This window comes from Pedobacter sp. AC190 (genome assembly GCF_979258025.1).
Genome location: NZ_OZ409824.1, coordinates 2768233 through 2998918, shown reverse-complemented (window position 1 = coordinate 2998918; position 230686 = coordinate 2768233). Strand labels below are relative to the sequence as shown.

Genomic DNA, 230686 nt, shown 5'->3' with positions numbered 1-230686 from the left:
TCATCTTTCCATATAAATGATGAGTTTTTTCATACCCAAAGTTTAAAAACCATTTCGCTGGCAGCCAAAGTATTTCATTAATCAACAGAAACGGTCAATCCTTCTTGTTGAAGAATTTTGCGATAAACCTCCATTTCAGTAAATGAACCTTCTAAAACAGGGCATTTTCCGTCATTATGTACTTTCCAGGCAATTTTTTCTGCCTGAGATTCGTTATAATCTAAATACTTCATCATGCAGTAAATTACATGATCGAATGTATTTACATCATCATTCCACAAAATAAGGCGATGTACGGTTTTAATAGAAGTTAGAATTTCTTCGAGCGTAAAGGTCTCTTCTTTGGTTTCTGTAGACATGCCGCAAAAATAACTATTTTTATGTAAGATGTAATAGGTTAAATGGAAGATGGTTGCGATTATTAGTTACACTTATATACATTTTCAATCCAACCTTGCACATCTTCCCTCCGTTTTAATACATTTGTTAACCAAATATTAATTTAATATGCACCAATCTAAAATTGCAGGAATCGGATATTACGTTCCAAAAAATGTATATACAAACAATGATTTAAGTCGTTTTATGGAAACCAGCGACGAATGGATTCAGGAGCGTACAGGAATTAAAGAACGTCGTTTTGCAGATAGAAATGAGGAAACTACAACCACTATGGGTATTGAGGCTGCTAAAATTGCAATCGAACGGGCTGGCATCACAGCAAAGGATGTAGATTTTATTGTATTTGCAACACTTAGCCCCGATTATTATTTCCCAGGTTGCGGTGTTTTATTACAGCGTGAAATGGGTATGGGAGAAATTGGCGCCCTAGATATTCGTAATCAATGCTCAGGATTTGTGTATGCACTTTCGGTAGCCGATCAGTTTGTAAAAACTGGTATGTATAAAAATGTTCTGGTTGTTGGAAGCGAGAAACATTCTTTCGCCATGGATTTCGAAACAAGAAGCAGAAATGTATCTGTAATTTTTGGGGATGGTGCAGGAGCCGTAGTTTTACAACCAACAGATGAACCTGGCAAAGGGATTTTAAGTACTCATTTACATAGTGATGGAGCTGATGCCGAAATTTTGGCAATGTACTACCCTGGTTCTCATGCAAATAAATGGATGAAAGATAAACCCGCCTTCCCCGATCAGGAATTAGGAGGTTTGTTTATGACGCCAGAGATTTTAGAAAGCAATGCAATGTTGCCTTACATGGATGGCCCATCAGTTTTTAAAAAAGCAGTTGTTAAATTTCCAGAGGTAATAAAAGAAGCGTTAGCTGCCAATAATTTAACCGAAAAAGATATTGATATGTTGGTGCCGCATCAAGCTAATTTAAGAATAAGTCAATATGTACAACAATTGCTCGGCTTAAAAGATGACCAGGTTTTTAACAATATTCAGAAATACGGAAATACCACCGCAGCATCAGTTCCAATTGCTTTATGCGAAGCTTGGGAAGCTGGGAAAATAAAAGATGGTGACTTAGTTTGTTTGGCGGCTTTTGGATCAGGTTTTACCTGGGCAAGTGCGCTAATTAGATGGTAATTTCGGTTTTAGTAACTAAATTTTGACATTTCGTGTAAAATAACTGGAATTCAGTTATTTAATACTTAATTTTATTTTGTTTCTAAAGAGATTTTATGGCGATAGAGGTTTACTCTGGAAATTTCGGGACAAAAGAACTAAATCATTTACTAAAACGCACTTTATTTGGCGCAAAAAGAAGTGATATAAATTCGCTTGTTGGTCAATCTGTATCTCAGGTTGTCGATTTATTATTGAAAGATTTACCCCTTCCAAATCCACCAGTTAATAATTACAATGACGCCAATTATACAGATGCAAATGTTTTAGCTGGGCAAACCTGGGTAAATGCAATTTATACCGATGGAACAGCAAACAGTCGCCGTGTTGCCTCGTTTAAAGCTTGGTGGGTAACCCAAATGCTTAATCAGCCGATCTCATTAAGAGAAAAGATGACCCTCTTTTGGCATAATCATTTTTCTACTGAAGCTGATACAGTTGATGATGCCCGATACATTTACAAACACAATAATTTACTCAGAAGCCTGGCCTTTGGCAATTTCAAAACACTAACCAAACAGGTAACTATCGACCCCGCAATGGTGCGTTATTTAAATGGTTATGCAAGTACAAAGGCTGCCCCAGACGAAAACTACGCAAGAGAATTACAAGAGCTTTTTACTTTAGGAAAAGGCCCAAATTCGAAATATACCGAAGCCGATGTTAAGGCTGCTGCACGTGTACTAACGGGTTACACGCTGGATGGTACAAATATTACATCCGTATTTAATACTTCGAGGCACGATACTACCGACAAACAGTTTTCATCATTTTATGGTAACAAGTTAATTAAAGGCAGAACGGGCCTAGATGGCGCAAATGAAGTTGATGATTTGCTAGATATGATTTTTACTCAGGCGGAAGTGAGCAAATACATTTGCCGCAGGCTATATCGCTTTTTTGTTTATTATGATATTACTGCTGATGTAGAATCAAATATAATTACACCCTTAGCCGAAATTTTCAGGACAGCCAATTATGAAATTAAACCTGTTCTTAAAGCTCTGTTAACCAGTAATCATTTTTTCTTACCCCAAACCAGATCTTGCAATATTAAAGCACCTGTAGATTTTGTAGTCGGTTTAGCCCGCGAATTTGAAATTGTTTTTCCTGATGCTACTGATTATGTAAATGTTTACTACATGAGCGATTATTTGCGCAGCACAGCGTCTAATCTCCAACAAAATCTTGGCGATCCGCCGAATGTTTCTGGCTGGCCAGCCTATTACCAAACCCCACAGTTTTACGAACTTTGGGTAAATTCGGATACCTTACCAAAACGGAATGTTTTTACCGATAGATTTATAAGCACAGGTTATACCCGAAACAGTAAAAAAATAGTTATAGATCCAATAGCTTATACCTCAAAATTCAGTAAGCCCGAAGATCCAAATATTGTTGTTGATGAATCACTTGCACATCTTTATACCATTGATGTAAGCGCCGATGTAAAGAAGTTTTTAAAAAGCATTTTACTTAGTAATCAGGTTAACGACGCTTATTGGACGACAGCTTGGCAAGATTATAAAGCAGCACCAACTACAGCTAAAACAGCTATTGTACAAACTCGTTTACAAGAGTTTTATAAATATATTATGAACCTTGAAGAATATCAGTTATCATGAAAAGACGGGAATTCTTAACCAAGGCAATGCCTGCAGGAGTAGTTCTTCCCTCCTTAATTGGAGGCTTTTCATTGAAAGCGTTTGGCGCTTCAAGCTTGTTATCGGCGATTACGGCTGCAAATCAAGAAACCGATCATGTTTTGGTTATTATTCAGCTAAATGGTGGTAACGACGGGTTGAATATGATTCTTCCTTTGGATCAATATGATAATTTAACATTGGCCCGCCCGAATATTATTCTTCCAAAAAATAAAATTATAAAACTCACAGGTTACAATACTGGAATTCATCCATCAATGTCGGGTTTGGCGGGATTATATGATGATGGAAAAGTTCAGGTTATCCAATCAGTAGGTTATCCGCAACCGAATTTCAGTCATTTCAGAGCAACCGATATTTGGCTTTCCGCATCAGATTCTGATCAAACTATAGAAAGTGGTTGGGCTGGAAGATATTTGAGTAATGAGTACACCAATTTTCCAATTGGCTATCCAAATACAGTAATGCCCGATCCGTTGGCTATCCAAATTGGCTCGTTTATTTCACCTGCATTCCAAGGGCCATCTGTAAATATGGGCATGGCAATATCCGATCCTGTCAATTTTTACAACTTGATAAATGGCATTCAATCGCCTGCACCGAACACCAATGCAGGAAAGGAATTAACCTACATCAGACAAGTTTCTCAACAAACCCAACAATATGCCTCGGTAATAAAAACAGCTGCAGGGAAAGTGACCAAACAAGGGGTTTATCCTACAAATAATTCCTTAGCCGACCAGCTCAAGGTTGTGGCCAGATTAGTTGCAGGTGGATTAAAAACCCGCCTTTACATGGTTAATATTGGTTCTTTTGATACACATGCTGCTCAGGTAAACACAGGCTCCACTGAAACAGGTACCCATGCGATACTGCTTCAAAAGGTGAGTGATGCCATTAAAGCATTTATGGATGACTTGAAAGGTTTAGGTGCTTCTAAGCGAGTTGCTGGCATGACCTTTTCTGAGTTTGGAAGGCGGATAAAATCCAATGCCAGTAACGGAACCGATCATGGTGCTGCTGCGCCTTTAATCGTTTTTGGTGATGCCATTCAGGGCGGTGTATTAGGCAAAAACCCAACAATTTCTGCCACAACTTCGGTAAATGATAATATCCCTATGCAATACGATTTTAGGTCGGTTTATGCTACATTGTTAGAGAAATGGTTTTGCGTTGATAAGGCAACTCTTTCAGCTGTAATGTTAAAAGATTTTCAATCTCTACCACTTATTCAGGCGAGTACAAATTGTATGTCTACCAGTTTGGCGCAAGCCAATCATTTAAGTGGCGAAAGTTTAATTTCCAATTACCCAAATCCATTTACCACATCTACTACTATAAAATACTCATCAAGAGGTGGTCACGTTTTAATTCAGGTGTTTAATACGATGGGCAAATTAATGTCGACAGTAGTAGACAACGTTAAAGAAGAGGGCACATATAATATCAATTTCGAAAATCAACATTATTCACCTGGAGTATATTATGCCCGTTTTCAAAATGGCGAATTGCAACAAGTTCGAAATATGCTCATCGTAGCCTAATTTAAAAATCGATACCTTTGTGCTTAATCTCCTCATTTCTTTGTGGAGATAATTTGATACTCAATCTGATAAAAAATGAAATTTAAGCTGGGTGATTTTGTGCGTTTCGTTGATGAAAAACGTGAAGGCTATGTTACTAAAATTATTGATGCACAAACTTTGGGTGTTACTGATGAAGACGGCTTTGAAATTCCCGTTGCAGTAAGCAATCTAACATCCGTGCACGGACATGGGGTTGTTGCAGAAGAAACTGATACACCAAAGCCTATTCAGGTTAATATACCAAGTTTAAGTAAAATAGAAAATGGAATTTATGTTGCCGTTGCTACTGATGATAAGGCGGGTAATGTTGTTCATTTCCATTTGCAAAATCAATCTGCTAATGTTTTATTGGTAAGCTTAACAACCGAAAGAAAAGAAAAATATGCAGGTTCTTTTTATGGTATTCTAGAAGCTTATCAAGCTAAATTAGTTTATTCTGCATCGCTTGCCGATTTAGATATCTGGCCAGAATTTACCTTTCAAGTTTTATTATTCAGCAAAGCTGATGTTAAACCCGCTGAACCTTTAGTAATTAAGAAGAAGTTTAGAGCAAAGGATTTTTCTTCAGAACAAAAGGAACTGCCACAACTAAAAAATAAGGGTTGGTTAATTCGTTTAGATGAATTGTCAATGGTTGCTATTGATGCTCAGAAATTAAAAGAAAGCTTTTTTAAATCGCCTGCCGAAAAGAAAACTGTTGATGCCCCATCAAAGGAAATTGATTTACATATTGAAAAACTAAGAGATGATCATCATTTTTTAGAAGCAGATGAAATATTGCAGATTCAGTTATCTCATTTTCAAAACACTTTAGATGCAGCAATTGTTCACCATTTCGATAAAATGATTTTTATTCATGGCTCTGGCAATGGAACTTTGAGAGATAAAATTCACAAACTAATAAGCAAAAACCCTCATATCAAAACGTATATGGATGCAAGAAAAGAGAAGTTTGGTTATGGAGCAACAGAAGTGGTTTTTAAATAGAAAGATTGTTTATCAGTTTACTCTTTTACTTGGCAAAAAATGCGCATTAAAAGTTTTTAGCCAATATTAATTCGTCTGTTAATCTACTTACAAGGCATATATTTCGTGTTGTTAAAAAAAAGTTAAAATTTCTTTAGGAAAAAGTAAACTTTTTAGGCACTGATATATAAAAGCCAAATAATAATGATTGATAGAAGTCAATTCGATGCAGAAGACTTTCTTGTAGATAGCACTTTCCAGCAATTTTGCGCTGGAACTGATAAGCTGTGTGTTGAATATTGGGAGAAGTATATTTCGGCTCACCCAGAGCAGGCAAAGGTTATTGCCGAATCAAAAAGATTATACTTTATTTTAAGCGGGAACAAACGTCCTTTAAATAATCAGCTTGAATTATTGAAGCAGAATTTCGACACCGAAAAGAAAAATTTTAAACTTAATAGAAATTACAACTGGTTAAAAATAGCCGCGGCTATATTTTTAGTTGCGAGTATTGGTTTCCTGTACGAAAACTATAAAACTAAAAAAGATATACTGGTTGCATCCGTGGCTCAAACTTTTTCGACAAAAAGCGGAGAAAGAAAAAAAATCACGCTTTCTGATGGTTCGACAGTTTTACTTAACGCAAAAAGTTCTATTTCAATAAGTGCAACGTTTAACGAAACAAATCGAGAAGTTATTTTAAATGGTGAGGCTTATTTCGATGTTGTTCATAATAAGGATAAACCTTTTAAGGTTCATACAAACGAATTCAACATTAATGTATTGGGCACGGCTTTTAATGTTAGGGCTTATTCTGATGAAATTTCATCGGAAGCTACATTAATTAGAGGTTTAATTACCATGGAAGCCGTTAATGGAAATGGTGGTACAATTACATTAAAGCCAAGCCAGAAGGTAACTTTTTATAAAAACGTTATTGTTGAAGAAAAAAAGAAAGTTTTAAAACCTGCTAAAATCAGTCCTGAGATTACCATAAACCACTATACTTTAATAAAAGATAGCACAATTGTAGAAACGGCCTGGACTCAAAACCGAATTGAAATTTATGATCAGGATTTCGACGAAATCCAAGGCGTTTTAGAAAAATGGTTTAATGTTAAAATCAAATTTGCTGATCCTGAAATAGAAAAATATCGTTTTACGGCAACATTTAGCCAAGAAAGTATTGAACAGGTTTTATCAGCCTTACAGAAAGTAGAAAATTTTAAATATGAAATAAAAGGAAATCAAGTAATCATCTCGAAGTAAGAGAAAAAAAGGACGGTGTTGGCGCACCGCCCCTTAAAAGTTCTTCTTTGATTAATCAATGGCAGTTTATGCGCAAACAGATTGCTGCCAACTAATTATGCAACCAAAAAAAACAAAAATATGATTTATTATTACTTATTGCAAGGGCATCCAAAATACAGGAGGCTTTTAAAATTCATTATGCTAATGAAACTAACCTGCATCATGGTTTTCATTACCTGCCTTAATGTTTCTGCATCGGTTTTTTCTCAGGAAAAAATTTCTTTAGATGTAAAGAAAACAAAACTAGCCAGGGTTTTACAGATTATAGAACAGCAAAGCAGCTATCATTTTGTTTACAGCTCTTCTTACGTTCCTGTTAATAAGGATGTAAGTATTACTGTAACCAATATTCCTGTTACTGATGTGCTATCAACCATCTTAAACAGAACCAATTTAAAATATTCAGTTTCTGATGGTGGTTTAATTGTTATTAGCAGAAACAAGGAAGTTCCAGTTTCAGGAACTGTAAAGGATGCACAAGGCGGATCTTTACCTGGAGCAACAGTAAGGGTAAAGGGAACGGCTATTGGTACCTCATCAGATGTGAATGGCAAGTTTACCTTAAATGCGCCAGAAAATGCGGTATTAGTTGTTTCTTACGCTGGATTTCAAACCAAAGAAATTTCTATAGGTACGCAAACATCGATTGATGTTGTATTGGCTGAAGATACCAAGCAACTTACCGATGTTGTGGTTACAGCCTTAGGTATAAAAAAGGAAAGAAGAGCTTTGGGTTATTCGGTAACACAAGTTGGAGGCGAAACCTTAACTCAAGCCCGTGAAAATAATATTACCAATTCATTAGTAGGTAAAGTTGCAGGTTTAGATATTGCTGGAACTTCTGGTGGTGCAGGAGCTGCAACAAACGTAACCATACGTGGCGTATCTAGTTTAGGCTCATCAAGTCAGCCCTTATATGTTGTAAATGGTATCCCGATGGAAAGTGCACCAGTTGGTTTTGGTAGTACAATCGGAATTGGCAATAATGGTGGACAATACGATAATGCACCAGATTTAGGAGATGCGATTAGTAATTTAAATCCTGATGACATCGAAAGCATTTCGGTATTGAAAGGCGCTGCCGCTTCTGCGCTTTATGGTAACCGGGCAAAAGCAGGTGTAATTTTAATAACCACTAAAAGTGGAAAAGGAAATAGTATAGAATTTAGCAGTAATTATGTTGCTGAACAGGTAATGGACAGAACAAACTGGCAATATGTTTATGGCCAGGGCGTAAATGGCATTAAACCGACTACACAATTAGCCGCAGCATCAACAGGTAGTTCGAGTTGGGGAGCTAAATTAGATGGCAGCAATGTTATTCAGTTTGATGGGGTAAGCAGACCATATAGTGCCCAAGAAAACAATATCGAAGATTTCTACAGAACTGGAGGAAGCTGGACTAATACACTAGCTTTGAATAAATCATTTACTGGCGGTGTAATTCGGTTATCTGCTAGCGATTTAACTAATAAATCTGTTGTCCCAAATTCGGGTTTAGATAGACAAAATTTTACCTTATCTGGTACTTTCGATCCGATTAAAAATTTGGTGATTGATGCTCGCATGAACTATATTTTAGAGCAGGCTAACAACAGACCAATGCTTTCAGATGGTGCTGGTAATGCTAACTATAATGCAGCGTTTCTGCCAACAAGTGTAAATATTGCAACTTTACAACCAGGTAAAAATCCTGATGGAAGCGAACTTTCTTACAATACTGGTAATCCTTATGCAACAAACCCTTGGTTTGCAGCTAACGACTTTATTCATAACACCAAAAGAGAGCGTTTATTAAGCTCGTTCAGTGCTAAATACACTTTCGATAATGGATTGTTTTTACAAGGTAGAGCTGGTAGAGATTCGTACAACGATAGCTATATTGCTGTAACACCTTCTGGAACAGCTTATGATGCAGATGGAGGATATACTGAACAAAACAGTAAATTCTCTGATATTAATATTGATGGTTTAGTTGGTAAATCTTTTAAAGTAGCTGATTTCTCTATTACACCTAATATTGGAGCAAGTTATCGCCGAACAAAAAGCGAGGCGGTTACAAACGGAGGTGCTTCTTTCCAATTATTTGGTATCTATACTTTAGCGAATACTGGTGGTAAATCGGTTTCTGCCTATAAACAAGATCAAGAAACTCAATCCGTTTACGGAACTTTAGAGCTTGCTTATAAAGATGTTCTATACTTAACTGGAAGTGCCCGTTCGGATTGGTTTTCTACATTGGCTACACCTGGAAAAGACAATAAACTTAATGTAATCTATCCTTCAGTAAGTGGTTCATTTGTTTTTTCTGAATTGTGGAAACCATCATTCTTAAGCTTTGGTAAATTAAGAGCTGGTTACGCAATGGTTGGACAAGCGACTATACCTTTTCAAACTCAGCTTTATTACAATTTACGTAGCGAATCTATTAATAATAACCCATTGGGTAACATCGTAAACTCTTCTATACCAAATTCATCATTAAGAGCATCAAAAGCAACAGAGTTGGAAATTGGTACTGAAATGAAATTTTTTAAAGATAGATTGAGTTTAGATTTTACTTGGTATAATAAAAAATCTACTGATGAGATTCTTCCTGTTCCCACCTCAACAACTACAGGATACAGTGGAGCTGTGTTAAATATCGGTAAACTTAGAAATAAAGGAGTAGAAGCTTTGGTTTCTGGCGTTGTTCTAAAAACAGATGATTTCAACTGGACATCTAGTATAAACGGGTCTTACAACGACAACAAAGTTATTACGCTTGCACCAGGAACTGCATCTCAACTTTTGGCAACATCAAGAAGTAATGTAGGTTTCTTGCAGAATTTAGAAGGTATGGCTATCGGACAAGTTATGGCTTATGATTTCTTATATGATGCAAGTGGTAACATTGTGAAGGATACCAATGGCGCACCACAAAGAGGGGAATTAAAAGCTTATGGTTCTGCATACAATAAATGGGCCGCTGGCTGGAATAACGAATTCAGTTATAAGGGCGTAAATCTTTCTTTCTTAATTGATGGTAAATGGGGCGGAAAAATCTTCTCTGCGACAGATTATTATGGCTACATTTTTGGCTTGCACCAGGCAACGCTCGAAAATCGTGATGCTTTAGGTGTTAATGCTGCTAACTATTACAGCACTTACGCTAATAATGTATCAAAACAGTTCGTTCAGGATGCGAGTTTTATCAAATTCAGACAGGTGATACTTGGTTATAATTTCCCAGCTAAAATGTTTAACAATAAGATTAAGGGCTTAAACGTAAGTTTTGTGGGGCGTAATTTATTTATCCTGATGAAGAAAACAGATAATATAGATCCAGAATCGAGTTATAATGCAACTATTCCAGGTATGGAATTAGGTGGTGTGCCACCAGTACGTACATACGGTTTAAATTTAAGTGTTAAGTTATAATCTTTTAAACGAATTGAAAATGAAAACGATCATAAAATTATACGTACCACTTTTATTATCTGGCTTAGTCATGATATCTGGGTGTACAAAAGACTTCCAAAAAATAAATACCGATCCTGTATCTGTGAGTCAGGAACAATATAATCCAAATTACTTATTATCTACAGCACAGTTAACATATACTGGCAGTACAGATTTTGCATACGAAACCTGGAGGGGAAATCTAATTTATGCATCTACAATGATGCAAGGTTTATCATCTGTAATTGGTTATTGGGCTGGTGATAAATACATGTTGAATGAGGGTTATACCGCCGCTTATTGGGAAAAGGCATATCCAGATCAGGTAAAATATGCGGTTGATTTAGTTGAGCTTACCAGAGGTAAAGCACAATACAACAATGTTCATCAAATGGGTAGAATCTGGAAAGCATTAATTTTCGAGAGACTAACTGATTTATATGGCGACATACCTTATTCTGATGCAGGAAAAGGCTATTATTCGGCAATTCTTTATCCTAAATACGATGCTCAACAAGCAATTTATACCGATTTATTAAAAGAAGTAGATGAAGCTTCTACCGCTTTAAATGCATCGGGCGATGTAGTTAGTGGCGATTTGGTTTTTGCTGGCGATGTTGCTAAATGGAAACGTTTTGGAAATAGTTTGATGTTGCGTATGGCAATGCGTTTAACCAAGGCAGATGCTACGCTTGCTCAAACCTACATTACAAAAGCAGTTGGAAAAACAATGACCAGCGATGGCGATAATGCAATTTTTAAGCACGACGCTAATGGTGGTCGTGTTACACAAAACAGGAATGCACAGGTTCTATTGGGCGACGGTGGACAAGAAAATTATTATACCAGATGGAGCAGTACTTTTATTAATTACTTAAAAACGAATAACGATCCGCGCTTAAGTAAAATTGCAGTAACCAAATTATATTTAACTGATGCAACGAAAGTTCAAAATCCTGCATTTGTTACTACAGCAGCTGTACAAAAAGGTATGCCAAATGGAAAAGACTTAAGTGGCATTGCTGGTAGAGATGTACGTCAGGATGCTTCCTACACTGATTTTACCGATTATTCTTCACCACACCCAGGCATGCTAAAAAGAGATGGAAATACTTTCATCTTAACTTATGCAGAAAGCGAATTACTTTGGGCCGAAGCTGCACAGCGTTATGCTATTGGCGGTTCAGCGGCAACGCATTACAATGCTGGTGTAACTTCTGCAATGACTTATTTATCTCAATATGATGCTAATATGGCGGTAAATGCAAGCGATGCGGCAACGTATTTAGCTGCACATCCCTATGTAGCCGCAAATGGATTAGAAATGATTGCTACACAGTACTGGGCACATACCATCACCATGTTAGATTTTTACGAAACATGGTCTAACTGGCGAAGAACTGGCTTACCTGCTTTAGTTCCAATTGTATATCCAAATACAAATACAGGCGGTTCAATTCCACGTCGTTTTCCTTATCCGTTAGGCGAAGGTGTATCAAATGCTGCAAACTATAAAACAGCTTCAGCTGCGGTTCCAGGCGGAGATAAACTTGTTGGAAAAGTTTGGTGGGATAAATAATACTTCAAAACACACATATTTTAAAACGGCATTGCATAAAGCAATGCCGTTTTTTTATGGTAACATTTTCAATGTTTTTTTGAATAGCAAAAGCTTTAGTTTGATATTTATAATCCAAATCCAAACTAAATGAAAATTAAACTCCTACTCACTGCAGGCTTATTCGCAGGCCTTTTTGCCCACGCACAGCAAACACCCAGAAGAACCCCTGCTAAAGAAACTACCACAACATCTCAGGTAACCATTAAAGAAGAGCCAAAACCAACAGGTAATGAGCGGGCTTTAAAGGTAGAAAGTGCTGTAATTACGAATCACTCCGTTAATATTGATGGTAAATCGGTTCCATATAAAGCCACAACTGGAACCCTGCCTGTGTGGGATGAAGATGGTAAACCGATTGCTGGTTTATTTTATACTTATTACGAAAGAACCGACGTTCAAAATCGCGATAAAAGACCATTAGTAATTTCTTTTAACGGTGGCCCTGGTTCGGCATCTGTTTGGATGCACATTGCTTACACTGGTCCTGTTGTTTTAAATATCGATGATGAAGGTTATCCTGTTCAGCCTTATGGCTACAAAGAAAACCCATATTCTATTTTAGATGTTGCCGATATTGTTTACATCGACCCAGTTAACACAGGTTATTCAAGAGCTATAAATAAAGACATCCCGACTAATAAATTCTTTGGTGTACGTGCCGATATCAAATATTTAGCCGAGTGGATTAACACTTTCGTTACCCGCAACAATCGTTGGGCATCACCTAAGTTTTTAATTGGCGAAAGTTATGGTACAACCCGTGTTTCTGGTTTGGCATTAGAACTACAAAATAGCCAATGGATGTATTTAAACGGTGTTGTTTTGGTTTCTCCAACAGAATTAGGCATTGAGCGAGGCGGCCCAGTTGATGCAGCTTTACGCCTACCCTATTTCGCGGCTACAGCTTGGTACCACAAAGCCTTACCAGCAGATTTACAATCGAAAGATTTAACAGCAATGTTGCCTGAAGTAGAAAGTTTCACCATAAACGAAGTTATTCCCGCAATTTCTCAGGGGGGAATGTTAAGTGCCGATAAAAAGAAAGCTATTGCGGCAAAAATGGCCCGCTACTCAGGCATCTCCGAAAAAGTGTTTTTAGATTATAACCTCGATGTGCCAACTAATTTTTTCTGGAAAGAATTATTAAGAGATAAAGGTTTTACGGTTGGCCGCTTAGATTCTCGCTATAAAGGTATCGACAAAATGACCGCTGGAGATGGCCCTGATTACAATGCAGAACTTACTTCTTGGTTACACTCTTTTACGCCTGCAATTAATATGTATATCAGAAACGAGCTGAATTATAAAACAGATTTAAAATATAACATGTTTGGTTCGGTTTACCCTTGGGATAACTCTGGGAATAAAACAGGCGACAATTTAAGACAAGCTATGGCGCAAAACCCTTATCTACATTTATTGGTACAATCGGGTTATTACGATGGCGCTTGCGATTATTTTAATGCAAAATACAGCATGTGGCAATTAGATGCTGCTGGCAAATTGCAAGATAGAATGAGTTGGGAGGGTTATCGCAGCGGACACATGATGTATCTGCGTAAAGAAGATTTAAAAAATTCTAATAACCACATCCGCGATTTCATTAAAAAGGCATTGCCAAAAGCTGGCGAAGCGGCGAAGTTTTAAGGATTTATCGATTTTAAGATGATGGTGAGAAGGATTTCCATTTCCTTAAATATACGAGAATCCTTTATTGAAACTTATAATTTGTAGCGCAAAAACAGTACAACTATTACCGTTCGTCCTGCTTTGCGCTATATTTTTTGCTTTAGTCTTAGCTCGAAAACCCTTTCAAAGCAAAAAATGCCGCTTCAATCAGGGCTATTTAACTCAGGTATTTGCAAATCCCCTCAATTTGTACAAACCTGTGTAATCAAAAACACAACTGCCGAAACCAAAAAGTACAGAAATTTACTTTAAAAATTAAGCTTCCATCAACTTGCTTACATGTTGCGTAAGTGCTACAAAATCTGCAACGGTTAATTGTTCTGCCCTTTTTTCGAAGTAAATATGATTATCCATTTTATCTTTTGGCATTACAGCCGAAACTGCATTTCGCAAAGTTTTTCTGCGTTGATTAAAACCAGCTTTAACTACACGCCAAAATAGTTTTTCATCGCAATCCAATGTTTCCACCTCGTTTCGGGTTAAACGAATTATAGCCGAATGAACTTTTGGTGGTGGATTAAATGTTCCAGGCTTTACTGTAAACAAGTATTCGATTTTGTAATAAGCTTGAAGAAAAACGCTTAAAATACCATAGTCTTTCGTTCCCGCTGGCGAAGCGCAACGTTGCGCAACTTCTTTCTGAAACATACCAACCATTTCGACAACCTTATGGCGATTATCTAAAATTTTAAATAAAATTTGTGAAGATATGTTGTAAGGAAAGTTACCAATAATGGCAAAATGGCCAGGAAAAGTATCGTCAAAATTCATTTTAAGAAAATCGCCATTTATTAAACGATCGCCCAACTGAGGATATCTCTCATTCAGAAAGTGATAAGACTCCGTATCTATATCAATAAGGTAAGTTTGTAAATCCTCGCGTTGCAGCAAAAAATCAGAAAGAATACCCATTCCAGGGCCAACTTCCAAAACCTGATTATACTGATCGGTACGCACCAAACTTTCTACAATGCGCTTAGCAATGCCTTTATCGGTTAAAAAATGCTGTCCTAAATGTTTCTTTGCTTTTACTAAACTCATATCACCCCAAACCCCTAAAGAGGCTTTAAAATTTAAAATTACTAGCAAAGATAGGCTTATTATTCCTTTGCGAATAACTTCGTGTTCTTTACGGTTTCATTTTTTTTAAAGTCTTTAATCGAAAATCAGTAATTTGCGCTAAAATTTTCCAGTAATTATGAGCAATAAACTTAAAATTGGCATCAGTATAGGCGACGTGAACGGCATAGGTTTAGAGGTAATCATCAAAACATTATCCAACCCTGCAATTTTAAATTATTGCACACCAATTGTTTACGGCCACACAAAGGTTTCTTCCTTCCACAGAAAGGCAAATAATCTTGGCGATTTCAGTTTTAATGTAATTAATCACGCTAATCAAGCGCAGCTTAAAAAAGCAAATATGATTAATTGCTGGGAAGAAGATGTTAAAATAGAGCTGGGGCAGGTAACCGAAACAGGCGGAAAATATGCGCTTTTATCATTAGAAAGAGCTACAGCCGATTTGGTAAATGGCGATATCGATGCTCTGGTTACGGCTCCGATCAATAAACACAACATACAATCAGAAACCTTTGCTTTTCCAGGTCACACCGAATATTTGCAAGAAAAAAGTGGCAGTAAAGATGTATTAATGTTCTTAATCAGCGAAAATTTAAGGGTTGGTGTAGTTACTGGCCATATTCCAGTTAAGGATGTTCCGACAAATATTACCAAAGAAAAAATTCTCAGCAAGCTAAGACTGATTAATGATAGTTTAAAAAAAGATTTTTGGATTGAAAAACCGAAAATTGCCGTTTTAGGTTTAAATCCACACGCAAGCGATAATGGTTTATTAGGAGCGGAAGAAGCTGAAATTATTACTCCAGCAATTCAAGAAGCTTACGATAAAGGCATGATGGTTTTTGGCCCATACCCTGCAGATGGCTTTTTCGGAAACGGAAGCTACAAAAAATTCGATGCGGTATTGGCTATGTACCACGATCAGGGTTTAATCCCTTTCAAAACATTGGCTTTTCACAATGGCGTTAATTATACGGCTGGCTTAAATTTCGTGCGCACCTCTCCCGATCATGGCACAGGGTACGATATCGCAGGTAAAGATCTAGCCGATTCAACCTCATTTACCGAAGCTTTATTTTCGGCAATTCATATTGTTAAAAATCGTAGAGAGCAAGAGGAAATGTTAAGCGGTCAGTTGCGTACGGGTGGCAAAGTTGTAGAAACACAGTTCGATATTAAAGACGATGCTTCTTAGGCAGAAAGATTAAAGCCTAAGGCCAAACTTAACTGTTCAAAGATTTCTTAGGTGTAAAATAATTTGTAAAGCAAGTACAGTATTCCATTGGCTGCATCAGTCCTGCTATGCGTTACAATCTTTTTTAACTTCTGTCATTCTGAGGTACGAAGAATCTGTTTCATCGCTTGCAAATGCTTCGTACCTCAGCATAACAGCACACTCAAGGTTACTGCAATCAAAAAAGTATTTCCACTTCTATCAGGTTTATTTTTATTAAAATTGTACATCAAATAAAAAATGAGCGGCACCAGCAATACTAAATTTGTACTTCCAATCATCGTTATTTCGCAATTTCTTTGCACTTCCTTGTGGTTTGCAGGTAATGCAGTTCTGCCCGATATAATTAAAAATTTTCCCGCCGAATTAAATCTTTTAGCCAATTTAACCAGTATGGTTCAATTCGGTTTTATAGCTGGAACTTTAGTGTTTGCTATATTCGCCATATCCGATATTTTCGCCCCATCAAAGGTTTTCTTCGTTTGTGGTATCGCCGCTTCCATATTTAATTTAGGGATTTGCCTGGAGTTTTCTGATGTTAATTTATTGCTTTTATTCCGCTTTTTAACTGGCTTCATGCTTGCAGGAATTTATCCTGTCGGAATGAAAATTGCATCCGACTATTTTAAAGATGGCTTAGGCAAATCTTTAGGCTTTTTAGTCGGCGCTTTGGTTTTAGGCACCGCATTCCCACATTTATTAAAAACTTTTACTGCAGATTTTCCATGGAAATATGTAATCTACGCAACTTCAACACTATCATTAATTGGAGCAAGTTGTGTTTTCTTTTTAGTACCCAACGGGCCATTCAGAATGGCAGGACAAAAATTCGATTTTAGTGCCTGTTTAAGCGGATTTAAGAACATTAATTTCCGTTCAGCAGCATTTGGCTATTTCGGGCACATGTGGGAATTATACACGTTTTGGGCTTTCTTACCAGGAATACTTCTGCTTTACAAAAATACGCATCATCTGGATAAACTAAACGTTTCCTTATTTGCGTTTTTAATTATTGCATCGGGCGGCTTATCTTGTATGCTTGGAGGATTACTTTCTCAAAAGTTTGGAGCAAAAAAAATTGCAACTATGGCACTTTCTTTATCAGGTTTATGCTGCTTACTTTCTCCAATATTTCTTTTTGCCGATTCGGTTTATATCTTTTTCATGTTTTTATTTATCTGGGGTTTAGCCGCAACCGCCGACTCACCACTTTTTTCCTCATTAGTGGCCAAAAATGCGCCAGATCATTTAAGAGGAACCTCACTTACTTTAGTTAATTGTATTGGTTTTGCAATTACAATCGTGAGTATTCAGTTACTAAATATTTTATCAAAGGAGATGAATTCGCATTATCTTTATATGGTTTTGGCAATCGGTCCGATTTTAGGGCTTTGGGCTTTATTAAAGAGAGCCTAAGAATTCGATTAATTGACCATAGGGTTTTCTTTTCTCATTGTCGAATCAATAAAATTCCTGAACTTTAAATAAACCAAAGGAAAACGAGTAAAACATTAGTTTAGCATTTGCTTCTTAGATTAATTTATAGTGATACACACTTTATTCATATGCAAAATACACTATCACCAGTCATAAAACCCGAAGATTTAACCTGGTTAAATCAGGATGAAGAAATAGTAATTATCGATGCCAGTGCTGGCTCAAAAACCAGGTATGATGAACAACATTTAACTGGAGCCTTATTTGTTGATGTGAATGAGGATTTGGCTGCCATCGGTGATTTCGCTGTTGGCGGTCGTCATCCACTACCATCCTTTGAGCAATTTGCCACCGTTTTACAGAAACTCGGAATCACAAAAGATACACTTGTTATTGTTTACGACGATAAAAACGGTGGAAATGCTGCCGCTAGATTATGGTGGATGTTGCGGTCTATCGGGCACGAAAAAGTTCAGGTAATAGATGGAGGATTTCAAGCTGCTGTAAAAGCAGGTTTTCCTACAACAGGAAAAGCTGAAAATCCTAAATCGGTTGGCGTTTATCATATAAAATCGTGGAATCTGCCTTTATCAAATATTGATGAAGTAGAAAAAGTTGCAAAAACCAATGAATATTTAGTTATTGATGTGCGAGATGCAAATCGTTACGCTGGTTTAACAGAACCCATTGATTTAATTGCAGGTCATATTCCTGGTGCAACGAATCTTCCATTTACTGAAAATCTGGATGCCGATGGTCGTTTTTTGGCCCCAGAAATACTTAGAGAGAAATACACCGAAGCTTTGGCTTATGTTAAGCCAGAAAATGTAATTGTACATTGTGGCTCGGGGATTACTGCTTGCCATACGCTTTTAGCTTTAGATTATGCAGGTTTACCAATCCCGAAGCTTTATGTTGGCTCTTGGAGTGAATGGAGCAGAAACAATAAAGAAATGATTTTGGCGTAATTATATGAATATAAGCAAATTAGCCCTCTTGTTTCTGCTTACGATGTTCAGCAAGACACTACACTCACAATCACAAGTATTACACCCAAAAACTGGTTCAGCTATTTATATAAAGAGTTCTAGAATTACAGATGAAAATGCTTTCAATCGAACTTCTGAAGTATTTGTAAATCGTTTCCTTGACACTCTAAAGAAACAGTTCATAGCAGATAAATACAATATTAACGGAGATGTTGATACAAGTAAGGTGGCAAATACTATTGAACAACTTAAAGATATTTTGCCTCAAGAATTGTTCAGATCCGACATTAGCGAAAAAAATATTGATGATTTTGAAAATGACAAAGTAAGAAGTTATAGAATAGATCAACAGGATAAAAAAGAGCTTTTTCGTTACAATATTTCAGATGGGCGAGTTTACAATAGTTTTAATTCAGAAGAAATTATAGATTATTTCACCGCTGAGAAAGTCTTTTTTTTAAAAGAATTACCAGCGGAGAGAAAAAATATTAAAGGGTATGATTGTTATAAAGTGATTTATAGATTTCATGAGCAATATTCTGATTCAGAAATTCCGACTCCTGATGTGAAAAATGAGAGAGTACTATGGGTAACAGATAAAATAATTTCACCGTTTCATTCCATTGTAAGGTCTAAACAGATCTTATCAAAATATTATCCCTTGGAAATAATCGACAAAATAATTGATGTAAATGGTTTCGAAACAAGTTACGTTATCGAGAGTATAAGTTTTAAATAAGAAATCTACATATATCGTTAGACGAAAGCGGATGACAATCTGAGTAATCGAGTGAGCATCGAGGTTGTTAAAACTTCCTATATTTCAATTTAAAACCGATTAAACTGATTCTCAAAAATTTATAATATAAGCTGTTCGATTAAAAAACGATGCTGATAACATCAACAATTTTTAAAAAACATTTTTTATCTAATTATTTTATACCTACATTTGCAGGCTAAAATTTTACAGTACTTTGAACCCGCTAAAAGAATTTTCAGTACCGTTTACCGGATTAAAATTGGGATCTCATCAGTTTGATTATGAGCTTGATGATGCCTTTTTTAATGCTTTCGAGTACTCTTTAATTAAAAGCGGAAACTTAAAAGTTAACCTGGAACTTGAGAAACAAGAAACCATGTTGCTTTTAAAATTTAAAGTTATTGGCACAGTAAATTTAGATTGCGATAAATGTTTATCGGAGTTTCCGTTGCCAATAAATTTGTACGAAAGACAAATTGTAAAATTTGCAGGAGATGACTTAGAAAGTGATGACGAAGAAATTATCTCGCTAAGCCGTAAAGAAACTGCGATTGATATATCGAAACCGTTATACGAAATGATTAACGTAGCGGTGCCTTATATTAAAAACTGTGAGCAAGCTAACAAAGAATGTGATCAGGAAATGATTAATCGTTTAGAGAATTTATCTATCGATAATCAGCACGAAGAAAATGAACAAAATAGCGACCCACGTTGGGAAGCACTTAATAAGTTAAAAAAATAATTAGATTATACACCAATGGCACATCCAAAACGGAAAATCTCGAAACAGAGAAAAAATAAAAGAAGAACACACTACAAAGCAGTGACTCCTTCTTTAGCAACATGCTCAGCAACAGGTGCTATCCACGTACCTCACCGTGCATACAACGTTGATGGTAACCTATACTATAATGGTAAATTGGTTATCGAAAATACTCAAATCGGGTAATTTTCTTAAAAAATTGTTTGTGTTTTCAGCGGCTTTAGTCATACCTTAGTCAACTGAAAATTTTAGGATTTTACCTAATCTAACACAAACAGATTTTTTCTATGAAAATAGGCCTCGACATAATGGGCGGAGACTATGCTCCCAAAGCAATTGTTTTGGGAGCAATAGCAGCTCATCAATCGCTAAACGCTGGAGAACATTTAGTTCTAATTGGCGATACCGAACAGATTAAACCAATTCTTGCAGAAGAAGGTTTTAATCCAGATCATTTTGAATACGTTCATACTGATGAAGTAATTGGTATGGGCGAACATCCCACAAAAGCAATTGTTCAGAAACCTAATTCGAGCATAGCAGTTGGTTTTAACCTTTTAAAAGAAGGTAAGATCGATTCGTTTGCAAGCGCAGGTAATTCAGGAGCAATGTTAGTTGGCGCTGTTTTTAGCGTTAAAACTATCCCGGGCATTATCCGCCCATGTTTATGTTCAATTCTTCCGAAACTTAAAGGCGGCACAGGCTTACTTTTAGATGTTGGCGCTAATGCCGATTGCAAACCAGATATTCTATTACAATTTGGCGTTTTAGGTAGTTTATATGCAGAAAATTTATTGCAGATAAACGATCCAAGAGTTGCTTTAATGAATATTGGCGAAGAAGATGAAAAGGGAAATATGCTAAGCATGGCTACTTTTCCGTTAATGAAGGATACCAAATTATTCAACTTTGTAGGTAACGTAGAAGGACGTGATTTATTTAACGATAAATCGGATGTTATTGTTTGTGATGGTTTTACTGGAAACGTAATGCTTAAATTAGCAGAATCTTTTTATGTTATTACCATTAAAAAAGGATTGAAAGATGAGTTTTTCGATCGTTTTAATTATGAACAATACGGCGGCAGTCCAGTTTTAGGTGTTAACGCTCCTGTTGTTATCGGACACGGAATTTCTAGTCCTTTAGCAGTTAAAAATATGGTTCTTCAATCTAGAGAAATGATTACTACGGGATTGATTGAAAAAATTAGAATTGCATTTAAATAATTTATTAAAATGAGTAAAATTCACGCTGCTATTACGGCAGTAAATGGTTACGTCCCCGACTATGTGTTAACAAACACAGAGTTAGAAACTATGGTTGATACTTCGGATGAATGGATTACTAGCAGAACGGGAATTAAAGAACGTAGAATTTTAAAAGGTGAAGGTTTGGGTACTTCGGATATGGCAGTACATGCGGTAAACGGCTTACTTAAAAAGAGAGGCATCGATGCAAAAGAAATTGATTTAATTATTTTTTGCACAACTACCCCTGATTTTACTTTCCCTGCAACGGCAAACGTTTTAGCCGATAAAATCGGAGCAACAAATGCATGGGGTTACGACTTACAAGCAGCGTGTTCAGGTTTTATTTTCGGTCTTTCAACAGGTGCTTCGTTTATCGAATCGGGCAGACATAAAAAAGTATTGGTAGTTGGTGGCGATAAAATGTCTTCAATTATTAATTACGAAGATCGTACAACTTGTATAATTTTTGGTGATGGCTGTGGTTGCGCTTTATTAGAACCAAACGAAGAAGGTTTAGGCATTCAGGATTCAATTTTAAGAACCGATGGTTCTGGCAGAGATTTCTTAGGCATGAAAGCTGGAGGTTCTGTTCAACCGGCAACACACGAAAGCATCGATGCAAAATTACACTATGCACACCAAGAAGGACCAACTGTATTCAAATTTGCCGTTACAAATATGGCAGATGTTGCTGCAGAAATTATGGAACGTAACAGTTTAACATCTGATGATATTGCCTGGTTGGTACCTCACCAAGCTAATAAGCGTATTATCGATGCAACAGCAAATCGTATGGGTGTAACTACCGATAAGGTTATGATTAACATTGAACGTTACGGAAATACAACCAACGGAACCATTCCATTATGTTTATGGGAATGGGAAAGCCAGCTTAAAAAAGGCGATAACATTGTGTTAGCAGCGTTTGGCGGTGGTTTTACCTGGGGATCTATTTACCTTAAATGGGCGTACAATAGTTAGTTTTTAGTTGATTGATGAGGTTCTCAATAATTGAAAATCTTTCAAACAACAAAGAAGCCAAACACCCAAATAACAAAAAATAAAACAAAAAAAGTATAACTTAGTTAATTCAATAAACACTATTTTTTACATAACTAGCCTAAAAAATGGATATCAAACAAATACAGGAACTGATTAAATTTGTTTCTCGTTCTGGTGTAAATGAAGTTGCGATCGAGCAAGAAGATTTTAAAATCACCATTAAAACAAACCAAGCACCAACAGTTGTTCACGCTACATTGCCTCAGGCACCACTTGTACAAGCGGCTGCTCCAGTTGCAACAGCACCTACAGCGCCAATTGCTGCTACACCTGTTGTTCCTGCTGCAGAAGATACTTCGAACTACATTACAATTAAGTCGCCAATGATTGGTACTTTCTACCGTTCATCGAGCCCTGACAAACCTATGTTTGTTAACGTTGGTGATGAAATTGGTACTGGTAAGGTAATTTGTATTATCGAAGCTATGAAACTTTTCAACGAAATCGAAAGTGAAGTTTCAGGTCGTATCGTTAAAATATTAGTTGATAATGCATCTCCAGTAGAGTATGATCAACCATTGTTTTTAGTAGAACCTATTTAGTAAACCGTCTTTTATTACGCCATGGTTTGTGGTTTCACAAATCAAATAACATATAAATGGTTCGTGGAAACACGAACCATGGTATTTAAAATTGTTTCCAATTGGAACAAAAGACGAAAACGAAAAAATTATGTTTAAAAAAATACTAATTGCCAACAGGGGTGAAATCGCTTTGCGTATTATTCGTACCTGTAAGGAAATGGGCATCAAAACGGTTGCTGTTTACTCTACTGCTGATAGAGAGAGTTTACACGTACGTTTTGCTGATGAGGCTGTTTGTATTGGTCCTCCTCCGAGTAAAGATTCTTATTTAAATATTCCAAATATTATTTCGGCTGCAGAATTAACTAATGCCGATGCAATTCATCCAGGTTACGGTTTCTTATCAGAAAATGCTAAATTTTCTAACATTTGCCGTGAGTATAACATCAAATTTATTGGTGCTACACCTGAGCAAATTAATGGAATGGGTGACAAAGCTTCTGCTAAAGAAACCATGAAAATTGCTGGTGTACCTACTATTCCAGGATCAGAAGGCTTATTATCAAGCGTTAAAGAAGGGGTCGCAATTGCGAACGAAATGGGTTATCCAGTAATACTTAAAGCAACTGCTGGTGGCGGAGGCCGAGGTATGCGTGTGGTATGGAAAGATGAAGATTTTGAAAACGCATGGGATAGCGCTCGTCAGGAATCTGGTGCTGCTTTTGGTAACGATGGATTATATTTAGAAAAATACATTGAAGATCCACGTCACATTGAAATCCAGATTATTGGCGATCAGTTTGGCAAAGCATGCCACTTATCAGAACGCGATTGTTCAATTCAACGTCGTCACCAAAAACTGGTAGAAGAATCTCCTTCGCCATTTATGACCGAAGAACTTCGTGTAAGAATGGGTGAAGCTGCTATTAAGGGCGCTATGGCTGTAAACTATGAAGGTGCTGGTACAATCGAATTTTTGGTTGATAAACACCGTAACTTCTACTTTATGGAGATGAATACCCGTATTCAGGTAGAACACCCAGTTACGGAAGAAGTAATTAATTTCGATTTAATTAAAGAACAAATTAAAGTTGCTGCAGGAATTCCAATTTCAGGAAAAAATTATTTCCCTGATATGCACGCAATCGAATGTCGTATTAATGCCGAAGATCCAGCAAATAATTTCCGTCCATCACCAGGCAAAATTACTAATTTCCACTCTCCAGGTGGGCATGGTGTAAGAGTAGATACTCATGTTTACGCAGGCTACTCTATTCCATCAAACTACGATTCGATGATTGCGAAGTTAATTTGCGTGGCACAAACTCGAGAAGAAGCAATTTGCACAATGGAGCGTGCGTTAGGCGAATTTGTAATTGAAGGTGTTAAAACAACAATTCCTTTCCACTTACAACTGATGAAAGACCCTAACTTTAGAGCAGGTAATTTCACTACAAAATTCATGGAAACATTCGAATTTTCAGAATAACATAAACTATTTCTATATTTAACACGTAAATACCATTCTATTCAAATAGAATGGTATTTTTGTTTTCAACATGAGCGACACTAAAGAAAAATCATCACTACTAAAAGCTATCGGTAACAAAGGGACAAACCTTGAGGCAGAAATGTCTTTTTTCGACCATCTCGATGTTCTTCGTAAGCACTTAATCAGAGCTGCCATTGCTATTGCTGTATTTACAGGTATTGCATTTTATTTTAACGAAGAAATATTAGATAAAATAATTTTCGGACCTAAAAAACCTGATTTCTGGACTTACAGAATGATGTGTAAATTAGCTGAAAACTTCCCATCTCTTGGAAAGGATATGTGTATTACCAAAATTAATGGCGAAATCATTAATACCGAAATGGCTGGTCAGTTTAACTTACAGTTAAATGTTTGCGTAATGTGTGGTATCGTTTTAGGTTTCCCTTATCTACTTTGGGAAATATGGCGCTTTGTAAAACCTGCCTTGCACGAAAAAGAACGCAAATCGGCAAGTGGGTTTGTCTTTTTTGCCTCACTCCTTTTTATAATTGGTATTCTTTTTGGTTATTTCATTATCTGTGCCCTATCAATTAATTTCTTAACTGGTTATACGGTTAGTTCGGAAATTAAAAATACATTTACAATAGATTCTTATGTTTCATCTATTTCAACCCTAACTTTAGGTACAGGAATTATTTTTGAGCTTCCGATAATCATATTTATTCTTTCAAAACTAGGTTTAATGACACCAAAGTTTATGAGAGCGAGCAGAAGATACGCAGTTGTAATTATCTTGATTATTGCAGCAATTGTAACCCCAACACCAGATATTTTAACAATGCTAACTGTGGCGGCGCCATTATTCTTGCTTTATGAGTTAAGTATTTTTGTTTCGGCTTATATCGAAAAAAAGAAGAAAAAGGCAGAGACAGCTTTCTATGCTAAATAACAAAAACATTACGAAGAGATTTCGTTATTCTCTATAAATTTGAAACATGCCAAATACAAAAATTAAAATTGCAATTGGTTCAGACCATGCAGGTTTTGATTACAAAGAAATTTTAAAAGATTTTCTATCAGATTACGATGTAAAAGATTTTGGACCGCATTCTTTGGATTCTGTAGATTATCCCGATTTTGCCCATCCTGTTGCTTCTGCTGTAGAAAATGGCGATTTTAGATATGGCATTTTGCTCTGTGGCTCTGCCAACGGCGTAGCTATTACAGCAAACAAGCATCAACACATTAGAGCTGGCCTATGTTGGACGAATGAAGTTGCTTCATTAGTGAGAAAACATAACGATGCTAATGTATTGTGTATTCCAGCAAGGTTTTTATCTGAAGAAGAAGCAAAAGAGATAGCGACGACATTTTTAAATACAGAGTTTGAAGGTGGTCGTCATCAAAACAGAGTAGATAAAATATCTTGCTAAGATCAAAAAACAACTAACTTTTACTACATAATGAATAAAAAATTTTTAACTCTTGGCGTTGCGTCGCTTCTTACCGCAAGTAGCTTCGCTCAAGTTAAACCTCTAGTTCCAAATAAGGATGCGATTAGGTTTAGTAAAGCCATAAATCCTGAAAATGGCTTTAAACATCTTTCTGTTTTAGCTTCTGATGAATATGAGGGTCGTGAAACGGGCAAGAAAGGTGCATGGATGGCTGCAGATTACATTCGCAACTATTTCAAATCTATTGGCTTAAAAGGGCCTGTTAATGGCGAATACTTCCAAAAAATTGATCTCGTTAACCTGATGCTTAAAGAAAGTCATGTAACTTTAAACGGACAGGTAAAAGATTATCAAAAAGATTATTTGGTACTACCGAATACAATTAGCGATAAAGGTTTTACATTTTCTAGCGATGAGGTTGTTTTTGTTGGTTACGGATTAAAAAAAGATAATTACGATGATTTTGCTGGCGTAGATATTAAAGGCAAAGTGATTATGATGTTCAGTAATGGCGATCCTACTCTCAAACAAGGAGAAAGAATGGATCGTAATGCTATGATGAAAATCCGTAAAGATCGAGCTGATTATCTGGCTCAGAACAATGTTAAGGCAATCATTACGATAGATCCAAATGTTGACAGACTTTCTGAAGCTTACAAAAAATACTTAAATGATGGCCAAGTTATGGTTAAAACCAAAAGCATGGCAGAAGCGCAAAAACAAAATGATGTGCCTCGCATTTCAATTTCATCAGCGTTAGCAAATGAAATTTTAAAAAGTACAAATACCACAGTTGCTGATTTGCAAAAGAAAATTATCGATAGCAAAACTCCAGCTTCACAAGTGTTAAATATTCCTTTTTCTGCGAGTGCGACAAAAACTGAAACTCCAGTAAGATGTGAAAATGTTTTAGGTTTCCTAGAAGGTTCTGATCCTAAATTAAAAAATGAAGTGCTAGTTTTAACTGGTCATTACGATCACATTGGATTAGTTAATGATCCGAATGCAAAAGATAAGGTAAATAATGGTGCTGATGATGATGGTTCTGGTACAACGGGCGTTTTGTTAATGGCTAAAGCATTTACCGATGCTAAAAAAGCAGGTAAAGGTCCAAAACGCAGCATTTTATTCATGACAGTAGTTGGTGAAGAAAAAGGCTTATGGGGTTCTGATTGGTATTCAGAGCATCCAGTATTTCCTGTTGAGAACACTATCGCAAATTTAAATACTGATATGATTGGTCGTATTGGCGAAGAATACTTAGGTAAGCCAGATTCTGCAAACTACATTTACTCAATCGGCTCAAATATGTTAAGCAGCGATTTAGGCAAATTAAGTGAACAAGTGAATGCAACTTACACTAAAATGAAATTGGATTACAAATACGATGACCCTAAAGATACTGAGCGTATTTATTACCGTTCAGATCATTATAATTTTGCTAAACTAGGTATTCCTATCATTTTTTATTATGACGGAATGTTGCAGCAAGACTACCACAAACCTGGTGATGAGGTAAGCAAAATTAATTTCCCTTTATTGGCAAAAAGAGCTCAATTAACTTACTATACCGCATGGGAATTAGCTAATCAAGCTAAACGACCAGTTGTTGATATGGACGGAGCTGGACATCCAAAGAAATAATAAAGTCAAAATACTAAGCCCCGACATTTCAATCGGGGCTTTTTTATGCACAATACTTTTCGTGCCTGCTTAAATTCATATCTTTGATTTATGATCAAAACTGCCGAGGAATTTTTAGAGAAGTCTGATGAGAAAGCTTTCGATTTGCCGCATCGTAAAACCATAAACTATAATATTGGCAAATACAATACGGCTGTTGAACGTGGTTTATCAAAATTCGAAAATCTCGAAGCATCAAAAAAGAAAGCCCACGTTATTAAATGGCGTGTAATGGAAAATCTCGATAAGTTTTTACCTGAATTCGAATCGAATTTTCAGCGAAGAGGTGGTAAGGTTATTTGGGCAAATGATGCGGCAGAAGCTCAACAGGAAATTCTAAACATCATCAAAAGGAACAACGGAAAAACAGTTATTAAATCAAAATCGATGACGACCGAAGAAATTCATTTGAATGATTTTCTGGAAAGTAATCAAATCGAATCTTTAGAAAGTGATTTAGGCGAATACATTGTTCAGCTACTTGGGCAAGCGCCATATCATATCGTTACGCCTGCAATGCATTTAAGTGCAACTGATATTGCTAAATTATTTCATGATAAATTCGGAACACCGATTGATGCTACGCCACCTCAATTGGTTCAAAAAGCGAGGGAATTACTTCGTGACAAATATTTGAATGCTGATATCGGCATCAGTGGCGGAAACTTTTTAATCGCTGATACTGGAAGTATTGCCATCACAGAAAACGAAGGTAATGCCCGATTGAGTACCACATTTCCGAAAATCCATATTGCAATTGTGGGTATCGAAAAAATTATTCCATCGATGGCTGATCTGGATTTGTTTTGGCCATTATTGGCTTCTCATGGAACAGGGCAAAATTTAACGGTTTACAATACAATTTTGAGTGGACCTCGTCAACCTAATGAAACAGATGGACCAGAAGAAATGTATGTGATCCTTCTTGATAACGGGCGAACAAATTTATTAGCTCAAAAAGATCAACGACAAGGTTTATATTGCATTCGTTGTGGCGCTTGTTTAAATGCTTGTCCAGTTTATAAAAATATTGGTGGCCATACTTACAATACGACTTACAGTGGCCCAATCGGTTCGGTTATTACACCGCATTTAAAAGGCATGGAAGAGTTTAAACACTTAAGTTATGCCTCAAGTTTGTGCGGAAAATGTTCTGAAGTTTGTCCTGTTAAAATCGATATTCATAAAATGTTATTGCTCAATCGCCGAGATGCAGCAGCGACACATGAAAATGGTAAGGTAGAGGAAATGGGTTGGAGCATGTTTAACCGAATGATGCAAAAACGAAAGTGGATGGATTTTTTCGGTGGAAAATTCAAAAACTTCATACTTAAAACATTTTTCAAAAAAAGCTGGGGAAAATATAGAGAAATGCCAAAAGTTGCCGATAAATCATTCTCAAAACAATTTGAAGAGATGAAGAAGCAGAAGGAATCTTAAAACAAATAAAAACCAAATATGCAATTTAACCGCGGCAACAAAGACGACTCATTCCTCCTAAATTTATATAAAAGATTGCTTTACCCTCGAATGATTGAGGATAAAATGCTTAAACTTTTACGACAGGGCAGAATTGGCAAATGGTTTTCGGGTATTGGACAAGAAGCCATTGCCGTTGGTTCTACATTAGCTATGCAAAGCGATGAATATATATTACCCATGCATCGCAATTTGGGCGTTTTCACAACCAGAGATATTCCGCTAAAAAAATTAATGGCACAATGGCAGGGTAAAGCAACAGGTTTTACCAAAGGCCGCGACCGCTCATTTCATTTTGGTACGCAAGATTATAGAATTATTGGGATGATTTCTCATCTCGGTCCACAGATGGCATTAGCAGACGGTATTGCATTGGCAGATCTTTTGGCTGGGAAACAAAAAGCAACACTGGTTTACACGGGCGAAGGTGCTACCAGCGAGGGCGATTTCCATGAGGCAGTTAATGTTGCGGCAGTTTGGAATTTACCTGTGATTTTTCTTATTGAAAATAATGGTTATGGGTTATCAACACCAAAATCAGAGCAGTTTAGATGCAAAAATTTAGTAGATAAAGCTATAGGTTATGGTATAGAAGGTAGGCAAATTGATGGTAATAATATTCTGGAAGTTTACGATACGATCAATCAACTGGCAAGTGAAATTCGCAGAGACCCACGCCCAATTTTACTGGAATGCCTGACGTTTAGAATGCGTGGGCATGAAGAAGCATCGGGCACAAAATATGTTCCTCAAGAATTATTTGATGAATGGGAAAAGAAAGATCCATTGCGCAATTATGAAACTTATCTAATTGAAGAGGGGATTTTAACAGCTGATTCAATCATAGATATTAGAGCGGGAATCAAAAAAAACATTGAACTGGAAGTTGAGGAAGCATTTGATGAACCCGAACCAGAGGTAAGTTCAGCACTAGAGGAAAGCGATATGTACTTCCCTTATGAACAAACAGTAATTGATCCAAATCAATCTCAAACAGAAAAGAGATATTTAGACGCGATAACAGATGCGTTAGATTTAGCAATGCAGAAATATCCAAATCTGGTTTTAATGGGACAGGATATTGCTGATTATGGTGGCGCATTTAAAATTACTGATGGTTTTACTGCCAAGTATGGCAAAGGCCGGGTTCGTAACACACCAATTTGCGAATCGGCAATTGTTGGCGCAGGTTTGGGCTTATCAATAAATGGATATAAAGCCGTTGTAGAAATGCAATTTGCCGATTTTGTTACCGTTGGTTTTAATCAGATTGTAAATAATTTAGCTAAAACTCACTACCGTTGGGGCGAAAAAGCCGATGTTGTGGTTCGTATGCCTACAGGTGTGGGAAGTGGCGCAGGTCCTTTCCATTCGCAAAGTAATGAGGCTTGGTTTACGAAAACACCAGGTTTGAAAGTTGTTTATCCAGCTTTTCCTGAGGATGCAAAAGGCTTGCTGCTTGCCGCAATTGAAGACCCAAATCCTGTTTTATATTTTGAGCATAAATATTTATACAGAAGTTTAACTTCGCCAATTCCTGATGGTTATTACACCACTAAAATTGGCAAGGCTGTTACACTGAAAACAGGTGGTAAATTTGCTATTATCACTTATGGTTTAGGCGTTCATTGGGCATTGGATTACCTGAAAAACAATCCTGAAAGTGATGCAACACTAATTGATTTAAGAACTTTACAACCTTGGGATAAGGAAACTGTTCGCGATGCAGTAAAATCTACTGGGAGAGTTTTAATCTTACATGAAGACACACTGACCAACGGCTTTGGTGCAGAAATTTCTGCGTGGATTGGCGAACATTGTTTCCAATATTTGGACGCACCCGTATTGCGTTGCGCCAGTTTGGATACTGCAATTCCAATGAATAAAGCACTAGAAGATGAGTTTTTGGCCAAGGCAAGATTGACAGAAACGATAGAAAAATTATTAAAATATTAAATTATTTTGCCACGGAAACACAGAAATCACAGAAGTTATAATTTCGATTCCGTGTCAATCCGTGTTTCCGTGGCTAATTCATACATAGCAATGAGCAATTTTAAAATCCAGGGAAACATAGTAGATACCACAAAGCGAAATATTTTCTTTGGCGAAGTTGAGATAGAGGATGGGAAAATTAAATCCATTAATAAAATTTCAGAAATAAAAGATAAAACTCATTTTATCCTCCCAGGATTTATTGACAGTCATGTTCACATAGAAAGTAGCATGCTTATTCCGAGCGAATTTGCGAGGTTGGCGGTTGTGCATGGAACGGTTGCTACCATTAGCGATCCGCATGAAATTGCTAATGTTTGTGGCATGGAAGGCGTTGAATTTATGATTGAAAATGGCAATACCGTTCCATTTAAATTCAATTTTGGTGCGCCAAGTTGTGTTCCTGCTACTATTTTTGAAACTGCTGGTGCCGAACTAAATCACAATGATGTTAGATCACTTTTAGAACGCCCAGAAATAAAATACCTGAGTGAAATGATGAATTTCCCTGGTGTGCTTTATAAAGATGAAGAAGTTTTAAAAAAGATTGCTGCTGCGCATGAATTGGGCAAACCCGTTGATGGGCATGCACCAGGCTTACGTGGCGATGCGGTACAACAATACATCGATGCAGGGATTTCCACCGACCACGAGTGTTTTACTGCCGAAGAAGCTTTAGATAAACTTCAACGCGGCATGAAAATTCTGATTCGTGAAGGAAGTGCCGCCAAAAATTTTGAAGCATTAGTTGATTTGCTAAATGATTGGCCAGAAATGATGATGTTTTGCAGTGACGATAAACATCCAGATAGCTTGGTTGAAAATCACATAAACGTACTTTGTGCAAGAGCTGTTGCCAAAGGCATCGATATTTTTAACGTTTTACAAGCGGCTTGCATCAATCCTATTCTTCATTATAAATTAGATGTTGGCGCATTACAAATTGGCGATTATGCCGATTTTATTGTCGCTGAAGATTTGGTAAACTTCAAAATAAAGCAAACCTACATAGATGGCGTTTTACTTTCTGAAAATGGCAACACTGTTGGCGATTGGGTAAAACATAACAAGGATAAAGAATCTGTAAATCATTTCGATTGCAGTTTGAAAAAAGTAGAAGACTTTATTTACCCATATCAAAAACAAGATGAAATACCAGTAATTGAAGCTTTGGACGGACAGTTAATTACCAATAAGCTCACTGCTAAGCCAAAAGTTTCAAACGGAAACATCATTAGTGATTTAGAAAACGATGTGCTGAAAATGGTTGTTGTTAATCGGTACCACGAAGCGCCGATTGCCATTTCATTCGTTAAAAATTTCGGAATGAAACATGGAGCAATTGCATCTAGTGTTGCTCATGATAGTCATAACATTATTGCAGTAGGTGTGGATGATCTAAGCATTTGCGAAGCCGTTAATTTAGTCATCAAAGAAACTGGAGGTGTAGTGGCTGTTGGCAATGGAAAGGAAGAAGTGTTGGCTTTGCCTGTTGCTGGTTTAATGAGTAATCATAACGGCTATGAAGTTGCACAACGTTATACTTCAATTGATCAGTTTGCGAAAGATTTAGGTTCAACTTTGGTCGCTCCTTTTATGACACTTTCTTTTATGGCTTTGCTGGTTATTCCGCATTTAAAATTGAGCGATAAAGGTTTATTTGATGGCGACAAATTTGAGTTTGTATAATCAATTTTTCGTCAGTGCGGGGCACGAAGTAATATTAAGCTTTGGGGCGCTATATTGTGGCCGTTATAGGATCGCTTCGTGCCTCGCAATGACGACCGTAAATATCAATTATTTAACGTACTCCAGCACAAATACCTCTGCCAGAGGATTAAAAAGATATATTCTTTTATCATCCAAACAAACACAACGATAACGCTTTCTAATGCGTTCGCCTTTAGTAAAACGGCGACCATCTTTAATTTTGAAAATCGTATTAAGCGGTAGTTGCTCTAAATGTAAGGTTTCAAGTTGATTGGAATCATATTTTTTTAACGCTCTTGATAAACTCAAATCTGAGCAGCTTGATGCTGCTGGATTAGACATGTAATTGTCAATGGCTTTATGAATATCATCAGGAAAAATATTCATTTCAAAAAATGGAACCATCATCCGTTGGAAGTTTTTCTTCCATTCTCCGCCGTGTGGTTTTACTTTATTTTTGAAATCGTTCCAGGTTAAAAGGTGTGCAAATTCATGTACGGTTGTAACAAGAAAAGCATAGTGATTTAAATTGAAATTTACCGAAATTCGGTGGCCTTTATCGCGGTAGGGATGGCGATAATCGCCCAGTTTGGTAGAACGGGTTTTAGCGATTTTGAATTCGCACTGAAAATAATCTATCCACTTTGCAATTAGCGGCGCTGCCTCAGCAGGCATGTATTGCGCTAAAAGGTTAACTTTCTCCACAATGCTAAGATAATTGTTTTTATTAATTTAACCACAGAGGGCACTAAGTTTTCACAGATTACACCGAGATTTGTTAATAGCCATTTAGTACTTGCTTGATTCCATCTTTTAATTTCAAGACATTAAAATTCATCAATAGATCAAACCTGAATGAACATTTATTGCAAGTCCAATAATTGTTCTTTATAACAAATCTTCTCTCATAAACTTTGTGTGCTCTGTGTTAAAACTGATCCCTATTCCTCCGATGGAAACAGCGATGCCAACACCAGCTTAATCTCTCCAAAAGAATAATCCTTACCTAAAAAATCGCGAATTGTAGCCATCGATTTTGTTTTCTGGCTTTCCACCGCATCACTTATATTTCTGATTTTATTTGGTTTAACCAGTTTAGCCACATCAATTTGTTGCGTTGAAACATAATAAGCCAAATGCCCCTCAATGGTGCCGATAGAAAAACCACGTTCTTTTGCAATTTCTTCCAAAGTTTTTCCTTGCTCGTAAAGTTCAAAACTTACCAGTTTAGTATCTACTTTTGGCTCTTTTTTCTTCTTTTCAGCCGCAGATTTCACTTTCAAAACCTGTCCTTTTAATTGAATTGCTTTTTGCAATTGTTTATCACGCTCGGCAGCATTTAACAAGGCATCTGTATCGGCTTTACTAAACTCCTTACCATCAATCATAGCTTGCAATAGTGCCTTACTTTTGTGCATTTTCTTCAATTGCTCGTAAACCAAAATTTCCAATTCAAGTAGTTCGGTTAAATAAGTTTTAATTCCTTTTTCATCCTTTACCGCTTCAATATGCGCCAAAAGCTTTTCAGAAACCTCTTTAACTAAGGGATTAAAATATTTTAAAGCCGCTGCCACTCGTTTCGAAACATTAAATAAAGTATGTTCGGTTTGTGTGGAAAATAAGTTTTTAAGCTGATTGATAAAACTGTCAGCCGTTGCCGAAAGTTTCTGAAAATCGCGGTAAAGTTCCATTGTCCAATCATCGTAATGTTGTTTGGTCGATTTTTCCCCTTTATCAAAAGTTTGAACGTGTTCTTTAATGTAATAACGAACCAAGTTTAAGTCGAAAGCTGCTAGTAAATAAGTTCTGATAAAATCATAACTCTCCGCGCTAATCTGCTGATTAAGTACATCAGATGGTTGTTTGGTACTCGAAAAATAATGAATATTCGGGTCTTGCTGCAAACCAGTTTCACGCAAGTGCGAAGTCAAAACCAGCCCCTTTAAAGAGCGTAAACGCGAAAGCGCAACATACGCCTGTCCTGGAGCGAAAGCATCGCCAATATCAATAATTGCTTTATCAAACGTTAAGCCCTGACTTTTATGAACCGTAATTGCCCAGGCTAATTTTATAGGATACTGAACAAATGAACCAGCAACATTTTCCGAAATTTCGTTTGTTGCCTCATTTAATTTATACTTTACGTTTTCCCATGTGTAAGGTGAAATTTGGATAACCACCTTATCATCTGGTAATTCAATTTCTACAATATCCTTTTCAATATGATGAACAACGCCAATTTTACCATTATAATAGCGTTTTTCAGCAGTCATATCATTTTTAATAAACATAATTTGTGCACCCACTTTCAGTTCTAAACTTTTATCGTTTGGAAACGAATGCTCACTAAATTCTCCAGTAACCTTGGCATCAAAGAAGTAAGATTTAGTTTTAAGCTGTGTTAATCGTTCACGATTTATAGTATCAGCTTTATTATTATGCGTTGTTAAAGTGATGTAATTTTCATCGGCGGCAGGTTTGAAATCTTGCTTAAAATGTTGGCGAAGCAAAGTCGTATCATCTGCGGTAATTTGATTATTTCTGAGATTATTTAATAAATCGATAAAAACAGAATCATCTTGACGGTAAATTTTATCCAACTCAATATAAATCGGTGGATTATTTTGTAACGCTAAAGCATCGAAGAAATAAATGCTCTTGTAAAAACCTGCCATAACCCGCCATTCATCGTTTTTTACAACAGGAGGTAACTGGTGCAAATCGCCAATAAAAAGCATCTGCACTCCGCCAAAAGGCACATTTCTATTTCTTCGGATGTAACGCAAGGAGAAATCAATCGCATCAAGCATATCGGCTCGGAGCATACTCACTTCATCAATAACCAGCAATTCAAGCTCTTGAATCATGCGCCTTTTATTGCCTTGCATATTCAGATGCTTTACGATTGTGCGTGGCGTATTGAAATTAAAAGTGATGTTTTGGTTGATGATATTCGCTGCTGCATCAGGAAAAAACGCACCAAAAGGTAATTGAAAAAGCGAATGAATAGTTACACCCGAAGCATTAATTGCAGCAATACCTGTAGGTGCACAAATCATTGCTTTTTTGTGCGTAAGCTGAATCAATTTGCGCAAAAAAGTAGTTTTACCCGTTCCAGCTTTTCCTGTTAAAAAAACATGTTTCGAGGTATAGTTAACAAATTTTGCCGCTATTTCTGCGGCCATAGAAGTTTCTTCTAATTCTGGCATTGGCAATAAGATTTCGGTTTGCTCTATTTTCGGAGGGATAATTAAAGCTAACAATTTTAGCACAAAAATAGGTATGATTTATAGAATTTCGGCAAACAAATACGGTTTTAACCTGTATATTTTCTTTTGAAAATGAATGCTCAGTTTTTTATCGGGAAAAACCGTCCTGCTGTTCGCTTTACTCCGTTACACTCCGTGCTCGCTGCCATCAAGTTTATTAACAAAGTTTGTTGAGCTTTGGATTGTAAACCATAAATATCATCCTAAACGTAGTCGAAAGACAGATTATTATTTGTTTTCGACCATAGAATTGGTCATCGACTACGCTCAGAGTGACAACATTTGAGCTTAAATTATGATATTATAATAGTTGCAATTAATTGCGGTTTGGGTTTAACCCACAGAAATCGATTATTGCAGAAATTCGCCATCATTCTTACTACTCCCCTCCCAATTTAGGAGGGGCAAGGGGTGGTTAAACTATACCCAAAACCGTTAAAGAAGTTTCATAAACGCCACAGTAATGGAATACTTTTTTGGTGCTAACGAAAAAGATTGCTACTTCGTTCGTCCTCCCAATGATGGAATGGTGAGAACAACAGAAATTTAAAAAAGATTGGAATGTATGGCGGGGCCAACCCGAACCGAAGAACTACAGCTACTGCTTTTCAAAAACTAATTAGCCATTTGGTTTTCAATTAAACAGTTAAGTGATAAAAACAGTTCGTCAAAATTCTTATCTTTGCAGCCTGATGAAACAAAATTATTCAAATCTAATCGCAGTTAAATTCCTTTAACCAGGTTTCATCGCCATTTTTTACCCAAAATTTTATTATGCTTAACCCTGAAATAGAAAAACGTAAAACCTTTGCCATTATTAGTCACCCCGATGCGGGTAAAACCACTTTGACAGAAAAATTTCTGCTTTTTGGTGGTGCAATTAATACGGCTGGTGCGGTAAAACGTAACAAAGCGAACCAAAGCAATACTTCCGATTTTATGGAAATTGAGAAACAACGTGGTATCTCGGTTGCAACCTCGGTTATGGGTTTTGAGTATAGCGGCAAGCGAATTAACATTTTGGATACCCCTGGTCACAAGGATTTTGCGGAAGATACCTACCGTACTTTATCGGCAGTGGATAGCGTGATTTTGGTGGTAGACTGCGTAAAAGGTGTGGAAGAGCAAACCGAAAAATTAATGTCCGTTTGCCGTATGCGTAACACGCCTGTAATTATTTTTGTAAATAAGATGGATCGTGAAGGTAAAGAAGCGTACGATTTATTGGATGAAATTGAGGAAAAACTTAACATCAGTTTGTGCCCGCTTTCTTGGCCAATTGGACAGGGACATACCTTTAAAGGTGTTTACAGCATTTATAACAAACACTTAAATTTATTTAATTCTGATAAAACCAAAGTAACCGATTCGGTTGTGGCGGCAAATGATTTGAACGATCCAACGTTATTAAATTACCTTAAAGAAAACGAAATTAACACATTGAAAGATGATGTTGAATTGGTTGACGGTATTTACGGCAAAATCGATAAAGATTTATATACTGAGGGTTTGGTTGCGCCAGTTTTCTTTGGTAGTGCCATTAACAACTTCGGAATAAAGGAGCTTTTAGATACATTTATTGATATCGCACCAAGTCCGCGCCACCGTGAAGCAGAAGAGCGTGATGTGCTGGTTGAAGAGAAAAATTTCAGTGGTTTTGTGTTTAAAATCCATGCCAATTTAGATCCAAAACACCGCGATCGGATTGCTTTCTTACGTATTTGTTCAGGCAAATTTGAGCGTAATAAATTCTATTATCACACCCGTCAGGATAAGAAATTAAAATTCTCAAACCCGATGGATTTCATGGCCAATGAGAAAAGTATTGTAGAAGAAGCCTGGCCAGGCGATGTGGTTGGTTTATATGACAGCGGTAACTTTAAAATCGGCGATACTTTGACAGAAGGTGAAAAATTGCAGTTTAAAGGAATCCCAAGTTTTTCTCCATCTATTTTTAAAGAAGTAGAAAACATGGACCCAATGCGAACCAAGCAATTGGAAAAAGGTATTGAACAATTAACTGATGAAGGTGTGGCACAATTATTTGTTATGCAGCCTGGAAACAGAAAAGTAATTGGTGCTGTTGGTGAGCTTCAGTTTGAGGTTATTAACTTCCGTTTGGAGCACGAATATGGCGCAAAATGTCGTTTCCGTACATTAAGTTACACCCGTTCGAGTTGGGTAACATCATCTGATAGAAAAAAATTAGATGAATTTGTTAAACGTAAACAACAGCATATTGGTTTCGATAAGGAAGCGAATCCAGTTTACTTATCGGATAGTGATTATATGATTAATTTAACCAAACAGGATTACCCTGATATCGATTTTCATAAAACAAGCGAGTTTAAGAGTTAATTATTCTATAGATTTTAATAAACTGAAAACCTTACAGGATTTAAAGCTTGTAAGGTTTTTTTACGCATCTATTTTGATAGTCTTGGTAGAATCAAAGATGTGTAACGAAATAAATTTGTTGTTTGCATACAATTATTAACTTTAAATTTTGAGCCTAATAACGATATCAATGAGTACAATACTAACTGAAAAACAAAAAATGCTTGCAGGCAAAGCCTACCAAGCTGGAGAAGCAGAGTTATCAAAAGAAAGATTAAAAGCACGAGAAATAGTTTTCGAGTTTAATAATCTTGCTCCAAAATTTATAAAACAACGCAAAGAGTTAATAAAAAAACTCTTTGGTAAAACTGAAAAGATGTTTTACCTGGAGCCACCTTTTCGTTGCGATTATGGCTATAACATCGAAATTGGCGATAACTTTTATGCAAATTTTAACCTCGTAATTTTAGATTGTGCTAAGGTGGGTATTGGCAACAATGTTTTTATTGCACCAAATGTGGCAATTTATACTGCTGGACATCCAATACACGCATATCTTCGCGATCAGGAATACGAATGGGCGCAAGAAATTAGTATTGGAAACAGCGTTTGGATTGGTGGAAATGTAGTAATAAATCCAGGTGTAAAAATTGGCTCGAATGTAGTAATTGGTTCTGGAAGTATAGTTACGAGAGACATTCCAGATAATGTTTTTGCTGCAGGAAACCCTTGTAGAGTAATTCGTCAGTTAACTGATGAGGATAAAGACTTTTACTACAAAGACATTAAATTAGAGCAATAATATCTTGCTAAAAACATCTTGAGCTTGTCGAAAGACTTATATTCTTGCTTTCGACAAGCTTAAATGATTTTACATTTAGAAACGGCTTCTAATCCGTTTAACTACTATGGTCAACCACTACTTTCCACTCTCCTTTTAGTTTCTTAAATAACAACGTGAAATAACCTTGAGGTTCATCCTTTTCACGTTTTAAATGCCAGCTTCCCAATACAAAAGCAACATCTTTACCTAAGAAATCAACTTTTTTAATTCCAAAAGTTAAAAAACCCATTCCTGAACTGCCTGAATAGTTTTTCTTATAATTATCTAAAGTTTTTTGCCAGCCATAAGTCGTACCACTTTTTCCAACAAATAATAAGCTGTCTGATTTTAAGTAACCATCCATAAAGGCAACTAAATCACCTTTGTTCCATGCTTTCCTTTGCGTTTCTAAAACATCCAAAATGGCTTGTTTATCTTTAGGCGTTTGTGCCTGAGCAAAGAAGGTAGACAATAAGAATAATAGAATCAGCTTTATTTTCATATCAATAGATTTAGAAAATAAAAATGCGTTTTATTTTATTTAAAAGCTACATAAATTTGTTTCTTTACAGGCTTAAATCATCAAAATGCAAAAAACAGTAACTTCAATCGGCGAAATTTTGTGGGATGTTTTTCCAGAGGGAAAGAAAGCTGGCGGTTCATCTATGAATGTAGCCTTACATCTTCATAAACAAGGTATAAACAGCAAATTTATTAGTGCTGTTGGTCACGATGAATTGGGTAAAGAGTTAATTAGTTTTTTATATGATCAGAATTTCAGCTCCAATTTAATACAGGTTGCCGACTTACCAACAAGCACTGTAGAAGTTAAACTGGATGAAACGCACCAGGCCACTTACTCAATTATAGAACCCGTTGCCTGGGATGCAATTGAACTTTCTGATGAGGCCATTGAGACCGTGAAAAAATCGGATGCTTTTGTGTATTGTAGTTTAACGTGTAGAAACGAAAAGAGTAGAAATACAGTTTTAAGTTTACTTAATAACGCAAAGCTGAAAGTTTTCGACATCAACCTGCGTGAGCCCTTTTATACGATTAATACCTTAAAGGACTTATTAAATGAAGCAGACGTTTTAAAAGTAAACGAGCATGAAATTATTTACCTGAAAGATGAACTGGCATTAACAGGAAATACCGACGAGCAATTATTAAAACAACTAAGCCACTTATTTAACATAAAAATTATTTGCCTTACTATGGGCGAAAACGGGGCTTGTGTATTGCATGATGACAAATTATATCATCATAAAGGCTACCCTGTAAAAGTTGCAGATACGGTTGGAGCGGGCGATTCTTTTTTAGCAACCTTTATTTCTAGCTATTTAATTGGCTACCCAATGGATACGATTTTAGATCGAGCTTGTAAAGTTGGTTCTTTTGTTGCTTCGCAGTTTGGGGCAAACCCAAATTATGGAGATGAGATTTTCGATTAACTGATATTTTTAACCCTAGCCCACTAAATTTAATTAATTGAGTTTTGCGTTAGGGATTGTAAGGGTTCAGTACCAATTTTTTATTGGTACCGCACCGAAGCGAAGCCCTGAAAAGCCCGACCCTTGCGTAGCTTGGGGAACGCCCAAATCATTTTAATTTTTTATATGTAGTTTTCAGTTTTGCCTTATTTTTTGGCTTTAAACTTCGCCCAAATATGACACCCTGCTTAAATTAATGCAAATCGAAACTTTTATCTTCGATAAATCGTTAATACAAGCACATGAGAGGTTTTCGTTTTTCTGATTACAAGCCTGGCGATACGCCAAAAGGTGGGTTCGATGAGTTGCTGAAATTATTTAGCGAATTGCTAAATTATACAGCTGGTGATGCAGCAGAGGCATTAAGTTGGTTAAACGAGCTCGACAAGCAATACAAGTTAACCAACAATGATTACGGTATTGGTAATTTTATCGATGAATTGAAAGATAAGGGTTACCTCACAGAAGACAATCAATCTGGAGAATTTAAAATTACAGCCAAAACCGAGCAAACGATTCGTAAATCGGCCTTGGAAGAAATTTTTGGGAAACTAAAAAAATCGGGTCGTGGCAATCACAATAGCAACCAAAGCGGCATTGGTGAGGAGAAAAATGCGGACAGGCGGGAATATAATTTTGGTGATAGTTTAGACCAGATTGATATGACTGCCTCGATTCAAAATGCGCAAATTAACCATGGTATTGGCGATTTCACATTAACCGATCGGGATTTAGAAGTAGAGGAAAAGGATTTTAAAACCTTAACTTCTACCGTACTAATGATTGACATTTCGCACTCGATGATTTTGTATGGTGAAGATCGAATTACACCTGCAAAAAAGGTGGCAATGGCCTTAGCCGAATTGATTAAAACAAAATACCCGAAAGATACTTTAGATATTGTTGTTTTTGGAAATGATGCCTGGCCGATTTCGGTTAAAGATTTACCTTATTTGCAAGTTGGCCCCTACCATACTAATACTTTTGCAGGGTTAGAATTGGCTACGGATTTACTTCGCAGGCGTAAAACGCACAATAAGCAAATTTTTATGATTACAGATGGGAAACCAACCTGTTTGAAAGAGAATGGAAAATATTATAAAAATAGTATGGGCTTGGATAGAAAGGTGATTAATAAAACCTTAAATATGGCTGCTCAGTGCAAACGCTTGAAAATTCCAATTACCACTTTCATGATTGCTAAAGACCCTTATTTACAGCAATTTGTTCGTCAGTTTACCGAAATAAATGGCGGAAGAGCATTTTACAGTTCTTTGACGGGTTTAGGCGAATACATTTTTGAAGATTACATTAAAAACAGAAGAAAAACAGTTAAATAAGGTTGAAGTTAAAGGGCTGAAGGTGTAACCCAAACCATTAACGATGACCCGCAACAGTTTACATAAAAATATTAACAAGGAGAGATTTGAGATTAAGTTATAGCACCTTGCCGAGCCTTAAACCCTAAACCTTATGCCTTAAACCCTTTTTAAAAAGATGCAAAACACAACTTTAGGCCAGTTAAAGGCAACAAATTATAAATCAAGAAGCGTTAAGGAAGAACTTAGAGAAAATCTGATTAAGGTTCTGAGAGATAAAAAAACCGAGTTCGAAGGCATTATTGGTTACGATGAAACGGTAATTCCAGAATTGCAAACAGCGATCCTTTCACGCCATAATATTTTACTTTTAGGGTTACGCGGTCAGGCGAAAACGCGTATTGCTCGTTTAATGGTTAACTTGCTAGACGAATATGTACCTTATGTTGCTGGGAGTGAAATTTTTGATGATCCATTGAATCCTATTTCCTGGTACGCAAAAAATGAAATCGCCACCAAAGGTGATGAAACCGAAATTGCCTGGTTGCACCGCAGCGAACGTTATACAGAGAAATTGGCTACGCCTGATGTGACCGTTGCTGATTTAATCGGTGATGTTGACCCGATTAAAGCGGCTACTTTGAAACTTACTTATAACGATGAACGTGTAATTCACTTTGGACTAATTCCTCGTGCACACCGCAGCATTTTTGTTATTAACGAATTGCCCGATTTGCAAGCTCGTATCCAAGTAGCATTGTTTAATATGCTGCAAGAAAAAGATATTCAAATTCGTGGTTTTAAATTGCGTTTACCATTAGATATTCAGTTTGTGTTTACAGCAAATCCTGAAGATTATACCAACCGTGGCAGTATTGTAACGCCATTGAAAGATAGAATTGAAAGTCAGATTTTAACGCACTATCCAAAAAGCATCGAAGTTTCAAGAAAAATTACTTTTCAGGAAGCTAAACTAACCAAAGAGCAAAAAGAAAATATTGAAGCTGATGGTTTAGTTAAGGATTTAATTGAGCAAATCGCTTTCGAGGCTCGCAAGAGCGAATATATCGATCAGAAATCGGGTGTTTCGGCAAGGTTAACTATTTCTGCTTTTGAAAATTTAATCAGCACTGCAGAACGCAGAATATTAATTTCTGGCGAGAAAAATACATTTGTTCGCCTATCTGATTTAGCAGGAATTGTTCCAGCAATTACAGGAAAAATCGAACTGGTTTACGAAGGCGAATTGGAAGGACCTGCCCATGTAGCAACCACACTTATCGGCAAAGCGGTAAAAACCTTGTTTGCCCGTTATTTCCCAGATCCAGAGAAAGCGAAGAAAACCAAAACAGCTAATCCATATACAGAAATTACAGAGTGGTTTACAGAGGGCAATAATGTTGATGTAACGGATTCGCTAACAAATGCACAATACAAAAAAGCATTAATGTTGGTACCAAGTTTATATGATACTGTTAAAAAATTCCATCCAAAATTAAGCGAAAACCAAACGTTACTTTTAATGGAATTTGTGCTGCATGGCTTAGCAGAATATTCGCAATTGAGCAAAAATTATTTAAACGGTGGCTTCGGTTTCTCTGATATGTTTGGCAGTTTATTTAATGCCGAATTTGACGAGGAAGAAGATGAGGACGATTTCAGATAGTAATTAAATTATACATTTTAATTAGCTTTGATATTTCTTTCCGAAAGGCAGGAAATATTAAAGCTTTTTTATTTTAAACCAAACTTCTAAATGGGAAGATTACCTTTCATTATTGCCGCCTGCATACTTATTACTGCTTTTGATATTTATTGCTTCAATGCCTTGATGGCAGTATTCAAAAACTGGAAACCTAGAACAAAAAAAATCTTCGGAATATTATATTGGACGTATAGCATTCTTTTGATTGTTGGTGTTTTTGCGGGTATTTACCTTAATCTTTTTTTAACGCTCAGGGCAATTATTTTGGTTGCTTTCTTTTTAACGGTAGCTTGTAAAATGGCGATGTTGCCTTTCTTAGTTATTGATGACATAAGAAGGTTGTTTATTAAAATTTTTAGAAAAAAAGAACCTCTAAAAGCACAACAAATAACAGAAACAGAGCCCATTTCCCGCTCCGAATTTTTAGTTAAGGCAGGCTTGGTTGCTGCAGCCGTGCCGTTAACTTCTTTAAGCTGGGGCATTATATCAGGTGCTTATGATTATCAGGTTAGACGAGTAAATTTAATACTCCCAAATTTACCTAAAGCTTTTGATGGTATTACTATGGGTCAAATTTCTGACATTCATTCTGGAAGTTTTTATAACAAAACAGCTGTTAAGGGAGGTGTAGAAATGCTTTTAGGCGAAAAACCCGATTTCATTTTCTTTACTGGGGATTTAGTAAATAACCTTACCAATGAGGTGAAAGATTATCAGGATATTTTTGCTAAAGTAAAAGCGCCGCTTGGCGTATATTCTTCTTTAGGGAACCACGATTATGGCGATTATTATTTCGGCAAAGAATCATCACCTGCTAAGGTTAAAAACCTAAAAGACATGGTCGATGTGCATAAGATAATGGGTTATGATTTGTTAATGAACGAAAACCGCAGATTGAAAGTAGATGGCGAAGAAATTGGTATTTTAGGTATCGAAAATTGGGGAATGGGTCGTTTTCCAAAATACGGTAAAATGGAGCTTGCAGTAAAAGATACGGATGATTTACCTGTTAAGCTTTTACTTAGTCACGATCCATCACACTGGCGTGGCGAGGTTTTACAGAAATATCCACAAATAGATGCAATGTTTAGTGGTCATACTCACGGCATGCAATTTGGAGTTCGTTTAAAAGAATATCAATGGAGTCCTGTTCAATATATTTATAAAGAATGGGCAGGATTATATCAAGAGCAAAAACAACAGCTTTACGTTAACGTTGGCTATGGCTTTTTAGGTTATCCAGGTAGGGTTGGTATTTTACCAGAAATAACAATATTTACGCTGAAAAGGGCTTAATTTAAGAAGTATCATATTGAGCTTGTCGAAATGCTTTTATTTTTAAAAGCTCTTCGACAAGCTTAGCATGAAAGAGGCAGTATAGAATTAATCTTATCCTGCATTAAAGCGATATCCAACGCCTCTAACGGTTTGTAATAATTGTGGATTATCAGGATTTAATTCAATCTTTTTGCGCAAACGAACAATGTGCATATCTAGAGTTCTGGTATTTACATCAGAGTTATAACCCCAAACCACAAGCATTAATTCATCACGATTAATTACTTTTCCTGGATTACGTAAAAAATAAAGAAGAATACGGTTTTCCAAGATGGTTAACTCAATTTTCTTTCCATCTCTAAATAGAGTATGGATATTAGGATGATGCTCCATGTTACCAAAACGATGAATTTCGGCGGTATCTTTATTTACGATGAACTTCACTTTGCTTTCTAACATAGCTACCAAAACATCCATATTAAATGGTTTAGTAATATAATCTGAAGCACCAAAGTTGTAAGCATCAATTTTATCAACATCTTGCGCCTTTGCAGTCATCATAATTATTAAATTCTCGAAACCTTGTTTACGAACGCTTTCGCAAACTTCAGCACCCTGTTTTCCTGGCATCATCCAATCTAACAAAACAATATCAGGTTGGTCGGCAATAATCATTCTTTCGCCAGCGTCACCATCGTTTGCTTCCAAAACATTATACCCTTCAGTTTTTAAACGATGTGCTACTAAAAAGCGAAGGTTTTCATCGTCTTCTACAATTAAAATTTTTACTTCTTTAGACATTTGTGTTTTATTTTATGTTGAAGAACGGCTGAAATGTTGCAGTGCTTTAAACACTTTAACATAGATTTTTCCAACTTCAATTCAATTTTTAATTATTATATGGCAGCACAATTTTAAACTCTGTACCCGAGCCAACTTTACTTTTTACGGTAATTTCGCCCTGCATAAAGTTAACCAGTTCTTTGCAGAATGCCAAACCTAAACCAACGCTTCCCATTTGGTTATATTCGTTCTGTATTCTAAAAAACTTTTTAAATATATTATTTAATTCTGATGACGGAATCCCTATTCCTTTATCGGTAAAACGAAATACCAGTACACCTTTAATTAACTTAGCGCTAATGTTTAATCTCTTACTACCTGGGTTTGAATATTTGTAAGCATTTTCGGCCAAGTTATCGAACAAACTTCCAAGTAAAACAGGATCGGTTATAAAGGTTTTAAAGCCAACAACCTCATAAGTAATATCAAAATCGGGATGCTTAAGCGTGTGCGATTCGATTGTACTTTCAATAAAATCTTCTATGCTAACCGAATCCTGATTGAGAATGATCGCCTTATTTTCGATTTGTGTAAAGGCTAACAATTTATTCATTAATCCATTGAGCTTGTCGGCTTCCTCATCCAGAATTTTACCATACAATTGCTGCTCTCTCTGGGTTAAAGCTGTCGCACTTTTTATGTTATTTCCAGCAATTTTAATTACACTAACTGGTGTTTTAAATTCGTGGGTTAAATTATTTACAAAATCGTACTGTAGCTTAAACATTTTACTGTTGATGTTTAAATTACGATAGATTAAAAATGCAACCAAAAGCAAAACGCCGTAAACCAACAGAAGCACCAAAGCTATAGGCATGAAATAAATAAATATTTCCTTTTTGATATAGGATTTTGAAGAAGTAAAGTACAGTTTGAAATCAGAAAAAGCACCTGGTAAAGCAATTTCAGTTGTTATGTTTTCATCCGAAGTATCTATCGGATCGTAAGTCATAGGTTCTACCTTAATACTTTGGTACAACAACGGACGAGTATTAATAATTTTGATTTTACCTGGATCTAATTGAAAAACCATCATATCCTGTTGATATATGGGAGCAGGATTTAGCTTACGCATCATCATTTGCTTATAAGCTTTCAGATCTTCACGCCTGGGAATGTTTAGATAACTTATTTTATTATCGTTAGAGTTTACAACCGAGAAATTAGTAAAAAGTTCTTCTTGGGTGGGTACAGTTGCAGTATCTAACTGACCAACAAATGTTGCCAGTTTGTAAGCCATTGCATTAAAATCATCACTTACATCAAAAGAATTAGTATTATCTTCAGAATATAATTTTATCGAATCGGGATTAATGCCCTTACCAAACTGATAGATATATTTGGGGCCAATACCTAAATGGTTGGCATTAATTCCATCTCTTACAGGTGTATTTTTAACCTCGGTATCATAAAAAGTAACTTTCGATATAAAAGGGTATTTAAGCACTACAGTATCAACAAACTTAGAAGCCGTAGAGGAATCTAAAAAGCCATTGTAATAAGATACTTCAGGCATTTTATTTTGAAAAAACTCATTGTAAGGCTTAATACTCTGCTCTAAAACATTAACTTTTTCCGAAACGAATTCGTTTTCGATAGATTTTTTGCTGTAGTTAAAAGCTAAAAATAAAGACAGAATAAAAAGGATCGAAATTAAAACGATGAAGGTTACGCTTAACGAGAAATTTTTACGATAGCCGCTCTTTTTTTCTAAAATCATAACCTATTTCTTACCTAGGTTTTCTTTTAAAAACTCTTCTAATGCCTTATACAAAGCCGTTCTACCTTGTTGACGAAGCACAGGATTGGGTCCTTCTTCTTTCTCGATATAAGTTACAGATACATCACGTTTTTTTAGTTCCTTGATAAATTGAACTCCAATGGTTACATCAACACGTGGATCTTTAGGATTTTGAGCAAAAAATACTGGTGTTTTAAATCGATCTGCATGAAAAACAGGCGAAGCGAAACGAGTATAATCCGTATCGGTTTCAGGGTTGCCAAAAATTTCGTAGTACATCTGCAAATTCGATTTTAAAAACGGTGGAATAGTTTTAAAATAGCTGAATAAATTAATGATACCAGAATTTGAACCACCGCAACTATAAATATCGTTATTTTTATACAAACAATTAAGTGCTATAAATCCACCAAAACCATTTCCATAAATAGCTACCTTTTTTGGGTTGGCAATTTTCTTTTTAATTAACCATTTAACACCATCATTAACATCTTCCTGAATTTTATCACTCCACTGCTTAAATCCAGCTTTGTAAAATGCTTTACCATAACCTATAGAACCTCGATAATTAATTTGCAAAACTGCATAACCTCGGTTAGCCAGAAATTGAACGTCGGCATTATAACCCCAGGTATTTCTTGCACCAGGACCATTATGTGGCAAAACAACAACCGGCAAATTTGTTGGTTTTTTATCTTTAGGTAAGGTTAAATAACCATTTATGGTTAAGCCATCGCTACTTTTATAACTTATCGGCTGCATTGCACTCATATCTGCTTCGTTTATAGAAGGATTTATATCGGCAAGTTTTTTAAACTTATTCTGATCGGCAACGTATAGATAGTAAGAACCTGGATTTTTATCGGTATAAGTTCTAATAACAAAAGCATTATCGCCTTTATCTTTATCCATAATACGCCATTCGGTACCAGGTAAAAGTTCATCAATTTTTGCGTACCTAACTCTTGTGCTGTCATCAAGGTAGTATTTCTCCTTTTTCCACGATTCGCAGGTAACAAAAATCATTTTCTTTTTACTCTTCGAATATTTAGCATCAACCACATTTAAGGTATCATTTCCAAACAATACTTGTTTTTCTTTCCCAGTTTTTAAATCGAGCGCAACAAGTGCATTTTTATCGCGGTTTACATTTGATATGGCAAAAAGTACATCTGCTTCATTTTCGGCAAAAGCAACAGGTTGTAAAGTGGTTTCGAAACTATTCGTAATAACGGGTTTAAAAGGAAGGCTTTCATTTTCACGATACAACAATGTTTCATTTACACCATCGCTTGCAACTGCAATTTTAAGAATACCCTTATTATCGGTTACCCAATCGGTAATATTACCAGGGTTTTTTGCTGCAATATCCATTTTACCGCTACGAACATTTAAACGGTAAACATCAAAAACTGTAGAATCTCTTTTATTCGATGCAACAATAATGTATCTATCATCAATTAACTGATCTTCGATTACCCTTAATCTTGTTTTTTCGTTAGAGCTTAACTGCTTTTGGTTCTTTCCATCTTTTCCAACAACAAACAAATCCGACTTTCGTTCTTTCGACTCATCTTCTGTGTAATAAATAATTTCGTTGTTGCTAGTCCAGAAATAAAAGCTAATACTTTTTTCTGTTAAGTGTGTAATCTGAGTGCTATTTCCTGTTGCAATATCCTCTACAAATAAATCGAGTTTTTTATCTTGTAGCTTTAAATAAGACAAACATTTTCCATCTGGCGAAACGTGGTAGTAGGCCTTATCCTGTGTTCTAAAAAAATTATCTACGGGTATAATCTTACCATCATCCGAACCTTTACAAGCCCAAATAAAAGCTACTAAAACCAATAAAATTAATCTCTTCAACATAAAAAATTCCTTTTCGGACCACAAAAATAGAATAACCAAACAGCTTAAATACCAATTACATTAAGAATGTTACCAACACCACCTAAAAGCCGTGGTGCATCCAATTTAGTATTTAAAATACCGAGAAAAATAAAATACAGGTAACATTTAAAATACGTTTTATATACACGTGGTTTTTAAAGAAAGATGTATTAAAATGTTACATTTAAACCTTATATTTTAGCAATATGAATCGGTTAATATTCATTCTGTTTATATTTTTTTTCGGCTCGGTAAGTGCCCAAAGCCTTCGCCAGAACAGGCAAATTGTACCTGATGAAAGTGCCTTGGCTATTCAATATTACCAGGAAGGCGATTACGAAAAAGCGGCTGTAGTTTTCGAAAAACTATTTTCGAATCCCAATAACGAAGGATATTTTGATATCTATTTTAATACTTTATTAAAGTTGAAAAAGTACGATGTTGCTGAAAAGATAGTTAAAAAACAAATTAAACAATCGCCGCAGCCCGAAATGTATTCTATTGCACTAGGCAAACTTTATCAAGAAAAAGGTGATTCGCCTGCAGCCAATAAAATTTTTGTGGATGTTATTGGCAAGCTTCCTAAAGATGAATTTAAAATAAGAATGTTGGCCAATAATTTTTATCGCTACGAAAATTATGAATACGCAATTCAAACTTTCAAACAAGGCAGAAAATTAATGAACAACGATAAAGCTTTCGCATTTGAGCTTTTGAATATTTATCGCTTTAAAAAAGATAAACCTATGTTGATGCAGGAGTATTTAGATATTCTGCCAAGTACCCCACAATTGTTACCACAAGCAGAAGCTGTTTTATCGATGCTTTTTGAAGATAAAAGTGATTATCAAAATTTTCAAGCTGGAATATTAAAAAAGATTCAGAAAGAACCAGATGTAGAAATTTATATCCAACTACTAACCTGGAATTACATTCAGCAACAAGAATATGATATGGCTTTACGTCAATTAATTGCATATGATAAGAGAACAAAAGCCGATGGAAGTACACTATTTAATGCCACTTATACTTTTGTAGATAACGGGGCTTACGAAACTGCTATAAAATCTTACGAATACCTTTTAACCAAAGGCAAAGAGAATCAATATTATTTACCATCGAAAATTGAACTGCTGAACACAAAATATAATATTCAAACCAAAGGAAAATACAATAAAGCAGATTTAGATTTGTTAGCAAAAGATTATCAGATTTTGCTAGATGAAAACGGTAAAAACAAAAACACGCTTTTCGCGATAAAAAGATGGGCTACGCTTCAGGCTTATTATTTAAACCAACCTTCTAAAGCTGAAACTGTACTCGAAGAAGCTACGAAACTTCCTGGCCTTAGCGGTACCGAAGTTGGACAATTGAAGCTGGATTTAGGAGATATTTATATTTTAACAGCTCAGCCCTGGGAAGCTTTTTTGGTATATGAACAGGTTAGTAAACAGTTTGAAGGACAGCCAATAGGTAACGAAGCTCGCTATAGAAGCGCTAAACTTTCGTTTTATCAGGGAAATTTTGAATACAGCAATGGCCAATGTTTGGTGTTAAAGGCAGCTACTTCTCAGCTAATAGCAAACGACGCTTTAAATTTAGGTTTATTGATTACAGATAACACGCAAACACCAACTGATAGCAGTGCTTTAAAAATGTATGCTGATGCAGAAATGTTACTATTTAGGAATTTATCCGAAAAATCCATTAAAAAATTAGATAGCATTTCGATTGCTTATCCAAATAATTCGTTAGCCGATGCAATTTTAATGACTAAAGCAAAAATCTTTATCAAAGCAGATGATTATCAAAAAGCTGCCGATATTTTAAGGAAAATTACGGAAGATTTTAAAGAAGGAATCTGGACGGATGATGCATTATTTACTCTTGCAGATTTGTACGAGAAAAAACTAAACGATATTGCCCAGGCGAAAATATACTTTCAAAAACTAATTACCGATTACCCAGGCAGTATGTTTAGTGCCGAAGCAAGAAAAAGATTTAGGAATTTACGCGGTGATGGCGTTTAAGAATTCGCTTCTTTTTCACCTTCTTCCTTTTTAATTCTATAAACAATCTCACTTACAAACCCTATTTCAATTATAAAGGCGTATAAAAGCGAGTTAATTACCAAACCTAAAAAGTATAACACATTATTCGAGCTAAAAAAGCCCCACAATAACGTATGTGTTGGAAATTGAAAAACTGAATACAAATCGGATAAAGAACTTAAAAAGAAATTAGGTGCAAAAACATTCTTATCTTCTGATACAAAAGCGAAGAAGCAAATCGTAGTCAAAATTCCGATTGCTACAAAGGCTTTAAAGAACCTATATTTACTAAAATGCCAGATGTAGTATTTCATTGAGGGATGAAAATTTAAATTGTGGTAAACCACTAAGTTCGAAAATTTTATGGTTAACTGAAATATAAAACGAATTTTAACAAGCTTTTATTTTTTCCAGTTCCACACTACAGTACCCCAAACCAAAACATTTTCATCATTAGTTTGATAGATTTAGCTTAAAACAATTCATTTTTTCTTGCGATCATTTTATTAAACAACAAACATGTTTAATAAAATGACATCTATATTTTTAAACCCGATAAGCTTATTTATTATCTTTGTGGCATGTTATTATACAACGTTACGCTAATTTTAGAAGATTCTGTAGTTGAAGAATGGTTGCAATGGATGCAGGAAACTCATATCCCACAAGTTATGGCAACGGGTATGTTTTTATCGCATCGCCTATTAAAAGTATTAGATTCGCCAAATGAGGGCGTTACTTATTGTACTCAATATATTGCAGAAAACCTAGAAAACTACGAAACTTACCAAACTGTACATGCACCTGCTTTGCAAGAAGATTTAAACGAGCGTTTTAAAAATCGTTTTGTTGCATACAGAACTTTGATGGAGTTTGTATCTCCAATTTCTTAGAGTCTATTAAGCGCCTTTAATTTTTTAAATCAGTTTAGGGTTTTAGTTTGTCGTTATTTTTGTGTCTATCAGCGTCTCGGATGGTTTTCTTTTGCAAATTTTTCTCTAAAGCTTCTGTCAAATTAATACCAGTTTGATTCGCCAGGCAAATTAAAACAAACATTACATCGGCCATCTCATCGGCAAGATTTACATCTTCATCACTTTTTTTGAAAGATTGCTCCCCGTATTTTCTAGCCATAATACGGGCAACTTCACCAACTTCTTCCATCAAAATGGCAGTATTGGTTAACTCATTAAAATAACGGATCCCAGTTGTATTAATCCAATTATCTACTGTTTGCTGTGCTTCGTTAATGGTCATTTATTCTTTCTTCTATTTCTGAATTCAATCTTTTATTTATGTCTACCTTGGCGTCTTCAAATAAAAAAACTGTGGCACCCTTCTCTCTTGCCCATCGATTTTTTATTTCACCTATTTTAGTTGTCTTATTAAAAAACGGACGAGGTTTTTCACCCTCTCGCTCACTTACGCTGCCATCAACTATTAAAATTAAATCATTAATAGGCTTATCCATTCTAAACCAATAAAGATAATCGGCATTGTAAGATACGGCATTAATATTTTGATATTTTGAATAATAATTAATTGCACCTGCCTGTCCGTAATTATCGGCTCGCACAACAACTGCCGATTTATCCTTTACTTTCCCGTATGCAGAATCTACTATCTGCGCAAGCTCTTTCCAACCCTGCATATCTGCATAATCTTGTGGCAAATCATGATTTTTTCCATCTTCCCAGCGTAAAGCACCAACCCTTTCAAATCGCTTATGATTTGCCATTATTTTTTCGGGCGCATAAACAGGCATTACCAGTGGGGTGATATAAGCAAATGAGCCAGTTATAAATAATATCAGTAAAGATGGAAGAATCCATTTTCGCTCCATAAGTTTACTGATATAAACACTTCCGAAGGCAAGTAAAACAGGATACAAACCCAAAGCGTAATAAGCCTTAGCCTTAAAGTAGCTAAAAATAATTAACGTAAAAATATAGGCTAAAAACACCCATAAGTATTTCTTGAACGGTTTATAAAATAAAAATCCAACGAAGGCGGCTAAGAGCACAAAAATATCACTAACAAAAAACAGGATTTGTTCCTTAAAAAAATCAGCTCGCTTTATGTTTACCAATTGCGTTTCGCTTAGTTCTTTCATGTGACTAATAACAGGGAAATTATGAGCGATTTGCCAGAGTATGTTCGGCAAAATTAGTAACAGCGCCAACCCTATTGCAAAATATAAATGCTTGGTAACAAAAACTTTTCTGTTAGGCGTAATTAAAACTGCAGGCAAAATCCCCAATATCAGAAAAAGGACATTGTATTTATTCAAAAATCCTAAAGCACCCCAAATGGCGAAATAATAAAGATAATGGGGTTTGTTATCATCTTCGAAATAAATAATCAAATAATAAAATATGGCTGTCCATGCTAAAACATCGAAAGAATTCGGCTGATAAAGAATATTAAGTCTTAAGTAAGATGAGCATATAAAAGCTATCGCGAGCAAACATTTAGCGTAAAAACTTCCTTTTAACTTATCTACAACTAACCAAGCAAAAACCATTGTTAGTGCCCCGAAAAGTGCTGGAAAAAATTTAACCCAAAATATCCCATTACCCAAAAATTTAATAATTAGAGAAAATAAAGATGTTAGTGGAGGAACTGACGTAAAACCAGCAGCCAAATGATTAGCTTGATCTAAATGCAAAAACTCGTCTCGATGGAGTTCGTAAGCACCATTAACCAAAACATAGCTCAAAACGAATTTCAATAGAATGAAAAATAATAGAAAAAGTAGTTCTTGATAATCAGATTTCGAGCGCTTCATTTTACTCCTTATTTTTAGTATCGATTAAAATGGTAACTGGTCCATCATTTAATAAACTTACTTTCATATCTGCACCAAAAACTCCAGTTTCAACCTTTTTTCCAAGTAAATCACTTAATTTTTCAATCATTTTTTCATAAAGCGGAATGGCAACATCTGGTCTGGCGGCTTTGGTAAAACCTGGGCGATTGCCCTTTTTTGTTGCCGCAAAAAGCGTAAACTGACTTATCAAAAGAATATTGCCACCTACATCAGCAAGTGCTTTATTCATTAAATCATTTTCATCAGCGAAAACACGCATACCAACAATCTTTTGAGCAAGCCAATCTAAATCCTCAGTTGTATCAGCATCTTCAATTCCTAAAAGAACTAAAAATCCTATTTCAATTTGGCCCGTTATATTTCCATCAACAACGCAACTTGCCTGTGTAACTCTTTGTAAAACTGCACGCATTTTAACTATTTTTGGGATTCAGATTAATATGCGCAAGATAAGTATTTTAGTAGTTATAGCACTTTTGTTTACCGCCTGTAAACAAAAGTTTACCGTACACTCTACCTTTTATTTTTGGCGAACCCAGTATAAAAATCAAAAAGCCGAAACCGAATACCTCAATCATTTTAAATCAAAATCTTTATATGTACGCATTATGGATATTGATTTAAATTCCGATACACAAGAGCCAGCCCCAGTTTCGCCAATAACGTTTAAAGATTCTCTTCCGAGTAAAATTGATATTGTACCTGTAGTTTATATTGTAAATAACGTTTTTAATAATCTGGATGAAAACCAAACAAAGTTACTTGCCAACCGAACGGCAAAATTTGTTGATGCAAAAGTTAAACAGGGTGGAAAACAAAATTACAAAGAAATACAAATTGATTGCGATTGGACACAAACAACAAGAGATAAATATTTCAACTTTCTAAAACTATTAGAGCAGGCACCAATATTCAAAGGGAAAGAGATTTCGGTTACTTTAAGGCTACATCAAGTCAAAAACCTGATTTCAAGTGGTATTCCGCCTGTAAAAAAAGTAATGTTAATGTGTTACAACATGGGCAATCTTCGAAAATATGGCGAGCAAAATTCTATTTTAGATATGAATGAAATGGAAGTATATTTAAAAGATAAGCTTAAAAGTTATCCATTAAAAATCGATGTTGCATTACCGCTTTTCAGCTGGGCTGTTATTTTCCGAAAACAGCAATACTCAGGTATTTCAAAACATATAAATAAAGAAGAATTAAATAACACAAAGCTTTTCAGCCGAAGAAAAAACACCATTCTTTATGATTTATTGATAGATTACCCTGCAGCTGGATTAAAGAAAAATGATGTGGTTAGATGGGAAGAAATTTCTACCGAAGATTTACTTGCAACATCCAGTTTTTTATCCCGATATTTAAAACCAGAAGAACGAAATCTCGTCTTCTATCATCTCGATACCGACCTTTTAAAAACATTTAAGCATGAAAACCTTCAAAAAGTTATCGATAATTTTTAGTTTCTTTTTTTTAGCCTTTTTTGGTGAAATCGCAATTAATGTTGCCTGTGGTGGCGAAATTGATCCTTACGATTATTACGTTTCTTATTTTCATAATAATACACAAGGTGATGAATATAGTGCATTTGCCTTTACCGAAATGGCTTATTTATATAGTGATTACGAAATGGAAAGTGAATCGGATATAAATAGCAACGAGTGGGCTAAATACCTAAATGTAAAAGCTGCTGATGTTTATCATGTTATGTACGCCAGCGATAGCGCAACGAGTGTTCTTCTTTCTAAATACAATAGCAAAACGAGCTTACCAGACAGTTTAAGCAAAAATTCATTTTTAGCAGGTTTAGCTAAAAATAAAGAAGCCTTGAATTATTTTCTGTATGCAAAAAGTTGCGAGCCTTTGGCTAATGCAAGTTGGAATCAGTGGAATCCCGAACCTCGAGATTTAGGCGCCATGGTAGAAAAGGCGGATGAAGGTTTAAATTTAATCGCCAGTGAAAAAGACGATTTTTTAAAGCTGCGTTATGCTTATCAAACGGCAAGAATGTTTCATTATGCAGCTCAATATCAAGATTGTAAAAGCGTTTACGAGAAATTTATAAAAACCAACAAAAGTAAAAGTGCTGCAAAAGGCTGGGCAGAAGCGCTGTATGCAGGTTCGGTTCGTAAATCTGGCAATCCCGAAGAAGCAGCGTACTTATTTTCTAAAGTTTTCGCTAGTAATCCCGAGCGTCGTGTGCAGGCTTATAAAAACTATTATTACACCAGTTCGCCATTAACTAGTGTGTTAAAATATGCTAAAAGCGATGAAGATAAAACTAACATTTGGGCTATAAATGGCTTTGGCAATGCCGATGCTGATGTAGAAAGTTTAGAAAAGGTTTACGAATATAATCCGAAGAGTTTATTAAATGGTTCGCTTTTAGTGCGTGAGGTAAATAAACTAGAAAAAAATTTAATTGAAAATAGTGATATCGCTAAAATCGGTTATAACTACTATTTTTCGGGTTACGGAAACGGTGGCAAATATAAAGACAGCATTCGTAATGTTAATTTGAAGCACCTAAATCAAATTAAAAATTTTTCGGTAAAAATGGCAACCGAAAAGGAATACCCTCAACCAGCTTTAGGCACTTTAACCGCTGCTTATTTATCGTGGATGGAAAACCAAGACGCTCATGCTTTAAATTACTTAAGTACGCTAAATGCAGATAAATTACCAGAAAGATTACGTGATCAGTATAGGATTATCGACCTTTTAATTAAATCTAAGGGAATTAAAAAAGGAAATCCATTTAATGAAAATGATTTATTACCAGCCTTAAAATGGTTAGATGAGAAAAGATTTAAAGAAAATAGGGAGCAAGAAAAAAATCAAAATTATTCATACGATCGGACTGGTAATGGTGGCAGTCGTTTTACCCTAACCACACGAAATTTTTATCAACAAATTTTAGCACCTGCTTATTTAAAAATGGGTGATACAGCGAAGGCTGCATTGGCGATGGTTAAAGGTGACTTAATATATAAAACGGTAAGTGGTAACTCCCTTTTTAAAAATATGAGCTATCAAACCACTTCGTTTTGGCAAAAATACTTGAGTCCTAAAAGTATGCAGAACTTAACCAATCTAAAAAATGCACCAGCTTCAAACAGCGTTATCAGTATGCTTTCAAAAGCTTTAAATCAACTTAAAAATGATGATTTCTACGAACTTTACGGAACTACCTATTTACGCACTCATAATTATGCAAAAGCGATAGAAATGTTCAATAAAGTATCGCCAAATTATAATTACTTCGCTCCCGAAAACTGGTATGCCAGTGAAAGTGAAACTAAACTTTACGCCAATCCATTTATTGAAACTGTAAATGATTATCCAAAACAATATGTAGCTGCAAAAGCATCAATTACCAAAAAAGCATTTGCAGCAGAGATGCTTCGTTTGCAAAAATTAACTGTAAGTGATAAGAAAAATGCTGCTTTGTATTACTACAAAATGGCGAATGCGGTATATCAAACAGGTTATTTTGGCAACAGTTGGTTTTTAATCAGCTACGATTGGTCGTCGGATGATAATTATAATCCAGCCAAATACGTTTACGATGCCGATTACAAGAAAGCGCAAACTGCAAAAAACTGGTATTTAAAAGCAAGAGCTTTAAGTACTAATGCCGATTTTAAAGCAAAATGCACTTTTATGTTAGCGAAATGCGCTCAAAAACAAATCATAATGAATTACAATAATGTTTCGTTCAGTTATTTCGATACAAAAGATGTAAAGTATAACGACTTTTTAAAGGCGAACTACAATAACCCTTATTTTAAAGAGCTGAAGTTAAAATATGCTAAAACTCAATTTTATGCGGTTGCCGCAAGTGAGTGCAGCTATATGAAAGATTTTATTTCGCCTCGTATTAACAAAGGTGAATAGATTTTAAATCAAAATTGGGCAGGAATTTTGCCCAATTTTGATTCGAGTGTTTTGAAGATTATCCTTTAGCTTTCGCGTTAATGCCTTGTATCGTTACCGTGATAAATGCTTAAATAACTTTCATATCTCGAGATCGCAATTTCATCGTTATTTACGGCTTCAATTACTACACAACCAGGCTCATTAACGTGCTTGCAGTTATTAAAGCGGCAATTATGCGAAGTTTTAAAAATCTCTCGGAAGAAATGCCCCAATTCTTCTTTTTCGATATCGATAACACCAAGCTCTCTAATTCCAGGCGTATCTACAATAAAACCACCCTGTGGCAACTCGAACATTTCGGCAAAAGTTGTGGTATGTTGTCCTTTATCACTCCAGTCAGAAACCTCGCCTGTACGCAAATCCCTATCGGGTAAAAGTGCATTAATTAAACTCGATTTACCTACACCCGAGTGACCAGAAATCAAAGTTATTTTATCAGTAATTAGCTCTTGAATAACTGGAATATTAATACCCTTTGTTGCCGAAACCTGATAACATGGATAGCCAATATTTTCGTAAATATTTTTAAACTCTTGTAGAATTTCCAAGCCCTCTTTACTAAACAAATCAAGTTTATTAAATACCAAAACAGCAGGAACATCGTATGCCTCGGCAGTAACTAAAAACCTATCGATAAAGCCTAAGGAAGTTCTTGGCGATGCAAGCGTAACCACTAAAATAGCCATATCTAAGTTAGCTGCAAGAATTTGAGCCTGCTTACTTAAATTAATCGACTTACGAATAATATAGTTTTTTCTCGGTAGCAATTCATTAATTAATCCTTGATTACTATCTCTTTCGAGGTCGAACTTAACCCGATCGCCAACCGCAATAGGATTGGTTGTTTTAATTCCTTTAATTCTGAATTTACCTACAATACGGCAATTGTAGCGTTCGCCATCATCGGCTAAAACACTATACCAACTTCCAGTAGATTTAATAACTAAGCCATGCATATTTGCAGTAAAGGTAATAATAAGCGATGGTAAAATGGAGGATGTAAAATGTAAAGTCGTTTTTTGATTAGAAAATAGATCCTCGGCAAAAGCCTTATTCGGAAAGCTAAAATAAAACATTTCCCTTTTTAGTAGCTTTACAAAATATTAATTATACGTCTTATCAGTCTTATGTCGAAATCGAAAAATAATGTTGCCCTTTTAGTTCATGCCTGTGACCGTTATGAATTTCTTTATAAAGGTTTCGATTTTTTCTTTTCCAGAAACTGGGATTTCAAGATTCCATGTCATTATTACTTCGCTACCGAGATTAAAAATGCGAAGGTTAACGGTTTCACAAATATTAAATCGGGAAAAGGCGAATGGGCTGATCGACTTGCGACTTTACTGAGGAGTATTGATGAAGAATACGTTCTCTATTTTCAAGAAGATATGTGGTTGAGTAAACCTGTTGATAAAAGTTTTTTTAACCAATTATTCGACTTTGCAGATCAAAATGCTTGCAACCAGATAAAACTTCATAGTTCTGATGTTTACACAACTAAACAAACTGAAAATTTTATCGATGGATTTAATATTACAGAAATAGACAACAAGGCATCACATTTTTTAATGTCGCACCAGGTTACACTTTGGAAAAAAGATTTTTTACTAGCTCAGCTTTATAAAAAAGAACATCCCTGGCGAAATGAGCGAAAAGGTACTAAACGATTAAAAACACTAAATCCTTTAATCCAGCATGTAGATTACTTCTCAGAAAACGGTTCGTTAGAAATTAATCAAAATAAAAAGCCAATTAAACGAAGTGAATATTTTGCAGTTTCATTTAACAGCACATTGAATCATAATGCACTTCGCTTTATAGAAATACTAAAATCTGGCACTAAAGCCGAAAAAGATTACGCTAAAGATTTACAAAACCATTTCGAAAACGGATTAACACATGATGGAAAGCCAAAACCAAAAAAGGTAGATTTATTTAAGAAATTTAAAACCTGGTTTCTGCAAAGAAAGGGTTAATTACTGGTTCTATAATTCAGGTTACTTTTGAACTTTCCAGCCTTCGTCTTTACTTAATTTAAGTTTGTAAGTTTTGGTAATGAAGTTGCTGTTTTCGCTTCCATCTTTATCAAACGGAGCAAAATCGGTATTTACCTTTTTAAGCGAAACGGTAACCTTAGCAGTGCTTGAATTTACCTGAGAAAAATCAACGGGCTTTTCATCGCTAAGCACATACTCAACAACTTTTACAGTTGCTTTATCGTTATCTTGCTTTAAAACTAAAGGACTAGCCTGTTCGGTTAAAGTAATTTGATAAACAAAGCTACTATCGCTAGATAAGAATTTTTTGTTTGACTCTTTTAATGTTAATGCGACAAGCCCTTTTGCAGCTAAAGCTTTATACTTCACTAAATCAACTTTATCATTTTTGCTGCTGAATTTTATTTCACCGAACCTAAAATGGGTTGTTTTATACTCAGGATTGGCTTTCAGATAATCTGTAATTACCGAACCGGCTTCATCTTGATTAATGGTGGTTTTTGTTTTACATCCAGCAAAGCTGATTACAATAACAGACAAAATATAGATAGTAAGTTTTTTCATAGTAAATGCTTTATGCGTTTTAAAGATATTTATTTTTAGGCTAACCGCAAAGAACGTAAAGTGTTTCACAAATAAAGTTTAGAAATTTGGCTAAACGCGAGGAACACAATTTCTTCAACAACCTCCTTAATTAAATTATGTTTAAAATACCTAAGATACTCTTCGGTGTATTGGGTGGTAAATTAAGATTTTTTCAAAAACTTTAAGTTTGGTATCACCATCGCTGATAAAATTACGGCGACACCAACCCAACGTAAAAACGAAACCTGTTCTTGCAAAACAAAACCAGCCATCATTACTGCCACGGGCAATTCTGCTGCGCTTAAAATAGAGCTTAATGCTGTGCCGATTTTAGGTACACCTTCAGCGTAAAATAAAGGCGGAATTACTGTCCCGAAAATGGCAATTATTAATCCCCACTTTAATAAACTACCACTTAAAGCACCGTTAAATAAAAATACTGGCGGAAAAATAATGAAGATTAAAATACATGCTCCTGTAATCATCAAGGCACTTTTTTTAAGCGGTGGATATTCATTACCGATTTTTCCGCTAAGCATTAAAAATCCTGCATAAGAAATTGCAGCCAGTAAGCCGAAACCAATTCCTGTCAGATTTAAGCTGCCAATGTTTGTTTCAATCATTCCACTTGCCAAAACAGTTCCACCCAAAACTAGTAAAATGGCTAAAAATTGTAATGTAGATGGTTTCTTTTTGAAAATGATAAATTCAAGTAAAATGCTCATCCAAATAAATTGCATCAGCAAAATTATAGCAACCGAATTTGGAACCAGTTTTACGCATTGATAATAAAAAACACTGACAAGTCCTGTACAGGTTCCTGCTAAAACCATTTTCCACCAAGGTGTTATAATTGTAATTTGTTTAGCTTTATATTGCGAAGTTCTGCTTTGAAGGAAGAACAAAATCCATAAAATTACAGCACCAAAAAATGCCTGTGCCCCTGTTACATCGCCTAAAGTGTAACCTTCGTGATAAGCAAGTTTTACAAAAGTAGATAAGATGCCGAAACTACAAGCACCAAAAAAAACAAGGAGAATTCCTTTTAACATTAAAATTATTAATTATAGAGTATCAAGACATAATCATTAGAACTGTAAGGTAAAAAGTTCAATGAGAAAGAGCTTTTGTCTTTTAGCTTTGAACTTATATAAGTTGTTGTAAATATTTTTGAACGGTTGTTTCTAAGCCTAAATAAAGTGCATCGCTAATTAGCGCATGACCAATAGAAACCTCTAATAAGCCAGGAATACTCTGAGCAAAGTAATGCAGATTGTGTAAATCTAAATCATGGCCTGCATTAATTCCTAAACCTAATTTATTGGCATGGTGCGCCGCAGCAATATAATTTACAATCGCCTTTTCGCGATCGGCAAAGTAATTTTGTGCGTAAGCTTCGGTATATAATTCTATTCTATCGGTTCCAGTTTCTACTGCACCTTCAACCATCTCAACAACTGGATCTACAAAAATTGATACACGAATGCTTTCCTTTTGGAAAACGGCAACCATTTCTTTTAAATAATCTTTGTATTTAACAGTATCCCATCCATGGTTCGAAGTAATCTGACCTTCAGCATCTGGCACTAAAGTAACTTGAGCAGGTTTATTTGCTAAAACTAAATCTACAAATTTATCTTCACGGCAATTTCCTTCGATATTAAGTTCTGTTGCAATAACAGCCTTTAAATCGTAAACATCCTGATAACGAATATGGCGTTCATCGGGACGAGGATGCACTGTAATTCCTTGCGCACCGAAACGCTCGCAATCCAATGCAACTTTAACCAAATCAGGATTATTACCTCCACGACTGTTACGAAGTGTTGCAATTTTATTGATGTTAACCGATAACTTTGTCATGCATCAAAGATAATGCTTTGGCTTTGTTAATCGGAAATCTTCAAGAAATTTGACTTTTTTTTGCTCATATTTGTTCAAATCAAGATGAATTTAAAGGATACAACATTATATAAATTCCTAATCGTTTTACTTGTTTTGGCAAGTATCCCCGCATTATTTAGTGGCGTAATGGAACCTGATGGAGCGTTATACGCTTCTATGTCGAAAAACATAATTTTATTTAAAGATTGGTTTAATCTTTATGGCCGTGGAGCAGATTGGCTAGACAAGCCACATTTAACTTTCTGGCTGGCTGCAACATCTTTTAAAATATTCGGAATATCTGCTTTTGCTTATAAATTGCCCTCGTTTCTTTTTGGGTTGCTTGGCACCTGGTATTTATATAAACTAGCCAAAGATATTTACGATGCAAAAACAGGCTTAATATCTGCTGTAATTTTTTTAAGCGCACTCCATATTATCACATCTACGTTTGATGTACGTGCAGAAATTTATATCACCACTTTTACATTAGCTTCAATTTACCATTACTATAAAGCGCACAAAGGCTCGTTTTGGCATGTGGTTGCGGGTTCGTTTTTTGCCGCCTGCGCCATTATGATTAAAGGCATTTTCGTTCTTATACCTGTATTTGCAGGCTTTATTATTTACTGGTTATTTACTAAACAGTATAAACAATTATGGCAACCTAAATGGTGGATAGCAATTCTAGCAATTTTCGTTTTTATTACCCCAGAGCTTTATTCGCTTTACACCCAATTCGATTTACACCCTGAAAAGATTGTATTAGAGAGAACGGGGGTTTCGGGATTAAAATTTTTCTTCTGGGATAGCCAATTTGGTCGTTTCTTTAACAGCGGCCCAATAAAAGGGAAAGGCGATATTTCTTTCTTTTTGCACACCACACTTTGGGCTTTTTTACCATGGTCGATATTATTTTATACGGCAGTTGTAAATTTATTTAAAAGGAAAAACAGGGTTAATTTAGCGCCCGAAAGCATTATGATTTGGGCAAGTGCAGCAGTCACTTTCTTAATTTTCTCCCTTTCGAAATTTCAGTTACCCCATTATATTTTAATTATTTTCCCTCAATTTTCGATTATCACGGCTTTGTATTTAAAGAAATTAGAAGAAAGAGGATTAAAGATTTTCTTTACTGTGCAAAGCATTCTTTTTGTATTGATTATTGCACTACTATCCGCTTTAAGTTTTTTCTATGATTTTGAAAACCCTTATTTAATTGTTGGAATTTTAGTGATCGTTTTAGCAGCTGCATTTTTATTGTTTAAAGGCGTTAAATTAGAAACCATTATTGCCAGAAGCGCATTTGCATCTGTTGGTTTGATGCTTTTCTTATTTATTTTCTTTTACCCTGCCTTAATGAAATATCAATCGGGAAGTGAGGCTGGAGAATGGCTAAAGAAAAATTATCCGACAGCAAAACCTGCGGTTTTAAATTATATTGATGCATTTTCTTTTGATTTTTATGCGCCTGGTGAAGTGAAATATCTTCATAATTATGGCGATTTGGATAAAATTAAAAGCACGCAAGATTTGGTAATCTATGTACCAGAAACTGAATTATTAAAATTAAAAACCGAATACAATGCCGAAGTTTTAAAATCGTTTGAATATTTTCACATTACAAAATTGACTGGAAAATTTTTAAATGCTCAAACTCGTAATCAAGTTTTAGAGCACTTTTATTTGGTTAAACTAAATTAGTATGGATTTAATTTTTCGCATTATAAAATTTGGATTGACTGGCCTTTTAGGCATGGCAATAGATTTTGGTGCGACATGGCTTTGTAAAGAGAAATTAAAAATTGATAAATACATTTCCAATGCAATTGGTTTTACATTAGCTGTAACTAATAATTACTTAATAAATCGCGTTTGGACTTTCCAAAGTACCAACGCTCATTGGGGAACTGAGTTTAGTAAATTTTTAATAGTAAGTTTAATTGGCTTAGGCTTAAATACATTTATAATTTACCTTTTTCATCAACGTAAAAACGGAACAAATTTTTATGTAGCTAAATGTTTTGCAATTTTAATTGTATTTGTATGGAATTTTTTGGCGAATATGTTATTTACGTTTAAGTAACGTTTTTGCCAATAAAGTAGAATACAACAAGCCAAACCAAGCCCTTAATTAGGAAGAATAGGAAACCAATTAATCCTACACGTTTAAACCATAATTTTACTTTTTCTTTATTCATTACCTTAATGGTAAAGATAAAGGATTTAAGATAAATTAGAAAGATTTTAAATAAGGAATATGGAATTATCTAAAACGCTGCTCAGCGCAATTTCTTTGATATGCTTATGCTCAGGTAATCTTTTTGCACAGAATTTCGATGCTATTAAACGTTATAAAGTAAACTACTCATTAGCGGCCAAAGGAGATGAAAAGCTATTAGCCATTCGAAGTTTTATAAATAATAATCAGAAATATTTATTATTGGTTAATACACAAACTTTAAATACTAAGGTTGATTTGGCGGATAACTATTCACTAAACAATTTAGAGTATGGTAACGTGTTAGCGATTTTTAAAAACACAGTATATATAAAATCTTTAGAAGAAGCTGCTGAAAAAGATATTCAACTACAAAATGCAGGGATAGATCATTCTATTCCTAACGAAAAAGGAATTGCTTTAACAATTGATCTCTGTCCCTCTCATAAGGATTTAGATCGGATTATTTTTCAATCGGTTTTTGATGAATTTAAAAAGATAGAGCAGCCAGCTCCACTCGCTGTTTCAGTTTCTGGTAAGTGGATTTTAAAACACCAAAATGATTTAAGCTGGTTGAAAAATTTGGTGGAGAAGAAAGAATTGAACATTACTTGGGTAAATCACTCTTATAATCATGAAGTAAATAATCTGCCGTTAGCAGAGAACTTTCTTTTAGCATCGGGAACGAATTTAGATATTGAAGTTTTAGAAAACGAGAAGCTGATGCTTAAGAATGGTTTAGTTCCTTCGGTTTTTTTTCGTTTCCCTGGTTTGGTATCGGATAAAACAATAGTTCAGAAAATAGAACAGTATGGATTAATTCCTATTGGAAGTGATGCATGGTTAGCTAAAGGTCAGCAACCAAATGCTGGCAGCATTGTACTTATTCATGGCAATGGTAACGAAGAAATTGGTGTAAAAGATTTTATTCAATTATTAAAAAATAAGCAGGCTGATGTTCAAAACAAACAATGGCTTTTGTTTGATTTAAGACAGGGTTTAGAAAAGGAGTTTTAGCTTATCTATTATAAGAATATATAAAACTCATGCTGTGTTTATCCTTCAAAATAAAAAATTTATTTCTTAACAGGTAGCAAAGTAATTGCACTTGCTTTAAAGCGGTTATTTACAATTTCGCCAGTCACTTCTGCTTTGCTTACTGCATTACAAAAACCATGTTCGCCATGTGCATCGCCGAAATCATCGATATTTTTACCATCAACAAAATAAGGTTTACCATCGATTTTGATGGCCAGTTCGCAGTCTTTGCCTTTCATTTTAAATTGGCACTCTCCACAAGCAATATCTACCACCTGTTTCGTTATTACTTTATTTGTTGATGCTTTTTTTTGTGCAGTTTGAGCATTTGCAGCAAAAGCAAATACACTAATAAACATTGCAAAGAATAAGTTTTTCATGAATTTTATTTTTTTATAAATGTAGGTTTTTAGCCAGCAAAATAATTACTGTATTTTGTAAAATAAACTTAGAAATGAAAGCCTTAGCATTCAATGCTGATAATTTAATCATCTTCTAAATCAGCAAATGCTGGGCGATTATTTACAGCGTTTTTAAAAAAAATTTAAACTCGGTGTGGAATTTGCTTTGGATTTACATCATTACAACACACACAAAGAAAAACAGAATTATGAAAAAGTTAATAGCAATTGCATTCGTTGCATTTTTAGGTTTATCAACCGCCATGGCACAACAAGTAGATTTACGCAAGAAAATTAATGTTAGCGGTTCGGCAGAAACCGAAGTTACGCCCGATATTATTTACATTGGAATTTCGCTTAAAGAGTATTTAAATGGAAAGAAAAAAACAGAAATTACCGAGTTAGAAAAACAATTGTATGCAGCTGTTCAAAAAGAAGGAATTGCAAAAGAAAACTTAACAGTAAGTAACCTAAGCAGTTGGAATTATGCTACAGAGAAAAAGAAAAACCCTGATTTTTTAGCAAGCAAACAATACCGTTTGAAAGTTAGTGATCTTAACAAGTTTAATACAATTTTAGAGGCAATCGATGCTAAAGGAATTGCCAGTACAAACATTGAAAGTTATGATTATTCGAAAATTGAAAGCTTAAAAAAAGACTTAAAAATTAAAGCGCTTTTAGCTGCAAAAGAAAAAGCTGTTTATATGGTAGAAGCGCTAGGCGAAAAATTAGGTGGTGTAATTGATATACAAGATGGTGGAGACAATGTAATACAACCTGTTTACAGAAACTATATGATGAAATCGGCAATGGCCGAATCTGCTGATACAGCTCCTGAAATTGATTTTAAAAAAATAAAGTTAAACTTCACTGTTAATGCGGTTTTCGAGATTAAGTAATATTTAACATTTTAATTAACGCTTTTTACAACCTACCAGAACATTTTGGTAGGTTTTTTGTTAAGTTACCATCGAACACTAAAAATTTAAATATTATGAAAAAATTCATTTACACTTTAGCCCTTATTTTCACTTTAGGCATTAGTTTTAATTCTGCTCAAGCAGCAAACAAACCAGCTAAAAACCCAACAGAATTAACAGCAGAAGAAACTGTAAAATTAGAGAAAATAAAAACGCGTGTTGAGGAAATTAGAGAGATGGATAAATCTAACTTAACTAAGGCTGAGCGTAAAGCTTTGCGTAGCGAGTTAAAAGAATTAAAAAACCAAGCTCGTGCAGTTTCTGGAGGCGTTTACCTTTCAGTAGGTGCTATCATCATCATCATTTTATTATTGATTTTGATTTTATAATCAAGAATACATCACATCTATCTATATATAAACGAAAAAGCTTTGCATTGCTGCAAAGCTTTTTTTTTGGGGTTATAATTTTTTCTATGAGGACACACATTAAGGCTAAATTTCCGTCATTGCGAGGTACGAAGCAATCCTAAAGCAAAAAAAAGCTACTTTTTTAAGATTGCTTCGTACCTCGCAATGACGAGATCGATAAATGTTCTTAATCAATAATATCGAAACCCGTATATTTCACTAAAGCTTCAGGAATTTTAATTCCGTTTTCTGTTTGATAGTTTTCTAAAATAGAAGCAACTATTCGAGGTAATGCTAAAGCACTTCCATTTAATGAATGCGCCAATTGGGCCTTTCCTTCTTTTCCTTTAAAACGAAGCTTTAAACGGTTTGCCTGATAGGTTTCGAAGTTTGAAACCGAAGACACTTCCAACCAACGTTCTTGTGCTCCGCTCCAAACTTCCATATCGTATGTCATTGCCGAAGTGAAACCCATATCGCCACCACACAAGCGTAAAACACGATAGTGCAAACCTAATTCTTTCAATAGAGATTGAACATATTTGCTCATCTCTTCCAATGTTTCGTAAGATTTATCTGGATGCGTAATTTGTACAACTTCAACTTTATCGAATTGGTGCAGGCGATTTAAACCGCGAACATGAGCGCCATAAGAACCTGCCTCCCTACGGAAACAAGGCGTATAAGCTGTATTCTTAATTGGCAAATCTTCTTCTTTAACGATAACATCGCGGTATAAATTCGTAACTGGAACTTCAGCCGTTGGAATCAAGTATAAATCATCAACAGTTGAATGATACATTTGCCCTTCTTTATCTGGTAACTGACCAGTACCAAAACCCGATGCAGCATTTACTAAATGTGGAACTTGCATTTCTTTATAACCTGCCTCAATAGCATGATCTAAAAAGAAATTAATTAGAGCACGTTGCAACCTCGCTCCTTTTCCCTTGTATACAGGAAAACCTGCTCCAGTTATTTTAACACCGAGTTCGAAATCGATAATATCATATTTAGCAGCCAATTCCCAATGTGGTAAAGCTTTTACAGGCAATTCTGCAGGTGTACCATGTAGGTAAACCACTTCATTTTCTTCAGCAGTAGAGCCTTTTTGTACTAAATCGTATGGTAAATTTGGTAACTGAACAACTAAATTAAACTGAGCAGTTTCGAGCTCATTTAATTTCTCGGTAAGATTTTTAATACTCTCCTTATGAGATGCTGTTTGTAACTTAATTGCTTCAGCTTCTTCCTTTTTCCCTGTACGCATTAAGTCGCCAATTTGTTTAGCGGCTGCATTTGCTTCAGCAGAAAGATTATCCAACGAAGTTTGAGTGGAGCGGCGTTCTTCATCAATTTTAATGATCTCATCAACCAACTCAGGTTGTTTAAAGTTACGAATACTTAATCGTTCTAAAACTTTCTCTCTATTTTCGCGGATATAGTTAACTTGCAGCATTATTTAATTTTTTCACAAAGATAATAATTAAGTCGTCATTGCGAACGTAGTGCGGCAATCTCTCTCCAAAAAGATTGCTTCGCCGTTCCTCCTCGCAATAATGAGTATATAAAAAATATGGATGGAAAACTGTTTCTGGTACCAACCCCGATTGGTAATTTAGAGGATATGACCTTTAGGGCGATCCGTATTTTGAAGGAATGTGATTTAATTCTGGCGGAAGATACCCGAACAAGCGCTCCGATGCTTAAACATTTTGGCATCGATAAAAAGGTATTTTCGCATCATCAGCATAACGAACATAAGGCAACTTCAGAGATTATTAAATTTTTAAATGAAGGTCAAAAAATTGCCTTAATTTCCGATGCAGGAACACCTGCCATTTCTGATCCTGGTTTTTTCCTTGTCCGCGAAGCGATAAAAAATGATATTGCAGTAGAATGTTTACCTGGTGCAACAGCTTTTGTACCTGCTTTGGTAAATTCTGGCTTACCTGCCGATGCTTTTTGTTTTGAAGGATTTTTACCTGTAAAAAAAGGCAGACAGACCAAATTTAAGAAACTTGCAGAAGAAGAACGTACAATTATACTTTACGAAAGTCCGCATCGTTTATTAAAAACTTTAGAAGAGTTTGCACAATATTTAGGCGCAGATAGGCAAGCATCAGTAAGTAGAGAACTAACCAAAATGTTTGAGGAAACCGTTCGTGGCACTTTGGTAGAAATAAAATCACATTTCGAAAACAATACTTTAAAAGGAGAATTTGTAATTTGCATTGCAGGTAAGATTGCAACAAAGAACAAAAATAAATATAATGATGTTGATGAAGATTAGCATTTTAAATTAACAATATTCAATTTTAAAAATATTATGATTAGCATAGATAGATTTTTAAGTGACGAACAAGACCCAAAAGCGGTTGAAAAAGTTATTGGAAAATTAAACGACCTTTTAACCACTGGCGAAGAAATTTTGTACTTAGCAGTGCAGAAAAAACCTGCAGTAAACTTGTTACCAGACAGCATTGCCATTTCTAATAAAAGGATTTTTTATTGCGAGCCAGGTAACTTAGGCTTAACCATGAATTTCAAAGATATTTCTTGGAAAAGCATTAAGGAAGTTTCTTTTAAAGAAGAGTTTTTCGGTTCGAAATTTATATGTGTTCCGCAGCATGGCGAAAATATTGTAACAGAATTTATTCCAAAAGTGCAAGCTAGAAAACTACATCAAGCTGCTAACGAACAGTTAGAAGCTTATAAAGAATTATTGCACCAGCAGAAACTAGAAGAAAACCGTGCAATGGCGTCTCCATCTGTTCCTACACCGCAGCCGTTTGTTAATGTTGCCCCAATAGAAATTATTGAACCAGAACCCATTCAAATTGCCGAAGTTGTAGAAGAACCAGAAGATGAAACAACTTTGAAATTACGTAAGTTAAAAACTCTATACGATAAACATTTAATCACTCAAGAAGAGTACGAAGCTAAAAAAGCAAACATTTTAGATAGTTTGTAAAACTAGCTGTCTTTGCTGTCACTTTGAACTTGTTGAAACGCATTATAATCCTTCTACAAGTTCAATATGACATTTTGCCTAATCAGGCTAAATTATGAATAAAACACAAACCTACCTCCTTGCCTTACTCAGCGCATTTTTACTTTGGCTAGCCTGGCCACCAATGCCCTTTACAACACCTTTGCTATTAATTGCGCTGGTTCCATTATTTATTGCGTTAGAAAATATCTCAACAGAAAAGATAAAAAAACAAGGTAAAAGGATTTTCTTAACCGCAGGCTTAACCTTTTTGATCTGGAATACAGCATCAATTTATTGGGTTTATAATGCAATAAGTGCATACAATGGAACCGTAGTTGCTATACCTGTTTCGTTAATCCCTTACGGTTTGGGGGCATTATTAATGACTTTTTCATTTTGGTTGTATTACCGATTATCAAAATATACAAGTAAGAATATTGCTTATTTGGGCTTGGTTTCCTTTTATATTGGTTTAGAATATTTGCAACAAACCTGGGATTTGGCCTTTCCCTGGATGACTTTAGGCAACGGACTTGCAGGAATGCACCAATTGGCACAATGGTACGATTACACAGGTGTTTATGGCGGTTCACTTTGGATTTTAGTAAGCAATATTTTAGCCTTCGAAGCTTATAAAAAACTTAAAACACAAACTGGCTATTTGCGGTTTAGAACCTTCGGCTTTTGGGCTTTAATTGTTATTATTCCAATTGGAATATCAGTAATAAAATATCTCAACTTCGAAGAAAAAGGCACGCCAAGTAATGTTGTTGTTGTTCAACCCAACATAGATCCTTACCAGAAATTAGAAAATATTCCTGCTGCTGAACAAATTCAAATTTTAACACATTTATCCGATTCTATCGGGCAAATCAATACAGAATATTTTATCTGGCCAGAAACAGCAATTCCAAATTATTCGGATGAAGATCGAATTCGAAGTAATCCTGATTTTTTAACGTTACAAAATTTTTTAAGCAGATATAAAAATGGAACGTTAATTACTGGTATTGAAAGCATTAAAATTTATCCTGATAAGAGAACCATTTCTGCAAAATATGCACCGGATAGAGGTTTTTATTACGACAATTTTAATTCTGCAATGCAGGTAGAAAACTCAGCAAATGTTCAGTTCTACCATAAATCGAAACTAGTGCCAGGTGCAGAAAAAATGCCTTTTCCTAAAGTATTTTCTTTTATGGATGGTGTGTTTTCTCAACTTGGCGGAAGTGTAAGTGGTTGGGGCTGGCAAGAAAAACCAAGCGTATTATATGCACAAAGTGGAATTGGTGCCGCACCTGTTGTATGTTACGAAAGTTTGTGGGGCGATTGGATTGGGCAGCAAGTTAAAGATGGAGCACAGTTTATTGCAATTATTACAAATGATGGCTGGTGGGGAAATACATCAGGCAAAGATCAGCATGAAATGTATGCAAAATTAAGGGCGATAGAAACCCATCGAGATGTTGCTCGTTCTGCAAATACTGGAATTTCTTGTTTTATTAATCAACGTGGCGATGTTACACAGAAAACCAAATGGTGGACAAGAACCGCGATTAAGGCTGATATCAGCCTTAATGACGAAATAACGTTTTACGTAAAAAGTGGCGATGTTATTGCAAAATTATTAAGCGCTTTAGCCGTTATATTAGCACTTATTATTCCATATAAAAAATGGATAAAAAAACCTAAACATGCTACAGTTTAAAAATCTTCGCTGGTCTGTATTAGTATTATTGCTAACCATAAACTTTGGTTGCGATCAAATCACTAAAAATATTGTTCGCGAAAGAATAAGTGAATACGAACATATCAGCATAATAAAAGATAGATTTACGCTTACAAAAGTAGAAAACAGTGGCGCCTTTTTAAGCCTGGGCGACCAAATGCCTTATATTTTTAGGTTAATTATTTTAACAGGTCTTCCCTTACTTTTTTTGGGTTATGGTTTATACTTTCTATTTAGCAAACCAAATTTGCCTATAACTTTCCAAATTGCGGTATGTTGCCTGGTTGGTGGTGGAATTGGCAATTTGTACGATAGAATTGTACACGGTTCGGTAACCGATTTTATGCACATGGATTTTCATATTTTTCAAACAGGTGTTTTCAATTTTGCCGATGTTTCTATTATGATTGGTGTTATTATTTTGCTTATCCAATCGATAAAAGGGAAAATTAACAAACCAGAGCCTTTGCAAACTGAAGTTGAATAGTGCCAACAAATTCTTAATATTTTAATTGCATTTTATAAACAAACATATAATTATCTTTATGTGTTAAGAATCTAAAATCAACCAAAAATAAAATCCAATGAAAAGAAATGCAACAGCCGTATGGCAAGGATCTGGTAAAGAAGGTAAAGGTAATTTAACTACCCAAAGTACAACATTAAACAACACCCAATACTCATTTGGTTCTCGCTTCGAAGAAGGTGTAGGCACAAATCCTGAAGAGTTAGTTGCAGCAGCACACGCTGGCTGTTTCACAATGGCATTATCATTTAAAATTGATGAGGCTGGATTTACCGCTGAGAACTTAGAAACTAAATGTGTAATTAATTTAGACCCTGCACAAGGTAAAATAACTGAATCTCATTTAACATTAACGGCTACTGTTCCAGGTTTATCAAAAGAAAAATTTGATGAGCTAGTTGCAGATGCTGAAAAAAATTGCCCGATTTCTAAATTATTAGATACCACAATTTCTGTGGATGCTACTTTAGTATAATTTTTTTATATAATAATCGAATTGAGCTTGCTGGATAATAAAAATTTCAACAAGTTCAATTCGATAATTTAATTTGCACAACTAAATCAAGTCGAACGCTCTAGCGTATTGCGAAATCTCGAAAGACGATTTCGTTCTTAATTTATCTCTAACATTTCTTCGATGAGTATCTACCGTAGTTGGAGAAATATGTAATTCTTCTGCTATCTCGATAGAACTTTTACCTAAAGCAATTTCTTTTAATATGGTTTTTTCGCGTTTACTTAATTTCGAAAAATTGGTGTAATTTTTCCGCAGAAAATCATTTTCTTTCAAAAGCCGATCTGCTTTTGCAGCCATGTGGTGCATTGCATCTATCGGTATAGAAATTGTAATCGACAAAAGAGGTTTATCGTTCTCATCGCGTAAAAATATTTTTGTACTTGATAAGTGCCACTGCCAATTATCTTTTCCAGGAAACTTTAATTGCTGGTAATAACTTAACGTATCTTCCAGATTATTACCGTGCATAAAAGCACCGATTTTTGGAACATAATCTTTGGCATCCTCTGCATTAAAAAATCTGCTGTAATATTCTGTACTTGTCAATGAGCAAACTTCTTCTAAAGAAAGTCCGATCTGTTTTAAACCCCGCTCACTCATGTATGCAACAGTCCAATTTACTGTTTCATGTATAATTACAACCCCTGGCATTTGATCGAATGCCTTTACATTTAGATCTATTAAATTACGCATTACGGGCGTAAGCTGGGGTTTGTAGTTTTTAGGCATGAGGCGCATTTAGAAAATGATCCATGCAAAATACTCAAAATTAAGTAGATAGCAAATAGCCCTTAAGTTTTTAATCTAGCTTAAATATTTTCCAACAATTGGCATTCTTCTACCCATGCCGAATGCTTTTGGCGAAACACGTAATATTGGTGGTGTTTGGTAACGTTTAAATTCAGCTACATTTACCATTTTTAAAATTCTTCTAACTAACGCTTCCTCGAAACCTTTAGCAATTAATGCTGCAGAACCTTGTTTTAATTCGATGTGCTGATATAAAATTCGATCCAAGATATCGTATTCTGGTAACGAGTCAGAATCTTTTTGGTCGGGCCTTAATTCTGCTGAAGGTGGTTTAACAATTGTATTGATTGGAATTAATTCTCTCTCCTTGTTAATGTATTTCGCCAACTGAAAAACCTGTGTTTTATAAACATCGCCAATTACACCAATTGCACCACACATATCGCCATACAAAGTTCCATAACCAACAGCACATTCACTTTTGTTAGAAGTGTTAAGCAAAATGTAGCCAAACTTATTACTCATTGCCATAACAACAGTACCACGAATTCTGGCCTGTATATTTTCTTCCGTTAAATTAAATGGCATACCTTTAAATGCTGGAGCCAACATACTATCGAATGCTACAGCAGCATCTTTAATAGGCACAATTTCGTGTAAGCAGCCAATGTTATTCACTAAGTCAAGTGCATCTTGTACAGAGTGATCAGAAGAGAACTTAGAAGGCATCAATACAGCCATAACATTCTCAGCGCCTAACGCTCGGCAAGCCAAAGCACAAACAACTGCTGAGTCTATTCCTCCCGATAATCCTAAAACAGCTTTACTAAATCCTGATTTTTGAAAATAATCTCGAATTCCTAATATTAATGCATCGTGAATTTGTTCTATATCGGTTAACCGTTCTGCTTGAGGATATTTATTGCGAACATTCTCTACTTCTGTCAAATCGAAAACCTGTAAATCTTCTTCGAAATACTTCATTTCAGCTTTCATTTCTCCATCTGCATCGAAAACTAAAGAACCGCCATCAAAAATAATTTCAGTTTGGGCACCTACTTGGTTTACATAAAAAACTGGTAAATGATATTTTTTCGCGTTATCTGAAAGCACTTTTATGCGTTCATCATCATGCGTATAAGAAAATGGTGAAGCCGCAATGTTAATCATCACATCAGGCTGTTCTTTAATCAACTCATCCATCGGATTTGAAACATACAATGGATTATCATTAATATTCCAAAGGTCTTCGCAAATGGTTAAAGCAATTTTCTTTCCCTTAAAATCGATACACTTAAACGAAGTTGAAGGTTCGAAATAACGGTATTCATCAAAAACATCATACGTAGGTAGTAAAGCTTTTTTGGTAATGGCTTTAACTTTCCCATCTTCAATAAAATAGGCTGCATTAAACAAATCTTTACCTTGCAAAACATCGTTTCTAATTGGTAAACCAATAATACAGGCAATATCCGTACAATATTTAGCAATATCTTGAGCAGCATTTTCGCAAAGCGAGATAAAATCGTCAAATTCAAGAAAATCCCTCGGTGGATAACCACAAACGGCAAGTTCTGCAAAAACAACCAAATCTGCTCCTTTATCTTTTGCAGATTGAATGTTGCTGATTATTTTTTCTGTATTTGCTTCGAAATTACCGATGTGATAATTGAGCTGCGCTAATGCTATTTTCATTGATGAGTACCTGTTAAAATTATAAATGTTGCGGCTTAAAAGAAAAATCCAAAGTTAAGAGCTAAGTAATGATTCTTAACATTTCTGCTGTTATCCTTTACAATATTAGTGAAACCGTTGTTAAAAGTTAAACCTGCCATAATACTGGTATTTCCAGACACATCGAATTCTCCACCACCGCCAATAATAAGACCAGCACGGTAAAACCTCGAATAATCAGAAATATTTTGATTATCGCCAACCTGAGCTCCATTTCTTACCGCATTTTGCTTGGCACTTATATTAAAGCCATTTGATAAACCAAATTGACCATAAAACCTTCTTCCATCAGTTTTCAAAGTTTTCAATTTTATAGTTAATGGCAGTTCGATGTATTGCATTCTATATTTCAAATCGTAGCCCACAGGATTTGTATTGCTGCTAGACATGTGATAAGGATTTACATTTATCTCCGTGCTTTTACCATTAATGGTTGTTATAGTTAAAGCGGTAGAAAAACTATAGTTAGGCGCAAAATTAAAGTCGCCGATTAATCCATATGAAAAACCTAAACCTATGCCTTCGGTTTTACCTTGTTCTGGTTTTATCCACCCAACAGTAGGCGTTGCAGTTAAACCTAACCTAAAACCAAAACCTGGTCCGTTAAAATTTTGGGCCCAAACGCTGGCGCTTAAAAAAGATAAAATAAAAATCGTTGTTATTCTTTTCATACCTTATGTATTTTATATTTGTTGTATAATGAAGTATAACGTAAAACGCAGGCAAATTTATCTAATTTTTCTTTTTGCACTTGCATTTATTTCCTGCAAGCAAAATAAGCGAGCAGATATTAGTAATATAAAACTTGATATAAAAATCGAAAGATTTGATAAAGAGCTTTCTACGGGCAAAAACAAAAACTTGCAACAACTTTCATCTCAACTATCGAACAAATACGGTTTTTTCTATGATGACTATATTCACAAAATGGTAGGTTCGCCCGATTTTACTGGCGATTATGTAATTTCAGGATTATTTAAAGACCCGGCTTATATCGATTTAACGAAAGAAGTTGACAGCGTTTTTCCCAACCTTAATACACAAGAAACTGGCTTAACTGAAACTTTTAAATACATTAAATATTACTATCCAAAAGCCAAAGTACCAAAGTTTATTTCTTTCGTATCAGGTTTTTCTTATCAGGTACCTCTTGGAGATAATTATATAGGAATAGGCTTAGATATGTTTCTGGGCAAAAACAGTAAATTTTATAAAGGCATTATAGAAAGTGTACCTATGTACATGTCGCGAAGATTTTCGCCCGAAAACATGGTAACCAGAGTTGCTGAAACTTTTGCACATGAAGAACTTTTTCCAGAGCCAGATGCTAATCGAACACTTTTATCTAAAATGATATTTCAAGGGAAAATACTTTATTTTCTAGATCAGGTTTTGCCCGAAAATATTGCCGATACAGCTAAAATTGGCTACTCATCAAATCAATTAGATTGGACACAAAATTTTGAATCGGATATTTGGGCTTATTTTTTGGAGAATAATTTACTTTACGAAACCGATTATCACAAAATTCAGGTTTATTTATCTGATGGACCTTTTACGCCAGGTTTAGGCGAAAATCGAGATTCTGCACCTAAATTAGGCGTTTGGACAGGCTGGCAAATTGTAAGAAAGTATATGGCTGAAAACCCAAAAATAACCTTACAACAACTAATGGCAGAAAATGATGCCCAAAAAATTTTAAATAAATCGAAATATAAACCTAAGAGAAAATAATTTAACGTTTTAAGTGGACGGTTCTGAAATTGATGTAACAATTTATGGATTAAAGAGTTTAATCATACAAAGAAGATCCTAAATCTATATAAATGAAAGTTGGTATTGTATTATCTGGCGGAGGAATAAGAGGAATTGCGCATTTGGGTGTTTTAAAGGCATTCAGCAATTTGGGTATTACTTTTAACCAGATTAGTGGTACTAGTGCAGGTGCAATTGCTGGCGCTTTTTTCGCAGCAGGTATCGACCCAGAAGAAGGTTTAAATATATTCCTTAAAACTAAATTATGGCGTTTTGTTCGGCCTGCCGTTGGCTCTTTAGGCTTAATTAACATCGAAAATACATCCTTAATTTTAAAAGAATATTTTCCAGAAGATTCTATAGAGAAATTAAAAATTCCATTAACAATAGCAGCGGTAAATTTCAGTGAAGGTCGTTTGGTTTACTTCACCAAAGGTCCGTTAATCCGTTCTATACATGCTTCGAGCTGTATTCCAGGTATATTTAAACCTATAATGATTGATGGGCAAATGTATGTTGACGGTGGAATTTTAAATAATTTCCCTGTTGAACCTTTAATGGAAGATTGCGATTTTATAATCGGCTCATCTTGTAATCATTTAAAACCAGTTGATAAAATTACAGGAATAACCAATTTAATGGGAAGAGCTGGCGTAATGTCGATCAATCACGATATGGAACGTAAGGCCAAGTTCTGTAACGTAATGATTGAGCCAAAAGGCTTAGGCGCTATTAGCACCTTTGATATGAAACGTGCAGAAGATATTTACTGGTTGGCACACGAAGAAGCTTTAAAAGTAATTAAAAATACGCCAGAGATCAGAGCATTAATACCACCCAATACCTTGAAAGGGACTTTGCCTTTTAAGCAGTAATTCAATATTCAAATTTAGCTTTGTTAGCTTTGTTTTAAAGCGTAGTTTATGGCTTTGGGTTAAGTTTCACCAATCGCTCGCCTTCTAAAACAGGAATCGCTTTACAAACATTTAATTGAAGGCAGAAAACAACATCTTCCTCAATATTTAGTTGCGCCAAACGATGGCTGTGCGATGACTTATGCAGATATTTCCTTAAATCATCCTTCGCAAGCATATATAAATCTTCAGCAGCAACGCTAGAATCATCAAAGTGTTCGAAGTTTTTGCGTAGTTTGTTTACCACAGCACCAGCAAATAAAGTATCCTCTAAATTAAACTGATCTTTCCAGCCCGCACATAAAAGCAAAACATTTTTATCCTGGCTTGCTAGGTAATCGCTAAGCGAATCTAAATTTAAGAAAGAACCAATAACCACCTGATACGCTCTTTTATTGGCAAGATGTAAAGCTTTTGTTCCGTTAGTAGTTGTTAAAACAATTGTTTTACCAGCAACCTTTTCTTTAGTGTACGAGAAAGGAGAATTACCAAAATCATAGCCTTCTACAACTTCTCCATTCCGTTCTGCAGCCAGCAAATAACCTTTTTCTTGGTAGGCTAAACATTCTTCCACTAATGAAACTGGGATGATGGCTTCAGCACCGTTTTCGATACCGAAAGTAATAGATGAGGTTGCCCTTAATATGTCAATAACAACAACAATGCTCTGCTCGATATCATATAAATCAATCAGTGCAGGCGTTAAACAAACTTCAATTTTTTTCGACATGTTCTGCGTATCGGGTATAAAGATCAGGTATCAAGATGATTTGTTTTGATACCTGATAGTAAATACTTAAATCTATTTATAAAAAGGGAACTTAACTACTTTGGCTTTAATTGGCGTATTACGGATATTAATAAAAACCTCTGTACCTTCTTTCGAGAAATCTTTAGCCACATATCCCATACCAATTGCTTTTTGTAATGATGGCGCTTGTGTACCCGAAGTTACCTTACCAATAATATTTCCGTCAGCGTCAGCAATTTCATAATCATGACGAGGAATACCTCTATCAATCATTTCAAAACCAACCAATTTCCGCTGAATACCTGCTTCTTTTTGTGCCTGTAAAGCTTCAGAATTTGTAAATGGTTTAGAGAATTTAGTAATCCAACCTAAACCAGCCTCAATTGGCGATGTCGTATCATCAATATCATTTCCATATAAACAGAAACCCATTTCTAAACGTAAAGTATCGCGGGCAGCTAAACCAATTGGTTTAATGTTATAAGATTTTCCAGCTTCAAAAACTAAATCCCAAATCTTCTCAGCATACTCGTTTTCAAAATAAATTTCGAAACCACCTGCACCAGTATAGCCAGTAGCAGAAATAATAACATTTTCTACGCCAGCAAAAGTACCTTTAACAAAACTGTAATACTCCATCGATGCTAAATCTACATCAGTTAAACTTTGCAAAGCATCAGCAGCTTTTGGTCCTTGAATAGCTAATAAAGAAGTTTTATCAGAAATATTATGCATTTCTACAGCTTTATCGTTAAAGCTCTGAATCCAATTCCAATCCTTTTCAATGTTCGATGCGTTTACAACCAACATATAAGTTTTATCATCAATACGATAAACCAAAAGATCATCAACAATACCACCATCTTTATTTGGCAGGCAAGAATATTGCACTTTACCATCGTAAAGTTTCGATGCATCGTTACTGGTAACGCGTTGAATTAAATCTAAAGCATTTTCGCCTTTCAAAATAAATTCGCCCATGTGGCTCACATCAAAAACACCAACACCATTACGTACAGTTGCATGTTCTGCATTAATACCTTCGTAGGTTACAGGCATATTATAGCCTGCAAAAGGAACCATTTTAGCGCCTAAAGCGATATGTTTTTCTGTTAAAGCTGTATTTTTCATGCTTAATATATAGTTGGCGGCAAAACTACTAAGAAAAAGGCAATGTTTTGGGCAAAATGTTAAAGCATTTAGAAAAAGAAAGCTCGTATTTCATCGGCTTTGCAGTCCCGCCATTTATTACAATCTTTTGTAATTGGTACCGTAAACTTGTCGGGCTGCAGCAACAAAAAGTATTTCCATTATTGTCGGGTTTATAAAACAAAACCTTGTTCCAAGAAACTAAATTTTACGTTATAATGCAGGAAAAATTTATATTCGTCTCATTCCTAAATTTCTTGGCTATAAATTAGAAATCTACCCACCAATCTTAAAAATGAAAACTCTCGAAAAAATACAAAATCTACTTCCAATTGGATATCTCTATTTAGTACTAATGGGCATATTAAAAGAAAGTTTATTGTATTACCAGCTTGGTATAAATATTTTAAAGTATTCTACCATAATGGATATTTTAATTAGCCCCATCGCCGATTTAACTGCAAATCCTGTTCTGTTAGGTCCTGCTGTAATTCTGTTTTTTATACTGCCATTTTTAATAATTCGCTTTCTATCTGCAAAAAGCAATAAAAAATGGGTTCAAAAAATTTCAGGTTTAAAAAATGGTGCTGAAGCATTAACTGTAGAACATGTTAAAAATCATTTTTCAAGATTGCTTTTCTTATTTATCACCGTCAGTTTGCTATCGTTTTTTCTTGGTATTGGAATTGGTAAAGGTCATTCCATTTCAGAAAAGATAAAAAACAACAGATTGTAATTTCATGATAAAATAAATTTCAATACTGGAGAATCGGAAAATGTTTACATCATTGGTTCGAATAGTGTTTACTATTTTTACTTAACAAAAGGCACTAAAACTATAAAAATTGCACCAGTCGGCACCATTAAAAATATTGAGTTAATAGATAATAAAATGTTTAGATGAGCAATAAACGATACGCTGAGATGAGCAATGAAGAATTGCTAAAAAGTCAAAAATCAATAAAAACAGTTACTGCTATACTTGCTGGAATGCTACTATTTCTTTTTGCAGTAAACATTTTTTTAGCCTTTAAGAAAGGCTTTAGTGCATTAAATGCTGTGCCTATTGCTTTGCTTCCAATTGTAATTATTAACGTAAATACATTGAAAGAAATTAAGAAAGAGTTAAATTCAAGAAATATTTCCGAATAGGAAAAACGTTAACAAATAATCAAGCAAAAGTATGAAACAAGAATGGCTTGAAAGATGGGATGCCAGGTATAGCAGTGAAGAATTTGCTTATGGCGAACAGCCTAATAACTATTTAAAAGAGCAACTAGAAAAACTTAAACCAGGTAAAATCCTTTTTGCTGCAGAAGGTGAGGGAAGAAACGCGGTCTTTGCTGCTAGACAAGGCTGGACAGTTTCGGCTTTTGATATCAGTGCCGAAGGTAAAAACAAGGCCATTCAACTGGCTAACAAAAATAATGTACCAATTGACTATCAGGTTGGAGAACTTCAAAATCTAAACTTCCAAACCAATCAGTTTGATGTTATTGCCTTAATTTATGCGCACTTTCCTGCAAATATCAAATCTTCTATTCATCAAATGCTCGACAAATATTTGAGCAAAGATGGTATTATAATTTTCGAAGCTTTTAGCAAAAATCATCTCGATTACTTAGCTAAAAATGAAAAAGTTGGCGGGCCAAAAGATATAGAATCGCTCTTCTCTATAGATGAAATAAAATTAGACTTTCCTAATTATGAAGTTATAGAACTGGAAGAAAAGGAAATCGAATTAAGCGAAGGAAAGTTTCATAATGGAACAGGCTCAGTAATTAGATTTGTAGGACGCAAAAAATAATCCTTAATAAATGATAACAAAGATTACATCAACAACGCCCGATTCTGAAATTGTAACTTCGAGAGTTGTTAATGCTCCAATTAAAATGGCTTTTGAAGCTTGGGCCAATCCAAATCATTTAAAAAATTGGTGGGGACCTAATGGTTTTACCAATACTTTTAACGAGTTCGATTTTAGAGTCGGCGGCACATGGAGTTTTATTATGCATGGGCCCGACAAAGGCAATTACAACAATGAATGCGAATTTATTAAAATAGAAGTGCCTAATTTAATAGCTTGGAAACGTCATTCTCAACCGCTTTTTCAGGTATTAGCTACCTTCGAAGAGGTTGCCAATGGCAAAACCAATGTTGTGTTTAAAATGCTTTTCGAAACTGCAGAAGAATGTGCCAAAATAAAAAAGTTTGTTGTAGATAAAAACGAAGAAAATTTCGACAGACTTGAAGTTGAACTAAGTAAAATGATTTAATAAAATGAACCCAAAAGTTGATTTTTATTTTAACAAAGCTGGAAAATGGCAGCAGGAAGTTGAAAAATTAAGGAATATAGTTCTCGATTGTGGACTTACTGAAGAGCTAAAATGGGGATGTCCTTGCTATACTTTCCAAGGGAACAATGTTGTTTTAATCCACGATTTTAAGGACTACTGTGCCCTCCTTTTTAATAAAGGAGCGTTACTAAAAAACACAAACAATATTTTAATTCAACAAACGGAAAATGTACAAGCTGCCCGTCAAATTCGTTTCACAAATATTCGCGAAATAATCGATTTAGAACCTATACTTAAATCTCATATTTACGAAGCGATCGAGATCGAAAAAGCAGGTTTAAAAGTTATTTTAAAGGATACTAAAGAATTTAAAACCGCTGAAGAATTTCGACAAAAATTAGAAACAATACCAGAATTAAAAACAGCATTTGAGGCTTTAACACCAGGAAGGCAAAGAGCTTATAAGTTATATTTTGCTGCTCCGAAACAATCTAAAACCCGCGAATCGAGAGTTCTGAAATCTATACCGCAAATTCTCAATGGTAAAGGGCTTAATGATTAATTTCAATATAAGTAGATTATGAGTAATAAGAAGGTTTTACAACCAGAACAAATTGAAACGCTCATCAAAACGTTAAAAACACGATTTGAGAAGAATACAAATCGCCATAAGAACATGGAATGGGCTAAAGTAGAATCAAAGCTACAAACAAATTCAGAAAAATTATGGTCGCTGAAGGAAATGGAAGCTACGGGAGGCGAACCTGATGTTATTGATTATGATACAAAAACGGAGGAATACATTTTTTGTGACTGTTCTCCAGAAAGCCCTAAAGGAAGAAGAAGTTTTTGCTACGACCGTGAAGCGCTTGATGCCAGAAAAGAAAACAAACCAGAAAATAATGTTATTGATGCAGCTGCAGTAATGGGTATCGAGCTTTTAAATGAAGAGCAGTATCGTAACTTACAAAAACTTGGAAAATTTGACGAGAAAACATCGAGTTGGGTTGCTACCCCAACAGCTATAAGAAAACTTGGCGGTGCTCTTTTTTGCGATTATAGATATGATACCGTATTCGTTTATCATAATGGAGCGCAATCTTATTACGCAGCAAGAGCCTTCCGTGGCTTACTAAGAGTTTAAAAAATATGCTATAAATTTTGCAGCAAATACATCCGAATTCAAGAAATTTACGCCAAACTAAAAGAAAAATAAATCGGAGTTTATTGCTAGATTAATTGAAGCCTATTTGTATAGAAAATAAATTAATCTGCTTTTACACTGATTAGATCTTCATAAATATTTAGCATTTGAGATGATATTAAGTGCACACCATGTTCGTTCTCTACAGTTTTACGAGCGTTCTCGCCTATTTCGAGCCAACGTTTTGGATTAATTACGCACTGTAATATAGAACGATAAAATTCATCAGCAGAATCTGCAATTAAAATATCGTGTCCATGTCTGCAATTTATACCTTCGGCAGCTGTAGTGGTTGCAATAATGCATTTCTTCATAGCCATACCTTCAATAATTTTTACCCGCATTCCTGTACCAGAAATCAAAGGAACAATCATTATTGCTTTCGAATTCATAAATTCTACAGCATCAAAAACTTCACCTTCTACAATCAAATTATCCGAATCGTACTCGAAGAAATGCTTCTGCATGTTTTTTCCTGCAATGTAGAAACGGAGATCTTTGTTTAGTTTTTCGATATCAGGCCAGATATCATCTAAAAACCACTCTAAACCTTCTTGATTGGGCCGCCAATCCATAGCCCCTAAATGAAAAAGTGTTGGAAAACTAGTTTTCGTTTTATCAACTTTATACCTTTCTAAATCAATAGCAACGGGAAAAACTGTCATTGGCACTTCACAGCCAAACATTAAAATACTTTGTCGATCAGGCTCACTAATTGCAAAAATTTGGTGAAAACGATTAATCTGTTCGGTTTCATAAGCTTTCAGTCGTTGTGCCAAAAATGCCAAATATTTCCTTCTGATTAAAAAACTTTCCGAATGCGAAAGTCGTTCCCACATTGTAAACTCAATATTATGTGCTCTGTAAATCAATTTGGCGTTGCTATTGGCCTTAACAACATCAAGGTAAGGAACTACAAAAAGTCCTTCGAACTGAATAATGTCAAATGTATTTTCACGTAACACGTTTTCGAGCTGTCTTGCCGCATCTTCATTGTAATACCTGGAAACATTGTAAGATTCGTTTGTGAAAATATTAAAAAATGCCGCCCATACATTTACTTCTGTATCTAAATCGTGTGTATGAGTTTTTATTTTTTCAAAAATTGGATCAGAGATATCTTCCAAATCCAATCTGGAATTTGCAGGGTTGAGGCTAAACAAAGTAATATCGGCACCAAGTTGTAGTAAACCTTTCATGGTGTTGTAAACCACAATAGGATAACCACTATTTGGCGGAAAGGGAATCCGCTTAGTAATTAACAGAATTTTCACGATGTTGTGAAAATACGAAATTTAGATGTTTTTTGAAAACAAATCGAGTTGAGGCGCACTAACATTAAAAGTTTTTCGGTGAAACGGCGATAAACCGATTTCTATTACCGCTCTACGATGTGCAATTGTTGGATAACCTTTATTTTTCTGCCAGTTATACTCAGGAAAATCTATATGTAGATTAGTCATATATTCATCGCGATGCGTTTTTGCCAGAATGGAAGCTGCTGCAATATTTAAATATTTTCCATCGCCTTTAATAATACAACTATGTGGAATTTGAGGATAGGCTTTAAAGCGATTACCATCGATAACTAAATATTTTGGTTGAGTTTTTAATTGTTCTATAGCACGATGCATCGCCAGAAAAGAAGCATTTAAAATATTTATCTTATCAATTTCTTCATGATCGCAAGAGGCAACAGCCCATGCCAAAGCTTCTTTTTCAATTATAGGTCGAAGTAAATCGCGTTGAGTATGTGTTAACTGTTTAGAATCATTTAAACCTTCTAAAACAAAGCCTTTTGGAAGAATTACAGCAGCAGCAAAAACTGGCCCTGCAAGGCAGCCCCTACCAGCTTCATCGCAACCAGCTTCTAAAAATTCATATTGATAACAGTTTAACAGCATTGTGCAAATTTAAAGAATAACGGTTATATTTCTTCAGGCTATTACAGATTAAGTAAATTTGATTAAAACAAGTATGAGGAAATACAACGAAATTTTAGCAAACCGAATTGCGGAAAAATTAATGGATTTGCCAGATGTGGAGGAAAAAATAATGTTTGGTGGTATTGTTTTTATGGTTAATGGCAAAATGTGCATTGGTGTATCGAAAGAAGATATGATGCTACGGATAAATCCCAAGGCTTTGGAAAATTTAGACAACAAAAACGGCTGGAAGCAAATGACTATGGGAAGCAAACTAATGAAAGGCTATATTTTAGTTTCAGAAGATGTACTTAACCGAAATGACGAACTGGATTTCTGGATCAACTTGGCATTGGAGTTTAATCCAATAGCAAAGGCATCAAAACCTAAACGCTAATATTTTGTCCCTTTACATCAAAAGCATCGCGTAAGCCAATGGCTAAAACATTAAATGCATAAACCGTAAACATTATTGCCAAACCTGGTAAAACGGCTAGATAAGCGGCATCCATGATAATGTAACCAAAATGTTCCTTAATCATGCTTCCCCAACTTGGCATAGGCGGCTGAGCGCCAAAGCCCAGGAAACTCAACCCTGTTTCCAGTAAAATTGCGGATGCAAAATTTGCAGATGCTACAACTAGAATAGGCCCTGCAATATTTGGTAAAATGTGCTTTACAATTGTTCTAGATGTACTAAAACCCAAAGCTCTTGCGGCCTCTACAAATTCAACTTCTTTTAAAGCCATTACCTGTCCACGAACAAGTCTTGCTACATCAACCCAGGTTGATAAACCAACGGCTATAAAGATTTGCCAGAAACCTTTTCCTAATGCGAAGGAAATTGCAATAACCAATAATAGCGAAGGCAGCGACCAAACTACATTCATAAACCAACTTATTGCGGCATCTACTTTGCCACCAAAATATCCTGCAATTGCACCCAAGCTTACCCCAATAAATAAGGAAATAAGCACAGCCATTAATCCTACCGAAAGTGAAACCCGAATGCCTAATACTAATCTACTTAATAAATCTCGACCATAAATATCAGTACCCAAAAGGAAAGTTTTTGAATAAATATTATTTAACTCTAATAGTTTCTTTTCGTTGCCGAGTTTGGAGGGTAATGTGCAATTATTACATAAATCTTTAAGTTTATAACTAGATTCTTCTGCCCGTTCATCATCTCCAATATATTCGCGAATAAAAACTTGATTATTTGAAATTCTGTAAGAAGTTATAGGAATACTTTTAAAATTTGGTTCCTGGCCATAAAGCATGCGTTCGAAAAAGTTAACTTTTTTAACTTTTGGATTTTTGCTAATGATTAAAAACTGAAAACTCCGACCTGGTTTTTTATTGGTAAGCTGCAAATGCATGGTATTTGCATTTGGCGAATTATCGGGCATAATCAGATAGCCTAAAACTCCAATCAACATCAAAAGTAAAATAAAAATCAAGCCGCTTAGCGCAAGCTTGTTTCTACGAAATTTTAACCAGACTTTTCTTGATGGGCTATTATCCATTATCTAACCATTCTGCCTTTCCAATTGTATTTTCCGCTATTTCCTGCAATGCCGATATAGATAATGTACAGAATATGTAAAACATTTAAAAGAGGAATTAAAACCATCAGGCTTCTGCGTTTTGCAAAACCTGTTACATTCCATAAAAATAAGCTTTCTAAAATCATTTTAGCTAAAATCTGATAAAATGTAATCATGAAAAAACCTGGAATAAAAAATCCTGCTATAAAATTAGCCAAAATGCTAACATTAAAGCTCCAAACGAATACACCTAAAACAATTATTGATTTATTTTTATAACGCGTACTTTTCGAAGCCCAACGTTTACGCTGCTGAATAAAAGAAGCCAAAGTTGCTTTTGCATGCGTGTAAACAATGGCATCCTGGTTTTTTAAAAACCCAATTTTATCGGGATACTTTGCTGCGATTTTATGTAGCAGCAGTTCATCATCACCAGATGCTAAATCATCAATCCCCTGAAAACCCCCAACCTCATAAAAAGTCTTTTTCTCGTAAGCCAAATTTGCTCCATTACAGGTCGATGGTTTTCTATTGCCTATCGTTGATGCCCCCAAACCTATCAAGTATAAAAACTCTAAAGACTGCAATCGTTCAAATAAATTGTGCTCCTGAAAATAAGCCACGGGCGATGAAATCATTTTATACCCTTTTATCTGATAAAAATCTACAATACTCGAAAGCCATTTTTCACCCATTCTACAGTCAGCGTCTGTAGTAATAATTAAATCGCCAGAACAGCTTCCAATTGCAGTTTGAATCGCCTTTTTTTTATAAGAATTCAGGGCCTTATCTTCATTAAGCTTAATCAGTTTTACATTTTGATTAACATAACTCAAAACTATTTCGGCAGTCCGATCCGTAGAATGATCATCAATAATAATAATCTCTGTTAAATTTTTTGGGTATTGTTGCGCAAGTAAATCGTCGATGGTTTTACTAATATTCAATTCTTCATCTCGTGCGGCAACAATAATCGAAACCTTGGTTTTGGATTCAGAATTATGTGCTTTAAAAAAGATAAGCTTATGCCAGCCTGTAATAAACGTGACCACTAAAAAACCGTAAATTAACGTTAGAGCAGTTGATATTAGACTAATTAGATTTAGAATTTCCAAAAAAATTGAGTTTAAAAACGAAATAAGTGCCTAAGATAGCAGGAATAATAATATTTATTAGCCATATACTTGCCGTACATGCAATAACGGCAACATCTTGCTTGGTTATATAGCTAAAAAAGTACGAGGCTGTTACACTTCTAATACCAACATCAAACAAATCGAGCGACGGCAAAGTAGATTGAACAAAAAATAAAATGCAGATCATCATTACAATATCTGCATAATGCAAACCTGGAACCAGCCAAATAAAAAGTATAAAATATTGGGAGCTAAAAACCAGGTAGCGGGCTAAACAAAACATCAAAATTCTGAACAGTTCTCCCTTTCGGTAACGGCCCAAAATACTGTAAAATTTCTTGTATTTACGAGTAAATTTAAATGATAATAAAATGCCATTAAGCCATTGTATATTAAAATAAAATACGATAAAGAAAAGACAAAAAGCTACAGCTAAAATCTGAATGGCGAAGAATAAACGATAATCTAAATCGATAAAACGATAAATAAATAAGCTTAAGGCAATTGCACCAAAAATATTAGTTAAAACCAACTGACCAATATTTCCGACCGCCATTGCAACTACGCCTACAATTCTTCTTTTGGGTGATAAGAAGAAAACTCTTCCTCCGTATTCACCTAATCGGTTGGGCGTAAAAATGGCTAATGTTAGTCCGCAGAAAACAGATTCAATAGCCCTGTAAAAGCTGATACTTTCTATTTTCAACATTAACCTCTTCCACTTTGCAGCTTCTAAAAACCAGTTTACAAACATTAATAAGAAAACCAATCCGATAATGCTTATAATTTCTACTTTTGGAATATTGCTTAAAAGCAATTCGAAATTTTGCAGATTTTTATTGGCTACAACCTTGTGATAGATGAACCAAAAAGCAAATACAATAATTGCAGCTTTAATTATAATCGTTAATATTTTTTTGCTCCTTGCTGTCAACTTTATCTTTTTAGTTTGCAAATATGCTTAATATTGCTGTAATGTTGAACGAAAAAAAGGAACGCATAATTTTGGGAATTGACCCAGGTACAGCGGTGATGGGTTATGGGATTATTTTAGAGAAAGGGAATAAAACCGAATTGCTGAGTATGGGTGTGGTTAAAATGACTCACCTTGATGATCCTTTCTTAAAACTTCAACGAATTTTCGAAAAAACAGTTGTACTTATCGATCAATATAAACCAGACGTTTTAGCTATTGAAGCTCCATTTTATGGAAAAAATATTCAGGTTTTATTAAAACTAGGGCGGGCACAGGGAACGGCAATTGCAGCGGCTCTTTCGAGAAACATATCTGTAACCGAATATTCTCCAAGAAAGATAAAGCAATCGATTACAGGTAACGGAAATGCCACTAAAGAACAGGTAGCTGCTATGCTGCAACGTTTGCTAAATTTTAAAGAAACACCCGAGTTTTTAGATGCTACTGATGGTTTGGCCGTTGCAGTTTGCCATTCGTTTCAAAAAATCACTACTGGAGGCAAATCTAAAACTTATTCTGGTTGGGAATCTTTTGTAACTGATAATAAGACTAAAGTTAAGGGCTTAGCTGTTAAAGCTAAGAAATAGAATTAGTTTCGGTCGGCGTTTCACCGACCGAAATACTATATAATCAATGTATAAAATTAAAGAACGAATTAACTTAGACTTTTTTTATTTCTATAGTATTTGAAAGCAAGGTATCCTGCAATTACAAGTAAAAATAACATCCACAGATTAGAAAGCGCTAAAATTAACTCCATAAATATTGTCCAACCGTTTACAATATTAAGCCATAAACGATTAGCAAAAGCAGGGCGGTAATCAGATAAATTGTCATTTGCAACAACCATTGTTTTTACGGTATTATCCTGATAAAAATTAAGTGTAATGGTACTGTATTTCACACGAGCATCGATACTCATGTTGTCAATTTTCCGATCAACATAATCATCCTTTAAGGCCAAAGAGGTTTCTATATTATCGGTTTTTTTTGATGGAATTTGAGCAATCTGATTAGAAGCAACTACCCTATTCTGAGCTTTCATTTTATTTGCCAGATAAATAATACTCTGATCGTCCATTTTCATGGATGAACTATTTACAAATACCGCAATTTTAGCAATAGTATTCGTAAACTCATCAAGTTTTTCTGATGGAACTTTAGCTACCAGATAACCTTCCGTACGATAAGAAGTAATTTCTTTTAATGAATCGGTAGATAATCTTACCTTATCTGTTTCTTGAATTGCACTTTCGATAGAAAATTCGGCAATTGCTCCGCCTTGGGCTTTGATGGTTTGACTTAATTGTTCTTTGGTTTTCTGAACATCTTTTACGCGAAACCGCATATCGGCGGTTTTAATAATCTTCGAAGCGGCAGTATCAATAGCTTCTTTATTTAATTCATTTACACTGATGGCATCAGCGCTTTCTGATTTTCTATTAGCATTTTGGCAACCAAATAATCCTACGATTATGGCTATAGCAATAATATTCCTTTTCATGATTTAGTGGTTCTAAAAAATTAATCATTTTAAATATTTGCTTCAAATGGCCATTAGAAGTTCAACGTATTTTTTATTGTAACGTTGTATTTTCCCTTTATACAAAAAAGTGATTTAGGTAACCCTTAGTAGCTCGAGGCTTTAAGTTTTGGCGAGTTATTAGGAGGATTTAAAGCCTAAAATTTTAGCTTTGAGATTGCATTTAGCACTCGAATAGTTAGGTTTTCGTATGTAAATTAAACCTGACAGTAGTGTGCATGAAGCCAATTCTTTCAATTGGGCGAGTAAAGCGAATGGCAGGGCTAATGGAACCCAAAAGCACAGAAACTTGCTTTTCTAAATAATATTAAAACAAAAAAGCCTGTCGTGATTTTTAACATGACAGGCTTTAATATTTAGAGAGAAATACTATGCGTCTAAAATTTTGAACACACCTTTAATACTAATAATTGCACCGATGAATAAAATAATCCATGAAACTAAAGATAACATAGATGAATCGAAGGCGAAACGTAAATAAGTACCAACCATGCAAACCAGTACACCAAAAATTATTAATTTGTAGATTCCAGCCTGGTTAGCTGTTTTCATGCTTTCTGTATTGTGCTTTATTTCGTTGTTCTCCATAATGTTTATTTTTATGATGCTGCAAAAGTAATACTTATTGCTGAATAATTACATAAACTTAGTAACTTTTTAATCGTTCTAAGCGCTGTTTTGCTTTGTCTTTATCATTTAGGTTTTCGCCTTGATATAAAGGCTTTTCCCAGTCGCCATACATTGGGTTGGGCAGTACAATATATTTCACGCCAAAGAGTGTTTGATTCGTACTAACCTGCTCTGTTGTATTCTTATTTTCACGGTAAAACACATTGGAGAAATCGCTTAAATTATCGCCACATAACATCAAAATATTGTGGGTTTCGGCTATTTTTTGTCTTCTAGGTTCTTTATTAGAAGTTCCTTTTGAAACGAGCAAATGTGCATCATCTGCATATGGAAAACCAAATTTTTGCAAGTTCTTAAGCGTTGGTGTATAATCTTTTTCATCACGGTTGCTGAGGTAGAAAGTTTCGATATTTTTAGAAGCCGCAAATTTTAAAAAATCTAAAGCACCTGGTACGGTATCTGCCTGTGATAAATTTGTCCACGCTGTCCAATCGGCAGGGTTATAGCTTAAACCTTTTTTAATTTCATGACCTTGGAAGGGAGAATTATCTAAAACAGTTTCATCTATATCTACAATAACACAATTTGGTTTTTTACTGGTATCGGCCCATAAAGCTTCTTTAAGTGATAAGCGGGCAAAATTATAAGCTTGAAAACATAGTGCTTTATATTCGCCCGAAGTTTGTTGCCAAAGCACTGCATTAGTGTAATCTCTTGCTGGCGATTGCGCCTTAACAAAAAATGGAGCGAGTGTTAAGATGATTAAAATGTATTTTTTCATGATGGAATATTAATGAACAAAGATATTAACTCCTAATTATGCACAATACATTTATTCTAAATTAATTAAGGTAACCATCAATCAATTACGGTTAAACCACAAATAATTTACGCCATTTGTTATCCCATTAATTTTTTAGTTACAAGATTTCATTATTTTTAAGCACACACAAATAAAATCAATTATATGAAAACTAAAAAATTAATAGGGCTCGCAATAGCCTTATTGTGTCTTGCTGCCTGCAAGAAGGAAAACCCAATAATCGAGCCTCCAGTCATTGAAAAAACTGATCCATTGGAACTGTTAAAAGATTCTGTTTCGTACATTATTGATGGAAAGCAAATGGTACAAAAAAAATCACAAACAAGGAGTAACTCGTTAAGAAATGCCGTGGCTAATGTGAATCTCGATTCGTTAGTAAAGCAGAAAGAGTATACCTCGGGGGATAAAGATTCAGTGATGTTTGGAGTCGGGTTCCTTTTCGAAGATGGGAACAGAAACGGAATTGAGATCTCTTTCCTAAAAAAATACAACAAAAATCAAGCTCAGCCAGAAACCAACCAAACCAATTTTTTTGTACCCAAAAACAAATTAGATTTATTTTCTGTAGGCGAACGTAAATTCGCTATGGACTTTAGTAGAAATAATTCTCAAAACGGTGTTCTTTTTGAATTATCTGGAGATAATTATGGCTTGCAAACAAATGGATATTCGAGTCTTGCTTATCATGCGCCGTTAAAGCCTGAATTGCAAAGTCAATCTAAATTTGAAATCACAAACTTGCAAAAACTAAAATCAGGAAAGTACTTGTTAGAAGCAAAATTCAATGCATCAGTTTACCGGGCCGATGGCACGAATATTAAAAAAATTGAGAATGGATATTTACGGTTAATAATCAATCCAGAGAACCTTTATTTTTAACTAAAAAGCCCATTTCAATTAAGAATGGGCTTTTTAGTTAAATCCTTAGGCAAGCTTAGGATGACAAATCGGGTTTATCCGTTCAATGCTGCTGCACCACTTACAATCTCTGTTAACTCTGTTGTAATTGCTGCCTGACGAGCCTGGTTATACGAAAGTTTTAAAGCTTTCAATAATTCACCAGCATTTTCGGTTGCCTTATCCATCGATGTCATACGTGCGCCATGCTCAGATGCGTGAGAATCTAACACCGCTTTGTATAACTGAATTTTAATTGATTTAGGAATTAATTGTTCTACAATTTCTTCTTTCGAAGGCTCCAAGATGTAATCTACATTTGCAGCTTTTGCATCAGTTTTAACTTCTTCCTCTTTAACTAAAGGCAATAATTGTTCAGTAGTAATAAATTGGACCGCTGCGTTTCTGAAACGGTTGTAAATCACTTCCACTCTATCATATTCACCTTTAACAAAACCATCCATAATGGTATCGGTAATTTTGGTTACGTTTTCGAAGGTTAAAGCAGCATACAGTTCATTATTGTTACCAACAACGTTGTATTTACGCTTTTCGTAGAAATCCTGAGTTTTCTTACCAATAGAAATAATGCTAACATTACCGTTTTTAAACTGCTCGCTATATTTCTCAGCAATTAAATTGTTGGCCGCTTTAATTACGTTCATGTTAAAGGCACCAGCCAAACCACGGTTTGATGATACAGTAACAATTAAAACCTTATTGGGCTCACGCTCTTCGATAAAAGGCGATGAAGAACCTTCTAAACTTGCTGAAAGATTTTCTAAAATTTCTTTAAGTTTAGTTGCATAAGGACGTAAAGCGATAATTGCATTAGTAGCACGTTTCAACTTAGCAGCCGAAACCATTTTCATAGCTTTGGTAATCTGTTGGGTTGATTGTACCGACGCAATTCGGTTTCTTACTTCTTTTAAATTAGCCATTCTTTAAGTATCGAGTATTAAGTATCAAATATCAAGATTGGATTCGTTACCTGTCTTGATACCTGATACTCGCTACTTGTATCTAATTAATATTTACTTGAAATCTCTTTTGCAACTGTATCTAAAACACCGGTAATAGTATCATCAAATTTACCAGCTTTTAATGCTGCTAAAGTGTCTGGATGACGCATTTCCAATTGAGTTAAATATTCAGTTTCGAATTCTTTTACTTTATCAACTGGTACACTACGCATTAAGTTTTTAGTACCCGCATAAACGATAGCAACTTGTTTCTCTACAGTAAAAGGAGTAAACTGTGCTTGTTTTAACATTTGTACATTACGTGCACCTTTATCTAAAACCGATTTCGTTGCAGCATCTAAATCAGAACCGAATTTAGAGAAAGCCTCTAATTCACGGTATTGAGCCTGATCTAACTTTAAAGTACCAGCTACTTTTTTCATCGATTTAATTTGCGCATTACCACCTACACGTGATACCGAAATACCTACGTTAATAGCTGGACGAATACCTGAGTTGAACAAGTTCGACTCCAAGAAAATCTGACCATCAGTAATCGAAATTACGTTAGTTGGAATGTATGCAGAAACGTCACCAGCTTGAGTTTCAATAATTGGTAAAGCTGTTAATGAACCACCACCTTTAACAATATGTCTAATCGATTCTGGTAAATCGTTCATTGCTTTTGCGATATCATCATTTGCATTGATTTTCGCAGCTCTTTCTAACAAACGACTGTGTAAGTAGAAAACATCACCTGGATAAGCCTCACGACCTGGTGGACGACGTAGTAATAATGACACCTCACGGTAAGCAACAGCTTGTTTAGATAAATCATCATAAACAATTAAAGCTGGTCTTCCAGTATCACGGAAAAACTCGCCAATTGCAGCACCTGCAAACGGAGCATAAAACTGCATTGGAGCAGGATCTGCAGCCGAAGCAGCAACAACAACCGTATATGGTAAAGCGCCGTTTTCCTCTAGTGTACGTACAATGTTTGCAACGGTAGAGTTTTTCTGACCAATAGCAACATAAATACAGAACACAGGCTGGCCTGCTTCATAAAATTCTTTTTGGTTAATAATGGTATCAATACAAACCGCTGTTTTACCAATCTGACGATCGCCAATAACCAACTCACGTTGACCACGACCAATTGGAATCATTGCATCGATTGCTTTAATACCAGTTTGTAAAGGCTCATTTACTGGCTGACGATAAATTACACCAGGTGCTTTACGCTCTAAAGGCATTTCGTAAGTTTCACCTTGAATTGGACCTTTACCATCTAAAGGCTCACCTAAAGTGTTAACTACACGGCCAAGCATACCTTCACCAACTTTAATAGAGGCAATTTTTTTAGTACGTTTAATTGTATCACCTTCTTTAATCCCGTCAGAAGCACCTAAAAGTACCACACCAACGTTATCTTCTTCAAGGTTTAATACAATGCCTTGCAGGCCGTTTCCAAATTCAACCAACTCACCCGATTGAACTTTAGTTAAACCGTAAACACGGGCAATACCGTCGCCCACTTGCAACACGGTACCAACTTCTTCCAGTTCGGTTTCTGATTTGAAGCCCGCCAATTGCTGTCTGATAATTGCCGATACTTCGTCTGGTCTTACCTCTACCATAATTTTAATTTATATCTTTTTGTAAATGTAAATCTTGTACTTTTTTGTTATTCCAGTCCCGCTTTCTGCTTAATTTTTGTCCTTCGACTACGCTCAGGATGACAAAAATACCGCTGCCAATCGGGTTTATATTATTTATTGCAGTAGTTCTTTTGTTATTTCAGTACCACTCAAAGTTTCTAAAAAACCCCATCTTGATACTTAATACTAACTACTTTATACTTCTAAGCAGCAAATTCTTTCTTAAGTTTATTTAATCCGCTGGCAATGCTTGCATCAAACTGCTTGTCGCCAACCTTTAAAATAAAACCACCAATAAGTTTTTCGTCAATTTTTTCGTTAACAATAACCTCATTAGCGCCTAATTCTCTTTTTACAATAGCAACAATCTGTTCTTTAGCAGCTCCGCTTAAAACAGTTGCAGTTGTAACATCAGCAGTAACAATACCTTTTATTTTATTGTATTGCTCTATAAATTGTTTTGCAGTAGCAAATAAAATAGCTGAACGTCCTTTAGAAACCACAATTTTAAAGAAAGTAAGCGTTAACGCACCTACTTTATCAGTGAAAATCCCGTTTAAAATACCAGTTTTTTTATCTAAAGGTACAATTGGGTTTTTCAATATCGCTTCTAACTCCGGGGTTTTATCAACCACATTTTCAAACAATACCATATCGTTATAAGCATCAGCCAATGTATTATTTTCAACGGCTAAGTCTATTAATGATTTTGCGTATCTGCTTGCAACTTTAATTTCTGACATATATTTTGAGTCGTAAGTTGTAAGTGATAAGTGATACGTTTTAGTTGTTGATTAATAACCCGACAACTCTACCCAATACTTAAAACTTAAAACGTAATACTTATAACTTAATTTAATTCAACGTCTTTTAACAAATTAGCTACTAAAGCTTCTTGTTTAGTTTTATCATCTAACTGTGTACGTAAAACACGTTCAGCAATTTCTAATGATAATGTAGAAACCTGATCTTTAACTTCTGCTAAAGCTGCTTTCTTTTGGTTTTCGATTTCGATTTTAGCTTTCTCAATCAATTTAGCACCTTCTACCTGAGCTTGTTTTTTAGCTTCGTTTAAGATACCATCTTTTAAAGTTTTAGCTTCTTTCAAAATTTCATCGCGTTCAGCACGTGCTTGCTGCATTAAATCTTGATTTTGAGCAGTTAATCTAGCCATTTCTTGTTTAGCTAAATCCGCTTTGTTTAATGCATCATCAATACTTTGCTCACGCTCATGTATTGCTTTCATAATTGGTTTCCAGGCAAATTTACCTAGTAAAAACAACAACAGTAAAAAAGCAATGGTATTCCATACCAACAAGCCAATTTCAGGAACTAATAAATCCATCTTATATATTTAATATTCTTATTACACGATACAATTTAAACAAGAACCTAAACGGCAATCCCGAATAGGTTCTTGTATTGATTTTTTCTTTGATTATTTTGCAATCAAAGAAACTACTACTGCGAATAAAGCAACCGCCTCGATAAAGGCTGCAGCGATAAGCATAGCAGTTTGAATTTTTGAAGCGGCTTCTGGTTGACGAGCAATAGATTCCATTGCAGATCCACCAATTTTACCGATACCTAATCCTGCGCCAATTGCAGCTAGGCCTGCACCGATTGCAGCTAAAGATGTAATTCCCATTTTTATTTATTTATTTATTTAACAATTATTGTTCTAATTAATGGTGTTCCTCTACGGCCATACCTATAAATAAGGCCGATAGAATTGTAAATATAAACGCTTGAATAAATGCTACCAAAAACTCAATTAAGCCGATAAATACAGCAAAGAAAATTGAAGCAGGTGCTATCCAAAGTGAGTTAAAGATAAAAATTAAGCAAAGTAACGACATTACTAAGATGTGACCAGCAGTAATGTTCGCGAATAACCTGATGGCTAAAGCGATAGGCTTAGTGAAAATACCAAAAATCTCTACTGGAATCATTAATGGTTTTAACCACCATGGCACAGGCGGGTTAAGAATGTGTCCCCAGTAGTTTTTATTACCTTTAAAAGTGATAATTAAGAAAGTACATGCTGCTAAAACTATAGTTAAAGCAATGTTACCCGTTACGTTAGCACCACCTGGAAAGAATGGAACCAAACCTAACATATTGTTCAACCAGATAAAAAAGAATACCGACAATAGATAAGGCATAAAAGCCGCATATTTATGACCAAGATTTGGTCTGGCGATATCATCACGAACAAAAATAATAATTGGCTCTAAGAAAGATTGTAAACCTTTAGGCGCTTTACCTTCTCTTTTCTTATATGAAGAAGCAACTACAGTAAAAACAATTACTAACAGCACAACTGAAAGCAACATACTAAAAACGTTTTTTGTAATCGAGAAATCGATTGGGCGGGCGTTTGTTACTTTCTCTTCTCCACCTACGATTTCGTGAGAAACGAAAGAACCATGTTCATTTGCGGTAGTATTAGCGTAATAAATTTTATTGTGGGCAATTGCAAAACGTTGACCGTCTTTTTCTACAACCTGCGTACCATCATCATTAAACTTAAAAGCAGAGGAGTTAAAAGTTACCAAACCATTATTTGTCCATAAAATGATTGGCAAATGCAAATGAAAACCATGCTCTCCATGACCAAAAAGCGTAAAATAATGACTATCACTAATGTGATGAAAGATGAAAGTGGTAATATCAAAACCTTTCTCTTTTTCTCCGTGAGCTTCATTTTGGGCTACAGCCGAACCTACTTCACTTGTGTTTGCAACAGCACTATCTACAGGCAACGAAGCAACGCTATCAACTTGAGCGAAAGTATCATTTTTGATAGATAAAAACGCTGTTAAAAGCGCAAAAACAACAATTACCTTCTTAACTTTCGACATGAAAACTTGGTTAAAATCCATTTATTGGCAGTTTTTTACTTTAAATTTTGGTGGCGCAAGTTACACAACAAACAATACATTTCAAAGGCCGTAAACAATAAATAAAGAGAAAAAAAATTTACGATAAAAAGAACCGCATTTTCCTTAGTATTTATACTGTAAATCAGCACAAAAGCCATACAAAAAATCATCTTCACAATAACAGAGCCTAATATGGCCATAACACCCATCTCTGGATTTCGATTTATACCAATATAAGCAAGTGCGTAAGCGATATAAGTTATGCCAGCTAAAAAGCCAAAAATTACCCAAAAACTAGCCACAAAAAGCTGAGCTGTTGAAAAAATTAACGGCACGACAAAAATTAGGCTGATTAGCAATCCGACGAAAATCAAATAAAAACTGGTGAATTTGGCTAGAGTCAAGGGAATAATTTCTTTGCTATTTAAAAACTTTGCCAAAGATAAGGTTTTTAAAATCAAACATCTAGTAGAGTTTCACTAAATTGAATCGGTACTTAAAACGAGAATATTTTATTAATTACTTTTAAGCAGATTTTATAATACATCAAAATATAATTATCGAAATCACTTCATTACCTGCCTAATTACCTGAAATAAGGCTATCCCTACTCCTAATAAAGCAAAAGCCGCGGTAATGATATTCGTTTCGCTTTGTCTGTGCTGGTCTATTTTATAGCCTATAAAAGTTAGTAAACCTATTGTTGCAATCATTTGAAAACCAATAGCCGAATATTTTGCAGCTGCATTCACCTTTTTTTCACTATTCTCTTCTTTAGGCTTTTCCATTTTTTAATGCAATAATTATTTAACTTTGAATAATTAAAATTTGTTTCAAGATGAAATAATTTTAACTAAATTTTGTTTACTGTATATCACTAACGCGATTATTTATACTTGAAAAAACATACAAACAAAACCTTTTCTCCCTTCCTTTTTCTTTTCAGCCTACTTTTTATCTACGGCTGTGTAGCTAATAAAGATACTGCCATAAGCCGTAAGATGCAAAACTTAACGGCAAGGTATAACTATATCTATAACTCTAATGTCTTACTTACCGAATATAATGAGGGTTTAATACAAACTTATTCCGATAATTACGATAAAATTTTACCCGTCTATTTAGATCCAGAACCTCAGATAAATTTAACACTAACACCTGGTGTAGCCAATAAATCTTTAGATGATGTTATTTTTAAAGGACAAACCATCATCAACGATAAAAGTTTCAGCAATTACATCGATGATTCTTACATGCTTTTGGGTAAAGCCAACTATTTAAAAGGCAACTATTTTATCTCGTCAGAATACTTTGATTACACGGCAAAAACCTTTGGTAATAATTTAAAAACTTTCATTTTAGCCCTAAACTGGAAAGCAAAAAGCCAAATGCAGCTAAATAATATGATTTTTGCCGATAAGATTTTGGATACCATGTTACGTGCCTCCGATCAGCTGAAAAAAGATTTGGCAGAACCATTGGCTACAACGGCGCAAATGCGTATTTATCAAAAACGCTATAAAGAGGCAATATTATTATTAGAAGCTGCCATTAGAAATGCTGACGAGAAACAGCTAAGAATTCGCTGGCAATATATACTTGCTCAATTACAGGAAAAGGAAAATGATTTACAAAATGCTTTCATCAATTTTACTAAGGTTGAAAACAGTAATGCTCCTTTTGAAATGTATTTTCATGCCAATTTAGAGCGTATAAAGTTAAAAGCTTTAATAAGTGGCTACAAAGTAAATGAAGATAAAGCTTTACTGGCTTTGTTAAAGGATGATAAGAATTTCGATTACAAAGATCAGATTTATTATAAAGTTGGCGAACTTTATAACACAGAGGGCAAATTTGATCAAGCAGAAGAAAGTTATAAAAAATCAATTCAGCAAAGTACCCGTAATCAAAACCAAAAGGCACTTTCTTATCTAAGAATTGCAGATTTAAATTTTAAAGAATTTAAAAATTACATCAAAGCAAAACTCTATTACGATAGTACAGTTACCATTTTACCTAAAAATTTCCCTGATTATGAAAGTATTGTTAAAAAGGCCGAAAACCTGCAATACCTTTCTGATAGGTATACAATCATAGCTAAAGAAGATACCTTACAGGCAATTGCTAAACTACCTCAAGATCAAAGAGTAGATAAAATTAAAAATCTCTTAAAATCAAAGGTCGAAGTTTCAAATCCTGCTTCAACAGGAAATCAATCTCTTGACAACGCTACGTTTTTAAATCCAACGTTAAATGCAAACCCCACAAATAACACTGGAAATGTTTTTTATTTTAATAATAATGCAGCGATAAGTAACGGCTTTAACGATTTTAAAAAACGCTGGGGCAACAGGCAGTTGGAAGATAACTGGCGTCAAAGTGTTCGTTCATCGGCACAAGAAAATAATCAAATTTTAGCTGGAAAAACATCCCCTGGACTTTCATCTACTACAGATCCAAATGCACAAACTACAGCAGATCAATCATTACTAGAAAAACAATATGCTGATGCTTTGCCTGTTACAGCTGAATTAGTTACCTTATCAAACCAAAAAATTATTGATGCCTACTTCGAAATAGCAAGTTTTTATCAGCAAGAACTAAACGATAAAGCGGAGGCAAATAAAGTTTATTTAGAACTTCTTAAGCGTTTTCCAGAGAACAATCATCTGGTAGCGATTTATTACAGCCTGTATTTAAATTATAAAGGTATCGAAGAGGGAAAGGCTAACGAATACAGGCAACTGGTATTAACTAAATTCCCAGAATCTAATTTTGCAAAAACGATTATCGATCCTTCTTATTCTGCAAAGCAGGATGAACTGGAAAACATTATAAATCAGAACTATAATAAAGTTTTCGAGGCTTATGCAAAAAAAGATTATGGAATGGTTGTTAAGCAATCGAATGAAAATATTGCTGCCTATCCAAACAATGATTTGGCAGCACAGTATGCTTACCTGAAAGCGATTGCTATCGGAAGGACTTCAAAGGTTGATCCCTTGCTAATCGAATTGAATAGTATTACAACACTTTATCCAAACGATTTAATTATCACACCTCTGGTTAAAGATCATTTAAAATATATCGAGGCTAACTTAGAAGAATTTAAACAACGTCGTGTGGCTTTAATAGATTTCGATTCTACTGAACCTCGGTTTGCTAATCAGGCTATACCTGCTGATGTTAAGCCAAAACCAATTGAAAATATTAATGCAGCAACGGTAACCAAACCAGCCGAAAACGCAGCAAAACCTATTGAGAAGCCTGCTGAAAAACCAGTTGAGATTAAAACAGAAACGGGTAAACCAGCAAGCATTTTCAGTAATGCAACATCAAATACTTACTATTACGTTGTAGATGTTGAAGATGCTTCCTTAACTTTGAGCTCTTCCAGATTCGGTATCGGTCAGTTTAATAGAGGAAACTATCCTGATAACGATTTGGCCCATAAATTGGTAGAGTTAGATAACGACCAACTAATTTATGTAACCAGTTTCGTTGATATGGAAGATGCAAAAATATACGAAGAAAGTATTAAAGGGCAGCTTAAAAACATTATGAAAGTGCCTGCAAACAAATATAAAAGCTTCATAATCAGTAAAGAAAATTTCGAAAAAATAACAGATAGAACTCGTATTAACGAATATCTGGAGTTTTACAAAAACAATTATTAAAATGAATAAATCCCTTACAGCGGCAGATATTAAAAGATATAACTTTAGAATTTGGAAAATTGTAATTGGCGGTATTGCGTTATTTGCAATTTTTATTTCTATGATGGGATTTGGCCTTTTTGGCAGTTTACCCTCCTTCAGAGATATTGAACACCCTAAAAGTAATCAGGCTTCAGAAATTATTGCTGAAGATGGCCGCACATTAGGAACCTATTTTGTTCAAAATCGTTCGAATGTTACCTATAAGGATATTTCGCCTAATGTAATTAATGGATTAATTGCAACCGAAGATACCCGTTTTAAAGAGCACTCTGGAATTGATTTCCAACGTACTTTTACCATTATTGGCTACAATTTAATTGGTAAAAAACAAGGTGGCAGTACCATCACCCAACAATTGGCATTAAACCTGTTTTCAGAAGAAGGCAGACAAAGAAATTTCTTTAAGCGTGTAATGCAAAAGTTTAAAGAATGGGTTGTTGCCGTTAAACTGGAAAGAAATTATACCAAAGAAGAAATTATCACCATGTATTTAAATACGGTAGATTTTGGTAACCAGGCTTACGGAATTAAATCGGCAGCAAGAGTTTATTTTAACACAAGCCCTGATAAATTAACCGTACCACAGGCGGCAACATTGGTTGGTATGCAAAAAGGAATTACCATGTATTCGCCAACCCGTAACCCAGAGCGTTCGAGAAGTAGAAGAAATACTGTGATGGCCATGATGGTAAAATCTAATTTTTTAACTCCACAGCAATTTGAAGAAGAACAAGCCACCCCGCTTAATCTACATTTCAATGCCGCAACCGTCAACGATGGAATTGCACCATATTTCAGATCTGTTTTAAAAAATGATATCAAAAGTATTTTTGAAGATCAAGGTATTACAAAACCTGATGGAACCGCTTATGATTTAGATCGAGACGGGTTAAAGGTTTACACCACCATTAATTACGAAATGCAGGAATATGCCGAAGCAGCCCAAAAAGAATATATGAAAGTGCTTCAGGCTCAGTTTATAAACAGCTGGAAAGGCAGAAATCCTTTCAAGGATAAAGCTTTACAAGTTGATCAGGGTGTTAAGCGCTCTGACCGTTACAAAGCCGCAAAATTAGATGGCAAAACGGATGAAGAGATAAAAAAAGAATTTAATACCCCAACAGATCTAACCATTTTTACGTGGAAAGGAAATGTTGATACAACAATGAAACCAATTGATTCGGTTCGATATTACAAAATGCTTTTACGTAATGCCATGATGACTATGGACCCAACAAATGGTTATGTTAAAGCCTGGGTTGGAGGCATTAATTACGAACATTTCAAATATGACCAAGTTAAAATGGGAACTCGTCAGGTTGGTTCGACAGCAAAACCATTTACCTATGCGGTTGGTATCGAAAATGGTTTTTCTCCATGCCTAACCGTGCCAAACGTACCTGTTACAATAGAAGGCTACGGCGATCCTTACACACCAAGATCTTCTGGTACCCCACTTGCTGGTTCAATAACATTGCAAAAAGCTTTAGCTTACTCTCAAAATTACGTTACTGCGTACCTTATGAAACAAGTTGGTCCTGTGGCTGTAGCTAATTTGGCTACTAAAATGGGTATTCCAAACGTTCCACCATATCCATCTATTTGTTTAGGATCGTTTGATGCTTCGGTTTACAATATGGTTGGTGCTTACGGTGCTTTTGCTAACAAAGGAATTTACACACAACCAGTATATTTATTAAGAATTGAAGATAAAAATGGAGTTGTTTTATTCTCGCAAAAACCAATCCCTAAACCTGTAATGAGTGAAGAAGTAGCTTATGTGATGACTCGTATGCTTAAAGGTGTAGTTACAGGCGGAACAGGTGCAAGACTAAATTATAAATATGGTGTTAATGCACCAATAGGTGGAAAAACAGGTACAACACAAAACAACTCTGATGGTTGGTTTATGGCGATAACACCTCAATTGGTTACTGGAATTTGGACGGGTTGTGAAGACCGAGCGTTTCATTTTATTAGTACCAGAGATGGTGAGGGTGCAAATACAGCTTTACCCATTTTTGCTGGTTTTATCAAAAAAGTTTATGCAAATCCAGGATTAAAAATTAGTCGTGCAGACTTTGAAGCACCTAAATCTGGTGTTTCAATTGTGTACGATTGTAATCAATATCAAAAACAAGAAGAAGGCACAACCGAACTAGACGAAAAGTTGGGCTTTTAGTTTTTGCGTGAGGGATAGAAGTGGAAAGCCCGCAAACCTGATTTTTCATCAGGTGCGGACTTGTAACGGATAGCTTGACCCTTTCCCGTTTTTCTCGGGATTGGGGCACGCCCAAATTATCTTAATCAAAATAAATACATCTTTTTGTAAAGGCAAATTTCCTTACTAATCTTATTTTTGTAATAATGAGCAGTTTCGACCATAAAACAGCCTTAACGGCAATTCCGCATAAACCAGGTGTTTACCAATATTGGGATGCTGATGGTAAGCTGATGTATATTGGTAAGGCGAAAGATTTACGCAATCGGGTTGGTTCTTATTTTAATAGCGATAGGAGCCAGTTTAACGGCAAAACAAGGGTTTTAGTTTCTAGAATTAGAAAGATTACTTTTACAATTGTTGATACCGAAATTGATGCCTGGTTACTGGAAAACAGTTTAATTAAAAAGCACCAACCAAAGTTTAATATTAACTTAAAGGATGATAAAACATATCCTTGGATTATTGTTAAAAATGAAAACTTTCCGCGTATTTACTGGACAAGGAAAGTTATAAAAGATGGTTCGACTTATTTTGGGCCTTATGGTTCGATTGGGATGATGCATACCATTTTAGATTTAATTAAGGAAACTTACACTTTACGAACCTGCAGTTTGCCTCTAAACGATAAAAACATCGCTGAAGGGAAATTTAAAGTTTGCTTGGAGTATCAAATAGGTAATTGCAAAGGTCCTTGTCAGGCTTATCAAACAGAAAGCGACTACGATAAAAATATTGGCGAAATAAAGGAGATTTTAAATGGTAAAATCGGCAATGTTATCCGTGAGGTTAAAAACGTAATTAAATCGGCTTCAGAAGAACTGAATTTCGAACTTGCTCATCAATATTCGAGAAGGTTGCAGGTTCTGGAAAAATACCAGAGCAAATCGACGGTTGTTAATAGTGCAATAACGAATGTAGACGTGGTTAGCATTGCTTCTGACGAGCGTTACGCTTTTGTAAATTACCTGAAGGTAATGAACGGAACAATTATTCAAACCCAAACCATTGAAGTTAAAAAACAACTTGATGAAAGTGATGATGAGATTTTAACTTCGGCGATGTTGGATTTTAGAACAAAATTCAGCAGCACTTCTAAAGAAATTATTGTTCCTTTTGAGCCATCGTTAGAAGATGAGAGTTTGCGTTTTACTGTTCCAAAACTTGGTGAGAAGAAAAAGCTTTTAGAACTTTCGCAAAAAAACGTTCTGTTCTTCAAAAAAGAAAAGTTAAACCAGTACGAAAAATTAAATCCTGATTTACGTACCGATCGAATTTTAACTACTATGCAAAAGGATTTGCGGTTAACGCAATTACCTCAACATATTGAATGTTTTGATAACTCGAATTTTCAAGGAAAATATCCAGTTTCGGCAATTGTAGTTTTTAAAGATGCAAAACCATCTAAAAAGGACTATCGGCACTTTAATGTTAAAACGGTTGAAGGTCCCAACGATTTCGCCACAATGGAAGAGGCTGTGTTCCGACGATACAGGCGCATGTTAGACGAAAACACCCCATTACCTCAACTTATCATAATTGATGGCGGAAAAGGCCAGTTATCGTCGGCTGTGAAGAGTTTAAAACTTTTGGGTATTGAGAATAAGGTAACTGTTATTGGTATCGCCAAAAGATTGGAAGAGTTGTTTTACCCTGGAGATTCTTATCCACTTTATTTAGATAAGAAATCAGAAACACTGAAAGTGATTCAGCAGTTACGTGATGAGGCCCACCGTTTCGGGATTACTTTTCACAGAAAAAAACGTGATCAAGGGACTTTGAAAACCGAACTGGAACAAATTCCAGGTATCGGAAAAACAACAGCTGACAAATTACTTACTCAGTTTAAATCGGTTAAAAAAATTAGAGAAGCTACAGAAAAAGAACTTACTGATGTTTTAAATAAAAAACAGGTTATTACTTTACTAGAGTATTTTAAAAGCTTAGATTAAAATTAATCCCAATTCATTCGAAAAGTAATTTTTTAGATAAAACAAAAAGGCTTCGATAATATCGAAGCCTTTTTGTTTTTAGTATTCCCAAAGTCCTTGTTCGTAATCAAGAACAGATTTTTTAATTCTTTCAGATTCCATTAATCTTTCTCTTGGATCAGAAATAATGTCTCGTAATTTATTATCCCCAGGATTAGACTCTTTAACGATATAACTACTAAATAACCTTCTGATAAAGAAATCATCGAAGCTTAAGGTAGATGCATCATTATTTACATTAATTAACCTCTTGTGAGCAATAATTGGTCTTAATTCGTCATAGCTAATCCAAAATACTGGTTGCCAGTTTTTTGATATCTCATTGTACTTTAAAGGGGCAATACCTACAATACGAGGTTCGAAAATACTACGTTTAGTATCAAAAATCCAATCTTCTTTAATTCTGAATTTTAAAAACGACTCAGGATTGAAATCATTTACAACTGTAGTTACCGTACCTGTTTTGTTGTTAGAAACCTCTGATGTTCCTAAAGCGCCTCTTGCAGCCGAATCGGCACTTAGTGGTGTATGAAAAGCATCATCCTCGTTTAAAACACTATCAATAGGTGCGTAAGCCGTTAATTCTTCACTTTTTATAGATGCAATCATAACATCAATAAGGCGTGATTTTGGCGATTTTAAAACAGAGTTAACCGTATCACGTAAATCAATTTCACGCCAAATACGTTTTGCAAAAAAAACATCTTCTTCACGTACATCAGCAAAGGGAACCATTTCTGTACTGTCTATATCCTTACGGGCATAAAAACCATCCTTAGGTGGTACCTTTAGTTTTTTTTTAGGTGTTAATTTTGCAGCAACAGGCTCAGTATTTGGAGCAGCTGAAACTGGCTGTGTTTTTACTGGCGTTGTTGTAGTTTTTTTCTTTATTGGTGTTTGTGCAAATACAAACCCACTTGATAAAACTAAAACAGCAATGCTTAAAATCCTTTTCATCTTTCTTTTATTTAACATTGAACGAAACCGAAGGCAAAATTCTTTGACGTCCATCGGGTCCTTGAGATACAATATCATCAAAAAACACTTTCGATCCTGGTGTTATTGCATTCATTGCACCTCTTACAGCACCAGTAAAGCTACCACCGCTACCTGAGATGGTTACCGCTTCAGAACGTGGTTTAATTACCGTTATTTTATATCTTAATATTTTAAAGCTTACATCAAAAGGAAAATCATCTAAATCTGCTTCAATTTCTGTTTCGCTTTTTAATTGTACAGAAGAGACATCGCCGCCAATTCTGCCACCAACTTTAGCAATTGGAGCGGGAATTGCTTTTACTCTGAATTTCTGTGCACCCAAACTAACTGATTTACCAGCATTGCTTGCAGTTACACTTACAGTAACTTCTTGGCCGACCTGCGAACCACTAGCAACAACACTATATTTACCAGCACCAACCTTACTCATCGATGCTCCTGATGCACTTGCATTTACACTTTCTAAAGGAAAACCTGCCGCAGAAACCGAGAATGGATTAGGAATACCTGCATAAATTACATTCATTTTATCTGACGAAACACTAGCAGAAGGTTTTGCTACCTGATAGGTTTGTTCTGGAGTTCTGTACTCTTTAACTTGTCCGTCGGTTTGACGAATGCGAATTGTACCAACCCATTTGAATACACCCACGCTACCTGTGCCACCAGTATAAGTTCCTTTGCCTTCTTTAACTGATAATTTACCTCCACCAACAGAAATATCAGGGTTTGAGCGAGAATCACTTGCGGTTAAAAATACTTCGGCTGTATATGGCTGACCTTGTATAACATAAGATGTAGGTGCAACTGCTACGGCAGCAAACTTATCGATGTTAACAACGGCTTTATCCATGTTTCCAAATATTTTTTTAACAACTTCAGCTTCTGCATTTTTTGTATCAGCCTGAATTTTAGTTAAATTAGTCATCGCAGCCGTTAAAGGCGTACCCTCACCAAAGTTAACCTCAACCCAATTTCCTTTTCCTTTTTTAGGATTATTTGCCTCTAAAGAAAAAGCAGCACTTGATCGATCAGCAGGATCAAGTAATGAAATTAGTTTTTCGCGAGTTGCTTGTATTTTAGCTCTTAACTTATCTCCTTGTCCTTGATTAATCATGATACCTTGTGCGATATCCATGTTTTCTCTGCGTCTTAAATCTCCAGTTACAGTATCAACACCATCTCCAGCTTCAGTAAATTGTTTTTTAATACCTTCTATAAAATTGTTAAGCTCATCCGCAGCTGCTTTTGCTTGTTTAGCTCTATCGTAAATAGGCTGAGCACGTGCTGGTTCTTCTTTTAACTTAGAATTTTCAAAAGAAGAGAAAAGTTGCTCTATACTTCCATTTACATTATCTCTGGATGTAGCCAAACTATCGTTAATGTTTTTAAAAGCATTTAATACTGTATCTGATACGTTTAAAGCCAGCATGGCTAATAATACCAAATACATGATATTAATCATCCGCTGTCTTGTTGTTTCTTTTCCGCCTGCCATGTTTTATGTAGCTTTCTTTTTTAGATTAAAAACTAAATAAATTATACACGTGGGCTATTCATAGCCGACAACATATTACCGTAAATTGCATTAAGTGACGATAAGTTTTTAGCTAACTTATTCACTTCTTCCTTAAACTGTTTAGAATCTTCCATCGATTCGTTAAAGTTTTGCATGGTAAGTGATAAGTTTGAATAGAACTTATTCATCGATTTTAAATGTGCAGAAGAATCTTGCAATTCTAATTCGTACACAGCGTTTAATGCAGATAGGTTTTTAGCTAAGTTATTTACCTGATCGTGATAAGCCTGAGAATCTACATTACTATCGCCCATTGCTTTTAAATTAGCTGTTGCTTTTTCGAATGAAGAGCTCAAACTATCAAATCCAGCCGAAGCTGTTTTAACTTTTCCTGTAAATTCATTTGTTGCTGTAGCTGCATCTGCAACATTAGAAATTGTTGCAACTTTATCGCCAAAAGTACGTAAACCAGCGCCTAAGCTTTCAATTAATTCAGGTCCTACTTTTGCATCAGATAACATTTTATCTAGAGCTGCTGTATTTCCAGATGATACTGCTCCAGATGATCTAACTGTAGCCGTTGGTAATTCACCTTTAAAATCTTGTCTTAACTCAGGATACACTCTTTCCCATGCTGGTTCAGGTTCAGGCGGAAAAAACCCTGTTAAAGCAAATAAAATAGCTTCAACACCTAATCCAATTCCAATTGCATAGTTTCCCAGAATTCCACCTATGTGTAGAATTTTGCATAACGCTCCAATAATTACAATACTAGCTCCAAATGAAATTGCTGGGTTCAACCAGCTTGGTGATTTTTTAGCTGCCATAAAAATTTAATAATTTTTTCTTAGTTCTTAGTTTTTTTTGGGTTGTTTTTAGTTCCTTAAGTCAGTACCAGGATATGCTGAAACACATCTGAAACCGATGTAAGATCTTTGTTGGTCTTGATATTCGTAGGTAGATACTGCATTTTGAAGGAAATAGCCTGTATCTTTCCATGAACCACCTTTAACCACTTTACGTTTTAAATACTTGCTATCGTCTTTACCAGCCACATAGGTAAAATTCGGATTTAAATCATGTAACAACGGATTAGCAGATTTGTTGTAAGCTGTTTTAGTCCACTCGGCAACGTTGCCAGACATGTTATATAATCCATAATCATTAGGGAAATAAGATCTAACACCTACAGTGTAGATACCACCATCGCTAGAATAATCTCCACGCCCAGGCTTAAAGTTAGCTTGTAAACAACCTTTAGTGTTTCTAATATACGGCCCACCCCAAGGATATTTGGTTTTAGTATTTCCACCTCTGGCAGCATATTCGAACTGTGTTTCAGAAGGTAAATCATAATCCATTCTAGCATTTAAAGGCATTTTTCTTGCTGAAGCCACGCCTTGATAAAGCTGTGTACGCCAGTGTGAGAAAGCCTGAGTTTGCTCCCAGCTTACGCCAACTACAGGGTAATCATCATAAGAAGGGTGGTTGAAATAACCACGAACCATTGGATCGTTTTGAGAATAAGAATAATCTGTTTTCCAAACCATTGTATCTGGATATACAGCAATAGTATACCTGTCTATATAATCCTGGCGTTTGCTATTTGGATCTTTATGTCCAAGAGCAGCTTTATCTAAGTTTAAAATTCCATAGGTGTATTCCAACTTACGAACATCAATTTCTTTTTTACCTGGTAAAGCATCTAAACCAGAATAATACATATTATCCAATTGACTGGCATTTGCCGCATTTGCTCCTTTTCCCTTACCATTCCAAATTGCAGAGCCATTACCTACTTTACGCCAATCGATATATTTTTCGCCTCCAACGGCATTTGCAGCAGCGCCTTTTTGAGTCATCATGAATTGTTGAGGATTTCCCATCATAACAATTGCAATCGAATCGCGAACCCATTTTGTAAATTGACGATATTCTGCATTTGAAATCTCTGTTTGATCCATAAAGAATGCACTTATTGTTGTCATTCTACTTGGTCCAGATTGCGAAAATGTGATATCCTCATCAGAACCTCCAATAGGTGTATGACCTGGCGGAATGTAAACCATACCTAGTGGAATTCGATGGTTTTTAAACTTACGGTTGTAAGAGCCAACAAGTTCGCCCTGACCACCATGGCCACAGCTTGCAAGTAATACAGTTACAGCCATTATAGCTAGAAAGTAGATTTTCTTCATATATCCTTTATAGTGTACAAAACACAATTAGCAATTGTATCAAAATTCAATTAAATAAACAACAAAAGCAAAAATTTTACACGAAAGCACCTTTATTAGGGTGTAAGAATGTTTTCTTAGCAACTTAAACCTAATATTTTCGTTACAAAACGCTGAGTTATTCTGCTATAACTCAAAATGTTGCAGTTTATTGTTAAATCAGGAAAAAAAATTTAGAGGGAATCTTTATTTATTAGAAACTTTAATGTAATTCTCTATAGCCATGGTCATTGATGGCACACCTGGAGTTGGTGCAGCAATATCAACAATCAAACCCGTATCGGTTACAGCCTTGCTGGTATTAACACCAAACGCCGCAATTCGAGTATTATTTTGTTTAAAGTCAGGAAAATTTTTAAATAATGATTGAATACTTGATGGACTGAAGAAAGCAATTACATCGTAAAATACTTCTGCAAGGTCAGATAGATCACTTACTACCGTTCTAAACAAAACTGCAGGTGTAAAATCATAGCCGCTTTTTTCTAAGAATTTCATGGTATCTTCTGTAGCTACATCAGAGCAAGGATATAAAAATTTCTCGTTAGCATGTTTTTTTAATACCTCAGCCAAATCAGCAGCGGTTTGTTTTCCAAAGAAAATTTTACGCTTACGATATTGGATGTATTTTTGAAGATATAACGCTATCGTTTCAGAAAGACAGAAATATTTTAATTCAGCAGGAACATCATAACGCATTTCTTCACATATTCTGAAGAAGTGATCAGCCGCATTTCTACTCGTAAAAATAACCGCCGTAAAATCAGCTAAATTAATTTTATCCTTCCTGAAATCTCTGGCAGGCACACCTTCAACGTGAATAAATGATCTAAAATCAACTTTAAGGTTATGCTTTTTAGCTAAATCGTAGTATGGAGATTTTTCTGTTTCAGGTTTCGGTAAGGTAACTAAAATACTTTTTACTTTACGGATTCTAGAGTCGTTCTTTTCTTGCATTTTCCTTTTTCTGCTACAATCCTATCGTTTTAATTAGTATTAAAATAGGACATATTTCGAGGGCGCAAAAGTACAAAAATAAATGCATTCTAGAAAACTTATTATTAGAAAGAATTGTAATACCAGCCCTAAGCAACTGAAACGCAAAAATGATACCTAAAAGCAAAACAGCAATTGCTATATAAATTACCCCATACTTTAATGGAGACAAGGCAAACGCTACAACTAAAGGGATAAATAAAAGCGAGGCGTTAAAGTAACTTAAATAAAGTATTGAAATATACTCATTAACAGGCCTTTGCACATTAAAAAGAAAACCTAAAAACCTTAAAATGATAAGTTTAAGCGCATAAAATATTATAATAATTATCGATATACTAAAGAAAAATTTAAAGCCATCTTTGGCCTGATACATATCGTAATACTGCGCAACAAGGAAAAAAAACATTCCTAAAATGAATCCGAATTGGATAAATAAAAGCAAGAATGGCCAGGAACTAAAAAGGTTATCTTCTTTATTGATATTATTTAAAATACGATTGCTAAAAAACGATTGAACAATAGCAGAAAGTTGCTTTGAAAAGGCATTTCTCAAAATTGCAAAAACAACAAGCATAATAAATATAAAACCTAGCAACCATACATTACCTTTAGGTATTGAACGGCCTAACTGATAGGGGTTTTCTTTCTTTTTATAATTGTGATATTTTTTCTGCCAAGCCAACAAATCTAATGTAGGAGATAGATATTCTTTTTGAACACTATCTAACAGCGCACTTTTATTAATCAAACTATCTGGTAATACCCAGGTATGCCGAATAATAGAGTCGGTAACAAATTGTTGCCGAATTAATGTTGCCGAATCAACTCGATATCTTCTGTATTGAAATTTACTTACAACAGCGCTATCTCTTTGTACTGGAATTTGTTGTGCGGCAACAAAATTTGCAGACAATAAAAAAGCTAAAAGAATAAAAATTAATCTCGGCATGCTGTAAATCAAAACTTAAGGTTGCAAAAGTAATTGAATAATCATTGTTTACCTAAAGAAAATAAATGGATTTAGAATATCATGTATCTTTGCAGCAATGTCCGGTATTTACATCCACGTTCCATTCTGCAAAAAGGCTTGCCATTATTGCGATTTCCATTTCAGCACCTCATTAAAATATGCGGATGAAATGGTAGAAAGTATTTGCAAGGAAATAAGCATGAAAAAAGATAGGGTCACGGGTCAGGTTGGAAGTATTTACCTTGGCGGTGGTACACCATCTATCCTATCGCAAGCTGCGTTGCAAAAAATTTTCGACACGATAAATCATACTTTTTCTGTTGATTCAAATGCTGAAATCACTATTGAAACCAATCCTGATGATTTAACTGCTCAAAAATTAAAAGAGTTAAAACAATTGCCAGTTAACAGGTTTAGCGTGGGCATTCAATCTTTTTTTAACGAAGATTTGACTTGGATGAACAGAGCACACAATGCAAGCGAAGCCGAAGATTGCATTAGAAGAAGTCAGGATGCTGGTTTCGAAAATTTAACGCTTGATTTAATTTACGGTTATCCATTGCTTACTGATTCGAAATGGTTGAGTAACATCGAAAAAGCTATAGCCTTGGAAATTTCGCATATTTCTGCTTATGCACTAACAGTTGAGCCAAGAACCGCATTGGCACACGCAATAAAGACTAAAAAACAAACTCCAGTAAATGACAACCAAAGCGCCAACCAATTTGTGATGTTAATGGAGCAGCTCGATCGAGCAGGCTTTGAACATTACGAAATCTCTAATTTTGCTAAACCGGGTTGCTATGCGGCTCATAATACAAATTATTGGAGAGGAGTAAATTATATTGGAATTGGGCCATCAGCGCACGGCTTTGATGGTCAGAACAGATACATGAACCCTGCGAATAATGCGCAATACATAGAAACTTTGGCCAGTAATAAACTGCCAGAAATTATTGAAGAGCTAAGTTTAAACGATAGGTTTAACGAATATGTAATGACTGCGTTAAGAACCATTTGGGGAATTGATTTAACGAAAATTAATAGTGATTTTGGTAAAGATTTTTATGATGAAACATTATATAATCTTCGCGGTTTTGAAGATAAAGACTGGCTGATTATTAACGACAAAAAAGTTAAACTAAGTCAAAACGGAAAACTTTTTGCAGATCACATTGCATCGGAATTGTTTATAGTACAGTAGCAAATTATTGAATTTTGAATGGTTGAATAATTTGCAATCTGAAGGGATAACAAACTCAATCGTTGTATAATTAAAAGCATATATGTCGAAAATTGTATGGATTACAGGAGCTTCATCGGGAATTGGCGAAGCTTTAGTGTACAAATATTTTAAAGCTGGAGATAAATTAATTATCTCTGGACGTAACCGAGATGAACTTTTTAGAGTAAAAGGAAATTGCCAAAATTCTTTCAACGTTCATGTTTTGCCTTTCGATTTAAGTGAAACTGAAATTTTGAAAAGTAAGGCTGAAGATGCCATTAAAATATTCGGAAAAATTGACTTGTTAATTAATTCTGGTGGCGTAAGCCAAAGAGCATTAGCTTTAGATACAGCTTTAGAAACAGAGCAGCAAATTATGAATACCAATTTTTGGGGAACTGTTACTTTAAGCAAAGCGGTTTTACCCATAATGATTAAAAATGGTGGTGGCCAGATTGTTGTAATAAGTAGCTTAGTCGGAAAATTTGGTACAAAATTACGCTCTGCGTATTCAGCATCTAAACATGCCTTACACGGCTATTTCGATTCCCTTCGTTCGGAAGTTTACGATAAAAATATAGCCATAACAATTGTTTGTCCTGGTTTTATTAAAACAAATGTTTCGATAAATGCTTTAACCGCAAGCGGAAAAGAACAAGGAATAATGGATGATGCGCAAGCAAACGGAATGAGTGCAGATGAATGTGCAAATCAAATTATTACTGCAATAAATGCTAAAAAAGAGGAAATTTATATTGGCGGAAAAGAAACAAAAGCCATATTCTTGAAGCGTTTCTTCCCGAATTATTTTTCAAAGAAAATTAGGAAGACCAAGGTTACTTAAATATTTTTTTGTTGATGTAAGCCTGCAAGTTATCGGAAACTTTGCAGGCTTTTTTATTTAAGATTTGCTTAGAAAACGGGCTGAACTGCAAAGAAACCGCGTTAAATAAACCCCATTTAAGCGATATACTTTTTGGGTAGTTATACTAAAATGTTTACACAAACTTTAACGAACAAGATATAGCGAAAAGGCGGACTGTCTTATCAAAAGAATTTCGGAAGCACCTTTACAAATAAAATTAAACACCTAAATTTCAGATGATTACATATTTATTTTCATTTCTAAAATCCAAGCATCTGTGTACCGTCGTAAATGGAATCAAATAACAGAAACTTAAAAATTAGAAATAATGAAAAAATTAATCCTATCTGCAATTGCCGTTGTAACTATGGCCTTTACAAGTCAAGTTTACGCTCAAAAAAATCCGATGGTTGGTGGCGCAGCCATGTATGCTACTAAAGACATTGTAGACAATGCTGTAAATTCAAAAGATCATACTACACTTGTTGCTGCTGTTAAAGCTGCAGGCTTAGTAGAAACTTTAAAAGGTGCTGGTCCTTTCACCGTTTTTGCACCAACTAATGCTGCTTTCGATAAGTTGCCTGCTGGAACTGTTGAAACTTTAGTGAAACCAGAAAACAAAGCTACTTTAACTAAAATTTTAACTTACCATGTTGTTGCTGGTAAAATGGATAGCAAAGCGATTGCTAAAGCAATTAAAGCTGGTGGCGGTAAAGCGGAACTAACAACTGTTGAAGGAGGAAAACTTTGGGCTTGGATGGAAGGCAAAAAATTAGTTTTAAAAGATGAAAAAGGTGGTATGAGTACAGTTACTATTGCTGACGTAAACCAAAAAAATGGTGTAATTCATGTAGTAGATACTGTTTTAATGCCAAAATAATATTCACATCCCTATAACTGTAATGAGAACGTTTCTACTTCGGTAGAAGCGTTTTTTTGTTAAAAATCAATCAGCTGCTCATTTATTTGTCAGTTGTTTTTCAGGTTTTAGATTTTGAACAAATTGCTGCTTATTAGTATTTAATTTTGCAGCACGTAAATTGAGTGAATTTTGAATAATTAAATCGTATCACTTAAAGCTCAATCGTTTAAAAACAAGCACAATGCATCCCAACATTAAAAAAATTCAGGAGAATATTGAGCCTTTAAGGCAGCAGATAATTAACCATAAAGTTTACGGTGAAATTAGTGAACTAGAAGATTTACAAATTTTTATGGAGCACCATATTTATGCAGTATGGGATTTTATGTCGCTTTTAAAAGCTTTACAAATAAATTTAACTTGTACAACTTTACCTTGGTTTCCTGTTGGGGATGCAGTAACCCGCCAGTTAATAAATGAAATTGTTGCTGGTGAGGAAAGCGATGTAGATGTAGAAGGAAATATTAAAAGCCATTTCGAATTATATTTGGATGCCATGGTACAATGTGGAGCTAAGGTAGAGCCAATCCGTAACTTTTTAACTTCATTACAAAAAGGAAGAGACTTCGACATGGCTTTCGAATTGGCTCAGGTTCCTGCTGCTGCAAGAGATTTTGTAAAATCTACTTTCGATACTATAAACAGCGAAAAAATACATCTACAAGCTGCAAGTTTTACGTTTGGCCGCGAAGATTTAATTCCGAATATGTTTTTTAGCATGGTTAACGATTTAAATAGCTCGCAGCCAGAAAAGGTTTCGATTTTTAAATACTACCTGGAACGCCATATTGAAGTGGACGGTGATCATCATAGTCATTTGGCGCTATCTATGACTGAAAAACTTTGTGAAAAAGATGAAACTTTTTGGGCTGAAGCAGAAGCGACCACTAAAATTGCTTTGCAAAAGCGTATTGATTTATGGGATGCTGCTTATGCAGAAATCGTAAAAAATAAAGTTTTAGCTTAGTTATTAAATTGTTAGGGAATTACTAATTTTAAATTACGTGATTTTCGTCACATTTGCTGGTTAGTATATATATTGTAAAATAAAATTTACACATTTGTTGTTCGGCACAAATAACCGATTTTAAGCGCATGAGTTTCATTTTAAAACCCGTTGATATCGTTGAGAGCATTACTCCTGAGGATTTCAAGAAAAATTATCTGAAAACAAAACGTCCGTTAGTAATTAGAGGCCTTACCAAAGATTGGCCTGCAAGAGAAAAATGGACTACTGAATACCTAAAAGAGATTGGTGGCGATTTAGAAGTGCCATTATACGATAACTCTAAAGCAGATCCATCGAAGCCAATTAATGCTGCAACAGCACACATGAAATTTGGTGATTATCTGGATTTAATCAAGCGTGAGCCAACTGAATTAAGGATTTTTTTCTTCAATTTATTTAAAAAGGTGCCAAGCTTAATCAACGATGTAAAAATTCCAAAAGATTTAATGGGTGGCTTTATCGAAAGTATGCCAGCTATGTTTTTTGGTGGCTCAAATTCAGTAACCTTTTTACATTACGACATCGATTTACCTCATATTTTCCATACGCATTTCGGCGGCCGTAAACACATTGTTCTTTTCGATAATAAATGGAAAGACCGTTTATATTGTTTACCAAACGCAACTTATGCTTTAGAAGATTACGATGTTGCTAATCCAGACTTCAAGAAATTTCCTGCGTTAAATGGTGTTGAGGGTTATGAAGTTTTCTTAGAACATGGCGATACTTTATTTATGCCAACAGGTATGTGGCATTGGATGAAATATCTTGATGGTTCGTTTTCATTGAGCTTACGTGCTTGGGACCAATCGATAACACGAAAAGTTGCTAGTGTATGGAGTTTATTTACTCACGGCGCAATTGATAGTTTAATTAAAATGACTTTCAAAGAAAAATACGCACACTGGAGAGAGAAAAGAGCAGTAAAAATTGCGGAGAGCGCTTTAGCAAAAGGCAAACCTTAATAAAACAAAAAAAGCGGAGTATCAAGTACGATACCCCGCTTTTTTTGTAATCAGGATTATATTTTTTTTTATTGAAAACGTGCATTATCCAATCATTAAACAAAATAGGCTGCTTTTAATTCAAAAGCAGCCTATTTTTATATTAACTTGAAAATTTATTTCAACTTGCTAAGTGCAGTTTTAATTCGCGGTAACATATCTTTAATATCTTGCAAAGTACAAGCACCAACCGATGCTCTGAACCAAGGCATGCTGTGTTCGTTTCCAAAAGCAGAGAAAGGAACTAATGCTGCTCCAGCTTCTTTAATCAGATAGAAATTCACATCTGCACTGTCTTTTAAAAGCTGACCATCTTCAGTTGTTTTCCCTATATAATCAATTTTAATAGTCAAATAAATTGCACCCATTGGCTCCACGGCATCAACATTAAAGCCTTCGTTTTTCAGTTCGTTAAAACCGTTGTAAAGTGCATTTAAGCTATCCTGAATTTGAGCTTTAAAACTGGTTAAGAAAGTATCAACCTGTGCTTTGTCGTTAAAATAATTTGACATCGCAACTTGTTCGGCTTTCGGTGCCCAAGCGCCCATGTGACCAACCAAAGCCTTCATTCTGTTTACAATATCTTCAGGACCAAAACCCCAACCCACACGTACACCAGTTGCTGCCAGGCATTTCGAAGTACCATCAACAAAAATGGTAAACTCACGCATCTCTGGGCGCAATGAAACTGGATTTACGTGCTCTTTACCAAAAGTTAAAAGCGAATAGATCTGATCGTACATTAAATACAACGGCTTTTCATCCGCTCCACGTGATGCATTTTCTTCTAAAATAACGTCGCAAATTTCAGCTAAAGATTCCGCATCAAACATGGTTCCTGTTGGGTTCAATGGCGAACACAAAGCCAACATAGTTGCACCTTTTAAATGAGGTTTTAATTGCGCTGCAGTTGGCATAAAGTTATGTGCTGCATCCGTTTCTACGGCAATTGATTTCGCTGAAGTTAAGTGGCAATAGTGGTTGTTATTCCAGGATGGTGCTGGAAAAACTACAGTATCTCCAGGATCTACAACGGCCAAATATGCGGCATAAATCAGCGGACGTGAACCACCAGACACTAATATGCTATTGGTATTGTAATCTAAACCAAATCTATCTTTTAATAATTCTGAAACAGTTTCTCTTAACTGCAAAACACCATCAGCTGGCGGATAATTGGTTTGATTAGCGTTGTAAGCATCTACAATTCCAGCTTTTAATTCGGTTGGAATTGGATAGATGTTCGAATCGAAATCGCCGATAGTTAAGTTAGCGATTGATGCGCCTTTGCGCTTCATGTCGTTAACTTCGTTACCAATTTTTATAATTTCTGAGCCAATTAAAGCACTGGCTAACTTTGATACCTTCATATTTATTACTTTTTATCGCCTTGTGCGTCATTGCGAGGCACGAAGCAATCTTAATATTTTAGCATTTGTATAAACTTCAGTCTCTGCAATGACGGCTTATTTAACCAAATCCTCTATTGCTTTATTCACTTTATCGAAACCGAATTGAGACAAAACAGCCTGCATTGACGCAGAAATTTGCTCATTACAAAGGTTGCCGATGCTTCCTTCGTGTGTATGATTTATTTGGCTCGATGGTGCAAAAGTACCATTTTCTATTTGTTCGCCAACTATTTTATAGGCCTCTCTAAAAGGAACACCTTGCAAAGCTAAATCATTAACAACTTCAACGCTAAATAAATAATCGTATTTCTTGTCTTTTAAAATATCATCCTTTATGCTGATGTTCTGGAACATGAAAGTCGCAATTTCAAGACACTCATTCAGCGAAGTAATGGCAGGAAAAAGATTCTCTTTCAACAACTGCAAATCGCGGTGGTAACCTGATGGAAGATTGGTAATCATCATCGCGATTTCATTCGGCAAAGCCTGAATTTTATTACAACGTGAGCGAATCAACTCAAAAACATCCGGATTCTTTTTATGTGGCATGATGCTCGAACCTGTTGTTAATTCAGGTGGAAAACTGATAAAGCTAAAATTCTGGTTGATGAACAAACATACATCCATCGCCATTTTAGCTAAAGTTGCCGCAACAGCACTCATCGCCTGAGCCAAAATTCTTTCGGTTTTACCACGACCCATTTGTGCATAAACCACATTATAATTTAAACTTTCAAAACCCAATAAATTTGTGGTTAAAGTTCTATTTAATGGAAATGAAGAACCATAGCCTGCAGCAGAACCCAATGGATTTTTATTGGTAATTTTCCAGGCAGCAAGCATCAATTCCATATCATCGGCAAGGCTTTCGGCATAGGCACCAAACCATAAACCAAAAGATGATGGCATTGCGATTTGCAAATGGGTGTAACCTGGCATCAATTTATCTTTGTGCGTGTTGCTCAGCTCAATCAATAAGTTAAATAAGGTTGAAGTTTGGTTAACCATATCTTCAATACAAGCTCTGAAGAATAATTTCAAATCAACCAAAACCTGATCGTTACGTGAGCGTCCACTATGGATTTTTTTACCTGCCTCGCCAATACGTTGCGTTAACAACCATTCTACCTGAGAGTGAACATCCTCAACTGTATCCTCAATGGTAAAATTTCCAGCCTCAATTTCAGCGTAAATATTTTTTAGCTCCTGCTGAACAGTTTTTAATTCTTCAGCAGTAAGCAGATTAATACTTTCCAACATTTGTGTATGAGCCAATGAACCCAAAACATCAAACTTTGCCATTTGCAAATCCAATTCGCGGTCTTTACCAACGGTAAAGGTTTCCACGAATTTATTTACATCTATATTTTTTTGCCAGATTTTCATTTTTACTTTTTTTAACCGCAAAGGGCACTAAGTTTTTCGCAAAGTGTACCAAGCTATTCTATTATTTTACCACGAAGTGCACCGAGTTTTTCACAAGGATTATTTAAGTTAGACACCCAAGCCCTTTACCCTAAACCTTAAAACCCTCAACCTTGTATTACTGGTTTCAACATATTCACATAGCCCTCAACGCCTTCAGCAACCTCACGAACGTATAAAAACTCATCAGCCATATGTGAGCGACCAGAAAAACCTGGCCCACATTTTACCGATGGAATATCCAATAAAGCTTGGTCTGAAGTGGTTGGTGAACCATAAGTTGTTTTACCTAACGCAACACCAGCCTGAACCACTGGATGGTTTTTATCAATTGATGATGGCTTTAAACGGATAGAACGCGGCGTTACATCGCAATCTACATTTGCCCGAATAATTTCCAACACCTCTTCGTTTGTGTAAGCATCGGTAACCCGAACATCAACCGTAAAAGTGCAATTTGCAGGCACCACGTTATGCTGCGAACCTGCGTTAATAATCGTCACTGTCATTTTCAGCGGACCGAAAACTTCCGACACTTTAGGGAACTGATAATTCCTGAACCACTCAATATCTTTTAGCGCTTTGTAAATTGCGTTTTCACCCTCTTCCCTAGCCGCGTGACCAGCTTTACCATGAGACACGCAATCGATTACCAACAATCCACGTTCTGCAATAGCTAAATGCATTTCTGTTGGCTCCCCAACAATTCCGAATTCTAATTCTCCCAAATCTGGCAGAACTAATTCCAAGCCATTATTTCCAGAGATTTCCTCTTCCGCTGTTGCGGCCAAACAGATATTATATTTTAAATTTTCTTGTTCGTAATAATACAAAAACGTACCAATCAGCGAAACCAAACAACCGCCAGCATCGTTACTACCCAATCCAAATAATTTATCGCCCTCAATGGCAGCATCGTAAGGGTCGCGGGTATAACCAGAGTTTGGTTTAACCGTATCATGATGCGAATTCAACAATACCGTAGGTTTACTTGCATCGAAATGCTTGTTGTAAGCCCAAACATTGTTCATTTTGCGATAGATTTTAACACCGCGTTCTTCTAAAAACTGAGCAATTAAATTTGCCGTTCTGTCTTCTTCTTTACTAAACGACTGGATGCGAATTAACTGTCGCAATAAATCCAGACTTTCCTTTTGTATATTTTCTAACAACATAGTATCGAGTAGTTAGTATCAAGTATCAAGACAAATCGTATCTCAATCCTGCACTTTTCATCTGCTTTAAGCTTTATTTCTTTCTGCTTTTAGCTTTCCTTTGTGTACAAATTTCCTGCTTTTAGTGCCGATAATTTAATACCTTTTATTAATGATGAGCTAAAGCCGTTGTGTTCCATTTCGTTTAAACCTGCAATGGTACAACCTTTCGGCGAAGTTACCTTATCTATTTCTGATTCTGGGTGTGTGCCATGTAATAAAAGCAAGTCGGCCGCTCCTTTTGCCGTTTGTACAGCCATTTTAAGCGCTTCATCAGCATGAAAACCAATTTCCACACCACCTTGCGATGCCGCTCTGATTGCCCTCAAAAAGAATGCAATTCCACATGCACAAAGTGCCGTAGCCGAAGTCATTAAATCTTCGTTTATCTTCACAACCGAACCAACCGTTTCAAACATTTTGGTCACATTATCAATATTTTCTGCCGATGCATTATCGCTCGCCATACAAGTCATCGATTGCCCAATAGCGATTGCCGTGTTCGGCATTACGCGAATCACTTCCACATCGTCGCCCAATTTTTCGCGAACCGCAGCACAACTAACACCAGAAATCACCGAAATAACCAAGTGTTTAGCCGAAACTATAGATGAGTTAATTTCATCCAAAACCGTATTTAATTGTTGCGGCAAAACAGCAAGAATCACAACATCAGCATTTGATACGGCATGTTTATTATCGTTACTCACCACAAAACCAGCCTCCGCGAAAGGTTTTAAATGATCGATATTTCTACGGGTAAGCGTAATGTCTTCAGCTTTTGCAAAATCGGCTTTTACCAGGCCTTTCGCTAAAGACAAACCGATATTTCCGCTACCAATTATGGCTATTTTTTTCATGTGGTTCGTTTTATTTGGTTCAGTTACTTACTGATTTTTATATTTTTGAAAAGCAATTGCAGTTTTTCAATTAATGTCAGTCCTGCTATTCACTTCAATCTTTTTTAAACTCATTGTCATACTGAGGTACTAAGCATCTGCAACTTAGTAATCAGATGCTTAGTACCTCAGCATAACAGCTTATTCACGTTGGTGCTAAAAAAAGTATTTCCGCTCCTATCAGGTTTAATTCACATCCGTCATTGCAAATTACGAAGCAATCCTAATGCACTATATTAATAGCTACAGTTTTAAGATTGCTTCGTACCTCGCAATGACGTAGAGATTAAAGAATTGCAGCATGGTTATCCTTTATGCCAAGTCCCCTTTAGCTGATTTAAGGGTTCATCTTCGTACCAAAAGTACCTGCTGCAAGTTCAGCCAATTCATCGGCTTTGCCAATATACACCGCCGAAACCCCTTTCTTAATCGCCTCAAAAGCATTGTGCAATTTGGGTATCATTCCGCCTTGTACCGTTCCATCAGCTTTTAAACCTTCAAATTCATCAGCTTTGATTTCTCTAACAACAGAATTATCATCATTTACATCTTTCAGCACACCTTTTTTCTCGAAGCAATATACCAAACGGGTTTCATATAAAGCCGACATGGCTACGGCAACTGCCGATGCAATTGTATCTGCATTAGTATTTAGCAATTGCGTATCTCCATCGTGTGTAATTGCACATAAAACTGGTGTTAATCCTGCCTTTAATAAACTATCCAACGTTGTCGATGAAACAGAATTTTCGTCTAAATCGCCAACAAAGCCATAATCTATAACTTCTCCAGCTAATGGACCTGGAGGTGTTCCATGTGTTTTTGTAACAATAGGTCGTTTTTTAGCTTTGATAATATTTCCGTCGGCGCCTGTTAAACCAATGGCATTACTACCTTTAGCTTGTAATTGAGCAACCATGTTTTTGTTAATCAACCCTGCATAAACCATCGTAACAATCCGCAACGTTTCAATATCTGTAATCCTACGACCTTCAACCATTTTCGCCTGAATACCTAAGCTTTCGCCCAATTCAGTTGCGATTTTCCCGCCACCATGAACCAAAATTTTATCGCCAGGTAAAGCCGTAAAATCCAACAAAAATTGATGTAAATTTTCAGAATTATCAATTACGTTTCCGCCGATTTTTATGATTGTAAGTTGTTTCATACTTTGAGTTATGGGTTGCCAGTTATGAGTTGCGAGTTTAGGCGCTTAGACCTATAACACGGAACCCGTAACCGGTAACTGTTTTATAATTCCTCCAACATCGATTTTATTACCGCTTGTGCGGCCCACAAACGATTTCCAGCTTCATGTATCACCAATGAATTCGGTCCGTCCAATATCTCGGATGATAATTCCAAATCACGTCTAACGGGCAAACAGTGCATCACTTTCGCATCGTTTGTGAATTTCAACTTTTCATTATTCATCATCCACCCATCCGGATAAGTTAAAACTTTGCCATATTCTTTGTAGCTGCTCCAGTTTTTAACATAAACATAATCAGCGCCAGCCAAAGCCTCTTCTATATTATATTGAATATCTGCACCAGGTGTAAATTCATCAGCCAATTCATAACCTTCTGGTTGGGCGATGGTAAAATCAATCATCCCTTCGGCTTGCGCTTTACACATCCATTCGGCAAAAGAATTTGGAACCGCTTGTGGCAAAGCTTTTACGTGAGGTGCCCACGCCAAAACAACTTTTGGTTTTCTACCATCAGGTTGTTTAGTCCAGGTTTCGTGAATGGTAATTATATCGGCAAAACTTTGTAGCGGGTGGCGAGTTGCACTCTCCAAGCTCACTACAGGAACAGCGCAATATTTTACAAATTTGTTAAAGAAATCTTCGCTGTAGTCTTCCTCACGATTGTTTAATTTCGGGAAAGAACGTAATCCCAAAATATCGCAATATTGACCCATTACCGCAGCAGCCTCACGAATATGCTCAACAGTAGAGCCATTCATTACTACACCATCCTGTGTTTCCAAAGCCCAACCCTCTTTATCCAAATTCATGACCATCACATTCATACCTAAGTTTAGCGCAGCTTTTTGAGTGCTTAAACGGGTACGCAAACTTGGGTTCATAAAAACCAATCCTAAGGTTTTGTTTTTACCCAAACTTTGATGCGCATAAGGATTCGCCTTTAATTCAAGCGCATCTTTTACAAATTGTTTGATGCTCGGAACATCATGTACGGAAGTGAAAAGTTTCATTTTTTTAAGCTTAAAGGTTAAAGCTAAAGGCTTCAAGCTTAATACAAAATGTAGAAAACGTGGCCTAATCCCTAACTTATTATGTTCTCAGTCGCTTCAGCAAGCCTATGAGCATTGCCTTAACTTCATTGTTTTATTATTTATTTCTTGATACTTTTCATCATTTAAGTATCTCAAATCCTTCGCTAGTAAACAAGCATATTCGGCTTCATTACATGAGCCTAACGCCATATCTAAAAACCGAACGAAATCCATTGAAGAATTTCTACCTGCGCCTTCAACGATATTTAGAGGCACAGAATAAGCGGCTCGTTTGACTTGGCTATTCAATCATATTTTTAAGATGGAGGAAATAATGGAAGTATATCTGAATAAACATATAGCACCATTAAATGTGCTTTCTCCCAAACTTCTAATTTTTGATAATCTCTCATTTTCGTTAAAACTTATGTTTACTAGAAAATAGGGGTATCACTAATTTAATTCTTTTCCACCATATTAGCTAATCGTCATCCGCTTTCAGCTTTAGTCTTTTAGCTATTTTACCAACTCACCAAAAGCCGCCAAAAATTCGTCAGCGTGTGCTTTGGTTAAATTCAAGGCTGGCAATAAACGGATAACATTTGGTTTTGCTTCGCCTGTAAAAATATAATGTTTAAATAATAATTGCTTTTTAACATGCGCTAATTCTTCAGGCAATTCAATTCCAATCATCAAACCACGACCACGAACTTCCTTTACCTGCTCAAATCTCTTCAATTCAGTAATTAGATAATTCCCGATTTCTTCAGCATTTTTCATCAAGTTATCTTTTTCCATAACCTCTAAAACCGCTAAAGCCGCAGCGCAAGCCAAATGGTTACCACCGAAAGTAGTCCCCAATTCTCCATGCCAAGGCTTAAATTTTGGAGCAATTGAAATTCCCGCTACTGGAAATCCGTTACCCATTCCTTTTGCCATCGTATAAACATCTGCCTCAACGCCCGAATAATCGTGTGAATAAAACAAACCCGTTCTACCATAACCGCACTGAACTGAATCTGCGATATAAACTGCATTGTATTCATCACAAAGTGAACGGATTTTTTGCAAGAAACTTTTTGAGGCTTCTTTGATTCCACCAACACCTTGGATTCCTTCAATAATTACAGCCGAAATTTCATTGCCCTGAGCTTTAAAAGTTTCTTCCAAAGCTACTTCGTTATTGAACGGCAAAAAGATCACATTTTCAGATTGATTAACAGGCGCTACAATTTTAGGATTATCGGTTACCGCAACCGCTAAGGATGTTCTTCCGTGGAAAGCACCAGTGAAAGCGATTACTTTCTTTCTTCCGTTATAAAATGATGCCAGTTTTAAGGCGTTTTCGTTTGCCTCAGCTCCAGAGTTTACTAGGAATAACTGGAAATCTTTTTTACCTGAAACCTGCCCCAATTTCTCAGCAAGCTGAACCTGTAAAGGGATTTTAACAGAATTTGAGTAAAAACCAACTTTGTTTAATTGGTCTGTTAAACGACTTACATAATGCGGGTTGGTGTGTCCAATTGAAATCACTGCATGACCGCCATATAAATCTAAATATTTTTGTTCGCTAGCATCCCAAACATTGCTGCCAGATGCTTTTGTAATTTCTATATCGTTAAGAGGATAAACGTCGAATAAGTTCATATTTTCTGAGCTTAAAGACTAAAGCTAAAGGCATGAAGCTTCCCGCAAATTTATACAGGTTACTAGCCTAATTTTAGTCTATTAAATATTTAATTAATACTTCAGCATTTCGCTATTATGCTTTAAACTTTGAGCTTTCGGCTTTAAGCCTAAATTAAAAGTTCGCTGCTTTCAATCGCAGGCCTGCTGTTTCATCCAAGCCAAACATTAAGTTCATATTCTGAACCGCTTGTCCGCTTGCGCCTTTCAACAGGTTGTCAATAATGCTGATGATAAACAATTTATTGCCATGCTTTTCTACATGAACCAGCGCTTTATTTGTATTTACAACCTGTTTTAAATCGATGTTTTTCCGACTAACATGTGTAAAAGGATGAGCACTATAATATTCTTCATAAATATTTTGCGCTTCTTCCAAAGTCAAGTCACTTTCTAAATACATCGCTGCCAAAATACCACGCGTAAAGTCTCCGCGTTGCGGAATAAAGCTCAAAGTCTCCGAAAGTGATGGTTGCAATTGTACTAAGCTTTCGCCAATTTCATTTAAATGTTGATGCTCGAAAGCTTTATAAATGGAAAGGTTGTTATTTCTCCAGCTAAAGTGAGAAGTTGTTGCCAAACTTTGTCCTGCACCAGTTGACCCTGTAGTTGCATTAATGTGAACTTCTGCATTGATTAAACCTTTTGCAGCCAATGGAAATAACCCCAACTGAATGCAAGTAGCAAAACAACCTGGGTTAGCAATATTGCTTGCCGTTTTAATTTTATCGCGATTTAATTCTGGAAGCCCATAAACAAAATCACGATCTTCAAAACTAGCATTTGCTGCCAATCTGAAATCTTGTGATAAATCGACGATTTTTATATTATCGTTAATCGGGTTAGCAGCTAAAAACTTTTTTGCATCGCCATGGCCGACGCAAAGAAAAAGCACATCGATATCCTGTGGAATATCATTGACAAAGCGTAAATCTGTATCGCCAATTAAATCAGTATGCACATCAGAAATTAGATTCCCAGCGTTACTGGTGCTATTTACGAAAGCAATTTCAACATTTGGATGATTAATCAGAATACGTAGCATTTCGCCACCTGTATATCCTGCACCACCAATTATTCCTGCTTTTATTTTATTACTCATAATCTGTTCTATCAATTATAGATGGATATGAAAATTAGTTTATATTCCTTCGACAAGCTCAGGATGACAATTTTGAAAGGCAAGATTTCTACTCTAGTCTTTCAGCTTTAAGCCTCTTCCCCATTAACTTTATGCCAAATCATTACCTGGTTACCGAAGATTTTGGAGAAACCCTTAACATCTTCGCCACTCCAGGCGTTGTTCATTTCGCCATAGCTTCCAAATTTATTGCTCATTAAATCGTGGTTAGATTCAATACCAATAATCTGGAAACGATAAGGCAATAATTCAACAAAAACTTTACCGCTCACAAATTTCTGCGTATCGGCTAAAAAAGCCTCAATATTCCGCATAATCGGGTCATGGAATTGACCTTCGTGCAGCCAGTTACCATAGAAAGAAGATAATTGCTCTTTCCAGCTTAACTGCCATTTCGTTAACGTATGTTTTTCTAAAGTATGGTGTGCTTTAATAATTAAAACAGGTGCTGCAGCTTCGAAACCTACACGACCTTTAATACCAATAATCGTATCACCAACATGGATATCTCTGCCAATTCCATAAGGTTGAGCGATGGCTTGTAATTTCTGAATCGCTCTAACAGGTGCTAACGTTTCTCCATCAATGGCAACTAACTCCCCTTTTTCAAAAGTTAATTCCACTTTACGCGATTCCGTTTCCGAAACCTGAGTTGGCCAGGCGCTTTCTGGTAAAGTTTGGTGAGAAGTTAAAGTTTCCTTTCCTCCTACTGAAGTTCCCCATAAGCCTTTATTAATCGAATATCTTGCTTTTTCAGCACTATATTCAACACCATGTTCGGCTAAATATTCTATTTCCGCTTCGCGGGATAATTTCAAATCTCTAATAGGTGTAATGATTTCAACTCCAGGAATAATGATATTGAAAATCATATCAAAACGCACTTGGTCGTTACCAGCACCAGTACTTCCGTGAGCAACATAATCCGCACCAATTTTTTTAACGTAATTCGCAATTGCCGTTGCCTGACTAACGCGTTCTGCACTAACAGAAAGTGGATAAGTTGCATTTTTTAATACATTTCCGAAGATTAAGTATTTAATACAACCATCATAATAACTATCGGTTTCATCTACCACAGCGTGAGATTTTACACCTAAAGCATAGGCTCTTTTCTCTATTTCTTGTAATTCTTCGTCAGAAAAACCACCAGTATTTACAATAACAGAGTGAACTTCTAAGCCACGGTCTTGAGCAAGATAAATACAGCAAAATGAGGTATCAAGACCTCCGCTAAAAGCTAAAACAACTTTCTTCTTCATTATTTATGAAATAATAGGGTAAATAAAACTATGATTGATTTTAATCCAGATTTTGGCTTAACCACTAATCTAGATTTTATGCGCATAAAACGCTCGTATAATCCAGGTTTCTTCTGCAACTCTTCGGCAAAAACCTTTGCGGCCTCGTGTTTCTTTTCGGCAGGATCGTAAAGCATTGCGGTACACATGCAATTTTTACGCTCTTTCATCTTCAAAATCTCGAAGTTTACGCAGCTTTGGCAACCTTTCCAAAAATCCTCATCTTGCGTCAATTCAGAATAAGTAACAGGCTCGTAACCTAAATCAGAATTGATTTTCATTACGGCTAAACCTGTAGTTAAACCAAATATTTTTGCCTTTGGATATAATTTTCTCGAAAGTTCGAAAACTGCTTCTTTAATCGCATGCGCTAATCCTGCTTTTCTATATTGCGGACTAACGATTAACCCAGAATTGGCTACAAACTGACCATGACTCCAGGTTTCGATATAGCAAAAGCCAGCCCAGGTGCCATCTTTATGAAAAGCAATTACGGCTTTGCCTTCCTGCATTTTACCTGAAATATATTCCGGCGAACGCTTAGCAATACCTGTACCTCTGGCTTTTGCTGATTCAGCCATTTCGGTTACAATCTCTTCTGCAAACACATGGTGTTCTGGGATAGCGACTTGTACTATAAATTCATTAATATTCATTCGTTTTCTAACGAAAAATTAAGGTATTCTTGTTAATTGGGTTTTTAGAGAGGATCAATTCCTCGTAGTATTAGTAAGGTGTACTAAATACGCGGCGTAAAATTTTGCCGACTTAGGGGATAATAGAATACGGGTTGAAAACGATTAATAAATAAACTCTCACCAGCTACCAAATGGGCTGTGAAACTTGAAAGTTTATGTAAAAATTGTTTAATCATTTCTTGCGTATTAAAACAGCTTTAACTCTATTGAGGTGCAAAGGTTTAAATAATAATTGAGTTACACAATATTAAACTGATTTTTTTATGTTTTAATAATAATTTATTAAACTAATCTGACCTAACTTTTCAATAAAGCCTCTCTTACCAAAACTTTAACATCTGCTTAACAACATTTAACATTTTCAATTACTGTTTAAACACAATATTTGTATGCCTGTAGCGATTGCAGCATAGCAATCGTTTCTACTGGAAATAAATATTTAAACTCAAAGCCGAAACAGTATGAAATTTTCTACATCTAAAAATTTAAAAAAAATATCCTTAAACGCATTATTTATAATAATGGCCATTTCAATTTTCAGTTCTTGTGCAAAAACAGATAATGCCGACATCACCATTGCGTATTTAAGAGCAGTAAATGCATCTCCTTCTTTAGCAACCTATAATGCTTATCTGGGTGGCAGTCTAATTAGCGCGGCAGCTTTACCTTTCGCTGGTTCTTCAGCATACAGTTCACGAACAGCAGGTACTTACAGTCTAAAGTTTACATCGGGTAGTAATACTGAAAGTTTATTTTCCAAAGACGTTTCATTAAGCCAAAACACTAGTTACTCTTATTATTTGATTAACAAACCTGGTCAGTTGGATGGTTTATTGATTAGCGATGACAGGAGTGTACCCTCTGCAGATAAAGCCTATATTCGTTTTATTAATTTATCTCCCGATGCACCTGCATTAGATTTAATTAAAACGGGCACCACCACTTCTTATGCAACAAATAAAGCTTACAAAACCAATACTAGTTTTGTAGCTGTTGATGCTGGAACCTATTCTCTTGATGTAAAAGATACCGCTAATGGCGCTGTAAAAACAACGAAGACAGATGCTGTATTTGCAGCTGGATATCATTATGATATAATTTGTGGCGGCCTGGTTACACCAGCAAACGATACCGAACGTGCCTTAAATTTGCAGGTTTTAACCATCAAATAATCATTTTTAATTTTAAATACGTTAATAATTCAGGATTATCTTAAACGATAATCCTGAATTATATATCTGATTTTGACCACATTCGCTCAAAATGTTAAACTTTCTAATTTAACAATCACTTATATATGCTGGTTAACAGGCAAATAACATCAAACTAAGTCTACTACTTGTTTTCCTTATTTAGAATTATTCAAAATTATTTGGATTATTAAGAATTGTGCCGTTATTTTGCGGCTGTTTAGAATTAATCCAAATAAATTTAAGATGCATAAAATCAGACTATTCAGCTTAACGCTTTTTCTCTCCACACTTAGTATAATTACTTTCGCACAGCAATTTTCAACCATAAAAGGTACGGTTACTACATCAAATGGTAAGGCAGCTTCTTATATTTCAGTTGGTTTAAAAGGAAGTGGAAATGGGAACACAACGGATGATAACGGCAGATATACAATTCACAGAATAAAACCAGGCACTTACACGATTAAGGCTTCTGCTGTAGGTATTAATTCAGCAGAGAAAAGTGTAACCGTAGTTGAAGGCGAAACTAAAATTGTAGATTTTGTTTTACAAGAAAATGATCAGAAGTTAGAGGAAGTAACTATTGCTGGCAAAAACAACAGATATAAAATAGGCTTACCTTCCGCATCTCTGCGTTTAAACGAGCCGCTTTTGGAGGCCCCACAAAACATACAAACGGTTAGTGATCAAGTTATAAAAGACCAGCAAATCATAAGCATGAGTGATGGTTTAATCAGAAATGTGAGTGGTGCTACCCGAATAGAGCACTGGGGTGATATGTACACTAATATTACCATGCGTGGTTCTCAAATTCAGGCAATGAGAAATGGCTTCAATGTGGTATCATCTTTCTGGGGACCATTAACCGAAGACATGAGCTTCGTCGATCATATTGAATTTGTAAAAGGTCCTGCTGGCTTTATGCTTGGCAATGGCGACCCGAGCGGCATGTACAATGTGGTAACTAAAAAACCTACAGGCTTTAATAAAGGCGAAGTTTCTTTCACTTTAGGAAGTTATGATTTATACAGAACAGCTGTTGACTTTGACCGCAAATTAACCAGCGATGGAAAACTATTATTTAGATTAAACGGAGCTGTTCAAAACAAAGGTTCTTTCAGACCTTATGAGCAAAATGATCGATACAGCATTGCTCCTGTGTTAAGTTATCAAATTACAGATCACACCAAAATTACCGCAGAATACACCTTCCAAAATGCAAAAATGACTGAAGTTGGTTCTTACTACATTTTCTCTCCCGACGGTTATGCAACTTATCCAAGGGAATTAACTATGACCCAACCAGGCTTACCTGCAACACGTATAAATGACCAAAGTTTATTTCTAAACTTACAACACAATTTTGACGAAAACTGGAAACTAACAGCACAAGCAGCTTACTTTAAGTATGATCAAGTTGGCTATAGTTCATGGCCTTCAGCTGTTAATGCAAATAGCACAGTTATCAGAAATGTTGGCATTTGGGATGCGGAAAGCAGCATGAAATTAGCACAACTATTTATTAATGGCCAAGTAAAAACTGGTGGAATTAATCACCGTATTTTAGCCGGTTTTGATGGTGGAAAGAAAAATTACATGGCAGATTGGGGTCAATCACATGATTTAGATCTAGCTTCTTCACCTTTCGATTTGAATAATCCAAATTACGGCTTTCCTCAGAACGGCTACCCAAATTTCGATCGTATTACTTCTTTAGAACAAAGGGCAATTAATGCAGGTGGTTTAATGGACTCAAAGTATTTGAGTGCTTATGCGCAAGACGAATTAGGTTTCTTTGATAATAGAGTTCGTTTAACATTAGCTGGTCGTTATACCTATGTGAGTCAATCGGCTTGGGGCGGCGCACCAGATAAAGCTAAAAAAGTTACTCCACGTGTTGGTTTAAGTTTTTCAGTTGATAAAAGCACAGCAATTTACGCAGTTTATGACGAAGCTTTCACACCTCAAAGTGGCTTAATCCGCAATGGTGGAAAAGTAGAACCGATTACTGGAACAAATAACGAAATCGGTATTAAGAAAGATTGGTTTGACGGCAAATGGAACACCACTTTATCAGCTTACAGAATTTTGAAACAAAACGAACTAACTGCCGACCCAACAAACACACCAGGAACCAATTTTAGTGTAGTTTTAGGCGAAAAAAGATCGCAGGGAATTGAGTTTGATTTAAGAGGTAAAATCACTGATGGTTTAACTTTAATAGCAAACTATGCTTATACGGATTCGAAAGTTACCGAAGTTACTCCTGGCGTAACAGGCATTAATGTTGGTGATGTAATTCCTGGTTTTGCCAAACATGTTTCTAATGCATGGTTAACATACACTTTGCAAAATGGCGCACTTAAAGGTTCGGGTATATCGGCAGGTTTTACTTACCTAGCAGATCGTGCAACTGATACCTGGAGCGTTGGCTTACAAAAGTTACCGAACTACTTTAAGTTAGACGGTGGTTTATTTTATGAACGTCCTAAATTTAAAATTACAGGTAATGCTTTTAACATCTTGAATAAATATTTATTCAGCGGATCTTATTACCAATATCTAAGCGCATACTATTACCAGGCAGAGGCGCCAAGAAATTATAGAGTGAGTGTAGCATATAAATTTTAATCAGGATTCATGTCTGAGAAGAAAAAAAATAAAACCTTCAAATATTGGGTCGGCAGAATCCACTTATGGCTGGGATTAACATCAGGACTATTCGTATGCTTTTTGGGTATAACTGGATGCATCCTTGCCTTTGAAAGAGAAATTGAAAATGTTACTCAACCTTATCGAAATCTTGAAGTTCAAAAAAAGGCCCTGCTACCCCCTACGCAATTAAAAGCAATTGCTGATAAAGCATTGCCCAACAAACACGCACACAGCATTAACTATCAACCTGGAAAAAGTGCTCAGGTTGTTTATTACAATTTCGAACCCGAATACTACTATATCGTTTTCGTAAATCAATATACTGGCGAAGTACTAAAGGTTAAAAACATGAATGATGATTTTTTCAGAATTGTCATTATGGGCCACTACTATTTGTGGCTCCCACCAAATATTGGCCAGCCAATTTTAACTAGTGCTACATTAATTTTTGTTATACTGTTGATATCAGGTTTAATCCTCTGGTGGCCAAAAAACAAAGCTGCATCAAAACAGCGTTTTACCGTCAAATGGAATGCAAAATGGAGAAGGGTAAATTATGATTTTCATAATGTACTCGGCTTCTACATCACCTGGATCATAATCTTTATTGCTTTATCAGGTATGGTAATGGGATTTCAGTGGTTTTCGAAATCAGTCTATTTCGTAACCTCTGGCGGGAAATCATTAACGGAATTTAGTGAAGCTTTTTCTGATACGACCACCAATTCAAAATTGAAATTAAATCCATCGGCAGCTGATAAAATTTGGGAATCTTATCTAAATGCTGATCCGAAATTTCAAGGCAGCCTTGATGTACACGTTCCTGAAAACGAAAAGGCATCGATAGAAGTTGCTAAAAACCCAGATCCTGAAACCTATTGGAAATCTGATTACAGGTATTTCGACCAGCATACTCTTAAAGAAATTGAAGTTAAACATGCTTTCGGCAAATATGAAAACACAACAGTTGCCGATAAAATTTATAGAATGAATTATGATATCCATGTTGGTTCTATCGCTGGTTTACCAGGTAAAATAATTGCATTTTTTGCCAGCCTAATTGCAGCAAGCATGCCAATTACAGGTGTTTTAATATGGATTGGCAGGAATAAGAAAAAAAAGAAAGTATCCACAACAATCAGATAATAAACAAATAATTATGAAAATTTTAAATCTAATCCTGGTATTAACAGGCCTGGTAACTGTTAGTGCTAATGCTCAAGACAAACTAGAGCAAGACAGAAAAGCAATCAAATCATTGGCTGGCTTTTACGAGGTAAATTTCAATTATGGAGAAGTTACTTCACCCAACCCAGAATATAAATTCAGCAAGCCTTACGAAAGTCATGGTAATGAGTGGGCCGAAATTATTGTCGATGAGCCAAAAAGAATTGTTATTCAGCATATGTTAGCCATTAACGATACTACGGTGATTAAACACTGGCGCCAGGACTGGACTTATGAAGACACAAACATTATGCTTTACACGCAAGATAACGCTTGGAAAAAAGGCAATCTAACTGCTGCTGATGTTAAAGGTAAGTGGACACAGAAAGTTTATCAGGTTGATGATAGTCCACGTTACCAAGGTATTGGAACCTGGAGCCATGTTGGTGGTCACGATTCTTGGTCGAGCGAAACAGATTCACCGCTTCCACGAAGAGAATCTACTGTTCGTAAAGACTATAATGTTTTAACTCGCGGAAGCAGAATTACCATTACTAAAGATGGTTGGATGTTTGAGCAAGACAACAAAAAAGTACTTCGCACACCAGAAAGCGATAAATTATTAGCCGTTGAGAAAGGTTATGAAGAGTTTACCAAAATCGATCCTAAAACTTTTGCTTATGCACAAAAATGGTGGAATAATCAACATACCTATTGGGCTGATGTTCGTAACGTATGGGCAGATGTTATTGGCTCAAACGATACTTTCAAAGTAAAAACAATGGCTAACGGTAAATTACTTTACGAAACATTATTTACACTTGGCGATCAGTCTATCAAAGAAAAATGGACCGCAGCACAAAATAAAGAAAAAGTTAAAACGGCGCTACAGCCATATTTGGCGAAATAGTTATTTACGATCACATCCTTTTAAAGCCGGGCAATTTAAAATTGTTCGGCTTTTCTATTTTAATCGTTATAATTTATTTGCAAATTGTAGCCATGCAGGTTTCATCAGCAAAACGAACTTTATTATTTATATTCCTTCTTTTATCATTTAATGGTTTCGCACAAGATTCTACTTACGTTCGAAAAACTATAAATACGCTTACATCTAAAGCCTTTTGGGGAAGAGGTTATACAAAAGGCGGAATGGCTAAAGCAGCTGATTTTCTTAGTCAGGAGTACTTCAAGATTGGCTTATTACCAATGAATGATAGCTACAAACAAGATTTCAAGTTCCCCGTTAATACCTTTCCAGGCAAAATGCTTATTGAAATTAACGGCAAAAAACTTACTCCAGGAAAAGATTTTCTCGTTAACAACGAAAGTCCATCGATAAATAAAAAAGCCGATTTAAAAAAAATAGATAGTACCAGATTTCAGGCTTTACCAAATTTAGAAGTTTTATTAAAAGATAAATTAACCTGGTCGGTAGCCTCAGAGCTGTCTACCCAAACCAGCATACAGATTAATAAAAAGAACTTTAAGGAAATACCAAAAACTATTAATATTAATATCGAAAGCAAATTTATTTCGGATTTTAAAGCTTCAAACATTTGTGGTTTTTTAAAGGGTACAAAATATCCAGATTCTATATTATTAATAACCGCACATTACGATCATTTAGGCGGCATGGGTTCTGAAACCTATTTTCCTGGCGCTAACGATAACGCTGCTGGTGTTGCAACGCTATTAAGTTTAGCAAAATATTATGCTAAAAACCCTCAACCTTATTCAATTGGTTTTATTTGCTTCGCGGCAGAAGAGGCCGGCTTGTTGGGTTCGAGGTATTTTGTCGAAAATCCAAAAGTAGAATTAAGCAAAATTAAGTTCCTAATCAATCTCGATTTAGTCGGAACAGGCGAAAGTGGTATGACCGTTGTAAACGCAAGTGTTTATCCAAAAGCTTTTACCTTATTAAATGAAATAAATGTAGAACAGAAACTGATCTCGAAAATTAATCCGAGAGGAAAAGCAGCAAATAGCGATCATTATTTCTTTACAGAGAAAGGCGTTCCTGCATTTTTCTTCTACACTCAAGGCGGAATAACGGCTTATCATGATGTATTTGACAAACCTGAAACCTTACCACTAACGGAGTATAACGACTTGTTTAAACTAATCATTTCTTTTAACAAACGAATGATGAAATAGGCGTTTCGTAGGACAAAAGTCTAAAAACGTTATATAAAATACGCTATTCATCTGACAACAAGTAATCCGTCTACTTTTACCAATTGGGATAATATTTAAACCTGTTCGGATAATTAAATATAGCCATTCGCATCAGCGCTGCATCTTTGAATCAACAAATAAGCAACAAGATTCATTATGAAAAAGATACAAAAACTTAGTCTGGCATTTTTTATGTTAATCGCCTTTGTGGTAAAATCAAATGCTCAAAATCAAATCGAAATTGTAATTGTTGGTTCAAGTCACGACAATTCGAAATCAACTCAAAACTTTCAAACTATTATTGATAAGTTAAAAAAATTTAAACCCGATATGGTTTTTGGCGAATACTTACCTGCCGAAGATTATGCGAAACTTGAAGATGATCATTGGGCGAAAACAGCCTTTATAAAAAAAGTTAACTACATCAACAAACTAAATCCTGAAACCCCAAAAAACCTATCTTCATTAATTAAAAAGAACCAAAAAGCACTAACATCATTTCCTTATTACCATAAGACACGCATGAATTTAGCGACGGAATATGCTAAACAATGGGATAGAGGAAATTTCGATTACCAGATGTTCGTATTGGAAAGTTATATGAAAGATAAGTTTGGCAAGGAAGAAAAAGCAGAGTATGCAGAACGATTTGGTAACATCGATTCATTAAAAAAAATAGGCATCATCAGACCAGGAAGCGAATACAACAAAATATTTTTCCCGTTGATTTACCAACTTGGCCAAAATCAGATTTATAACATGGATTGCCAGACGTACGATAAACCCTGGGGAATTGCATGGAGTAAAACAGATTCTTTATTCAATATTTTATCGAAAAAAGCAAAAACAGATCCCGCCTCTGCAGAAGCTAAAACTATGGAGGCAATTAATAAGTATTACGCTTATTCGAATGAAGAGGAAAAAGCTTTTGCTGCCGATGAGTATGCTGGAATGAATACACTAAAATATGCTGAAATGAATGACCTGTGGAACTTTTATGGCGGCCGAAAATTTTATGGATATGCGGGTTTCCCTACTGAAACGGTTAAAGAAATGATTGCACAATGGACACTTAGAAATGAAGGAATGTGCAAAAACATTATTGAGCAGGCACAGGCGAATAATGCAAAAAGAATCGTTGTTGGTGTTGGTGCTGCCCACGGAAAATGGATGGAAGATATTTTAGCAAAAAACAGCAATGTTAAAATTATAAACTATAACGAGCTTCCATAAATCGTAATTTTAAAAATTATCCAAATCCCTCGGCAAATACCTGCTCCAGGGATTTTGATTTTGATTCTCATTGTAATTTTATTGTGTCGATTTGCAAATCCAAAGTTGCAAAACTATCTTTACCTAAAGATTTAGTTGTTTTTAAAGAATGGATGCAACATTTTTCTAAACATTGCGTCATTTAACCAAAACTGCATTATCCCTCAATTATATATGAAGAAACTTATATTAACAATCTCGTTCCTATTAACAACCACATTTCTATTCGCTCAAAAAAACGGCAGTATCTTAGGCGTTTTAGTCGATAGTGCTAATCATAAAACCACACTAAATTATTCCACAGTTTCTGTTTATAAACTTGGCGATAGTGTACTAAGTACTTATAAGTTATCAGATGATAAAGGGACTTTCAAAATAAATAACTTACAAACAGGCATTAAATATCGGTTAATAATTACAGCATGGCTATACGGTACTTATCGTAAAGAAGTTGAACTGACAGCGCAGAACCCAATTGTAAATCTTGGCACTTTATATCTCTCTACAAAAGCCAATGATTTAAATGAAGTAAGCATAGTTGCCGAGCGGCCACCCGTTATTGTGCGTAAAGATACCATTGAATTTAATGCCGAATCTTTTAAAACGCTTCCATCGGCAGTGGTTGAAGATTTATTAAAAAAACTACCTGGGGTTGCCATAGCGGCCGATGGTTCGATACAAGTTAACGGAAAAACAGTAAGCAAAATTTTAGTTGATGGAAAAGAGTTTTTTGGAGGCGACCAACAAATTGCAACTAAAAACCTACCAGCTAACATTATTGATAAAATCCAGGTATCAGATGATAAAGATGCTAAACGCCAAGACCCAGATTTGCTAGCGGTAAATACGCCTCAGGTTATTAATCTGAAGCTAAAAAAAGCCATAAAACAAGGGGCTTTTGGTAAACTTTATGGCGGAGGCGGATTACCGAATGGCCGTTACGAAGCTGGTGGTATTATGAATTTCTTTAGAGATACAACACAGGTAAGTATTTTGGGTTACGGCAATAATGTAAACAAATCGGGCTTTTCTGTAAGTGAAATTATGAGAATTGGAGGAATGCAGCGAACAGGTGTTAACTCAATGATGGTCAATAGTGATGGCGGTTTTGCTCTTAATGGTGTTAGTTTTGGTGGTGCTGCCAGCGGCGTACAAACTTCGGCTGGAGCAGGGGCTAACTTTAATACGCTAACCAAAAAAGGTGCAAAATTAAATCTTAAATATTTCTTCGGATTAAGCAATCAAGAAAACATAACGCTTAGCGATAGCAGACAAAGCTTAGGAACAGGCGATTTGTTATCATCTGTTAATCAAAATCAATTAAATAAATTATATAGCCATAATATTAGTGGTCGTGGCGAATTTAAAATCGATAGCTTACATAAGTTTATAATAACACCATCCGTAACCATAAATAACACCAGAAACGCAGGTTTGCTACTTACACAAACCCGCGACATTAATAACATTGAATTAAATAACGGCTACAATCAATCTAGAACTGTAGGCGATAATGTCGAATATCAGATCTCAAGCAATTTATGGAAAGACTTGAAAAAGAATAAAGGAAGCATAAACACGACATTAAATTTAATGAAGCGAAATAATTATACCGATTATTTCAACAATACAATCAGTAATTTTTACAACCCTAATTCAACTCAAATACTAGATCAGCTTCGAGATAATAACATTAAAAATCAAGGTGCGTATTTAAGCATTAACTTCACCAGAATTTTAAATAAGAAACTTAATTTAACAATAGCTGGCAACGGCAATTATCTGAATAACGAAAATGCTTTAGCTACTTTTTACAAAGATCCAAACAACCAGGCTTACGATATTGCAATTCCAACGCTTTCTCAAACCGTAAATCAAAAAGGTTTTAAAACGAATACCCGAACCTCGTTGAGATGGAAAATAACAAAAGATTTTTCAATTCAACCAGGCATTATTTTCAACACGATTAATTTAGAAAACAGCTTTACCAGTTATCCGTCGTTTAACCAAAGTTTTAAATTTATAGCGGCCTCAGGTACTATTCGATATAAAGACTTCAGCATAGATTATACCCCAAATTTCCGCGAACCTGATGTAAATTACATACAGCCTGTAGCTAACAATACTAATCCGCTTTACATCCAAAATGGAAATCCGAATTTAGTACCCACCAAAACACATCAGGTTAATTTAAATCTTTATAAATACGATGTAAAAAATTCGCTTAATTATAATGTTTGGGGCGGCGGAAGTATAGATAACGATGCTGTAATTATGGCCAGAACCATAAGTGCTACAGGTGCACAAGCCTCTACCCCAATAAATGTAGATGGAATTATAAGATTAAATGCAGGTTTAAATTTTAGTAAAGATATAAAGAAAGATAAAAGGCAAATTACACTTGGAACAGGCTTTTACACCAACTTTACCCGCAATTTGGTACAAGTGAATAACATTCGCAGTTATGCCAAAATTTTAAGCATTACACCGCGTATTAGTGGTAAACTTAATTTAAATGATAAAGTTGAAATTTCTACAAGCTATAATTTAGGGATAAATAATAGTCGTTATGATGATAGCTATTTTACCAACATAAATTATTTTACACACATGAGCGATAACGAGCTTATTGTACGCTTACCTAAAAAGCTTGTTTGGGAAACTACTTATCGCATTAATTACAACACGCAAACTGTGGCAGGCTTTAATAATAAAATTCAGATTTGGAATGCTGGACTTACTTATCTTTTCTTAAAAAATGACCGGGCACAGCTTAAATTCTCTATCAATGATATTTTAAATACCAATACCAGACGATATGTTAGTATAAGCGAAAATACTATTCGCGATACCAGATACAATAATTTAGGCCGATACGGTTTGTTAACTTTTACCTATAACATCCAAAATTTTGGAGGAAAAGTTGGCGGAAAAGATACCTTCTTCAGATTTTAGCTTTCAGGCTCCTGTTTAAAAGCACGAGCCTGAATTCTGTATGCCGATTAAATAACGGGCGTTAGTCTTACCAAATACTGGTCTTCCTCATCATCAAAAATAATCTCACTGGCCCAGCCTGTTTCAGCTGAAATAGTCTTTATGGTTTCCTGATCAATGTAAAGCCAATTAAACCAGTTTCCTTTTTCTCCTTTGTATTCATATTGGTAAGAAACTTCACCATAATATTGATTCTGAGGCTTTGGTAAATCCTCATATAAATAAGCAATGTCTGATGTATCAAAAAGAACCTGTCCGTTCGGATTAATTAAACTTTTAAGCTTGATTAAAAAATCTTTAAAACCTGGCAGAGTTCCTGTTAAACCGATACCATTCATCAACATTAAAATGGTATCGAATTTTTCTTTGTAGGTAAAAATATCCTGAACGAATGCTTTTTTAACACCTCTATCTTTCATAATATTAACCGCAGCTTCTGATATATCTATAGCCGTAACATCAATATTAAAGGCCTGTAAAACTAATGCATGACTACCAACGCCTGCACCAATATCCAAAACTTTTCCTGTGCACATCTGCAAAGCCTGAAGTTCTAAAACTGGCATATCTTCGTCATCTCGATAGAAAAAATCGACTGGCATTTCTTCTGGTTCGTCATACGAATTATGTAGCCAAAGAATATCGGCTTCGCCGTTTTCGTAGAAATCAATTAGGGCCTTGCCAAAAACATCCATAAAGCAAAGATAAGAAAAATGGAGGATGGATCAGGGAGATTATAGAGCTAACCGTTATTTCGATCAGAGTGAAACGAAAGGGAGAAATCTTTAAACATTTTCAAATTCAAAGATTTCTCAACTACGCATGAAATATTAATCTAACTCAAATTCCTGATGATATTCTGGTATCGCTACATGCTTAAAACCATGTTCTTTTAATCGGGTGGCGAAGTTTTGCTGCACCTCATATTCTCCGTGCACCAAAAATAATTGCTTAACTTTTTCAGGATCTTGTCCTGATAAAAACTTTAACAAATCTTCGTAATCGCCATGCGCACTCATCGATTTTATCGATCGAACTTCAGCTTTTACGTCATAATCATCGTGAAAAATATCGACTACTTTCTGTCCTGCTATTAACCTGCCACCCAAAGATGAAGGTTCGCAATAACCAACCATTAAAATTGTATTCTTTTGATTATTGATGTTATTTCTAATGTGATGTTTTACTCGCCCTGCTTCGGCCATTCCCGATGCAGAAATAATTACACAAGGTCTTGGATCGGAATTTAAAGCTTTGGATTCTTCTACAGTTTCAACAAAGCGTAGTCCTGTAAAAGCAAAAATATCATGATCAATTTTTAAGGTTTCCTTTACACCATTGTTATATACTTCAGGGTGGTTCTTCAAAATCTCTGTTGCTTTCGATGATAGTGGACTATCTACATAATAACGAACATCCGGTAGTTTATGCTTTAATTCTAAACTATTTAAAGCATATAAAAGTTCTTGTGTACGGCCAACGCTAAATGCTGGAATAATAACCTTACCCTTTTTTATATTACAGGTATTGTTAATAATCTCGTACAACATATTTTCGATAGGCTCTAAATCTTTATGCAGCGAATCGCCATAAGTAGATTCCATTAAAATATAATCGGCTTGACTAAATTGTTGTGGGCTTTTTAATAGCAAATCGCCATAACGACCAACATCCCCACTAAAACTTACTCTGGTTGATTTACCATCTTCAGTTATAGTTAAATGAACGGCTGCACTACCTAAAATATGACCAGCATCTGTAAATTGTAAACGAATGCCTGGTTCAATTTCGAAATCTTCTTCATATTCCACAATCTTCATTTGGCTAACCGCCTTTATAACATCTTCATCGGTATATAAAGGTTCTTCTTTTTCCTGCCCAGGTTTTAAATGGCGATTAGAAAATTCAGCATCCTGCATTTGTATTTTAGCAGAATCCATCATTAAAATACGTGCCAAATCCATTGTTGCTGAAGTACAGAAAATTTTACCTTCAAAGCCTTCTCCAACAAGTCGGGGCAATAAACCGCAATGGTCGATGTGTGCGTGAGAAAGCACCAAATAGGTTACTTTTTTAGCATCGAAGCCAAAGTAGCCATTTAGCTTATCAGTAACTTGTCCCATGCCTTGAAAAAGGCCGCAATCTAATAATATTTGAGTGTTATTTTTGAGCGTAATAAGGTGCTTACTCCCTGTAACTGTACGGGCAGCACCATGAAAGGCAATTTTCATTTAGTGGTGGTTAGAAATTATAATTGAATAAAAATGCCGGATATCTCCGGCATCTCCAATTATTTAAGCTTTTATTTCTGTTATTTTATCTTTCACTTTATCAGCAACATCGCTAGCTCTGTCTGCTAATCCAGATAATTTACTTTTCGACGAATCCAAAAGATCGCTAAACCAATCTGATAATTTATCTTTAACCTCATTATTAGAATCTGAAGATAATGCTAATGCAATTGTTGCACCTAAAGCTGCTCCAGCTAATACACCTACTATAATTTTTGTTTCCTTTGTCATAATCGTAATTCTTTAATTATTAAACATAAATTAGCACTTGCTGTTTTATTTTTTTTTACAACACAAAAACCAATCCACAATGAAAAATATCTTTTTTATCGATTTAGATAATACTATTTATTTCACAAAACCAAACGAGCAACAGTTAATGGGTGGTCTTTACAGCGTTTTAGAAAATGAAGATTTAGGTATTTCTGATGAAGAATATCAATTGGCAAAAAAGGAAATGTTGCGAACACCTTTTCAAAAAGTGGCTGCGAAGTATGGTTTTAAACAAACCGCTATTGATAATGCAATAAAATATCTGGTGACCGGAGAAGTTACGGCTCCGTTAAGTCCATCTCAAGATTATCATTACATCAAAAACCTAGAGGGAAAAAAGTTTATTGTTACAGCTGGTTTTCTTCGTAAACAGACAACGAAAGTAAAAATGCTTGGCATTGCTGACGATTTTGAAGAAGTTTATGTAGTCGATGTAACCACATCTAATCAAAATAAAAAAGATGCTTTTGAAACATTAATTGAAAAACACAGATTAAACCCAGCCGATATTCTGGTAATTGGGGATGATGCAGAATCGGAAATTAAATTTGGTCTGGAGCTCGGTTTATCAACCTTTCTTTTAGATCCTGAAAATCTTCATCCCAATGCGAATTCTACTTTTCGGGGAAGTGATTTGAGTGAACTTCACAAAGCAGCAGGTCAATAATATTCAATAAAAAAGTCCCGATTTTCATCGGGACTTTTAAACTTATCCTCTTCCACCTCTGGTTGGCCTTCCACCCTCACTACTTCGCTCTCCTCCACCTCTACTTTGTTGTTGTGGTTGTGCTTGTTGCCTAACTTCCGAACGTTGCTGCTCGCTTCTTTGTTGGCGTTGTTGTTCTGCCTGTTGTGAACGTTGCTGTTGCATTTGCTCATTTCTTTGTTGCATTTGCTGACGTTGCTGTTGTGCTTGCTGATCGCGTTGAGCCCTTTGTTGCTCTTGCATTTGCTGACGTTGCTGGTCGGCCTGCTGAGAACGTTGCTGTTGCGCTTGCTGATCTCGCTGTGTTCGTTGTTGCTCTTGCATTTGCTGACGTTGTTGATCGGCCTGCTGAGAACGTTGCTGTTGCGCTTGCTGATCTCGCTGTGTTCGTTGTTGCTGCATTTGTTGCGATTGCAATTCTCGTTGTGAGTTTTGCTGATCACGACTCATACGATCCTGTTGAGTTCTCTGTTGCATTTGCTGAATACGTTCCTGATCACGGTTTCCTTGCTCACGAGTTCTTTCTGAAATCTGACGATTTCTCTGTTCTGCATCATTACCGTTTTGGTTCGTACGATCAGTTCTACCCATCACATCGCGATTATAAACTCCACCTCTTTCATTTGGCTGGTTATTATTATCTCTGCGATTATCTATACCTCTGTTGGGTTGAGTTGCTTTATTATCATCGCCTCTCTGTCCAATTCGGTTATCGTTATTTCCACCTCTTTGATCACGGTTAGAATAACTATTATCACCTCTGCCACTTCTATTAAAACCAGCATTACCCTGCTCAAATTTTCTTGGCGCAGCACTGCGATTATCTACTGATCCACGCTCAGGTCTTGGTCTGTAAATAGAAACCGATCTGTTATCAATTCTACTTGCTCCAGGTCTGTTACTTTGCGAATACCTGTAAACCGTTACATTACGATTTGTAGCTCTTCTAATGTCCTCCATCCTTGGTCCACCATAATAACTTCTTCTGTTGTAAACATAAGTATTGTTAATTATCGTTGTATTGCGGATATAAACATTGTTTCTACCATAGTTATATCTAGGGAACGAATTAATGTAAATATTGGATTGAGGAATAAAATTCCAGCAAAATTCAGGTACAGTGTAACGGCGACCGAAGCTTAAATTTATGCTAATACTTGGCGCCATTGGTGCCCAGCCATAATAACCATCGCCACTTCTCCAATCTACCCAGGCTGGTCCCCAATTCGTATCTGGTAACCAGATCCATTGTCGGTAGCTATTAATAACCCAACGGCCATAGTGGAAAGGTGCCCAGCCCCAATCGTAATTAGAAACCCAGGTATTACCATACTCTGTCATCGCCCAACGCCCATTGGTATAATAAGGACGAAATTCTTCCTGATTTACATCTGGACGCCAAACGTAACCATATTGCGGATCCTGAATCCAGGTGCCGTAAGGAGAAAGTTCATCATAAAAAGTTTGGAGAGACACATTACCAGTATTGTAACCATCATCCTGATAATTTTCTTCATAGCCTTGTGCCCTGACTAAGGTGGTGGTTCCGGCAAGGAGCGCAAAAAGCCCCAGCACAAGTGCCGTAGTTTTCAGTGTTTTCATTTGTGTGTTTATATTAATAACCTAATGTGTGTGTATCAATTAGAGAACCAAAATTATATATGGTTTAATATGCAAGCATAGTTTTTTCAGTTTTCTGCCAAATATTGTATTTCAAGGCATATTTAACTTGTATTTAACGTTTTGCAGCTCATATAATTGTGCAGAAAATAAGTCAATTAGAAATAAAATTTGCTACACCAGTGTTTACAAAAGAGATTATATTGCATTGTTTACAAACTTTAAAACTTAAATTCTATTTATTGTAAGTATTTTTGTAGCATGCAAAACGGCACCTTATATTTAATCCCTGTACCTCTGGCAGAAGAGGTTTCACACAAAACCTTTACACCTTATTTGGTTGATACAATTAATCAGATTGATACTTACATTGTAGAGAACAGCAAAACTGCCCGTAGATTTTTAAAAGAAGCAGGCTTAAAAACTCCACAAAAAGATTTAATCGTTCACGATTATGGCAAACATAACAGAAGCGATTTAGGTCAATTTTTTACTGAGCTTAAAGCTGGAAAAGATGTTGGTTTAATGAGCGAAGCGGGTTGCCCTGGTATTGCAGATCCTGGAGCCGATATTGTTGCCGAAGCACATAAACGCAATATAAAAGTGGTTCCGTTAGTTGGCCCGAGTTCAATTCTTTTAGCCTTAATGGCCTCTGGCTTTAACGGTCAAAGCTTTGCTTTTTGGGGTTATTTACCAATTGATAAAGAACAACGTACAAAGCGCATTAAAGATTTAGATCTATCTGCAAGTCGTTATAAACAAACTCAAATTTTTATAGAAACACCTTTCCGCAATAACCAAATGTTAGAAGAAGTTTTAAAAAGCTGTAAGCCGAATACGCAACTTTGCATCGCCAGTAATTTAACAGGAGCTGATGAATTTATTAAAACACAAAGTGTGCATGCCTGGCGCAAAGAAGAAATAGATCTGCATAAAAAACCGACTATATTTTTATTGTATTAAATTGGTAACTTGATTTTTAGCCTTCTGAATTTATGATTCAAACAGCATTCGCGAATAAGGCAAAAAGTATTTTATCGCAAGATGAAAACATAATCGGATTAGCGGTTGCGGGCTCTTGGCTTACCAATGAACTGGATGAATTTTCGGATGTTGATCTAATTCTGATTACCAAAGAAACAATATCTGATAATAAGGATAAAAGGATTGCCTATGCCAAAAGTATAGGCAATTTTATATCTGGTTTTACCGGAGAACATGTTGGAGAACCAAGAGTTTTAATTTGTCTTTACGATAATCCCCTACTGCATGTTGATATCAAGTTTATAACACTTAAAGAATTTGAAGTTAGAATAGAGAATCCCAAAATTCTATTCGACAGAGATAACCAACTTCAAACTGTTTTAAATAATTCTGCGGCAAAATTTCCGTTTCCTGATTACCAATGGATTGAAGACCGCTTTTGGACCTGGGTGCATTATGCGCTTTTAAAAATTGGTCGCGGTGAGTATATGGAAGCTTATGATTTTTTCGGCTTTTTAAGAATGGTAGTTTTCGGCCCTTTGCTTCACCTAAAAAACGGCAACTTACCTCGTGCGGTTAGAAAAGTTGAAATGGACTTAAAGCAGCGCGATTTAGAAAGTTTAATCAATACCATTCCCTCATACAACAAACTTGCTTTGTTAACTAGCCTAAAACACGCTGTTGAATTATACAAGCAACTCAGAAATACCCTGTTCGATGATCAAATAACCGTAAATAAGATTGCAGAACAAAAAGTAATGGAATATTTTATCGATATTGAGAATAGATAATTAATTTCATAAAATCTTTTTAACGACTAATGGAATCCGAGAATTGCTGGGGAATGAAACGGACAACAGCTTATACTAGCTAAATTTTTAGTAAAAAAGCAGAATTAACCAGGACAGATTTATAAAATATTGTTCATTAAATCCATCTAACTAACCCTAGTTGATTAAAACCTTTAATTTAAAAGAAGTTACCTGGTAAAGGAAAATCTTATTTGTACATTCCCTTCCCGTCGATAAAATTGATGACGGAATCTGGGAGAAAAAACTGAACGCTTTTATTTTCTTTTATCGCCTTGCGGATAAATGTTGAAGAAATTTCCATTAATGGGGTATTCGTAAAGGTTATTGAGGGATAATTTTCCCATTCCTTTACCTGTGCACCTGGCCGTGGGTAAACGTAAATCTGATAGTTTTTTAACAGCACTTCATAATTTTTCCACTTCTTCAGCGAAACCAAATTATCGGCCCCCATAATCAGCACAAATTCTTTTTCAGGATATTTTTCGTGCAAATAAGTTAAAGTATCGATGGTATAAGACGGTTGAGGTAAAGCAAACTCAATATCACTAACCCTAATGTTTTCAGTCTTTTCAGTCGCTAATCTGGCCATTTCCAGCCTGTCGTACATATTACCCAACCCACTTTTATCTTTCAATGGGTTATGAGGAGAAACAACTAACCATACCTCATCAAGCTCAGTATGGTTAGCCATATAATTAGCAATAATTAAATGCCCTGTATGAATTGGGTTATAAGAACCAAAGAAAAGCCCAGTTTTCATTTTAATTGCAAATTGAGAATTTAAAACGCTTAGCTATTTAAAAAATCGCTGACCAACTTTTCTGCTTCTGCACATGCAGTTGCCAAATCGTAGTTTTTTAAAATCACATCGAACTTATCTGCATAAAGCAACTCTTTCTCTGCTTTAATAAAGCGTTCCTGTAATTTTTCTTCACTATCCGTTCCACGACCGCTTAAACGTTCTTTCAAAACTTCTAACGATGGCGGCTGAACAAAGATTGCTAATGCATCATCTTCATATTTTCTTTTCAAGCGAATCCCGCCTTCAACATCAATATCAAAAATAACATGTTTATCATCATTCCAGATTCGTTCTATCTCTGAACGTAAAGTACCATAAAAAGTGCCATTGTAAACCTCTTCGAACTCCACAAATTCCTGGCGGGCAACCTTGTGTAAAAACTCTTCCTTACTGATGAAATAATAATCGTTTTCGTGCTGCTCTGCTCCCCTCAATTCGCGTGTTGTAGCAGAAATAGAAAAGCTCAGGTTAGGAAACTTCTTTAATAAATGGTGTACAATAGTTGTTTTACCTGCTCCCGATGGTGCTGAAAATATAATTAATTTACCTTGTTTCATTCTGTTAAGCATAAAGACAAAAGCAGAAAGTCCAAAGCTTTAGTCTTTGAGCTTTAAGCTTTAAGCTTTTTATAATACGTTTAATAACTGTTCTTTTATTTTCTCTAACTCTTCTTTCATTCCCACAACAAACTGCTGCATTTGAGCATCGTTTGCCTTTGCACCCATCGTATTTATCTCTCTACCAATTTCCTGAGAAATAAACCCTAGTTTTTTACCATTAGCTTCTTTACTCGTTAAAGTTTGAAGAAAGTAATCGCAATGACTTTTTAAACGTGTTTTTTCTTCCGTGATATCAATTTTATCGATGTAGTAAATTAATTCCTGCTCAAAACGATTCTGATCGATGTTAACCTTACCAACAGCATCATCTAAAAACTGAGTAAACTTATCTCGTATTGCAGAAATCCTTTTAGGTTCTAATTCCTCTACCGATTTAAAGTACGACAGAATATTTTTAATTCTTAATTCCAAATCAGCTTTTAAAACTGCACCTTCATCCGCTCTAAACTTATTAAAATTAGCTAAGGCATCAGTAAAAATTTTATATAACTGATTCCACTCATCTTCACTTACACTTTCTTCTTTATAACTAATAACCTCAGGAAAAGTTAAAGCAGTTTGCAGTAAGTTACTGCTATTGGCATTTAATTGATCGTTAACAGCAATAAGTTGATTGTAATAATGCGCAAGCAAAGCGGTATTTATATTAGCGCCCGTAACCTCACCCGAACTACGTTCTACGGTAATGCTTAAGCTAACTTTCCCACGTTCAATATCTTTACTACATATATTACGCAGTATTAATTCTTTATCAGAAAAAGCTTTTGGGTATTTTAGATTTAGCTCAAGAAATTTACTGTTGAGCGATTTAATTTCGACACTATATTTAGCATTCGCATAATCGGCTGCTGCCAAGCCGTATCCTGTCATGGATTTTATCATGCGCAAAGGTAAGAAAAATTTAAAGAGTTTTAAACCTGTCTAAAACCGTTTGTATGTGCACGGCGCTTTAAACATTTGATGTAGCGCAAAACCTGTAGTTATTGGCAAATACAGTCCCGCCAATACTACAATCTTTTAGCTAACGTTAACGAAATATATCAGTTTCTACTACCAAAAGTATTTTCGTTTATATCGGGGCTATTTAACAAAACTCGTTCTTATGGCAAATTCTAAAACCCGTTTTAACCAAAAAACAATATTATAAATGCAATAAGATTACAAACAAACAGAGCAGTATTAACGTTTTTTTAACAGATTACTTGGTTAACAATTGTTAATTTTACGAAATATCTCATACGACATGAAAGCCCGTTACCTATTTGTATTGCTTCTTTTCCCGCTTACCTGCCTTTATTATTCTGCAAAAGCGCAGGATTTTATTGTAAAAGGCGTTGTTTTCGAAAAAGGAGCAAATGTAAGAATTGCAATAGCCAATATTACAAATGTTCGTAATGGGATTGGTGTTACCAGTAATGATTTGGGTATGTTTCAAATTCGAGCATCAGTTGGCGACACACTTTTAATCGATAAAGCCAACATGAACGATCAGAGAATTGTTATTACTGGCCATCAGGATATTTTGATTTATTTAGTTCGTGGTACTACTATGCTAAATGAAGTAACCGTTATTGGAAACACAAAAAAGGCCGATTTAGCTGAAATAAAAAAAGAATTTCAAAATAAAGGAGTTTATAATGGAGGTAAATCATCCTTTTTATCTGCCATATTTAACCCTTTAAATGGCTTATACAATTTGGTTGGCAGAGATCCAAAAAACGCCAGAAGATTTGGGCGATATGCTGATAACGAGATTAAACAATCGCAAATTGATGTATATTTTAATCCAACTATAATTAAAAACAATACAGAGTTACGAGGCGACACTTTAGAAAAATACATGGTCGATTATAGACCAGAATTCCAAAAAGCACAGTATTGGAACAGTTATGATTATATTAAATACATTAAAGAATCATCGAAGAAATTTACCGATACCTTAGGGAAAGGAAAATAGTTCTGTACGGTAAATTAAGTCTGTAAAATCAGTCGATTTAAACAAGTGGAATCGAGCAATCAATCTATCTATCCACCGATGGTCTTAACTTATTCTGAATTTTATTTTTAATCCATTCAGCTATAATTAGCATTTTCCCAGCTGCCAGCATAAAAACATGGATAATCATTGAAAAAAATATATAACCTTCAAATTCAATTTGTTGTAGCCATTTGAATTTAATACTCGATTTTATTTCGAAGTGATTTTGCTTTACCTCAACCAAGTTTAGGTTATCGATCTCAGAATCCTCCATCGAATCTGAGAGATAATGCAAGTTTTTACTAATAAATTATAGGAAAGTGATTGGTTTAAATTGAAAGCGCTTCACAAGCTTTTTCTGCAGCAAGTTTTTCTGCATTTTTTTTGTTGTAATCTCTACCAGTACCTACTTTTTCACCTTCAACTACAGCGCTTATTGTAAATAGCTTATTGCTTTCACCTTCGCCATTTTCAACAAGTTCGAACATAATATCCTTACCATGGCGCTGGCACCATTCAATTAATTTACTCTTGAAATTAGTTTCTGTGAGCTCTAAAGTATGAATATCGATATGCGGTTTTACAATTCTACGCAATAAAAACTCTTTGGTAAAATTATAGCCCTTATCCATATAAATTGCCCCAATAATCGCTTCAAAAGCATCTCCAAGCATAGAATTATGCTTAGTTTGGATACTTACAGAACGCTGATCGAATTGGATTAATTTATCGAAACCCATTTTTTTAGCCAACTGGTTTAAGTTAGCTCGATTTACAATTTTGGAGCGCATTTCGGTAAGAAACCCCTCCTCTTTGTATGGGTAATGTTTAAAAAGCAATTCGGCAATTACAGAACCTAAAACAGCATCGCCTAAAAACTCTAACCGTTCGTTACTGCTGCGACTGCCATTTTTTAAAACTTTAGCAACAGAACGATGCCTGAACGCCATTTTGTACAGCGTTACATTCCCTGGGACGAACCCAAGAATATTCTTCAGCTTTTTAACAAACTCCTTTTCGGGAGAGAGATAAAGTTTATATAATTTTAATATCGGCATTAAATAAATAACACAATTAACGGCTAATTAGCATATTTAACTAAGTTATCTATTTTTAACTAGCATACAAAATTATATAGCAAGGCGCAGTTTAATTAATCTTCGTATTTTTTGAAAATTACTGAGGCGTTGTGGCCACCGAAACCAAATGTATTACTTAACGCTGCCCTAACTGTACGTTTTTCGGCTTTGTTAAAGGTAAAATTCAGTTTTGGATCAAATGCAGGGTCATCTGTAAAGTGGTTAATTGTTGGAGGAACGATATCATTTTTTACAGCTAAAATTGCAGCAATCGCTTCAACAGCACCAGCAGCACCCAAAAGGTGGCCCGTCATCGATTTGGTAGAGCTGATGTTTAAACGGTAAGCATCTTCTCCAAACAATGTTCCAATAGCCTTCGTTTCGCTAATATCACCAAGTGGTGTAGAAGTTCCATGAACGTTAATGTAATCTATATCAGCAGTTGTTAAACCTGCATCTTTTAATGCATTTGTCATTACCATTCTGGCACCTAAACCTTCAGGATGTGGAGCGGTAATGTGATTTGCATCAGCACTCATTCCACCGCCAACAAGCTCTGCATAAATTTTTGCACCTCTTGCTTTTGCATGTTCAAGTTCTTCCAAAATAATAGTTCCTGCACCCTCACCTGCTACAAAACCATCACGATCTTTATCGAAAGGACGGGAAGCTGTAGCTGGATCATCATTACGTGTAGATAATGCATGCATGGCGTTAAAACCGCCCATACCCGCTTCGTTAATAATTGCTTCAGAACCACCACTGATAATCACATCTGCCATACCCAAACGGATATAGTTAAATGCATCAATCATAGCGTTTGTAGAAGAAGCACATGCCGAAACAGTTGCAAAATTTGGCCCACGTAAGCCATACTTGATAGAGATATGCCCTGGAGCAATATCTATAATCATTTTAGGGATAAAAAATGGATTGTATCTTGGCGTACCATCTCCTTTAGCGAAATTTGAAATTTCATCTAAAAAAGTTTTCAATCCACCTATGCCCGCACCCCAAATAACGCCGATTCGGTTGGTATCTAATTTTTCAAAATCAAAACCACCATCCTTCACAGCCTCATCTGTAGCTACAAGAGCATATTGTACAAACGGATCTAATTTACGGGCTTCCTTCTTTTCCAAAAAATCTTCTGGATTAAAGTTTTTTACCTCGCAAGCGAATTTCGTTTTGAACTTTTCAGTATCAAAACCTTTAATAGGAGCAGCGCCACTCACCCCGTTAGTCAATCCTTCCCAAAAATCGGGAACATTATTGCCTATAGGAGTGAGCGCACCCAACCCTGTTACTACTACTCTTTTTAATTCCATTTATACTGAAAAAGCGTAACTCTATTTAACGTTTTTTTCCAAATAAGCGATTGCTTGACCAACTGTACCGATGGTTTCAGCCTGATCATCAGGAATAGCTACATTAAATTCTTTTTCAAATTCCATAATTAACTCTACGGTATCTAAAGAATCTGCACCCAAATCGTTGGTGAATGAAGCCTCTGGCGTAACTTCGCTTTCGTCAACACCTAGTTTTTCTACGATAATAGCCTTAACTCTTGAAGCAATATCAGACATAATTTTATAATTTAATGGTTAAATAATTCTGTGCAAAGAAAAATAAATTCTTACAATTTTCAAATGTTTTTATTTCGATACCTAATTTTGGCTCTCAAATAACAAGCGAATATAGAATTAGTTTTTTAATTTCGTTCTGTAAATAATTTATTTCCTTTTGAATAGAACTTACCTAAAATTAACTTTAGACCTTGATTTCATACTAATTGCGGTAACAGCACCCCTAAAAGACTATGTGTTGTGCCACAAAATTAATACGCGTTTAAACACGCATTTTGAAAAAGTAGAAGATCATGAAATATTTTTTAACATTGACGAACCAGCATGGTTTTTCTCCAAATATTACTTTTTTGTAGAGCAAAATGAAGTGGAATATTACTTAATTAGCAACAAAAGTAGCGATGGTGTACTCGTTCCTGAAATGAATAATGTTGATTTTTTTATCATTATTAAAGAATTTATTGATCAAGAAGATCTGGATTATTTAATAAGCGGATTAAACAAAATCCCTGATATACAGGTAGCTGCAAAAATAAACCCAGCCAAACTTAAATCAAAAGAGAATTTGGTAATATAAAAATTATATACTTGGTGTATTAATTACACTATATTTGAGGGTTATAAAAAACTGAACAAAACAAAAAATATATAAAATTTAATGTGGTTTAATTAATTTAGATAATTAATTAGAAACAGAAACTGCATTGCTAAAACGAATAATAAATGAAACCTTTTCATTCCAGAACAAAAATTGTAGCCACACTAGGCCCAGCTTCAGCTAAACCAGATGTATTATATAGTATGTTTAATGCAGGTTTAGATGTTTGTCGTTTAAATTTCTCTCATGGTTCTCAAGCAGATCATCAAGCGGTTTTAGATACCATTCGTGATTTGAATAAAAAATACGATTACAACGTTGGTATTCTTGCCGATTTACAGGGACCAAAAATTCGTATCGGTTTAGTTAAAGAAGGTGGCATTAACCTGATTAACGGAAAAACTACAGTCATTACTACCCAAGAGTGTATCGGTAATGAAGAACGTATTTACATTACTTACCAAAACTTTCCACAAGATGTTCAGGCAGGTGAAATTATCTTATTAGATGATGGAAAACTGCAAATGAAAGTAATCTCTACCAATTTAAAAGATGAGGTAGTTTGTGAAATCGTTCACGGTGGTATTTTAACTTCTAGAAAAGGTGTAAACCTTCCTAACACGAAAGTTTCTATTCCATCTTTAACTCCAGAAGATAGAGAAAATTTAGAATTCGTCTTAGAAAACGATGTAGAATGGATTGGTTTATCATTCGTTCGTAAGGCCGAAGATATTATCGAACTTAAAAAAATAATTGCTGATCGCGGCAAAACAGCTCGCGTAATCGCTAAAATAGAGAAACCTGAAGCGATTGCCAACATCGATGAAATTATCGCTGTAACCGACGGAATTATGGTTGCTCGTGGAGATTTAGGTGTTGAGTGTCCGATGGAAGAAGTTCCATTATTACAAAAAATGATTGTTGCTAAATGTAGAGCAGCTTCAAAACCTGTAATTGTTGCAACTCAAATGCTTGAAAGCATGATTACAACACCTCGCCCAACTCGTGCTGAGGTAAATGACGTGGCAAACTCGGTATTAGATGGCGCTGATGCGGTAATGTTAAGTGGCGAAACTTCGGTTGGAGAATTTCCTTTAATTGTTATCGAAACGATGCAAAAAATTATTCAAAACATTGAGGATAACAACTATCCATTCAATCCTGATAAGTTTTTAAAACCAAAATCGCCTTCTTTCTTAAGTGATGCGATTTGCGATTCGGCTTGTTTCTTAGCGAAACAGACTAACGCTGTTGGTATCGTTTCTATGACTTTAAGCGGTTACACTGCGTTTGAAATTTCAAGTCACCGTCCTGAAGCTTTAACTTATATTTTTACTAGTAATAGAGCCTTATTAAATGCGGTAAGTTTACTATGGGGTGTTAGAGGCTTTTACTACGATAAGTGGGAAAGTACAGATAATACCATTATCGAGGTTAACGAATTCTTAAAAAGCAAGAAATTGGTTAAACAAGGTGATATCATCATCAATACCGCCGCTATTCCAATCGAATCCAAAGGTAAAACCAATATGCTAAAAATTACAGTTATAGATTAATTTCTAAAACTTATAATAAAATTAAATGCCTGAGTTTAACACTCAGGCATTTTTTTTATGATTAAAAAATATACTTTTGCAATCCACACGGAGAGGTGTCAGAGTGGTCGATCGAGCACGCTTGGAAAGCGTGTGTACTGCAAGGTACCGCGGGTTCGAATCCCGCCCTCTCCGCAAAAATGAATGACCTGGTTATTGGATGTTATCGGCTGGGTTTTATTTTGCCCTAAAAGCTTTAGTTTTTAACGGAGTCCGATCTATTTTTAATACGTGCTTTACCTATGCTTACCTCCATTCCTATCCCTCACCTATCCGAGGGTAATCCGATAACAGTATATTAAAACTGCATTTTAAGGGATATGCTGGCAACCCCCAAGCAATAAACATTAGCTTAAGACTATGAAACAGCTACATTTTAATTGATCTTTATGGAGGTGTTAAATGCACCAGAACCAGTTTTAAGAAATAGGCAGATAGTAGATTTTGTATTATTATTGATAAATTAATTTCAAATCGTAAAACAGTATTATTTTTACCAGCAAGAATTAACTAACAAACTATGAATAAATATTGGCTTGGCGTATTGGCCTGTTCTTTGGCTATTAACGCAAATGCTCAACAAAAGGTGATTACAGCGAAAGATTACGAACATGCTGAAAGCTTTTTGAGTTATAACACCTCAAAATATATTGATCATACTTTCTCGCAACCAAACTGGCTTGATGGTGATAAATTTTGGTACACGACAAAAACAGGTGATGGCGAGCAAACTTTTTTAGTTGATCCATTAAAGAAAACGAAAACCTTAACTACCGAATATAAAAGCGGTGGTGGCGCTCAAAATTTCCGTCGTGGTGCTCGTGGAGAAGTTGTATCACCAGACGGAAAAAAATCAATTTTAATTAAGGATTATAACCTTTACGTTAAAGATATTGCCAGCGGCAAACTTACCCAGTTAACAACTGATGGAATAAAAGATTACGGTTATGCAACCGACAATGCTGGATGGAAACATAGTGATGGCGCAATCCTTCGATGGTCGCCAGATTCGAAAAAGATTGCAACCTACCAGCAAGATCAAAGAAACTCGAAAGATATGTATCTGGTAAGTACCAATGTGGGCTCACCAAAACTTAGTGCCTGGAAATATCCTTTACCTGGCGACAAGGCAATTGCAACGATTAGACGAGTTATTATTGATGTTGAAACACCAAAAGTAGTTTCTTTAAATATTCCTGCTGATCCACACCGTGCTACATTGAGTGATGATATTTCGAGCAGCGGAACTTTCGATGATATTGATTGGAAAGCAGATGGTTCTGAAGTTGCTTTCGTATCCACTTCACGCGATCATAAGCAAGAAAAATTTCGCATTGCAGATGCAACGACGGGAGCAGTTAGAGAAGTTTTCGAAGAAACGGTAAAAACTCAGTACGAATCTGGTCAAGGAGCTATTAACTGGAGGTATTTACCTGCATCGAAAGAAATTATTTGGTATTCGGAACGTGATAACTGGGGACATCTTTATCTATACGATTCTACAACAGGCAAGGTAAAAAACCAAATTACTAAAGGTAATTGGGTAGTAACACGTGTACTTAAAGTTGATGAAAAAACCAGAACAATTTATTTCATAGCAAATGGCCAGGATGCCAAAAATCCATATTTCGGGCATTTTTACAAAATAGGTTTTAATGGAAAAAATTTGGTTGATTTAACGCCCGAAGCAGGAAATCATATGGTTACATTTTCACCATCTTCAAAATATTTTATCGATACCTATTCTCAGCCAGATGTGCCAGCTGTTAGCGTTTTAAGAGATGTTGAAGGTAAATTGATCGCTAATCTTGAGAAAACTGATATTTCTAGATTAACTGCAACTGGCTGGAAAGCACCTAAACCTGTTACCATTAAAGCACACGATGGGAAAACAGATATTTACGGTTTGGTATTTACCCCAACAAAAATGGAAGCAGGTAAAAAATATCCTGTTATCGATTATATTTATCCTGGGCCGCAAGGCGGAAGTGTTGGAAGCTGGTCTTTCTCAGCATCGCGTGGAGATAATCAAGCATTGGCCGAATTGGGCTTTATAGTGGTTGTTATCGAAGGAACTAGTAACCCTGACCGATCTAAAAGCTTTCATGACATGAGTTATGGTAACATGGCTGAAAACACATTACCAGATCAGATAACCGCAATTCAACAACTTTCGGCAAATTTTCCAATTGATACAACAAAAGTGGGCATTTGGGGGCATTCTGGAGGTGGCTTTGCTACTGCAGCGGCTATGTTCCGTTATCCTGATTTTTTTAAAGTTGGCATTTCAGAATCTGGAAATCACGATAATAGAAATTATGAGGATGATTGGGGCGAACGCTATAATGGGTTAGCAGAAAATTCGGATTACGAGGCGCAAGCCAACCAGAATTACGCTAAAAATCTAAAAGGAAAACTAATGTTAGTTCATGGCATGATGGACGATAACGTGCCACCATATAATACTTTATTAGTGGTAGAAGCTTTACAAAAAGCTAATAAATCTTTTGATTTGGTAATTTTCCCGAACAGTGCTCACGGTTATGGTAGTTATTCACCGTACATGATGCGCAGAAGATGGGATTATTTCGTGCAAAATTTGTTAGGCGCTCAGGCCCCTTACGATTATCAAATGAAACCACCGACAATAAGATAATCTGATGTTATTCTAAAAGGTTCCAGTTTGCACTGGAACCTTTTTTTTAAGAAAATATCAAGAACGTTAAGTTCTGTTAAACTTTTAATCATCAAGCAATTATCTTCTATTTTAGCTATAAGCTAATCAAAACATGAGATTCTTATTTATACTTTCACTAATCATATTCTCGAATAAAATTTTTGCTCAAAAAATTAACGGACAAATACTAGATTATGCATCGAAATTACCCCTAGAAAATGTAATTGTAAGCTATGGCACGCATACCGTTATTACTTCAGTAGATGGAAAGTTTTCATTTCAAAAAAGTTTATCCTTAGAAATTGTGCGGTTAAAAAAGCTAGGTTATGAGGATTATGAGCTTAACTTAAATAATACTTTTAAAGATCTTACAATCTATCTCAAACCTTCTGCAATAAATTTAAATGATGTGCTCATTTTATCTAAACGCGATTACCTTTCTGATTCGCTAAAAATGAGAAAAGATTATGCCAACGTTTTTGCTTATAAAGCACCTACAATTAAAAATATTCTTGTAGAGAAGGGATGGCGTTACCCAACTGTCGGCTCTAATCTGGTTTCAAATTCGACCTCTTCTATTGTAAGCTTCGATATTTTAAAAACAATTAGTTTGCTTACAAAAGGTAGATCATCTATTTCCAAGTTACAAAAGGTACAGCTTAAGGATGAGGAAATGAACTATATTAATAATCGTTTTAATGCGAAAAAAATTGCTTCAATTACTAAACTCGAAGGCGATTCTTTGCAAAGTTTCATTCAAAAATATAAACCATCAGCAATTGAAGTAAAAAAAATGAACGACTATCAGTTATTGATATATGTAAAAAAAAGTTACACAGAATTTATTAAATCAAACAAAGATTAACTTTAGCAGTTAATTTAGACATACAGTTTAATCATGGGAAAATCCAGAAATCAGAATAATGTAATTATTACGGGAACAACAGGAATGGTTGGTGAAGGTGTTTTAATAAGATGCCTGAATAGTACTGAAATTGATTCGGTATTGGTAATTAATCGAAAACCTTGTGGCTATACTCACCCTAAACTTAAAGAGATTATTCACCTCGATTTCTTCAATTTTGCTCCTATTGAAGCACAATTATCAAGTTATAATGCTTGTTTTTTCTGCTTAGGTATTACATCGGTTGGTGCCGATGACGATACTTATTACAAAATGACTTATACCTTAACTATGCATATTGCAGAAACACTAAGTAAATTAAATAAGGATATGACTTTTTGCTATGTTTCTGGCGGTGGCACTAATGCAGATGGTCGTTTAAAGTGGCAAAAAGTTAAGGGCAAAACCGAAAACGATTTAATGAAGCTACCTTTTGAGCAGGTTTTTAATTTCAGACCTGGTTTTATTAAGCCCATAAAAGAGCAGAGATATGCGCATAAATTTTATAAATATATAAACTGGATGTTTCCGATTGGAAGGGCAATTTCTCCTAATGGCTTTTGTACTATGACAGAATTAGGGGATGCCATGATTAATACCCTGAGCCATAATAACGAGCGAAGAGTTTTAGAAGGAAAAGATATAATTGCTTTGGCTACCGAACCAGCTTAAAAGCTAAATAAACAAAAAAGGCCTCCGTTTTGCGGCAGGCCTCTTTTTGGGATTGTTTTTCATAATCCTAACTATAACTAAAAATTTGAGAGAATCGATTCTGCTGTTACCCAGATATCAACGTAATTTAGAGCAGTTAATATTTTATAGTCAGAAACATTAAACCGTTTCTGCTGTAGTAATTCCTTTGTAGTAAAAAGCCAAAGGCAATTGTTGTTTATTTTCTGTTTTTGTTTTGAACACACTAGTTAACGCTGGGGCATGAAAAGCTTCAAAACCATCATCCATAATTTTCTTTGTTCTTTGTCCGTATGTAATTATACAAACTGAATTACATTCTAATTGCTCAGCTTTAAACATTCTTTGTTTATCAAACCGTGCGGCTAGCCCCTGTCCGATAAATGATTTATGAATAACCAATTTGCTTAAAAAAGCAATAGGAAAACTTATTTCTGCCAACTCAACATCATTGTTTAGTTGATGTCCAGACAGACATTTAAGATTATTGTGTTTCGAGAGTCGTGCTGATGCGATGATATTATCATTTTTATCAAAGGCTGCCCAATGAAAAGCGTAATCATCGTGCTGATCGCAAAAGCGAGTTAAAAAACCTTGCTGAGCTGAGTGGAAATTGTTTTGCTCCCACACCGTTTTACGAAGTTTTAAAATTTCGTTTTTATGGTAGCTAAAGTTTATTTCTTTAATGATTATCATCGGGATTAATTTGATTTTCAATTGTCTTTTAATGATCCCATCTAAACTCAAACTACCAAACCGCACAGAAATCATTTCCAACCACTCTTCTCGATTCAAATCTACAAGGATGTTTAAATAATTTATGGCAGTAAACACCCTTTTTAACAGGGTGTTTTTACGGTATTAGAAAGGGGGATTTTGCGGTTGGTAAATTGCGTATTTATAACCATTTTTATAAATACTAAACACTCAACAAAACTATGATACAAACTCCTCGCGGAAAGGATGGAAAAGATAATACCATTCCAGTTGATATTGCAAAAAAGATGACTGCTGCTTTTAGAGAAAGTCAAAAAGCAGACAAAGGTACTTTTACTGAGGCTGCCTGGTTTCCCGCTCAACAAATCAAACAATTAGCAGAAAAGTTGGCAAAATTTGAGGGAGATGGTATTCGCGTTTATTTTGGAAGATACACACAGGAGATTATTGATTCGATTAATAAATTGGAATACGGAGATAAAATATCAGATAGATATGTTGATATGAACACTTTACTTTTCGTTGTCACAAAAGTTATTGATGACAAACCAAGAACTGATTATTTTATAGAAAAAGTATCACACGGGCATCATCATCATAAAGATTCGTTGAAAAAATATGGCGGCACAACGCCTGATCCTACTGACCCTGAAAACAGAGGTGATTTGTGTCCAAATGATTGCGACATTAATAGTATATTAATGTAAATATAATTAGTAAATGAAGAATAGTTACCAATTATTAAAATGAATGGACTTGGAATAATAAGTTTGTTCTCAACAAATTCAACAATAGAATCAATTTGTCTAGTTTTTGCTGTTTTTTTCTTATCTAAAGATAAATCCAGGTTTTGGAAAATTACAATAGCATATATGGTTTTGGTGCCTTCTACGGAGTTATTAGGCAAGTATTGGGCCCACACATATCATAATAATATATGGATTTACAACATCTATAGCCTATTTGAAGCTGCTTTTATTTTATATGGACTCCATTATTTTTTAAAAGATTATATAAAAATACAAAAATTGATCATAGCAACATTCGTTCTAATTTTAAGTGTTTTTTCAATCTATACTTTTGTAAATGGCATTAGGGTATACAACAATCTAATGATTAGCATGATGTCTGTGTTTTTTATAATATATGCCCTACTTTACTTTTACTTATTATTGAAGGATGAGGCTTATGTAAATTTAAAATTTCATCCCGCTTTTTGGTGGGTAGGTGGAGTTTTAATATTTTATTTCGGCAGTACACTTGCTAATTTTTTCGATGACTATTTTAGAATAACGCTTTATGGAAAATATACATTGAGATTTTTTATATACACAACCATTAACATTTTTTTATATGGTTTTTGGTCTTATTCTTTTATATGCAGAGCCCGCCAACGCAAGTTATCTCTTTAGTAATACTGGCGTCATTAGTGTTTCTTTTGATGCCATTATTTTTACTGATGTATATCCGTTCTTACAATCGCCACAAAAAAAACCATATTGTGGAGAAGCAAAATATGCAGCAAAAATTTGAGGCCGAAATATTAAAAACGCATATCGAAGTACAGGAACAAACGATGCAAACCATAGCTACCGAACTTCATGATAATATCGGACAATTACTAAGCTTAACCACACTCACTTTAAACTCCATTAACGTTTCCGAAAACGAAAAAGCAACCGAAAAAGTTAATAACTCGCTTTCCTTGGTAAATAAATCAATTAAAGAAATTAGAGAACTAGCCAAAATTTTACATGGCGAACAAATTGTAGAATCGGGCATTGGCAATGCAATTGAACAGGAAATTAACTGGCTAAAAAGAGTTGGTGGCTATGAGTTAAGTATTAATAACGATTTACTCGATGTTAAGGTTTCATCGCCTGACAAAGATTTAATTATACTTAGGTTATTACAAGAAATAATTAATAACATTATTAAACATGCCCAAGCGACATCTATACAAATTGATACCTGCTTAAAAAATGATACTTTACTTTTAACTGTAAAAGAAAACGGTGTCGGCTTTGATTATAATGAAGCTAAAAACAAGAAAACCGGAATGGGGCTTGCATCAATTCAGAAGAGAATAGAAATGATTAAGGGAAAAATTGATGTAAATTCGGCCATAGAAAAAGGCACTTCAATTTTTATCGAAATACCATACCCTTAATTATGCTACCAAAATCACTATCCATTGGCATTGTAGATGACCATACGCTTTTCCGTTCGGGTTTAGCTAATTTATTATCCGAATTTGAAGAAATAAATGTAGTTTTTCAAGCTACAAACGGCATCGATATGCAGAAACACGTAAAGCTAAATCCAGATGTTCAACTTATTTTAATGGATATTAATATGCCTTTAATGGATGGTTATGCAGCAACAAAGTATGTCAAAAAAGAACATCCCACAGTTAATGTTTTAGCATTAAGCATGTTTGAAGATGAAAAAGCCATCATTGGCATGCTCAAAGCAGGAGCTGGTGGTTATATGCTCAAAGAATCTACCCCTTCCGATTTAGTTACCGCGATCAGAACCACCATTGAGAAAGGTTTTTTTATAAACGATATGGTATCGGGCAGGTTGTTGTTTTCATTAAAACAAGATGATCCAAAACCCCTAATAACAGAAAAAGAACTTACGTTTTTGCAATACTGTAGTACCGAACTTACCTACAGAGAAATTGCAGATTTAATGAATATCAGCCCAAGAACCGTGGATAATTATCGTGAATCGTTATTCGCCAAGCTTAACATTAAAACCAGAACAGGCCTTGTTGTATATGGAATTAAGCATAATTTAATAAAAATCTAACCTCCAGATAAATCAAAAGATTTGTTAAAAAATTTGTTAAACTAAATAATTAGTTTTAACTTTAATATCAGGGACGCACTGCGTCTATTCCTATAATCAAAAGTAAAATGGATATTAAAGATTTAACCAAAGCCGAAGAACAAATAATGCAGGTTTTATGGCAACTGGAAAAAGCATTCGTAAAAGAGGTAATTGACGAGTTGCCTCTTCCAAAACCAGCTTACAATACTGTATCAACTATTATCAGAATTCTTGAAACGAAAGGATTTATTGGCCATGAAGCATTCGGTAAAGCACATCAATATCATCCCCTAATTAGTAAGGAAGAATATAAGCGCCATGCAACAGAAAAGCTATTGGGCAATTACTTCGAAAATTCGGTAGAAAGCATGTTCTCATTTTTTGTAAAAGAAGAGAAACTAGACTTAAGCGATGTGGATGAAATTTTAAAAATGATTAATAAAATTAAACACAGACCAAGATGAGTTTCGCCCATTACCTTCTGCAGGTAAACTTATATCTGATTGTTTTTTATGGTTTTTATAAATTGCTTTTAGATAAGGAGACCTACTTCACGTTAAACCGTATTTATTTGGTAAGTGCTGGCTTTTTATCGCTTGTAATTCCATTTATTAGGTTAGAGTGGCTTACTGAACAAAAAGCTGCACAACAAGTTTATACCACCGTTAAATGGGATGCTGTTTTGCAACAAGCCACAATTGTTACCGAAGCACAGGAAGGATTTAAATGGGGAAACTTAATCGTTTATATTTATTGCGCTGGGATTTTGTTTTTTCTGGGTAGATTAATTTATAATCTGCTCGCGGTAAACAAACTAATTAGAATGGCAAAAGATGGGTCTGCCTTTTCGTTTTTCAATAAAAAGGTTATAGACTTAGAATTGCCGCAGCGCGATGTAATCGATATACATGAAGAAGCGCACATTAAACAATGGCATACTTTAGATATTCTGTTTTTTGAAGTAATTGGAATTATTACCTGGCTTAACCCAATTATCTATTTATACAAAAAAGCAATTAAAAATATTCACGAATTTTTGGCCGATGAGCATGCTGCAGATTTTCAAGGTGATAAAGCAGAGTATGCTTTATTAATTCTAAGCAAATCTTTTGGTATTAGTCCGAACGCTTTAACTAGTAATTTCTTCGAGAAGTCTTTAATTAAGAAGAGAATTTATATGCTGCACAAAGAGCGCTCAAAAAAAGCAGCTGTAATAAAATATGGCATTTCGATTCCGCTCTTTGCAATCTTTATTGTATTCTCTTCGGCAACCATTCGGAAAAATAAAAAACTGTTAGTTTTTTCTGAGCAGATTCCTTTAGAAAAGCCAATAGCTTTGGTTGAAGAAATGGTTACCAAACCTATGGAATTTACTGAGGCGAAAGATTCGGTTTTAGTTCAAAATGTATCTATTGAACCAAACTGGAAAGATTTCTACAAATTTTTAGGTAAAAATATATTGTACCCTAAAGATGCACAAGAAAATTCATTGCAGGGAAATGCAGTAATAAAATTTACTTTAAAAAATGGTAAAGTAAGTGATTTAAGCACCAACGAAGATTTAGGCCGCGGTTGCGATGAAGAGGTAATGAAATCCATTTTATCTTATAAAGGATTTAAAGAAGTTGAAAACGGAAAATACTTATTAAACGTTGCTTTCAGGCTTTCTGGAGCAGATTCGGAAATTAAAAATGAATTTTCAGCAAACCCAAGAGGCTATAAAAAATTATCTCAACTTACGGTAACTGGCTTCGCTCCTACATCAGCAATATCAGATGAACATGAAAAAGTTTATGATTTTGTAAGCATTGAAAAAGTTCCTGACTTTCCTGGAGGAATGAAAAAGTTTTATGAATATCTTGGAAAAAGCATAAAATACCCAGTAACTGCGCAGAATAACAATGTTCAAGGGAAAATATTTTTAAGTTTTACGGTTGAAAAAGATGGACAACTTAATGATGTTCAGGTTATTCGTGGATTGGGCAGCGGTTTAGATGAAGAAGCTTTAAGAGTGATTAAAGGCAGCCCAAAATGGAACCCAGGCATCCAAAATGGAGATCCTGTTAGAGTTAAGTACCATATTGCGGTTAATTTTACCCTAGATAATGCTGAAACGAAATTGAGCACTACAAGCACTGCCCAAACATCTATATCAACATTATCCAGTAACAATAAAATCTCTCTCTCTGGTATTAAAAACTTTAACAGCGCTACAAGTCCTTTAGTTGTTTTAGATGGCGTAACTCAAGATCAGGATGCTTTAAAATTTATCAAACCAGAAACTATAGAATCCATATCCATTCTAAAAGATGGAAATGCTACTGCTTTATATGGAAATAAAGGATTGAATGGAGTTATTTTAATAACATCTAAAACGGTAAAGAATTCTGCTTTTAGAAAGCTTAATGATGCGGAACTTACCGTTGACAAATCGAATAATCAATTTACAAGACCAAGATTTTAAATAATTTATTATGAAAAAACTATTGATTTTATCTGCATTTTTAGTTTGCACACTTGCTAATGTTTATGCTCAAAGTGATAGTTCGGCTAATAAATTATTTAAAATAAATGCAGCTAAGAAAAACCCAATCTACACGATTGATGGAATAAGACAAGGCTTTTTTACCGATTTGAATAAAAGCAGTTTAAAAGTAGAAAATATTGAAGCTGTTAAAGTTTTAAAAAGTGATGACGCCATTAAACTATATGGAGTTGAAGCCACAGGTGGTGCGGTTTTAATTACAACCAAGACGGGAAAAAACAATACAAGTAATTTAGATCTGGAGCAGAAACTTAAATCTCTGAATTTAGAAAAAAGTATAAGTACTTTCAGGAATACTAGTTTGACGCCAAGAATTAAAATCGAAACAGATTCTATAAAATCCTACAGCCAATCGCCCATAATTTTTCGAGGACTAAACCATTCTATTGACACTTCTAATGAACCTGTTTATGTGTTAAACGGTGATAAAGTTGAAAAAGCCTCTATTAACCTTTTAAATCCTAACACCATTGCGTCAGTCACGATTTTAAAGAAGGGTGATGAAATGAAACTTTATGGCTCACAAGCTCTGAACGGAGTCATTATTATAACCACTAAGCCTGTACCTAAATTATCAGAAAAAGCTACAGATAAGAACTAAATAGTAGTTTTTATTAATTTAAAATTTATTAACGTTTATTAATCTCTGATTCAAAAATGAAGAGAGAGGGATTCTATTTGCCTATTTTTTTTAACATGAACCAATAATATTTTAAAATTTAAAACGAAAAACAATGAAAAAATTAATCATTTTACCAGCGTTAGCCATCATGATGATGTTAACCAACATGGAGAGCAAAGCTCAAAAAGTTTATGACTTTGTAAGTGTAGACAAAGTTCCAGATTATCCTGGAGGGATGAAAAGCTTTTATGAATATTTAGGAAAAAGCATAAAATTTCCTGAAGCTGCAAAAAAGAACAAAACCCAAGGAAAAGTATTTTTATCTTTTATTGTAGAGCAAACTGGCAAATTAACAGATGTTGAAGTAGTTAAAGGTTTAACCAAAGAAACCAACGATGAGGCTGTAAGGGTTCTAAAAGAATCGCCAAAATGGAATGCAGGAACAATTAAAGGAAAACCAGTAAGGGTGAAATATAACATTGCGGTAAATTTCACTCAGGTTTAAAAAAGAAACCTTCAGAAAACACAAAGCCCCGACAAATTGCCGGGGTTTTATGTTTTCTCTCCTGTCTCGGAACAATAAATTTATAAAATCTTTAATGTATATGCAAATTTTACAGAATAATATTTTCAAATATGCAAAAAATAATATGCATACATAGGAAAAATACAAATTTTGCAAATTATAATTTGTTTTTAAAGGTTTCGATTTCTCCAGTTATACTTCCGAATATCTTCTGAAAATTACCAATTATCTTTGAAACGAAATAAAAGTGTTATTTATTGCCTCTTTTATTAAATGTAAAAGATTCACTTATTATGGATGATAACTAATTATACCATAAATAAAAAAGCCCCAAACTAGGTTTGAGGCTCAAGATTCCAAATTTCTTTGGAATGCACAGTATATCTTAAATTGTTTCTTCAGAAATGAATTTTGCAGAAGCAAAATCACGATTCATACGAGCAATGTTTTCTAAAGAAATTCCTTTAGGGCATTCAGCCTCGCAAGCGCCAGTATTTGTACAGTTACCAAAACCTTCTGCATCCATTTGCGCTACCATGCTTTGTACACGACGATAACGCTCTGGCTGGCCTTGAGGCAATAACGCCAATTGCGATATCTTAGCTGATACGAAAAGCATTGCTGATGCATTTTTACAAGTAGCAACACAAGCACCACAACCAATACAAGCTGCTGCTTCGAAAGCTGCATCTGCCTGAATTTTAGGGATAGGAAGGTTGTTCGCATCTTGAGCGTTACCTGTATTTACCGAAATAAAGCCTCCAGCTGCAATAACTCTATCAAATGCAGATCTATCTACCGTTAAATCTTTAACTACTGGAAATGCAGCCGCTCTCCATGGTTCAACAACAATGGTATCACCATCTTTGAAAGAACGCATGTGCAACTGACAAGTCGTAACTAAATCTTTCGGACCGTGAGGACGACCATTGATAAACATTGAACACATACCGCAGATACCCTCGCGGCAGTCGTGATCAAATACAACAGGTTCATCGCCTTTGTTAATCAGATCTTCGTTTAACACATCGAACATCTCCAAGAAAGACATATCTGGTGAAATATCAGATAATTTATAATCAACCAAAGCACCTTTGGTATTGTTATTTTTTTGACGCCAAACTTTTAGCGTTAAGTTCATATTTCCTGTACTCATTATATTGAGATTTAAGAATCAAGTATTAAGTATCAGGTATCAAGATTAATTAATTCAAGTCTTGATACCTGATACTAGTTACTTAATACTATTTATAACTTCTTTGTGCTACTTTAATATTTTCAAACTTCAATTCTTCTTTATGAAGTTCGAAGTTTACACCTTCTTTAAATTCCCAGGCTGCAACGTATGCATAGTTTTCATCATCACGCAATGCTTCACCTTCTTCAGTTTGATATTCTTCACGGAAGTGACCGCCACAACTTTCGTTACGGTTTAAAGCATCGATACACATTAACTCGCCCAGTTCAATAAAATCGGCCACACGACCCGCTTTCTCTAATTCAGTGTTCAATTCATCAGCCGAACCAGGTACACGAACATTACTCCAGAACTCTGTACGCAAAGCTCTGATTTCTGCGATTGCTTCGTTCAAACCTTTTTCGTTACGAGCCATACCGCATTTCTCCCACATGATGTGGCCTAAACGTTTGTGAAAATGATCTACAGATTTTGTTCCTTTAATATTGATTAAAGTATTCAAGATACCTTTAGCTTTTTCTTCGGCCTCTACAAATGCAGGATGATCTGTTGAAATTGCTTTTACAGATATTTCTTTAGATAAATAAGCACCAATAGTGTAAGGAAGAACGAAATAACCATCGGCCAACCCTTGCATTAAAGCAGATGCACCTAAACGGTTAGCACCATGGTCGGAGAAGTTAGCCTCGCCAGTACAGTATAAACCTTCCACGCTGGTCATCAAGTTATAATCAACCCAAAGTCCGCCCATTGTATAGTGAACTGCTGGGTAAATACGCATTGGCGTTTCGTAAGGATTTTCACCTGTAATCTGTGCGTACATATCGAACAGGTTACCATATTTTTCCTTAATTACATCGGTACCCAAACGCATACAAGTTTCTTTATCAGGATTATGAATACCTGCTTTAGAAGCTTCTATTTTACCGTAACGTTCTGTATTTGCTTTAAAATCTAAGTATACTGCTAGTTTAGAAGCACCTACGCCATAACCCGCATCGCAACGTTCTTTGGCTGCTCTCGAAGCCACATCACGAGGAACAAGGTTACCGAAAGCAGGATAACGGCGCTCTAAATAATAATCTCTTTCATCTTCAGGAATTTCTGAAGCTTTACGGTTATCATCTTTCTTTTTCGGAACCCAGATACGTCCATCGTTACGTAACGACTCAGACATCAGGGTTAACTTAGATTGGTGATCGCCAGAAACAGGAATACAGGTTGGGTGAATTTGAGTGTAGCAAGGATTGGCAAAATAAGCACCCTGTTTGTGTGCTTTCCAAGCTGCAGTTACGTTACTACCCATTGCATTAGTAGAAAGATAAAATACGTTTCCGTAACCACCTGTTCCTAAAACAACCGCATGACCGAAGTGACGCTCAATTTCACCTGTAATTAAGTTACGAGCAATGATACCACGTGCTTTACCATCGATTTTTACAACCTCAAGCATTTCATGACGGGTAAACATCTCTACTTTACCCATACCAATCTGGCGTTCTAAAGCAGAATATGCACCTAATAATAACTGCTGACCAGTTTGACCCGCAGCGTAAAAAGTACGTTGAACTTGTGTACCACCGAAAGAACGGTTATCTAACAAGCCACCGTATTCGCGGGCCAAAGGAACACCTTGGGCCACACATTGATCTATAATGTTAGCACTTACCTCAGCTAAGCGATGCACGTTGGCCTCGCGAGCACGGTAATCACCACCTTTAATTGTATCATAGAATAAACGATAAGTGCTATCGCCATCATTTTGATAGTTTTTTGCTGCATTGATACCACCTTGAGCAGCGATTGAGTGCGCTCTACGTGGAGAATCCTGGAAACAAAAACATTTTACTTTGTAACCCATTTCGGCTAAAGTAGCTGCTGCCGAAGCGCCTGCTAAACCTGATCCTACAATAATTACTTCAATAGTTCTTTTGTTCGATGGATTAACCAAAGGCACAGAAGACTTATATTTTGTCCATTTGGTTGTTAATTCTCCTTCTGGAATATTTGAATTAATATCTGACATATCTCTTTTGTGCTAAAAATTATTGAATTAAACCGAAATGAACTGCAATCGGCATTGCTGCAAACAGGATTGAAATGATAATCGAATACCAAATACCTGCACCTTTAATTATACCGTTGTACTTAGAATGGTTCCATCCCATTGTTTGGAAAGCTGAAGCAAAACCGTGCAACAAGTGATAGCATAATGAGATCATTGCCAAGATGTAAACTGCAACACGTACAGGATCTTGAAATTTTTCTCTCATTACTGCATATAAATCTTCGTGGCCATTAGCATCAACCGTCGGAATCCCCGTAAAACGAGAAACTACCCAAAAATCTTTAAGGTGAACCACAAGAAAAATCAGCAATAAAGTTCCTAATAAGCCCATTGAGCGGCTATACCATTTACTGTTTGCCTTACCATCGTTAACTGCGTATTTAACTGGTCTAGCTTTTTGATTTTGCAAGGTTAATCTTAACGCTTGAAAAATATGCGCTAACAAACCGATGAACAAAACAATTTCACCCGCTCTGATGATCCAGTTGGTAGCCATAAAATGCGCACCAACATTAAAGGTTAAACCACCATCGTTGATAAAAATTAAAGCGTTGATACCGCAGTGTACTATTAAAAAGGATATCAGGAACAAACCTGTAATACCCATAATGAATTTCTTTCCTATTGATGAAGAAAGAGCATTTCCAAAACCACTCATTTGATTAAGATTTATATCTAATTTCTTGCAAAAGTATTTAATTATGAGTTTAATTTATAAACGATTATGACAAAACAGCGATAAATCATTTATTTAGAAACATTCTAAAGCTTAATCGAAATAAATTGAAAGGATTTGCTGATGATTTGAGGTATTATTCAAGTGATCCATTGCTTAGCTTATCGAGAAGCAAAAAAATTAAGCAAAAAAAAAAGTCCCGATTTGCATCAGGACTTTTTACGATTTATGTGTTCGAGTTTTCTTAAGCTACTTTTACATTTACCGCGTTTAAGCCTTTTCTTCCTTCTTCTACGTCGTAGGTTACAGAATCATTCTCGCGAATGTTATCGATTAGGCCTGAAGCATGAACAAAAATTTCGGCATCGCCATTAGATGGAGTGATAAATCCGAAACCTTTAGTTTCATTAAAAAATTTTACTGTTCCTTGTTGCATTATATTGTATTTTAATTTGTTTCAAAGGTAGCGTTAAATACCTATAAATCAATTTTTTATTTTTATAACTTAAATTATTATTAAATATATTGATTGATTGGCTGTTAAGCCCTATTTAGAGGAACGATTTAAACCATCGGTACTCGAAGTATCTCCAGGTTTTATTAATAAAGCTCTCTCAAAACAGCCTTTTGCTTCAGCTTTTCTACCTGAAAAGAGTAACGACCAGCCTAACATGTGGTTCCCATCATAATCGAAAGGATATAATCCCACAACTTTTGCGAAGTATTTTGCAGCAGATGCATATTGCTTCTTGTTATAGACAATTACACCTGCCCAGTAATTTGCCTGCGTATTTTGAGGATCGATTCTAAGGATATTATTATACTGTTCGGTTACCCGATCCCAGCTACTCAAAAGAGAAAGTGGTTTTATTAATCCGAATTTAGCTTCAACTGAGTTAGGCCGAATATTTACAGCACGAGTATAATAGTTTTGTGATGCGCTGTAGTTTTTAGCGAGGTAATACAGCCATGCAATCCTTAAATTGATTTCGTAATTACCTTCAGCATAGAACGGCATAATATCATTAATGGCTTCCGAATAATTTTTCTTACTTTCTTCAGTGTAAGAATTTTGAAAAGCCTTTTGCAATGCCGCATTAGTTTGAGCCTTAACCTCGAACAGAGAAAAGCTCAAAACTGCAAAAATCACATATCGCTTTAAAAATTCCATTTAATGCCTCCGTTAACTGAGTGTTGTAAATAGTTAAATTTAAATATATTATCCGATTTACGCTCAAATGTATAATTCAAACCTAAAAGTAGGTGCTGTTTTAACAAAAAATAACAATTTACAGCGGTCTTAAATTTAGTTTTATCGAAACCATTGTAAATATACACGGCATCGTCTTCAGCATAATTATATTGATTACCCAAAGTAACTTCGCCTTCAAACCATAAATTATGAATGGGCTTTATCCCAATTAATTGTTGGAAAACTGGATTGTTTTCACTTAGCACACTAACGATAGAAAATCGGCTTGCACTATAAAAACCCAAATTACCAGTTATATATTTTGTAAACTTCAAATTGTATTGTCTTGTTTTTTCATCGCCAATTTGGGATAAAATAAAATCGCCTTGCAAATCGCTTTTACTATCAGCAAATCTTATTCCCAGTAAACCAACATTATTTTGATAAACCAATTGTCTTAAATTGGAACGCATATAATGGTATGCTCCGATGAAATTAATTTTACGGAATGGGGTATAATTCAATTTAGCGTAGTAGCCTGGCTGTTCAATATTATCATTACGAATGGGTTGATTGTAATAAGAAAACGAAGTAGTTAAACTTAGTTTATAGCCTAATCTCATATCTACAAATGCTCTTGAATATGAAGAATTTCCTCTCTCGTAAATGTTTGTAAATTTTATTCCACTCTCAGCGCCTAGAGCAATTAATTTAAAGGGTTTTAAATTTTCCCCTTCTACAATATTGCTATCTAAATATTTTAATAAATAACCCGCATCTTCAGGCCTGTTGAGGTAAATGTTGCACAAATAAGAATAGTACAATGCGATTTGATTTTGTTTATCGTTAATCAGAACCTTATCATATTGATGTAATGCCTCGCTGTAATTACCTCTAACAAATGATGCGTAAGCAATTCTCAATCTCAAATAGGGAAAATCCTCGCCGCTATTAATAGCTTCTTTACCAAAACGACCTAACTGTTGCCATTCTGCAGCATTATACAGTGCCAGAGAAATACTATCTGTTTTTTCGGTGATGGTTTGTGCCCAACTTGTCGTTATAAAAACAAATAAAATCACAAAGGTTAACTTAAATCTGTTTCCCATTTTAATTTTATTGATTTGTTTTTGTAACAGAAATCGGCTTCGATAATTCCCTTATTACCAACTAAAAATTCGGCTTCCAAATAACTGGTTCTTTTTCCGAAAGTGAAATTAGTAGCCTTTGCTTTAACAACCAATCCATCGCCTTTTAATTGAAACGAATTGGTATAAATACGTTTTGTAAAATTGTAAAATGGCGCAACCAAATCCTGAAACCATAAATTCGGTTTGAACTTTTCTGAATCTATTGCATAAATATCGTCTGCTGAATGTGCAGAATAATTAATTTTATAAGCTGATTGATGGAAAAGGAACAACATCGATCTTTTATCGCCATAAAACCTGGTAAAATAAAATACATTGGCATTATTGATAAAGTAAGCCGTAGCAGCATTTTCGTGGCAATAGAAATAATTGAAATTAAAATTATCGGTAAAAACTTCCCAGGTTTCTTTATTGCCTTTATTATCGGTTATTCTTGTAATATATCCTGGCTGAAAGTTAAATGCAAGTTTTAAATAAGGATTAACATCTGGACTTTGAACCGTATCATTTTCAGCGGGGATTTCGAAACTTTTCAATTCACCCGATTCTTGACTGACAAAATAAGCTATTGGATAAGCCAAAGTTTTAGAACCAATATAAGGTGTAGATTGAACCTGAAAATGTAAATGTGGTTCTGGAGAACGACCAGAATTACCACATAAGGCAATGATATCACCTTTCAACACATAGTCTCCTGGTTTAACTTTTGCTGTATTTTTTTTCAGATGAGAGACCTTTGTGTACAAATTATCTTCGTGTTTAATAACTATTGTATTGCCCCAATTTTGATTTAGATTAACCTGCCCAATCGCATTATCATCAATATGGGTAACAACTTCCTGAACAAGTCCATCAGCTGCTGCTAAAACAGGTTTGTTGTAGCAATAATAATCTTCTGGTTTATTCCCAGGAAATTCATAGGTTCTATGATCCAAATCTTTTAGCACAAAATCCAAAGCCTGATTCCAATTTCCTTTATGGGTAATATCGCCGTTATAACCTTGCGAAACTGTCCAGGCCCCCATAAATGGTAAGCTTATATTAAAATACCTAAAATCTTTTAATCTTTCTTGTCCGTTTAAAAATTGATATAGATTGGTTTCGGGAGAATAATTCTGTAAGGCGGTTAATTGCAATTTCCTAGGGTTTTTCCTCAACATAAAAAAGTAAAGTAAACCAACAGTTGCTAAACAAAATGGCATCGAAAAAACAGGCAAATTGTAAACGCTTAAGATCCTGGATAAACCATTTAAAATCAAAAATATAAATGGAATTGTTGCAACAGCCCATAAATAAGAACGCCATGATGGAATGAGAAAAAAACCGCCTATAGCACAACTTACCATCATAAAGTTTGCACCTAAATGGTAATTACTAATTCCTTCGGGATAAGTACCTGTTAAATGATTAATAACGCAGGCCGTGATAAAGCCGATAACGAGCAGGCTAAATCCGATTCGGGAATGAATAAAAAAACCGATACTAATGAGCAGGCCAGCCAGAATGCTATTTTGAAATAAAACCGCACTAACCGAGCGGAAAAACAGCGCAAGGTATGCAGGCATATTTACACCATCAAAAAAATTGAAGAGCTTTGCAAAATGACTGGCTGCACCAGTTTCTAACTCGAAAATTAATGAACTACTTTTCTGCATCAACCCCATTCCCGAATAGCCATTTGCAGCGGTTAAAACAACCCAAAAAGTAATTATAAAAGGAATTGAAAGCGTTGGCAAGGCATACTTCGCTAAAAATGCGGTGAGATTAACGCTTAATACAACACAAAGCAAACAAGCAGCCGCCAACCAAAGCCAGTATGCATAACCAAAATTAAAAAAGGTACCAAAACCAACACCAACCAAAAGTGAATTAAAACTGTATAATCCTGATTTGATATCTTCTTTATTAAAGCCTAAAACACAAACTAAAATCAATGAGCCAACAACACAAACAAGCCCAGAAAGGCCAGCATTAATATTAAATAAGGAAACTAAAAGCAATATTGCGCCTAATATCTTATTCTGAGAAAAGAATAAAATTGCGTAGCTATTCAAAGCTGCATTAAGGTAATATTGAATTTGTTTTTTCAATCTGATTATTAATTATTTTACTAAAAACCATATTTAGAGTTTTTAGCTTGTGAAAATGTATTGAAATTATGCAATAAATGCTTTGTCTATTTTAAATGATCTGGTAACAGCTCCATCATCTCCAGGTATTCTAATGTTTCTGGTGTTCTGATTTGATGACTTTGACCTTTTTGGTCGATCAACACAACCGAAGGCCTCATATTGATAAACTGCATCCACTGTGTCATGTTATAAGCGCCAACTTTATGAACAATTAAATGATCTCCAGATTCTAAAAGCGGTAAATTTATACTTTCCCGAACTACATCAATATTCATACATAGCGGGCCAAACAAAACAGTTTCTTCAGTATATTGGCCAGCCTCTTTGGCCACACTAATTTTATGGTCGTACCAATTAGAGGTAAATAAAATATTGATTCCAAAATCAACAATTGTTGCTCTTCGCCCATCACTAAGTCGTTTATTTGCAAGTACACTCCCAATTAAATACCCCGCATCGTCAATTAAAACTCTTCCGCTTTCTAAAATCAATAAGGGTAATTCATCTGTAGAAAAACTAAAATTTAAAATGGTATTTGTAATCGCTTCTGCAAATTCCTCTACTGATGGAACGGTATCAACACCAGGCAAATAAGCGCCTTTTAATGTATTTGTTGATGGAAAGCCTCCACCTAAATCCAAATATTGAATAGCGGTTTGAAGTTCATTTTTGCATCGCATGGCTAAATCGCAAAGTTTAGTTGCAGCAACCGAATAAGCCGAAGTAGATAACATAAACGTACCTATATGACAATGCAAGCCAACGAGCTCAAGATTACCAGAAGTTACAATTTTATTAATGGCAGTCCATACGTGTCCGTTTTCATAGTTAAACCCAAACCTATCCCAAATTGGATAAACGCCAGTATCAAAATTAACACGCACCGCCACTTTGGCTTTCTTATTAATTTGTTCGCAAATGCGAATAATCTGGTATAACTCATCGAAATGATCGATATGAATAAGGGAGTGATTCTCAATTGCAAGAACTAAATCTGCTTCTTTTTTATCTGGCCCATTAAATATAATTTGATTACCAGCTACACCATTTCCTAAAGCCTTGTGGTACTCGAAACCAGATACAACTTCTGCCCAGCTTCCCTCATGATGAAAAATTTTACAAACCGCATTTAAGTAATTGGTTTTATAACTCCAAGCAAATTGAACTTTTGGGTAACGTGTTTTAAAAGAGCGAACCGCAGCCTGGTAATTTTTTCGGATCCGTTTTTCGGATAATACAAAAACAGGAGAACCATATTGCTTAACCAAACTTTTCACAGAAATGCCGTCGATCTCCGAAACAGGATCAAAATCAGTTCTTGTACCAAACTTATTCATAAAGCCAGTATTCATTTTTCTGATCGTTGGTCGTTCGTATTTTTGTTTCATTCTATTTTTAGTATCAAGTAATGCGTACCAAGATTTACTTAAAAATTAAAGCTCTCCAAAAGCTGATAACTTTTGAAATTCTTCTACATCTACAATATTATCCCAAGCATAACGGACAAACATTTTGCCTGCCTTATAGGATTCAAATTCTTCAATTGGCCTATTCATAGCTAAATCGACAAGTACTTTTGGTTGATTTTGCCCTGCTGCTGCCGTTAAATATACCCAGGCTGGAAAACGTGGATTTACTTCCATAATATACAAATCACCATTATCCTCCTTCATAACCTCTAATTCAAAACCACCTTTCCAATTGGTAGCCTTTGCAAAATCTTTAGCTAATTCTATAAGTTTTTTATCTTCAATGGTTATGCCCGCCCATGCTTTTCCTTTTTCGGTGATGTAAAGTTTTCGCATTGGAATTACGCTTATTGCATTTCCTTTTCCATCGCCCAAACCAGCAATATTTATCTCTATGCCTTTAATAAATTTTTGTACAATTATTGGGAGCCCCCACTTTGCCTGAAGTTTATAGAAAGCAATGTGTGCATCAGCTAAATTCGTAACCGTATAGGCTTCGTAGAACTTGCCCTTAACCATTAAAGGGAAGCCAAACTTTTCAGCTGAAGCATCAATTTCAGAAGCTGAAAAAATTACTTCATCAGCAGGTACATTAAAATTATTTTGCTTACCAAAGGCACTTAAGTTTACTTTGTCTCTTTGTTCTAATTGTTTATGTGTTGGAAGAAAGCTATGTATTCCAATCCCCAACAAATCTTTTTCCAGTTTAATGAAATTGAATAATTCCGCATCGAAATTTGGTATCAATACATCAATCTGCTCTATCGCCTGAATGTGTTTTAATCGCTCTTTTAAGGCATTTACGCCTGCTGTTGGGTATGGAATGCGATAAGTTTTATCAACTTGATTATGCATATAAATTGCTGGCTCCAGCGTTTCGTATGCTAAACCGATAATTCGTAAATTTTCCCCATAACCATCGCGTAATGCTCTAATTACCGCCAAACCAGGGCCTGGATTATCGTTCGCATTCAAACCTGTAACAGCAATGGTTAAAGGTTTGGCTTGGTTTAGATCTGGAGACGCGTTCATAAATTTTAGTTGTTTGGATTACAAATCTAAAAGATTTGCTTCCTTTAATTGCAACATATAATCATCCCAATCCCGTTCCAATTGAAAGGATTCTACTTCGTAAGTATTTAATATTTTTTGTTTGATTTCGTCTTCACTTTCACCAAGTTTCATGTAGGATAAAATTTCGGCAGCAATAGTGTTACTGGTAAAAGAATCGCCTGTTGCTGGATTGAAAATAAAGCCATTCTCGCTAGTTGCAATGTTTGTTTTCAATTTCATAGTTTATCCCTTTTGTTGATTAATGAAACTGCTGTAAGCATCACCAATCGGCAATTCAGCATTAGCAAGATTTACCTTTCTATTGTGTATCGATTTTATTTTATTCAGGGCTACAATAAAACTTCTATGAATTCGGGCAAATTGATCTTGTGGTAACTTTTCTAAAACCTTTTTCATGGTCATTAAGGTTAAAGTTGGTTTATCATTATTGGTTAAATAAATTTTCAAATAATCACCCATACTTTCAATATATTCAATATCGCGAAGCAAGATTTTTATCATTTTATACTCCGAATAAACATAAATACTTTCATCATTTGTACTTTCCTGAATTGAGTTTTTATATTTATGAAAATCGACAGCTTTCTCTACCGCAGCTGTAAATCGGGTAAAATCAATTGGTTTTAGCAAATAATCTATTGCCTGCAATTCGTAACTTTCAAAAGCATAGTTGCGGTAAGCGGTTGTAAAAATAATCATCGGACTGTTAACCAAACTACGAACAAGCTCAACACCTGTTATATCTGGCATATTAACATCCACAAAAAGTAAATCAACAGGATTTTGTTTCAGGTATTCAGCGCCTGAAAGTGCATCTTCGAAAACCTGCACCAATTGCAAACCTGGAAATCTGGCAACATAGGTTTTTATAAGCTCTAAAGCCAAAGGCTCATCATCAATCGCAACACATTTTAAAGCCATAATTTATTTTTTGATTAGCAATTTACGTAAAGGTTTACCGAAAATATTTCGTTCAAATTTTTAATATCAAGTTTAAAACGATTTGGGTAAAGATGTTCAAGCCTTAGCTTTGTATTAACGATACCAATGCCTGAGCGTTCTAAATTAGATTTATAAGCATAAATTTTATTCTGACAAGAGAAATCGATCTTCTCAGTTTCAATACTTAAATTAATATTGATAACCGTCTTTTCTTTCTTGGTAACGCCATATTTAAAAGCATTTTCGATAAATGTCATAAAAATTAGAGGTGCAATATTTTTGCCATCAGGCTTACCCTGAACATTAAAGTTAATTTCAGCATCGGCTCCTAGCCTTAATCTTTGTAATTCTATGTAATCTCTAACGCAATCAATTTCATCTTTGAGCATTACAAAATCCTGAGTAACATCGTCAGTAACGTAACGCATAATGTTCGAAAGCTTCATAATACTTTCGGATGTATGCTCGCTGTTAATTACCGACTGTGTATAAATGTTATTAAGCGTGTTAAATAAAAAGTGGGGGTTAATCTGCGCTTTTAAAAATGATAACTCTGCCGTTGCTTTTTCGGCTTCGGCCTTCACCACTTTCGATTCAGCTACCTGCCACCGTTGAACCGTACTTGTGGCAATACTCAAACCTATAATCATCATAAAAATAAAGAGACTTATTACATCTATATTTTCTGGTTGATAGAGGTCTAAAATCCCACCTGGTCTTTTCAAATTTGGATCTTGCATTCTTAAGTCTTCATTTGGCAAAGGCCCGAAAGGCATACCTGCGTTTGGCCCAACTACGCTATCTTTGCCCAACTGAAGCGATTGATTTAATCCTTTAGGTTGTGTATTGGCTACGCCATTTAATGTGGCCATTACATTTTTATTATGGCCGAGTAAGTTATCATAAGGTTGCGAATAGTAAACAAAACCAAAGAGTACCAAAAGAATTGCGCTATAAATTAGATATCGTTTTTTAAACATCAATTTTGGCACTAAAACCAAAGAATTGAAGTAAAACATAACCATATACGTAAGACAAAATAGCCAGTAATATGGCGATGCAAGTAATAACAAACTACTTTGCCCCGATTGCTCGTTGTTTATAAATAACAGCGGAAAAGTGAGGAATAAAAGCCAACCTGCTGCGTGAATAATGAAAGTTGGTGTTTTAAAGGGCTGCATTTTACAAATTAATAATAATTTTTCGGGCTAAGAGAAGAGAAAGAACATAATTTACTGGTATGCCATTTCTTCTTGTTGCTGATAATTTAAAACAAGTTCATCAGTCATTTTAACCATAAATGTTTCGTTAAATTGGCCTTCAACATCGTAACTTAAAATCAATAAATCGCCAACAATTTCGTGTAAAACCAATTTCTTGCTGGTGTAAGTTACCGAAACTACATGACCTGCCTTGTTCAGTAAATCAGAAGCATAAATATGGAGTTCAGCCCAATCGAACAAAATCGGTTTCCCATCTAAATCATTCAAAACAGGAATTTTATTTTCCTGTGCAACCAATACACCCATTACCGAGTAATTAAGTTTTTGGTGTAATGTATTTGCTTTTTCATTCTCTTTCAGCATTTGCTGAAAAGTATGTAACGTATTATTTAAACTAAATACTTTAGATTTCTTTTGAAACTCTTTGTAACTATCGTGAAATATCCTCCTTTCAAAATCTGTTTTACACATAAAGTTGAAATATTGTTTTGCACTGAGGTTAATGTAAGCTAAAGCCATAATATTCGGTTTTGTTGCTGATTCAAATATGAAATAATAAAACGCTGAAATTTATAAAGTATCGGTAAACACTGATTATCAATCGGTAAATCGCTAAACTAAATTCGTATTATGAATTTAGGATGAATATTGATTTACTAGTAAAACGATAAGAAAAACAAAATCGCTTCAATTAGAGCAAGAATATTTTATGTTAAAAGTTTTTAATGAGCTTTAATTGCATTGCACTTTAGCTTTACTAGCTATTAGTTTCAAAAGAAAATGGTTAACCCAGCCAGAACAATTGAAATTTCTCAAAACACTTTTAAATTATAACAGGTTATTCTATTCAAAGTATTTATAACCAAAACCTTAAATATGGAAACGAGAAATAACAATGCCTTAATTCAGGCCCTATTAGATTGCGCATTAGCTTGCGAACATTGCGCATCATCTTGCTTAAAAGAAGAAGATATAAACATGATGATTGATTGTATAAAGCTTGATCGGGATTGTGCAGACATCTGCACACAAGCATCAAGATTATTACAGCGAGATTCTGTAATCAGCCATCAATACCTATTGCTTTGCGAGGAAATTTGCAAACTCTGTGCCGCTGAATGTGGTAAGCACGACCATGAACATTGCAGACAATGCGCTGTTGCTTGTGAAGAATGCGCTGAAGCCTGTCATGCAAATCACGAACCCATTAAACAAGCGTAAAACTAAAAAGGTTCTGATTTTACAACCAGAACCTTTTTAGTCTATTCGTTTAATTAATTATTGTGCAGGAAAACTAAAGTTAAAAGTTCCCTGTGCACTCACACCCGACATATAAATCATACCGTTTCTAGTTTGAGGCAAAGCTTTTTGAACTTCTGCTACGGTACTAACTGGTTGTCCGTTTACTTTAGTTATGATTAAGCCTTTTTCTACACCAATATTATCAAATGCTTTTCCTGTAGTTACCGAAGTTACCACAACACCACTATTAATACCCAATTTAGATTTTTGAGCAGGCGTTGCTGGCGCAAATGTTGCACCTAATTTCGATACCTCTACAGCTTTTGTAGCCGCCGTACTAGAACCAGAATTTGCAGCTGGCTCACCTCTTAGAGTTACCATATAATCTTTCAGTGCACCATCTCTCAAAACCGTTAACTTAACTTTATCACCAGGATTCAAACGACCAACTCTTTCTTGTAAATCTGGTGAGTCGTTAATAACCACACCATCGACTTTCTTAATTACATCGCCAGATTTTAAGCCTGCTGCTTCTGCACCACCTTTAGCTACAACATCATTAACATACAAGCCGCTAATTTCATTGGTTTTAATGTCTGCTGGTTTTTCATCGCCACTTAAAGGCACAAAGCTCACACCAATATAACCACGTTTAACCGAGCCATATTTCATAAAATCATCAACAATTTTGCGTGCAAGGTTTACTGGAATAGCGAAACCGTAACCTTGATTATATCCACTTTGTGATGCGATTGCAGAGTTAATACCAACCAATTCGCCATTTGCATTTACCAATGCACCACCACTGTTACCTGGATTAATTGCTGCATCGGTTTGAATGAAAGATTCGATACTTGTATTTGCAGGGCGTTCTGGTCTTTTACCTGTACGTTGATATTCTCTGTATTCTTCTTCAGTGATTTCGTTGCCTTGTTGCTCACGACCAATAATACCAATACTTCGGTTCTTAGCACTTACAATACCAGCTGTTACCGTTGTATTTAGATCTAAAGGGAAACCCACAGCTAAAACCCATTCGCCAACCTGAACATTATCAGAGTTACCCATTTTCACCACTGGTAATCCAGTTGCATTTACTTTAATCAGCGCTAAGTCTGTATTCGGATCGCGACCAATAACTTTCGCTTCCACTTTACGTCTATCCGTTAAAACCACTTCAACTTTCTCCGCGTTTTCTACTACGTGGTTATTTGTAACGATGTATCCATCCTGACTAATAATTACGCCCGAACCCGACGCAGCTCTTGGCTGACGTTGCATTTGGCGACCGCCACCACCAAAGAAATCTTCCATCATGTCGAATGGCGAAGAACTTCCCTGGCTTTTGCCCGATGCTGAATAAGTTGTTTTAATGTGAACCACACCAGGTGCCACCGCTGCTGCGGCTTGTACAAAATCTGTACTGCCAGCCGATGTTACCTTAAGCGGATTATTTGCAAAATATAAATTCTGTTTCTCAGAAATTGTATTGCCTGTTTGGTTACGTTCGAATAATTTATAACCTCCAATTGCTGCTGCCCCACCTATAAAAGCAGCTAAAACCGTAATTCCTAATATCTTTTTCATGTGTTTTGAAATTGTTTTTTTAAATTTCCCCACTATTAATTATAAGCCCAATTGCTAGCTAATTGTTTGGTCAACCTATAATAAATTCGTGCTTTTAATTTTTGTTAATTCGCGAGAGCATATTCACTTTGATTTAAGCAGATGGCTCAGGCAGTTTTTATCTGCTCAAATTTTCTTTTGTAAGTTTATTCAAATTTAATACCATATAAACGATATTTGTATAACAAAAGCACTTGTTTCGATGTTAAAAAATGTTAAATCAAAAAACAAGCGCGTATTATAGCTTTTTTGCAACTCAAATATTGCATTAAAAAATGAAGGTTTCATGAAACCTGTAATGAGTTTATAGTTTATACTGACAAATTTACAAAACTCATACAGGCTGCATAAACATTAGAAAATAACTACATCCATGAAAATTAATTTCTTTAAATATCAAGGCGCAGGTAACGATTTTATTTTGATTGACCATACCATGAGCCCATTAAAAGACATAGATAACGCCCTTATAGAACAGCTTTGTCACCGCAGATTTGGAGTTGGAGCCGATGGTTTAATGTTTGTAACCAAGCACGAAAATTACGATTTCGAAATGCATTACTTTAACGCTGATGGGAAATTAGGAAGTATGTGCGGTAATGGAGGGAGATGCATTGTTGCTTTTGCTAAACAACTCGGCATCATTGACAAAGAAACAAACTTTTTGGCAGTTGACGGGCCACATTATGCCAGAATTTCAGAAAACGGAGAATGGGTAGATCTTCAAATGATTGATGTAAACATCATAAATAAAGATGGAGAAGCCTATGTTTTAAATACGGGTTCACCACATTACGTGGCTTTGCAAAGCAACTTAAAAGATTTTGATGTTTTCCACGAAGGAAAAAACATTCGCTATAACGATACTTATAAAGCGGATGGCATTAACGTAAATTTTGTAGAAGATAAAGGCGATCATCTCTTCGTACGCACTTACGAGCGTGGCGTTGAAGACGAAACTTATGCTTGTGGTACTGGCGTAACAGCGGTTGCAATGGCTATGGCAAAACATAAAAACCAAAGCGGCCATATTAAAACAGCGATAAAAGTTTTGGGTGGTGATATTAAAATCGAATTTGACTACGATGGAAATACTTTTTCAAATGTATTTTTATGCGGCCCTGCAAAATTAGTTTTCGAAGGAGAAGTAGAGTAAATTTTTACTTGTTTTCATATTCTTTTGAAAATTAACATCTCATTTTCATGGCGGGCTTCAGTCCCGCCATTCGTTACAATCTTTTAAATAATTTCTGTCATACGGAGGCATATAGCATCTGTTTCATCGCCTGCAGATGCTTCGTGCCTCAGCATAACGCTATATTCAATTTTGCTGCAATATAAAAGTATTTTCACTGCTGTCGGGTTTAGTAACAATGGCATTTCCGACTAACGCAACTGGCAACTAAAAACAAGCAACATTAGGAATGCCACATCCATTAATGATTGTTAACTTTAGCCAAGAAAGAATAAGTGTGTACTTTTCACACTATCATTTTAAAAAAAAACGACCAAAATTTTCAACATTTACTGATATAAAAACTGTACGAAACAGCGTTTTTTAACACGTTTTAACATCTGTCGCAATTTATTTACACATCTAAAAAATACACAAAAACCAACTTAAGCAACTTCATAACAGCCGTTTAAGTTCATTTTAGCAAGGATTTACATGAAAAATAAATCAATCGATTGATTAAATGACAGAACTCGGACAGATTTATTTTTTTTTAGGCTCTATTTTTGGGCCGTTCAGACGATATTCAAAAAACATTTTGACTACGCCCTCAACCCCGGAAATTTAAATTTAAACACACACAAATAGTCCATGAGAAAAGTAACAACTCTCTTTTTCAGCATAAGCATTGGTATGCTTTTAGCGTCTTGCGGAAATAACGATGAAGCAAAAAAAGCAGCAGCCGCTGCCGCCGCTGGCCCACAGGGTTATCCAGTTTTTACAATTAATGCCCAAAACACAGAATTAAATTCAGACTATCCAGCTACAATTGAAGGTATTCAAAACATCGATATCAGACCAAAAGTAGATGGCTTTATTCAGAAAATACTGGTCGATGAAGGTGCTGTTGTTAAAAAAGGTCAATTACTTTTCACCATCATGGCTCCACAATACGAACAAGAAGTGAGAACAGCGAGAGCTGCAATTAGTAGCGCTGAAGCTGATGTAAACGCTGCTCAACTACAAGTTAATAAAACAAAACCTTTGGTTGATAAAGATATCATTAGTAAATATGATTTAGATGCAGCCCAATTAACATTACAAAGTAGAAAGGCTGCATTGGCACAAGCTAAAGCTTCATTGGCAAATGCACAGGTTAATTTAGGCTACACATCAATTACCAGCCCGGTAGATGGTATAGTGGGCAGCATTCCTTTCAGAAACGGGAGTTTAGTTAGTAGTTCAAGCACACAGCCCCTAACTACAGTTTCAAACACTTCTAAAGTTTATGCTTACTTCTCCTTAAACGAGAAACAACTATTAGATTTTTCTAAAACTTATAAAGGCAATACACTTACTCAACAAATGAAAAACATTCCTGCGGTGAGTTTAGTATTAGCTGATGGGACTGTTTATGCCCAAAATGGTAAAATCGAATCGATTAATGGCCAAATTAATACGGCTACAGGTTCTGCTAGTTTAAGAGCTACTTTCCCAAATCCAATTTTCTTACTAAAATCTGGCGGAAGTGCATCAGTAAGAATTCCTCAGCATGTTGAAAATGCAATTCTAATTCCTCAAAAATCTACTATCGATTTGCAGGGGAAAAAATTCGTTTATGTTTTAGGCGATTCGGCAAAAGTGATCAGTACTGAAATTCAGATTATGGATTTAGCTAAGGATAAATTCTACGTTGTAACTAAAGGCTTAAAAGCAGGAGATAAAATTGTTTTAGAAGGTTTCCAATCGTTAAAAGATGGGGTTAAAATTAAACCTGAAGAACAAAGTGCAGATTCAGTTTATGCTGAAATTAAAAAATAATGTAATCAGTGCAATCACACGAATTAGTGTAATCAATATTAATTATGTTTAAGAAATTTATAGAAAGGCCGGTTCTATCAACGGTTATATCCATCATCATCGTAATACTCGGTGTTTTAGGTTTAGCCACTTTACCGGTTTCACAATACCCTGAAATTGCTCCTCCAACTGTTCAGGTTTCTACCTCATACCAAGGTGCAAATGCCGATGTGGTTATGAATAGCGTTGTTGTTCCGCTCGAAGAACAAATAAATGGTGTTGAAGACATGACTTACATGACCTCTTCTGCCAGTAACGACGGTACGGCAACCATTACCGTAAACTTTAAATTAGGTACAAACCCCGATTTAGCGGCTGTAAACGTACAAAACAGAGTTGCAAGAGCAACAAGTTTGCTCCCTGCCGAGGTTACCAGATCGGGTGTAATTACGGCGAAAAGACAGGCGAGTAATGTGTTAATTTTTGGTATTTATAGTGATGACCCATCTTATGATCAGAAATTTTTACAGAATTACGCTAACATCAACATTATCCCTCAAATTAAACGTATTAATGGTGTAGGTGATGCAAGTGCGTTTGGCCAAATGGACTATACCATGCGTATTTGGTTAAAGCCAGATGTAATGGCAACTTACGGCTTAGTTCCCAATGATGTGAGTGTTGCATTAGCAGAACAAAACGTTGAGGCTGCGCCAGGACAATTTGGAGAACAAGGCGACCAGGCATTTCAATATACTTTGAAATATTCGGGTAGGTTAAAAGATGAAAGTCAATTTGAAAACATCATCATTAAAGCCGATGCGAGTGGACAAATTCTTCGCTTAAAAGATGTAGCCAGAATCGAAATGGGTGCGTTAAGTTATGCCAGTTCAGTTAAGTTTAATGGTAAACAGGCTTTAGGTATTGCGATTAATCAAACTGCTGGTTCAAATGCAAAAGAAGTAATCGAAAACTCAATCAAAACATTAGATGAAGCACAAAAATCTTTTCCAAAAGGCGTTCATTATACAACTTTGGTTAACGTTAACGATTTCCTTGATGCATCGATCGAAAAGGTAATTCATACCTTAATAGAAGCATTTATTTTAGTATTCCTGGTTGTTTTTATCTTCCTGCAAGATTTCCGTTCTACTTTAATTCCAGCAATTAGTGTACCTGTAGCAATTATTGGTACATTCTTCTTCCTTAGTTTATTTGGCTTTACTATAAACTTACTAACGTTATTTGCACTTGTACTCGCCATCGGTATTGTGGTAGATGATGCCATTGTGGTTGTAGAGGCTGTACACGCAAAATTGGATGAAGGTTACACCGATGCAAGAAAAGCAACGGTAGATGCAATGGACGATATCAGTGGTGCAATTATTTCCATCACCTTAGTTATGGCCGCCGTATTCGTTCCAGTAAGTTTTATTCAAGGTTCATCTGGTGTATTTTACAAACAATTCGGTTTAACACTTGCTATTTCAATTATACTTTCGGCAATTAACGCTTTAACGCTTAGTCCGGCATTATGTGCTATATTTTTAAAACCACATGCTGATGATCATGGTAAAAAGAAAAACTTCTTAGAACGTTTTTACGCCGCATTTAATACTTCTTTTGATGCTGTAACTGGTAAATACAAAAAATCAGTTGGCTTTTTATCGAGAAAAAAATGGATAGTTGGTTTAGGAATTGTCTTTTTCAGTGTTGTATTAATTTGGACAATGAATACAACTCCAAAAGGTTTCGTGCCTAACGAGGATTTAGGAACGATTATGTCGGATATTTCTTTACCTGTTGGAACATCGCAAGAGGAAACAAACATTGTAATTGCAAAAATCGACAGTATTGCACACGGCATTCCAGAAATTAAGAATTCGTTAAGAGTTGTTGGTCGTAGTATGATTAGTGGCTCGGGCAGTTCTTACGGTATGGTTATTGGCCGTTTAACGCCTTGGAATGAACGTAAACGTGATGTAAAAGCTATTATCGGCGAATTATTTGCCAAAACGGCTAATATTAAAGGTGCAAAAATCATTTTCTTTGCTCCCCCTACCATCCAGGGTTTTGGTACCAGTGGTGGTTTCGAATTTCAATTGCAAGATAAAACAGGTGGCGATATTAACAAGTTTAACGATATTGGAAATAAATTCCTTGCAGCTTTAGCAAAACGTCCTGAAATTCAATACGCATCAACTTCATTTAACCCTAATTTCCCACAATATCAAATTGATGTTAATGTAGCCAAAATTAAACAGGCTGGCATAACGGTTAACGATGTTTTGGGTGTTTTGCAAGGTTATTATGGTGGTGTTTATGCATCTAACTTTAATAAATTTGGTAAGCAATTCAGGGTAATGTATCAGGCCGATGCGCAATATCGTGCAAACCAGGAAAGCTTAACCAGTATCTTTGTAAGAAATAGTGCAGGGCAAATGGCGCCAGTTTCTGAGTTTATTACTTTAACTAAAGTTTACGGCCCACAAGCAATTTCACGTTTCAACTTATTTACCTCAATTGCAGTAACAGGTAACCCGAATGCAGGTTTCAGTTCTGGTGATGCTTTGAAAGCGGTACAAGAAGTAGCTGCAGAAAGTTTACCAGCAGGTTATGGCTACGAGTTCTCTGGATTATCGAGAGAAGAAATAAGTGGTGGAAGTCAAACGGTATTCATTTTCTTACTTTGTATAATCTTCGTTTACTTTTTATTAGCAGCACAATACGAAAGCTATATTTTACCATTAGCCGTATTAATTTCTTTACCTATTGGTTTAGCTGGGGTATTTGTTTTTGATAAAATATTCGGTGTCGATAACAACATATATACGCAGATTACATTAATCATGCTGGTAGGTTTGTTAGCCAAAAACGCAATTCTAATTGTAGAGTATGCGGTTGATAGACGAAGAAAAGGAATGAGTATTGTTAATGCTGCAATTGATGGGGCAACTGCTCGTTTACGTCCGATTTTAATGACATCATTCGCATTTATTTTAGGCTTGCTACCATTAATGCTTTCATCTGGTGTTGGTGCAGCGGGTAATAAATCAATTGGTACAGGTGCCGTTGGAGGTATGTTAATCGGAACAATTTTCGGTGTATTTGTAATACCTGCATTATTCATTGTTTTTCAGACTTTACAGGAAAAAGCAAGTAAAAAATCACCATTTAATAAAGGCATAGAGCACGAGCAAACACCTGAAGAATATAAGTTAGCTACGAATAATAGCAAACATTAATTTTAAGAATATATGAAATTCAATTATAAGTATTCCATTTTAATCGGTTTTACCATTCTTACCCTAAGTGCCTGCGTAACTAAAAAATACGAACGCCCTCAGGTTAAAAACGAAGGTTTGTACCGCGATAACAATACAACAGACACAGTTACTATGGCTGATTTGCCATGGAAAAATCTATTTTCTGATACTACTTTACAATCGTTAATTCAACAAGGGATTAACCAAAATTTGGATTTGAAACAGGCAATCGAACGCATTAAGATTTCGGAAGCTACTTTACGTCAAAGTCGTGCTGCATTTTTACCAAGTTTACAAGCAGATGTATCTGCAACCGATGCGAAACAATCTGCGGCAGCCTTAAACTTTCCAGCGGGAATTAACATCAACCTCGAAACGCAAACCTACAGAGCACAATTAAGCACTGCATGGGAAGCTGATATCTGGGGTAAATTAAGTAGTGCAAAAAGAGCCGCTTATGCCACTTTACTACAAAGTGATGCTGCAAAAAGAGCTGTACAAACTCAACTAATTGCAACCATTGCCAACAATTACTACACACTTTTGGCTTTAGATAAGCAATTGGCAATTACAGAGCAAACTATTAAAATTAGAACGCAGGATGTAGAAACCATGAAAGCGTTAAAAGAAGGTGCAGTTGTAAATGGTGCAGCTGTGGTTCAAAGTGAGGCAAATTTATATGCAGCGCAGGTTACACTTCCCGATTTAAAAAGAAGCGTTAAAGAAGCAGAAAACGCATTAAACGTTATTCTTGCACAAGCACCAGGAACGATTAACCGCACAACACTAGATCAACAAACACCTTATACCAATTTACAAACAGGTGTTTCAGCTCAATTGCTGCAAAATCGCCCAGATGTAATTGCGGCCGAATTTGGTTTCAGATCAGCATTTGAAAATACAAATGTTGCTAAAACTTATTTTTATCCCTCGTTAACCTTAACGGCTTCGGGAGGTTTATCGAGCTTACAATTAAACAATTTCTTTGATAACTCTATATTTTACAATTTAGTTGGCGGTTTAACACAACCTATTTTTGCTAAAGGGCAAAACAAAGCTCGTTTAACCACGGCTCAGGCTAATCAGCAAATTGCGTTTTATACTTTCCAACAAGCATTATTAACTGGCGGACAAGAAGTTTCTAATGCTTTGTATGCTTATCAAACAGCTGCTGAAAAAGAAGAAACCAGAGCAAAGCAAATTGCATCTTTAACTAAAGCTGTAGATTTTACTAAAGAATTATTACGTTACAGTACGGCCACAAACTATACTGATGTTTTAACATCAGAACAGAGTTTACTTACCGCTCAGTTAAGTGGTATTAACGATAAATTACAAAAACTACAATCTGTTGTAAACTTATACCGTGCATTAGGCGGTGGCTGGAAATAAGCACAACAATAATTAATAAGCATTAAAGGCATTCTGAAAATCAGAATGCCTTTTTATTTTAGGTTAAAATTTTCGATTAATCAGCAATATTTTTTATTCCTATTTCGATTACTTCTTTTGATGTAACCTCAAAATATTGTAAGTTTAAAGTTTTTTAAGCGCTTAGCTTAAAAAAAATTTTATTCTCATCAATGTTACGCGTCGATAGCTCCAAAACATGTAAAGTTGTGTACTCTTTGTGCAAACATGAGTACTTAGGCTATTTAATTGAACCTCATGTAGTTCAACTCAATCCGCAAGGCGATTTTTCTTTTACTTATCAAAGAATTTTCACCCATACTGCAGAAGAATTTCACGCATGTTTAAGCGAAATCGATTATAAGCTGATTAAAATTTTAGATGATATTGAGCAGGATTCGCTCATTAAAAAGTACTATAAAAAATTAATCAGACCAACTGAATTTTTCACAAAGGTTTTCGACGATAAGTTTTACGATAGTGTTCGTCCGAAAATTGAGAAAAAACTTGCCGAAGCTTTAGAATTGCTAAAAGTTAAAGAAGAGTTATACTTAATGGATAAAGATGGCTGGCCAGTAGAACGTAAAATAGAATTAGCAGCAGAACCAGCGTCAATCCTATTTCATTTCCGCAGAAACGAAACAGAAACCCGCTACTTCCCAACTATAAAGTATCAGAATTTGCGCATCGAATTTATGTTCAAGGAAGCACAAATTGTAAGCAATAAACCAGCATGGTTATTACTTAATGATGTTTTATACTTTTTTGATCAGGACATTGAAGGTAAAAAACTTCAACCGTTTTTAGCCAAAAGATATATTGCTATACCAAAATCTACAGAAGCTACGTATTTCGAAAAATTTGTAGCGCCACTAATTGAGAAACATCACGTGTATGCTGAAGGTTTTGAAATTAAAACCGAACAATATGAGGCTATTCCCGTTGTAAAGGTTTTTTACGTTGATGGCGGTTTATCTCAAATTCAACTTTATTTTAAATATGGTGAATACATTTTTCCTGTAGAAAATGCCCATAAGGTTACCGTTAGATTAGAAAAAATTGCTGATAATTATATTTTCCATCGCATAAAACGTTCGGCCGATTGGGAAAAAAAACAACTTAATTTATTACTGGCATTAGGCTTAAAAAAAACAAGTGCATTGTTCAGTAACTTAGAAGTTACTTCTGCCGATGAAAATCCAAGCTATGCAGCTATAAATTGGGTAAACGAACATATCGAAACTTTAGAAGCCGCAGGTTTCGAAATTGAACAGGCAACTGGCCAGAAACGTTTTGTTTTCGGTGCAAGCAAAATAGATTTAGAAGTTAAAGAAAGTAACGATTGGTTCGACATTAACGCCGTAGTTTGGTTTGGAAAATATCAAATTCCTTTTCTTTCTTTAAAGCAACATATTCTTCATAAAAGAAGAGAATTTACCTTGCCAGATGGTGAAGTTGCGATTATTCCAGAGAAATGGTTTTCGCAATACGGCAGTTTATTTAGCCTTGCCGAAGCTGGTAAAAATTTAAAACTGAAGAAACACCACATCGGTTTAATAAACGATTTGGCCGAAGATAGTTTAGCAAACATTACGCTCGAGCGTAAACTGCAACGTCTCAACGATTTCGAAGATATTGCTGATACCCAAATGCCCGTACATTTTAAAGGTAGCTTACGCGATTACCAAAAGGCAGGTTATAATTGGTTCAGCTTTTTACGCGAATATAATTTTGGCGGTTGTTTAGCCGATGATATGGGTTTGGGTAAAACCATTCAAACACTGGCCATGCTGCAAAAGGTTAAAGAAGACGACCAACTTGCATCAACCCAAACAACTTCTTTAATTATTATGCCTACTTCGCTAATTTACAACTGGCTTACTGAAGCAAAAAAATTCACCCCTAAACTTAAAATTTTAGCTCATACCGGCACAAACAGAAATAAAGATGTTGCCAATTTTGCTAACTATGATATTATCATAACAACTTATGGTGTTACCAGGGTAGATGTTGATGAACTTAAAAACTTCTATTTTAACTACGTTATTTTAGATGAAAGTCAGAACATTAAAAACCCTTCATCAAAATCATTTAAAGCGGTAAGAAGTTTAAAATCACGACATCGCTTAATTTTAAGTGGTACACCTGTAGAAAATTCTGTTGGCGATTTATGGTCGCAATTAACGTTTCTGAATCCAGGTTTATTAGGCACACAGGCTTTCTTTTACGAAGAATATGTTCAAGCGATAGAAAAGAAAAAAGACGAAGAAAAGGCTCGAAAACTCCAATCGATTATTAAACCTTTTGTACTTCGCCGAACAAAAGAACAGGTTGCGGCCGAACTTCCTCCTAAAACGGAGCAGGTAATTTATTGCGATATGAGCGAAGATCAGGCAGCTTATTACGAAAAAACAAAATCAGCATATCGCAATGATTTATTGCAAAGCATGGATGATGGAACTTTTGCGCAAAAACAAGTTCAGTTATTACAGGGTTTAACTGCGCTTCGCCAACTGGCTAACCACCCAATAATGATTGATTCTGAGTATGAATCCGATTCTGGAAAGTTCGAAAACGTAATTCATACTTTGGATAACGTTTTAAAAGGCGGCCACAAAGTTTTAGTTTTTTCGCAGTTTGTAAAACACCTCGATATTTTTAAAAAACACTTTGAAAAAGAAGATATTCCTTTTGCGTATTTAGATGGCGCAACCAGAAATCGCGGTGAAATTGTTTCTGAGTTTCAGCAAAACGAATCGTTAAAAGTTTTCCTGATTTCAATAAAAGCAGGCGGTGTTGGTTTAAATTTAACCCAGGCAGATTATGTTTTCATTTTAGACCCATGGTGGAACCCAGCAGTAGAACAGCAAGCTATAGATAGAACACATCGTATAGGCCAGGATAAAAAAGTATTTATCTACAAATTTATTGCTAAAGATACCGTTGAAGAGAAAATTTTAGCCCTACAAAACCGTAAGAAATCTTTAGCAAATTCATTAATTACTACCGAAGAAAGCTTTTTTAAATCTTTAAGTAAAGAAGATATAAGGGATATTTTGAAATAGATTTTACTGGTACCACGATTTAAATTCACTTCATTTAAAACTCAATCAATTTCAGTTTGTTATAGTAGAAAAATATCTACCATCATGACAAATCAAGATTTAAATACCACATTAAATAACATAAAAGAGGCCTGGAAATATCCGGAGCTTTACGAAAACGTTTCAAAATCCGAACGTTGGTTATCGGGCGCTGTTGGAACCTACCTACTTTACAAAGGTTTAACAGGGTTGTTTTCTCACCCAGTTATTGCAATTACTGGCGCAACAGTTGGTGCAGGTTTATTGTATAGAGGCATTACTGGTTACTGCCCTGTAAAGGATGTAAGTAATCAACAGCAAGAGGATTTAACAATTGATGAAATTATCATCAATGAAACGTACGTTGCCGACGACTTGGCGTAATAAATTGAATACTAAATTTTCATTTATTAATAAATCGATTAACTTTAGAGTGTTAATCAATAGTTATGAGCAAATACGCATTATTTTTTATTCCTGCATTTTTCACAATTCAGGTAATGGCACAAGATAAGAAAACAGATCCTGCCAAAGATCCAAAAACAACTGAAGTTTGGGAGCCTGTTCCAAAATCTGTTACTCCAGGGAATTTACCTCAGGAAGCTCCATCTGATGCGATCGTTTTATTTAACGGAAGAAATTTAGATGCCTGGCATTCTGTAAAAGACCCATCGAAACCAGCTACATGGACAATTGATGATGGTTTTTTCACTGTAAAAAAAGGAACTGGCAATATAGAAACTAACAAAAAATTTACCGACTACCAGTTGCACATGGAATGGAAAATTCCTGCAAACATTACTGGCGAAGGTCAGGCAAGAGGAAATAGCGGTGTATTTTTAGCTTCAACTGGTGGTGGCGATGACGGATATGAAATCCAGATTATGGATGCATATAACAACAAAACCTATGTAAATGGCCAAACTGGAAGTGTTTACAAACAAGCAATTCCATTAGCCAATGCCAATAAAAAACCTGGTGAGTGGCAGTATTACGATATTATTTGGACTGCACCACGTTTTAATGAAGATGGTTCTTTGAAAAAAGAAGCAAGTGTAACTTTGTTTTTAAATGGTGTGCTTTTACAAAATAACTTCATATTAAAAGGAGAAACAAGATATATTGGTGCTCCACAATATAAAAAACATGGTCCAGCATCAATTAAATTGCAAGATCATGGCGATCCAAGCCCAGCAATAAGCTTTAGAAATATTTGGGTTAGAGAGCTTTAACCTTTACAAAAAACATGATTTAAAACCTGCAATATTTAAACATTGCAGGTTTTTTGTTTTCTAAATTAATTAGCTGATAATTGTATTACAACTTTATTGAATAATGAATAAAGGCAGATTAGAAGCATTTAGTGACGGTGTTATCGCAATTATTATAACCATTATGGTATTGGAAATTAAAGTACCAGAAGGCGAAAGCCTAATGACTTTAAAACCGTTAATCCCTAAATTTATCAGTTATGTTTTAAGCTTTATTTACGTTGGCATTTACTGGAATAACCACCATCATTTAATGCATGCCGTTAAAAAAGTAAATGGACAAATGCTTTGGGCAAACTTAAACTTCCTTTTCTGGCTTTCCTTATTTCTAGTTGCAGCTGGCTGGGCGAAAATCACTTCGCACTTTGGCCTGTTATTGTTTATGGCCTTGTGTTATTTCTCGCTGCTATTTCTTATACCTTATTGGTTATTGTGATTAAAAAAACCGAAGGCGAGAGGTCACTCGTTGTTCAGGCGATTGGTAACGATTATAAAGGCAAAATTTCTTTACTGTTTTACATTGCAGGCGTAGGTTTAAGTTTTATAAATCCCTGGTTTGGTGTAGCGCTTTATTTCTCGGTAGCTTGCGTATGGTTTATTCCAGATAAAAGAATTGAAAAAGCTATGCGTGAAGATGGTTTACCTGACGAAGATTTAAGTTAACGACCAATCCTTGCTGGGTACCAACAAACCTAGAAATATTTAGCTTGGATAACTGCAAAACAAATTTTTACACTGTTTCATAATACATCAGCTCTTCATCACTGTTAGGCATGTTTATGTATTTTCGAAAAGTTAAACCCAATCTTTCAATCAGTTTCTGGGAAGAAAAATTGTCTTTTGAAGTAATAGCAGAAAGTTTTTCTAAGCCAAAATCGCTTGCAACAGCTGCCTTTAATTTAATTGCCGATTCGTAAGCGAAACCTTTTCCTTCATATTCTTCAAAAAACGAAAAGCCAATATCGAGAACCTCTAAGCCTTCACGCTCAAAAATACCAACTGCGCCAATTTTTTTACCATTTGATTTTAAACTTACCACGTAATTGCCAAAACCCAATTTTTCTATTTGTGCTAAAAACCTGTTTTTAATATAATCTTCGGCAGCTGCTTTGGTTTTTAAATTTCTATCGCCTATGTATTTTAAAAATTTCGGCATATTGTACAGCTCCAAAAAGAAATCTGCGTCGGTTAATGCTGCAGGTTTCAAAATCAATCTTTCAGTCTCGTAGTTTTTCATTTTTTAAAAATATTATTCGTCTCTCAAAGCATTCATAAACGTATCTCGTTCGATCATTTCTGCACCCAAACTCATCAGGTGTTCGTTTGGTAATTGGCAATCTATCAAATTAACATTCGTTTTACTTAGAAAAATTAATGCTGCTTTCGATGCATTACTAACCTCGCTAAACATACTCTCACCGCAAAAAACCTGGTTAATTTTCAATCCATATAGACCACCAACCAGTTTATCACCAATCCAAACTTCTACACTATGTGCAAGCCCGTTTTTATGAAGATTAATATAAGCTTCCTGCATTTCATTGGTAATCCAGGTATCACTCTGACCTGCCCTAAAAGTTGAAGCACACTTTTTTATTACTTCTGAAAAAGCCTTGTTAATTGTAATTTTAAAGATTTCGTCTTTAAAAATTTTCTTCATGCTTTTGCTGATTTTAATTCTATCAGGATAAATTACGCAACGCTGATGTGGTGAATACCATAGAATTGGCTCTCCTTCACTAAACCAGGGAAATATTCCATTAGAATAAGCCAAAAGCAATCTTTCCAAACTTAAATCACCTCCAATAGCAAGTAAACCATCATCTTCAGCAAGGGCAGGATTCGGAAAACTCAGGTCATCATCAGTTAGTTGAAAAAACATTCGGCTAAATTAAGAAACAAAACAAAGATTAAACCACCACGTTTTAAATAAGTCATACTATTAAAATTATCACTATGAGCCCGAAAGATAGTTTCTATAAAGTAAAACACCTTTACAGTCGTGCTGGATTTGGTATATCTTTTAACGATTTACACAAACTCAGCAGAAAAAATATCGACAAGGTTATAAATACATTGTTTAAAGAAGCAAAAGAACAGGATGACATTACGCTAATTGATTCTGTTGCATCGAAACAGCAGCTTTTAATGCAGGCAGGTTTATATGCTAAAAAGGATTTAACCGACGAAGAGAAAAAGCAAAGGCAAGAAATTGTTCGTATGCAAAATGAAAAAAGCCGCGATTTAAACATTACCTGGATTGAAAAAATGATTAATACCAGTAATCCGCTTCGCGAGAAAATGACACTTTTTTGGCATGGCCATTTTGCTTGTAGAAGCAATAACCCAATGTTTGCGCAGCAGCTTAATAATATTCAAAGAACAAATGGCCTGGGCAGTTTTAAAACTTTATTAATGGAAGTTTCCAAATCGCCAGCCATGCTACAATATTTAAATAATCAGCAAAACAGAAAAGGTAAACCAAACGAAAATTTCGCCCGTGAGCTGATGGAACTTTTTACTTTAGGCAGAGGGAATTACACCGAGCAAGACATTAAAGAATCAGCTCGTTCTTTTACCGGATGGATGTACGATAAAGACGGTTCGTTTATCTTCCGCCCGAACTTGCACGATGCAGGAACAAAAACCTTTTTTGGTAAAACCGGCAATTTTGATGGTGAAAATATTATCGATATTATTTTAGATAAACCTGAAACCGCCGATTTTATAGCCCGTAAAATTTATAAGTTCTTCGTAAACGATAATCCGAATGAAACACATGTTAAAGAATTAGCTACTCATTTTTTTAATTCTAAATATGATATTGGCGAACTGGTTAAAAAAATGTTCACATCAGATTGGTTTTATAGCCCAGAAAATGTTGGTACAAAAATTAAATCGCCAGTAGAATTTATTGTAGGCTTAAGCAGAGAATTTTATGTTACCTACAACAAACCCCAGGTTTTAATTCAATTGCAAAGCAGCTTAGGCCAATATTTATTTAATCCACCAAATGTTGCGGGTTGGCCTGGCGGTCAAAACTGGATTGATAGTTCTTCTTTAATGCTGCGTATGCGAATCCCATCTTTAGTTTTAAACGACGGAGAAATAGATTTTAGTGGTAAAGCTGATCCAGAAGATGAAGCCATAATCGCTCAAAGTCGCGCTGCAACAGCTACTGCAAACAACAAATCAAAACCAAAATCTTTTGTAGATGCAAAAGCCGATTGGCCAAAATTTTTAGAAACATTACCCAAAGGGATAAAACCAATAGAACTGGCAGATTTTATACTCCAGCCAAAGTTAAACGACAAAATTACCAGCATGATTAGCGACAATAAAGGCCTTAAAAGCACTTCAGTTGAGCTTACAAGTATGCCAGAATATCAACTTTGTTAAAAATTAAAAAGATGAACAGAAGAAATTTTTTAAGAAATACAAGTTTTGTGGCAGCTGGTTCTTTATTTGTTCCTGCTTTTATGAAACCACTTGAGGCAATGGCACTCGATGAACTCAGCCTTTACAAAAATTTGGTTGTAGTACAGCTTTCTGGTGGTAACGATGGCTTAAATACAGTTATTCCGTTTGGCAATGATATTTATTACCAAAAACGCAAAAGCATTGCTATAAAGCCTGAAGAAGTAATTAAATTAACGGATATGCAGGGTTTAAACCCAAACATGGCCGCTCTGCAAGAAATCCACGATCAAGGCTGGATGACGATAATTAATGATGTTGGATATCCTAATCCCGATCGTTCGCATTTCCGTTCGATGGACATTTGGCAAACCGCCAGCGATAGCAATCAGTTTTTATCAACAGGCTGGATCGGCAGATATTTGGATAGCAATTGCCAAACCTGTAAATTCCCTTATACCGCAATTGAGGTTGATGATTCCCTGTCGCTTGCTATGAAAGGTATGACCAAAAAAGGAATTGCTTTAAAAGATCCCGCCGCATTGTTCCGTAACACGAATGATCCGTTTTTTAAAGCCATGCTGCAAAATGACAAAGAACATTTAGATGAAGATAACTTAGGTTATCTGTACAAAACTATGATCGAAACATCGTCGTCTGCCAGTTACATTCAAAACACATCAAAAATTTATAAAAATACGGCAACCTATCCGCAATCTGGCTTTGCAAATCAGCTTAAAACGGTTTCCAAATTTATATCTTCTGGCTTAAAAACCAGGGTTTACTATGTATCATTGAGTGGTTTTGATACACACGTAAACCAAATTGGGCAGCAAGGTAACTTACTTAAGCAATATAGCGAAGGTATGGCCGCTTTTCTTAAAGATTTAAAAGCGAATAATAAGCTGGAAGATACTTTGGTAGTAACCTTTTCAGAGTTTGGCCGTCGGGTGGAGCAAAATGCCAGTAATGGAACCGATCATGGTACAGCCAACAATATGTTTATTTTTGGCGGCCGATTAAAAAAACAGGGTATTTTTAATGCGGCACCAAACCTTGGCGATTTAGATACTGGCGATTTAAAATATCAGTTAGACTTCCGTCAGGTTTATGGAACCATTTTAGATAAATGGCTCGATGTAAATAACGCCGATATTTTAAATAAAAAATTTAATAGCCTGGATTTTATATAATTTATTTGGGAAGCAAAGCCAATGGTACATTGGCGTTGCTTCCCAATTCATTGCTTATTTTTTAAGGAGCAAGAAAAAACACTTGTCATTCAAAAGGCTCAGGATGACAATATTTTTGCCTTCTACAAGAAAAAAGTCTCCGAAAGTTCATCGTGAAAACCGAAATTATTACAAACAAGATATTTGGTTTCAAGCAGCAATTAAAACTGCTTTCTTTTCCTATCTGCTGAGCGTATTTCACCTGCCGAAAATATAAAGCTACTTCCTTTTTAAAACGTAAACGGCTATGCTGTCGTCTTTACCATTTTGCTTGCTGTAGGTTTGAAAAAGCTCATATCCATAGTTTTTTAATTTATTAATGCAATCAATTGGCGAATTGAATAATAAATCCTTACCATCATCATCCTTGATATTCGAATCTTTGCCCCTTTTTATTACTTGTCCGTAATCCAATCTTGAAATGTACTTATCTCCTCCATCATAAAAGCATTTAACTTCCATATAATCCGCACGAATATCGCTTAAGCGAACACCGTTTACATTTTGAGCTTTAGCATCAGACAATGCAAAGCATGCAACAACCGTTGCCAGTGCCATAAATTTTTTCATAATAAATTTCATTTTGTGTGTATCCTAAAATAAGAATTTATAGCCTTGGGTTTTCGAATGGTTTGTAACAAAATTGATTTTCACACATCTTAAAACAAAAACATACGATGAATTTTATAGGCAACATTATCTGGATTATCTTTGGAGGCATTTTCATTTTCTTCGAATACATTATCGGTGGATTAATACTTTGCCTAACCATTGTGGGCATTCCATTTGGTATTCAGTGTTTTAAGTTCGCCATTGTAGGCCTCGCTCCTTTTGGTGTTAAAATAACGGATACCTCATCAAATACAGGTTGCTTATCAACCATCATGAATATTATTTGGATATTGTGCGGCGGCTTCTGGATTGCCTTAACACATTTCTTTTTCGGCATTTTGCTTTGCATAACTATAGTTGGCATTCCTTTCGGTCGCCAGCATTTCAAACTGATGAATTTGGCTTTTACGCCTTTCGGAAAATCAATAAGTTAAGCTTTAATTAAACCAATTGTTTTAGAATGTTCAATTGCTTCTAAGCTATTATTAAACAGACAAGTTTGAACATTAAGTGGTTTTAACTTCTCCAACAAAATTGCGGTTTCAACTTCCCTTTCCCGTCGAATGTTCCGAATATAAATTGCTTCGATATTTTTAGGATACTTTTCTGCAATTGAAGTATAAATAGCAGGATCTTGCTGAGAGTTATCTCCAAAAAAAACAAATTTTTGATTCGGGAATGCATCTAAAATTCGCATTACTCTTAACAATTTGCCTTCATGCCCAGTTTTGCCCGTTTTAATTAAATCTTTCCAGCGTTTTAATGTATTTAAAAGGAAAGCGCCATCAGGCAGTTTATTGTATTTAAAAGTTTCTACAAGGTAATCGTACAAATTCCATTCACTACTACTCACATAAAAAAATGGATTGGGTTGCTCAAAAGTTGTGTGTGCCAATGCTAATTGCTGGTAGTGGCTTGCCGCATTTGGAAAAGTTTTTCGTGTTCGCGGGTTTTTGATAAAAAGTTCTCTCATTCTCCGCCAAATTGTTGCCGAATGCGAAATCATTACCGTATCATCAACATCAGAAATAAATGCATATTGTGTAATGTGAGGCACAAATATTTTCCCTTTGCCTGAGCTTAAAACTTCACCATGCTCATCCAAAGCATCTATTTTTACAGAATGCCAACCCGCAGCAACATCTTTTTCGGCCTCCCATTCAAATTTAAAAAAACCATCTGCTTCTGCTTTATTATATATTGTTTGACCAAAAAACTGCAACCTTACCGCTACAAAGGCAAAAGGTTTTAATATAAATAATTTTAACAGATGACTGATATTGACGAACAGATTATCACTATAAACCTGATCGCTGTTTGCCTTATACTTAAAAACATGACCATAAACTACCAAATTGTGAGTGTGACCATATCCATGATATATTTTTATACTAACAGATTTATTCATTATAGTTAAAACATGATTTGCATTAACTTGTTTTGATGTTACCAAAAGAGGTTAATCTTCATGAAATTACTATTCATTATCAACCCAGGTTCGGGTAGCCACAGTATAAATTTAAAGGAAGTAATTTCTATTCATTTTGAGCAAAAACAAATTGAAACAGATCTTTTCGAATTGCCCGATGATTGTTCTTTAGATAAAATTAAAGGCAAAATTTCAGAATCAAACGCAGATAAAGTTATTGCGGTTGGTGGCGACGGCACTTTGAAATTAGTAGCAGAATGTTTACTCAACAGCGAAATACCGATTGGAATAATCCCTGCTGGATCGGCAAACGGAATGGCTAAAGAATTGGGAATCCCAACTGATATAACCGATGCACTAAATTTACTCGAAACAGGCGAAGCAAAAAAAATTCACGTTGTAAAGCTTAATGATGAAATATGTATTCATTTATCTGATTTAGGCTTTAATGCTTACCTGGTAAAGAGATTTGATTCGTTACAAGAACGTGGAATGTGGGGTTATGCAAAAGCAACGTGGCACGCCTTATGGAATCATAAGAGAATGGATGTTGAATTGAAGCTTAAAAACGAGATTGTAAAATCCAGAGCTGCTATGGTTGCTATCGCCAACGCTACAATGTATGGCTCAGGATTGAAAATAAATCCTGATGGAAAACTAGACGATAAGCTTTTCGAAATAATTTTAGTTAAGGATTATTCTTATCTGGAAATACTGAAGATTTGGATTACAAAATTACCTTTTAACCCTAAAAAAATAGAAGTATTTCAAACAGATGAGGTTAAGATATTTTCCAAACACAAAGCTCATTTCCAGATTGATGGCGAATATATTGGAAAAGTAAATACTGTAGAGGCTAAAATTTTACCTGCTGCAATCTCTGTAATTGTTTAAAACACCTTACGATGAATTTGAATGGTAAAGTATAATCTAAAAAACTCTGCTATAAAACATATTTTAAAAAATATGTTGAACCAAACATCCTTAAGGTTTAACAGTTCTGGAATTAGGGTTATAAAACCAATTGAAAACACCCATATTAACAAACGAACTGGAAATTGAATATAGTAAGCAATAAAGCCATTTTTTTTAAAAAGCATTAATCCAATTGCAGAAACAAACAATAATGCAAAAAGCGGAAGTGTTAAAATAACCCTGGCTTGTGATAAAAACTCTTCAGGAATATCTTTTAGATGGGTGATGATTTCCCAAAATGGCTGAGCCAACAATACAATACTAATAAGATCTAAAAGAGCAAAAATTCTAATGGTTAAACGCATTTATTTACAGTAGTTGGAAAGATAATCGTTGGCTTTATCACTTCCTAAGTTTTTTACAAGATTAAAATCCTCGCAGGCTCCTTGTTTATCGCCTTGCTTTATTTTTTTAAGTGCCGTTTTAATCAAAACATCAAGATATTCGTCATCAATTCCAAGTTGCGATTTTATCGCCAAAATCTGCGCTTCCTGTTCTGGTGTAGCCTGATCTTTATTTTTATAGAAATTAATTACCGCATTGGTTAGTCCTTCTTCTGCTTCGTAAGAAACAATAGCAGCCTTTATATCTGCCTTGCTTTTACCTTCGCAATCGTAGCCCGATAGTTTGAAATTTACAGGTACTACAACCGAAATTGTTGTATCGTAACCCGCAGGAACCTGCCATTTACCACTACTCATACGCACCAAACGTAAGGCTTCATCATTTAACTCTGAAATAATACCTTTTGTAATTTTAGATGAATAAACCTTGCCAGATTGGTCTAGCTTAAAGCTAACATTTACCGTTCCCTGAATGCAGTTTTGTTTAGAAAATGGAGGATAAATTGTATTGTTTTTTAAGAAAGAGGCAAATCCTGATGGACCACTTTTAAACTGTACCTGCGCCATAGCAAAGGTGCTGCAAAAAATAAAACACAGAATCATTAACTTCTTCATCAATCTAATTTACGTAAAAAACACTAAAGCAGAAAGCTTAAAGCTATTTCAAACTACAATCCAAAACGAGGTTGGGGTTTGGACAATTAGCCAAATACTTGTCACGCTCGGAGAATTTACAAACGCCAGGAAAGTCGCCCTTTAAACCACCCATATCTTCGATAATTTGGAAATGTAAATGCGGCGGCCAGTTTCCGTTTTCTTCTTTAACGCCTAAGGTTGCAAAAGATTTTCCAGCGGGAATAAACTTCCCCTCCTCTAAATCATTTAAAGAAGCTAAACTTAAATGCCCATATAGTGCATTAAATTTAAAGCCCTCAATTTGATAGGCTAAAATTATTGTAGCTCCGTAATCGCCGAAGTTATTGTTGTTGGCGAAACTATGAACGGTAGCATCAAAGAAATTGTAAACAGGTGTTTCAGCTGGCGCCCAAATATCAACACCTAAATGTAGCCTTCGGGGTTCCTCAGCTGTATCAAAGTGTGCGCTTCTCGAATAAATTGTTCTATGCTCATTATAACCTCCAATACCATAAATGGCGTTATTAGTTTTAAGCTTTTGATTTACCCAAGCCGAAAAAACATCTGTATGGTCTAAAATTTCATCCGTTAACTCCGTATTGGATACGGTAAAATCAAGCGGTAAGAGTTTATCAATTGAAGCATCAAAATCAACAACTTTTTTTATTAACGATGCGTTAGATTTAATAATCTGCTCAAAAGTTTTCATCAAAACTATTCCGCTTCCTCGTCTGGCTGCCTTGGTTCTTTTGCTATCTTATCAAAAAGATGATCCATGCGTTCTACGTATTCGTTTGTATCATCAACAAAGAAAGTAAGCTCGGGCACAACTCTTACCTGATGGCGAATTCTTGAACCCAATTTATATCTGATTTCTCCCGCGTGGGCATTAACTGTATTAATTGATAGTGTTGTATTATTGGTATTAAAAAAGCTTAAATAAACTTTTGCAACGGCCAAATCTGCCGAAACCCTTACACGGGTAATAGTTACCAGTGTATTTGGCAAAAATGCACCTCCCTCACGCTGAAAAACCTGTGCTAACTCCTCTTGTAGTACTCCTGCAAATTTTTGCTGACGTTTACTTTCCATAATTTTCGATCTATGTCAGTCTGAGCCTGTCGAAGACCATCCTGACTTTAATATCATCACTTCGACAAGCTCAGTGTGACAACTAATATAACAAATTACTATCATACGGATATCTTGCCACATGCGCAGCCTTTACTTTATCGTATAATAATGTTTTAAACTCTTCTATATTTTCTTTTTCCGTTGCCGAGATAAACAAAACAGGAACTTTACCATGACTCATCCAGCTTTTCTTAAAATCCTCAATGGTTAATTTACCATCACCATCTTCATCATCAACCTCTGGCGAAACATAAGCATCAATTTTATTAAAAACCAAGATCATATCCTTATCAATTGCACCAATATCTTTCAAGGTTTCGTTCACAATATGAATCTGATCTTCAAAGTTTGGATGCGAAACATCTACAACATGGATCAATAAATCTGCTTCCCTAACTTCATCTAACGTCGATTTAAAACACTCTACCAAATGGTGGGGTAATTTGCGAATAAAGCCAACGGTATCTGATAATAAAAAAGGTAAATTTTCAATAACCACCTTACGAACGGTCGTATCTAAAGTTGCAAACAATTTATTTTCGGCAAATACCTCCGATTTTGACAGCATATTCATAATCGTAGATTTACCAACATTGGTATAACCTACAAGTGCAACACGAATTAACTGACCGCGGTTTTTACGCTGCGTTTCATTTTGCCTGTCGATATTTCTTAAACGCTCTTTTAATAAAGAGATTTTGTTCAAAATAATCCTTCTATCACTTTCTATCTGCGTTTCACCTGGACCACGCATCCCGATACCCCCTTTTTGGCGTTCAAGGTGAGTCCACATACCAGTTAAACGAGGTAAAACATATTGTAATTGTGCCAATTCTACCTGAGTTTTAGCCTGTGCAGTTTGGGCCCTGCTAGCAAAAATATCCAGAATTAAATTACTTCTATCCAATACTTTAACACCTAATTCACGATCAATATTACGCAATTGCGATGGCGATAACTCATCATCAAAAACCACTGTATCAATCTCTTCCGACTTTACGTAAGCTTTTATTTCTTCCAGCTTTCCTGTGCCCACAAAAGTTGCACGCTCGGGCTTTAACATCTTTTGAGTAAAGTTTTTTTCTACCCTGCCACCAGCTGTTTCAACCAAAAAGGCCAACTCATCTAAATATTCTTTTGTTTGCTCTTCCTTTTCGCCAGGTGTAATTACCCCAACCAAAATGGCTCGCTCCTGCACTACCGCAGTATCATATGTTTTTTGTTTTCCCATGAAATATGTACAAATATACGAAATTTGCAAACGTGTAATTCCATTTACAAACCATGCGGATGCAATAAAAGTTTTTTATTAATTAGAAAGTGAAAGCAACAAAGCTTTTGGCTCTTTCAATCCCGCTTTCCTTACAAGCTCCCGAAGAAAAATCGGGAGGCTTTTCATTCAATTGGGCTTATTTAACATAAGTTATATTCATTAATCTTTAAAAAAATTCTGCTAAAAAAATCAAAGCCACCCCGATTTAAAACAGAATGGCTTTAGTTTAAATATTTTAATTTTTAGTTATTGGAATACATAGGTTGCCGTAATGTCTGTTAACGTATTTCCGCTGCCCGTTTTCTTATCAACACTTTTACCATCGACAAAAATTTCGCAGTCAATAGTACCACCAGTGTGCGATGTTCCGTTAATTAATAATGCGTCGAATTGTTTAGCTGTCATATCGAATTTATACGAATACGGAAGAGACTGATTGCTAAACAATTCAGTTGCACCAGTTGCATTTCTTCTAACAATGCTATATAGCGTTGTTAAGCCAGAGGGAGAAGTAATTCGATATTCAACTGAAACTTTTTTTGGGTAGCTATTTGTTGGCGATGGATTGTCGCTTTTTTTGCTACAAGAGGAAATGGTTAAACACAAAACAACCACTAAAGAAAATGATAATAGTTTTAAAATTGATTTCATAGATTTTAATTTTTTCTTGTATCATTCAAATGATATGCCATAAAATTTAATACTACAAAATTATTACAATTAAAACTACTAGATTGACTTAGTAAAAGCTTTGATTGCTTCTCCTGGATCTTCGGTTTTCATAAAGTTTTCGCCAATTAGAAACCCATTAAATCCAGCACTTTTAAGTTGCTTAATCGTTTCTGGATTACTAATTGCACTTTCAGAAATCTTCATAAACTCATTTGGAATTTTATTAACCAAATCAAATGAAGTTTGAATATCAACCGTAAAATCAGCTAAATTTCTGTTATTAACCCCAATCGCATCTAAATTCGGACAAATACTTCTTTCCAGTTCTTCTAAATTATGAACTTCTAAAAGTACATTAAGGCCCAAATCTTTTGCGAATTTCCCAAATTCATTAATTTGTTTAGGCGTTAAAATTGCGGCAATCAATAAAATAATATCTGCTCCCCACGCTTTAGCTTCTAAAATCTGATATTCATCAATCATGAAATCCTTTCTCAAAACTGGAATACTATTAACTGCTCTCGCAGTAAGAATATCGTCGGTTTTACCGCCAAAAAAATCGACATCAGTTAAAATAGAAAGTGCTGATGCACCCGCGTTATTATAAGCTTGCGTTACCTCAGCAACATCAGCAATGCCATTTATTAATCCTTTAGAGGGAGAACGACGTTTAAATTCAGCAATAATTCCGTTTCGATCATCAGCCAAAAGAAAATCCTTAAAAGAATATGGTTTACGGTTAAAATTAACTGAGTTTTCTAAATGAGCTATCGAAACCAATTGCTTGGCATCCGCAACCTCTTCTTTTTTACGTAATACAATTTTATCTAAAATGTTCATATAATTCATTAACCGTCATTACAAGGCACAAAGCAATCCTATTACTATAGCTATCAAACCCAAAGCATTAAGGTTGCTTCGTGCCTCGCAACAACGAAGTGATTATTAATTCGTTAACCAATTCTCCATCATTTGCTTACCATATTCGGTCAGCACACTTTCTGGGTGAAACTGAACCCCACGCACATCAAGACTTTCATGTCTTAAAGCCATAATCTCGCTTTTATGATCTCTTGCGGTAATTTTTAAACACGAAGGAAAGTTTTCTTTACTAACCACCCAACTGTGGTACCGACCAACATTTATGGTTTGCGGGCATTCCCAAAATAAAAACTCATCGCCATCTACAACAGTAACAGGCGTAGCAATACCATGCATTGGTCTACCAAGATTTAAAAGCTTTCCTCCAAAAACCTCGGCAATAGCCTGCTGACCCAAGCAAACGCCAAATATACTTTTTGTTGCTGCATAGGTTTTAATTACATCTAATAACAAGCCAGCTTCTTCTGGAATCCCAGGACCAGGTGAAAGGAGGATTTTATCATACTTATCAACGTCAGCCAAATCAAACTTGTCGTTTCTCCAAACCTCCGCTTCGTAGCCAACTTCATTTATTAAATGCACTAAATTATAGGTGAAGCTATCGTAATTATCAATTACCAAAACTACCCCTTTGCCCCCTGAAGGGGGAATATTATTAATTTCCATTTCTTTAATTTCTAAAATATGAAATTTTATTTTTCACTAATAAACTAACACTACTAATTGTATATCTTTCTTATTTACAATTTATTACCTCACCTCCAGGAGTTAGGAATTAAATGCCTTCGGCCATTTCAACCGCCTTGCGTAGTGCCGCAATTTTATTGTTTACTTCCTGCATTTCTGTTTCGGGAACAGAATCGGCAACAATACCTGCACCAGCACGATAATGCAATTCATTGTTTTTACTCATAAAAGTTCTAATCATAATAGCATGATTAAAATCTTCGTTAAAGCCCATAAAACCAATTGCACCTGCATAAAAATTACGGCCAAGTTTTTCATTTTCGTCGATTAATTGCATGGCTTTATATTTCGGTGCACCACTTAAAGTTCCTGCCGGATAAGTATCGGCCACCACTTTAAATGCACTAACATCTTCCTGCAAATGACCACTAACTTTACTAACCAGGTGAATTAAATGAGAATAATACTGAACTTCTTTGAAAGATTTAACTTCAACACGATTACAATGTCTACTTAAATCATTTCTAGCCAAATCAACAAGCATTACGTGTTCAGCACTTTCTTTGGGATCTTGCTCCAGCTTTTTTGCTTGTTCTGCATCTTCTATATCATTACCGCTACGTTTAAAGGTTCCGGCAATGGGGAAAATATTTGCAGTGTTATTTTTAATTGTAATCTGAGCTTCGGGCGATGAACCAAAAAGTTTAAAATCGCCGTAATCGAAATAAAACAAATATGGAGATGGATTTATAGAACGTAAGCAACGATAAACATTAAATTCGTCTCCAGTAAAAGCTTGTTTAAATGCTCTTGAGGGAACAATCTGAAAAACATCTCCACGATAAATATGCTTCTGTAGCTTTTCTACAAGCTGCATAAAACCTTCGTCGGTTAAATTAGAAGTTTCTTCACCTTTAATTTGAAATTTATACTCAGGATAATTTTTATTCTGAATTAAATATTCCATTTTTTCTAAACCAGCTTCTTCCTCTCCATCAAAAGTGTTTTTGAATAGCGTGATCTCATTCTTGAAATGATCGATTGCAATAATGTAGCGATAAAGGTGGTATTGCATTTCAGGAATTCCTTCGCCTTCTGGTGTTTGAGAAGTGAACTTAATATCTTCGAAGTGCTGAACTGCATTCCAGGTAAAGTAACCAAATAAGCCGCTAGAAATAAACTTAATTTCGGGCAATTCGGTTTCCATAAACTTATCTTTAAACTCCGCAATTTGATCCGTTAAGTTTCCAACTTCTTTAATTTCTGCCGAGCCATCCGGAAAATAAGATTCCAACCTCGAACCTCTTAGAATAATCCCAGCAACAGGGTCGGCACACACAAAACTCATCGAATTTTCTCGACTATGATAATCGGAACTTTCGAGCAAAATACTATTCGGATAAACATCGCGTAAGCGAAGATATATACTTACCGGTGTAGTGGTATCGGCAAGCAGTTTTTTATATGTGGTATTAATTTTAAACATTTTCTTTTTTATTTCGTCGATGGTGACAGATTTTACTATAAATAAAAAGCCCTGCGTGTGGTTCTACGCAGGGCTTTAATGGTTCATTAATAAGGTTTAGGTTGATAAACTATATTTTGCATACCCTGCCTGCGCAATTCTGAGTTGAATTACCTTGCCAAAGCCATGTATGTATATTGCTGATCATGAGCAACAAAAATATAAAGAATTTTGAAAAATGGAAACTTTTATGATAATAATTGAGTGAACGGTTATTTTCTTTAGAAGAATTGCAAGAGCAGGCTCTGTACCACGCTTACTTTTTTTACAATAAAAAATCCTGCCCCCGGTACAGAGCAGGACTAGAATTTATTTTAAAAAACGTTTAAGTCTTTTTAGTTAAATATTAAGAAATACCAAAGAAACTTCTTCCAGGAACCTCTTTCACCATTAATAAAATTGTAATGATTATTAAAATTAAAGCCAAACCAAAGAAAACAGATATGGTTCTGTGTTTAGCTACAGCTTCAGTAACTTTTTTTGATTTTGCGTTTCCTACCGTGATTAAAATAATTGCAATAATCATCATGCTAATATGTTCCATTTTAAAATAACGAACTGCAGGTGCGCCTTTACTACTTAATGCGTACCAACCCTCGCTAAAATAAAGCACCAAACCAATTAATAATTGAATGTGTGCACTGATCAAAGTAAAAACATTAAGCTTTCTATCGCCCTCTGTATATTTCTTGTCTCCAAACCATCCTGATAAGGCTTTAATAACGGCGATAATTAATAACAAAAAAACAACATAGCGCCAACCAGAGTGCGCACTTTTTAAAATTTCGTTCATGATTATAATTTTATAGCACCAAAAATAGCTATTAATTGTAAAAAATAGGTTAATAAGCAATTTCAATGCTAATTTATATTAGTTTTAAACAAAATAAACCCCCTAAACATATTATGAAGAAAATTTTACTCGCCTTTGTGCTGGTATTTTCCTCTACAATTCTGTTTGCACAGCAAACTACCTACCCAGTTAATGGTTCTTATGACACAAGACCAGGTATGTTCGCTTTTACAAACGCAACAATTGTAGTAAATGCCACTCAAACTCTGTCGAATGCTACCTTATTAATTAAAGGCTCAACCATTCAGGCGGTTGGTGCTGGATTAGCCGTACCAAAAGGTTACGTTGTGGTAGATTTAAAAGGAAAATTTATTTACCCTTCTTTGGTTGATGCTTTTACAAGTTATGGTGTTCCTGAAGCAGCAGTTCAGGCACGTGGCTTTGGTGGTCAACGCCAGTCTATTTTTGTTTCCACTAAAAAAGGTGCTTACGGCTGGAACGAATCCATTAGACCAGAAACTTACGTAAAAAATATTTTTACTGCCGATGGTAAAAAGGCAGATGATTTACGTAAAGCAGGTTTCGGAAGTGTTAACGTAATCAGTCGCGATGGCATTGCCCGTGGTGTTTCTGCGGCAGTAACCTTAAACGATGCTACTGATAACAACGTTTTCTTAAAAGATCAAACCGCAGCCAATTACTCATTTAACAAAGGAACATCATCTAACGATTACCCAACTTCATTGATGGGTTCTATCGCTTTGCTTCGTCAAACGTATTACGATGCTCAATGGTATGGCAAACAAAAAGATGAATACAACATTTCGTTAGAAGAATTTGCCAAACAACAAAATATGCCGCAAATTTTCGAGGTAGATGGTTGGGCTAATGTTCTTCGTGCTAATAAAATCGGAAAAGAATTTGGTAAACAATACATCATCAAATCTACAGGTGATGAATACCAACGTATTGCGGAAGTTAAAGCTACAGGCGCAAGCTTAATTATTCCCTTATCATTCCCTAAAGCTTACGATGTTGAAGATCCTGCTGAAGCAAGAAACATTACTTTAACGCAAATGAAAGCTTGGGAAATGGCACCTACCAATGCATCAGCTTTAGAAAAAGCTGGAATTAAGTTTGCATTAACTACTTTCGGCTTAGAAAACACCCGCGATTTTTGGGCTAACATCCGCACAGCAATTGACAACGGTTTAACTGAAAAACAAGCTTTACAATCGGTTACTGAAATTCCTGCTTCACTTTTAGGCATTAGCGATAAAGTTGGTTCATTAGAAAAAGGTAAAGTTGCCAATTTCTTAATCTCATCTGATAACTTATTCAAAAAAGAAAATATAATTTTCGAAAACTGGGTTCAGGGCAAACGTTTCATTGTAAACAAAATGGATGTTGCTGATGTTCGCGGAAATTATAATTTAAATGTTGATGGTATTAGTGGCGGATTGCTTTTAAAAATCACAGGAACTGGTGGTGGCTCTACTGCAGCTATTGAAAGAAGTGGCGCAGATAGCGTTAAAGCAACAGCAACATTTACCAGAAATGGCGATTGGGTTAGCATCAATTTTAACTTAAAGAAAAACCCTAAAGGTGATGTTCGCTTAAGTGGTTATTTAACTTCAGCAAGCCCTTTAACTTTTAAAGGCGAAGTAGCATTACCTGATGGAACTTTCGGAAAATTTACTGCAACTTATAAAGACGCAGCGAAAGAAATGCCTAAACGTGATGAGCCAAAACCAACATTAGCTGTAGGCAGTTTGATTTTTCCTTTCGGTGCCTTCGGAAATACAGAATTACCTAAACAAGAAAGCGTTTTAATTAAAAACGCTACTGTTTGGACAAATGAAAAAGAAGGTGTTCTCCAAAATGCAGATGTACTTTTAGAAAACGGTAAAATTAAGGCCGTTGGAAAAAATTTATCGGCAGGAAGCGCAAAAGTAATCGATGGAACAGGCAAGCATGTTACCGCAGGTATTATTGATGAGCACTCGCACATTGCTGGTAGCGGTGGTATTAACGAAGGTGCTCAGTCGGTTTCTGCTGAAGTTCGTATTGCTGATATTATTAATTCGGAAGATGTAAATATTTATCGCCAGCTGGCGGGTGGTGTTACTACTTCTCAAATCCTACATGGCTCGGCAAATCCAATTGGTGGCCAATCTCAATTAATTAAATTGCGTTGGGGTAAAGCACCAGAAGAATTAAAATTTGCAGGTTCAGATGGCTTCATCAAATTCGCTTTAGGAGAAAATGTTAAGCAAAGTAATTTTGGTACCGGTGCTCGTTTCCCTGTAACACGTATGGGTGTGGAACAAACTTTTGTTGATGAGTTTACCCGTGCCAAAGAATATGAAAAAGCAATTTCTGCTAAAGGAAGTAATGTACGCAGAGATTTAGAATTAGATGCAATTGTAGAAATTCTGAATAATAAACGCTTCATCACTTGTCACTCTTATGTACAAAGTGAAATCAATATGTTAATCCATGTTGCAGATAGCTTAGGATTCAAAATCAATACATTCACTCACATTTTAGAAGGTTATAAAGTGGCCGATAAAATGAAAGCTCATGGTATTGCTGGTTCTACTTTTTCAGATTGGTGGGCTTACAAAAATGAAGTTGCAGAAGCAATTCCTTTCAACGGAAAAATTATGCATAACGTTGGAGTAACAACTGCTTTCAACTCTGATGATGCTGAAATGGCTCGTCACTTAAACCAGGAAGCAGGAAAATCAGTGCTTTACGGTAACGTGCCTGAAGAAGATGCTTTAAAATTTGTAACGCTTAATCCTGCCAAAATGCTTCATATTGACGATAAAGTAGGTAGTTTAAAGCCTGGTAAGGATGCGGATGTGGTGATCTGGTCGGCTAATCCTCTATCAATTTATGCTAAAGCAGAAAAAACTTTTGTTGATGGGATTTCCTACTGGGATATAGATAAAGATGCTCAGGTTATTAAATCTCAGCAGGCAGAAAAAGCTCGTTTAATTCAAAAGATGCTAGAAAGTAAAACCAGCGGTGTTCGTACACAACGTCCATTTGGTAATGCACCACGTCTTTACAATTGCGAAACATTGGAAGATTATTCAGCAGAATTAAACGAAACAGAACATGCGCACTAATATGAAAACATATATATTCAGTCTGGCATTATCGGCATCGAGCCTGATGTGCTTTGCACAAGCCAACATATCGCCCGCAAAAAAACAAAGCAGGACCATTGCCATTACTGGCGCAACTGTACACGTAGGTAACGGAACAGTTATTGAAAATGGAACCATTCTTTTTGGTAACGGCAAAATTATATCGGTTGCAGCGAACGGACAAGTTCCTGCAGATGATGTAATGAGAATTGTTGCCACAGGGAAACACATTTATCCTGGCTTTATTGCCGCAACCACAAATTTAGGTTTAGCGGAAACAGAATCAATAAAAGCGACTTTAGATTTCCAGGAAATTGGAGACTATAATTCGCATATCCGCTCGATCGTGGCTTACAATACCGATTCGAAAGTACCGGCAACTTTACGGAGCAATGGTGTTTTAATGGCACAACCTACACCGCAGGGCGGAACAATTTCAGGCAGTTCATCTGTTGTTCAGTTAGATGCGTGGAATTGGGAAGATGCATCCATTAAAACAGATGATGCAATGCACATGACCTGGCCTGTTACACCACGTTTTAGAGGTGGTTTTGGTGGCTTCGGCAGACCAGCTGCTTCGCCAGAAATGTTAAACGAACGCACGCAAGCAGCTATCAATCAGTTAACCTCTTTCTTCGCCGAAGCAAAGGCTTATTCAGAAATGGGAAAACCAGAAGTGATTAATACCCGTTTCGAAGCCATGAAACCTGTTTTCACAGGGAAAGAAAAACTATTCATAGCAGCCGAAAGTCAGAAAGATATTGTTGCAGCGGTAAACTTTGCCAAAAAACTCGGAATTACACCTGTTATTACGGGTGCCGATGAGGCTTATTTAGTGATCGATTTCTTAAAAGAGAACAATGTTTCGGTTGTGGTTAAACAACCTCACGCCTTACCAAACAATAACGATGATGATGTAAACATGCCGTATAAAAACGCAGCAATATTAGCAAATGCAGGCTTAAATGTAGTTTTAAGTATCGATGGCTATTGGCAGCAACGTAATCTTCCTTTTATGGCGGGTACGGTTACAGCATGGGGTTTAGATAAGGAAAAAGCGCTATCAACAATTACCCTAAATGCAGCCAAAGCAATGGGCGTTGATAAAACAACAGGCAGTATAGAGACTGGTAAAGATGCTACTTTCTTTATTTCTGCAGGTGATGCTTTAGATATGCGAACCAACAAAGTAGAGCAGGCATTTATCCAGGGCAGAGATATTAACCTGGATAATTTACACAAACAACTGGATAAAAAATTCAGCGATAAATACACCGCTGAAAAGAAATAGCTAACATTAGCTTAACACAAACGGCCAGTATTAATTTACTGGCCGTTTTTTATTTTAACATAAACCATAAAAACACACAATTTATAAACGTTTTCTTAATTCTAAATCTAATTTCAGTTAATACTGCAACTGCAAATTTGCACCATCAAATCAAAAAACTAATCATGGTCAAAAATTTACTACTAGCAGTATTATTGCTGTGTTTTTGTGTTTCCAGTTCTCTTAGGGCGCAAACTACACAAGCATCGATTTCCGGTATTATTACCGACGAAAAAAAACAGCCAATTCCTGGTGTATCCGTGCAGGTTAGAAACACCTCAACAGGTTTTACTACAAAAACAGCAACAAATGGTCAAGGAGAGTATACATTTAAAGAGCTTCCTTTAGGAGGACCATATTCGATAAAAGCACTTTACATGGGCTACGGCGAACAAACCAGGAGTGGTTACATGTTAAATCTTGGTGATGTAGCGAAAGTTTCCATCACTATGCAAGAAGCTTCACAAAACCTTACAGATGTTGAGGTTAGTGGCTCTTCGTTAAGAAATAAAGTACAACAATTTGGAGCTTCAACAGAAATTTCATCAAAAACGATGAACATTTTACCTGTAAACGGTCGTAACTTTAGTAGTTTGACTGATTTATCGCCTTTATCAGGTCCTGGTGGTATATCTGGTCAGTTAGGTTCATCTACTAATTTCACTATTGATGGTATGACCGCGAAGAATCCTACATCTTCTGGCAGCACAACCAGTCGTAGTGGCGCACCATACTCAATCTCGATAGAAAGTGTTCGTGAATTTAAGGTAGTAACCAACCAATACGATGTTAGCTTAGGTCGTTCAGGTGGTGGAACCATTAGTGCGGTAACCAAATCGGGTACAAATGAAATTACAGGAAGTGCATTTGCTTATAACCGTGCTGATTTCTTAGCGAGTAAATATGATATCAGAGGAAATCCAAGAGTTAATGATTTCTCTACTTACCAATATGGTTTTAGCTTAGGCGGACCAATCATCAAAGATAAACTACATTATTTTGCAGCATGGGATCATCAAAGAGATTCTCGCCCATTAATTATTGCAGATATTAATTCTGATGCTGATGTTGCTCGTTTTAACATTACGAATAGCACATTAAATAACTTTTTAGCGGTTGCGAGAAGTAAGTATGGCGTTGCTAACACACAACAATTTGGCTCATTTCCTAAAAAAAGAGGTACAGATGCCGGATTTCTTCGTTTAGATTGGCAAATTAATGACAAGAATTTATTAACCATTAGAGATAACTATACTAATGATAGAAACCCATTAGGTTTAGGCGATAATACAGCAATAAATTTCTACGAAAGTTATGGTAATGATAAAAACGTTGATAACAGCTTATTGGCTACATTACGTTCTACAATTAGCAGCAAAGTAACTAACGAATTAAAGTTACAACATTTATACACCTACCAAGCCAGTACGCAGAACGATGAGTTAGGTTTTGCCATTCCAAGAGCTGTTGTTTCCAACTTAGAATCTATCTCTCCTACAACTGGGGCAACATTAGCAACTGCAGTTCAAATTGGCGGACACCGTTTCGGGCAAGAGGGTTTTACAAATAATGTTTTCCAATTGGTAGATAATTTCTATTATAACACAGATAAAATTAAATATACATTTGGTATAGACATCATGTACACCCATGCAAAATCATTGTATGGAAGTGAAGTGAATGGCCGTTTTACATTTAACACCTCGGGTACCGTTGCAGCAGGAAACAGGCAAACCTCTTTACAAAATTTTAACAACTTAATTCCAATCAGCTATTACAGAGAAGTTCCTTTAGTTGATGACCCAACTGTTATTGGTAACTTATGGAATTCTGCGATATATGGTCAAATGCAAACCAAACTTGGCAAAGGTTTAGACTTTACAGGTGGTTTACGTCTAGACTTTAGTAAATATCCAACCTCGCCACTTAACCAACAGCTATTTGATGCGATTGGCGTGAGAACAGATCACAAGTTAAAACAATTTTTAGTTCAGCCTAGAGTTCAGTTAAACTGGGATATTAATGAAAACAGAACAGATTTTGTTCGTTTTGGAGCAGGTATCTTTGGTTCAGATATTAACAACTACATGACCATTAATAACCTTACCTTTGATGGTAAACATTTTGCAACTGTTGATGTAACTGGCACAGGTGTACCAACGCCTAACTTTATTGGTTATAGAAATGGAAGTGCATCAGCGCCAACTTTAGCAGCGTTACAAATCCCAACCATAAATACTTATGCTGAAGATGCAAAAATGCCTGTAGTGTATAAAGCCAACTTATCTTATAACAAATTAATAAATGATAAAATACGTATTGGTATTACCGGTTATGCAACTTTAGCACGCAATAACTACATGTATATTGATAGAAACATGGTTGCAAACCCTTTCTTTACCTTATCAAATGAAGGAAACAGAGGTGTATATGTGCCAGCAAGTACTATTATTCCGAGTAACGGAGTTACAGATTGGAAAAGAGGCCGCTTAACGGATGCATTTGGTAGAGTTTTAGAGTTAAACAGTAAAGGAAAAGTTAATCAATTTGCTGTAGTTGTAGATGCGACATGGAGATACTTTAAAGATGGAGAAATTTCAGGAAGCTTTACCTGGAACGATGCTAAAGATAATACTTCATTTAACGGTAACGTTGCCAACTCTGCAACATTATCTTTGCCTGTTGTTGATGATCCAAGAAACTTAAACAACATGACTTATTCTAATGGCCAGTTCAGAAATAAGGTTGTTGTTTATGGAACATTACCATCATTTCATGGCATTAAAGCAGGTATTCGTTATTCAGGTATTGGTGGCACCAGATATAGTTTATTATCTGGAGGAAACACAAATGGCGATTTTGTAGCTACAAATGATTTAGCATATATCTTTAATCCTTCAAATACAAATGTACCTGCAGCGCTTAGAACTGCTTTACAAACATTATTGGCAAATGGCGATGCAAGCCAGAGTTTAAAAGATTACATCAACAAATACCAAGGTACGTTTGCCGAGCGTAATGGCGGCATAAATGGTTTCTATGGTACAGTTGATTTAAGATTAGCCTATGTGTTTAAATTTGGTCCACGCAAAAAACAAAGTCTGGAAATTTCTGGCGATTTGTTTAACGTAGCCAACTTATTTAAGAAAACTTGGGGTACAACAGAAACTTTAGGTACACAAGCACTTTATGCTGTAACTGGATTTGATGCTACAACTTCGAACTATAACTACCGTTTAAACAATACAGGGGTTGTAATTCCAACAGGTAATCCTTGGCAGGCACAACTTGGCTTGAGATACGGATTTTAATTACCAAAGGATATTTAATATCTTTTAATAAAGTCATAAAAAAAGGGAATGGATTTTTATCCATTCCCTTTTTTTATGTTTGCACCTACAAACAACAAAACTTAATGGGATTATTATTAAACTACCTGAAAGGTCACAAGTGGATTGTGGCTTTGGCGCTCATACTTGCAGGTGTAAATATTGGTTTTTCTTTAATGGATCCTTATTTCACGGGTAAGATCCTGGATTTATACATAAACAAAAGAGCAGCTTTCAGCAGTAAAAGTGCTTACATCTGGGGCGCATTAGGCTTTATTGGCCTGGCTATCGGAGCTGCTATGGTATCCCGTATAGCTAAAAACTTCCAGGATTACTTTACCAGCGTAATCGTACAAAAAGTTGGTGCAAAAATGTATGCCGATGGCTTGCAGCATTCTCTTAAATTACCTTATCAGGTTTTTGAAGATCAGCGAAGTGGCGAAACTTTAGGCATTTTACAGAAAGTAAGATTAGATTCAGAAAAATTTATCACTGCTTTCATCAGCGTACTCTTTGTAAGCTTAATCGGGATGATATTCGTAATCGTTTATTCTGTTTCCATTAGCTATAAAATAACCCTGGTTTACTTTGCAGCGATTCCCATTATTAGTTTCGTAAGCTGGTTTTTGAGCAGAAAAATTAAAACCATTCAACGCTCTATTGTTGGCGAAACTACTGCGCTTGCGGGTTCTACAACTGAATCATTAAGAAATATAGAACTGGTAAAAAGCTTAGGTTTGGCCGATCAGGAAATTGAAAGACTAAACAAAACCACCTACAAAATTTTAGGCTTAGAACTTAAGAAAGTTAAATATGTACGAAGCATGAGTTTTGTTCAGGGAACTACGGTAAACCTGGTTAGAAGCTCAATGATTGTTGTACTTTTACTCTTAATTTTCGATAATACCATTTCACCAGGACAATATTTTTCGTTCTTATTTTATTCGTTTTTTCTTTTCGGACCGCTACAGGAATTGGGCAATGTAATATTGGCATGGAGAGAGGCTGAAGTATCGTTAGGAAACTTTAAAAGAATTTTAAGCACACCTGTCGATCAGAAACCAGCAAACCCAATCTCGATTAAAAAAATTAAGGAACTTACTTTCAAATCGGTAAGCTTTAAACATTTAACTGCAAACAGAAATGCCTTAGAAAACATTTCTTTTACGACACACAATGGCCAAACTATTGCCTTTGTCGGTCCATCAGGTGCTGGAAAATCTACCTTAGTTAAATTGCTGGTTGGTTTATACCCTGCAAAACAAGGCGAAATCCTATACAACGGAACAACCAGTCATGATATTGACTTAGATGTTTTACGCGAAAAAATTGGTTTCGTAACTCAGGATACGCAACTTTTTTCGGGTACTATTAGAGAAAATTTATTGTTCGTTAACCCAAGTGCTACGGATGAAGAATGCTTTAAGGTTTTAAATCAGGCGGCGTGCCAAACTTTGCTGGCCAGAGCTGATAAAGGTTTAGACTCGCTAATTGGCGAAGGTGGTGTAAAAGTTTCAGGAGGCGAAAAACAGCGTTTATCAATTGCCAGAGCTTTACTACGCCAGCCAGATATTTTAGTGTTTGATGAGGCAACTTCTTCGTTAGATTCCATCACGGAGGAAGAAATTACCAAAACCATTAGAAATGTTTCTGACTTGACCGATCATATTACCATTCTAATTGCACACCGTTTATCAACTATTAAACATGCTGATGTAATTTACGTTTTAGAGAAAGGCCAGATCATTGAGCAAGGTTCGCACGAAGCATTAATTGCACAAAACGGTTTATATCAGGCTATGTGGCGCCAACAAATTGGCGAAAGAATTGTTGAAGCATAATAGAATCTCAAATTATGTTATTACAAACGAACGTTAACAGCAATCATGTTGCGCTTTTTATAATTATACCAGCCATTTTATGGCTGATACTTATTTTAATTGCACTTTACCACATTTCAAGGAATAGCGGAATGAGCTTTGGCGTTAAAGTTTTGTGGTTTATAATTATAATAACAGCACCATTTTTAGGCTCTATTATCTATTTAATCTGGGGCAAGAATAAGAAATTCTAAAGGTTGCAAAACCTTTGGATAGCAAGAAAGCAGGGCTACTTTTCCAACTGGAAAGCAAGCCCTGCTTTTCTATTTATAATTAAATGTAAGCTTACGCTTATTTCTGTCTGAAATAGATTTGAATTGGTGCACCAGCGAAATCAAAATTCTCTCTCAATTTATTCTCTATGAAACGTTTATACGGATCTTTAATATATTGAGGCAAATTACAGAAGAACGCAAACATTGGCGATGTACCGTTAATTTGTGTGATATATTTAATCTTGATGTGCTTTCCTTTTAATGCAGGAGGTGGAAATTTCTCGATTAATGGCAACATTACATCATTTAATTTCGATGTAGGAATTTTCTTACTACGATTTTTGTAAACTTCTAAAGCAACCTCAATTGCCTTAAAAATACGTTGCTTATTTAATACTGAAGTAAATACGATAGGCACATCAGTAAATGGGCGAATGCGCTCGTGAATCTGCTCTTCAAAAGCTTTCATCGTTTGTGTATTCTTTTCAATTAAATCCCATTTATTAACCAATATTACGATACCCTTCTTATTCTTTTCAGCAAGGTGAAAAATATTGATATCCTGGCTTTCAATACCTTCCTGTGCATCGATCATCAAAACAACAACATCCGCTTCTTCTAAAGCTTTAATGGTACGCATTACCGAGTAAAACTCGAGATTTTCTTTAACCTTAGTTTTTTTACGTAAACCTGCAGTATCAATTAACATAAATTCATGACCGAATTGGTTATAATGAATTTTAATTGAATCGCGGGTTGTACCAGCATTTGCAGTTACGATATTACGTTCTTTACCAATTAAAGCATTTACCAATGAAGATTTACCAACGTTCGGACGACCTGCAATTGTAATTTTAGGTAAAGCGTTTTCTTCTTCGGGTTCATCCTCAAAATTCTTGATGATTTCGTCCAACAACTCACCAGTACCAGAACCCGTCATCGAAGATAATGGGTAAACTTCGCCTAAGCCAAATCCGTAAAAAGTACTGATTTCGCTATGTAAAGCTGTATTATCTACTTTGTTTGCAGTAACAAAAACAGGCTTGTTACTCCTGCGAAGTACCTGTGCAATATCATCATCTAAATCAGTGATTCCAGTAGTTACATCAACCATAAAAATCAGCACGCTGGCCTCTTCAATGGCAATCATCACCTGCTCGCGGATGGCTGCTTCATAAACATCTTCCGAGTTTGCAACATATCCACCTGTATCTATTACGGTAAATTGTTTATCAGTCCATTCGCCAACGCCGTAATGTCTGTCGCGGGTTACGCCGCTCATATCATCTACAATGGCCTTACGGCTTTCTGTTAATCTATTAAAAAGGGTGCTTTTGCCTACGTTTGGCCTGCCTACGATGGCGATAATATTACTCATGGGTATTCTAATTGATAGTTAATGGCTTATAGTTAATGGTCGTGGCGTTTAAGCAAGCTGCTTAAACTATTTGGCTATCAGCCATTGACTATCAACTACTAACCGATTTATTTCGGGCTGCAAAGGTACGGTTAATTATCGTAACCAAAGCTCTTTAAGTAATTCTTTTTACTTCTCCAATCGGGAATTACTTTAACAAACAGTTCTAAAAAGACTTTAGTATCTAAAAATTTCTCGGTTTCGATACGTGCTTCGGTACCTACTTTTTTAAGCATGCTACCACCCGTACCAATTAAGATATTCTTCTGCGAATCGCGTTCTACTACAATTTCTGCAGTGATGCGAACCATCGATCCTTTACCGTTTTTTAGTTCTTCCTCTTTAAAACTTTTTACTATTACCTCAGTACTATAAGGAATTTCCTTTTGATAGTTTAGAAAAATTTTCTCACGGATAATTTCTGAAACGAAGAAACGCTCAGAACGATCAGTTAAATCTTCTTTATCATAATATGGCGGATGTTCTGGCAACATTTCCAAAACTCGATCCAATAATCCATCTACATTATGTTTATGTAATGCGGAAATTGCATAAATGGCAACTGGATTTAACTTTTCCTGCCAGTAAGCAATCTTTTCATCAACTTGCTCTTGCAGTGCTTTATCAATTTTATTGATTAGTACAATTGTTGGAATATTACGGTTCAGAATTTTCTCTAAAACATCTTCCTCATCATGCTCTTCGTTAATATCTGTAACAAATAAAAGTACGTCAGCATCGGTTAAAGATCCGTTCACAAAGCTCATCATACTCTCTTGCAAGCTATATTTCGGCTTAATTATACCTGGAGTATCAGAAAAAACAATCTGATATTCTTCTTCATTTACGATCCCTAAAATACGATGCCTGGTAGTTTGAGCCTTAGGAGTTATAATGCTAAGTCGCTCGCCTACAAGCACATTCATGAGGGTTGATTTACCTACATTTGGTTTACCTATTATACTAACAAAACCTGCTTTATGCGCCATTAAAATATTTTTTAAAAAAAATTTGCAGCACAAAGAAACGAATTATATCTTTGCATTCCAATTCGGAAATAGAGTTAAGGATTTAATTCAAAGAAAAAAACGAGTTGTATAGAGTGCGGGGTGGAGCAGTTGGTAGCTCGTCGGGCTCATAACCCGAAGGTCGCACGTTCGAGTCGTGTCCCCGCTACCAAAAGAGTTGAAAGACACTCTGAAATTTAATGGCCCGTTCGTCTAGGGGTGAGGACGCCAGATTTTCATTCTGGAAACAGGGGTTCGATTCCCCTACGGGCTACAGAAAAACAAAAAGTTGATTTAAAGCGATTCCGCTGACGATCAACTTTTTTTCGTTTACAGGTATTGTTTGGTATTGTCCACTTTATAGATTTCACTTCCCCTATAACTTCCCCCAACGTAATTTGTACTTTCAAATTAAATTAATAATTAAACCATCCCCTTAACATATATTCACCCATTTCATTAGTTTTTTATCCTTTTTCTTTCGATTAATTATACACTGAGATATTTAGCAATGCGATGAAGAATACACCATGGATAAGATAATTTAGATCTTAATCAACGACTTTATCTAAAATTAATTATTTTAGATAAAAAATCCCCGCCCTATGAAAAAATTACTACTAATTATCGCCATAGCCATCTGCTCATTTGGCACACAGGCTCAAACCAAAACGGCTGCAGCGCCTGATGTTATCTTAAAAACAAACGGAGAAGAACTCAAAGGAAAAATTACCAAAATCAATGATGATGGCGTTTCTTTTGTTTACACAGGCGAAACACTGGAATACGCCATTAAAAAGTCAGACATTCTTAAAATTACACACTCAAGCGGAAGAGTTGAACTTTTTTCACAAACCCTTCCTGCCCAGGATCGCCAAAAGGATGCTGTATCCATGACAGCCACCCCGGCAGATCATCACAATAAAATTGCCGTCCTCCCATTTACGTTTTTAATGGATAATCAACCTGGGGCAGAACAAGTGGGGCTTAAAGCCCAAGAAGATGCTATTGGAATGTTATCAAAACATTCTGACGGATATACCATATTAGATGCGAGAACCACTAATGCTACTTTAGTACAGGCAGGTGTAACCAGAGATAAAATGATCGGTTATACCATGAAAAACCTTTGCGATATTCTGGGTGTAGAATACATTATTGATGGTTCAGTAATTCAGGCCAAAGGTTACCAAACCAGCACCTCGGGCGCAAACGGAAATACAAAAGTAAAGCGTGATGATGGAGACAAAATAAAGGATGTATCGAGCTCAAGTACAGTGTACAGCAATGCTGTTCAACGCTATGATGTAAGTGTTTCTTTGCATATTTATATGGATAACAATGCAAGTATTTATAACGAAAGCCACAAGGCATTTCTATCCAATACCGACGGCTCTTATTCGGGGCCATTAGAGTACCTTTTAAAAAGGTGTCCACTTTACAGAAAATAGCATCTAATGACCATGCTGATGACAGATATCCATCAGCATAATTTTACAAAATCAGATCAGAAATAATCTTCCTACTACGCCCAATGAGTTTTAAAACTTTACGCTATATTCTAATTCAAGCCTTAATTTTGGTTTCCGTAGCAGGAACTTTTGGACAAACAAAAGATTCATTACCTTCTGATTCTTCAAAACTCAAAACCAAGCTGAGCTTTGTTGCCAGAATGCAGCAGTTTGCTGAAAAATCGGCAAAGAGCAGCATTGATGATTTCGAAGGCGATAAAGCTGCAATTGCCCAGAATAGGATTTTGGAGGAGATTAAGAAAAAGATACAAAAAGCCAAAAGCTTCTTAAAAAATGGTGTAGATACATTAGGCACAAAAGCAAAGCTGATAAGTTTAAACGAGGACTTCACAATTGCAAAAGATGGTGTATTAACCAACAAAGGCAGCTCTCAAACCTTTCGGAATCTAACTACAACCTCAAAAATTTTAACCGAATTATTAAACAAGGCTAATGCAAGCAAAGCCAAATTAGACCTCTATCAAAGCGAGGTTAATCGCTTTAGATACGACCTCGACTCGCTGCTTAGCCAGCGAGATCTATTTAAATTTTCTTCTGACTCCGCTACCCTATCAAAATTTATGGGGCAGCTCGTTGTTGCCGCTTATGAAGTAAACCCAGTCGACAGCTCACTAAAGAAAGAGAATAACAGCATACAAGGCATGCTTAACCAGGTTAATTTGCAGGTTTTTAAAATAGAAACAGGTCTGGAAGAAATAGAAAGATACAAACAGGACATAGCCCGCAATACTTTCTATAGAGATTTCGACAACATTTGGGGAAAGGTTGCATTTTATCGTCCGTTTAGCGAAATTCTAAATCAGGCGCAGGCAAAAGGCTTACTAACACTTGTATTTTATCTGCAAAATAACATCGGGAAATTAGCAATATTACTTCTTATCATTTCTGCCGCATTTATTTACCTGCGCTCTTTAAAAAGCATTTATGAAGCCAATAAACTAACAACTGATAATTATGAAGGGCAAAGGGTATTACGTTATCCATTTTGGTCGGCTTTACTGATCAGCGTCAGCTTGTTCCAGTTCATGTTTTTCTCACCGCCTTTTATTTTAAGCGTTATCTTCTGGCTAATCAGTTCATTAAGCTTAACCATGATATTCAGAGGTTTTATCACCAAATACTGGATGAATGTATGGTTGCTTATGGCTGTATTTTTTATCATTTCTGCACTCGATAATTTAATTCTTCAGGCATCGCGTACCGAGCGCTGGTTAATGCTTGCCTTATCATTAACAGGAAGTATTGTTGGTTTAATGGTTTTATTAAAAGGCCGAAAAGAAGAATTGAGAGAAAAACTAATCCTCATTGCAATTGGGCTTATGGTTTTTCTCGAACTTGCTTCATCAATCACCAATATATTTGGCCGCTATAACCTTTCCAAAGCTTTACTTATCAGCGGTTTTCTCGATGTAGTGGTTGCCATTCTATTTCTTTGGACCATCAGATTAATTAACGAAGGGTTATTTTTAGCCTTTAATGTTTATACCAAACAAGATCCTAAGCTTTTCTACCTAAACTTCGAAAAAGTTGGCAAAAAGGTACCCGTAGCTTTTTACCTATTATTAATTTTCGGGTGGATTATTCTTTTCGGAAGGAACTTTGCAGGTTTTGAATATGCATCGGCCCCTTTTAGAGATTTCTTTGCAAGAGAAAGAACAATAGGTGATTACTCTTTTACCATTAACAGCTTATTGCTCTTTATTTTAATTATGGGCATCTCGGTTGCAACCTCTAAAATTGTTTCATTTTTCGCATCAGATAAACACCAGGTTCAGGATGATAAAAGCAAAAATGCACTTCAAAGTGTTGGCAGCTGGTTGTTGTTAATCCGCATAGGAATATTAAGTCTCGGGCTTTTTCTTGCAGTAGCTGCCGCAGGCATTCCTGTAGATCGAATAACAATTGTATTGGGTGCATTAGGTGTTGGTATTGGTTTTGGCTTACAGGCTTTGGTAAATAACTTGGTAAGCGGACTTATTATCGCCTTCGAGAAACCTGTAAATGTGGGCGATATTATAGAAATCGACGGACAGGGCGGAACAATGAAATCCATCGGATTTCGCAGCAGCGTGATTTCAACCTGGGATGGCGCGGACGTAATTATGCCTAATGGGGACTTATTAAACTCTCACCTAATTAACTGGTCGATGGGCGGAAGCAAACGGCGAACACTCCTTTCAATTGGTGTAGCTTACGATTCTAATCTCGAAAAAGTTAAAGAAATACTAACGCAAACACTCGATGGAAATCCAAATGTTATCAAAACACCTCCCCCAAGTGTTAACTACGAACAATTTGGAAACAGCTCAATAGATATAAAAGTATTCTTCTGGACAAAACATTTCAGAGAAGCCACCCAAACAAAAAGTGAATTAATTATTGCAATTAATGATGCGTTTAAAAGCGCTGACATAAAAATCCCTTATCCGCAACAAGATATAACCATCTATAAAAATGAGGATTTTGATACGCGTAAATAAAAAATCTATCTTTTATAATGAACTCATAATCAATACAAAAAAGCACTATACAAAAAATATTGAAAGAAATTCTTTTCTAAGTTTTGCAAGTATGAAAACAAATCTTACCTTTGCACTCCTTCAAACGAAGAATCTTTTGAAGATATAGAGTGCGGGGTGGAGCAGTTGGTAGCTCGTCGGGCTCATAACCCGAAGGTCGCACGTTCGAGTCGTGTCCCCGCTACAAAAAAGAGTTGAGAGACACTCTTAAATTTAATGGCCCGTTCGTCTAGGGGTGAGGACGCCAGATTTTCATTCTGGAAACAGGGGTTCGATTCCCCTACGGGCTACGAAGCCGCTTCCAAAAGAAGCGGCTTTTTTATTTCGCATTCCTTTTACTAGATGCAATATCAAAACCAGATTTTAACACAAAAGAAATCGCATACTTCAGACGCTCATCTCGAGGAGATGTAGGAAGCAGAAAATAAAGAATAAGAAAGAAACTTGGCTTAAGTACAGTGATGACTTATCAATCCGGGTTGGTTAACTTATAACAGTTTGTAAGCACAATAACTTCTCAAAAATCATTTTTTCTAACCAAACATTAGCGTTAGTGTAAACAAAACGCCAAGCCAAACTGTAATAGCGATCACATAAACAGGCCTAAATTTTACGCCTGTTTTTTTAGCTCCTGAAACGCTTAATAATCCGAAAAAAAATTCTAAAAAAATTTCTAACATAATAATCCCCTCATTAGTAAGATATTAAAAATACGATAATGTTACAATTATTAAATTGTGTCTTATTCGAACCTTAACTTTGTCTTATCCTAACCGTAAAACAAAAGCGATTCTTATCTATTTTTGTGTAAACCCTGGCAATATGTCCTTCACTAAAATACTTATTTTTATGTTAATACAATCTATGCTGCTCTTATCGGTTAACCATATGAGCTGTGCACAAAATAATAGCATAAAAAAATCAGGTTATGCCCCAATAAACGGGTTAAGTATGTACTACGAAACTTATGGATCAGGCAGTACGCCGCTGGTTTTAATTCATGGCGGGGGCTCCACCATCGAAACCTCTTTTGGCAACTTGATTCCATTACTTTCAAAATACGGAAAAATAATTGCGGTAGAACTTCAGGCTCATGGCAGAACAAGCGATAGAGATGCCGCAGAATCCTTTGAACAAGATGCAAATGATGTGGCAGCTTTATTAAAACACCTCAAAATAAAACAAGCAAATATTCTGGGCTTTAGCAACGGCGGAACTACCACCATGCAAATTGCAATCAGACATCCTGAAATTGTTAATAAAATAGTCGTCATTTCTGCCAATTATAAACGCGACGGCTTGTTACCAGGCTTTTTTGAAGGTATGCAACAGGCAACCTTAGATAATATGCCCAAACCTTTAAAAACAGCCTTCTTAAAAGTAACACCCGATCAAAAAAAACTACAGAACATGTTTGAAAAGGATAAAAACCGAATGTTGAATTTTAAAGATTATGCTGATGAGAGCCTCCGTTCAATAGCGGCTAAAACTTTACTTATCGTTGCCCAGCATGATGTGGTTACACTTGAACACAGCGTGCAAATGGCTAAACTTATTCCTGATGCGCAATTAGTTGTTTTACCAGGCACTCATGGCTCATTTATAGGAGAAATATGCAGTACTGAAAGTGGTAGTAAAATACCCGAGGCAACAGCCATCCTGATTACAGATTTTCTAAAGCGTTAAAATTTTAAGCCCATCAAATAAATACTATTGCACAGCAACGCTTTTAACAATATAACCTTTGCTTCTGTTGCTTGGGTCATGTATTACTTCAGCATTGATTATTACCTTTATTGCATACTGATAATCACTTTCAAGCTTAGAGCGTAGCAGTAACACCTCTTCCAATTGCTTTTTCACTGCGTCATTCTCAGGCCTCAACGTATAGTTACCATACTCAAAAACCTGATTTCTAAAAGCAAACGCAATACCACTTCCAAACAAACCATTATATTTTAACGAGATATTAAAAGGTTCTGTGCTATTATATA

Annotated in this window: 208 protein-coding genes and 5 tRNA genes (1 of these 213 cut by a window edge); 115 read left to right on the top strand and 98 right to left on the bottom strand. The window is 35.5% G+C overall.

Going from position 1 to position 230686, the window contains the following annotated elements:
- Window positions 1-77: 77 nt before the first annotated feature.
- Window positions 78-359, bottom strand: coding sequence for an ATP-dependent Clp protease adaptor ClpS (locus ACZZZI_RS13180; protein WP_316756095.1), 282 nt, complete (start codon window positions 357-359; stop codon window positions 78-80).
- A 148-nt stretch (window positions 360-507) separates the two neighbouring features.
- Here ACZZZI_RS13180 and ACZZZI_RS13175 point away from each other — a divergent pair, with 148 nt between their 5' ends.
- From ACZZZI_RS13175 to ACZZZI_RS13140, 8 genes are all read left to right on the top strand, one after another.
- On the top strand, window positions 508-1554 hold the full coding sequence (locus tag ACZZZI_RS13175; RefSeq protein ID WP_316756093.1) for a 3-oxoacyl-ACP synthase III family protein: 1047 nt from the start codon (window positions 508-510) through the stop codon (window positions 1552-1554).
- Window positions 1555-1649: 95 nt separating this feature from the next.
- The gene (locus tag ACZZZI_RS13170) at window positions 1650-3218 is read left to right on the top strand and encodes a DUF1800 domain-containing protein (protein WP_344766778.1); all 1569 of its coding nucleotides are present in this window, start codon (window positions 1650-1652) and stop codon (window positions 3216-3218) included.
- Window positions 3215-4801, top strand: coding sequence for a DUF1501 domain-containing protein (locus ACZZZI_RS13165; RefSeq protein ID WP_463489640.1), 1587 nt, complete (start codon window positions 3215-3217; stop codon window positions 4799-4801). The genes ACZZZI_RS13170 and ACZZZI_RS13165 overlap by 4 nt, the downstream gene beginning before the upstream one ends.
- Window positions 4802-4876: 75 nt before the next feature.
- On the top strand, window positions 4877-5830 hold the full coding sequence (locus ACZZZI_RS13160; protein WP_463489639.1) for a Smr/MutS family protein: 954 nt from the start codon (window positions 4877-4879) through the stop codon (window positions 5828-5830).
- 183 nt (window positions 5831-6013) lie between these two features.
- Window positions 6014-7078 (top strand): FecR family protein, encoded by a 1065-nt coding sequence (locus tag ACZZZI_RS13155; RefSeq protein WP_344766774.1) that lies wholly within the window; start codon window positions 6014-6016, stop codon window positions 7076-7078.
- A 186-nt stretch (window positions 7079-7264) separates the two neighbouring features.
- A complete protein-coding gene (locus ACZZZI_RS13150) occupies window positions 7265-10540 on the top strand; it encodes a SusC/RagA family TonB-linked outer membrane protein (protein WP_316756080.1) in 3276 nt (1091 codons plus the stop codon).
- 19 nt (window positions 10541-10559) lie between these two features.
- Window positions 10560-12140 carry a SusD/RagB family nutrient-binding outer membrane lipoprotein gene (locus ACZZZI_RS13145; protein ID WP_316756078.1) on the top strand — a complete coding sequence of 527 codons (1581 nt, stop codon included), beginning with the start codon at window positions 10560-10562 and terminating at the stop codon, window positions 12138-12140.
- Window positions 12141-12269: 129 nt separating this feature from the next.
- Window positions 12270-13829 carry a S10 family peptidase gene (locus tag ACZZZI_RS13140; protein ID WP_316756076.1) on the top strand — a complete coding sequence of 520 codons (1560 nt, stop codon included), beginning with the start codon at window positions 12270-12272 and terminating at the stop codon, window positions 13827-13829.
- 297 nt (window positions 13830-14126) lie between these two features.
- On the opposite strand, the gene rsmA is transcribed toward ACZZZI_RS13140, so the two are convergent.
- Complete coding sequence (rsmA, locus tag ACZZZI_RS13135; RefSeq protein WP_316756833.1) at window positions 14127-14912, bottom strand: 16S rRNA (adenine(1518)-N(6)/adenine(1519)-N(6))-dimethyltransferase RsmA; 786 nt, start codon at window positions 14910-14912, stop codon at window positions 14127-14129.
- A gap of 157 nt (window positions 14913-15069) precedes the next feature.
- Between rsmA and pdxA the strand changes: the two genes are divergently transcribed.
- The 16 genes from pdxA (at window position 15070) to ade (ending at window position 32771) form a co-directional block, all read left to right on the top strand.
- The gene (pdxA, locus tag ACZZZI_RS13130; RefSeq protein WP_316756074.1) at window positions 15070-16149 is read left to right on the top strand and encodes a 4-hydroxythreonine-4-phosphate dehydrogenase PdxA; all 1080 of its coding nucleotides are present in this window, start codon (window positions 15070-15072) and stop codon (window positions 16147-16149) included.
- 279 nt (window positions 16150-16428) lie between these two features.
- Window positions 16429-17604 (top strand): MFS transporter, encoded by a 1176-nt coding sequence (locus ACZZZI_RS13125; protein WP_463489638.1) that lies wholly within the window; start codon window positions 16429-16431, stop codon window positions 17602-17604.
- Window positions 17605-17753: 149 nt separating this feature from the next.
- Window positions 17754-18593, top strand: coding sequence for a sulfurtransferase (locus tag ACZZZI_RS13120; protein WP_463489637.1), 840 nt, complete (start codon window positions 17754-17756; stop codon window positions 18591-18593).
- Window positions 18594-18597: 4 nt separating this feature from the next.
- Window positions 18598-19353: a hypothetical protein gene (locus ACZZZI_RS13115; RefSeq protein WP_463489636.1), complete on the top strand. Its 756-nt coding sequence runs from the start codon at window positions 18598-18600 to the stop codon at window positions 19351-19353.
- A 235-nt stretch (window positions 19354-19588) separates the two neighbouring features.
- Entirely contained in the window at window positions 19589-20119 is a 531-nt protein-coding gene (locus tag ACZZZI_RS13110; RefSeq protein ID WP_316756066.1) for a YceD family protein, read from the top strand.
- Window positions 20120-20134: 15 nt separating this feature from the next.
- Entirely contained in the window at window positions 20135-20326 is a 192-nt protein-coding gene (rpmF, locus tag ACZZZI_RS13105; RefSeq protein WP_025143959.1) for a 50S ribosomal protein L32, read from the top strand.
- 101 nt (window positions 20327-20427) lie between these two features.
- The gene (gene plsX / locus ACZZZI_RS13100) at window positions 20428-21366 is read left to right on the top strand and encodes a phosphate acyltransferase PlsX (protein WP_316756058.1); all 939 of its coding nucleotides are present in this window, start codon (window positions 20428-20430) and stop codon (window positions 21364-21366) included.
- 9 nt (window positions 21367-21375) lie between these two features.
- On the top strand, window positions 21376-22371 hold the full coding sequence (locus tag ACZZZI_RS13095; RefSeq protein WP_316756056.1) for a beta-ketoacyl-ACP synthase III: 996 nt from the start codon (window positions 21376-21378) through the stop codon (window positions 22369-22371).
- A 146-nt stretch (window positions 22372-22517) separates the two neighbouring features.
- A complete protein-coding gene (accB, locus tag ACZZZI_RS13090) occupies window positions 22518-22994 on the top strand; it encodes an acetyl-CoA carboxylase biotin carboxyl carrier protein (protein ID WP_316756054.1) in 477 nt (158 codons plus the stop codon).
- 130 nt (window positions 22995-23124) lie between these two features.
- Window positions 23125-24465 (top strand): acetyl-CoA carboxylase biotin carboxylase subunit, encoded by a 1341-nt coding sequence (gene accC / locus ACZZZI_RS13085; RefSeq protein ID WP_463489635.1) that lies wholly within the window; start codon window positions 23125-23127, stop codon window positions 24463-24465.
- 70 nt (window positions 24466-24535) lie between these two features.
- Window positions 24536-25420, top strand: coding sequence for a twin-arginine translocase subunit TatC (gene tatC, locus ACZZZI_RS13080; protein ID WP_316756050.1), 885 nt, complete (start codon window positions 24536-24538; stop codon window positions 25418-25420).
- Between the two features lie 46 nt (window positions 25421-25466).
- Entirely contained in the window at window positions 25467-25904 is a 438-nt protein-coding gene (rpiB, locus tag ACZZZI_RS13075) for a ribose 5-phosphate isomerase B (RefSeq protein ID WP_316756047.1), read from the top strand.
- 30 nt (window positions 25905-25934) lie between these two features.
- Window positions 25935-27569, top strand: a complete 1635-nt coding sequence (locus tag ACZZZI_RS13070) for a M28 family peptidase (RefSeq protein ID WP_344766753.1) — start codon at window positions 25935-25937, stop codon at window positions 27567-27569.
- 90 nt (window positions 27570-27659) lie between these two features.
- Window positions 27660-29048, top strand: a complete 1389-nt coding sequence (locus tag ACZZZI_RS13065; protein WP_463489634.1) for a LutB/LldF family L-lactate oxidation iron-sulfur protein — start codon at window positions 27660-27662, stop codon at window positions 29046-29048.
- 18 nt (window positions 29049-29066) lie between these two features.
- On the top strand, window positions 29067-31043 hold the full coding sequence (locus ACZZZI_RS13060; protein ID WP_463489633.1) for an alpha-ketoacid dehydrogenase subunit alpha/beta: 1977 nt from the start codon (window positions 29067-29069) through the stop codon (window positions 31041-31043).
- A gap of 90 nt (window positions 31044-31133) precedes the next feature.
- Entirely contained in the window at window positions 31134-32771 is a 1638-nt protein-coding gene (gene ade, locus ACZZZI_RS13055) for an adenine deaminase (RefSeq protein ID WP_463489632.1), read from the top strand.
- A 108-nt stretch (window positions 32772-32879) separates the two neighbouring features.
- Here the strand turns inward: ade and ACZZZI_RS13050 are convergent, their stop codons facing one another.
- Window positions 32880-33497: a SprT-like domain-containing protein gene (locus ACZZZI_RS13050; protein WP_316756037.1), complete on the bottom strand. Its 618-nt coding sequence runs from the start codon at window positions 33495-33497 to the stop codon at window positions 32880-32882.
- 236 nt (window positions 33498-33733) lie between these two features.
- Window positions 33734-36055 carry a helix-turn-helix domain-containing protein gene (locus ACZZZI_RS13045; RefSeq protein WP_316756035.1) on the bottom strand — a complete coding sequence of 774 codons (2322 nt, stop codon included), beginning with the start codon at window positions 36053-36055 and terminating at the stop codon, window positions 33734-33736.
- A gap of 780 nt (window positions 36056-36835) precedes the next feature.
- Between ACZZZI_RS13045 and ACZZZI_RS13040 the strand changes: the two genes are divergently transcribed.
- Entirely contained in the window at window positions 36836-38419 is a 1584-nt protein-coding gene (locus ACZZZI_RS13040; RefSeq protein ID WP_316756033.1) for a peptide chain release factor 3, read from the top strand.
- A gap of 169 nt (window positions 38420-38588) precedes the next feature.
- Window positions 38589-39200 carry a sugar O-acetyltransferase gene (locus ACZZZI_RS13035; RefSeq protein ID WP_463489631.1) on the top strand — a complete coding sequence of 204 codons (612 nt, stop codon included), beginning with the start codon at window positions 38589-38591 and terminating at the stop codon, window positions 39198-39200.
- 97 nt (window positions 39201-39297) lie between these two features.
- Here the strand turns inward: ACZZZI_RS13035 and ACZZZI_RS13030 are convergent, their stop codons facing one another.
- The gene (locus ACZZZI_RS13030) at window positions 39298-39723 is read right to left on the bottom strand and encodes a YybH family protein (RefSeq protein ID WP_463489630.1); all 426 of its coding nucleotides are present in this window, start codon (window positions 39721-39723) and stop codon (window positions 39298-39300) included.
- An 85-nt stretch (window positions 39724-39808) separates the two neighbouring features.
- Between ACZZZI_RS13030 and ACZZZI_RS13025 the strand changes: the two genes are divergently transcribed.
- From ACZZZI_RS13025 to ACZZZI_RS13010, 4 genes are all read left to right on the top strand, one after another.
- Window positions 39809-40675 (top strand): carbohydrate kinase family protein, encoded by an 867-nt coding sequence (locus ACZZZI_RS13025; protein WP_316756026.1) that lies wholly within the window; start codon window positions 39809-39811, stop codon window positions 40673-40675.
- A 281-nt stretch (window positions 40676-40956) separates the two neighbouring features.
- Window positions 40957-42054, top strand: a complete 1098-nt coding sequence (locus tag ACZZZI_RS13020; protein ID WP_316756024.1) for a vWA domain-containing protein — start codon at window positions 40957-40959, stop codon at window positions 42052-42054.
- Window positions 42055-42211: 157 nt separating this feature from the next.
- On the top strand, window positions 42212-43699 hold the full coding sequence (locus ACZZZI_RS13015) for a MoxR family ATPase (protein WP_344766744.1): 1488 nt from the start codon (window positions 42212-42214) through the stop codon (window positions 43697-43699).
- A gap of 90 nt (window positions 43700-43789) precedes the next feature.
- Window positions 43790-45034: a metallophosphoesterase gene (locus tag ACZZZI_RS13010; protein WP_463489629.1), complete on the top strand. Its 1245-nt coding sequence runs from the start codon at window positions 43790-43792 to the stop codon at window positions 45032-45034.
- A 93-nt stretch (window positions 45035-45127) separates the two neighbouring features.
- Here the strand turns inward: ACZZZI_RS13010 and ACZZZI_RS13005 are convergent, their stop codons facing one another.
- From ACZZZI_RS13005 to ACZZZI_RS12995, 3 genes are all read right to left on the bottom strand, one after another.
- The gene (locus ACZZZI_RS13005) at window positions 45128-45817 is read right to left on the bottom strand and encodes a response regulator transcription factor (RefSeq protein ID WP_316756017.1); all 690 of its coding nucleotides are present in this window, start codon (window positions 45815-45817) and stop codon (window positions 45128-45130) included.
- A gap of 88 nt (window positions 45818-45905) precedes the next feature.
- The gene (locus tag ACZZZI_RS13000) at window positions 45906-47579 is read right to left on the bottom strand and encodes a sensor histidine kinase (protein WP_316756015.1); all 1674 of its coding nucleotides are present in this window, start codon (window positions 47577-47579) and stop codon (window positions 45906-45908) included.
- 3 nt (window positions 47580-47582) lie between these two features.
- Window positions 47583-49469, bottom strand: coding sequence for a S9 family peptidase (locus ACZZZI_RS12995; protein ID WP_463489628.1), 1887 nt, complete (start codon window positions 49467-49469; stop codon window positions 47583-47585).
- Window positions 49470-49696: 227 nt separating this feature from the next.
- On the opposite strand from ACZZZI_RS12995, the gene ACZZZI_RS12990 reads away from it, so the two are divergent.
- On the top strand, window positions 49697-51520 hold the full coding sequence (locus tag ACZZZI_RS12990; protein ID WP_463489627.1) for a tetratricopeptide repeat protein: 1824 nt from the start codon (window positions 49697-49699) through the stop codon (window positions 51518-51520).
- On the opposite strand, the gene ACZZZI_RS12985 is transcribed toward ACZZZI_RS12990, so the two are convergent.
- The gene (locus ACZZZI_RS12985; protein WP_344766738.1) at window positions 51517-51855 is read right to left on the bottom strand and encodes a hypothetical protein; all 339 of its coding nucleotides are present in this window, start codon (window positions 51853-51855) and stop codon (window positions 51517-51519) included. The two genes, ACZZZI_RS12990 and ACZZZI_RS12985, sit on opposite strands and share 4 nt — an antisense overlap.
- A gap of 267 nt (window positions 51856-52122) precedes the next feature.
- Here ACZZZI_RS12985 and ACZZZI_RS12980 point away from each other — a divergent pair, with 267 nt between their 5' ends.
- Window positions 52123-52434 (top strand): DUF4286 family protein, encoded by a 312-nt coding sequence (locus tag ACZZZI_RS12980; RefSeq protein ID WP_316756007.1) that lies wholly within the window; start codon window positions 52123-52125, stop codon window positions 52432-52434.
- Window positions 52435-52468: 34 nt separating this feature from the next.
- Here the strand turns inward: ACZZZI_RS12980 and ACZZZI_RS12975 are convergent, their stop codons facing one another.
- The 3 genes from ACZZZI_RS12975 to dtd are packed head-to-tail and all read right to left on the bottom strand — an operon-like array spanning window position 52469 to window position 54783.
- Window positions 52469-52798, bottom strand: a complete 330-nt coding sequence (locus ACZZZI_RS12975; RefSeq protein WP_316756005.1) for a nucleotide pyrophosphohydrolase — start codon at window positions 52796-52798, stop codon at window positions 52469-52471.
- Window positions 52788-54329 (bottom strand): glycosyltransferase family 39 protein, encoded by a 1542-nt coding sequence (locus tag ACZZZI_RS12970; RefSeq protein WP_463489626.1) that lies wholly within the window; start codon window positions 54327-54329, stop codon window positions 52788-52790. Before ACZZZI_RS12970 ends, ACZZZI_RS12975 begins: the two co-directional genes overlap by 11 nt.
- A gap of 1 nt (window position 54330) precedes the next feature.
- On the bottom strand, window positions 54331-54783 hold the full coding sequence (gene dtd, locus ACZZZI_RS12965) for a D-aminoacyl-tRNA deacylase (RefSeq protein ID WP_424058960.1): 453 nt from the start codon (window positions 54781-54783) through the stop codon (window positions 54331-54333).
- 28 nt (window positions 54784-54811) lie between these two features.
- Here dtd and ACZZZI_RS12960 point away from each other — a divergent pair, with 28 nt between their 5' ends.
- Both ACZZZI_RS12960 and ACZZZI_RS12955 read left to right on the top strand, forming a co-directional pair.
- Entirely contained in the window at window positions 54812-55837 is a 1026-nt protein-coding gene (locus tag ACZZZI_RS12960) for a hypothetical protein (protein WP_463489625.1), read from the top strand.
- Entirely contained in the window at window positions 55803-58271 is a 2469-nt protein-coding gene (locus ACZZZI_RS12955; RefSeq protein WP_463489624.1) for a hypothetical protein, read from the top strand. Before ACZZZI_RS12960 ends, ACZZZI_RS12955 begins: the two co-directional genes overlap by 35 nt.
- A gap of 77 nt (window positions 58272-58348) precedes the next feature.
- Here ACZZZI_RS12955 and rsgA read toward each other — a convergent pair whose 3' ends face one another.
- Window positions 58349-59269, bottom strand: a complete 921-nt coding sequence (rsgA, locus tag ACZZZI_RS12950) for a ribosome small subunit-dependent GTPase A (protein WP_463491796.1) — start codon at window positions 59267-59269, stop codon at window positions 58349-58351.
- A 171-nt stretch (window positions 59270-59440) separates the two neighbouring features.
- Between rsgA and ACZZZI_RS12945 the strand changes: the two genes are divergently transcribed.
- Window positions 59441-60289: a hypothetical protein gene (locus tag ACZZZI_RS12945; protein ID WP_424058954.1), complete on the top strand. Its 849-nt coding sequence runs from the start codon at window positions 59441-59443 to the stop codon at window positions 60287-60289.
- A gap of 21 nt (window positions 60290-60310) precedes the next feature.
- Here the strand turns inward: ACZZZI_RS12945 and ACZZZI_RS12940 are convergent, their stop codons facing one another.
- From ACZZZI_RS12940 to ACZZZI_RS12930, 3 genes are all read right to left on the bottom strand, one after another.
- Entirely contained in the window at window positions 60311-60874 is a 564-nt protein-coding gene (locus tag ACZZZI_RS12940) for a hypothetical protein (protein ID WP_316755993.1), read from the bottom strand.
- A 182-nt stretch (window positions 60875-61056) separates the two neighbouring features.
- On the bottom strand, window positions 61057-61947 hold the full coding sequence (locus tag ACZZZI_RS12935; RefSeq protein WP_463489623.1) for an EamA family transporter: 891 nt from the start codon (window positions 61945-61947) through the stop codon (window positions 61057-61059).
- Window positions 61948-62041: 94 nt separating this feature from the next.
- A complete protein-coding gene (locus ACZZZI_RS12930) occupies window positions 62042-62758 on the bottom strand; it encodes a pyridoxine 5'-phosphate synthase (RefSeq protein ID WP_316755989.1) in 717 nt (238 codons plus the stop codon).
- Between the two features lie 84 nt (window positions 62759-62842).
- Here ACZZZI_RS12930 and ACZZZI_RS12925 point away from each other — a divergent pair, with 84 nt between their 5' ends.
- The 3 genes from ACZZZI_RS12925 (at window position 62843) to ACZZZI_RS12915 (ending at window position 66017) form a co-directional block, all read left to right on the top strand.
- Window positions 62843-64483: an ArnT family glycosyltransferase gene (locus tag ACZZZI_RS12925; protein WP_316755987.1), complete on the top strand. Its 1641-nt coding sequence runs from the start codon at window positions 62843-62845 to the stop codon at window positions 64481-64483.
- Between the two features lies 1 nt (window position 64484).
- Window positions 64485-64865 carry a GtrA family protein gene (locus tag ACZZZI_RS12920; RefSeq protein WP_463489622.1) on the top strand — a complete coding sequence of 127 codons (381 nt, stop codon included), beginning with the start codon at window positions 64485-64487 and terminating at the stop codon, window positions 64863-64865.
- Between the two features lie 174 nt (window positions 64866-65039).
- On the top strand, window positions 65040-66017 hold the full coding sequence (locus ACZZZI_RS12915) for a polysaccharide deacetylase family protein (RefSeq protein WP_316755983.1): 978 nt from the start codon (window positions 65040-65042) through the stop codon (window positions 66015-66017).
- 59 nt (window positions 66018-66076) lie between these two features.
- On the opposite strand, the gene ACZZZI_RS12910 is transcribed toward ACZZZI_RS12915, so the two are convergent.
- Window positions 66077-66418, bottom strand: coding sequence for a DUF6370 family protein (locus tag ACZZZI_RS12910; RefSeq protein WP_316755981.1), 342 nt, complete (start codon window positions 66416-66418; stop codon window positions 66077-66079).
- Window positions 66419-66648: 230 nt separating this feature from the next.
- On the opposite strand from ACZZZI_RS12910, the gene ACZZZI_RS12905 reads away from it, so the two are divergent.
- Together ACZZZI_RS12905 and ACZZZI_RS12900 are read left to right on the top strand one after the other, a co-directional pair.
- A complete protein-coding gene (locus tag ACZZZI_RS12905) occupies window positions 66649-67338 on the top strand; it encodes an SIMPL domain-containing protein (protein ID WP_463489621.1) in 690 nt (229 codons plus the stop codon).
- A gap of 95 nt (window positions 67339-67433) precedes the next feature.
- Window positions 67434-67748, top strand: a complete 315-nt coding sequence (locus ACZZZI_RS12900) for a hypothetical protein (RefSeq protein WP_344766725.1) — start codon at window positions 67434-67436, stop codon at window positions 67746-67748.
- Window positions 67749-67956: 208 nt separating this feature from the next.
- Here the strand turns inward: ACZZZI_RS12900 and serS are convergent, their stop codons facing one another.
- Window positions 67957-69228: a serine--tRNA ligase gene (serS, locus tag ACZZZI_RS12895; RefSeq protein ID WP_316755975.1), complete on the bottom strand. Its 1272-nt coding sequence runs from the start codon at window positions 69226-69228 to the stop codon at window positions 67957-67959.
- A 117-nt stretch (window positions 69229-69345) separates the two neighbouring features.
- Between serS and rsmI the strand changes: the two genes are divergently transcribed.
- The 5 genes from rsmI (at window position 69346) to ACZZZI_RS12870 (ending at window position 73494) form a co-directional block, all read left to right on the top strand.
- The gene (rsmI, locus tag ACZZZI_RS12890; RefSeq protein WP_316755973.1) at window positions 69346-70062 is read left to right on the top strand and encodes a 16S rRNA (cytidine(1402)-2'-O)-methyltransferase; all 717 of its coding nucleotides are present in this window, start codon (window positions 69346-69348) and stop codon (window positions 70060-70062) included.
- A 36-nt stretch (window positions 70063-70098) separates the two neighbouring features.
- Window positions 70099-70743: a PH domain-containing protein gene (locus ACZZZI_RS12885; RefSeq protein WP_316755971.1), complete on the top strand. Its 645-nt coding sequence runs from the start codon at window positions 70099-70101 to the stop codon at window positions 70741-70743.
- Between the two features lie 94 nt (window positions 70744-70837).
- Window positions 70838-72472 carry an apolipoprotein N-acyltransferase gene (gene lnt / locus ACZZZI_RS12880; RefSeq protein ID WP_316755968.1) on the top strand — a complete coding sequence of 545 codons (1635 nt, stop codon included), beginning with the start codon at window positions 70838-70840 and terminating at the stop codon, window positions 72470-72472.
- Window positions 72459-72980 carry a signal peptidase II gene (lspA, locus tag ACZZZI_RS12875; RefSeq protein ID WP_316755966.1) on the top strand — a complete coding sequence of 174 codons (522 nt, stop codon included), beginning with the start codon at window positions 72459-72461 and terminating at the stop codon, window positions 72978-72980. The genes lnt and lspA overlap by 14 nt, the downstream gene beginning before the upstream one ends.
- Window positions 72981-73077: 97 nt before the next feature.
- Window positions 73078-73494: an OsmC family protein gene (locus ACZZZI_RS12870; RefSeq protein ID WP_316755964.1), complete on the top strand. Its 417-nt coding sequence runs from the start codon at window positions 73078-73080 to the stop codon at window positions 73492-73494.
- An 81-nt stretch (window positions 73495-73575) separates the two neighbouring features.
- On the opposite strand, the gene ACZZZI_RS12865 is transcribed toward ACZZZI_RS12870, so the two are convergent.
- The 3 genes from ACZZZI_RS12865 to ACZZZI_RS12855 all read right to left on the bottom strand — a co-directional run bounded on the left by ACZZZI_RS12865 (window position 73576) and on the right by ACZZZI_RS12855 (window position 76691).
- Window positions 73576-74265, bottom strand: a complete 690-nt coding sequence (locus ACZZZI_RS12865; protein WP_316755962.1) for a response regulator transcription factor — start codon at window positions 74263-74265, stop codon at window positions 73576-73578.
- Window positions 74266-74340: 75 nt separating this feature from the next.
- Window positions 74341-75981, bottom strand: a complete 1641-nt coding sequence (locus tag ACZZZI_RS12860) for an NAD+ synthase (protein ID WP_344766720.1) — start codon at window positions 75979-75981, stop codon at window positions 74341-74343.
- A 35-nt stretch (window positions 75982-76016) separates the two neighbouring features.
- Window positions 76017-76691 carry a porin family protein gene (locus ACZZZI_RS12855; protein WP_316755958.1) on the bottom strand — a complete coding sequence of 225 codons (675 nt, stop codon included), beginning with the start codon at window positions 76689-76691 and terminating at the stop codon, window positions 76017-76019.
- 28 nt (window positions 76692-76719) lie between these two features.
- On the opposite strand from ACZZZI_RS12855, the gene gldB reads away from it, so the two are divergent.
- Window positions 76720-77754: a gliding motility lipoprotein GldB gene (gene gldB / locus ACZZZI_RS12850; protein WP_463489620.1), complete on the top strand. Its 1035-nt coding sequence runs from the start codon at window positions 76720-76722 to the stop codon at window positions 77752-77754.
- Window positions 77755-77846: 92 nt separating this feature from the next.
- Entirely contained in the window at window positions 77847-78650 is an 804-nt protein-coding gene (locus ACZZZI_RS12845) for a patatin-like phospholipase family protein (protein WP_316755954.1), read from the top strand.
- 46 nt (window positions 78651-78696) lie between these two features.
- Here ACZZZI_RS12845 and ACZZZI_RS12840 read toward each other — a convergent pair whose 3' ends face one another.
- Window positions 78697-79419: a 2-phosphosulfolactate phosphatase gene (locus ACZZZI_RS12840; protein ID WP_316755952.1), complete on the bottom strand. Its 723-nt coding sequence runs from the start codon at window positions 79417-79419 to the stop codon at window positions 78697-78699.
- Between the two features lie 72 nt (window positions 79420-79491).
- Window positions 79492-80571 carry a glycine cleavage system aminomethyltransferase GcvT gene (gene gcvT, locus ACZZZI_RS12835; protein ID WP_463489619.1) on the bottom strand — a complete coding sequence of 360 codons (1080 nt, stop codon included), beginning with the start codon at window positions 80569-80571 and terminating at the stop codon, window positions 79492-79494.
- A gap of 313 nt (window positions 80572-80884) precedes the next feature.
- Here gcvT and ACZZZI_RS12830 point away from each other — a divergent pair, with 313 nt between their 5' ends.
- From ACZZZI_RS12830 to ACZZZI_RS12805, 6 genes are all read left to right on the top strand, one after another.
- Window positions 80885-81325, top strand: a complete 441-nt coding sequence (locus ACZZZI_RS12830) for a hypothetical protein (RefSeq protein WP_463489618.1) — start codon at window positions 80885-80887, stop codon at window positions 81323-81325.
- Between the two features lie 188 nt (window positions 81326-81513).
- Window positions 81514-81741 (top strand): redox-active disulfide protein 2, encoded by a 228-nt coding sequence (locus ACZZZI_RS12825; RefSeq protein ID WP_316755946.1) that lies wholly within the window; start codon window positions 81514-81516, stop codon window positions 81739-81741.
- 31 nt (window positions 81742-81772) lie between these two features.
- On the top strand, window positions 81773-82396 hold the full coding sequence (locus ACZZZI_RS12820; RefSeq protein ID WP_316755942.1) for a class I SAM-dependent methyltransferase: 624 nt from the start codon (window positions 81773-81775) through the stop codon (window positions 82394-82396).
- A gap of 10 nt (window positions 82397-82406) precedes the next feature.
- Window positions 82407-82865 carry an SRPBCC family protein gene (locus ACZZZI_RS12815; protein WP_316755940.1) on the top strand — a complete coding sequence of 153 codons (459 nt, stop codon included), beginning with the start codon at window positions 82407-82409 and terminating at the stop codon, window positions 82863-82865.
- A 4-nt stretch (window positions 82866-82869) separates the two neighbouring features.
- Window positions 82870-83448, top strand: coding sequence for a YdeI/OmpD-associated family protein (locus ACZZZI_RS12810; protein ID WP_463489617.1), 579 nt, complete (start codon window positions 82870-82872; stop codon window positions 83446-83448).
- An 18-nt stretch (window positions 83449-83466) separates the two neighbouring features.
- A complete protein-coding gene (locus ACZZZI_RS12805; protein ID WP_344766713.1) occupies window positions 83467-84030 on the top strand; it encodes a DUF4256 domain-containing protein in 564 nt (187 codons plus the stop codon).
- A gap of 122 nt (window positions 84031-84152) precedes the next feature.
- Here the strand turns inward: ACZZZI_RS12805 and ACZZZI_RS12800 are convergent, their stop codons facing one another.
- Window positions 84153-85364 (bottom strand): glycosyltransferase, encoded by a 1212-nt coding sequence (locus ACZZZI_RS12800; RefSeq protein ID WP_316755934.1) that lies wholly within the window; start codon window positions 85362-85364, stop codon window positions 84153-84155.
- 21 nt (window positions 85365-85385) lie between these two features.
- A complete protein-coding gene (locus ACZZZI_RS12795) occupies window positions 85386-85994 on the bottom strand; it encodes a ribonuclease HII (protein ID WP_316755932.1) in 609 nt (202 codons plus the stop codon).
- 73 nt (window positions 85995-86067) lie between these two features.
- On the opposite strand from ACZZZI_RS12795, the gene ACZZZI_RS12790 reads away from it, so the two are divergent.
- Window positions 86068-86412 (top strand): TfoX/Sxy family protein, encoded by a 345-nt coding sequence (locus tag ACZZZI_RS12790; protein WP_316755930.1) that lies wholly within the window; start codon window positions 86068-86070, stop codon window positions 86410-86412.
- On the opposite strand, the gene ACZZZI_RS12785 is transcribed toward ACZZZI_RS12790, so the two are convergent.
- Genes ACZZZI_RS12785 through ACZZZI_RS12775 form a run of 3 tightly spaced genes read right to left on the bottom strand, consistent with a single transcriptional unit; the run spans window position 86402 to window position 89635 of the window.
- The gene (locus tag ACZZZI_RS12785) at window positions 86402-87544 is read right to left on the bottom strand and encodes an ABC transporter permease (RefSeq protein ID WP_344766709.1); all 1143 of its coding nucleotides are present in this window, start codon (window positions 87542-87544) and stop codon (window positions 86402-86404) included. The two genes, ACZZZI_RS12790 and ACZZZI_RS12785, sit on opposite strands and share 11 nt — an antisense overlap.
- Window positions 87544-88680, bottom strand: a complete 1137-nt coding sequence (locus tag ACZZZI_RS12780; RefSeq protein ID WP_344766707.1) for a glycosyltransferase family 2 protein — start codon at window positions 88678-88680, stop codon at window positions 87544-87546. The genes ACZZZI_RS12785 and ACZZZI_RS12780 overlap by 1 nt, the downstream gene beginning before the upstream one ends.
- Window positions 88658-89635, bottom strand: a complete 978-nt coding sequence (locus ACZZZI_RS12775) for a hypothetical protein (RefSeq protein WP_316755924.1) — start codon at window positions 89633-89635, stop codon at window positions 88658-88660. Before ACZZZI_RS12775 ends, ACZZZI_RS12780 begins: the two co-directional genes overlap by 23 nt.
- A gap of 41 nt (window positions 89636-89676) precedes the next feature.
- Here ACZZZI_RS12775 and ruvC point away from each other — a divergent pair, with 41 nt between their 5' ends.
- The gene (gene ruvC / locus ACZZZI_RS12770) at window positions 89677-90264 is read left to right on the top strand and encodes a crossover junction endodeoxyribonuclease RuvC (protein WP_316755922.1); all 588 of its coding nucleotides are present in this window, start codon (window positions 89677-89679) and stop codon (window positions 90262-90264) included.
- Window positions 90265-90332: 68 nt separating this feature from the next.
- Here ruvC and ACZZZI_RS12765 read toward each other — a convergent pair whose 3' ends face one another.
- The 3 genes from ACZZZI_RS12765 to ACZZZI_RS12755 all read right to left on the bottom strand — a co-directional run bounded on the left by ACZZZI_RS12765 (window position 90333) and on the right by ACZZZI_RS12755 (window position 92631).
- Window positions 90333-91181: a DUF4349 domain-containing protein gene (locus ACZZZI_RS12765; protein WP_316755921.1), complete on the bottom strand. Its 849-nt coding sequence runs from the start codon at window positions 91179-91181 to the stop codon at window positions 90333-90335.
- Window positions 91182-91589: 408 nt separating this feature from the next.
- Entirely contained in the window at window positions 91590-91808 is a 219-nt protein-coding gene (locus ACZZZI_RS12760) for a hypothetical protein (protein ID WP_316755918.1), read from the bottom strand.
- Window positions 91809-91866: 58 nt separating this feature from the next.
- Window positions 91867-92631 (bottom strand): 5'-nucleotidase, lipoprotein e(P4) family, encoded by a 765-nt coding sequence (locus ACZZZI_RS12755; RefSeq protein WP_316755917.1) that lies wholly within the window; start codon window positions 92629-92631, stop codon window positions 91867-91869.
- A 186-nt stretch (window positions 92632-92817) separates the two neighbouring features.
- On the opposite strand from ACZZZI_RS12755, the gene ACZZZI_RS12750 reads away from it, so the two are divergent.
- Window positions 92818-93552 carry a hypothetical protein gene (locus ACZZZI_RS12750; RefSeq protein WP_316755914.1) on the top strand — a complete coding sequence of 245 codons (735 nt, stop codon included), beginning with the start codon at window positions 92818-92820 and terminating at the stop codon, window positions 93550-93552.
- A 74-nt stretch (window positions 93553-93626) separates the two neighbouring features.
- Here the strand turns inward: ACZZZI_RS12750 and atpG are convergent, their stop codons facing one another.
- From atpG to ACZZZI_RS12710, 8 genes are all read right to left on the bottom strand, one after another.
- Window positions 93627-94511 carry an ATP synthase F1 subunit gamma gene (atpG, locus tag ACZZZI_RS12745; protein WP_316755912.1) on the bottom strand — a complete coding sequence of 295 codons (885 nt, stop codon included), beginning with the start codon at window positions 94509-94511 and terminating at the stop codon, window positions 93627-93629.
- Between the two features lie 86 nt (window positions 94512-94597).
- On the bottom strand, window positions 94598-96172 hold the full coding sequence (gene atpA / locus ACZZZI_RS12740; RefSeq protein ID WP_463489616.1) for a F0F1 ATP synthase subunit alpha: 1575 nt from the start codon (window positions 96170-96172) through the stop codon (window positions 94598-94600).
- Window positions 96173-96396: 224 nt separating this feature from the next.
- Window positions 96397-96936 carry an ATP synthase F1 subunit delta gene (gene atpH / locus ACZZZI_RS12735; protein ID WP_463489615.1) on the bottom strand — a complete coding sequence of 180 codons (540 nt, stop codon included), beginning with the start codon at window positions 96934-96936 and terminating at the stop codon, window positions 96397-96399.
- A 107-nt stretch (window positions 96937-97043) separates the two neighbouring features.
- Window positions 97044-97538 carry a F0F1 ATP synthase subunit B gene (locus ACZZZI_RS12730; RefSeq protein WP_316755905.1) on the bottom strand — a complete coding sequence of 165 codons (495 nt, stop codon included), beginning with the start codon at window positions 97536-97538 and terminating at the stop codon, window positions 97044-97046.
- 93 nt (window positions 97539-97631) lie between these two features.
- Window positions 97632-97841: an ATP synthase F0 subunit C gene (atpE, locus tag ACZZZI_RS12725; RefSeq protein ID WP_316755903.1), complete on the bottom strand. Its 210-nt coding sequence runs from the start codon at window positions 97839-97841 to the stop codon at window positions 97632-97634.
- A gap of 37 nt (window positions 97842-97878) precedes the next feature.
- Complete coding sequence (gene atpB / locus ACZZZI_RS12720) at window positions 97879-99057, bottom strand: F0F1 ATP synthase subunit A (protein ID WP_316755901.1); 1179 nt, start codon at window positions 99055-99057, stop codon at window positions 97879-97881.
- 35 nt (window positions 99058-99092) lie between these two features.
- Complete coding sequence (locus ACZZZI_RS12715) at window positions 99093-99539, bottom strand: hypothetical protein (protein ID WP_463489614.1); 447 nt, start codon at window positions 99537-99539, stop codon at window positions 99093-99095.
- 105 nt (window positions 99540-99644) lie between these two features.
- Complete coding sequence (locus tag ACZZZI_RS12710; protein ID WP_344766695.1) at window positions 99645-99866, bottom strand: AtpZ/AtpI family protein; 222 nt, start codon at window positions 99864-99866, stop codon at window positions 99645-99647.
- Between the two features lie 213 nt (window positions 99867-100079).
- On the opposite strand from ACZZZI_RS12710, the gene porW reads away from it, so the two are divergent.
- The 3 genes from porW (at window position 100080) to uvrC (ending at window position 106970) form a co-directional block, all read left to right on the top strand.
- Window positions 100080-102755: a type IX secretion system periplasmic lipoprotein PorW/SprE gene (gene porW / locus ACZZZI_RS12705; protein ID WP_463489613.1), complete on the top strand. Its 2676-nt coding sequence runs from the start codon at window positions 100080-100082 to the stop codon at window positions 102753-102755.
- A 1-nt stretch (window position 102756) separates the two neighbouring features.
- Entirely contained in the window at window positions 102757-104979 is a 2223-nt protein-coding gene (locus ACZZZI_RS12700; protein WP_316755893.1) for a transglycosylase domain-containing protein, read from the top strand.
- A gap of 185 nt (window positions 104980-105164) precedes the next feature.
- Window positions 105165-106970 (top strand): excinuclease ABC subunit UvrC, encoded by a 1806-nt coding sequence (gene uvrC, locus ACZZZI_RS12695; protein WP_463489612.1) that lies wholly within the window; start codon window positions 105165-105167, stop codon window positions 106968-106970.
- A gap of 78 nt (window positions 106971-107048) precedes the next feature.
- Here uvrC and porN read toward each other — a convergent pair whose 3' ends face one another.
- The 6 genes from porN to ACZZZI_RS12665 form a co-directional block, all read right to left on the bottom strand.
- Window positions 107049-107966, bottom strand: coding sequence for a type IX secretion system ring subunit PorN/GldN (gene porN / locus ACZZZI_RS12690; RefSeq protein WP_316755890.1), 918 nt, complete (start codon window positions 107964-107966; stop codon window positions 107049-107051).
- A 7-nt stretch (window positions 107967-107973) separates the two neighbouring features.
- Entirely contained in the window at window positions 107974-109506 is a 1533-nt protein-coding gene (gene porM, locus ACZZZI_RS12685) for a type IX secretion system motor protein PorM/GldM (protein WP_344766687.1), read from the bottom strand.
- A 41-nt stretch (window positions 109507-109547) separates the two neighbouring features.
- A complete protein-coding gene (porL, locus tag ACZZZI_RS12680) occupies window positions 109548-110354 on the bottom strand; it encodes a type IX secretion system motor protein PorL/GldL (protein ID WP_316755885.1) in 807 nt (268 codons plus the stop codon).
- A gap of 48 nt (window positions 110355-110402) precedes the next feature.
- Entirely contained in the window at window positions 110403-111725 is a 1323-nt protein-coding gene (porK, locus tag ACZZZI_RS12675; protein ID WP_316755883.1) for a T9SS ring complex lipoprotein PorK/GldK, read from the bottom strand.
- 225 nt (window positions 111726-111950) lie between these two features.
- On the bottom strand, window positions 111951-112721 hold the full coding sequence (locus tag ACZZZI_RS12670) for a uroporphyrinogen-III synthase (RefSeq protein WP_316755882.1): 771 nt from the start codon (window positions 112719-112721) through the stop codon (window positions 111951-111953).
- 13 nt (window positions 112722-112734) lie between these two features.
- Window positions 112735-113511 carry a DUF4271 domain-containing protein gene (locus ACZZZI_RS12665; protein WP_463489611.1) on the bottom strand — a complete coding sequence of 259 codons (777 nt, stop codon included), beginning with the start codon at window positions 113509-113511 and terminating at the stop codon, window positions 112735-112737.
- A 298-nt stretch (window positions 113512-113809) separates the two neighbouring features.
- On the opposite strand from ACZZZI_RS12665, the gene hemW reads away from it, so the two are divergent.
- The 5 genes from hemW (at window position 113810) to ACZZZI_RS12640 (ending at window position 118719) form a co-directional block, all read left to right on the top strand.
- Entirely contained in the window at window positions 113810-114937 is a 1128-nt protein-coding gene (gene hemW, locus ACZZZI_RS12660; RefSeq protein WP_463489610.1) for a radical SAM family heme chaperone HemW, read from the top strand.
- 82 nt (window positions 114938-115019) lie between these two features.
- Window positions 115020-115802 (top strand): SDR family oxidoreductase, encoded by a 783-nt coding sequence (locus ACZZZI_RS12655; RefSeq protein WP_463489609.1) that lies wholly within the window; start codon window positions 115020-115022, stop codon window positions 115800-115802.
- Between the two features lie 349 nt (window positions 115803-116151).
- Window positions 116152-116703, top strand: a complete 552-nt coding sequence (locus tag ACZZZI_RS12650) for a fasciclin domain-containing protein (RefSeq protein WP_344766679.1) — start codon at window positions 116152-116154, stop codon at window positions 116701-116703.
- A gap of 223 nt (window positions 116704-116926) precedes the next feature.
- Entirely contained in the window at window positions 116927-117712 is a 786-nt protein-coding gene (locus ACZZZI_RS12645) for a DUF3050 domain-containing protein (RefSeq protein ID WP_463489608.1), read from the top strand.
- A gap of 128 nt (window positions 117713-117840) precedes the next feature.
- The gene (locus ACZZZI_RS12640; protein WP_316755873.1) at window positions 117841-118719 is read left to right on the top strand and encodes a cupin-like domain-containing protein; all 879 of its coding nucleotides are present in this window, start codon (window positions 117841-117843) and stop codon (window positions 118717-118719) included.
- 155 nt (window positions 118720-118874) lie between these two features.
- Here ACZZZI_RS12640 and ACZZZI_RS12635 read toward each other — a convergent pair whose 3' ends face one another.
- From ACZZZI_RS12635 to ACZZZI_RS12585, 11 genes are all read right to left on the bottom strand, one after another.
- Window positions 118875-120128: a pyridoxal phosphate-dependent aminotransferase gene (locus ACZZZI_RS12635; RefSeq protein ID WP_463489607.1), complete on the bottom strand. Its 1254-nt coding sequence runs from the start codon at window positions 120126-120128 to the stop codon at window positions 118875-118877.
- Between the two features lie 96 nt (window positions 120129-120224).
- Complete coding sequence (gene argH, locus ACZZZI_RS12630; protein ID WP_463489606.1) at window positions 120225-121556, bottom strand: argininosuccinate lyase; 1332 nt, start codon at window positions 121554-121556, stop codon at window positions 120225-120227.
- Window positions 121557-121702: 146 nt separating this feature from the next.
- On the bottom strand, window positions 121703-122770 hold the full coding sequence (locus ACZZZI_RS12625; protein ID WP_316755867.1) for a M20 family metallo-hydrolase: 1068 nt from the start codon (window positions 122768-122770) through the stop codon (window positions 121703-121705).
- An 89-nt stretch (window positions 122771-122859) separates the two neighbouring features.
- Entirely contained in the window at window positions 122860-123669 is an 810-nt protein-coding gene (gene proC, locus ACZZZI_RS12620; RefSeq protein ID WP_316755865.1) for a pyrroline-5-carboxylate reductase, read from the bottom strand.
- Between the two features lie 376 nt (window positions 123670-124045).
- The gene (gene argB / locus ACZZZI_RS12615) at window positions 124046-124876 is read right to left on the bottom strand and encodes an acetylglutamate kinase (protein ID WP_463489605.1); all 831 of its coding nucleotides are present in this window, start codon (window positions 124874-124876) and stop codon (window positions 124046-124048) included.
- Between the two features lie 83 nt (window positions 124877-124959).
- A complete protein-coding gene (locus ACZZZI_RS12610; protein ID WP_424056535.1) occupies window positions 124960-125931 on the bottom strand; it encodes a Rossmann-fold NAD(P)-binding domain-containing protein in 972 nt (323 codons plus the stop codon).
- A 105-nt stretch (window positions 125932-126036) separates the two neighbouring features.
- Complete coding sequence (locus tag ACZZZI_RS12605) at window positions 126037-126261, bottom strand: four helix bundle protein (protein ID WP_463489604.1); 225 nt, start codon at window positions 126259-126261, stop codon at window positions 126037-126039.
- A 207-nt stretch (window positions 126262-126468) separates the two neighbouring features.
- The gene (locus ACZZZI_RS12600; protein WP_424056533.1) at window positions 126469-127599 is read right to left on the bottom strand and encodes an aspartate aminotransferase family protein; all 1131 of its coding nucleotides are present in this window, start codon (window positions 127597-127599) and stop codon (window positions 126469-126471) included.
- Window positions 127600-127753: 154 nt separating this feature from the next.
- Window positions 127754-128740, bottom strand: coding sequence for an N-acetyl-gamma-glutamyl-phosphate reductase (gene argC / locus ACZZZI_RS12595; protein WP_316755855.1), 987 nt, complete (start codon window positions 128738-128740; stop codon window positions 127754-127756).
- 107 nt (window positions 128741-128847) lie between these two features.
- Entirely contained in the window at window positions 128848-130041 is a 1194-nt protein-coding gene (gene argG, locus ACZZZI_RS12590) for an argininosuccinate synthase (protein WP_316755853.1), read from the bottom strand.
- Window positions 130041-130736, bottom strand: a complete 696-nt coding sequence (locus ACZZZI_RS12585) for a GNAT family N-acetyltransferase (RefSeq protein ID WP_316755851.1) — start codon at window positions 130734-130736, stop codon at window positions 130041-130043. The genes argG and ACZZZI_RS12585 overlap by 1 nt, the downstream gene beginning before the upstream one ends.
- Before the next feature lie 503 nt (window positions 130737-131239).
- Here ACZZZI_RS12585 and ACZZZI_RS12580 point away from each other — a divergent pair.
- The 7 genes from ACZZZI_RS12580 (at window position 131240) to ACZZZI_RS12550 (ending at window position 142198) form a co-directional block, all read left to right on the top strand.
- Window positions 131240-131950, top strand: a complete 711-nt coding sequence (locus tag ACZZZI_RS12580) for a DUF4397 domain-containing protein (protein WP_424056530.1) — start codon at window positions 131240-131242, stop codon at window positions 131948-131950.
- Window positions 131951-132214: 264 nt separating this feature from the next.
- Window positions 132215-134602: a TonB-dependent siderophore receptor gene (locus ACZZZI_RS12575; protein WP_463489603.1), complete on the top strand. Its 2388-nt coding sequence runs from the start codon at window positions 132215-132217 to the stop codon at window positions 134600-134602.
- A 9-nt stretch (window positions 134603-134611) separates the two neighbouring features.
- A complete protein-coding gene (locus ACZZZI_RS12570; protein ID WP_316755845.1) occupies window positions 134612-135772 on the top strand; it encodes a PepSY-associated TM helix domain-containing protein in 1161 nt (386 codons plus the stop codon).
- 13 nt (window positions 135773-135785) lie between these two features.
- Window positions 135786-136703, top strand: coding sequence for a DUF6607 family protein (locus ACZZZI_RS12565; protein ID WP_316755843.1), 918 nt, complete (start codon window positions 135786-135788; stop codon window positions 136701-136703).
- 41 nt (window positions 136704-136744) lie between these two features.
- Window positions 136745-137950, top strand: a complete 1206-nt coding sequence (locus tag ACZZZI_RS12560) for a M28 family metallopeptidase (RefSeq protein ID WP_463489602.1) — start codon at window positions 136745-136747, stop codon at window positions 137948-137950.
- A gap of 177 nt (window positions 137951-138127) precedes the next feature.
- Window positions 138128-139204 (top strand): DUF5694 domain-containing protein, encoded by a 1077-nt coding sequence (locus ACZZZI_RS12555; protein ID WP_316755838.1) that lies wholly within the window; start codon window positions 138128-138130, stop codon window positions 139202-139204.
- 213 nt (window positions 139205-139417) lie between these two features.
- Window positions 139418-142198 (top strand): outer membrane beta-barrel protein, encoded by a 2781-nt coding sequence (locus ACZZZI_RS12550; RefSeq protein WP_463489601.1) that lies wholly within the window; start codon window positions 139418-139420, stop codon window positions 142196-142198.
- A 47-nt stretch (window positions 142199-142245) separates the two neighbouring features.
- Here ACZZZI_RS12550 and ACZZZI_RS12545 read toward each other — a convergent pair whose 3' ends face one another.
- The 3 genes from ACZZZI_RS12545 to ACZZZI_RS12535 all read right to left on the bottom strand — a co-directional run bounded on the left by ACZZZI_RS12545 (window position 142246) and on the right by ACZZZI_RS12535 (window position 144759).
- The gene (locus ACZZZI_RS12545; protein ID WP_463489600.1) at window positions 142246-142932 is read right to left on the bottom strand and encodes a class I SAM-dependent methyltransferase; all 687 of its coding nucleotides are present in this window, start codon (window positions 142930-142932) and stop codon (window positions 142246-142248) included.
- Between the two features lie 135 nt (window positions 142933-143067).
- Entirely contained in the window at window positions 143068-144468 is a 1401-nt protein-coding gene (locus ACZZZI_RS12540; RefSeq protein WP_424056518.1) for an MBL fold metallo-hydrolase RNA specificity domain-containing protein, read from the bottom strand.
- 63 nt (window positions 144469-144531) lie between these two features.
- Window positions 144532-144759 (bottom strand): YtxH domain-containing protein, encoded by a 228-nt coding sequence (locus ACZZZI_RS12535; protein ID WP_316755832.1) that lies wholly within the window; start codon window positions 144757-144759, stop codon window positions 144532-144534.
- 79 nt (window positions 144760-144838) lie between these two features.
- On the opposite strand from ACZZZI_RS12535, the gene ACZZZI_RS12530 reads away from it, so the two are divergent.
- Window positions 144839-145468 (top strand): HAD family hydrolase, encoded by a 630-nt coding sequence (locus tag ACZZZI_RS12530; protein ID WP_316755829.1) that lies wholly within the window; start codon window positions 144839-144841, stop codon window positions 145466-145468.
- 42 nt (window positions 145469-145510) lie between these two features.
- On the opposite strand, the gene ACZZZI_RS12525 is transcribed toward ACZZZI_RS12530, so the two are convergent.
- A complete protein-coding gene (locus ACZZZI_RS12525; RefSeq protein WP_463489599.1) occupies window positions 145511-147109 on the bottom strand; it encodes a DUF6600 domain-containing protein in 1599 nt (532 codons plus the stop codon).
- 279 nt (window positions 147110-147388) lie between these two features.
- On the opposite strand from ACZZZI_RS12525, the gene ACZZZI_RS12520 reads away from it, so the two are divergent.
- Together ACZZZI_RS12520 and ACZZZI_RS12515 are read left to right on the top strand one after the other, a co-directional pair.
- The gene (locus ACZZZI_RS12520) at window positions 147389-148090 is read left to right on the top strand and encodes an SAM-dependent methyltransferase (RefSeq protein WP_316755825.1); all 702 of its coding nucleotides are present in this window, start codon (window positions 147389-147391) and stop codon (window positions 148088-148090) included.
- Between the two features lie 32 nt (window positions 148091-148122).
- Window positions 148123-148902, top strand: coding sequence for a nucleotidyltransferase domain-containing protein (locus ACZZZI_RS12515; protein ID WP_463489598.1), 780 nt, complete (start codon window positions 148123-148125; stop codon window positions 148900-148902).
- Window positions 148903-149110: 208 nt separating this feature from the next.
- Here ACZZZI_RS12515 and nadD read toward each other — a convergent pair whose 3' ends face one another.
- The 3 genes from nadD to ACZZZI_RS12500 all read right to left on the bottom strand — a co-directional run bounded on the left by nadD (window position 149111) and on the right by ACZZZI_RS12500 (window position 151215).
- Complete coding sequence (gene nadD / locus ACZZZI_RS12510; RefSeq protein WP_316755821.1) at window positions 149111-149683, bottom strand: nicotinate (nicotinamide) nucleotide adenylyltransferase; 573 nt, start codon at window positions 149681-149683, stop codon at window positions 149111-149113.
- 29 nt (window positions 149684-149712) lie between these two features.
- Window positions 149713-150282, bottom strand: a complete 570-nt coding sequence (gmk, locus tag ACZZZI_RS12505) for a guanylate kinase (protein WP_316755819.1) — start codon at window positions 150280-150282, stop codon at window positions 149713-149715.
- Between the two features lie 69 nt (window positions 150283-150351).
- A complete protein-coding gene (locus ACZZZI_RS12500; protein ID WP_316756829.1) occupies window positions 150352-151215 on the bottom strand; it encodes a YicC/YloC family endoribonuclease in 864 nt (287 codons plus the stop codon).
- 373 nt (window positions 151216-151588) lie between these two features.
- On the opposite strand from ACZZZI_RS12500, the gene ACZZZI_RS12495 reads away from it, so the two are divergent.
- A complete protein-coding gene (locus ACZZZI_RS12495; protein ID WP_463489597.1) occupies window positions 151589-152302 on the top strand; it encodes a hypothetical protein in 714 nt (237 codons plus the stop codon).
- 350 nt (window positions 152303-152652) lie between these two features.
- Here ACZZZI_RS12495 and rnc read toward each other — a convergent pair whose 3' ends face one another.
- From rnc to ACZZZI_RS12480, 3 genes are all read right to left on the bottom strand, one after another.
- Complete coding sequence (gene rnc / locus ACZZZI_RS12490) at window positions 152653-153381, bottom strand: ribonuclease III (RefSeq protein WP_316755814.1); 729 nt, start codon at window positions 153379-153381, stop codon at window positions 152653-152655.
- 95 nt (window positions 153382-153476) lie between these two features.
- Window positions 153477-154730 carry a beta-ketoacyl-ACP synthase II gene (fabF, locus tag ACZZZI_RS12485; protein WP_316755812.1) on the bottom strand — a complete coding sequence of 418 codons (1254 nt, stop codon included), beginning with the start codon at window positions 154728-154730 and terminating at the stop codon, window positions 153477-153479.
- A gap of 21 nt (window positions 154731-154751) precedes the next feature.
- The gene (locus tag ACZZZI_RS12480; RefSeq protein ID WP_008508386.1) at window positions 154752-154988 is read right to left on the bottom strand and encodes an acyl carrier protein; all 237 of its coding nucleotides are present in this window, start codon (window positions 154986-154988) and stop codon (window positions 154752-154754) included.
- Between the two features lie 157 nt (window positions 154989-155145).
- On the opposite strand from ACZZZI_RS12480, the gene ACZZZI_RS12475 reads away from it, so the two are divergent.
- The 6 genes from ACZZZI_RS12475 to ACZZZI_RS12450 all read left to right on the top strand — a co-directional run bounded on the left by ACZZZI_RS12475 (window position 155146) and on the right by ACZZZI_RS12450 (window position 161434).
- Window positions 155146-155565, top strand: coding sequence for an IPExxxVDY family protein (locus tag ACZZZI_RS12475; protein ID WP_316755810.1), 420 nt, complete (start codon window positions 155146-155148; stop codon window positions 155563-155565).
- A 146-nt stretch (window positions 155566-155711) separates the two neighbouring features.
- Window positions 155712-157142, top strand: coding sequence for a pyruvate kinase (gene pyk, locus ACZZZI_RS12470; protein WP_316755808.1), 1431 nt, complete (start codon window positions 155712-155714; stop codon window positions 157140-157142).
- An 89-nt stretch (window positions 157143-157231) separates the two neighbouring features.
- Window positions 157232-157316, top strand: a tRNA-Ser gene (locus ACZZZI_RS12465).
- 385 nt (window positions 157317-157701) lie between these two features.
- A complete protein-coding gene (locus tag ACZZZI_RS12460; protein ID WP_463489596.1) occupies window positions 157702-159837 on the top strand; it encodes a S9 family peptidase in 2136 nt (711 codons plus the stop codon).
- 133 nt (window positions 159838-159970) lie between these two features.
- Window positions 159971-160723, top strand: a complete 753-nt coding sequence (locus ACZZZI_RS12455) for a peptidase associated/transthyretin-like domain-containing protein (RefSeq protein WP_463489595.1) — start codon at window positions 159971-159973, stop codon at window positions 160721-160723.
- A gap of 33 nt (window positions 160724-160756) precedes the next feature.
- Window positions 160757-161434: an NAD-dependent epimerase/dehydratase family protein gene (locus tag ACZZZI_RS12450; RefSeq protein WP_463489594.1), complete on the top strand. Its 678-nt coding sequence runs from the start codon at window positions 160757-160759 to the stop codon at window positions 161432-161434.
- A gap of 159 nt (window positions 161435-161593) precedes the next feature.
- Here ACZZZI_RS12450 and ACZZZI_RS12445 read toward each other — a convergent pair whose 3' ends face one another.
- The gene (locus tag ACZZZI_RS12445) at window positions 161594-162286 is read right to left on the bottom strand and encodes a hypothetical protein (protein WP_463489593.1); all 693 of its coding nucleotides are present in this window, start codon (window positions 162284-162286) and stop codon (window positions 161594-161596) included.
- Window positions 162287-162390: 104 nt separating this feature from the next.
- Between ACZZZI_RS12445 and ACZZZI_RS12440 the strand changes: the two genes are divergently transcribed.
- From ACZZZI_RS12440 to ACZZZI_RS12405, 8 genes are all read left to right on the top strand, one after another.
- Window positions 162391-162876 carry a hypothetical protein gene (locus tag ACZZZI_RS12440; protein WP_463489592.1) on the top strand — a complete coding sequence of 162 codons (486 nt, stop codon included), beginning with the start codon at window positions 162391-162393 and terminating at the stop codon, window positions 162874-162876.
- Window positions 162877-162915: 39 nt separating this feature from the next.
- Window positions 162916-163581, top strand: coding sequence for a hypothetical protein (locus ACZZZI_RS12435; RefSeq protein ID WP_463489591.1), 666 nt, complete (start codon window positions 162916-162918; stop codon window positions 163579-163581).
- 104 nt (window positions 163582-163685) lie between these two features.
- Window positions 163686-164339, top strand: coding sequence for a sensor histidine kinase (locus ACZZZI_RS12430; RefSeq protein ID WP_463489590.1), 654 nt, complete (start codon window positions 163686-163688; stop codon window positions 164337-164339).
- A gap of 2 nt (window positions 164340-164341) precedes the next feature.
- Complete coding sequence (locus ACZZZI_RS12425; protein ID WP_316755791.1) at window positions 164342-164983, top strand: response regulator transcription factor; 642 nt, start codon at window positions 164342-164344, stop codon at window positions 164981-164983.
- Between the two features lie 107 nt (window positions 164984-165090).
- A complete protein-coding gene (locus ACZZZI_RS12420; RefSeq protein ID WP_316755789.1) occupies window positions 165091-165468 on the top strand; it encodes a BlaI/MecI/CopY family transcriptional regulator in 378 nt (125 codons plus the stop codon).
- Window positions 165465-167468 (top strand): TonB family protein, encoded by a 2004-nt coding sequence (locus tag ACZZZI_RS12415; protein WP_463489589.1) that lies wholly within the window; start codon window positions 165465-165467, stop codon window positions 167466-167468. Before ACZZZI_RS12420 ends, ACZZZI_RS12415 begins: the two co-directional genes overlap by 4 nt.
- Before the next feature lie 10 nt (window positions 167469-167478).
- Window positions 167479-168150: a TonB-dependent receptor plug domain-containing protein gene (locus tag ACZZZI_RS12410; protein ID WP_463489588.1), complete on the top strand. Its 672-nt coding sequence runs from the start codon at window positions 167479-167481 to the stop codon at window positions 168148-168150.
- A 133-nt stretch (window positions 168151-168283) separates the two neighbouring features.
- Window positions 168284-168676 (top strand): energy transducer TonB, encoded by a 393-nt coding sequence (locus ACZZZI_RS12405; RefSeq protein WP_344766620.1) that lies wholly within the window; start codon window positions 168284-168286, stop codon window positions 168674-168676.
- A 406-nt stretch (window positions 168677-169082) separates the two neighbouring features.
- Here ACZZZI_RS12405 and ACZZZI_RS12400 read toward each other — a convergent pair whose 3' ends face one another.
- From ACZZZI_RS12400 to ACZZZI_RS12340, 13 genes are all read right to left on the bottom strand, one after another.
- On the bottom strand, window positions 169083-169853 hold the full coding sequence (locus ACZZZI_RS12400; RefSeq protein WP_316755779.1) for a succinate dehydrogenase/fumarate reductase iron-sulfur subunit: 771 nt from the start codon (window positions 169851-169853) through the stop codon (window positions 169083-169085).
- An 88-nt stretch (window positions 169854-169941) separates the two neighbouring features.
- On the bottom strand, window positions 169942-171921 hold the full coding sequence (locus ACZZZI_RS12395; RefSeq protein ID WP_316755777.1) for a fumarate reductase/succinate dehydrogenase flavoprotein subunit: 1980 nt from the start codon (window positions 171919-171921) through the stop codon (window positions 169942-169944).
- A 19-nt stretch (window positions 171922-171940) separates the two neighbouring features.
- Window positions 171941-172621, bottom strand: a complete 681-nt coding sequence (locus ACZZZI_RS12390) for a succinate dehydrogenase cytochrome b subunit (RefSeq protein WP_316755775.1) — start codon at window positions 172619-172621, stop codon at window positions 171941-171943.
- Between the two features lie 262 nt (window positions 172622-172883).
- The gene (locus tag ACZZZI_RS12385) at window positions 172884-173075 is read right to left on the bottom strand and encodes a cold-shock protein (protein ID WP_121952386.1); all 192 of its coding nucleotides are present in this window, start codon (window positions 173073-173075) and stop codon (window positions 172884-172886) included.
- 111 nt (window positions 173076-173186) lie between these two features.
- Window positions 173187-173810, bottom strand: coding sequence for a tetratricopeptide repeat protein (locus tag ACZZZI_RS12380; protein WP_463489587.1), 624 nt, complete (start codon window positions 173808-173810; stop codon window positions 173187-173189).
- Window positions 173798-174940: a hypothetical protein gene (locus tag ACZZZI_RS12375; protein ID WP_463489586.1), complete on the bottom strand. Its 1143-nt coding sequence runs from the start codon at window positions 174938-174940 to the stop codon at window positions 173798-173800. The genes ACZZZI_RS12380 and ACZZZI_RS12375 overlap by 13 nt, the downstream gene beginning before the upstream one ends.
- Entirely contained in the window at window positions 174919-177072 is a 2154-nt protein-coding gene (locus ACZZZI_RS12370; RefSeq protein WP_463489585.1) for an urea transporter, read from the bottom strand. The genes ACZZZI_RS12375 and ACZZZI_RS12370 overlap by 22 nt, the downstream gene beginning before the upstream one ends.
- 86 nt (window positions 177073-177158) lie before the next feature.
- Entirely contained in the window at window positions 177159-178502 is a 1344-nt protein-coding gene (locus ACZZZI_RS12365; RefSeq protein WP_463489584.1) for a hypothetical protein, read from the bottom strand.
- 45 nt (window positions 178503-178547) lie between these two features.
- Complete coding sequence (locus ACZZZI_RS12360; RefSeq protein ID WP_463489583.1) at window positions 178548-179615, bottom strand: ATP-grasp domain-containing protein; 1068 nt, start codon at window positions 179613-179615, stop codon at window positions 178548-178550.
- A gap of 18 nt (window positions 179616-179633) precedes the next feature.
- Window positions 179634-179876 (bottom strand): PqqD family protein, encoded by a 243-nt coding sequence (locus tag ACZZZI_RS12355; RefSeq protein ID WP_316755760.1) that lies wholly within the window; start codon window positions 179874-179876, stop codon window positions 179634-179636.
- Window positions 179877-179879: 3 nt separating this feature from the next.
- Window positions 179880-180578: a LytR/AlgR family response regulator transcription factor gene (locus ACZZZI_RS12350; protein ID WP_316755758.1), complete on the bottom strand. Its 699-nt coding sequence runs from the start codon at window positions 180576-180578 to the stop codon at window positions 179880-179882.
- A 14-nt stretch (window positions 180579-180592) separates the two neighbouring features.
- Window positions 180593-181780: a sensor histidine kinase gene (locus ACZZZI_RS12345; RefSeq protein ID WP_424059437.1), complete on the bottom strand. Its 1188-nt coding sequence runs from the start codon at window positions 181778-181780 to the stop codon at window positions 180593-180595.
- 51 nt (window positions 181781-181831) lie between these two features.
- Complete coding sequence (locus ACZZZI_RS12340) at window positions 181832-182341, bottom strand: hypothetical protein (protein WP_424056781.1); 510 nt, start codon at window positions 182339-182341, stop codon at window positions 181832-181834.
- Window positions 182342-182698: 357 nt separating this feature from the next.
- Here ACZZZI_RS12340 and ACZZZI_RS12335 point away from each other — a divergent pair, with 357 nt between their 5' ends.
- A complete protein-coding gene (locus ACZZZI_RS12335; protein WP_463489582.1) occupies window positions 182699-183043 on the top strand; it encodes a four-helix bundle copper-binding protein in 345 nt (114 codons plus the stop codon).
- A gap of 57 nt (window positions 183044-183100) precedes the next feature.
- On the opposite strand, the gene ACZZZI_RS12330 is transcribed toward ACZZZI_RS12335, so the two are convergent.
- A complete protein-coding gene (locus ACZZZI_RS12330; protein WP_463489581.1) occupies window positions 183101-184651 on the bottom strand; it encodes a trypsin-like peptidase domain-containing protein in 1551 nt (516 codons plus the stop codon).
- Window positions 184652-185063: 412 nt separating this feature from the next.
- Here ACZZZI_RS12330 and dapF point away from each other — a divergent pair, with 412 nt between their 5' ends.
- The 9 genes from dapF (at window position 185064) to ACZZZI_RS12285 (ending at window position 197357) form a co-directional block, all read left to right on the top strand.
- Window positions 185064-185846 (top strand): diaminopimelate epimerase, encoded by a 783-nt coding sequence (gene dapF / locus ACZZZI_RS12325; protein ID WP_424056783.1) that lies wholly within the window; start codon window positions 185064-185066, stop codon window positions 185844-185846.
- A 669-nt stretch (window positions 185847-186515) separates the two neighbouring features.
- Window positions 186516-187685, top strand: a complete 1170-nt coding sequence (locus ACZZZI_RS12320; protein WP_316755745.1) for an efflux RND transporter periplasmic adaptor subunit — start codon at window positions 186516-186518, stop codon at window positions 187683-187685.
- Window positions 187686-187729: 44 nt separating this feature from the next.
- On the top strand, window positions 187730-190909 hold the full coding sequence (locus ACZZZI_RS12315) for an efflux RND transporter permease subunit (RefSeq protein ID WP_344766595.1): 3180 nt from the start codon (window positions 187730-187732) through the stop codon (window positions 190907-190909).
- A gap of 12 nt (window positions 190910-190921) precedes the next feature.
- The gene (locus ACZZZI_RS12310) at window positions 190922-192322 is read left to right on the top strand and encodes an efflux transporter outer membrane subunit (protein WP_316755740.1); all 1401 of its coding nucleotides are present in this window, start codon (window positions 190922-190924) and stop codon (window positions 192320-192322) included.
- Between the two features lie 191 nt (window positions 192323-192513).
- Window positions 192514-195405, top strand: coding sequence for a DEAD/DEAH box helicase (locus tag ACZZZI_RS12305; RefSeq protein ID WP_316755737.1), 2892 nt, complete (start codon window positions 192514-192516; stop codon window positions 195403-195405).
- A gap of 84 nt (window positions 195406-195489) precedes the next feature.
- Window positions 195490-195807 (top strand): YgaP family membrane protein, encoded by a 318-nt coding sequence (locus ACZZZI_RS12300; protein ID WP_316755735.1) that lies wholly within the window; start codon window positions 195490-195492, stop codon window positions 195805-195807.
- A 65-nt stretch (window positions 195808-195872) separates the two neighbouring features.
- Window positions 195873-196655: a 3-keto-disaccharide hydrolase gene (locus ACZZZI_RS12295; RefSeq protein WP_424056786.1), complete on the top strand. Its 783-nt coding sequence runs from the start codon at window positions 195873-195875 to the stop codon at window positions 196653-196655.
- A gap of 103 nt (window positions 196656-196758) precedes the next feature.
- Window positions 196759-197130 carry a TMEM175 family protein gene (locus tag ACZZZI_RS12290; protein ID WP_463489580.1) on the top strand — a complete coding sequence of 124 codons (372 nt, stop codon included), beginning with the start codon at window positions 196759-196761 and terminating at the stop codon, window positions 197128-197130.
- A complete protein-coding gene (locus ACZZZI_RS12285) occupies window positions 197127-197357 on the top strand; it encodes a hypothetical protein (protein ID WP_463489579.1) in 231 nt (76 codons plus the stop codon). The genes ACZZZI_RS12290 and ACZZZI_RS12285 overlap by 4 nt, the downstream gene beginning before the upstream one ends.
- A 67-nt stretch (window positions 197358-197424) precedes the next feature.
- Here the strand turns inward: ACZZZI_RS12285 and ACZZZI_RS12280 are convergent, their stop codons facing one another.
- Complete coding sequence (locus ACZZZI_RS12280; protein WP_316755730.1) at window positions 197425-197931, bottom strand: GNAT family N-acetyltransferase; 507 nt, start codon at window positions 197929-197931, stop codon at window positions 197425-197427.
- A 12-nt stretch (window positions 197932-197943) separates the two neighbouring features.
- Window positions 197944-198576, bottom strand: coding sequence for a leucyl/phenylalanyl-tRNA--protein transferase (gene aat, locus ACZZZI_RS12275; RefSeq protein ID WP_463489578.1), 633 nt, complete (start codon window positions 198574-198576; stop codon window positions 197944-197946).
- A gap of 74 nt (window positions 198577-198650) precedes the next feature.
- Here aat and ACZZZI_RS12270 point away from each other — a divergent pair, with 74 nt between their 5' ends.
- Window positions 198651-200093: a DUF1800 domain-containing protein gene (locus ACZZZI_RS12270; RefSeq protein ID WP_463489577.1), complete on the top strand. Its 1443-nt coding sequence runs from the start codon at window positions 198651-198653 to the stop codon at window positions 200091-200093.
- A gap of 11 nt (window positions 200094-200104) precedes the next feature.
- Window positions 200105-201304 carry a DUF1501 domain-containing protein gene (locus tag ACZZZI_RS12265; protein WP_344766578.1) on the top strand — a complete coding sequence of 400 codons (1200 nt, stop codon included), beginning with the start codon at window positions 200105-200107 and terminating at the stop codon, window positions 201302-201304.
- A gap of 258 nt (window positions 201305-201562) precedes the next feature.
- On the opposite strand, the gene ACZZZI_RS12260 is transcribed toward ACZZZI_RS12265, so the two are convergent.
- Window positions 201563-201913 carry a hypothetical protein gene (locus ACZZZI_RS12260; RefSeq protein WP_463489576.1) on the bottom strand — a complete coding sequence of 117 codons (351 nt, stop codon included), beginning with the start codon at window positions 201911-201913 and terminating at the stop codon, window positions 201563-201565.
- 107 nt (window positions 201914-202020) lie between these two features.
- Here ACZZZI_RS12260 and ACZZZI_RS12255 point away from each other — a divergent pair, with 107 nt between their 5' ends.
- Window positions 202021-202389: a YccF domain-containing protein gene (locus ACZZZI_RS12255; RefSeq protein WP_316755719.1), complete on the top strand. Its 369-nt coding sequence runs from the start codon at window positions 202021-202023 to the stop codon at window positions 202387-202389.
- On the opposite strand, the gene ACZZZI_RS12250 is transcribed toward ACZZZI_RS12255, so the two are convergent.
- A complete protein-coding gene (locus ACZZZI_RS12250) occupies window positions 202386-203363 on the bottom strand; it encodes an App1 family protein (protein WP_463489575.1) in 978 nt (325 codons plus the stop codon). The two genes, ACZZZI_RS12255 and ACZZZI_RS12250, sit on opposite strands and share 4 nt — an antisense overlap.
- A 60-nt stretch (window positions 203364-203423) precedes the next feature.
- On the opposite strand from ACZZZI_RS12250, the gene ACZZZI_RS12245 reads away from it, so the two are divergent.
- Window positions 203424-204278, top strand: a complete 855-nt coding sequence (locus ACZZZI_RS12245; protein ID WP_344766573.1) for a diacylglycerol/lipid kinase family protein — start codon at window positions 203424-203426, stop codon at window positions 204276-204278.
- Here the strand turns inward: ACZZZI_RS12245 and ACZZZI_RS12240 are convergent.
- The 10 genes from ACZZZI_RS12240 to ACZZZI_RS12195 all read right to left on the bottom strand — a co-directional run bounded on the left by ACZZZI_RS12240 (window position 204275) and on the right by ACZZZI_RS12195 (window position 212305).
- On the bottom strand, window positions 204275-204664 hold the full coding sequence (locus tag ACZZZI_RS12240) for a hypothetical protein (protein ID WP_316755713.1): 390 nt from the start codon (window positions 204662-204664) through the stop codon (window positions 204275-204277). The genes ACZZZI_RS12245 and ACZZZI_RS12240 overlap by 4 nt on opposite strands.
- Entirely contained in the window at window positions 204665-205318 is a 654-nt protein-coding gene (locus ACZZZI_RS12235; RefSeq protein WP_463489574.1) for an energy transducer TonB, read from the bottom strand.
- A 43-nt stretch (window positions 205319-205361) separates the two neighbouring features.
- Entirely contained in the window at window positions 205362-206048 is a 687-nt protein-coding gene (locus ACZZZI_RS12230) for a peptidoglycan DD-metalloendopeptidase family protein (RefSeq protein ID WP_424056792.1), read from the bottom strand.
- A gap of 5 nt (window positions 206049-206053) precedes the next feature.
- On the bottom strand, window positions 206054-206431 hold the full coding sequence (gene rbfA, locus ACZZZI_RS12225) for a 30S ribosome-binding factor RbfA (RefSeq protein ID WP_316755706.1): 378 nt from the start codon (window positions 206429-206431) through the stop codon (window positions 206054-206056).
- A gap of 82 nt (window positions 206432-206513) precedes the next feature.
- Window positions 206514-207704 carry a GTPase HflX gene (gene hflX, locus ACZZZI_RS12220; protein ID WP_344766564.1) on the bottom strand — a complete coding sequence of 397 codons (1191 nt, stop codon included), beginning with the start codon at window positions 207702-207704 and terminating at the stop codon, window positions 206514-206516.
- 288 nt (window positions 207705-207992) lie between these two features.
- Window positions 207993-208397 carry a hypothetical protein gene (locus tag ACZZZI_RS12215; protein WP_463489573.1) on the bottom strand — a complete coding sequence of 135 codons (405 nt, stop codon included), beginning with the start codon at window positions 208395-208397 and terminating at the stop codon, window positions 207993-207995.
- 78 nt (window positions 208398-208475) lie between these two features.
- Window positions 208476-209258 (bottom strand): indole-3-glycerol phosphate synthase TrpC, encoded by a 783-nt coding sequence (trpC, locus tag ACZZZI_RS12210; RefSeq protein WP_463489572.1) that lies wholly within the window; start codon window positions 209256-209258, stop codon window positions 208476-208478.
- 105 nt (window positions 209259-209363) lie between these two features.
- Window positions 209364-209966 (bottom strand): anthranilate synthase component II, encoded by a 603-nt coding sequence (locus ACZZZI_RS12205; RefSeq protein ID WP_316755699.1) that lies wholly within the window; start codon window positions 209964-209966, stop codon window positions 209364-209366.
- 109 nt (window positions 209967-210075) lie between these two features.
- Entirely contained in the window at window positions 210076-211473 is a 1398-nt protein-coding gene (locus ACZZZI_RS12200) for an anthranilate synthase component I family protein (protein ID WP_344766561.1), read from the bottom strand.
- A 385-nt stretch (window positions 211474-211858) separates the two neighbouring features.
- Complete coding sequence (locus ACZZZI_RS12195; RefSeq protein WP_463489571.1) at window positions 211859-212305, bottom strand: cytochrome B; 447 nt, start codon at window positions 212303-212305, stop codon at window positions 211859-211861.
- Between the two features lie 113 nt (window positions 212306-212418).
- Here ACZZZI_RS12195 and ACZZZI_RS12190 point away from each other — a divergent pair, with 113 nt between their 5' ends.
- The 5 genes from ACZZZI_RS12190 to ACZZZI_RS12170 all read left to right on the top strand — a co-directional run bounded on the left by ACZZZI_RS12190 (window position 212419) and on the right by ACZZZI_RS12170 (window position 222196).
- Window positions 212419-215442 carry an amidohydrolase family protein gene (locus ACZZZI_RS12190; protein WP_463489570.1) on the top strand — a complete coding sequence of 1008 codons (3024 nt, stop codon included), beginning with the start codon at window positions 212419-212421 and terminating at the stop codon, window positions 215440-215442.
- 1 nt (window position 215443) lies between these two features.
- On the top strand, window positions 215444-216754 hold the full coding sequence (locus ACZZZI_RS12185) for an amidohydrolase family protein (protein ID WP_463489569.1): 1311 nt from the start codon (window positions 215444-215446) through the stop codon (window positions 216752-216754).
- A gap of 164 nt (window positions 216755-216918) precedes the next feature.
- Window positions 216919-220104: a TonB-dependent receptor gene (locus ACZZZI_RS12180; protein ID WP_316755689.1), complete on the top strand. Its 3186-nt coding sequence runs from the start codon at window positions 216919-216921 to the stop codon at window positions 220102-220104.
- Between the two features lie 104 nt (window positions 220105-220208).
- Complete coding sequence (locus ACZZZI_RS12175) at window positions 220209-221963, top strand: ABC transporter ATP-binding protein (protein WP_463489568.1); 1755 nt, start codon at window positions 220209-220211, stop codon at window positions 221961-221963.
- Window positions 221964-221977: 14 nt separating this feature from the next.
- Window positions 221978-222196: a PLDc N-terminal domain-containing protein gene (locus ACZZZI_RS12170; protein WP_344766552.1), complete on the top strand. Its 219-nt coding sequence runs from the start codon at window positions 221978-221980 to the stop codon at window positions 222194-222196.
- A gap of 97 nt (window positions 222197-222293) precedes the next feature.
- Here the strand turns inward: ACZZZI_RS12170 and der are convergent, their stop codons facing one another.
- Window positions 222294-223595, bottom strand: a complete 1302-nt coding sequence (gene der, locus ACZZZI_RS12165) for a ribosome biogenesis GTPase Der (protein WP_316755683.1) — start codon at window positions 223593-223595, stop codon at window positions 222294-222296.
- Between the two features lie 131 nt (window positions 223596-223726).
- The gene (era, locus tag ACZZZI_RS12160) at window positions 223727-224623 is read right to left on the bottom strand and encodes a GTPase Era (protein ID WP_344766550.1); all 897 of its coding nucleotides are present in this window, start codon (window positions 224621-224623) and stop codon (window positions 223727-223729) included.
- A 114-nt stretch (window positions 224624-224737) separates the two neighbouring features.
- Here era and ACZZZI_RS12155 point away from each other — a divergent pair.
- The 7 genes from ACZZZI_RS12155 (at window position 224738) to ACZZZI_RS12125 (ending at window position 230378) form a co-directional block, all read left to right on the top strand.
- Window positions 224738-224813: transfer RNA gene (locus ACZZZI_RS12155), tRNA-Met, on the top strand.
- 30 nt (window positions 224814-224843) lie between these two features.
- Window positions 224844-224915 (top strand) — tRNA-Glu (locus tag ACZZZI_RS12150).
- A gap of 331 nt (window positions 224916-225246) precedes the next feature.
- Complete coding sequence (locus tag ACZZZI_RS12145) at window positions 225247-226092, top strand: hypothetical protein (protein ID WP_463489567.1); 846 nt, start codon at window positions 225247-225249, stop codon at window positions 226090-226092.
- A gap of 83 nt (window positions 226093-226175) precedes the next feature.
- A complete protein-coding gene (locus ACZZZI_RS12140; protein WP_463489566.1) occupies window positions 226176-228653 on the top strand; it encodes a mechanosensitive ion channel family protein in 2478 nt (825 codons plus the stop codon).
- A 150-nt stretch (window positions 228654-228803) separates the two neighbouring features.
- Window positions 228804-228876 (top strand) — tRNA-Met (locus tag ACZZZI_RS12135).
- A 34-nt stretch (window positions 228877-228910) separates the two neighbouring features.
- Window positions 228911-228982: transfer RNA gene (locus tag ACZZZI_RS12130), tRNA-Glu, on the top strand.
- 559 nt (window positions 228983-229541) lie between these two features.
- Window positions 229542-230378, top strand: a complete 837-nt coding sequence (locus ACZZZI_RS12125; RefSeq protein WP_463489565.1) for an alpha/beta fold hydrolase — start codon at window positions 229542-229544, stop codon at window positions 230376-230378.
- 24 nt (window positions 230379-230402) lie between these two features.
- On the opposite strand, the gene ACZZZI_RS12120 is transcribed toward ACZZZI_RS12125, so the two are convergent.
- Window positions 230403-230686 carry the 3' portion of a hypothetical protein gene (locus tag ACZZZI_RS12120; protein ID WP_463489564.1) on the bottom strand. It continues 13 nt past the right edge of the window, so only the last 284 of its 297 coding nucleotides appear in the window; its start codon lies beyond the right edge, outside the window; it ends in the stop codon at window positions 230403-230405.

Coding starts and splice junctions, on each gene's coding strand:
- ACZZZI_RS13180 (WP_316756095.1), bottom strand. CDS start 359: ATGTCTACAGAAACCAAAGAAGAGACCTTTACGCTCGAAGAAATTCTA.
- ACZZZI_RS13175 (WP_316756093.1), top strand. CDS start 508: ATGCACCAATCTAAAATTGCAGGAATCGGATATTACGTTCCAAAAAAT.
- ACZZZI_RS13170 (WP_344766778.1), top strand. CDS start 1,650: ATGGCGATAGAGGTTTACTCTGGAAATTTCGGGACAAAAGAACTAAAT.
- ACZZZI_RS13165 (WP_463489640.1), top strand. CDS start 3,215: ATGAAAAGACGGGAATTCTTAACCAAGGCAATGCCTGCAGGAGTAGTT.
- ACZZZI_RS13160 (WP_463489639.1), top strand. CDS start 4,877: ATGAAATTTAAGCTGGGTGATTTTGTGCGTTTCGTTGATGAAAAACGT.
- ACZZZI_RS13155 (WP_344766774.1), top strand. CDS start 6,014: ATGATTGATAGAAGTCAATTCGATGCAGAAGACTTTCTTGTAGATAGC.
- ACZZZI_RS13150 (WP_316756080.1), top strand. CDS start 7,265: ATGAAACTAACCTGCATCATGGTTTTCATTACCTGCCTTAATGTTTCT.
- ACZZZI_RS13145 (WP_316756078.1), top strand. CDS start 10,560: ATGAAAACGATCATAAAATTATACGTACCACTTTTATTATCTGGCTTA.
- ACZZZI_RS13140 (WP_316756076.1), top strand. CDS start 12,270: ATGAAAATTAAACTCCTACTCACTGCAGGCTTATTCGCAGGCCTTTTT.
- rsmA (WP_316756833.1), bottom strand. CDS start 14,912: ATGAGTTTAGTAAAAGCAAAGAAACATTTAGGACAGCATTTTTTAACC.
- pdxA (WP_316756074.1), top strand. CDS start 15,070: ATGAGCAATAAACTTAAAATTGGCATCAGTATAGGCGACGTGAACGGC.
- ACZZZI_RS13125 (WP_463489638.1), top strand. CDS start 16,429: ATGAGCGGCACCAGCAATACTAAATTTGTACTTCCAATCATCGTTATT.
- ACZZZI_RS13120 (WP_463489637.1), top strand. CDS start 17,754: ATGCAAAATACACTATCACCAGTCATAAAACCCGAAGATTTAACCTGG.
- ACZZZI_RS13115 (WP_463489636.1), top strand. CDS start 18,598: ATGAATATAAGCAAATTAGCCCTCTTGTTTCTGCTTACGATGTTCAGC.
- rpmF (WP_025143959.1), top strand. CDS start 20,135: ATGGCACATCCAAAACGGAAAATCTCGAAACAGAGAAAAAATAAAAGA.
- plsX (WP_316756058.1), top strand. CDS start 20,428: ATGAAAATAGGCCTCGACATAATGGGCGGAGACTATGCTCCCAAAGCA.
- ACZZZI_RS13095 (WP_316756056.1), top strand. CDS start 21,376: ATGAGTAAAATTCACGCTGCTATTACGGCAGTAAATGGTTACGTCCCC.
- accB (WP_316756054.1), top strand. CDS start 22,518: ATGGATATCAAACAAATACAGGAACTGATTAAATTTGTTTCTCGTTCT.
- accC (WP_463489635.1), top strand. CDS start 23,125: ATGTTTAAAAAAATACTAATTGCCAACAGGGGTGAAATCGCTTTGCGT.
- tatC (WP_316756050.1), top strand. CDS start 24,536: ATGAGCGACACTAAAGAAAAATCATCACTACTAAAAGCTATCGGTAAC.
- rpiB (WP_316756047.1), top strand. CDS start 25,467: ATGCCAAATACAAAAATTAAAATTGCAATTGGTTCAGACCATGCAGGT.
- ACZZZI_RS13070 (WP_344766753.1), top strand. CDS start 25,935: ATGAATAAAAAATTTTTAACTCTTGGCGTTGCGTCGCTTCTTACCGCA.
- ACZZZI_RS13065 (WP_463489634.1), top strand. CDS start 27,660: ATGATCAAAACTGCCGAGGAATTTTTAGAGAAGTCTGATGAGAAAGCT.
- ACZZZI_RS13060 (WP_463489633.1), top strand. CDS start 29,067: ATGCAATTTAACCGCGGCAACAAAGACGACTCATTCCTCCTAAATTTA.
- ade (WP_463489632.1), top strand. CDS start 31,134: ATGAGCAATTTTAAAATCCAGGGAAACATAGTAGATACCACAAAGCGA.
- ACZZZI_RS13040 (WP_316756033.1), top strand. CDS start 36,836: ATGCTTAACCCTGAAATAGAAAAACGTAAAACCTTTGCCATTATTAGT.
- ACZZZI_RS13035 (WP_463489631.1), top strand. CDS start 38,589: ATGAGTACAATACTAACTGAAAAACAAAAAATGCTTGCAGGCAAAGCC.
- ACZZZI_RS13030 (WP_463489630.1), bottom strand. CDS start 39,723: ATGAAAATAAAGCTGATTCTATTATTCTTATTGTCTACCTTCTTTGCT.
- ACZZZI_RS13025 (WP_316756026.1), top strand. CDS start 39,809: ATGCAAAAAACAGTAACTTCAATCGGCGAAATTTTGTGGGATGTTTTT.
- ACZZZI_RS13020 (WP_316756024.1), top strand. CDS start 40,957: ATGAGAGGTTTTCGTTTTTCTGATTACAAGCCTGGCGATACGCCAAAA.
- ACZZZI_RS13015 (WP_344766744.1), top strand. CDS start 42,212: ATGCAAAACACAACTTTAGGCCAGTTAAAGGCAACAAATTATAAATCA.
- ACZZZI_RS13010 (WP_463489629.1), top strand. CDS start 43,790: ATGGGAAGATTACCTTTCATTATTGCCGCCTGCATACTTATTACTGCT.
- ACZZZI_RS13005 (WP_316756017.1), bottom strand. CDS start 45,817: ATGTCTAAAGAAGTAAAAATTTTAATTGTAGAAGACGATGAAAACCTT.
- ACZZZI_RS13000 (WP_316756015.1), bottom strand. CDS start 47,579: ATGATTTTAGAAAAAAAGAGCGGCTATCGTAAAAATTTCTCGTTAAGC.
- ACZZZI_RS12995 (WP_463489628.1), bottom strand. CDS start 49,469: ATGTTGAAGAGATTAATTTTATTGGTTTTAGTAGCTTTTATTTGGGCT.
- ACZZZI_RS12990 (WP_463489627.1), top strand. CDS start 49,697: ATGAATCGGTTAATATTCATTCTGTTTATATTTTTTTTCGGCTCGGTA.
- ACZZZI_RS12985 (WP_344766738.1), bottom strand. CDS start 51,855: ATGAAATACTACATCTGGCATTTTAGTAAATATAGGTTCTTTAAAGCC.
- ACZZZI_RS12980 (WP_316756007.1), top strand. CDS start 52,123: ATGTTATTATACAACGTTACGCTAATTTTAGAAGATTCTGTAGTTGAA.
- ACZZZI_RS12975 (WP_316756005.1), bottom strand. CDS start 52,798: ATGACCATTAACGAAGCACAGCAAACAGTAGATAATTGGATTAATACA.
- ACZZZI_RS12970 (WP_463489626.1), bottom strand. CDS start 54,329: ATGAAGCGCTCGAAATCTGATTATCAAGAACTACTTTTTCTATTATTT.
- dtd (WP_424058960.1), bottom strand. CDS start 54,783: ATGCGTGCAGTTTTACAAAGAGTTACACAGGCAAGTTGCGTTGTTGAT.
- ACZZZI_RS12960 (WP_463489625.1), top strand. CDS start 54,812: ATGCGCAAGATAAGTATTTTAGTAGTTATAGCACTTTTGTTTACCGCC.
- ACZZZI_RS12955 (WP_463489624.1), top strand. CDS start 55,803: ATGAAAACCTTCAAAAAGTTATCGATAATTTTTAGTTTCTTTTTTTTA.
- rsgA (WP_463491796.1), bottom strand. CDS start 59,269: ATGCATGGCTTAGTTATTAAATCTACTGGAAGTTGGTATAGTGTTTTA.
- ACZZZI_RS12945 (WP_424058954.1), top strand. CDS start 59,441: ATGTCGAAATCGAAAAATAATGTTGCCCTTTTAGTTCATGCCTGTGAC.
- ACZZZI_RS12940 (WP_316755993.1), bottom strand. CDS start 60,874: ATGAAAAAACTTACTATCTATATTTTGTCTGTTATTGTAATCAGCTTT.
- ACZZZI_RS12935 (WP_463489623.1), bottom strand. CDS start 61,947: ATGTTAAAAGGAATTCTCCTTGTTTTTTTTGGTGCTTGTAGTTTCGGC.
- ACZZZI_RS12930 (WP_316755989.1), bottom strand. CDS start 62,758: ATGACAAAGTTATCGGTTAACATCAATAAAATTGCAACACTTCGTAAC.
- ACZZZI_RS12925 (WP_316755987.1), top strand. CDS start 62,843: ATGAATTTAAAGGATACAACATTATATAAATTCCTAATCGTTTTACTT.
- ACZZZI_RS12920 (WP_463489622.1), top strand. CDS start 64,485: ATGGATTTAATTTTTCGCATTATAAAATTTGGATTGACTGGCCTTTTA.
- ACZZZI_RS12915 (WP_316755983.1), top strand. CDS start 65,040: ATGGAATTATCTAAAACGCTGCTCAGCGCAATTTCTTTGATATGCTTA.
- ACZZZI_RS12910 (WP_316755981.1), bottom strand. CDS start 66,418: ATGAAAAACTTATTCTTTGCAATGTTTATTAGTGTATTTGCTTTTGCT.
- ACZZZI_RS12905 (WP_463489621.1), top strand. CDS start 66,649: ATGAAAAAGTTAATAGCAATTGCATTCGTTGCATTTTTAGGTTTATCA.
- ACZZZI_RS12900 (WP_344766725.1), top strand. CDS start 67,434: ATGAAAAAATTCATTTACACTTTAGCCCTTATTTTCACTTTAGGCATT.
- serS (WP_316755975.1), bottom strand. CDS start 69,228: ATGCTGCAAGTTAACTATATCCGCGAAAATAGAGAGAAAGTTTTAGAA.
- rsmI (WP_316755973.1), top strand. CDS start 69,346: ATGGATGGAAAACTGTTTCTGGTACCAACCCCGATTGGTAATTTAGAG.
- ACZZZI_RS12885 (WP_316755971.1), top strand. CDS start 70,099: ATGATTAGCATAGATAGATTTTTAAGTGACGAACAAGACCCAAAAGCG.
- lnt (WP_316755968.1), top strand. CDS start 70,838: ATGAATAAAACACAAACCTACCTCCTTGCCTTACTCAGCGCATTTTTA.
- lspA (WP_316755966.1), top strand. CDS start 72,459: ATGCTACAGTTTAAAAATCTTCGCTGGTCTGTATTAGTATTATTGCTA.
- ACZZZI_RS12870 (WP_316755964.1), top strand. CDS start 73,078: ATGAAAAGAAATGCAACAGCCGTATGGCAAGGATCTGGTAAAGAAGGT.
- ACZZZI_RS12865 (WP_316755962.1), bottom strand. CDS start 74,265: ATGCCTAAAAACTACAAACCCCAGCTTACGCCCGTAATGCGTAATTTA.
- ACZZZI_RS12860 (WP_344766720.1), bottom strand. CDS start 75,981: ATGAAAATAGCATTAGCGCAGCTCAATTATCACATCGGTAATTTCGAA.
- ACZZZI_RS12855 (WP_316755958.1), bottom strand. CDS start 76,691: ATGAAAAGAATAACAACGATTTTTATTTTATCTTTTTTAAGCGCCAGC.
- gldB (WP_463489620.1), top strand. CDS start 76,720: ATGAAGTATAACGTAAAACGCAGGCAAATTTATCTAATTTTTCTTTTT.
- ACZZZI_RS12845 (WP_316755954.1), top strand. CDS start 77,847: ATGAAAGTTGGTATTGTATTATCTGGCGGAGGAATAAGAGGAATTGCG.
- ACZZZI_RS12840 (WP_316755952.1), bottom strand. CDS start 79,419: ATGTCGAAAAAAATTGAAGTTTGTTTAACGCCTGCACTGATTGATTTA.
- gcvT (WP_463489619.1), bottom strand. CDS start 80,571: ATGAAAAATACAGCTTTAACAGAAAAACATATCGCTTTAGGCGCTAAA.
- ACZZZI_RS12830 (WP_463489618.1), top strand. CDS start 80,885: ATGAAAACTCTCGAAAAAATACAAAATCTACTTCCAATTGGATATCTC.
- ACZZZI_RS12825 (WP_316755946.1), top strand. CDS start 81,514: ATGAGCAATGAAGAATTGCTAAAAAGTCAAAAATCAATAAAAACAGTT.
- ACZZZI_RS12820 (WP_316755942.1), top strand. CDS start 81,773: ATGAAACAAGAATGGCTTGAAAGATGGGATGCCAGGTATAGCAGTGAA.
- ACZZZI_RS12815 (WP_316755940.1), top strand. CDS start 82,407: ATGATAACAAAGATTACATCAACAACGCCCGATTCTGAAATTGTAACT.
- ACZZZI_RS12810 (WP_463489617.1), top strand. CDS start 82,870: ATGAACCCAAAAGTTGATTTTTATTTTAACAAAGCTGGAAAATGGCAG.
- ACZZZI_RS12805 (WP_344766713.1), top strand. CDS start 83,467: ATGAGTAATAAGAAGGTTTTACAACCAGAACAAATTGAAACGCTCATC.
- ACZZZI_RS12795 (WP_316755932.1), bottom strand. CDS start 85,994: ATGCTGTTAAACTGTTATCAATATGAATTTTTAGAAGCTGGTTGCGAT.
- ACZZZI_RS12790 (WP_316755930.1), top strand. CDS start 86,068: ATGAGGAAATACAACGAAATTTTAGCAAACCGAATTGCGGAAAAATTA.
- ACZZZI_RS12785 (WP_344766709.1), bottom strand. CDS start 87,544: ATGGATAATAGCCCATCAAGAAAAGTCTGGTTAAAATTTCGTAGAAAC.
- ruvC (WP_316755922.1), top strand. CDS start 89,677: ATGTTGAACGAAAAAAAGGAACGCATAATTTTGGGAATTGACCCAGGT.
- ACZZZI_RS12765 (WP_316755921.1), bottom strand. CDS start 91,181: ATGAAAAGGAATATTATTGCTATAGCCATAATCGTAGGATTATTTGGT.
- ACZZZI_RS12760 (WP_316755918.1), bottom strand. CDS start 91,808: ATGGAGAACAACGAAATAAAGCACAATACAGAAAGCATGAAAACAGCT.
- ACZZZI_RS12755 (WP_316755917.1), bottom strand. CDS start 92,631: ATGAAAAAATACATTTTAATCATCTTAACACTCGCTCCATTTTTTGTT.
- ACZZZI_RS12750 (WP_316755914.1), top strand. CDS start 92,818: ATGAAAACTAAAAAATTAATAGGGCTCGCAATAGCCTTATTGTGTCTT.
- atpG (WP_316755912.1), bottom strand. CDS start 94,511: ATGGCTAATTTAAAAGAAGTAAGAAACCGAATTGCGTCGGTACAATCA.
- atpA (WP_463489616.1), bottom strand. CDS start 96,172: ATGGTAGAGGTAAGACCAGACGAAGTATCGGCAATTATCAGACAGCAA.
- atpH (WP_463489615.1), bottom strand. CDS start 96,936: ATGTCAGAAATTAAAGTTGCAAGCAGATACGCAAAATCATTAATAGAC.
- ACZZZI_RS12730 (WP_316755905.1), bottom strand. CDS start 97,538: ATGGATTTATTAGTTCCTGAAATTGGCTTGTTGGTATGGAATACCATT.
- atpE (WP_316755903.1), bottom strand. CDS start 97,841: ATGGGAATTACATCTTTAGCTGCAATCGGTGCAGGCCTAGCTGCAATT.
- atpB (WP_316755901.1), bottom strand. CDS start 99,057: ATGTCGAAAGTTAAGAAGGTAATTGTTGTTTTTGCGCTTTTAACAGCG.
- ACZZZI_RS12710 (WP_344766695.1), bottom strand. CDS start 99,866: ATGGAAAAGCCTAAAGAAGAGAATAGTGAAAAAAAGGTGAATGCAGCT.
- porW (WP_463489613.1), top strand. CDS start 100,080: ATGCAAAACTTAACGGCAAGGTATAACTATATCTATAACTCTAATGTC.
- ACZZZI_RS12700 (WP_316755893.1), top strand. CDS start 102,757: ATGAATAAATCCCTTACAGCGGCAGATATTAAAAGATATAACTTTAGA.
- uvrC (WP_463489612.1), top strand. CDS start 105,165: ATGAGCAGTTTCGACCATAAAACAGCCTTAACGGCAATTCCGCATAAA.
- porN (WP_316755890.1), bottom strand. CDS start 107,966: ATGAAAAGGATTTTAAGCATTGCTGTTTTAGTTTTATCAAGTGGGTTT.
- porM (WP_344766687.1), bottom strand. CDS start 109,506: ATGGCAGGCGGAAAAGAAACAACAAGACAGCGGATGATTAATATCATG.
- porL (WP_316755885.1), bottom strand. CDS start 110,354: ATGGCAGCTAAAAAATCACCAAGCTGGTTGAACCCAGCAATTTCATTT.
- porK (WP_316755883.1), bottom strand. CDS start 111,725: ATGAAGAAAATCTACTTTCTAGCTATAATGGCTGTAACTGTATTACTT.
- ACZZZI_RS12670 (WP_316755882.1), bottom strand. CDS start 112,721: ATGCAAGAAAAGAACGACTCTAGAATCCGTAAAGTAAAAAGTATTTTA.
- hemW (WP_463489610.1), top strand. CDS start 113,810: ATGTCCGGTATTTACATCCACGTTCCATTCTGCAAAAAGGCTTGCCAT.
- ACZZZI_RS12655 (WP_463489609.1), top strand. CDS start 115,020: ATGTCGAAAATTGTATGGATTACAGGAGCTTCATCGGGAATTGGCGAA.
- ACZZZI_RS12650 (WP_344766679.1), top strand. CDS start 116,152: ATGAAAAAATTAATCCTATCTGCAATTGCCGTTGTAACTATGGCCTTT.
- ACZZZI_RS12645 (WP_463489608.1), top strand. CDS start 116,927: ATGCATCCCAACATTAAAAAAATTCAGGAGAATATTGAGCCTTTAAGG.
- ACZZZI_RS12640 (WP_316755873.1), top strand. CDS start 117,841: ATGAGTTTCATTTTAAAACCCGTTGATATCGTTGAGAGCATTACTCCT.
- ACZZZI_RS12635 (WP_463489607.1), bottom strand. CDS start 120,128: ATGAAGGTATCAAAGTTAGCCAGTGCTTTAATTGGCTCAGAAATTATA.
- argH (WP_463489606.1), bottom strand. CDS start 121,556: ATGAAAATCTGGCAAAAAAATATAGATGTAAATAAATTCGTGGAAACC.
- ACZZZI_RS12625 (WP_316755867.1), bottom strand. CDS start 122,770: ATGTTGTTAGAAAATATACAAAAGGAAAGTCTGGATTTATTGCGACAG.
- proC (WP_316755865.1), bottom strand. CDS start 123,669: ATGAAAAAAATAGCCATAATTGGTAGCGGAAATATCGGTTTGTCTTTA.
- argB (WP_463489605.1), bottom strand. CDS start 124,876: ATGAAACAACTTACAATCATAAAAATCGGCGGAAACGTAATTGATAAT.
- ACZZZI_RS12610 (WP_424056535.1), bottom strand. CDS start 125,931: ATGAAACTTTTCACTTCCGTACATGATGTTCCGAGCATCAAACAATTT.
- ACZZZI_RS12600 (WP_424056533.1), bottom strand. CDS start 127,599: ATGAACTTATTCGACGTTTATCCTCTTAACGATATAGAAATTACAAAA.
- argC (WP_316755855.1), bottom strand. CDS start 128,740: ATGAGTAATAAAATAAAAGCAGGAATAATTGGTGGTGCAGGATATACA.
- argG (WP_316755853.1), bottom strand. CDS start 130,041: ATGAAGAAGAAAGTTGTTTTAGCTTTTAGCGGAGGTCTTGATACCTCA.
- ACZZZI_RS12585 (WP_316755851.1), bottom strand. CDS start 130,736: ATGAATATTAATGAATTTATAGTACAAGTCGCTATCCCAGAACACCAT.
- ACZZZI_RS12580 (WP_424056530.1), top strand. CDS start 131,240: ATGAAATTTTCTACATCTAAAAATTTAAAAAAAATATCCTTAAACGCA.
- ACZZZI_RS12575 (WP_463489603.1), top strand. CDS start 132,215: ATGCATAAAATCAGACTATTCAGCTTAACGCTTTTTCTCTCCACACTT.
- ACZZZI_RS12570 (WP_316755845.1), top strand. CDS start 134,612: ATGTCTGAGAAGAAAAAAAATAAAACCTTCAAATATTGGGTCGGCAGA.
- ACZZZI_RS12565 (WP_316755843.1), top strand. CDS start 135,786: ATGAAAATTTTAAATCTAATCCTGGTATTAACAGGCCTGGTAACTGTT.
- ACZZZI_RS12555 (WP_316755838.1), top strand. CDS start 138,128: ATGAAAAAGATACAAAAACTTAGTCTGGCATTTTTTATGTTAATCGCC.
- ACZZZI_RS12550 (WP_463489601.1), top strand. CDS start 139,418: ATGAAGAAACTTATATTAACAATCTCGTTCCTATTAACAACCACATTT.
- ACZZZI_RS12545 (WP_463489600.1), bottom strand. CDS start 142,932: ATGGATGTTTTTGGCAAGGCCCTAATTGATTTCTACGAAAACGGCGAA.
- ACZZZI_RS12540 (WP_424056518.1), bottom strand. CDS start 144,468: ATGAAAATTGCCTTTCATGGTGCTGCCCGTACAGTTACAGGGAGTAAG.
- ACZZZI_RS12535 (WP_316755832.1), bottom strand. CDS start 144,759: ATGACAAAGGAAACAAAAATTATAGTAGGTGTATTAGCTGGAGCAGCT.
- ACZZZI_RS12530 (WP_316755829.1), top strand. CDS start 144,839: ATGAAAAATATCTTTTTTATCGATTTAGATAATACTATTTATTTCACA.
- ACZZZI_RS12525 (WP_463489599.1), bottom strand. CDS start 147,109: ATGAAAACACTGAAAACTACGGCACTTGTGCTGGGGCTTTTTGCGCTC.
- ACZZZI_RS12520 (WP_316755825.1), top strand. CDS start 147,389: ATGCAAAACGGCACCTTATATTTAATCCCTGTACCTCTGGCAGAAGAG.
- ACZZZI_RS12515 (WP_463489598.1), top strand. CDS start 148,123: ATGATTCAAACAGCATTCGCGAATAAGGCAAAAAGTATTTTATCGCAA.
- nadD (WP_316755821.1), bottom strand. CDS start 149,683: ATGAAAACTGGGCTTTTCTTTGGTTCTTATAACCCAATTCATACAGGG.
- gmk (WP_316755819.1), bottom strand. CDS start 150,282: ATGAAACAAGGTAAATTAATTATATTTTCAGCACCATCGGGAGCAGGT.
- ACZZZI_RS12500 (WP_316756829.1), bottom strand. CDS start 151,215: ATGACAGGATACGGCTTGGCAGCAGCCGATTATGCGAATGCTAAATAT.
- ACZZZI_RS12495 (WP_463489597.1), top strand. CDS start 151,589: ATGAAAGCCCGTTACCTATTTGTATTGCTTCTTTTCCCGCTTACCTGC.
- rnc (WP_316755814.1), bottom strand. CDS start 153,381: ATGCCGATATTAAAATTATATAAACTTTATCTCTCTCCCGAAAAGGAG.
- fabF (WP_316755812.1), bottom strand. CDS start 154,730: ATGGAATTAAAAAGAGTAGTAGTAACAGGGTTGGGTGCGCTCACTCCT.
- ACZZZI_RS12480 (WP_008508386.1), bottom strand. CDS start 154,988: ATGTCTGATATTGCTTCAAGAGTTAAGGCTATTATCGTAGAAAAACTA.
- pyk (WP_316755808.1), top strand. CDS start 155,712: ATGAAACCTTTTCATTCCAGAACAAAAATTGTAGCCACACTAGGCCCA.
- ACZZZI_RS12460 (WP_463489596.1), top strand. CDS start 157,702: ATGAATAAATATTGGCTTGGCGTATTGGCCTGTTCTTTGGCTATTAAC.
- ACZZZI_RS12455 (WP_463489595.1), top strand. CDS start 159,971: ATGAGATTCTTATTTATACTTTCACTAATCATATTCTCGAATAAAATT.
- ACZZZI_RS12450 (WP_463489594.1), top strand. CDS start 160,757: ATGGGAAAATCCAGAAATCAGAATAATGTAATTATTACGGGAACAACA.
- ACZZZI_RS12440 (WP_463489592.1), top strand. CDS start 162,391: ATGATACAAACTCCTCGCGGAAAGGATGGAAAAGATAATACCATTCCA.
- ACZZZI_RS12435 (WP_463489591.1), top strand. CDS start 162,916: ATGAATGGACTTGGAATAATAAGTTTGTTCTCAACAAATTCAACAATA.
- ACZZZI_RS12430 (WP_463489590.1), top strand. CDS start 163,686: ATGCAGCAAAAATTTGAGGCCGAAATATTAAAAACGCATATCGAAGTA.
- ACZZZI_RS12425 (WP_316755791.1), top strand. CDS start 164,342: ATGCTACCAAAATCACTATCCATTGGCATTGTAGATGACCATACGCTT.
- ACZZZI_RS12420 (WP_316755789.1), top strand. CDS start 165,091: ATGGATATTAAAGATTTAACCAAAGCCGAAGAACAAATAATGCAGGTT.
- ACZZZI_RS12415 (WP_463489589.1), top strand. CDS start 165,465: ATGAGTTTCGCCCATTACCTTCTGCAGGTAAACTTATATCTGATTGTT.
- ACZZZI_RS12410 (WP_463489588.1), top strand. CDS start 167,479: ATGAAAAAACTATTGATTTTATCTGCATTTTTAGTTTGCACACTTGCT.
- ACZZZI_RS12405 (WP_344766620.1), top strand. CDS start 168,284: ATGAAAAAATTAATCATTTTACCAGCGTTAGCCATCATGATGATGTTA.
- ACZZZI_RS12400 (WP_316755779.1), bottom strand. CDS start 169,853: ATGAGTACAGGAAATATGAACTTAACGCTAAAAGTTTGGCGTCAAAAA.
- ACZZZI_RS12395 (WP_316755777.1), bottom strand. CDS start 171,921: ATGTCAGATATTAATTCAAATATTCCAGAAGGAGAATTAACAACCAAA.
- ACZZZI_RS12390 (WP_316755775.1), bottom strand. CDS start 172,621: ATGAGTGGTTTTGGAAATGCTCTTTCTTCATCAATAGGAAAGAAATTC.
- ACZZZI_RS12385 (WP_121952386.1), bottom strand. CDS start 173,075: ATGCAACAAGGAACAGTAAAATTTTTTAATGAAACTAAAGGTTTCGGA.
- ACZZZI_RS12380 (WP_463489587.1), bottom strand. CDS start 173,810: ATGGAATTTTTAAAGCGATATGTGATTTTTGCAGTTTTGAGCTTTTCT.
- ACZZZI_RS12375 (WP_463489586.1), bottom strand. CDS start 174,940: ATGGGAAACAGATTTAAGTTAACCTTTGTGATTTTATTTGTTTTTATA.
- ACZZZI_RS12365 (WP_463489584.1), bottom strand. CDS start 178,502: ATGAAACAAAAATACGAACGACCAACGATCAGAAAAATGAATACTGGC.
- ACZZZI_RS12360 (WP_463489583.1), bottom strand. CDS start 179,615: ATGAACGCGTCTCCAGATCTAAACCAAGCCAAACCTTTAACCATTGCT.
- ACZZZI_RS12355 (WP_316755760.1), bottom strand. CDS start 179,876: ATGAAATTGAAAACAAACATTGCAACTAGCGAGAATGGCTTTATTTTC.
- ACZZZI_RS12350 (WP_316755758.1), bottom strand. CDS start 180,578: ATGGCTTTAAAATGTGTTGCGATTGATGATGAGCCTTTGGCTTTAGAG.
- ACZZZI_RS12345 (WP_424059437.1), bottom strand. CDS start 181,780: ATGCAGCCCTTTAAAACACCAACTTTCATTATTCACGCAGCAGGTTGG.
- ACZZZI_RS12340 (WP_424056781.1), bottom strand. CDS start 182,341: ATGGCTTTAGCTTACATTAACCTCAGTGCAAAACAATATTTCAACTTT.
- ACZZZI_RS12335 (WP_463489582.1), top strand. CDS start 182,699: ATGGAAACGAGAAATAACAATGCCTTAATTCAGGCCCTATTAGATTGC.
- ACZZZI_RS12330 (WP_463489581.1), bottom strand. CDS start 184,651: ATGAAAAAGATATTAGGAATTACGGTTTTAGCTGCTTTTATAGGTGGG.
- dapF (WP_424056783.1), top strand. CDS start 185,064: ATGAAAATTAATTTCTTTAAATATCAAGGCGCAGGTAACGATTTTATT.
- ACZZZI_RS12320 (WP_316755745.1), top strand. CDS start 186,516: ATGAGAAAAGTAACAACTCTCTTTTTCAGCATAAGCATTGGTATGCTT.
- ACZZZI_RS12315 (WP_344766595.1), top strand. CDS start 187,730: ATGTTTAAGAAATTTATAGAAAGGCCGGTTCTATCAACGGTTATATCC.
- ACZZZI_RS12310 (WP_316755740.1), top strand. CDS start 190,922: ATGAAATTCAATTATAAGTATTCCATTTTAATCGGTTTTACCATTCTT.
- ACZZZI_RS12305 (WP_316755737.1), top strand. CDS start 192,514: ATGTTACGCGTCGATAGCTCCAAAACATGTAAAGTTGTGTACTCTTTG.
- ACZZZI_RS12300 (WP_316755735.1), top strand. CDS start 195,490: ATGACAAATCAAGATTTAAATACCACATTAAATAACATAAAAGAGGCC.
- ACZZZI_RS12295 (WP_424056786.1), top strand. CDS start 195,873: ATGAGCAAATACGCATTATTTTTTATTCCTGCATTTTTCACAATTCAG.
- ACZZZI_RS12290 (WP_463489580.1), top strand. CDS start 196,759: ATGAATAAAGGCAGATTAGAAGCATTTAGTGACGGTGTTATCGCAATT.
- ACZZZI_RS12280 (WP_316755730.1), bottom strand. CDS start 197,931: ATGAAAAACTACGAGACTGAAAGATTGATTTTGAAACCTGCAGCATTA.
- aat (WP_463489578.1), bottom strand. CDS start 198,576: ATGTTTTTTCAACTAACTGATGATGACCTGAGTTTTCCGAATCCTGCC.
- ACZZZI_RS12270 (WP_463489577.1), top strand. CDS start 198,651: ATGAGCCCGAAAGATAGTTTCTATAAAGTAAAACACCTTTACAGTCGT.
- ACZZZI_RS12265 (WP_344766578.1), top strand. CDS start 200,105: ATGAACAGAAGAAATTTTTTAAGAAATACAAGTTTTGTGGCAGCTGGT.
- ACZZZI_RS12260 (WP_463489576.1), bottom strand. CDS start 201,913: ATGAAAAAATTTATGGCACTGGCAACGGTTGTTGCATGCTTTGCATTG.
- ACZZZI_RS12255 (WP_316755719.1), top strand. CDS start 202,021: ATGAATTTTATAGGCAACATTATCTGGATTATCTTTGGAGGCATTTTC.
- ACZZZI_RS12250 (WP_463489575.1), bottom strand. CDS start 203,363: ATGAATAAATCTGTTAGTATAAAAATATATCATGGATATGGTCACACT.
- ACZZZI_RS12245 (WP_344766573.1), top strand. CDS start 203,424: ATGAAATTACTATTCATTATCAACCCAGGTTCGGGTAGCCACAGTATA.
- ACZZZI_RS12240 (WP_316755713.1), bottom strand. CDS start 204,664: ATGCGTTTAACCATTAGAATTTTTGCTCTTTTAGATCTTATTAGTATT.
- ACZZZI_RS12235 (WP_463489574.1), bottom strand. CDS start 205,318: ATGAAGAAGTTAATGATTCTGTGTTTTATTTTTTGCAGCACCTTTGCT.
- ACZZZI_RS12230 (WP_424056792.1), bottom strand. CDS start 206,048: ATGAAAACTTTTGAGCAGATTATTAAATCTAACGCATCGTTAATAAAA.
- rbfA (WP_316755706.1), bottom strand. CDS start 206,431: ATGGAAAGTAAACGTCAGCAAAAATTTGCAGGAGTACTACAAGAGGAG.
- hflX (WP_344766564.1), bottom strand. CDS start 207,704: ATGGGAAAACAAAAAACATATGATACTGCGGTAGTGCAGGAGCGAGCC.
- ACZZZI_RS12215 (WP_463489573.1), bottom strand. CDS start 208,397: ATGAAATCAATTTTAAAACTATTATCATTTTCTTTAGTGGTTGTTTTG.
- trpC (WP_463489572.1), bottom strand. CDS start 209,258: ATGAACATTTTAGATAAAATTGTATTACGTAAAAAAGAAGAGGTTGCG.
- ACZZZI_RS12205 (WP_316755699.1), bottom strand. CDS start 209,966: ATGGAAATTAATAATATTCCCCCTTCAGGGGGCAAAGGGGTAGTTTTG.
- ACZZZI_RS12200 (WP_344766561.1), bottom strand. CDS start 211,473: ATGTTTAAAATTAATACCACATATAAAAAACTGCTTGCCGATACCACT.
- ACZZZI_RS12195 (WP_463489571.1), bottom strand. CDS start 212,305: ATGAACGAAATTTTAAAAAGTGCGCACTCTGGTTGGCGCTATGTTGTT.
- ACZZZI_RS12190 (WP_463489570.1), top strand. CDS start 212,419: ATGAAGAAAATTTTACTCGCCTTTGTGCTGGTATTTTCCTCTACAATT.
- ACZZZI_RS12185 (WP_463489569.1), top strand. CDS start 215,444: ATGAAAACATATATATTCAGTCTGGCATTATCGGCATCGAGCCTGATG.
- ACZZZI_RS12180 (WP_316755689.1), top strand. CDS start 216,919: ATGGTCAAAAATTTACTACTAGCAGTATTATTGCTGTGTTTTTGTGTT.
- ACZZZI_RS12175 (WP_463489568.1), top strand. CDS start 220,209: ATGGGATTATTATTAAACTACCTGAAAGGTCACAAGTGGATTGTGGCT.
- ACZZZI_RS12170 (WP_344766552.1), top strand. CDS start 221,978: ATGTTATTACAAACGAACGTTAACAGCAATCATGTTGCGCTTTTTATA.
- der (WP_316755683.1), bottom strand. CDS start 223,595: ATGAGTAATATTATCGCCATCGTAGGCAGGCCAAACGTAGGCAAAAGC.
- era (WP_344766550.1), bottom strand. CDS start 224,623: ATGGCGCATAAAGCAGGTTTTGTTAGTATAATAGGTAAACCAAATGTA.
- ACZZZI_RS12145 (WP_463489567.1), top strand. CDS start 225,247: ATGAAAAAATTACTACTAATTATCGCCATAGCCATCTGCTCATTTGGC.
- ACZZZI_RS12140 (WP_463489566.1), top strand. CDS start 226,176: ATGAGTTTTAAAACTTTACGCTATATTCTAATTCAAGCCTTAATTTTG.
- ACZZZI_RS12125 (WP_463489565.1), top strand. CDS start 229,542: ATGTTAATACAATCTATGCTGCTCTTATCGGTTAACCATATGAGCTGT.